The sequence below is a fragment of the Rhizobium sp. SU303 genome, assembly GCF_021052345.1.
In the GTDB taxonomy this organism is placed as follows: domain Bacteria; phylum Pseudomonadota; class Alphaproteobacteria; order Rhizobiales; family Rhizobiaceae; genus Rhizobium; species Rhizobium laguerreae.
The window spans coordinates 111,337-333,186 of record NZ_CP088098.1; the positions used below are offsets into that span (position 1 = coordinate 111,337).

At 60.8% G+C, this 221,850-nt stretch carries 203 protein-coding genes and 5 pseudogenes (1 of these 208 only partly in view); 124 read left to right on the forward strand and 84 right to left on the reverse strand.

What is annotated here, in order from left to right:
* From RlegSU303_RS31980 to RlegSU303_RS31995, 4 genes are all read right to left on the reverse strand, one after another.
* Positions 1 to 959, reverse strand: partial view of a UbiA family prenyltransferase gene (locus RlegSU303_RS31980; RefSeq protein ID WP_026158429.1) — the 5' portion only. The gene continues 28 nt to the left of window position 1, outside the view; only the first 959 of its 987 coding nucleotides appear in the window; it begins with the start codon at positions 957 to 959; the stop codon falls past the left edge of the window.
* Positions 960 to 988: 29 nt separating this feature from the next.
* Positions 989 to 1,174, reverse strand: a complete 186-nt coding sequence (locus tag RlegSU303_RS31985; protein WP_231284141.1) for a hypothetical protein — start codon at positions 1,172 to 1,174, stop codon at positions 989 to 991.
* 670 nt (positions 1,175 to 1,844) lie between these two features.
* The gene (locus RlegSU303_RS31990; RefSeq protein ID WP_026158431.1) at positions 1,845 to 2,063 is read right to left on the reverse strand and encodes a hypothetical protein; all 219 of its coding nucleotides are present in this window, start codon (positions 2,061 to 2,063) and stop codon (positions 1,845 to 1,847) included.
* Between the two features lie 107 nt (positions 2,064 to 2,170).
* Positions 2,171 to 2,524 carry a hypothetical protein gene (locus RlegSU303_RS31995; RefSeq protein WP_017958401.1) on the reverse strand — a complete coding sequence of 118 codons (354 nt, stop codon included), beginning with the start codon at positions 2,522 to 2,524 and terminating at the stop codon, positions 2,171 to 2,173.
* A gap of 91 nt (positions 2,525 to 2,615) precedes the next feature.
* Between RlegSU303_RS31995 and RlegSU303_RS32000 the strand changes: the two genes are divergently transcribed.
* The 4 genes and pseudogenes from RlegSU303_RS32000 to RlegSU303_RS32015 all read left to right on the forward strand — a co-directional run bounded on the left by RlegSU303_RS32000 (position 2,616) and on the right by RlegSU303_RS32015 (position 7,724).
* Entirely contained in the window at positions 2,616 to 3,155 is a 540-nt protein-coding gene (locus RlegSU303_RS32000; protein ID WP_168291822.1) for a hypothetical protein, read from the forward strand.
* 3 nt (positions 3,156 to 3,158) lie between these two features.
* Entirely contained in the window at positions 3,159 to 3,821 is a 663-nt protein-coding gene (locus RlegSU303_RS32005; RefSeq protein ID WP_231284142.1) for a lytic transglycosylase domain-containing protein, read from the forward strand.
* A gap of 450 nt (positions 3,822 to 4,271) precedes the next feature.
* A pseudogene (locus RlegSU303_RS32010) lies at positions 4,272 to 6,418 on the forward strand (ParB/RepB/Spo0J family partition protein).
* A gap of 115 nt (positions 6,419 to 6,533) precedes the next feature.
* Positions 6,534 to 7,724, forward strand: a complete 1,191-nt coding sequence (locus RlegSU303_RS32015; RefSeq protein ID WP_231284143.1) for a DUF932 domain-containing protein — start codon at positions 6,534 to 6,536, stop codon at positions 7,722 to 7,724.
* A gap of 371 nt (positions 7,725 to 8,095) precedes the next feature.
* Here RlegSU303_RS32015 and RlegSU303_RS32020 read toward each other — a convergent pair whose 3' ends face one another.
* Together RlegSU303_RS32020 and RlegSU303_RS32025 are read right to left on the reverse strand one after the other, a co-directional pair.
* A complete protein-coding gene (locus tag RlegSU303_RS32020; RefSeq protein WP_017958404.1) occupies positions 8,096 to 8,692 on the reverse strand; it encodes a mobile mystery protein B in 597 nt (198 codons plus the stop codon).
* The gene (locus RlegSU303_RS32025; RefSeq protein WP_017958405.1) at positions 8,689 to 9,150 is read right to left on the reverse strand and encodes a mobile mystery protein A; all 462 of its coding nucleotides are present in this window, start codon (positions 9,148 to 9,150) and stop codon (positions 8,689 to 8,691) included. The genes RlegSU303_RS32020 and RlegSU303_RS32025 overlap by 4 nt, the downstream gene beginning before the upstream one ends.
* Before the next feature lie 149 nt (positions 9,151 to 9,299).
* On the opposite strand from RlegSU303_RS32025, the pseudogene RlegSU303_RS32030 reads away from it, so the two are divergent.
* Positions 9,300 to 9,430 (forward strand): annotated as a pseudogene (locus RlegSU303_RS32030) (LysR family transcriptional regulator); the annotation flags it as partial.
* 611 nt (positions 9,431 to 10,041) lie between these two features.
* On the opposite strand, the gene RlegSU303_RS32035 reads toward RlegSU303_RS32030, so the two are convergent.
* Positions 10,042 to 11,232 (reverse strand): DUF1173 domain-containing protein, encoded by a 1,191-nt coding sequence (locus RlegSU303_RS32035; RefSeq protein ID WP_017958406.1) that lies wholly within the window; start codon positions 11,230 to 11,232, stop codon positions 10,042 to 10,044.
* A 328-nt stretch (positions 11,233 to 11,560) separates the two neighbouring features.
* Between RlegSU303_RS32035 and RlegSU303_RS32040 the strand changes: the two genes are divergently transcribed.
* The 3 genes from RlegSU303_RS32040 (at position 11,561) to RlegSU303_RS32050 (ending at position 14,234) form a co-directional block, all read left to right on the forward strand.
* Positions 11,561 to 12,598 (forward strand): DUF7146 domain-containing protein, encoded by a 1,038-nt coding sequence (locus RlegSU303_RS32040; protein WP_231284144.1) that lies wholly within the window; start codon positions 11,561 to 11,563, stop codon positions 12,596 to 12,598.
* Positions 12,599 to 12,927: 329 nt separating this feature from the next.
* Positions 12,928 to 13,869, forward strand: coding sequence for a DUF2493 domain-containing protein (locus RlegSU303_RS32045; RefSeq protein WP_017958408.1), 942 nt, complete (start codon positions 12,928 to 12,930; stop codon positions 13,867 to 13,869).
* Positions 13,870 to 14,078: 209 nt separating this feature from the next.
* Positions 14,079 to 14,234 (forward strand): type II toxin -antitoxin system TacA 1-like antitoxin, encoded by a 156-nt coding sequence (locus RlegSU303_RS32050; protein WP_017958409.1) that lies wholly within the window; start codon positions 14,079 to 14,081, stop codon positions 14,232 to 14,234.
* A 39-nt stretch (positions 14,235 to 14,273) separates the two neighbouring features.
* Here RlegSU303_RS32050 and RlegSU303_RS32055 read toward each other — a convergent pair whose 3' ends face one another.
* Positions 14,274 to 14,708: a hypothetical protein gene (locus tag RlegSU303_RS32055; protein WP_157626451.1), complete on the reverse strand. Its 435-nt coding sequence runs from the start codon at positions 14,706 to 14,708 to the stop codon at positions 14,274 to 14,276.
* A 202-nt stretch (positions 14,709 to 14,910) separates the two neighbouring features.
* Between RlegSU303_RS32055 and RlegSU303_RS32060 the strand changes: the two genes are divergently transcribed.
* A complete protein-coding gene (locus RlegSU303_RS32060; protein ID WP_131720658.1) occupies positions 14,911 to 15,168 on the forward strand; it encodes an antitoxin of toxin-antitoxin stability system in 258 nt (85 codons plus the stop codon).
* Positions 15,169 to 15,309: 141 nt separating this feature from the next.
* On the opposite strand, the gene RlegSU303_RS32065 is transcribed toward RlegSU303_RS32060, so the two are convergent.
* Positions 15,310 to 15,579 (reverse strand): WGR domain-containing protein, encoded by a 270-nt coding sequence (locus RlegSU303_RS32065; protein ID WP_043294320.1) that lies wholly within the window; start codon positions 15,577 to 15,579, stop codon positions 15,310 to 15,312.
* Positions 15,580 to 16,222: 643 nt separating this feature from the next.
* Here RlegSU303_RS32065 and RlegSU303_RS32070 point away from each other — a divergent pair.
* The 5 genes and pseudogenes from RlegSU303_RS32070 to RlegSU303_RS32090 all read left to right on the forward strand — a co-directional run bounded on the left by RlegSU303_RS32070 (position 16,223) and on the right by RlegSU303_RS32090 (position 18,736).
* Positions 16,223 to 16,546, forward strand: a complete 324-nt coding sequence (locus RlegSU303_RS32070; RefSeq protein ID WP_017958412.1) for a DUF736 domain-containing protein — start codon at positions 16,223 to 16,225, stop codon at positions 16,544 to 16,546.
* 408 nt (positions 16,547 to 16,954) lie between these two features.
* Positions 16,955 to 17,122 carry a hypothetical protein gene (locus tag RlegSU303_RS32075; protein WP_017958413.1) on the forward strand — a complete coding sequence of 56 codons (168 nt, stop codon included), beginning with the start codon at positions 16,955 to 16,957 and terminating at the stop codon, positions 17,120 to 17,122.
* 326 nt (positions 17,123 to 17,448) lie between these two features.
* The gene (locus RlegSU303_RS32080) at positions 17,449 to 17,931 is read left to right on the forward strand and encodes a hypothetical protein (RefSeq protein WP_017958415.1); all 483 of its coding nucleotides are present in this window, start codon (positions 17,449 to 17,451) and stop codon (positions 17,929 to 17,931) included.
* Between the two features lie 126 nt (positions 17,932 to 18,057).
* A complete protein-coding gene (locus tag RlegSU303_RS32085) occupies positions 18,058 to 18,327 on the forward strand; it encodes a type II toxin-antitoxin system prevent-host-death family antitoxin (protein WP_017958416.1) in 270 nt (89 codons plus the stop codon).
* Positions 18,324 to 18,736 (forward strand): annotated as a pseudogene (locus tag RlegSU303_RS32090) (hypothetical protein). The gene RlegSU303_RS32085 and the pseudogene RlegSU303_RS32090 overlap by 4 nt, the downstream one beginning before the upstream one ends.
* Before the next feature lie 201 nt (positions 18,737 to 18,937).
* Here the strand turns inward: RlegSU303_RS32090 and traG are convergent.
* The 3 genes from traG to RlegSU303_RS32105 are packed head-to-tail and all read right to left on the reverse strand — an operon-like array spanning position 18,938 to position 21,364.
* Positions 18,938 to 20,857, reverse strand: a complete 1,920-nt coding sequence (gene traG / locus RlegSU303_RS32095; RefSeq protein ID WP_231284145.1) for a Ti-type conjugative transfer system protein TraG — start codon at positions 20,855 to 20,857, stop codon at positions 18,938 to 18,940.
* Positions 20,848 to 21,087 (reverse strand): conjugal transfer protein TraD, encoded by a 240-nt coding sequence (locus tag RlegSU303_RS32100; RefSeq protein ID WP_131720653.1) that lies wholly within the window; start codon positions 21,085 to 21,087, stop codon positions 20,848 to 20,850. The genes traG and RlegSU303_RS32100 overlap by 10 nt, the downstream gene beginning before the upstream one ends.
* On the reverse strand, positions 21,077 to 21,364 hold the full coding sequence (locus RlegSU303_RS32105) for a TraC family protein (protein WP_131720652.1): 288 nt from the start codon (positions 21,362 to 21,364) through the stop codon (positions 21,077 to 21,079). The genes RlegSU303_RS32100 and RlegSU303_RS32105 overlap by 11 nt, the downstream gene beginning before the upstream one ends.
* 213 nt (positions 21,365 to 21,577) lie before the next feature.
* Here RlegSU303_RS32105 and traA point away from each other — a divergent pair, with 213 nt between their 5' ends.
* Positions 21,578 to 26,215, forward strand: coding sequence for a Ti-type conjugative transfer relaxase TraA (gene traA / locus RlegSU303_RS32110; RefSeq protein ID WP_231284146.1), 4,638 nt, complete (start codon positions 21,578 to 21,580; stop codon positions 26,213 to 26,215).
* 91 nt (positions 26,216 to 26,306) lie between these two features.
* Here traA and RlegSU303_RS32115 read toward each other — a convergent pair whose 3' ends face one another.
* Genes RlegSU303_RS32115 through RlegSU303_RS32125 form a run of 3 tightly spaced genes read right to left on the reverse strand, consistent with a single transcriptional unit; the run spans position 26,307 to position 27,466 of the window.
* A complete protein-coding gene (locus RlegSU303_RS32115; protein WP_131720632.1) occupies positions 26,307 to 26,894 on the reverse strand; it encodes a hypothetical protein in 588 nt (195 codons plus the stop codon).
* A 36-nt stretch (positions 26,895 to 26,930) separates the two neighbouring features.
* Positions 26,931 to 27,263: a type II toxin-antitoxin system RelE/ParE family toxin gene (locus RlegSU303_RS32120; RefSeq protein WP_131720631.1), complete on the reverse strand. Its 333-nt coding sequence runs from the start codon at positions 27,261 to 27,263 to the stop codon at positions 26,931 to 26,933.
* Positions 27,260 to 27,466, reverse strand: a complete 207-nt coding sequence (locus RlegSU303_RS32125; protein WP_231284151.1) for a ribbon-helix-helix domain-containing protein — start codon at positions 27,464 to 27,466, stop codon at positions 27,260 to 27,262. Before RlegSU303_RS32125 ends, RlegSU303_RS32120 begins: the two co-directional genes overlap by 4 nt.
* Between RlegSU303_RS32125 and RlegSU303_RS32130 the strand changes: the two genes are divergently transcribed.
* The 5 genes from RlegSU303_RS32130 to RlegSU303_RS32150 all read left to right on the forward strand — a co-directional run bounded on the left by RlegSU303_RS32130 (position 27,368) and on the right by RlegSU303_RS32150 (position 41,098).
* The gene (locus RlegSU303_RS32130; RefSeq protein WP_231284152.1) at positions 27,368 to 28,003 is read left to right on the forward strand and encodes a hypothetical protein; all 636 of its coding nucleotides are present in this window, start codon (positions 27,368 to 27,370) and stop codon (positions 28,001 to 28,003) included. The genes RlegSU303_RS32125 and RlegSU303_RS32130 overlap by 99 nt on opposite strands.
* A gap of 1,302 nt (positions 28,004 to 29,305) precedes the next feature.
* The gene (locus RlegSU303_RS32135) at positions 29,306 to 29,836 is read left to right on the forward strand and encodes a hypothetical protein (protein ID WP_131720628.1); all 531 of its coding nucleotides are present in this window, start codon (positions 29,306 to 29,308) and stop codon (positions 29,834 to 29,836) included.
* A 1,113-nt stretch (positions 29,837 to 30,949) separates the two neighbouring features.
* Positions 30,950 to 37,351: a beta strand repeat-containing protein gene (locus RlegSU303_RS32140; protein ID WP_231284147.1), complete on the forward strand. Its 6,402-nt coding sequence runs from the start codon at positions 30,950 to 30,952 to the stop codon at positions 37,349 to 37,351.
* A 67-nt stretch (positions 37,352 to 37,418) separates the two neighbouring features.
* Positions 37,419 to 39,626, forward strand: coding sequence for a type I secretion system permease/ATPase (locus tag RlegSU303_RS32145; protein WP_131720625.1), 2,208 nt, complete (start codon positions 37,419 to 37,421; stop codon positions 39,624 to 39,626).
* Positions 39,623 to 41,098: an HlyD family type I secretion periplasmic adaptor subunit gene (locus RlegSU303_RS32150; RefSeq protein WP_131720624.1), complete on the forward strand. Its 1,476-nt coding sequence runs from the start codon at positions 39,623 to 39,625 to the stop codon at positions 41,096 to 41,098. Before RlegSU303_RS32145 ends, RlegSU303_RS32150 begins: the two co-directional genes overlap by 4 nt.
* Before the next feature lie 233 nt (positions 41,099 to 41,331).
* Here RlegSU303_RS32150 and RlegSU303_RS32155 read toward each other — a convergent pair.
* Both RlegSU303_RS32155 and RlegSU303_RS32160 read right to left on the reverse strand, forming a co-directional pair.
* A pseudogene (locus tag RlegSU303_RS32155) lies at positions 41,332 to 42,247 on the reverse strand (nucleotidyltransferase and HEPN domain-containing protein).
* A gap of 282 nt (positions 42,248 to 42,529) precedes the next feature.
* Positions 42,530 to 42,772, reverse strand: coding sequence for a hypothetical protein (locus tag RlegSU303_RS32160; protein WP_131720623.1), 243 nt, complete (start codon positions 42,770 to 42,772; stop codon positions 42,530 to 42,532).
* Between the two features lie 315 nt (positions 42,773 to 43,087).
* Between RlegSU303_RS32160 and RlegSU303_RS32165 the strand changes: the two genes are divergently transcribed.
* On the forward strand, positions 43,088 to 43,771 hold the full coding sequence (locus tag RlegSU303_RS32165; protein WP_221959791.1) for a winged helix-turn-helix transcriptional regulator: 684 nt from the start codon (positions 43,088 to 43,090) through the stop codon (positions 43,769 to 43,771).
* Between the two features lie 126 nt (positions 43,772 to 43,897).
* Positions 43,898 to 45,139, forward strand: a complete 1,242-nt coding sequence (locus RlegSU303_RS32170) for an 8-amino-7-oxononanoate synthase family protein (RefSeq protein ID WP_131720621.1) — start codon at positions 43,898 to 43,900, stop codon at positions 45,137 to 45,139.
* Positions 45,140 to 45,187: 48 nt separating this feature from the next.
* Here RlegSU303_RS32170 and RlegSU303_RS32175 read toward each other — a convergent pair whose 3' ends face one another.
* The 4 genes from RlegSU303_RS32175 to RlegSU303_RS32190 form a co-directional block, all read right to left on the reverse strand.
* Positions 45,188 to 46,243, reverse strand: coding sequence for an extracellular solute-binding protein (locus RlegSU303_RS32175; protein ID WP_131720620.1), 1,056 nt, complete (start codon positions 46,241 to 46,243; stop codon positions 45,188 to 45,190).
* 33 nt (positions 46,244 to 46,276) lie between these two features.
* Complete coding sequence (locus RlegSU303_RS32180; RefSeq protein WP_017958121.1) at positions 46,277 to 47,047, reverse strand: ABC transporter permease; 771 nt, start codon at positions 47,045 to 47,047, stop codon at positions 46,277 to 46,279.
* Between the two features lie 70 nt (positions 47,048 to 47,117).
* Positions 47,118 to 48,026: an ABC transporter permease gene (locus tag RlegSU303_RS32185; RefSeq protein WP_131720619.1), complete on the reverse strand. Its 909-nt coding sequence runs from the start codon at positions 48,024 to 48,026 to the stop codon at positions 47,118 to 47,120.
* Positions 48,027 to 49,130: an ABC transporter ATP-binding protein gene (locus tag RlegSU303_RS32190; protein ID WP_131720618.1), complete on the reverse strand. Its 1,104-nt coding sequence runs from the start codon at positions 49,128 to 49,130 to the stop codon at positions 48,027 to 48,029. It lies immediately after the preceding gene.
* 241 nt (positions 49,131 to 49,371) lie between these two features.
* On the opposite strand from RlegSU303_RS32190, the gene RlegSU303_RS32195 reads away from it, so the two are divergent.
* From RlegSU303_RS32195 to RlegSU303_RS32220, 6 genes are all read left to right on the forward strand, one after another.
* On the forward strand, positions 49,372 to 50,070 hold the full coding sequence (locus RlegSU303_RS32195) for a GntR family transcriptional regulator (protein WP_131720617.1): 699 nt from the start codon (positions 49,372 to 49,374) through the stop codon (positions 50,068 to 50,070).
* Positions 50,071 to 50,174: 104 nt separating this feature from the next.
* On the forward strand, positions 50,175 to 51,536 hold the full coding sequence (locus tag RlegSU303_RS32200) for an aspartate aminotransferase family protein (protein WP_017958125.1): 1,362 nt from the start codon (positions 50,175 to 50,177) through the stop codon (positions 51,534 to 51,536).
* Between the two features lie 2 nt (positions 51,537 to 51,538).
* Entirely contained in the window at positions 51,539 to 53,248 is a 1,710-nt protein-coding gene (locus tag RlegSU303_RS32205) for an acetolactate synthase catalytic subunit (RefSeq protein WP_131720616.1), read from the forward strand.
* A complete protein-coding gene (gene fabG / locus RlegSU303_RS32210; protein WP_131720615.1) occupies positions 53,245 to 54,021 on the forward strand; it encodes a 3-oxoacyl-ACP reductase FabG in 777 nt (258 codons plus the stop codon). The genes RlegSU303_RS32205 and fabG overlap by 4 nt, the downstream gene beginning before the upstream one ends.
* 34 nt (positions 54,022 to 54,055) lie before the next feature.
* On the forward strand, positions 54,056 to 54,727 hold the full coding sequence (locus tag RlegSU303_RS32215) for a winged helix-turn-helix transcriptional regulator (RefSeq protein ID WP_131720614.1): 672 nt from the start codon (positions 54,056 to 54,058) through the stop codon (positions 54,725 to 54,727).
* 566 nt (positions 54,728 to 55,293) lie between these two features.
* The gene (locus RlegSU303_RS32220) at positions 55,294 to 56,175 is read left to right on the forward strand and encodes an alpha/beta hydrolase (RefSeq protein WP_131720612.1); all 882 of its coding nucleotides are present in this window, start codon (positions 55,294 to 55,296) and stop codon (positions 56,173 to 56,175) included.
* 141 nt (positions 56,176 to 56,316) lie between these two features.
* On the opposite strand, the gene fhuB is transcribed toward RlegSU303_RS32220, so the two are convergent.
* The 4 genes from fhuB to RlegSU303_RS32240 all read right to left on the reverse strand — a co-directional run bounded on the left by fhuB (position 56,317) and on the right by RlegSU303_RS32240 (position 61,875).
* Complete coding sequence (gene fhuB / locus RlegSU303_RS32225) at positions 56,317 to 58,287, reverse strand: Fe(3+)-hydroxamate ABC transporter permease FhuB (RefSeq protein ID WP_131720611.1); 1,971 nt, start codon at positions 58,285 to 58,287, stop codon at positions 56,317 to 56,319.
* Complete coding sequence (locus RlegSU303_RS32230) at positions 58,287 to 59,165, reverse strand: iron-siderophore ABC transporter substrate-binding protein (RefSeq protein ID WP_131720634.1); 879 nt, start codon at positions 59,163 to 59,165, stop codon at positions 58,287 to 58,289. The genes fhuB and RlegSU303_RS32230 overlap by 1 nt, the downstream gene beginning before the upstream one ends.
* Before the next feature lie 13 nt (positions 59,166 to 59,178).
* Positions 59,179 to 59,973, reverse strand: coding sequence for an ABC transporter ATP-binding protein (locus RlegSU303_RS32235; RefSeq protein ID WP_131720633.1), 795 nt, complete (start codon positions 59,971 to 59,973; stop codon positions 59,179 to 59,181).
* Positions 59,974 to 60,447: 474 nt separating this feature from the next.
* A complete protein-coding gene (locus RlegSU303_RS32240) occupies positions 60,448 to 61,875 on the reverse strand; it encodes an ISNCY family transposase (protein ID WP_017956550.1) in 1,428 nt (475 codons plus the stop codon).
* 758 nt (positions 61,876 to 62,633) lie between these two features.
* Here RlegSU303_RS32240 and RlegSU303_RS32245 point away from each other — a divergent pair.
* From RlegSU303_RS32245 to RlegSU303_RS32325, 17 genes are all read left to right on the forward strand, one after another.
* Positions 62,634 to 63,536: a LysR family transcriptional regulator gene (locus tag RlegSU303_RS32245; RefSeq protein WP_131620432.1), complete on the forward strand. Its 903-nt coding sequence runs from the start codon at positions 62,634 to 62,636 to the stop codon at positions 63,534 to 63,536.
* A 119-nt stretch (positions 63,537 to 63,655) separates the two neighbouring features.
* Positions 63,656 to 64,552, forward strand: a complete 897-nt coding sequence (locus RlegSU303_RS32250; protein ID WP_131629556.1) for an NAD-dependent epimerase/dehydratase family protein — start codon at positions 63,656 to 63,658, stop codon at positions 64,550 to 64,552.
* Positions 64,553 to 64,604: 52 nt separating this feature from the next.
* Entirely contained in the window at positions 64,605 to 65,573 is a 969-nt protein-coding gene (locus RlegSU303_RS32255; RefSeq protein ID WP_231284024.1) for an aldo/keto reductase, read from the forward strand.
* 64 nt (positions 65,574 to 65,637) lie between these two features.
* Complete coding sequence (locus RlegSU303_RS32260) at positions 65,638 to 66,462, forward strand: aldo/keto reductase (RefSeq protein WP_231284026.1); 825 nt, start codon at positions 65,638 to 65,640, stop codon at positions 66,460 to 66,462.
* Positions 66,463 to 66,552: 90 nt separating this feature from the next.
* Entirely contained in the window at positions 66,553 to 67,584 is a 1,032-nt protein-coding gene (locus tag RlegSU303_RS32265) for an aldo/keto reductase (protein ID WP_231284032.1), read from the forward strand.
* A 449-nt stretch (positions 67,585 to 68,033) separates the two neighbouring features.
* The gene (locus RlegSU303_RS32270; RefSeq protein ID WP_231284033.1) at positions 68,034 to 68,318 is read left to right on the forward strand and encodes an acylphosphatase; all 285 of its coding nucleotides are present in this window, start codon (positions 68,034 to 68,036) and stop codon (positions 68,316 to 68,318) included.
* A 143-nt stretch (positions 68,319 to 68,461) separates the two neighbouring features.
* Positions 68,462 to 69,115 carry a Rieske 2Fe-2S domain-containing protein gene (locus tag RlegSU303_RS32275; RefSeq protein ID WP_231284035.1) on the forward strand — a complete coding sequence of 218 codons (654 nt, stop codon included), beginning with the start codon at positions 68,462 to 68,464 and terminating at the stop codon, positions 69,113 to 69,115.
* A complete protein-coding gene (locus tag RlegSU303_RS32280) occupies positions 69,112 to 69,957 on the forward strand; it encodes an aromatic ring-hydroxylating oxygenase subunit alpha (protein ID WP_231284037.1) in 846 nt (281 codons plus the stop codon). The genes RlegSU303_RS32275 and RlegSU303_RS32280 overlap by 4 nt, the downstream gene beginning before the upstream one ends.
* Positions 69,954 to 70,613 (forward strand): glutathione S-transferase family protein, encoded by a 660-nt coding sequence (locus tag RlegSU303_RS32285; protein ID WP_131629550.1) that lies wholly within the window; start codon positions 69,954 to 69,956, stop codon positions 70,611 to 70,613. The genes RlegSU303_RS32280 and RlegSU303_RS32285 overlap by 4 nt, the downstream gene beginning before the upstream one ends.
* Position 70,614: 1 nt before the next feature.
* Complete coding sequence (locus tag RlegSU303_RS32290; protein WP_131629549.1) at positions 70,615 to 71,994, forward strand: amidohydrolase; 1,380 nt, start codon at positions 70,615 to 70,617, stop codon at positions 71,992 to 71,994.
* Between the two features lie 26 nt (positions 71,995 to 72,020).
* Entirely contained in the window at positions 72,021 to 73,118 is a 1,098-nt protein-coding gene (locus RlegSU303_RS32295; protein WP_231284044.1) for a BMP family ABC transporter substrate-binding protein, read from the forward strand.
* A gap of 3 nt (positions 73,119 to 73,121) precedes the next feature.
* A complete protein-coding gene (locus RlegSU303_RS32300; protein ID WP_231284046.1) occupies positions 73,122 to 74,645 on the forward strand; it encodes an ABC transporter ATP-binding protein in 1,524 nt (507 codons plus the stop codon).
* Positions 74,642 to 75,742 carry an ABC transporter permease gene (locus RlegSU303_RS32305; RefSeq protein ID WP_131620639.1) on the forward strand — a complete coding sequence of 367 codons (1,101 nt, stop codon included), beginning with the start codon at positions 74,642 to 74,644 and terminating at the stop codon, positions 75,740 to 75,742. The genes RlegSU303_RS32300 and RlegSU303_RS32305 overlap by 4 nt, the downstream gene beginning before the upstream one ends.
* Positions 75,739 to 76,650 carry an ABC transporter permease gene (locus RlegSU303_RS32310; RefSeq protein ID WP_179040394.1) on the forward strand — a complete coding sequence of 304 codons (912 nt, stop codon included), beginning with the start codon at positions 75,739 to 75,741 and terminating at the stop codon, positions 76,648 to 76,650. Before RlegSU303_RS32305 ends, RlegSU303_RS32310 begins: the two co-directional genes overlap by 4 nt.
* Before the next feature lie 379 nt (positions 76,651 to 77,029).
* Entirely contained in the window at positions 77,030 to 78,343 is a 1,314-nt protein-coding gene (locus RlegSU303_RS32315) for a CmpA/NrtA family ABC transporter substrate-binding protein (protein WP_179040393.1), read from the forward strand.
* Positions 78,344 to 78,398: 55 nt separating this feature from the next.
* Positions 78,399 to 79,292, forward strand: coding sequence for a nitrate ABC transporter permease (gene ntrB / locus RlegSU303_RS32320; protein ID WP_231284047.1), 894 nt, complete (start codon positions 78,399 to 78,401; stop codon positions 79,290 to 79,292).
* An 11-nt stretch (positions 79,293 to 79,303) separates the two neighbouring features.
* Positions 79,304 to 80,101: an ABC transporter ATP-binding protein gene (locus RlegSU303_RS32325; RefSeq protein ID WP_062944034.1), complete on the forward strand. Its 798-nt coding sequence runs from the start codon at positions 79,304 to 79,306 to the stop codon at positions 80,099 to 80,101.
* An 83-nt stretch (positions 80,102 to 80,184) separates the two neighbouring features.
* Here RlegSU303_RS32325 and RlegSU303_RS32330 read toward each other — a convergent pair whose 3' ends face one another.
* Positions 80,185 to 80,859 carry a GntR family transcriptional regulator gene (locus tag RlegSU303_RS32330; RefSeq protein ID WP_032987207.1) on the reverse strand — a complete coding sequence of 225 codons (675 nt, stop codon included), beginning with the start codon at positions 80,857 to 80,859 and terminating at the stop codon, positions 80,185 to 80,187.
* A gap of 340 nt (positions 80,860 to 81,199) precedes the next feature.
* Between RlegSU303_RS32330 and RlegSU303_RS32335 the strand changes: the two genes are divergently transcribed.
* Genes RlegSU303_RS32335 through RlegSU303_RS32375 form a run of 9 tightly spaced genes read left to right on the forward strand, consistent with a single transcriptional unit; the run spans position 81,200 to position 89,764 of the window.
* Complete coding sequence (locus RlegSU303_RS32335) at positions 81,200 to 82,327, forward strand: BMP family ABC transporter substrate-binding protein (protein WP_131709539.1); 1,128 nt, start codon at positions 81,200 to 81,202, stop codon at positions 82,325 to 82,327.
* A 20-nt stretch (positions 82,328 to 82,347) separates the two neighbouring features.
* Positions 82,348 to 83,475, forward strand: coding sequence for an ABC transporter permease (locus RlegSU303_RS32340; protein WP_029873636.1), 1,128 nt, complete (start codon positions 82,348 to 82,350; stop codon positions 83,473 to 83,475).
* Positions 83,475 to 84,401 carry an ABC transporter permease gene (locus tag RlegSU303_RS32345; RefSeq protein ID WP_131629540.1) on the forward strand — a complete coding sequence of 309 codons (927 nt, stop codon included), beginning with the start codon at positions 83,475 to 83,477 and terminating at the stop codon, positions 84,399 to 84,401. Before RlegSU303_RS32340 ends, RlegSU303_RS32345 begins: the two co-directional genes overlap by 1 nt.
* A gap of 12 nt (positions 84,402 to 84,413) precedes the next feature.
* Complete coding sequence (locus RlegSU303_RS32350; RefSeq protein ID WP_131629539.1) at positions 84,414 to 85,430, forward strand: formamidase; 1,017 nt, start codon at positions 84,414 to 84,416, stop codon at positions 85,428 to 85,430.
* Positions 85,431 to 85,441: 11 nt separating this feature from the next.
* Positions 85,442 to 86,143 carry a biuret amidohydrolase gene (biuH, locus tag RlegSU303_RS32355; RefSeq protein WP_131629681.1) on the forward strand — a complete coding sequence of 234 codons (702 nt, stop codon included), beginning with the start codon at positions 85,442 to 85,444 and terminating at the stop codon, positions 86,141 to 86,143.
* A complete protein-coding gene (atzD, locus tag RlegSU303_RS32360; RefSeq protein WP_151517690.1) occupies positions 86,143 to 87,198 on the forward strand; it encodes a cyanuric acid amidohydrolase in 1,056 nt (351 codons plus the stop codon). The genes biuH and atzD overlap by 1 nt, the downstream gene beginning before the upstream one ends.
* 1 nt (position 87,199) lies before the next feature.
* Complete coding sequence (locus RlegSU303_RS32365; protein ID WP_231284055.1) at positions 87,200 to 88,750, forward strand: ABC transporter ATP-binding protein; 1,551 nt, start codon at positions 87,200 to 87,202, stop codon at positions 88,748 to 88,750.
* Positions 88,750 to 89,418 carry a cysteine hydrolase family protein gene (locus RlegSU303_RS32370; protein WP_094088876.1) on the forward strand — a complete coding sequence of 223 codons (669 nt, stop codon included), beginning with the start codon at positions 88,750 to 88,752 and terminating at the stop codon, positions 89,416 to 89,418. The genes RlegSU303_RS32365 and RlegSU303_RS32370 overlap by 1 nt, the downstream gene beginning before the upstream one ends.
* A complete protein-coding gene (locus RlegSU303_RS32375; RefSeq protein WP_017958162.1) occupies positions 89,411 to 89,764 on the forward strand; it encodes a cupin domain-containing protein in 354 nt (117 codons plus the stop codon). Before RlegSU303_RS32370 ends, RlegSU303_RS32375 begins: the two co-directional genes overlap by 8 nt.
* A gap of 51 nt (positions 89,765 to 89,815) precedes the next feature.
* On the opposite strand, the gene RlegSU303_RS32380 is transcribed toward RlegSU303_RS32375, so the two are convergent.
* From RlegSU303_RS32380 to RlegSU303_RS32395, 4 genes are all read right to left on the reverse strand, one after another.
* Positions 89,816 to 90,607: an amino acid ABC transporter ATP-binding protein gene (locus tag RlegSU303_RS32380; protein ID WP_222355968.1), complete on the reverse strand. Its 792-nt coding sequence runs from the start codon at positions 90,605 to 90,607 to the stop codon at positions 89,816 to 89,818.
* Positions 90,604 to 91,272, reverse strand: a complete 669-nt coding sequence (locus RlegSU303_RS32385) for an amino acid ABC transporter permease (protein ID WP_017958164.1) — start codon at positions 91,270 to 91,272, stop codon at positions 90,604 to 90,606. The genes RlegSU303_RS32380 and RlegSU303_RS32385 overlap by 4 nt, the downstream gene beginning before the upstream one ends.
* A complete protein-coding gene (locus RlegSU303_RS32390) occupies positions 91,269 to 91,910 on the reverse strand; it encodes an amino acid ABC transporter permease (RefSeq protein ID WP_026158407.1) in 642 nt (213 codons plus the stop codon). Before RlegSU303_RS32390 ends, RlegSU303_RS32385 begins: the two co-directional genes overlap by 4 nt.
* Positions 91,911 to 92,008: 98 nt before the next feature.
* Entirely contained in the window at positions 92,009 to 92,836 is an 828-nt protein-coding gene (locus RlegSU303_RS32395; RefSeq protein WP_231284056.1) for a transporter substrate-binding domain-containing protein, read from the reverse strand.
* A gap of 225 nt (positions 92,837 to 93,061) precedes the next feature.
* Between RlegSU303_RS32395 and hutC the strand changes: the two genes are divergently transcribed.
* The 4 genes from hutC (at position 93,062) to RlegSU303_RS32415 (ending at position 96,736) form a co-directional block, all read left to right on the forward strand.
* Positions 93,062 to 93,769: a histidine utilization repressor gene (gene hutC / locus RlegSU303_RS32400; protein ID WP_017958167.1), complete on the forward strand. Its 708-nt coding sequence runs from the start codon at positions 93,062 to 93,064 to the stop codon at positions 93,767 to 93,769.
* Positions 93,770 to 93,798: 29 nt separating this feature from the next.
* The gene (locus RlegSU303_RS32405) at positions 93,799 to 94,731 is read left to right on the forward strand and encodes a LysR family transcriptional regulator (protein ID WP_017958168.1); all 933 of its coding nucleotides are present in this window, start codon (positions 93,799 to 93,801) and stop codon (positions 94,729 to 94,731) included.
* Between the two features lie 113 nt (positions 94,732 to 94,844).
* Positions 94,845 to 96,200, forward strand: a complete 1,356-nt coding sequence (locus RlegSU303_RS32410) for an LLM class flavin-dependent oxidoreductase (RefSeq protein WP_017958169.1) — start codon at positions 94,845 to 94,847, stop codon at positions 96,198 to 96,200.
* Positions 96,197 to 96,736: a flavin reductase family protein gene (locus RlegSU303_RS32415; RefSeq protein WP_094088874.1), complete on the forward strand. Its 540-nt coding sequence runs from the start codon at positions 96,197 to 96,199 to the stop codon at positions 96,734 to 96,736. Before RlegSU303_RS32410 ends, RlegSU303_RS32415 begins: the two co-directional genes overlap by 4 nt.
* Here RlegSU303_RS32415 and RlegSU303_RS32420 read toward each other — a convergent pair.
* Positions 96,713 to 97,876 carry an aminotransferase gene (locus tag RlegSU303_RS32420; protein WP_094088873.1) on the reverse strand — a complete coding sequence of 388 codons (1,164 nt, stop codon included), beginning with the start codon at positions 97,874 to 97,876 and terminating at the stop codon, positions 96,713 to 96,715. The genes RlegSU303_RS32415 and RlegSU303_RS32420 overlap by 24 nt on opposite strands.
* A gap of 96 nt (positions 97,877 to 97,972) precedes the next feature.
* Here RlegSU303_RS32420 and speB point away from each other — a divergent pair, with 96 nt between their 5' ends.
* Entirely contained in the window at positions 97,973 to 99,028 is a 1,056-nt protein-coding gene (gene speB / locus RlegSU303_RS32425) for an agmatinase (RefSeq protein WP_017958172.1), read from the forward strand.
* 92 nt (positions 99,029 to 99,120) lie between these two features.
* On the opposite strand, the gene RlegSU303_RS32430 is transcribed toward speB, so the two are convergent.
* Entirely contained in the window at positions 99,121 to 99,705 is a 585-nt protein-coding gene (locus RlegSU303_RS32430) for a cysteine hydrolase family protein (RefSeq protein ID WP_026158409.1), read from the reverse strand.
* 81 nt (positions 99,706 to 99,786) lie between these two features.
* Positions 99,787 to 102,180 (reverse strand): putative bifunctional diguanylate cyclase/phosphodiesterase, encoded by a 2,394-nt coding sequence (locus RlegSU303_RS32435; protein ID WP_026158410.1) that lies wholly within the window; start codon positions 102,178 to 102,180, stop codon positions 99,787 to 99,789.
* Positions 102,181 to 102,283: 103 nt separating this feature from the next.
* Between RlegSU303_RS32435 and RlegSU303_RS32440 the strand changes: the two genes are divergently transcribed.
* On the forward strand, positions 102,284 to 103,090 hold the full coding sequence (locus RlegSU303_RS32440) for a transporter substrate-binding domain-containing protein (RefSeq protein WP_017958175.1): 807 nt from the start codon (positions 102,284 to 102,286) through the stop codon (positions 103,088 to 103,090).
* Between the two features lie 131 nt (positions 103,091 to 103,221).
* Here RlegSU303_RS32440 and fdhA read toward each other — a convergent pair whose 3' ends face one another.
* Complete coding sequence (gene fdhA / locus RlegSU303_RS32445) at positions 103,222 to 104,412, reverse strand: formaldehyde dehydrogenase, glutathione-independent (RefSeq protein ID WP_072642246.1); 1,191 nt, start codon at positions 104,410 to 104,412, stop codon at positions 103,222 to 103,224.
* A 601-nt stretch (positions 104,413 to 105,013) separates the two neighbouring features.
* Positions 105,014 to 105,919, reverse strand: a complete 906-nt coding sequence (locus RlegSU303_RS32450) for a DMT family transporter (RefSeq protein ID WP_026158411.1) — start codon at positions 105,917 to 105,919, stop codon at positions 105,014 to 105,016.
* 113 nt (positions 105,920 to 106,032) lie between these two features.
* Here RlegSU303_RS32450 and RlegSU303_RS32455 point away from each other — a divergent pair, with 113 nt between their 5' ends.
* Entirely contained in the window at positions 106,033 to 106,908 is an 876-nt protein-coding gene (locus RlegSU303_RS32455; RefSeq protein WP_026158412.1) for a LysR substrate-binding domain-containing protein, read from the forward strand.
* Here RlegSU303_RS32455 and RlegSU303_RS32460 read toward each other — a convergent pair.
* On the reverse strand, positions 106,883 to 107,881 hold the full coding sequence (locus RlegSU303_RS32460; RefSeq protein WP_026158413.1) for a GlxA family transcriptional regulator: 999 nt from the start codon (positions 107,879 to 107,881) through the stop codon (positions 106,883 to 106,885). The genes RlegSU303_RS32455 and RlegSU303_RS32460 overlap by 26 nt on opposite strands.
* 100 nt (positions 107,882 to 107,981) lie before the next feature.
* Between RlegSU303_RS32460 and RlegSU303_RS32465 the strand changes: the two genes are divergently transcribed.
* From RlegSU303_RS32465 to RlegSU303_RS32510, 10 genes are all read left to right on the forward strand, one after another.
* Entirely contained in the window at positions 107,982 to 108,884 is a 903-nt protein-coding gene (locus tag RlegSU303_RS32465; RefSeq protein ID WP_017958180.1) for a 3-keto-5-aminohexanoate cleavage protein, read from the forward strand.
* Positions 108,885 to 108,891: 7 nt separating this feature from the next.
* The gene (locus RlegSU303_RS32470; protein WP_017958181.1) at positions 108,892 to 110,382 is read left to right on the forward strand and encodes a carnitine 3-dehydrogenase; all 1,491 of its coding nucleotides are present in this window, start codon (positions 108,892 to 108,894) and stop codon (positions 110,380 to 110,382) included.
* A gap of 10 nt (positions 110,383 to 110,392) precedes the next feature.
* The gene (locus RlegSU303_RS32475; protein WP_017958182.1) at positions 110,393 to 111,553 is read left to right on the forward strand and encodes an acyl-CoA dehydrogenase family protein; all 1,161 of its coding nucleotides are present in this window, start codon (positions 110,393 to 110,395) and stop codon (positions 111,551 to 111,553) included.
* A gap of 4 nt (positions 111,554 to 111,557) precedes the next feature.
* Complete coding sequence (locus RlegSU303_RS32480) at positions 111,558 to 113,612, forward strand: acetate--CoA ligase family protein (protein ID WP_168276595.1); 2,055 nt, start codon at positions 111,558 to 111,560, stop codon at positions 113,610 to 113,612.
* Positions 113,613 to 113,618: 6 nt separating this feature from the next.
* Positions 113,619 to 114,401 carry a carnitinyl-CoA dehydratase gene (locus RlegSU303_RS32485; RefSeq protein ID WP_017958184.1) on the forward strand — a complete coding sequence of 261 codons (783 nt, stop codon included), beginning with the start codon at positions 113,619 to 113,621 and terminating at the stop codon, positions 114,399 to 114,401.
* Between the two features lie 118 nt (positions 114,402 to 114,519).
* Positions 114,520 to 116,109 carry an ABC transporter substrate-binding protein gene (locus RlegSU303_RS32490; RefSeq protein WP_017958185.1) on the forward strand — a complete coding sequence of 530 codons (1,590 nt, stop codon included), beginning with the start codon at positions 114,520 to 114,522 and terminating at the stop codon, positions 116,107 to 116,109.
* Positions 116,110 to 116,206: 97 nt separating this feature from the next.
* Positions 116,207 to 117,214: an ABC transporter permease gene (locus RlegSU303_RS32495; protein ID WP_025398301.1), complete on the forward strand. Its 1,008-nt coding sequence runs from the start codon at positions 116,207 to 116,209 to the stop codon at positions 117,212 to 117,214.
* On the forward strand, positions 117,211 to 118,038 hold the full coding sequence (locus RlegSU303_RS32500; RefSeq protein ID WP_017958187.1) for an ABC transporter permease: 828 nt from the start codon (positions 117,211 to 117,213) through the stop codon (positions 118,036 to 118,038). The genes RlegSU303_RS32495 and RlegSU303_RS32500 overlap by 4 nt, the downstream gene beginning before the upstream one ends.
* Positions 118,031 to 119,662, forward strand: coding sequence for an ABC transporter ATP-binding protein (locus tag RlegSU303_RS32505; protein ID WP_231284057.1), 1,632 nt, complete (start codon positions 118,031 to 118,033; stop codon positions 119,660 to 119,662). The genes RlegSU303_RS32500 and RlegSU303_RS32505 overlap by 8 nt, the downstream gene beginning before the upstream one ends.
* Before the next feature lie 49 nt (positions 119,663 to 119,711).
* Complete coding sequence (locus tag RlegSU303_RS32510; protein ID WP_131620613.1) at positions 119,712 to 121,715, forward strand: CocE/NonD family hydrolase; 2,004 nt, start codon at positions 119,712 to 119,714, stop codon at positions 121,713 to 121,715.
* Positions 121,716 to 121,718: 3 nt separating this feature from the next.
* Here RlegSU303_RS32510 and RlegSU303_RS32515 read toward each other — a convergent pair whose 3' ends face one another.
* Positions 121,719 to 122,630 carry an alpha/beta hydrolase gene (locus RlegSU303_RS32515; RefSeq protein ID WP_231284059.1) on the reverse strand — a complete coding sequence of 304 codons (912 nt, stop codon included), beginning with the start codon at positions 122,628 to 122,630 and terminating at the stop codon, positions 121,719 to 121,721.
* A gap of 225 nt (positions 122,631 to 122,855) precedes the next feature.
* On the opposite strand from RlegSU303_RS32515, the gene RlegSU303_RS32520 reads away from it, so the two are divergent.
* A complete protein-coding gene (locus RlegSU303_RS32520) occupies positions 122,856 to 123,380 on the forward strand; it encodes an RNA polymerase sigma factor (RefSeq protein ID WP_231284061.1) in 525 nt (174 codons plus the stop codon).
* Positions 123,377 to 125,503, forward strand: coding sequence for a YfbK domain-containing protein (locus RlegSU303_RS32525; RefSeq protein WP_231284063.1), 2,127 nt, complete (start codon positions 123,377 to 123,379; stop codon positions 125,501 to 125,503). The genes RlegSU303_RS32520 and RlegSU303_RS32525 overlap by 4 nt, the downstream gene beginning before the upstream one ends.
* A 63-nt stretch (positions 125,504 to 125,566) precedes the next feature.
* On the opposite strand, the gene RlegSU303_RS32530 is transcribed toward RlegSU303_RS32525, so the two are convergent.
* Positions 125,567 to 126,493, reverse strand: coding sequence for an SMP-30/gluconolactonase/LRE family protein (locus tag RlegSU303_RS32530; protein ID WP_231284148.1), 927 nt, complete (start codon positions 126,491 to 126,493; stop codon positions 125,567 to 125,569).
* 226 nt (positions 126,494 to 126,719) lie between these two features.
* Here RlegSU303_RS32530 and RlegSU303_RS32535 point away from each other — a divergent pair, with 226 nt between their 5' ends.
* Positions 126,720 to 127,796: a LacI family DNA-binding transcriptional regulator gene (locus tag RlegSU303_RS32535; protein WP_231284065.1), complete on the forward strand. Its 1,077-nt coding sequence runs from the start codon at positions 126,720 to 126,722 to the stop codon at positions 127,794 to 127,796.
* 106 nt (positions 127,797 to 127,902) lie between these two features.
* Here the strand turns inward: RlegSU303_RS32535 and RlegSU303_RS32540 are convergent, their stop codons facing one another.
* A complete protein-coding gene (locus RlegSU303_RS32540) occupies positions 127,903 to 128,934 on the reverse strand; it encodes an L-idonate 5-dehydrogenase (protein ID WP_168291264.1) in 1,032 nt (343 codons plus the stop codon).
* Positions 128,935 to 128,944: 10 nt separating this feature from the next.
* Positions 128,945 to 129,886, reverse strand: coding sequence for a 2-hydroxyacid dehydrogenase (locus tag RlegSU303_RS32545; RefSeq protein WP_231284068.1), 942 nt, complete (start codon positions 129,884 to 129,886; stop codon positions 128,945 to 128,947).
* A 135-nt stretch (positions 129,887 to 130,021) separates the two neighbouring features.
* Here RlegSU303_RS32545 and RlegSU303_RS32550 point away from each other — a divergent pair, with 135 nt between their 5' ends.
* The 13 genes from RlegSU303_RS32550 to RlegSU303_RS32610 all read left to right on the forward strand — a co-directional run bounded on the left by RlegSU303_RS32550 (position 130,022) and on the right by RlegSU303_RS32610 (position 144,466).
* Positions 130,022 to 130,786, forward strand: coding sequence for an SDR family oxidoreductase (locus RlegSU303_RS32550; RefSeq protein WP_131709567.1), 765 nt, complete (start codon positions 130,022 to 130,024; stop codon positions 130,784 to 130,786).
* A gap of 13 nt (positions 130,787 to 130,799) precedes the next feature.
* Positions 130,800 to 131,357 (forward strand): gluconokinase, encoded by a 558-nt coding sequence (locus tag RlegSU303_RS32555; RefSeq protein WP_017958198.1) that lies wholly within the window; start codon positions 130,800 to 130,802, stop codon positions 131,355 to 131,357.
* Positions 131,347 to 132,240 carry an NAD(P)-dependent oxidoreductase gene (locus RlegSU303_RS32560; RefSeq protein WP_131620605.1) on the forward strand — a complete coding sequence of 298 codons (894 nt, stop codon included), beginning with the start codon at positions 131,347 to 131,349 and terminating at the stop codon, positions 132,238 to 132,240. The genes RlegSU303_RS32555 and RlegSU303_RS32560 overlap by 11 nt, the downstream gene beginning before the upstream one ends.
* Before the next feature lie 108 nt (positions 132,241 to 132,348).
* Positions 132,349 to 133,845 (forward strand): sugar ABC transporter ATP-binding protein, encoded by a 1,497-nt coding sequence (locus RlegSU303_RS32565; protein WP_131620604.1) that lies wholly within the window; start codon positions 132,349 to 132,351, stop codon positions 133,843 to 133,845.
* Positions 133,846 to 133,863: 18 nt separating this feature from the next.
* Complete coding sequence (locus tag RlegSU303_RS32570; RefSeq protein WP_003555504.1) at positions 133,864 to 134,904, forward strand: ABC transporter permease; 1,041 nt, start codon at positions 133,864 to 133,866, stop codon at positions 134,902 to 134,904.
* Positions 134,905 to 134,955: 51 nt separating this feature from the next.
* Complete coding sequence (locus RlegSU303_RS32575; protein ID WP_017958201.1) at positions 134,956 to 136,053, forward strand: ABC transporter substrate-binding protein; 1,098 nt, start codon at positions 134,956 to 134,958, stop codon at positions 136,051 to 136,053.
* 95 nt (positions 136,054 to 136,148) lie between these two features.
* Positions 136,149 to 136,487 carry a hypothetical protein gene (locus RlegSU303_RS32580; RefSeq protein WP_017958202.1) on the forward strand — a complete coding sequence of 113 codons (339 nt, stop codon included), beginning with the start codon at positions 136,149 to 136,151 and terminating at the stop codon, positions 136,485 to 136,487.
* A gap of 329 nt (positions 136,488 to 136,816) precedes the next feature.
* Positions 136,817 to 137,842, forward strand: a complete 1,026-nt coding sequence (locus RlegSU303_RS32585; protein ID WP_231284070.1) for an ABC transporter substrate-binding protein — start codon at positions 136,817 to 136,819, stop codon at positions 137,840 to 137,842.
* Between the two features lie 34 nt (positions 137,843 to 137,876).
* A complete protein-coding gene (locus tag RlegSU303_RS32590) occupies positions 137,877 to 138,794 on the forward strand; it encodes an ABC transporter permease (protein WP_017958204.1) in 918 nt (305 codons plus the stop codon).
* Positions 138,770 to 139,519 (forward strand): ABC transporter ATP-binding protein, encoded by a 750-nt coding sequence (locus RlegSU303_RS32595; protein WP_231284071.1) that lies wholly within the window; start codon positions 138,770 to 138,772, stop codon positions 139,517 to 139,519. Before RlegSU303_RS32590 ends, RlegSU303_RS32595 begins: the two co-directional genes overlap by 25 nt.
* 35 nt (positions 139,520 to 139,554) lie before the next feature.
* On the forward strand, positions 139,555 to 140,928 hold the full coding sequence (locus RlegSU303_RS32600) for an LLM class flavin-dependent oxidoreductase (RefSeq protein ID WP_231284073.1): 1,374 nt from the start codon (positions 139,555 to 139,557) through the stop codon (positions 140,926 to 140,928).
* Between the two features lie 63 nt (positions 140,929 to 140,991).
* Positions 140,992 to 142,062 carry an LLM class flavin-dependent oxidoreductase gene (locus RlegSU303_RS32605; protein WP_231284075.1) on the forward strand — a complete coding sequence of 357 codons (1,071 nt, stop codon included), beginning with the start codon at positions 140,992 to 140,994 and terminating at the stop codon, positions 142,060 to 142,062.
* 442 nt (positions 142,063 to 142,504) lie between these two features.
* The gene (locus RlegSU303_RS32610) at positions 142,505 to 144,466 is read left to right on the forward strand and encodes a methyl-accepting chemotaxis protein (RefSeq protein ID WP_017958208.1); all 1,962 of its coding nucleotides are present in this window, start codon (positions 142,505 to 142,507) and stop codon (positions 144,464 to 144,466) included.
* A gap of 142 nt (positions 144,467 to 144,608) precedes the next feature.
* On the opposite strand, the gene mctP is transcribed toward RlegSU303_RS32610, so the two are convergent.
* The 5 genes from mctP to RlegSU303_RS32635 all read right to left on the reverse strand — a co-directional run bounded on the left by mctP (position 144,609) and on the right by RlegSU303_RS32635 (position 149,155).
* Complete coding sequence (gene mctP / locus RlegSU303_RS32615) at positions 144,609 to 146,084, reverse strand: sodium:solute symporter family monocarboxylate transporter (RefSeq protein WP_094088855.1); 1,476 nt, start codon at positions 146,082 to 146,084, stop codon at positions 144,609 to 144,611.
* Positions 146,074 to 146,271: a DUF3311 domain-containing protein gene (locus RlegSU303_RS32620; protein WP_003555492.1), complete on the reverse strand. Its 198-nt coding sequence runs from the start codon at positions 146,269 to 146,271 to the stop codon at positions 146,074 to 146,076. The genes mctP and RlegSU303_RS32620 overlap by 11 nt, the downstream gene beginning before the upstream one ends.
* A gap of 272 nt (positions 146,272 to 146,543) precedes the next feature.
* The gene (gene mctR / locus RlegSU303_RS32625; protein WP_017958210.1) at positions 146,544 to 147,188 is read right to left on the reverse strand and encodes a two-component system response regulator MctR; all 645 of its coding nucleotides are present in this window, start codon (positions 147,186 to 147,188) and stop codon (positions 146,544 to 146,546) included.
* The gene (mctS, locus tag RlegSU303_RS32630) at positions 147,185 to 148,570 is read right to left on the reverse strand and encodes a sensor histidine kinase MctS (RefSeq protein ID WP_017958211.1); all 1,386 of its coding nucleotides are present in this window, start codon (positions 148,568 to 148,570) and stop codon (positions 147,185 to 147,187) included. The genes mctR and mctS overlap by 4 nt, the downstream gene beginning before the upstream one ends.
* Before the next feature lie 120 nt (positions 148,571 to 148,690).
* Positions 148,691 to 149,155: an Lrp/AsnC family transcriptional regulator gene (locus tag RlegSU303_RS32635; RefSeq protein ID WP_011654432.1), complete on the reverse strand. Its 465-nt coding sequence runs from the start codon at positions 149,153 to 149,155 to the stop codon at positions 148,691 to 148,693.
* 163 nt (positions 149,156 to 149,318) lie between these two features.
* Here RlegSU303_RS32635 and RlegSU303_RS32640 point away from each other — a divergent pair, with 163 nt between their 5' ends.
* The 5 genes from RlegSU303_RS32640 to RlegSU303_RS32660 all read left to right on the forward strand — a co-directional run bounded on the left by RlegSU303_RS32640 (position 149,319) and on the right by RlegSU303_RS32660 (position 153,340).
* Positions 149,319 to 150,098, forward strand: a complete 780-nt coding sequence (locus RlegSU303_RS32640; protein WP_020485943.1) for an ABC transporter ATP-binding protein — start codon at positions 149,319 to 149,321, stop codon at positions 150,096 to 150,098.
* Between the two features lie 44 nt (positions 150,099 to 150,142).
* Positions 150,143 to 150,916 carry a transporter substrate-binding domain-containing protein gene (locus tag RlegSU303_RS32645; protein ID WP_017958213.1) on the forward strand — a complete coding sequence of 258 codons (774 nt, stop codon included), beginning with the start codon at positions 150,143 to 150,145 and terminating at the stop codon, positions 150,914 to 150,916.
* 12 nt (positions 150,917 to 150,928) lie between these two features.
* Positions 150,929 to 151,654, forward strand: a complete 726-nt coding sequence (locus RlegSU303_RS32650) for an ABC transporter permease (protein ID WP_017958214.1) — start codon at positions 150,929 to 150,931, stop codon at positions 151,652 to 151,654.
* Positions 151,655 to 151,666: 12 nt separating this feature from the next.
* Positions 151,667 to 152,356, forward strand: a complete 690-nt coding sequence (locus RlegSU303_RS32655; RefSeq protein WP_017958215.1) for an ABC transporter permease — start codon at positions 151,667 to 151,669, stop codon at positions 152,354 to 152,356.
* Positions 152,357 to 152,431: 75 nt separating this feature from the next.
* Complete coding sequence (locus RlegSU303_RS32660) at positions 152,432 to 153,340, forward strand: homocysteine S-methyltransferase family protein (RefSeq protein WP_017958216.1); 909 nt, start codon at positions 152,432 to 152,434, stop codon at positions 153,338 to 153,340.
* Positions 153,341 to 153,428: 88 nt separating this feature from the next.
* On the opposite strand, the pseudogene RlegSU303_RS32665 reads toward RlegSU303_RS32660, so the two are convergent.
* Positions 153,429 to 153,533: pseudogene (locus RlegSU303_RS32665) on the reverse strand (MarR family winged helix-turn-helix transcriptional regulator); the annotation flags it as partial.
* Positions 153,521 to 154,306 carry an IclR family transcriptional regulator gene (locus RlegSU303_RS32670; protein WP_231284077.1) on the reverse strand — a complete coding sequence of 262 codons (786 nt, stop codon included), beginning with the start codon at positions 154,304 to 154,306 and terminating at the stop codon, positions 153,521 to 153,523. The pseudogene RlegSU303_RS32665 and the gene RlegSU303_RS32670, both read right to left, overlap by 13 nt.
* 219 nt (positions 154,307 to 154,525) lie before the next feature.
* On the opposite strand from RlegSU303_RS32670, the gene RlegSU303_RS32675 reads away from it, so the two are divergent.
* Genes RlegSU303_RS32675 through RlegSU303_RS32710 form a run of 8 tightly spaced genes read left to right on the forward strand, consistent with a single transcriptional unit; the run spans position 154,526 to position 162,715 of the window.
* Positions 154,526 to 155,599: an ABC transporter substrate-binding protein gene (locus RlegSU303_RS32675; protein WP_026158415.1), complete on the forward strand. Its 1,074-nt coding sequence runs from the start codon at positions 154,526 to 154,528 to the stop codon at positions 155,597 to 155,599.
* Positions 155,600 to 155,621: 22 nt separating this feature from the next.
* Entirely contained in the window at positions 155,622 to 157,136 is a 1,515-nt protein-coding gene (locus RlegSU303_RS32680) for a sugar ABC transporter ATP-binding protein (RefSeq protein WP_017958219.1), read from the forward strand.
* Positions 157,133 to 158,095 carry an ABC transporter permease gene (locus tag RlegSU303_RS32685; protein WP_017958220.1) on the forward strand — a complete coding sequence of 321 codons (963 nt, stop codon included), beginning with the start codon at positions 157,133 to 157,135 and terminating at the stop codon, positions 158,093 to 158,095. Before RlegSU303_RS32680 ends, RlegSU303_RS32685 begins: the two co-directional genes overlap by 4 nt.
* Complete coding sequence (locus tag RlegSU303_RS32690) at positions 158,092 to 159,033, forward strand: ABC transporter permease (RefSeq protein WP_017958221.1); 942 nt, start codon at positions 158,092 to 158,094, stop codon at positions 159,031 to 159,033. The genes RlegSU303_RS32685 and RlegSU303_RS32690 overlap by 4 nt, the downstream gene beginning before the upstream one ends.
* Positions 159,030 to 159,986, forward strand: coding sequence for an amidohydrolase family protein (locus RlegSU303_RS32695; protein WP_017958222.1), 957 nt, complete (start codon positions 159,030 to 159,032; stop codon positions 159,984 to 159,986). The genes RlegSU303_RS32690 and RlegSU303_RS32695 overlap by 4 nt, the downstream gene beginning before the upstream one ends.
* Positions 159,979 to 161,289, forward strand: coding sequence for an alanine racemase (locus tag RlegSU303_RS32700; protein ID WP_017958223.1), 1,311 nt, complete (start codon positions 159,979 to 159,981; stop codon positions 161,287 to 161,289). The genes RlegSU303_RS32695 and RlegSU303_RS32700 overlap by 8 nt, the downstream gene beginning before the upstream one ends.
* Before the next feature lie 36 nt (positions 161,290 to 161,325).
* Positions 161,326 to 161,670, forward strand: coding sequence for a RidA family protein (locus RlegSU303_RS32705; protein WP_017958224.1), 345 nt, complete (start codon positions 161,326 to 161,328; stop codon positions 161,668 to 161,670).
* A gap of 31 nt (positions 161,671 to 161,701) precedes the next feature.
* A complete protein-coding gene (locus tag RlegSU303_RS32710; RefSeq protein ID WP_017958225.1) occupies positions 161,702 to 162,715 on the forward strand; it encodes a succinylglutamate desuccinylase/aspartoacylase family protein in 1,014 nt (337 codons plus the stop codon).
* 15 nt (positions 162,716 to 162,730) lie between these two features.
* Here RlegSU303_RS32710 and RlegSU303_RS32715 read toward each other — a convergent pair whose 3' ends face one another.
* The 9 genes from RlegSU303_RS32715 to RlegSU303_RS32755 form a co-directional block, all read right to left on the reverse strand.
* Complete coding sequence (locus RlegSU303_RS32715) at positions 162,731 to 163,915, reverse strand: hypothetical protein (protein WP_017958226.1); 1,185 nt, start codon at positions 163,913 to 163,915, stop codon at positions 162,731 to 162,733.
* Between the two features lie 100 nt (positions 163,916 to 164,015).
* On the reverse strand, positions 164,016 to 164,957 hold the full coding sequence (locus RlegSU303_RS32720) for a sugar phosphate isomerase/epimerase family protein (RefSeq protein ID WP_131719351.1): 942 nt from the start codon (positions 164,955 to 164,957) through the stop codon (positions 164,016 to 164,018).
* Positions 164,958 to 165,036: 79 nt separating this feature from the next.
* On the reverse strand, positions 165,037 to 166,209 hold the full coding sequence (locus tag RlegSU303_RS32725) for a Gfo/Idh/MocA family protein (RefSeq protein WP_017958228.1): 1,173 nt from the start codon (positions 166,207 to 166,209) through the stop codon (positions 165,037 to 165,039).
* 31 nt (positions 166,210 to 166,240) lie between these two features.
* Positions 166,241 to 167,266, reverse strand: a complete 1,026-nt coding sequence (locus RlegSU303_RS32730; RefSeq protein ID WP_017958229.1) for a Gfo/Idh/MocA family oxidoreductase — start codon at positions 167,264 to 167,266, stop codon at positions 166,241 to 166,243.
* On the reverse strand, positions 167,263 to 168,168 hold the full coding sequence (locus tag RlegSU303_RS32735; protein WP_017958230.1) for a sugar phosphate isomerase/epimerase family protein: 906 nt from the start codon (positions 168,166 to 168,168) through the stop codon (positions 167,263 to 167,265). The genes RlegSU303_RS32730 and RlegSU303_RS32735 overlap by 4 nt, the downstream gene beginning before the upstream one ends.
* A 108-nt stretch (positions 168,169 to 168,276) precedes the next feature.
* Positions 168,277 to 169,098: an ATP-binding cassette domain-containing protein gene (locus RlegSU303_RS32740; protein WP_017958231.1), complete on the reverse strand. Its 822-nt coding sequence runs from the start codon at positions 169,096 to 169,098 to the stop codon at positions 168,277 to 168,279.
* A gap of 10 nt (positions 169,099 to 169,108) precedes the next feature.
* Positions 169,109 to 170,107, reverse strand: coding sequence for an ABC transporter permease (locus tag RlegSU303_RS32745; RefSeq protein ID WP_017958232.1), 999 nt, complete (start codon positions 170,105 to 170,107; stop codon positions 169,109 to 169,111).
* A gap of 10 nt (positions 170,108 to 170,117) precedes the next feature.
* Entirely contained in the window at positions 170,118 to 171,167 is a 1,050-nt protein-coding gene (locus RlegSU303_RS32750; RefSeq protein WP_131719355.1) for an ABC transporter permease, read from the reverse strand.
* A gap of 103 nt (positions 171,168 to 171,270) precedes the next feature.
* The gene (locus RlegSU303_RS32755) at positions 171,271 to 172,245 is read right to left on the reverse strand and encodes a sugar ABC transporter substrate-binding protein (RefSeq protein WP_017958234.1); all 975 of its coding nucleotides are present in this window, start codon (positions 172,243 to 172,245) and stop codon (positions 171,271 to 171,273) included.
* Between the two features lie 157 nt (positions 172,246 to 172,402).
* Between RlegSU303_RS32755 and RlegSU303_RS32760 the strand changes: the two genes are divergently transcribed.
* Positions 172,403 to 173,437 carry a LacI family DNA-binding transcriptional regulator gene (locus tag RlegSU303_RS32760; RefSeq protein ID WP_017958235.1) on the forward strand — a complete coding sequence of 345 codons (1,035 nt, stop codon included), beginning with the start codon at positions 172,403 to 172,405 and terminating at the stop codon, positions 173,435 to 173,437.
* 87 nt (positions 173,438 to 173,524) lie between these two features.
* On the opposite strand, the gene RlegSU303_RS32765 is transcribed toward RlegSU303_RS32760, so the two are convergent.
* The 6 genes from RlegSU303_RS32765 to RlegSU303_RS32790 form a co-directional block, all read right to left on the reverse strand.
* On the reverse strand, positions 173,525 to 174,199 hold the full coding sequence (locus RlegSU303_RS32765) for a 4-carboxy-4-hydroxy-2-oxoadipate aldolase/oxaloacetate decarboxylase (protein ID WP_017958236.1): 675 nt from the start codon (positions 174,197 to 174,199) through the stop codon (positions 173,525 to 173,527).
* Between the two features lie 197 nt (positions 174,200 to 174,396).
* On the reverse strand, positions 174,397 to 175,233 hold the full coding sequence (locus tag RlegSU303_RS32770) for an ABC transporter substrate-binding protein (RefSeq protein ID WP_017958237.1): 837 nt from the start codon (positions 175,231 to 175,233) through the stop codon (positions 174,397 to 174,399).
* Positions 175,234 to 175,264: 31 nt separating this feature from the next.
* A complete protein-coding gene (locus RlegSU303_RS32775) occupies positions 175,265 to 176,029 on the reverse strand; it encodes an amino acid ABC transporter ATP-binding protein (RefSeq protein ID WP_231284078.1) in 765 nt (254 codons plus the stop codon).
* Positions 176,026 to 176,784, reverse strand: a complete 759-nt coding sequence (locus RlegSU303_RS32780) for an amino acid ABC transporter permease (protein ID WP_168279654.1) — start codon at positions 176,782 to 176,784, stop codon at positions 176,026 to 176,028. Before RlegSU303_RS32780 ends, RlegSU303_RS32775 begins: the two co-directional genes overlap by 4 nt.
* Positions 176,781 to 177,488 (reverse strand): amino acid ABC transporter permease, encoded by a 708-nt coding sequence (locus RlegSU303_RS32785; protein ID WP_003555457.1) that lies wholly within the window; start codon positions 177,486 to 177,488, stop codon positions 176,781 to 176,783. The genes RlegSU303_RS32780 and RlegSU303_RS32785 overlap by 4 nt, the downstream gene beginning before the upstream one ends.
* The gene (locus RlegSU303_RS32790) at positions 177,485 to 178,264 is read right to left on the reverse strand and encodes an SDR family oxidoreductase (RefSeq protein WP_231284079.1); all 780 of its coding nucleotides are present in this window, start codon (positions 178,262 to 178,264) and stop codon (positions 177,485 to 177,487) included. The genes RlegSU303_RS32785 and RlegSU303_RS32790 overlap by 4 nt, the downstream gene beginning before the upstream one ends.
* 194 nt (positions 178,265 to 178,458) lie before the next feature.
* On the opposite strand from RlegSU303_RS32790, the gene nac reads away from it, so the two are divergent.
* Positions 178,459 to 179,418 carry a nitrogen assimilation transcriptional regulator NAC gene (gene nac / locus RlegSU303_RS32795; protein ID WP_027667339.1) on the forward strand — a complete coding sequence of 320 codons (960 nt, stop codon included), beginning with the start codon at positions 178,459 to 178,461 and terminating at the stop codon, positions 179,416 to 179,418.
* 14 nt (positions 179,419 to 179,432) lie between these two features.
* Here the strand turns inward: nac and RlegSU303_RS32800 are convergent, their stop codons facing one another.
* The 10 genes from RlegSU303_RS32800 to RlegSU303_RS32845 form a co-directional block, all read right to left on the reverse strand.
* Positions 179,433 to 180,635, reverse strand: a complete 1,203-nt coding sequence (locus tag RlegSU303_RS32800) for a pyridoxal phosphate-dependent aminotransferase (RefSeq protein WP_231284080.1) — start codon at positions 180,633 to 180,635, stop codon at positions 179,433 to 179,435.
* A gap of 59 nt (positions 180,636 to 180,694) precedes the next feature.
* Entirely contained in the window at positions 180,695 to 181,462 is a 768-nt protein-coding gene (locus tag RlegSU303_RS32805) for a 5-oxoprolinase subunit PxpA (protein ID WP_131709580.1), read from the reverse strand.
* Between the two features lie 37 nt (positions 181,463 to 181,499).
* Positions 181,500 to 182,495: a 5-oxoprolinase subunit C family protein gene (locus RlegSU303_RS32810; protein WP_231284081.1), complete on the reverse strand. Its 996-nt coding sequence runs from the start codon at positions 182,493 to 182,495 to the stop codon at positions 181,500 to 181,502.
* Positions 182,492 to 183,199 (reverse strand): 5-oxoprolinase subunit PxpB, encoded by a 708-nt coding sequence (pxpB, locus tag RlegSU303_RS32815; RefSeq protein WP_231284082.1) that lies wholly within the window; start codon positions 183,197 to 183,199, stop codon positions 182,492 to 182,494. Before pxpB ends, RlegSU303_RS32810 begins: the two co-directional genes overlap by 4 nt.
* Entirely contained in the window at positions 183,196 to 183,621 is a 426-nt protein-coding gene (locus tag RlegSU303_RS32820) for an acetyl-CoA carboxylase biotin carboxyl carrier protein (protein ID WP_131620564.1), read from the reverse strand. Before RlegSU303_RS32820 ends, pxpB begins: the two co-directional genes overlap by 4 nt.
* Positions 183,618 to 185,003, reverse strand: a complete 1,386-nt coding sequence (accC, locus tag RlegSU303_RS32825; RefSeq protein ID WP_231284083.1) for an acetyl-CoA carboxylase biotin carboxylase subunit — start codon at positions 185,001 to 185,003, stop codon at positions 183,618 to 183,620. The genes RlegSU303_RS32820 and accC overlap by 4 nt, the downstream gene beginning before the upstream one ends.
* A complete protein-coding gene (locus RlegSU303_RS32830) occupies positions 185,003 to 185,446 on the reverse strand; it encodes an acetyl-CoA carboxylase biotin carboxyl carrier protein (RefSeq protein ID WP_017958250.1) in 444 nt (147 codons plus the stop codon). Before RlegSU303_RS32830 ends, accC begins: the two co-directional genes overlap by 1 nt.
* A gap of 163 nt (positions 185,447 to 185,609) precedes the next feature.
* Positions 185,610 to 185,900, reverse strand: coding sequence for a type II toxin-antitoxin system RelE/ParE family toxin (locus tag RlegSU303_RS32835; RefSeq protein ID WP_017958251.1), 291 nt, complete (start codon positions 185,898 to 185,900; stop codon positions 185,610 to 185,612).
* Positions 185,888 to 186,166 (reverse strand): CopG family ribbon-helix-helix protein, encoded by a 279-nt coding sequence (locus RlegSU303_RS32840; protein WP_017958252.1) that lies wholly within the window; start codon positions 186,164 to 186,166, stop codon positions 185,888 to 185,890. Before RlegSU303_RS32840 ends, RlegSU303_RS32835 begins: the two co-directional genes overlap by 13 nt.
* Before the next feature lie 207 nt (positions 186,167 to 186,373).
* Positions 186,374 to 187,444 carry a LacI family DNA-binding transcriptional regulator gene (locus RlegSU303_RS32845; RefSeq protein ID WP_231284084.1) on the reverse strand — a complete coding sequence of 357 codons (1,071 nt, stop codon included), beginning with the start codon at positions 187,442 to 187,444 and terminating at the stop codon, positions 186,374 to 186,376.
* A 222-nt stretch (positions 187,445 to 187,666) separates the two neighbouring features.
* On the opposite strand from RlegSU303_RS32845, the gene RlegSU303_RS32850 reads away from it, so the two are divergent.
* From RlegSU303_RS32850 to RlegSU303_RS32910, 13 genes are all read left to right on the forward strand, one after another.
* Positions 187,667 to 188,620, forward strand: coding sequence for a sugar phosphate isomerase/epimerase family protein (locus RlegSU303_RS32850; RefSeq protein WP_131709585.1), 954 nt, complete (start codon positions 187,667 to 187,669; stop codon positions 188,618 to 188,620).
* 60 nt (positions 188,621 to 188,680) lie between these two features.
* Positions 188,681 to 189,913, forward strand: a complete 1,233-nt coding sequence (locus RlegSU303_RS32855) for an ABC transporter substrate-binding protein (RefSeq protein ID WP_231284085.1) — start codon at positions 188,681 to 188,683, stop codon at positions 189,911 to 189,913.
* 101 nt (positions 189,914 to 190,014) lie between these two features.
* Entirely contained in the window at positions 190,015 to 190,902 is an 888-nt protein-coding gene (locus RlegSU303_RS32860) for a carbohydrate ABC transporter permease (RefSeq protein WP_231284086.1), read from the forward strand.
* Positions 190,902 to 191,786 carry a carbohydrate ABC transporter permease gene (locus tag RlegSU303_RS32865; RefSeq protein ID WP_231284087.1) on the forward strand — a complete coding sequence of 295 codons (885 nt, stop codon included), beginning with the start codon at positions 190,902 to 190,904 and terminating at the stop codon, positions 191,784 to 191,786. Before RlegSU303_RS32860 ends, RlegSU303_RS32865 begins: the two co-directional genes overlap by 1 nt.
* A gap of 7 nt (positions 191,787 to 191,793) precedes the next feature.
* Positions 191,794 to 192,876: an ABC transporter ATP-binding protein gene (locus RlegSU303_RS32870; protein ID WP_231284088.1), complete on the forward strand. Its 1,083-nt coding sequence runs from the start codon at positions 191,794 to 191,796 to the stop codon at positions 192,874 to 192,876.
* A gap of 83 nt (positions 192,877 to 192,959) precedes the next feature.
* Positions 192,960 to 194,612 (forward strand): GMC oxidoreductase, encoded by a 1,653-nt coding sequence (locus RlegSU303_RS32875; RefSeq protein WP_231284089.1) that lies wholly within the window; start codon positions 192,960 to 192,962, stop codon positions 194,610 to 194,612.
* A gap of 110 nt (positions 194,613 to 194,722) precedes the next feature.
* Positions 194,723 to 195,637, forward strand: a complete 915-nt coding sequence (gene ppk2, locus RlegSU303_RS32880; RefSeq protein ID WP_017958260.1) for a polyphosphate kinase 2 — start codon at positions 194,723 to 194,725, stop codon at positions 195,635 to 195,637.
* Positions 195,638 to 195,787: 150 nt separating this feature from the next.
* A complete protein-coding gene (locus tag RlegSU303_RS32885; protein ID WP_231284090.1) occupies positions 195,788 to 197,656 on the forward strand; it encodes an alpha/beta hydrolase family protein in 1,869 nt (622 codons plus the stop codon).
* 120 nt (positions 197,657 to 197,776) lie between these two features.
* Positions 197,777 to 198,412 (forward strand): hypothetical protein, encoded by a 636-nt coding sequence (locus RlegSU303_RS32890; protein WP_017958262.1) that lies wholly within the window; start codon positions 197,777 to 197,779, stop codon positions 198,410 to 198,412.
* Positions 198,409 to 198,600 carry a hypothetical protein gene (locus RlegSU303_RS32895; protein ID WP_017958263.1) on the forward strand — a complete coding sequence of 64 codons (192 nt, stop codon included), beginning with the start codon at positions 198,409 to 198,411 and terminating at the stop codon, positions 198,598 to 198,600. Before RlegSU303_RS32890 ends, RlegSU303_RS32895 begins: the two co-directional genes overlap by 4 nt.
* A gap of 196 nt (positions 198,601 to 198,796) precedes the next feature.
* Positions 198,797 to 199,039 (forward strand): hypothetical protein, encoded by a 243-nt coding sequence (locus RlegSU303_RS32900; protein ID WP_027667324.1) that lies wholly within the window; start codon positions 198,797 to 198,799, stop codon positions 199,037 to 199,039.
* Between the two features lie 135 nt (positions 199,040 to 199,174).
* Positions 199,175 to 200,338 (forward strand): HlyD family efflux transporter periplasmic adaptor subunit, encoded by a 1,164-nt coding sequence (locus RlegSU303_RS32905; RefSeq protein ID WP_205920765.1) that lies wholly within the window; start codon positions 199,175 to 199,177, stop codon positions 200,336 to 200,338.
* A 63-nt stretch (positions 200,339 to 200,401) separates the two neighbouring features.
* The gene (locus RlegSU303_RS32910) at positions 200,402 to 202,507 is read left to right on the forward strand and encodes a peptidase domain-containing ABC transporter (protein ID WP_269207230.1); all 2,106 of its coding nucleotides are present in this window, start codon (positions 200,402 to 200,404) and stop codon (positions 202,505 to 202,507) included.
* A 34-nt stretch (positions 202,508 to 202,541) separates the two neighbouring features.
* On the opposite strand, the gene RlegSU303_RS32915 is transcribed toward RlegSU303_RS32910, so the two are convergent.
* The gene (locus tag RlegSU303_RS32915) at positions 202,542 to 203,417 is read right to left on the reverse strand and encodes an aldo/keto reductase family oxidoreductase (protein WP_094088843.1); all 876 of its coding nucleotides are present in this window, start codon (positions 203,415 to 203,417) and stop codon (positions 202,542 to 202,544) included.
* A gap of 108 nt (positions 203,418 to 203,525) precedes the next feature.
* Between RlegSU303_RS32915 and RlegSU303_RS32920 the strand changes: the two genes are divergently transcribed.
* Positions 203,526 to 204,434 carry a LysR family transcriptional regulator gene (locus RlegSU303_RS32920; protein WP_131719368.1) on the forward strand — a complete coding sequence of 303 codons (909 nt, stop codon included), beginning with the start codon at positions 203,526 to 203,528 and terminating at the stop codon, positions 204,432 to 204,434.
* Positions 204,435 to 204,550: 116 nt separating this feature from the next.
* Here RlegSU303_RS32920 and RlegSU303_RS32925 read toward each other — a convergent pair whose 3' ends face one another.
* The 4 genes from RlegSU303_RS32925 to RlegSU303_RS32940 all read right to left on the reverse strand — a co-directional run bounded on the left by RlegSU303_RS32925 (position 204,551) and on the right by RlegSU303_RS32940 (position 205,825).
* A complete protein-coding gene (locus RlegSU303_RS32925; protein WP_017958269.1) occupies positions 204,551 to 205,030 on the reverse strand; it encodes a pyridoxamine 5'-phosphate oxidase family protein in 480 nt (159 codons plus the stop codon).
* Between the two features lie 108 nt (positions 205,031 to 205,138).
* Positions 205,139 to 205,333: a hypothetical protein gene (locus RlegSU303_RS32930; protein WP_003538349.1), complete on the reverse strand. Its 195-nt coding sequence runs from the start codon at positions 205,331 to 205,333 to the stop codon at positions 205,139 to 205,141.
* A gap of 62 nt (positions 205,334 to 205,395) precedes the next feature.
* Complete coding sequence (rpsU, locus tag RlegSU303_RS32935) at positions 205,396 to 205,632, reverse strand: 30S ribosomal protein S21 (protein ID WP_003538346.1); 237 nt, start codon at positions 205,630 to 205,632, stop codon at positions 205,396 to 205,398.
* Between the two features lie 40 nt (positions 205,633 to 205,672).
* Positions 205,673 to 205,825, reverse strand: a complete 153-nt coding sequence (locus RlegSU303_RS32940; RefSeq protein ID WP_168291283.1) for a hypothetical protein — start codon at positions 205,823 to 205,825, stop codon at positions 205,673 to 205,675.
* A gap of 453 nt (positions 205,826 to 206,278) precedes the next feature.
* Between RlegSU303_RS32940 and RlegSU303_RS32945 the strand changes: the two genes are divergently transcribed.
* The 6 genes from RlegSU303_RS32945 to RlegSU303_RS32970 all read left to right on the forward strand — a co-directional run bounded on the left by RlegSU303_RS32945 (position 206,279) and on the right by RlegSU303_RS32970 (position 212,299).
* Positions 206,279 to 206,998, forward strand: a complete 720-nt coding sequence (locus tag RlegSU303_RS32945) for an Ig-like domain-containing protein (protein WP_094088841.1) — start codon at positions 206,279 to 206,281, stop codon at positions 206,996 to 206,998.
* A 167-nt stretch (positions 206,999 to 207,165) separates the two neighbouring features.
* Entirely contained in the window at positions 207,166 to 207,354 is a 189-nt protein-coding gene (locus RlegSU303_RS32950; protein ID WP_017958272.1) for a hypothetical protein, read from the forward strand.
* Between the two features lie 188 nt (positions 207,355 to 207,542).
* A complete protein-coding gene (locus RlegSU303_RS32955) occupies positions 207,543 to 208,730 on the forward strand; it encodes a helix-turn-helix transcriptional regulator (protein WP_231284149.1) in 1,188 nt (395 codons plus the stop codon).
* A 304-nt stretch (positions 208,731 to 209,034) separates the two neighbouring features.
* Positions 209,035 to 210,573 carry a DUF4153 domain-containing protein gene (locus tag RlegSU303_RS32960; RefSeq protein WP_231284093.1) on the forward strand — a complete coding sequence of 513 codons (1,539 nt, stop codon included), beginning with the start codon at positions 209,035 to 209,037 and terminating at the stop codon, positions 210,571 to 210,573.
* A complete protein-coding gene (locus RlegSU303_RS32965; RefSeq protein ID WP_017958275.1) occupies positions 210,573 to 211,277 on the forward strand; it encodes a response regulator in 705 nt (234 codons plus the stop codon). Before RlegSU303_RS32960 ends, RlegSU303_RS32965 begins: the two co-directional genes overlap by 1 nt.
* Entirely contained in the window at positions 211,277 to 212,299 is a 1,023-nt protein-coding gene (locus tag RlegSU303_RS32970) for a HAMP domain-containing sensor histidine kinase (RefSeq protein ID WP_017958276.1), read from the forward strand. The genes RlegSU303_RS32965 and RlegSU303_RS32970 overlap by 1 nt, the downstream gene beginning before the upstream one ends.
* Before the next feature lie 147 nt (positions 212,300 to 212,446).
* Here RlegSU303_RS32970 and RlegSU303_RS32975 read toward each other — a convergent pair whose 3' ends face one another.
* The 7 genes from RlegSU303_RS32975 to otsB form a co-directional block, all read right to left on the reverse strand.
* On the reverse strand, positions 212,447 to 213,211 hold the full coding sequence (locus RlegSU303_RS32975) for an SDR family NAD(P)-dependent oxidoreductase (protein ID WP_094088839.1): 765 nt from the start codon (positions 213,209 to 213,211) through the stop codon (positions 212,447 to 212,449).
* A 52-nt stretch (positions 213,212 to 213,263) separates the two neighbouring features.
* Entirely contained in the window at positions 213,264 to 213,992 is a 729-nt protein-coding gene (locus RlegSU303_RS32980) for an SDR family oxidoreductase (protein ID WP_017958278.1), read from the reverse strand.
* Positions 213,993 to 214,017: 25 nt separating this feature from the next.
* On the reverse strand, positions 214,018 to 215,277 hold the full coding sequence (locus RlegSU303_RS32985) for a sugar ABC transporter permease (protein WP_017958279.1): 1,260 nt from the start codon (positions 215,275 to 215,277) through the stop codon (positions 214,018 to 214,020).
* A complete protein-coding gene (locus tag RlegSU303_RS32990; protein ID WP_017958280.1) occupies positions 215,274 to 216,095 on the reverse strand; it encodes an ATP-binding cassette domain-containing protein in 822 nt (273 codons plus the stop codon). The genes RlegSU303_RS32985 and RlegSU303_RS32990 overlap by 4 nt, the downstream gene beginning before the upstream one ends.
* 71 nt (positions 216,096 to 216,166) lie before the next feature.
* Positions 216,167 to 217,240, reverse strand: a complete 1,074-nt coding sequence (locus RlegSU303_RS32995; protein WP_017958281.1) for an ABC transporter substrate-binding protein — start codon at positions 217,238 to 217,240, stop codon at positions 216,167 to 216,169.
* Between the two features lie 214 nt (positions 217,241 to 217,454).
* Positions 217,455 to 218,339: a helix-turn-helix domain-containing protein gene (locus RlegSU303_RS33000; protein ID WP_026158418.1), complete on the reverse strand. Its 885-nt coding sequence runs from the start codon at positions 218,337 to 218,339 to the stop codon at positions 217,455 to 217,457.
* A 200-nt stretch (positions 218,340 to 218,539) separates the two neighbouring features.
* A complete protein-coding gene (gene otsB, locus RlegSU303_RS33005) occupies positions 218,540 to 219,319 on the reverse strand; it encodes a trehalose-phosphatase (RefSeq protein ID WP_017958283.1) in 780 nt (259 codons plus the stop codon).
* Positions 219,320 to 219,443: 124 nt separating this feature from the next.
* Between otsB and RlegSU303_RS33010 the strand changes: the two genes are divergently transcribed.
* Both RlegSU303_RS33010 and RlegSU303_RS33015 read left to right on the forward strand, forming a co-directional pair.
* Positions 219,444 to 220,529 carry an ROK family protein gene (locus RlegSU303_RS33010; protein WP_017958284.1) on the forward strand — a complete coding sequence of 362 codons (1,086 nt, stop codon included), beginning with the start codon at positions 219,444 to 219,446 and terminating at the stop codon, positions 220,527 to 220,529.
* Positions 220,530 to 221,380: 851 nt separating this feature from the next.
* Positions 221,381 to 221,557, forward strand: a complete 177-nt coding sequence (locus tag RlegSU303_RS33015) for a hypothetical protein (protein WP_017958285.1) — start codon at positions 221,381 to 221,383, stop codon at positions 221,555 to 221,557.
* Positions 221,558 to 221,850 lie beyond the last annotated feature (293 nt).

Sequence of the window (221,850 nt, forward strand, 5' to 3'; positions counted from 1 at the left end):
GATAGAGTCACGAGAAGCGGAATGTCGACGAATGTGGTGAAGATGAAGGCCGCCACCAGGGCCGCGACGATCGCGATCAGGCCGGGCTCGCGGAACAGCTTTTCCGGTTTCTGCGCCGTAGAGTCCGATTTCGTCGCCATCACGAAATAGGCCGTGAATAGGGCAACGACGAAGGGCAGAACGAGCATGTACTCGATGCGATACTTGACCAGGAAGACGGACAGAAAGGTAATCGAAAACAGTGAATAGGCAATGCAGGAGGCGGTCAGCGAGACCTGCGTATACTGGGCGAAACTCGCCCGGTAGCGCGACAGCAGATCCTTGCCATGCGACGCGACGATCTCGTCATATTCCGACAAGCGCTTTGCCGCCATAAGGAACGCGCCGCCGAACCAGTAGGCCAGAATGATCGATCCCGGCGGGAGGCTCGTTGGGTCGATCATCGACCAGCCGATCACCAGGCGGATCGGATTATTGATCGATTCTGAGATGACGTCGAGATAGGCCTTGTCCTTGCTTCTGATCGGATCGAGATTGTAGACGATTCCCTGAATCGCAAACAGGCAGGCGACGAAGAACAGAAGCTTGCTCGAGAGGATGGCGCAGCCGAGGCCGACGATGAGCAACACGGTCCATTCGAGCTGAACCAGCCTGCCGTTCATCGCGCTTTGCACGGCGGACCGCTGCGATTTCGTCGGATGATGCCGGTCAAACTCGCGGTCGAACCACTCGTTAATGCAGTAGTTCGCGGATGCGATGCAGAGCGCGGTCGCAAGCCCGAGCACGATCGAGGATGCCAGGTCGTCGTTTCTGACCCCACGCAGAAGATAGGCGAGGATGATGCCGGGAACGATGAAGACGTGCTTCGTGCTGTGATCGAGCCGTGCAATGGCGATATAGTCGCGCAAGCCCGCTCGGCCTGGTGCGGTCACCCTGCGGTCACCCAAGCTTGTGTTCATGCCGGACGCCTCCTTCATCGTCAGACGGTCTATTTCCGATCACCGTCCAACAGATACACATCATAGGTTTCGAAATAATTCGCAGGGCCGAATTCGGCGAGCAGCATCGTCGTCGAAAGGAAATCGTCGATCTGTTGGCGCGAGGCATGGAAGGTCCAGTTGTAACCCTCCCGGTAAATCTGCTCCGGAACTATTCTCTTCAGCTTGTGCTGCATCAGGATTACCATTGGAAACCCGGTCTGGGCGCGCAGGTCCCGAATTTGTGCTCGCGGGTCAGATATATTGGATTGTTGACGTAATATGGCAGGGCTTCGGCGAGATATTCCGGTTCGGCAACGCTGGTTGCCTTGGCGAGTTCAGGCCGGGATTGGATGAGACGGGCGAGATCCGCTCTCGATCCTGCTGCCGCCAACAAGAGCCGCCTTCTCGAGCCCTAAGGATACCTGTTGGCACGCCATGATCACTAGCAGCGCAGCCGAAGCGAACCATCGCATTCGAACGCAGTGCTTGTTTCCTGACAAGCAATCCGCGATCCGATCCCAACTGCTCCAGTAAAGCGACAGGCAGAAGCAGAACCAAACGAGCGCATGCCTTTCACCGCCGGCCGAAGCCAGGCTGGAAATGAGCGGGAAGACGAGAAGCGAGATAAGGGCCGCGGCGAAGGCGGCGGGTCTCGCCAGAAGGCCGAGCATGGCACCGAAGAGGATGAGTGATCCGATCGGAATCGGCTTGGCCAGGAACAGGCGCCGGGCGTCGTGCTTGCCGGGTTGAATAGCGCACTCAGGGCCAGTTCGACTGGCGAAGTCATCGAGAGATCGGCAACCGCGGCATCATTGAACGTCGGCAGGATGGTGATGCCGCAGACCGCCAGTCCGGCCGTCGCGATCACCGCGTTGACGAAAAAGTTGGTCTGGCGCGCTCTTGGAGCAGGTCCAGGAACCAGAAGAGGATGAAGGCGCCGTTCATGATGGCGGCAATGACATTGGTATTGGCGAGAAGAAAGAACAGCCCGCCGATCAGATATCCCCGCGTCCGCCAGGCCTGGTAATTTGCGGCGATGACGAAGAGTAGCAGCGCAGATATCCCGTAGTTCCTGGCCACCACGGAATATTCATAGACGAAGTGACCTGCCTCTGCGAATTTCCTCCAGAATGGATTAGAGTCCGGCAACCGAGGTGAGGCTTCGGAAAACGTCACTTAAAATAGATTGCTTATCCGGCTCCGAAGGAGCTCAACTTCTCCAGAAGCGCCTCCGAAATCTCGAACTGGCGTGCTGTTCCACGACCCATCGAATTCTTAACGATCGTCTCGTCCAACATCCCTCGTCTCACCAGAAGATCCACCGTCTCCTTGACGCCGCTGCGTGTCAGAGCCGTAATTTCCATAATGCTGGAAAGCGTTAGCTTCTGATGCGTCTGGTTCATGCTGTAGAGGATCGTCATCATGCCGACCTGCTTCAACCGTGCCTGAGGCGTCTCGTCGTCAAGGTGATGGTCGAGGATCTCATGCAGGATGAGCCCCGAGAAGGCGAGATTATGCCATTGGGCCTTGAGTGCTCTTGTCATGTCATTTTACTGTGTTATATAAATCAGTATAAATTGCTCTACAGGCAAGCCACCTTGTCCGCAATGGGATGTCCTTTGAAGGGTCGTGCGCATGAAAAACCTTCTGCTCAACTCAGCCGTCGCGGCCTGCTGCATATTGCCACCCTACCTTACCTCGCCTGGCACGGCGCAAGCAACCGATTGGGGTTGCGAGGTTATCCTATGCCTTTCCAACCCCGGTGGCCCGACGCAATTTGCAGAATGCCGGCCGCCGATCCAGAAACTGTGGCGGGAGCTTGCCGAAGGGCATTCGTTTCCGACATGCAGCGGCGTCGGCTTCCGCAGTTCGCGACCGGGCTATGAGCCGCATTATTGCGAAACGGGTTACCGGCTGGAAAGCGACTATGGTCCGCGCGGGCGAGAAGCGACTTGCGTGTCGACGGCACTGCAGCCGGTGAGCAACGCATTCTGCCCCAGTGTTGGCGATGGGTACAATTTCAACAAGGGTCTGGTCCTCTCACCACGCTGGCAGCGAGAGGATGGGCGCCGCCAGTGCATGGGCTATTCGACGGCTCGCCCGAACGTGCGCCCGCAGCCCCACTACGTCGACGTCACCATCGACGGCGCGGCAACGCAGCGGGTCTGGTACTGAACGATGGCCGTCACTTTCATGGATCTCGCCCAGACCTGCGCACCCATGGCGGAGGTCAGGACGCTCGCCGCCGTCATCAGTCTCGAGAGCCGTTTCAAGCCCTTCGCCATTCGTATCAACAGTGGCCCGCCGCTTGGGCGTCAACCCGCGTCGAAAGCGGAAGCCATTGAGCTCGCGACCTCGCTTGCCGCTGATCATCAGGACATCCAGATCGGTCTTGGTGGTATCGGCATGGAAGAGTTGCGCAAATTCAGGCTTTCGATCTCGGATGCGTTCGATCCCTGCCTGAACCTCAAGGCCACGGCCACTCTGCTCAACAGCTATTATCGCCTCGCATTGCATGCCGGCGCCGATGCGACGCAGGCCGAGAAGGTCATGCTCCAATCCTATTATGGGCGGAACGATCCGTCGGTTGGCAAGATGGTCAAATATGACGAGCAGGTTCGCCATGAAATGGTCCGCTTGCCTTCCGACCCGGCGTCGCTCGCTATCGCCTGGCCGCGCGAAGAAGCCCCTCGCGCGGAACCGGAACTCCGGAGAAGCGCGTCCTCAGCCGCACAATTGTCTCGCCAATCCGCCGAAGCCGCATCGTGGGACGTCTTCAACGCCCGGCGGCAGAGCCAGCTTCTCGTGTTTCAGAATGAACGATCGGAGCAAAGCCAATGATCTCAACAGCAACCCTTCGCCCTGTCGCGGCGCCCGCGTTGATGGCAGTCGCCACGTCGTGAGGCTCATCGACGCGCTGAAAATACGAGACCTGTGTGCATCGCCAGTTCCAACGGTCGTCAGCGATGAAAGCGTTACGCCGAGCAGTCGGACGTGCCGCTTGAACGGGTAGACAGGGCCTGCGGTTCGATTCGCTTCAAGGCAAACCATCGCAATCGCCACTCGATGGAGTTGCGAGAGTAGCCTCTATCTCCCTCCCAATCGATTGGCGGCAGAAGCCCGAAAGCATGTGGAACAAGGGGAAGGTCGCGGCGAACCAACATCCCGCCAGGTGCAGGGCGCAAAACTTGAGGGAGCGGGCTGGGAGAGAGGGAGAGGCGGGAAGGGCTTTCCGTGACGGGTTAGGAGGTTTGGAGAGAGGCTCCAGCCGGCCCGGCACGGAGAAATGAAATGGCCAAAGCCGTTCAGAAGATCACCCTGAACCGTTCGGAGGATATCCCATTCGACAAGCTCGAACTCTCGCAGCAAAACGTCCTCAACGTCAAGGCGGGTGTTTCGATCGAGGATCTTGCCGACGATATCGCCGGTCGCAAGCTTCTGCAGAGCCTCAGCGTTCGCCCGATCCTCGGCGAAAACGGGGAGGAAACCGGCAGGTTTCATATTCCCGCCGGCGGCAGGCGATACCGCGCGCTCGAACTGCTGGTTTTGCAAAAGCGCATGGCGAAGACGGAACCTGTTCCCTGCATCGTCAAGCGTGGCGACGAGACCTCGGCCGAAGACGATTCTCTCGCTGAGAACGTCCAGCGTGTCGACCTTCACCCGCTCGACCAATACCGTGCCTTCCAGACGCTTCGCGAGCAGGGCCTGGGCGAGGAGGAAATCGCCGCTCGCTTCTTCGTCTCGGTCGCGACCGTCCGACAGCGGCTGAGGCTCGCTTCCGTGTCGCCGCGGCTGCTCGACCTCTACGCCAATGATGAGATGAAGCTCGAACAGATCATGGCTTTCTCGATCACCAACGATCATATTCGGCAGGACCAGGTCTGGGATACGCTCTCGCGTCAGCACGCCCAAGACCCGTATTATATTCGCAGGCTGCTGACGGAGACGGCGATCCGCGCAGGCGATCGCCGTGCCAACTATGCCGGCGTCAAGGCCTATGAAGCGGCCGGCGGCGTAGTGATGCGCGACCTCTTCGATGAGGACAATGGCGGCTGGCTGCAGGATCCGGCGCTGCTTGAGCAGCTCGGGGTCGAGAAGCTGAGGGCAGATGCCGAAGCGTTGAAAACGGAAGAAGGCTGGAAGTGGGTCGAAGCCGCTTTCGACTTCCCCTACGGCCACACGTCCGGTCTTCGTCGTTTCTATGGCGAGCAGCAGGAGTTCAGCGAGGAGGAGCTTACCCGTCGTGATACGCTGAAGGTCGAGTACGACAAGCTCGACGCGGACTATGCCGAAGCCGAAAGCTATTCTGAGGAGATCGAGCGCCGGCTTGAAGAACTGGGAAATGAGCTCGACCAACTTAATGACCGGCCTTATGTCTTCGACCCGGACGAGGTTGCTCGCGGCGGCGCCTTCATCTCTCTTGCCGCCAACGGCGAGCTGAAGATCGAACGTGGCTTTATCCGGCCCGATGACGAGCCGCAGGTGAAAACAGAGGGTGACGATCCGGGGGATGCCGATGGCGATATCGGCGAGGCTGACGATGTTTCGTCTTCTGCCGACGGCATCTCGGTGAACGGCAAGCCCGTCTCCGATGACCAGCTGGCGGAGGAGGACGACACCGTTCGGCCGCTCTCCGATCGTCTTGTCATGGATCTCACGGCGACCCGCACTGTGGCGCTGCGCAACGCGCTCGCCAATGATCCAGTCATCGCCTTCGTCGCGGTGCTGCACGCCTTCGTCCTGAAGATCTTTTATCTCTACGGCTCGGAATCATGTCTGGAGCTGACCCTGCAGAGTGCGAAGTTCAGCCAGAGGCAGGGCCTTGGCGACACGCTCTGGGCCGAGGAGATCGATCAGCGGCAGGAGGCATGGGGTCAGGATCTGCCGAAGAAGCCCGAGGAGCTCTGGGCTACCTGATCGCGCTCGACAGCGTCAGCCGGCAGGCGCTCTTCGCCCATTGCGCATCGCTCTCCGTCAACCTCGTGATCGAGCCGTGGAACAAGCGCACACGCGCCATCGCTCATGCCGATCAGGTTGCTCGCTCGATCGGCTTCGACATGGTCACGGCCGGATGGGTGCCGACGGTCGACAATTATCTCGGCCGCGTCACCAAGGCGCATATCCTGCAAGCCGTGGGTGAAGCCAAGGGTGAGCAGTCGGCTCAGCTGATCGATCACCTGAAGAAGCAGGACATGGTCCGTGAGGCCGAGCGTCTGCTCGATGGCAGCGGCTGGCTCCCCGAGCCATTGCGGACCGTCGACAAGGAAACTGCTTCAGATGATGTCTCTCCTGCGGCTGATGAAGCAGGAGACGATCCCGCTTCGGAGGTCAACGTTGGCGACCTTCCAGCCTTTCCGGCCGACGCCGCCGATCTCTCCGATCAGCATCGGGACGCGCATGAAGACGATGGTTCCAGCCATCTCGACGCTGCCGAATAATCTCCGCAGCTGATCATCGTAGCCCGGCGCCATCGCCGGGCTCTTACCAATCCCACTTCAATCTCAACACCGCCCGGCCATCGCGCCGGGCTCTTTCGTTTCAGGAGACATCATCATGAACACCACGCTTTCCAATTCCAGCCCGGTTTCGTCCGGCTTCAAGGTCGATATTTCGCGCGGGCAACGCATTGGTCGCGTCTCGTCCGAATGGTTCTCTCGTCCCGACGACGAGCGATATCTGTCGCTTTCCGAACTCCACCACTCGGTGAAGAGACGAGCCGACCAGGCTCGAGCGCGAACCATGGAAAGCTCGGCAATTCGGGTCGAGGCGACACGCGACAACGCCGAACGCCTCGAGCTGATCGTTCCCGGCGACCGGCAGCCGATCGCCCCGACGCACTGGAGCTACGGCCAGCTCTGCAGCTTGGTCGGAGCTCCGGCGACCTACATGCGTCAGGTTCCTGCGCCGCTTGCCGTCATCAATCTGCAGCATGGTCTTCTCAGTCACCGTGCGGAGTTGGTGAAAACTCTGGAAACGGATGACGGCCGCGTCGAGCTTCGGGCCGTGACCGGGCCGGAATACGGCCGTATCTGGGACCACGAACTGGTGGCCGCGGTGATGAAGATCGCCGGCGATGGAACCGGCGATACGATGTGGAAGGTCCCGGGTCTCCTCGATTGGGCGAGCATGACCCACAATCCGTTTGTCGACATCACCAAAGACACGACGACGCTCTATGCCTCCGATCGCGATGTATTCGTGTTCCTTGTCGACGATACCCACCCGATCGAGGCAGGACGTCTGCCCAACGGTGAGCCTGATCTGTTCTTTCGCGGCTTCTACGCGTGGAATTCCGAGGTCGGGTCGAAGACCCTCGGTATCGCTTCGTTCTATCTCCGTGCCGTCTGTGCAAACCGCAATATCTGGGGCTCTGAAAACTTCGAGGAGATCAGTATCCGGCATTCGAAGTTCGCGGCCGAACGTTTCGCGCACGAAGCGGCGCCAGCGCTGACGAGCTTCGCCAACTCCTCGCCTGCGGCCTTCGTTGCGGGTATCCGGGTAGCCCGCGAACGGATCGTTGCCCGCAACGACGAGGATCGCCAGACCTTCTTGCGCCGGCGCGGCTTCTCGAAAAACGAAACCGGCAAGATCATCGAGACTGTTCTCTCCGAAGAGGGCCGCCCGCCGGAATCGATCTTCGATTTCGTCCAGGGGATCACCGCGCTGGCACGCGACAAGACACATCAGGACGCTCGCCTCGAACTGGAAGGCAAGGCCAAGAAACTTCTCGAACAGGTCTCATGAGGGCTGCGCCAAATTACGGCCCTCCCTGTGCATCACCAAATGGACCCACCGCCCGGCCTCGTGCCGGGCTTCTTTTTCCAGAAGGCAATTCCAACGACTGATCTCGATACTCCTCGACTTCCATCAGAGTGGCTTGAATACGGAACGCACGGGCGGGGGGCAGTCGGTTCCGCCTCCCTGCCGGCCGCTATGCTGAGGCTCCTGCTGCAGCCCTTGATTCCGCCCTTAGCGTGTCGAGAATTCCCGGGCCGCCGTTCCGATGGGCCGACGGAGAGTATATAAGTTAACGTTCCGCCGCACGAATGGAAATCACGGGGCTGCGGTTCGTATATATCTTCAAGGGCGAACGATGCGTACTGAGACCGCGCCTCTCAGGTGCGCGCGAATTCTAGCAGCGGCGCGATATCATGGTTGTCGGCTGCGCGAAGGGCTATGACGTAGCGGGTGCGCAGTTCACCGACATCGGCCAGAGTTCCGCCGCCCCAACCGAAACGCTCCCCGCCAAGACGTTCGATCAGAAGATCGGCTGCCAGGCGAGCGTGTCGGCCATTTCCGTTCGGAAACGGGTGGATCGCGACCAGGCGGTGGTGAAACCTAATTGCAATTTCATCCGGCGGAAATGTCCCATGCTCCACCCAATATCGGACGTCGCTTAACAGGCTCGCGAGCTCCGCGCCGATGCGGTAGGCTTGGACACCGATGTTGCGCTCCGTTGTTCGGAAGGTGCCAGCCCATTCCCAGACTTCGCCAAACATCCGCTTGTGTAGTGTCCGCATAAAGTCCTCGCTGAGCATTCGTTCAAGCGATACGCGCCGGCGACCGCGCGCCCAGGCCGCAGCCTCAACGATGTTTTCCTGCTCTGCCTCATTGAGATCACGGCGATGCGTGATCCATGTCTGAAGCAGTCCGTCTCGTTCATTCGGTTCAAGGGGCGTTGCGTCCTCAGGCTCCTGAAACAGGTCCGTCATGTCTCGTTCCAGAGGTCGCGCTCGGAAAGCCTGTCGCGAATGTATGCCTGGACGCGGGATTCGAAGTCCGCTTCGTCTGTGCCCTGAGCTTCGAGCCGCATTGTATGCGCGACGCGCTGAAGCTCTCGCGTTGCGATTTTCCTTGCGCGCGCGTCGATGACAGCCCCGAGTGAACTGTTGGGAACAAGTGCGTAGACGAGTGTGCAATCCATCGCCTCAGCTGCACGACGTAAGGTGTTAAGTTGGATCGTGCCTGCGGCTTCCGATTTCTCTATCGCTTCCACGGTTTGGGGCCGCACGCCAATGCGCGTGCCGAGCTGCGCGCCCGTCATCCCGAGCGCGTCGCGCAACGCACGCACCCATCCTTTCGGCGGCGCCTTGAACCGGTCAATCGGTTGGAGTGCCCGAAGTCTTTCATCGAGCCGCAGACGCCCCCTCTTTCGACTGTCGTTCTTCATTCATTTCTCTCAGGCTGCAGACTGATCTAGAATAACCTCTATCAGTATACAGGCTGATTATCAACATGCATGCTCAAACTGTAATATGATCTTGTCATCTCTGATGTCAGCCTATAGCCTGAGATACATCCATAGGAAATCAGGCTGTAGCATGCGAACTGAGGGCAATCAGCGGCATCGACTTCAGGATCGGGCTCGGCGTTGCCTGGGACAAGGAAGATCCGACTCGCGCGACGACATCGTCGATGTCGCCCGGTCACTGGCACGGCCGGGCAGGTGAGGTGAGGTGAGGTGAGGGCACCGGGTGGTGTCCAAAGCGGAACAGCTTGCCGGGGGCAGTCGGTCCCGGTTTCCGCCTGTTCAGGCGGCGCTTTGCTAAACCTCCTGCGGCTGCCCTCTTAACCGGTCAAGCTGTGCGCGAACGGGCGCCGGCGCGGGAGCGCCTTCGCCTGGTATGCTCATTGTTTGGACGAGTACCGTTGTCGTGGCAGGCGTTGCGTCGCAGCACGATTGGTCTACATCGGCGCGCGCAGTCGGGGGCCGTGTTCCGTGGTCCCGGACAGCAATGGACGCACAATCCATCGCCGTGACATGACCCTGCCGTTCCTGGGCGACCAGCGATCATGGCCTTTGGCAGATCAAGCCCGACCACCTCGTGAGACCCGACCTGCCTTCAAAGATCGTCGTCTGCGTGGGCCACCTCGGCGCTGCTGACGGCACCATGCTCATGGCCGGCACACACGGCGGCCTACCACAACGGCAGCGACTGACACCTGAATCTTTAACCGTGGCTTCGACAGCGGTTTCCGAGCGAACGGCTGTCATCGTCGTCATAACCTGCAGGGTTTTATCAATGCCTGTGTGATCGGCCGCGGGGTGCAACGGAGTTTGTCAGGGCAGGGCAGGCATATAGCCCGCGGAGACACGCCAAATCCACGGCGTCATCTCCGGGCGGCCTTTGATCATCTCCGCCAGCGCAGCCTCGTACTCGCCATCAGCGCTTGTCGGCACGATAAACATGGCGACCGGCGCAGGTCGTTGTTCAGGCAGTGTCACGGATACGATCGGCTGCTCTCGCGACAGATTGAAACGCAGGCCTTTGACGCTCTTGCGTCTCAAACCTGACAGCCTCTCCAGGAGACGTTGCTCATGAACGGTTTCGAACGGAACCCAGTTCTCGTTTACCACCATCATCGCGATTTCCTCGATCGCGGCGATACCCGCGCCGGAAATTCCAAATGTCGCGATCAAGATCAAATGGAGTTCATCGCTCGACCGCCACAGTTCGAGTTCCGTCTCATATCTGGCGCTCAGTCGCTTCCACGCCCCTTGCTCGATTACAAAGGGGAAGGGCAGGTGGCGGATGATAATTTTCTGCCCCTCTCGCGCGGGAGCGAACTCCTTGACCTCAGCCACAGCGATCATCAGCCGCCGCGGTCCTGCAGCGGTTGCCTGGGCGCCGGCGAGTGCTGCAGCCCGCCGGGCTGCAATTCCCTCCCGGTCCTCCTGATGAAACACTTCGGGTACGAACAAGATGTCGCTGAGTAGGTTGCCGCGGACCGTCATCTGCTTGGCGGCATTGATCAGGCCGCTGCGAACCCGGCCCCATCCGCGCTTTCCCGCCCATAACGACGTCCATTCCGTCAGTTCCCCGACATCCCACAGATAATGAAGCATCGCCTTCAGCGACAGCTTCCTCGGTTCGTTGCGGACGCTCTCGGAGGATTCCGTTGACGATGCCGCCACCGTTCGATTGCCCCGTTTCGATAGCGAAAAATCGAGTTTCAAGACTGCCGAGCCCGTGGTTGCATCGATCTGAATGGCGTTTCCAATGAGCGGGCCGAGGCCCGACAACTCGTAGGGCGGCTCGTAGGACGGGCAAGCCGCGTCATGATCGCGCCCGGAAAGCGGCATTCGCTTGACTAGAAATTGACCGTCGACCCGGGCGATGTACATCGGAACCGGCGGTTCCTTGCACCTGCAAAGTGGCCTGAGCTTCTGTTCATAAGCACGTTCGAGCTGCGACTGAACCTCTGGAGCGGTTTCGTCCAACGTCTCTTTGCCGATCAAAAACTGTCGCATATCGTCCTTCGCCTCAGTGATCGAAGGGCCAAGCCGGATAGAACGTAGCACAGATTTCCTTGATAATACTAGCGCAAATTAATCAGTATAATAGGCTGACCGCGGCGCTTCGCAATTGCAGAAGGCGAATTGCCCTTCCGAATTCCGTTTCTGAAAATTGGAACTATTCGACATGATAATTGGAGGTCAGGAACCTATCGGTTGGAGGAGGAATCGGCGGTAGGCTTGGCGGAAGAGCGAGAGAGCGGCCGGGAAGGCTTGGCCTGGCAGCGCTTGGAGAGCGCCTGGGCAGGTCGGTTCGTTCTCACTCTTGCTAGGATTTTCTGTGATGTTATCCGCCTCCGAGCTGGCGGACCGTCTCGCGCGCGACGCCGAGGCGGTCTGCCGCCACTACCTCTCCGCCGGCCGTCGGGCCGGCAATTACTGGATTGTTGGCGATGTCGCCAACAGCAAAGGCCGATCGCTTTACGTCTACCTCTTCGGCCCTCGTGCTGGCAGATGGACGGACGCGGCGACCGGACAATATGGCGATCTGCTCGATCTCGTTCGGGAAACCTGCGGTCTTGTCGACTTTCGCGACGTTGTCGATGAAGCACGGCATTTCCTGAGCCTTCCCCAATCCGGACCGGCGCCGTCCTACATGGGCGGCGCCCTCGACTATCCGCCGGTCGACAAACCGGCGGCGGAACGCGCAAGACGCGTGTTCGCCATGACGCAGCCGCTCGTTGGTACGCTGGCTGACGGTTATCTCCGCGGACGGGGCATCCTTCGGGGATCGACGCATACGGCGCTCGGCTTCCATCCATCCTGCTACTATCGGGATCTGGTGACCGCCCGGGCGACCAGCTATCCAGCCCTGATTGCGGCTGTCACTGACGCGGCAGGGCAGATCACCGGCGTGCATCGCACTTGGCTGGATCCTGGCGGCGAGGGAAAGGCCAAGGTCGAGGACCCCCGACGCGCGCTTGGCGGTCTTCTCGGCAACGCCGTGCGCCTTCGTTTTCCGATCAACGGACCCGTGTCGATCATGGCGGCAGGCGAAGGTCTCGAAACCATGCTTTCGCTATCTCATGTGATGCCCGGCTTGCCTATGGCGGCCGCGCTCACTGCCAACCACCTCGCGGCTTTCTCTCCCCCGGCCGGGTGTCTTCGCCTTTATATCGCCGGCGACGCCGATGCTGCCGGCCGGCACGGGATCGAGGGGTTGAGCCGCCGCGCGCAAGCACTTGGGATCTTGCCGCTCGTGCTCGCCCCCGAGCTCGGCGACTTCAACGAGGATCTGCGCTGGCTCGGCCCGGAGCGGCTGATTGGAAACCTGCGGGCTCAGTTCGTTCCGGAAGATGCGATGGCTTTTCTGCCGGCATGAAATGGACCGAAACGGCCGGCAATCGTGGCGGTCGTCGCAGCTGGGAAGGTCGTTACGTGGGCACCTCCTTCAGGTGGGCGCGCCCGCGGGCCTGCCCGAGAGGCGACCTCTACCACGCGGCGGCCCGGCCTTCAGCGGGTCAGTCAGGTTTCTTCCCCTGGCGGCCCGCAAAGCGGTCCGTCATTCCTCGCGAGACAAGAAACCTTCGTGTCCCCGCCCGGCGCTCGCGCTGGGCCGCGGTGCTTCGCACAGCGGTTCCGGCCCGTCTCCGCGTGACCAGGTTCGCCGTCAGACCGCGAGAGGCGCGGCCGCAACCGACGGAGACTATCATGAACCTGACACTTCCCATCGACGACGCCTTCGAGCCCCACCATGCCTCCTCCCCGACCGACCGCTTCATTTACGAAATGCAGATCTACGGCCACCGGCCCTTCCAGGACGAACCCGATCCACGGCCGCTCCCGGAAGAGCCGGTTGTTCAGTCGGCGTTGACCGCAATCTTCGACGCCCTGTTCGAGATGCTTGGCCACACGCGGCTGGAGCCTGATCTCGAAGACCTGCTCTGGTCGATGGTCAACCTCTTCCACCGGGCCGGCGAGCGCATCCAGCGCGAGCTGCAACGCAACGAGGACGCACAACGCATCGGACAGCGGGAGCAGGACGGCTCGGAGGTCAAGAGCGTCGAGCTCGAGCGCCTGCTCGCCGAGGGCATCACGTTTCTCGAACGCCGCAATGCCTTCGAGTTCATGCGCGATTTTGCCGCCGACCTGTTCGAAGCCCAGACCGGCTCCTCTTGGCGGCCGCGCACCGGGTCAAAGGTCAACCACGCCAATATGACGGCGGCGATGATCGACTCCAGAGACTTCCTTTCCGCCCGCCGCCACGCCGAGACCGAAGTGCTGATCCCGGCCGGGACCAAGATCGCCTTCTCGGGCGGCATGGATTACAACGATCACGAACGCATCTGGGCGAAGCTCGATCAGGCCCATGCAAAACATCCGGATATGGTCCTGCTCCACGGCGGCTCGCCGAAGGGCGCCGAGCGCATCGCCGCCTGCTGGGCCGAAGCCCGCAAGGTGACGCAGATCACCTTCAAGCCGAACTGGACGAAGCACGCTAAGGCCGCTCCCTTTCGCCGCAACGACGAAATGCTCTCGGTCATGCCGACCGGTGTCGTCATCTTTCCCGGCTCCGGCATCACCGGCAATCTCGCCGACAAGGCTCGACGGCTCGGAATCCCGGTCTGGCAGGCTGCGGAGGATGGTGAGTGAGCGCCATTTTCTCGGTGCCTGACGGCGTTGCAGGTAATGCTTTCTGCATTACATTCTGGGTCATCTAGCAAGGAAACCAACATGGCCGCTACCAGTGCTCGAAAGGAAACGCCCGTCTCCATGCGCTTCCGCGATGATGATCTCGCAACCATCGATCGGGAGCGGCCCTGACTGGGCTATCCCGAACCGAGTTCATCCGCCGGGCTGCGGTGCAGGAGGCGCAGACGGCAATCTTCAACGAGAGTGTCATTCGCATTTCCACTGATGCCTTCGAAGCTTTTGTTGCGGCGATTGAAGCGCCGTCAGTCGCGGCGCCAGCCAAGGTGGCCGAGCGCCTGCAACGTCAAGCACCCTGGGAACATTGAAGCTTTGGGCCTGTCGCAGATCGAGCCGCTTGCGGAGCGTCATCGCCTGGAGTCGTTTAGCTGTGGCAAGCGCCCTCTACGCCTGGCTTGCGACCTTTGCCCGATCGAACCACCAGCATAGTTTTGCGGGTTGTTGGTCATCATGACGACGACGTGGCCGTCGGCTATTGTGGACTTGCTCCGACCGTCATCACGCCAAATGGCGTGACCCGGAAGATCCGAACGGGTCGCCCAGCCGATCCGATCCCGTGTCTGCTCATCGGTCAGCTTGCCGTTGATCACAGCCAGGTCGGTCGCGGTATCGGCATGGCGCTTGTCAAGGATGCCTTTCGTCGATGCATCGCCGGCGCCGATCTGGTCGGCGGGCGAGCGATCGTCGCTCGCGCCGTCGACGAAGAGTCGGAGCGCTTCTGGCAGAGCTGGTGCTTCATCCCTCGACAACCAGTCCATCCTTCTGCGGCCGATTACCGACATCAGAGCATGGCCTCCTCCTAGACAGATATTCGACCGACCGCGAGTCTGAGTGTTGCCATGCGATAGACGTTCGTGGAGCGATCATGTCGGATCGCTGGCAACATCGCAGCCTCCGGTCGGCCAATTCATCCTATCCGGAGAACAGAAAGCTGGCATTTCGATGAACGTGTGTACACAATTCCGCCGAACATGGAGCCATTCAATGTCTGAACCTCGATCATCTCCCCGCCGTGGGGGCGTGCGGGAGTTTCGCGGCAATCCGACATCCGTCCTAAAGCAGGTTCAGGATGGACAGAGGTTCGTTCTGACGTCTCATCACAAAGTCATTGCCGAAATCGGCCCGCCGTCAGTTGACGTGACCGTGCACAAGCCCGGCGCTTTGCGCAGCAAGATCAAAGTTTCCGACGATTTCGATAACCTGCCGGCAGTCGTCCTGAAAGCGCTGGAAGACGGAATGTGAAGCTTCAATTTCGCCGGCCCACCTGGCCAATAGATTTGTGGTATCCGCCTCAAGCGTGCGCATGGTGTGGGCGCATCCGGCGTATTCGCCGACCGGGCTGCGACCCCTTGCGCGCCGATCGCCGCGCTGTTTTCGCGCGCATCAGGCCATCACCGGCGGCATTGCAGCCTTGGTCGGCCTGTAGCCCTTCCGGCGCTTCCGACGTGCAAGATCAAGAAAATGCGCGACGGCTTCCTGCTCGGTCCCGAACACGTCGGTCCTCTCGCCGCCACGTCTGCCGATCCGTCCCCAACTGCGCAAGACCGCGGTTTCGCCGAATAAGGTCGACTCGATTGCAAGCGTGTAATAGCGCGCCATGTTGCGGCTGGCATCGACGCGCTGGCAATGGAGGTGGAACGACATTCGGGTCATGCCGAGAATCATTCCCGTGGAGACAGACCCTGTCCAACGAGAGTTTTGAATCCTTTGCAGTCGATGGATTCCGTTTGGTGATGTGTTGGCACGTCATGGGCTTGCGAAGAACGCTCGACGAAGCCGGCCTCGGCCGCTCGAGGCTGCCCGTGTACCAACGGCTGGATGTCCGGCGGGATACTGTCGGATCCGCCAACCGGGCGCTGGGGCGAGTCCGCGAAGGATCACATGTTGGATCCCCGAGCGAGCAGTTCCACCCGACATTGCCACACTGTTGCGGTTGCCGATGCGATCACCGCGTCGGTCCCGCCGAGCGACAAAGTATGATGGGGCACCATTGAGCGCCTCTTCTTTGCAATGGCCAGGAGCGGCGAGGTCTTAGCGACCGGATGGTGGCGAGGCATTCCAACAGCCCGTAGCCAGCTCCCACGCAGCGCCGGACCGGGCGGCCCTAGTTGGTTTGTCCCGACCTTCGGTCGCACGAGACCATTTCCGTTCTCCATGTCGCCTTTCTAAGGGACCGGCCGCCATCAGCGTCAACCCGCAAGGGGTTCCCTGCGCTGCGCTCCGGTGACGCCTGCGGCTCGGCCCCTTCTTCGGGCGCCATCGGGAATGGTCCCGAGCAACTGAAGGAGACAATACCATGGCCACCACGATCGCAACCCTGACGCAGAAGACCGACGGCAGCCTCGAGGGCATCTTCGCCACCATCCGGGTCAACGCCCCGATCGCCATCGTCCCGAACGCCAACAAGGCGAGCGATGAAGCCCCCGACTACCGCATCATCCACCGCAAGACCGGCTTCGAGATCGGCGCGGGCTGGAACCGCATCGCCCGCCTGACTGGCGAGGAATACCTCTCCGTGAAGCTGGAGGCTCCGGAGATCGGCGTGATCTTCGGCAACCTCGCTCCCGCTCCCGGCGGCGAGCCGAATCGTAAGGTCATCCTCTGGAACAACCCGGCCTGAGCTGCACAGCAGCCGGTCCCGGCAAGGGGGCCGGCTCTCACCGGCTAGGGTTCGTTCTGTGCGCACCGCTGCCATGTCACGGTGATGTGGCTGCTGGAGATGGTTCAGAGGTACCTTTCCAGCAAGGTTTGATGTCATCAAGCCGGCAACGGGCATCGAGCCCCTTGCCGGCTTTTCCGGTGCCATACGGAGAGGGAGGGTCTGCTCAGTCCGTCCGAGGGTGCCATGGCGGCATGAAGGCCTCAAGGACGAGCGGCGCCCCCAATTTTGTCTGCGCTCCGGGTCCCCTTCACTTCGACAAAATCGGCTCCCCCACTCGCCGGCTCCGCCGGTTACTTCGCAATCCTTGACCCCTGCATCCCGCCATGGCCGCGGCCGTCGTCTTTCACAAACGTCAAGGAGACGACAATGACCACTTGCATCGACGAAATCATCGCGCTGCTGCAGGCCGAGCTGCGGAACGCCGATCCAGAAGAGCGTCGCCAGATCGAGAACGAACTCGAACTGGCTCTGGCCGAACGCGAGGTGATCTGGGCCGAGCAGGAAGGCCGCATCGAGGCTGAGCCTCCGTTCTGACGGAGGGGCTTATCCCGTGTTCGTGAGCCTGGCCGGCCGGATCGACCGGCCGCCAGGCTATCAAGGGTTTCACCCCTCGACACTCCCCGCCGGCCGACGCCGGAAACGGTCGCGTCCCCTTTGGGGCCGCGGGTCTCTTCTCTCTCTGACGTCCTATTTTACTCCAGCAAATCCGGCGTCAAGGACGGCGCGGTCTCCCCCAATTTTTCCGGCGCTGCGCTCTGGAAAAATCGGTTCCCCCGCTTGCGAGCCGCGTTCCGCGGTCCTTGACCCCTCTTTGCAACAGAGTGGCCGATCTCCGTCATCAACATGAAGGAGATCACATTATGACATCCGACCAGAACCTCATGCTTTACGCCAAGCTTGCCGGTTTCCGGCTCGTCGTCCTCGCAAATCGCTTCGGATGCGACACCGATTTCTCGCGAGAACTTCACGATCGGCTGATTGAAGGGCTCGAGGCGGCAGTCGCTCGCATCCGCGTCATCATGGAATTGGAACGAACCCTTCTCGTCGGAGATGACGAATTCATTGCCTATCAGCTGCAGGGCGAGACCGAGATATTCGGGCGCTTCACCATCAATCTACTGGACGACCTCGAAATCGATTTCGACACCCACGAATACCGCATCAAGGGCAGCGATTGGATCAACGCTTTGACGGCGGATGACGGTGGGGTCGAGGTCAACTTTCCGACATTGGTCCGGTTGACCGACGATGAACTCGGCACACTGGCGCCGATCGTAAAGCAAATCACGCAGAAAACTGGAATTCCGGTTCATGCGGTGCGCGCCGTTCAATCCAAGCGGTAAAAGCGCTCGGATGCAGAGGCGGCTGATGCCGCCGCCTCCTACTGGCGATGCTTACATTGTGAGCAAAGTTGCATCATTGTTGTAAGTATTGTTATCACAACAAATACAGCAAAAAAGGAAATCCATATGTCAAAATCAAGCGGTTCCTATTCAACCAGCGATCTATCGCGTAAATCTGGCGACATCATAGCCGAGGCTCTCCGCCATCCAGTGACCATCACCCAGCGGAATAAACCCCGGCTGGTTCTCCTGAATATCGAAGATTACCAGCGGCTGATGAAGCAATCGAACCAGCGCACCGTCGGGATCATCGAAACGATGCCCGATGAACTGTTTGCCGAGTTCGAAAACGCCGTCGAGGCCTACGCCAGCGAGGACGAGGCAGGACGCTCATGAACTACGAGCTGATCCAGACCAAGCGTCAGACGCTATCCTTACCTATGGGGCGCGAGAGGCTGGGCGTGGGGAGACGGAAGGACGTAAGGAGCGGCCGGTCGTCGTCGGTGTGAGAATGCCGCGGCGGGACGGTGATCTGGTTCTCTTCTTTCCCGTCACCACCAAACAACCGGAGGCGTCGCGGTTTGCTGTGGAAGTGCCAGCGATCGAAAAGCGCCGCGCCGGTCTCGATGCCGATCGCAGGCTTTGGATCATCTTCGATGAGTTCAATACCGACATCGTTGGAAACTCATTCTATCTTGAGCCCGAGCCCCCAACCGGCCGCTTCAGCAAGGCCTTCTTCCTGCCGCTGCTGCGCGAATTCATCAGTCGCCGCAAGTCGGCCACGGAGGTCAGCCGATTCCGCTGACCTTTGGCTCGTGATAGCCTCGTTACCGCTTGGCCTGCTGCAGCTATCGCAAATAGTCTCCGCCGCTCCGCGCGTCGAATTCGATCTTCTCCTACCCGTTGGCTCCGATCCGCCCCAGCTACGCACCAGCGATACCTTCCACTATCGTTGGCAGTATCGATAAAGGCGCCAGCAAGGACGAGGTGCAGGATCAACCGTCACTCACGGCACCGGTTTGACGAAGCGGTTCGCCTTGGCTGCCGCATTCATGTCCTTCCGCCGGAAGTAGATCGCCCGTCCGCAGCGGATCGGGCGATGGCCCTGCACGATGATGATCTGCTCGTCCTTGCGCATCGACTGGGTGATTTCGTGCGGCATGATCAGCGGCCGGCGCTGGAAATTGACGCTCTCGGATTTACGCGTACCGCCGCGTTTTGTGTCCCAGCCGATATTGCGCGACCGCCCTTGAACCTCGACGGTCATTTCCCCGCATTGGGCAGAAACATTTCGCGCCGTATCGAGCGCCTTGATCGCGGCGTAGGAGACAAAGGCGCAGCCATCGATCCATGACGTCGCGCCATCCTTGCCGAAGTGCCGCTCCAGCTGTCCGACCGATTGATAGAGCAGCATCATGCTGATGCCGTATTTACGACCGCGATCGCGCGCCTCTTCCAGCACCCGCATATAGCCGAGTAGGTCAACCTCATCGAGCATGAAGAGCGCTCGGCGGCTGAAGCCGCCATCGGCCTGGACCATGGCGTTGATCAGAGAGCCGATGATGACGCGCCCGATGCCGGGATAGGAGCGCAGGATCGACGCCGGGATATTGAGGAATACGTCCGTCTTGCCGGTGACGATATCGCTCGACCTGAAGGCGTTGCCGCAGACGAGCGCGGCGTAATTGTCCAATGAGAGCCATTGCGTATCCTTCGACGCCGTCGAATAGACACCCGAGAAGGTCTGTTCGGTCATGTTGGTGAAGACGCCGAGCGTTTCGCGGATGAAGGCAGATTCTGAGTGTTCCTGGATGTCGCGCAGCATGGCGAGCACCGACGGCTCCGGCTCGGAAACGATCTGGCGCAGGCTACGCAGGTTGCGCCGGCCGGCATATTCCGGCGACAACATGACGTGGGCGAGCAGGCCGGTCAGGAGATTGTGCGCCTGGTTCTGGAAGTAGGAGCCGGTCGAGGATTCGAAGCGCAGGCTTTCGGATAGAAGCATGTGGGCGATGCCGACGATATCCTCCTCCTTTTGTTTCGATGCCTCGATGCCGTCCAGCACGTTGAAGCCCATGATCGGATTGGTCGGATCGAGCACCATGACCTCGCGTCCGAGGGCGCGGGTGCGGTGTTCGAGCACCATCGGTGCAACTTCGGTGGAAGGGTCGAGGCAGATCAGAGGACCGGCATAACGCAGCGCGGTCGGCAGGACGTTGCTGGTCGTTTTGTATCCGCCCGATCCGGCGAAAAACAGCATATGGGTGGAATCGAAGTCTTGGCTGTAGGTCAGCAACGGCGCCTTGCCGCCCTGCCCCCATGTGTTGCGATCGTTCGGATCGAACGGCAGCTCATGGACGATATCCTTGTCAACGCGATAACGTTCGCCGACGACGATTTCGCCGTCGGGCGGAAAGAGCTTTGCCGCCGCCGACATCGAAAGCCAATCCGCATCGCCGAATGTTCCGCCCTTTGCACGCTTGACCTGCTCGGGCACGACGACAGAGATACGGGCGGCGACCGCCACGGCCATGAAGCCCGCCAGCGCGCCGATGACGGCAACGAAATCCAGATAGGAAAGCGCCCGATCCCATGAGACCGTGCCGCTCTCCACCGATGGCGCGAGACGTCCATATTCCCGCAAAGCATAGAAGCTGGACACGACGAGAAAGCACAGGAGACTGGCGACGGCTATCGACCGCCGGCGATGCAGCGGCAACGCCCAGACGGTCAGAAGCCCAGTGAGCGGCCCGAACAGAAGCGCCGGCACCGGTGCGGCCCGCATGAACCAATATTCGGTCTTGCCGGATAGGCCGTGGGCCAGTGCCGACCATCGCCAACCGGTGATATAGACAGCTATGGCGGTGACCGCGACGGGCACGAGAACGAGCAGCAGGCCCGGATGCAAGCGACACTTCAGCGCCATCCGGCGTTCTCCTCGATGTGCGGCGAGAGAGTGTCGTGCGAAGAGGCCTTGAACGCCTTTTCGCCGATATCGCGCAACCGACGGTGTTCTGCCGACCCGGGTATGACCCTCGCCAGCTCGATCAGGCCGCCGAGCAGGAATGCCCGATCGGCCTTCGACAGCCCGGCTTTGACGACGACGCCGCCAAGCAGGAATTTCTCGCGCGCTTGTCTCTTCCGGTCAGCCGTCATGTGAAATCTCCGACGGCGTTCCAGTCCCATTATCTGCCGGTCGACGTGTTTGAGGAGGCGCGCCACCAGGCCCTTTCTTTTCCTCTTTGCGAAATCGCGCAGCGATCTCTTCGAAAATCCGGTCGATCTCCTCGTCGGCGATCTCCGTTTCCGCCAGCCCGGACTTCATGGCCGCACGGGCAAACCGCTCGGCGGATTTAACGATCAAACTTCTCCTGCGTTCTCTGAGCTTCTCGATCTGGGCATCGAGATCAGAAATCGATGATTTGACGGCCATCGTGGGTTTCTCCCTTCCTGAAAATACCGCTCCTTATACTGACTAGAATAAAATAGTTAAACAGGCTATTTTGCACCAGCCCGAAAATGTCGGGGCTGGAATTCCGGCTGATGGCCGTCTTCCGGAAAAGCGGCATCGGCCCTGCGGTCCGATCGGTTTGAGGGCGCAATATACGTCGCTGACGCGACCTGCTTGGACGGTGGAGAGACGGCAGTGGCGATCATGTTCATCAGAGCGCAGGTGATCAGCAGGGGAGCGGGACGCAGCATCGTCTCGGCCGCCGCCTATCGCCATCGCGCCCGGATGATGGACGAGCAGGCCGGCACGTCCTTCAGTTACAGGGGCGGCGCTTCCGAACTCGTTCACGAGGAACTGACCCTGCCGGACGAGACGCCGACCTGGCTGCGGAGGGCGATCGACGGTCGTTCGGTTGCCGGCACTAGCGAAGTGCTGTGGAATGCCGTCGATGTTTTCGAGAAACGGGCGGACGCGCAGCTGGCGCGTGAGCTGATCATCGCCTTGCCGGAGGAACTGACGCGGGCCGAGAATATCGCGCTGGTGCGCGAGTTCGTCCGCGACAATCTCACGTCCAAGGGCATGGTCGCGGACTGGGTCTATCACGACAAGGACGGCAATCCGCACATCCATCTGATGACGACGCTAAGACCGCTGACGCAGGAGGGGTTTGGACGCAAGAAGGTGGCGGTCACCGGTGAAGACGGCGCGCCGTTGCGCGTCGTCACGCCGGACCGCCCAAAGGGCAGGATCGTCTACAAGCTCTGGGCCGGCGACAAGGAGACCATGAAGACATGGAAGGTCGCCTGGGCGGAGACGGCCAACCGGCATCTGGCGCTTGCCGGCCACGAGATCCGGCTCGATGGCCGCTCCTATGCCGAGCAGGGTCTCGATGGCATCGCGCAAAAACATCTCGGGCCGGAGAAGGCAGCCCTTTCCCGCAGGGGTGCCGAGATGTACTTCGCGCCGGCCGACCTTGCCCGTCGCCACGAGATGGCCGACCGGCTGCTGGTAGATCCTGCGCTTCTGCTGAAGCAGTTGAGCAATGAACGCTCCACCTTCGATGAGCGCGATATCGCCAAGGCGCTGCATCGATACGTCGACGATCCCTTAGACTTCGCCAACATCCGCGCGCGGCTGATGGCATCGGACGATCTGGTCATGCTGAAGCCACAGCAGGTCGATGCCGAAACGGGCAAGGCAGCGGAACCCGCGGTCTTCACCACGCGCGAGATCCTGCGCATCGAATATGACATGGCGCGGTCGGCGCAGGTTTTATCGGAACGTCGCGGTTTTGCCGTTCCGTCACGGCATGTCGCGGCCGCCGTCAAAAGCGTCGAAGCTGGCGAACCCGACAAACCCTTCAAGCTCGATGCAGAGCAGGTGGACGCCATCCGTCATGTCGCCGGCGACAGCGGCATTGCGGCCATTGTCGGCCTTGCTGGCGCCGGCAAGTCGACCTTGCTTGCCGCGGCGCGTGTTGCCTGGGAACACGATGGCCGCCGGGTGATCGGCGCGGCCCTTGCGGGGAAGGCCGCTGAGGGGCTGGAAGACAGTTCCGGCATCAGCTCGCGAACACTCGCCTCCTGGGAACTCATCTGGGCCGATGGACACGAGACGCTTCACCGCGGCGATGTGCTTGTCATCGACGAGGCCGGCATGGTGTCGTCGCAGCAAATGGCGCGTGTGTTGAAGATCGCCGAAGAAGCAGGGGCGAAAGTCGTGCTGGTCGGCGATGCGATGCAGCTTCAGCCGATCCAGGCGGGTGCGGCGTTCCGGGCGATCACCGAGCGGATCGGTTTTGCCGAACTCGCCGGCGTGCGCCGCCAGCGCGAAGACTGGGCGCGCGAGGCATCTCGGCTGTTCGCTCGTGGCGAGACCGAGAAAGGTCTCGACGCCTACGCGCAGCAGGGTCATCTTGTCGAGGCAGAGACGCGCGACGAAGTCATCGGGCGGATCGTCGCCGATTGGAGCGAAGGGCGCAAACTGGCAATCGAGACGTCGGTCCTTGAAGGCAATGACGGTCGTCTTCGCGGTGACGAGCTTCTTGTACTCGCCCATACCAATCAAGACGTGAAGCGCCTGAACGAAGCGCTGCGATCGGTGATGATAGGTGAGGGGGCGCTCGGTGAGGGTCGCTCTTTCCGGGCCGAACGCGGGGCGCGAGAATTCGCCGCCGGCGATCGCATCATCTTTCTGGAGAATGCCCGCTTCCTCGAGCCCCGTGCTGCCCGTCTCGGTCCGCAATATGTCAAGAACGGCATGCTCGGGACGGTGGTGTCCACCGGCGACAAACGCGGTGATGCCTTGCTTACGGTGCGTCTCGACAATGGTCGTGACGTCGTCCTCAGTGAGGACAGCTATCGCAATGTCGATCATGGCTACGCCGCGACCATTCACAAATCACAAGGTGCCACCGTCGAGCGAACCTTCGTGCTCGCCACCGGCATGATGGATCAACATCTGACCTATGTGTCGATGACCCGACATCGCGACCGCGCTGACCTCTATGCCGCCAAGGAAGATTTTGAAGGGAGGCCGGAATGGGGGAGGAAGCCGCGTGTCGATCATGCTGCCGGCGTGACCGGCGAGTTCGTGGAAACCGGACAAGCCAAGTTCCGGCCGAATGATGAGGATGCCGACGACAGTCCCTATGCCGACGTGAAGGCGGACGACGGAAGCGTCCATCGTCTCTGGGGTGTGAGCCTGCCGAAGGCGCTCGAGGAGAGTGGCATCTCGGAAGGCGACACCGTCACCCTGCGCAAGGACGGCGTGGAGCGGGTCAAGGTTCAGGTTCCGATCGTCGATGAGCAAACCGGGCAGAAGCGGTTCGAGGAAAGAGAAGTCGACCGCAATGTCTGGACTGCCAAGCGCATCGAAACCGCCGAAGCTCGCCTGGAGCGCATCGAGCGGGAAAGCCATCGGCCGGATGTGTTCAAGCAGCTCGTCGAACGTCTGTCGCGCTCCGGCGCCAAGACGACGACACTCGATTTCGAGAGCGAGGCCAGCTATCAGGCTCATGCCGACGATTTCGCCCGGCGTCGTGGGCTCGACACTCTTTCTCAAGCTGCCGCCGGCATGGAAGAGGAGGTTTCGCGGCGGTGGGCGTGGATTGCGGAAAAGAGGGAGCAGGTGGCTGAGCTCTGGGAGCGGGCCAGCATGGCGCTCGGTTTTGCGATCGAGCGGGAGCGGCGCGTCTCCTACAATGAGGAGCGAATTGAAACGCAACCTATCTCGGATGCAGACACTGGCCGTGCGCGGTATCTGATTGCGCCCACCACGGTCTTTGCCAGGACCGTCGCCGAAGATGCGCGGCTGGCTCAGCTTGCGTCGCCGGCCTGGAAGGAGCGGGAAGCAATTCTGCGGCCGCTGCTGGAGAAGATCTATCGTGACCCGGATGCAGCACTTGTCGCCCTGAACGCGCTTTCCTCGGATGCAGGCCTCGAACCGCGCAAGCTCGCCGACGATCTTGCCGCTGCACCCGATCGGCTCGGCCGCCTGCGCGGTTCCGATCTCATCGTCGACGGTCGTGCGGCACGCGACGAACGAAATGCCGCGATTACCGCCTTGACGGAACTGCTGCCGCTCGCCCGTGCTCATGCGACGGAGTTCCGCCGGAATGGCGAACGCTTCGATCTCCGTGAGCAACAGCGCCGCGCTCATATGTCCCTGCCGATCCCGGCGCTCTCGAAGACAGCGATGGCACGTCTCGTCGAGATCGAGGCGGTGCGCAGGCAGGGTGGTGACGACGCCTACAAGACCGCCTTTGCGCTCGCCACCGAAGACCGCTCGCTCGTCCAGGAGATCAAGGCCGTCAGCGAGGCGCTCACCGCCCGTTTCGGTTGGAGCGCCTTCACATCCAAAGCCGATGCGATTGCCGAACGCAACGTCGTCGAGCGTCTGCCGGAGGACCTCGCGAGCACCAGACGCGAGAAGTTGGTTGGCCTATTCGAAGCCGTGAAGCGTTTTGCCGAGGAGCAGCATCTCGCCGAGCGGCGGGATCGCTCGAGGATCGTTGCTGGCGCCAGTGCCGATCAGGGGATGGAGGCAGGCAAGGAGAATGCCGCGGTGCTGCCTATGCTCGCCGCCGTCACCGAATTCAAGACCCCTGTCGACGAGGAGGCGCGATCTCGTCTGCTCTCAGCTCCTCTCTATCGCCAGCAGCGCGCAGCGTTGGCGGCCGTGGCATCAACGATCTGGCGCGATCCGGCCGGCGCCGTCGGCAAGATCGAAGAGCTGCTCCAGAAAGGTTTTGCTGCCGATCGCATCGCCGCTGCGGTGACCAACGATCCGGCCGCCTACGGCGCATTGCGCGGTTCCGATCGCCTGATGGACCGGATGCTGGCTTCCGGCCGGGAGCGGAAGGAGGCAGTGCAGGCCGTGCCTGAAGCCGCCGCCCGCCTGCGCGCGCTCGGTTCGGCCTACGTCAATCTGCTCGATGCAGCACGCCAGGCTGTTGCCGAGGAGCGACGGCGCATGGCAGTCGCCATTCCCGGCCTGTCGAAGGCGGCGGAAGAGGCGCTCAGGCGCCTGACCGCTGAGGTGAAGAACAACGGTCGCAAGCGGAATGCAACGGCCGTTTCTCTCGATCCAATTATTCGCCAGGAATTTGCCGCTGTCAGCAGGGCGCTCGACGAGCGCTTCGGTCGTAGTGCCGTCATTGGCGGCGAAAAGGATCTCATCAACCGTGTGCCACAAGCACAGCACCGCGTCTTCGAAGCGATGCAGGACAGGCTGAAGGTCCTGCAGCAGACCGTCCGCAGGGAAAGCAGCGAGCAGATCATCTCGGAGCGGCGCCAGCGGGCTGTCAGCCGTGGGCGCGGCATCGATCTTTGAAGTCCAACGAAGAAGCGAAGGATTCGGTCGGGCCGAGGAGCCGAACGGGGTTGGCGTCGATCAGATCTACCGTGCGCGTGAAATAAGTGCCCTATCGTGGGCTTCTGCCCAGTAACAACGGCTCGCTCAGCATGTTGACGTCGACGTTTGGGCAAACCCGCTCTTCCAACAATTGAAGGGATCCAACCCGGACGCCTACAGGCAAAAACCCCGCATCAAAGTCGACTGCCGGTAACCATTCTACTGCAGAAAACCTGAACAATGTCATGTGAGCAATTTGGGGCGGGGTTGGACGCCAATGTTCGAAGCAGATAGCATCTGAAATGGCCGAACGAAGCTCGCGCAACTCGGCGGCTTCTGAGGCGGCGACCTCATCGAAATGGAGCTCAATCGGCGCGGTCTCTTCGACCAGTTTCTCCACGATCGCTTTCCATCTTTCCCCCTTCCGATTCCAGACCTCGTGGTTTGGGATCCTCAATTGGGTCGCTGCGTTGAGCAAAGTTGCAACTGTCATGTGCAGGCTTGTGGCCGGGACGCGCAGAAGCGGCGTAGTGCTATTTCGCTCGATGCTCTCCTGCAAATCGCTGAGCTTTGATAGCGCCTCGCGATCGGGAAAAAACTGCAGATGAAACGCGCAGCACCGCTTAAACCACAGTGGGTCGACCTTCGTTCGGATCACAGCCGCAGGCCCTTCTACCTAACACAGCCTGCCATACTACGCAGACACTTCGGGATCTTGCAGCCACGCTGGAATGTCGCGCTTCGCATGCAGAATACGCCATACGTCGACGTAGTCGGCTTGCTCAAGATAGAAGACGATATAAGGGAAAGCCTTCAACGACATGGTGCGCAGATCGGGCAAACCGAGTTCATATGCGTAGCGCAATGAACCCGATGAAGGATGCTTTGCGATCAAACCAGATGTCGACTGCACCGCGTCAACGAAGCTAATCGCGACTTGAGCGCCAGCCTCGCGAGCATAATAGTCCACGGCATTCTCGACATCCCCGCGGGCCGACGCGCGGGGAACGATAGACTTTGCGGTCACTTGGAGCTTTGCCGCGAGGCACGGGCTCGCAGGCTATCGAAATAGGTTGCATCAACCGGCTCGGTCGTCTCGGATGAAGCACCCTCAAGCAGGAGATCACGCAAGTGCTGCCGATCTTTGTCGTGACGGATCAACTCGCGGACGTATTCGCTGCTGGTACCATAGCCTCGCCCGGCGACCTGCTGGTCGACGAACTGCTTCAAGTAATCCGGCAGCGAGATATTCATAGTGCTCATCGGGCTAAAGTAGCCACAATGGCAAAATTTGGCAAGGTGGGAACTCCAGCTGGGTCGCCGCTGGAGGCAGGCGCGACTCTCGCGAGGTCAAACGGCGCTCTATTCGAGTGCGTGGCGAAGTCCGACAGCTTCCTATTGATGACGATCACCATCGGCATAGCGTTGAAAAGCTATGGCCCTGGCTATTGTTTTCGGATCTCCACAAACTCCTATGTCTGCAGCATCGAAAGTATCCAGAACGCGGTCAAGAGCTACGACCCGCAGGAAATGGTGTTGGCAGGGTGCATTGTCACCATTGACCATGGCGGTGATCTACAAATCGGTCGAGCCTATGTGAAGCCCGAGGACCATGCAGCGCTGGACCGGCTGCGGCAGGGGGATGCGAACACGGATGGGCAGGGGCCGACGGCGGCGTCGTCGCATCGCCGTGGAGTCAGACGACGTCTACTCCGCCGCCTTGGTGGAGGAACTGATCGCCATCCGCACGGCGGCGATGAGGGTTGAGCTTGCCAAACGTCCTGACATCGCTCTTGCGGCGCTGCTGCATCCGCTGGTGGCCAACGCATTTACACCGGTCCTTCACCCTATCGGGCTGAGTTTCCGGTGGAGATCAGCGGCCAGCGCCGTGACCTTGTCCCATCCATCAAGGAGCCGGGTACTGCCCGCGCTCTGGGCGACTGGTCGGCCATCAAGGAAACGTGGGTGGCCAGCTGTAGGGAAAGCCAGCCGACCAATGGGAATGGTTGCTGGAGCAGCCCGCGACGCGGTTGCTCGATCTGCTGGCATTGGTGACGGCGGCCAATCTCAACGCGGTAAAGGCAAAGCATAACCAAAGCAGGGGCCGCCTTGAGCAGTCGAGCATATCGCCACTGCCTTGGTCTAGACATGCGGGACTACTGGACGCCGGATGCGGCACTCCTCAGCCGCCTGACCAAATCTGGCTTTGCGAACGTGCTGGGTGAGGCGGGATGCGCGGCGGAAGCGGTGAGAGCGGTGGAAAAGGCTCCGAAATGGCGATTGCCGAAGCCGAAAAACTGCTGAACGGCACCGGCTGGCTGCCTGCTCTTTTGCGGACATCGGGCCGCGAAATAGCGAAAGACGCCGTTGCGGACGAGTAGCCGAACGGCGCGCAGTATCAAAGACAAAATCCCGAACAGTGGTGTTCGGGCTTTGGTGTTGTTGGCGATGACACGCTGCTTGCATTCCCCGCGGGGATAGACCGTGGGCGTTAGACGAGGGGAGCGCCTTTGCCGCTTCCCCTCGCTCCCCTCCCACCCGTCAAATGCCTTTCTGAAAGGTAGGGCCGTACAGCCTTATGGAAAATTGCACGTTTGTGTAGATATTTCCTGCCGCCCCCTTGTTCTGCGACGAGAATTGTTTAAGAGCGTAAACCTGAGTAAAAAGGTATCGTTAATTTTATCCGAGCCATGACATGCTGATTTCCAAGATCTCTTCTCTAACTGGGCACTATCTATCGCCCGGAGATATTGCTTTTCCTAGAGCGCAGCTCGCGATCAATCATGGGGCACAGCGGTTATTTCTAGCCTTAAGTCGCACTGAAAATAACGCTCCTTCCAAATGCAATGCATTCGTCTTGTTGTCGCCATTGGAAGCATAAATATGAAATTCCCTATGGTTATGCCTGACTGTGATGTCCACCTTGATACTGGATGTCTTCGAATTTCTCTGAGTGTCGTCGGCACCGGACGTAGTACATTCGATATCCCGCCTTTTTAGTTCCTTTATAATGAAGGTTCGCACCACCAATCGTGCCCTCTCTCGCCGTTATTTGGGAAAAATTGCTCGATGTACTCTTTTCAATGGCAGATGTCGCCGCTTCCCATGATTGGCGCTATTGCTGGCTTAGCAATAATAATTTTCGGTTTTATTAGAGGCGCGAAAGACCCTTGGATGTATATATGTGGAGAAAGTTTTCTTTTCCCATATATAACTTCAGTTGTATCGTATGGATATTACCGAAATTCGTTTATTAGTCTATTTTTGGCGCAGATATCAGCAACATTTCTGTTTTTTTTGTTTCTTTTTGTAATAAGTTCTGTAATTAGCTTATCCCGCTTCGAGCCCCGGCAGCACACCACTTCAAAAATTATTCTAGCGGCAGTTGGAAGTACTGTCGCCGCAATAGGCTTGTGTTGGTGGGGCGCTAATGTTGCTGCAAGGTGTTCCGGTGCTCGTTGTCAGGGTTATTACCACTTTTTTGGCACGGATCTTGAGGGTGTGAAGAATTATTTCGTCACTCTTGGTGGGTTTTTACTTCTGTGTACGGGTATAGGCCTGATTTATACCAAGTTTTTCTACAAATGGCAGTCCGATTGAGAGGGCATCATGGCTAATGAGTACAGTGATTACGTAACCTGGCAAAGGGAAACGTTTAATAATTATACGACGTATTTTACCTCTGGTCTCGGCGTTGCCGCAACCGGCATAAGTTATTCGCTCAGAAAATCATTCAGCGTTCCAGCAAATACCGTCTCGATGAGCGGCAGGCTATTTGCCGATAAAGTCAACGAGATAGCCAGGAACGCCGTAACACAAAACTTCACCAAGCTCGCCGGAGAATTTAAGCCTGGCTCGTTGTTGCACACCCAGGCTTCGCTTGGCCGCGCTCTGCCGGTAGTCGGATGGATGGCGACGGGCCTTGAGGGATACTCCGATCTTGTCACATACGATGGCGATGATATCGGGGACTATGCAGCCCGGGCCGTAGGAATTGCTGCCGACATAGGCTTGGGATTCGCATTAAGCGTAGGCCCGGGAGTGCTTGCCGCTGCGTTTATGGCAACGCCAGGAGGCTGGGCAGTTCTCGGAGCCGGGGCGCTGGGCGTCGTTTTGTCGGGGACGTACGGTATCACAGCTGGCTCGTCGGTTCGGGACAATGTGACCGAGGCACTTCGGAGTGTTCTGCCGGACGTTAGCGACTTCAATATCTTGTCTGCACCAGGGGACTTCTCGACAAAGACTTCGATGTCAAATGCCGACCTTAATCCTGGCCGGTCGGTTTCCGTCTCTGCAACCCCTGTCGCGGCCGAAGTGGCGACCAATCCTTCAACTCAGACTTCTTTCGACTCCTTTGTGGTACCGCCAATAAATCCTCTGGCACAGGTTGTAGTTCTCTCTCCTGATGATTTTTCTGATCTTCAGGATAATTCGAACTACCAACAGCAGCTGAACCCGGACGTAAGGTATATTTATTACGGAGACTTTTCAAATAGCTCCGGGTCCACGTCAGGGGGAAGCAGCGGGTATTGGGCATGGCGTGAGGAAGAGAGGAAATCAACCACCAGGTCTCCTAAGAGTTATTACGATGACTACAGTGACCCTAACTCGACGGCATTGGAGCCGATCGTCATTAGCGGGAAGCCTGCAGGATACTGGGAGTGGATTAACTCCGGTGGTAGTAGTGGTTGGGGGCAGCGTTCGTCACCGGTAATGCTCGATCTTGATGGCAGCGGCCTCTCCGTTGACACGCTGGGCGATTCGCAGCGCTATATTGATCTTGAAGGTGACGGGTACCAGCATCAGACAGCGTGGGCAGGGCAGGGCGATGGCGTTCTGGTCCTCGACGCCGACGGTGATGGCAAGATCAGCCGGTCGAGCGAATTCGCCTTCACCGAATGGGATTCCTCGGCAACAGGCGACCTTGAGGCGCTGAAGCATGTCTTCGACACCAACGGTAATGGCAAATTGGACGCCGGCGACGCACGCTGGTCGCAGTTCAAGGTTGATGTGAACGGCCAACTGGTAACCCTTGACAGCCTCGGCATCACCTCGATCGATCTGACGCCGAAGGGCAGTGGGCAGACTTTTACTGATGGCTCCGCGATAACTGGGACGACCACCTTCACCCGCACCGACGGCACGACGGGAACGGTCGGCGACGCGGTGCTCGCGAACGACGATTCGGCCTATATCGTAAAGACGACCAGCGTGACGAAGGCCGACAGCTCGATCGAGAAGACGATTCTTGCCTACAATAAGGACGGCAGTCTGGCCTTCCGCAACGTCGTCACCACCAGTGTCGATGGCAAAAGCGTGCAAACGCAGTTCGATGACGACGGCAACGGCACGTTCGACCGCTCGCAGACCAATGTCCTGGCCATCGATGCCGCCGGCATTCAGACAAAGACCGTCTCTAACTTCAATGCCGACGGATCGCTTTCGGATCGCACCACGACTGTCACCAGCGCCGATCATCTCACCGTGACGACGACACTTGACCAGGGTGGCGACGGCATCGCGGACCAACAGCAGATTTTCGTCAAAAATGCTGATGGTTCGGCCACGACGTCCACGCAGCAGCTCAGTGTCAACGGCACGGTGCTGTTTGGGGCAGCCGTCACTAGCTCCGCCAACGGCTTGGTGAAGACGACCAATCTCGATCGGGACGGCAACGGCGTCTACGACGATATCGTCACAGAGACCACAACGATCGCAGCGGATGGCACCCGCAATAAAACGACCATCGATCGCAGTTCGAACAATAAGGTTTTATCGCAAGTCGACACGTCAACCAGTGCCGATGGCCGCACCATCACGGTCTCGGTGGATGCAGACGGTAACGGACCCCGCGAAACCAAAACTGTCACCACATCCACCACCGCAGCCTCAGGCGACGTGACGCTGGAAGCGACTGTTTACAACACAAACGCATCCTCCATTCGACGCTCGAAAACGACGACGGTCACCACCGCCAACGGATTGAAGAAGACCGTCACGAGCGACGTGAACGGCGACAACATTATCGATTTCACCGATACCGATGTGACGGTGATCGACGCGACCGACCGGACTCAGACGGTCCAGCATCGCACCAAGACCGGTATCACCGGTACGCTGCTGTCGCAGACGGTCACAAAGTCCAGCCTCGACGGTAAGTCGATCACAATCACCGAGGATGCGAACGGCGACACAGCGACCGACAGACTGACCAAGATCGTCGTCGAGACTGATGGTCAAACGACCAATACGGTCAGCACGCTGAATTCCGACGGCTCGCTGGTCAGCAAGACGGTCGCGGTGACATCCGCTGACGGCCTGACGAAGACGACGAGCATCGATGCGAACGGCGATACCGTCAACGATCTCGTGGTGACGGATGTCATCACCAACGGCGCCAATGGCGGCCGCATCGAAACAGTGACGTTGAAGAACGCCAACGGCACGGTGATCGGCAAGACTGTCACGGACACATCCGCCGACAGCCTGACGCAGTATGTCAAGACAGACGTCAACGGCGACGGCGCCTTCGAAGACACCACCAAAAGCGTCATCGTTCTCGACAGCACCGGCGCTCGAAAGGAAACGGTAAGGAGCACGAGCGCCGATGGAACGCTGAAGACCCAGATCGTCACCGACGTCAGCGCCGATCGCCGCAACACCACGATCGTGACGGATGCGGATGGCGACGGCAGGACCAATACACGCCGGGTCGAATCAGTCTCGGCCAGCGGTAACGTCAACATCTGGGAGCGGCAATACGCTGCGGACGCATCGACCATCAGCACGACAATTACCGACATCAGCGGCAATGGCCTGACCAAGACCGTGTCGGCGGATTTGAACCACGATGGCGTCGGCGACCGCATCACCAGCGACCAGACGGTGCTGAATGCCGATGGCAGCAAAACGCGGACGATCTCTGTGACGAGCAGCGATGCCACGCGTCTCAACAAGAAGACGGTCGTCGCCAGCGGCAACGGCATGTCGATCACGACGAGCGAGTACATCAACGGCGACGAGGTGGTCGATGCCAAGACGACCGATGTCACGACATTCGACACCTACGGTCTGCAGTTCCAGACCGTATCGAATTACCGAGGAACGACGCTCGCAAATTCGACGAAGGTGACGACCAATCTCAACGGGCTTTCCGGATCGACCGATTACGATTTGAATGGCGACGGCACGATCGACCGGAACTTGTCATGGAAGAAAACGCCGCTCGATCCGCTCGGATCGGTCACCACAACTGAAACGGTCAAGGCAGCGGACGCCGCCACGCTGGTCTCGCAGAAAATCACCACCGTCAGCGCCGACCAGAAAACCACCACGGTGAACACCAAGATCGATGCCGATGCCATTGTCGACTTTGTAGAAAAGATAACCATCGACGCCACTGGAACGCAGAAGAACGAAATCAAGCAATATAATGCTTCCAACGTGCTCGAAAGCCAGGCCGTCGTCACCGCCTCGGATGATGGTCTTTCGAAGACATTCAGTTCCGACCTCGACGGCAATGGCGTCTTTGAACTCGTCACCACCGATGTCACGGTGCTGAATGCCGACGGCAGCCGCACCGAGACGATCTCGAAGACGGGTATCGGCGATGCACTCATCTCCCGCACGACGGCCAAAGTCAGCGCCAGCGGCTTGAGTAAGACGACGAGCTGGGCCGATGCCGATGGGGAGACTGTTCGCTCCATGAGCGACGTCACCGTCCTCAATGCCGATGGCGGCACGAAGCAGACCCTATCCTACTTCAAGGCGGATGGGACGACGCTGGAAAGTAAGACCGTCGCCACGGTCGCAGCTCACGGTCTTACGACCACGGTCACCACCGATGTCGACGGTGATAACATTGTCGACAAAAAGTCGGAAACGACGAAGCTGACCGACGGCAAGACGAAGCAGGTCCTCAGCGACTTGGCCGCCAACAATGTGGTGAAGGACTCGAAGACCGTCATCACATGGGCGGACGGCCTGACGCAGACCGTCGAATACGACAGCAATGGCGACGGCACGGTCGACAAGAAGACGACCCGCACGACGGTTCTGAAAGCGAATGGCAGCACGGCGACCACGACGAAAGATTTCGTTGGCGCTGTTACAAAGAGCATTACGCTGACCGAAGTGTCTGGAGACGGCCTGACCGTTACCACCAAGTGGGATACGGCCGGCACCGGTGGCGGCACCACCTTCGACAAAAGCCGGACCGATGTCACCGTCCTTAACGCCAACGGCTCGACGACGCGGACGATCAGCAACCTTACCGGCACGACGCTGACTAGCCGCACGCTCGTCACCACCAGTGCCAACGGCTTGTCCGTCACGACCCAGATCGATCCGACGGGTGCCGGCTCCTACAGTCAGACGGCGACCGATGTCACGGTCTTGAATGCCAATGGCACGCAGACGCGAACATTGGAAAGCAAGAAGGCCGATGGTTCGCTGATCTCCAGGACCACCACCACGACAAGCGCCAACGGCCTGATCGTTGCATCGAGCCAGGAGCGTTCGGGCTTTGGCAACCAGACGGTCACCGACACGATCACGGTCCTGGCGGACGGTGCTGTCCGCGAGACCGTCGAGACGAGAGATAGTGCCGGAACCACCCTGATTGGCAAGATCGTCACCCTCACCAGCGCCGATAAGTTGAGGGTGACCGTCGACCGCTACGGCAACGGTGACGGTATCGTCGATCAGCGTCAGGAGACGGTCACCGCCAATTCCGGCATCCAGACATCGGTGACCACCAACTTCAAAGCCGATGGAACGGTCAAGGACAAGTCGACTGTCGTCGTGTCCGCCGACGGCCGCGTGACCACGACCACCTGGGATCTCGACGGCAACGGCACGATCGATCGCCAGCGGGTGACGAATCTGACCGCCAATGCCGATGGGAGCAGCACGACCGTGATCTCGGATACCGATCTTCCGGCCGGCACGCTGGCCGCGAAGACGACGATCCAGACGTCTGCCGACGGCAGGTTGAGGACGACGTCGAAGGATATCAACGGCGACGGCACGAACGATCAGATCGAAACCGTCACTGTCGATCCGACAGGCGCCTCGGTCTCCTTGGTGACCAACAATGCAACGGCCCGCTCGGTCTCCAACCTGACGCCGGGTGGCGTCTATTGGACTCAGGCGATCGCCGCGAAGATCGAGACGACCACATCGGCCGATGGCCGCACCAAGATTGCCAAATACGACTATGACGGCAACGGCGTTTACGAAACGGTCATGCGGTCGACCATCCAGGTCGACGGCTCCGTCGCCACCGCGGTGACGGAAACCAATGCCAGTGGCACGGTGACGGCAAAGGGCACGATCTCGACCAGTGCCGATGGCCTGATCACCACGCTGTCGAAGGATGCTGGCAACAACGGCACCATCGATCATACCGAGACGGCGGTGATGCATGCCGACGGCTCGATCACCCTGACCAAGGTCGATCTCAACGCCAGCGGAGCAATGACGCAGACGACCATCGATATCGTCACCGCGCTCGGCTCGCTTTCCTCCAGTTTCACGAAGGATTCGGCTGGCCGCAAGATCGCTGAGACCATCGTCGCGGCCGATGGAAGCTCCGTGACGACGACCTATGACGGGGCAAGCGGCCAGCAGCTGAGTGTTGCCAATGCAAATAAGGCCGGCTTGCTGACAACCGTCACATTCTACGATCCGCTGAATGCGAGCACATCGACAAGGATCGAGCAGCAATACGACGCCGCTGGCAGGAAGACGCTCGAAACACAGATCAACGACGACGGATCGCGGATCGAGATCGCCTTTGATCCATCGGGTACTGGGGCGTGGTCGCAGATACAACAGAACTACAATGCAGCCGGACAGCTGACTTACAAGCTTGAAACCGCCGACGACGGCACGAAGACCGCCTCTGATGTTGCCGGCACCCTGTCATGGTCGACCATCAAGCAATCTTATGACACTGCAAATAGGCTGGTCGAGGTCGATCAAACCAATGATGACGGCACACGCTATGTCGCCAGCTACGATCCCGCCAATGCTGTGGAATGGAAGCGCATAGACTATTCCTACAATGCCAGCAGTCAGCTCACAGCCCAGAACATCTATTACGATAACGGTGACACGCGCTACTATGCCTGGGATCGGGCAAATGCGGCGTGGTCGTCCAATCTCGTCATCCAAAATAGCGCTGGCCAGACCACTTACCAAGAAACGACCTTCGATAGCGGCCAAACGGACAAGAGAACTGATGACGTCACTAACGCCAATGATTGGCGGTATAAAACTGAATCATACTCAGCGTCTGGCGCCCTCATGCAAACGTTCGTGCAAATGGATGTGGCCAAGAAGTGGTGGTACGAAACCCGCGACTATCTGAATAACCAGACGTGGACCAGGGACATCATCCGGTATGACAGGTACGGGGTCAGAACCAGTGGGGACACCTATTTTGATGATGGTACCCGCATAGAGTACGAGTACCATTCCGACCAGGGTGGCAAGTTGGATTGGTGGAGAAAATATAATGCCCAAGGGCGTGTCATAGCGAGCGGCACCAGTCCCGTTCTTTTGGACCTGAACGGCGACGGCCATGTCGATCTTCGCCCTCTTGACTCGCTCGCCACATCGGTAGGCTTCGATTGGGACGGTGATGGCGTAGCGGATGAAACAGCCTGGGTCGGCCCCCAGGACGGCTTCCTCGCGATCGATCTCGCTGCCGATGGAACGGCCGGTCCTGACGGAAAGATTGACCAGGGGCTGGAACTGGCGTTTGGCGCCTGGAGTAACGAGTCGACGTCGGACCTTGACGGCCTGCGGCTTGCCTTCGACACCAACCGCGACAATGTCCTCGATGTAAACGACGAGCGTTGGAGCGAGTTCAGGGTCTGGCGCGACCTCAACCAGAATGGCGTCAGCGACGCCGGCGAGCTGCAAACGATGACGGTCGCCGGTATCCGGTTGATCAACCTATTGCCGAGCAGCGACGCGACACAATCCTTCGCTGATGGTTCGATGATCTCAGGTACCAGCTCCTATCAAACCGTCGACGGCACCAACCAATATCTGGTCGGTGATGCCATGCTCGCCGTACGGTCCAGTCAGGCGACCAATGTCGCATAACAAGCTCCCCTGCCTCATGCCGGCGCTGCAAAGCGCCGGCATATCCGCCTCTCGTTGATCCCACGCCATGACCGACATCCAGACAGTATCCGGCCCTGGCGCGACGGAAGCGGAGGTTAGAGACGACCTTCCACCAACACCTGAAGCGACCATCGCCGACAGCGGACTGGCAGCGATCTCTGCTGTCGCCGGTTATTTCAGGATCGCATCACGTCCGGAAACGTTGAGCCGTGAGCTTGCGCTGACCGCGCCGGCTGCACGCGACGATCTGCTCCGCGCAGCCAAGATCGTCGGCCTGAAGGCGCGCACCGTCCGTGCGGACAAGATCGCCCGGCTGGCGACGCTTCCGGCGCCGGCACTTGCCTCGTTGAAGGACGGCACTTTCGCCGTCTTTGCCGGCGTGGCCGCCGAGGGGCGGTATCGGCTGATTAACCCCATTGACTTCTCAGCTCGCAATGTCGAAGCGGACGAACTTCTCGCGCTGACCTCCGGCGAGTTCATCCTCATCCAGCGGCGTTTTGCCGGTCCCGGCGCCTCGCAGCAGAATTTCGGCTTCCGCTGGTTCCTGCCGGCGATCTGGCGGTATCGACGAGCCTTCGGCCATGTACTGATCGCCTCGCTCGTGATCCAGATCTTCGCGCTGGTCACGCCGCTGTTCTTCCAGGTCGTCGTCGACAAGGTTTTGGCGCATCGCAGCTATTCGACGCTGATCGTCCTCGTCGTCGGCCTTGCCGCCGTCGGGCTCTTCGACGTGGTGCTGCAATATCTCAGGACCTATGCACTATCGCATACGACCAACCGCATCGATGTCGAGCTTGGCCGGCGCCTATTCCGCCATCTCCTGAACCTGCCGCTCAGCTATTTCGAGACCCGCGCCACCGGCCAGACGGTCGCGAGGATCCGCGAACTCGAAACCATCCGTAACTTCCTGACCGGTCAGGGCCTGTTCTCCGGCCTCGACCTGATCTTCACCATCATCTTCATCTTCGTGCTGTTTTCCTATTCTTCGAAGCTTGCCTGGATCGTCGTCGCCTCCATCCCCTTTTACATGGCGATCGGATTCCTCATTCGCCCCTTCCTGAAGGAGCGGATCGACGAGAAGTTCGAGCGCGGCGCCTTCAGCCAGCAATTGCTTGTTGAGACCGTCGTCGGCATTCAGACACTGAAAGCATCGGCGGTCGAGCCGGTGGTCTCCTCGCAATGGGAAGAGCGGCTGGCCGCCTATGTGCGCTCGTCTTTCCTCGCGACCATGCTGGCGGCGAAGGGGCAGAACGCCATCCAGTATGTCAACAAGATCACCTCGGCCGCCCTGCTACTCTTCGGCGCACAGGCGGTCATCGATGGCGAACTGAGCGTCGGGGCACTGGTGGCATTCAACATGATCGCCGGACAGGTCTCCCAGCCGATCCTGCGCCTATCGCAGCTCTGGCAGGATTTTCAGCAAGTGCAGGTTTCCGTTGCCAGACTCTCGGATATTCTGAACGCCCCGCAGGAGCCGCGTCCGAGCGTTGCCGTCAGCCTGCCGCCGCCGAAGGGGGCGATCGCCTTCAAGTCGGTAAACTTCCGCTATTCTCCCGATGGCCAGGACGTGCTCAAGGACATCAATTTTTCGATCCGGCCGGGCGAAGTGATCGGCATCGTCGGCCCCTCCGGCTCTGGCAAGTCGACGCTGACCAAGCTGGTGCAGCGCTTCTATATTCCGACCAACGGCCAAGTCTTCGTCGACGGTCAGGATATCGCCCAGGTCGATCCGGCATGGCTGCGATCGAATATCGGCGTCGTCCTTCAGGAAAATATGCTGTTCAACCGGACGATCCACGACAATATCTGCATGGTCAATCCGGCCATGTCGCGGGCCGCCGCCATCCAGATGGCGCGACTGTCTGGCGCCGACGAGTTCATCGCCAAGCTGCCGCGCGGCTACGATACGCTGATCGAGGAGCGCGGCGCCAATCTTTCCGGCGGACAGAGGCAGCGTCTGGCCATCGCCCGCGCCCTTGCCACCAATCCGCCGATCCTCATCCTCGACGAAGCGACGAGCGCGCTCGACTATGAGAGCGAGCGCATCATCCTTGGCAATATGCGCGAGATCGTCCGCGGCCGCACCGTCATCATCATCGCCCATCGCCTGGCGACCGTCCGGAATTGCAACCGCATCATCGGCATGAAGGACGGACGCATCGTTGAAGAGGGAACACACGAGACGCTGCTTGCCCGCCCGAACGGCCTATACGCGCATCTGTGGCAATTGCAGACGGGGCCTGTCCAATCATGAACCAGACCGTCCAGCCTCCGCGGCTTCCACCCAAACCCCCGAAGCGATTGCAGGTGGACAACGAGTTCCTGCCGGCCGCACTCGAAATCCTGGAAACGCCGGCTTCGCCCATCCGCACGGCGCTCATCTGGTTCATCTGTCTGTTCACCGCGGGCGCGCTCATATGGAGCTATGTCGGCAGGTTCGACATCGTGGCGACTGCTCAGGGAAAGATCCAGCCGACAGGACGCGTCAAGGTGATCCAATCGATCGAGGTTGGAAAGACGATCGCGGTTCCGGTCTCGAACGGCGTCAAGGTAGGTGCCGGCGACATTCTCGTTGAGCTCGACCCGACCGAAGCCCGGGTCGAAGTCAACACGCTGACCACCAGCCTTGCGGCATTGCGAGCAGAAGTCGCGAGACGTGGCGCGGCATTAACGCAGGTCAACGCTTGGCAGCGTGGCGATCTCTGGAGTGGAACGCGAAGAATCGATATCGTCCCGGAATTCGCCGACTCAGTACCAGCGGAGATCCGCTCGCGCGAGGAACTGCTCTACACGTCCGATCTCGAGCAGCTCGTCTCGACACTCGACAGCCTCGCGGCCCAGCGCAATCAGCAGTTCGCCGCACTGAAGAGATACACCGAGATGGTGGCCGCTCAGCAGGCGCTGGTGGCCACGCTTGCAGATCGCGTGACAATGCGCTCCAACCTCGTCGATCTCAGCGCCGGATCGAGATCCGGCGTCATCGATGCCGTCGAGATCAGGCAGAAAGAAGAGGCAACGCTTGCCGAGCAGATTGGTCAGCGGGCGGAGGCGGAAACCGCGATTGTTACGGCAGCGAGCGAAGGCCTGAAAGCCATCAAGACTTTCGTCGCCGACAACGCTGAGAAGCAGGCGGCAGCATCGCGAGAGATCGACGAGAAGGAACAGCAGCTGGTCAAGGCGGCCAAACGGCTGGAGTCGATGACGATCAAAAGCCCGATCAACGGCATCGTCCAGACATCCGCCATCACCACAGTCGGCCAGGTGGTGACCGCGGGCGCCGAACTGATGCGGATCGTCCCGGACGATGCTTCGTTGGAGATCGAGGCCTATCTGCCGAACCGGGATATCGGCTTCGTCTCGCCCGGACAGCCCGCCGTCATCAAGATCGAAGCCTTCCCATTCACCCGCTACGGCATCATCAACGGCACAGTCACCCGTGTCGCCACCGATGCTATTCCGGAACCGGATGCGCAGCAGCTCGAAGGCCAGCCGGCAAAGGAACTGCAGAGCATGATTCCGATCGGCAATGCGCAACGTGTTCAGAACCTTGTCTTCCCGGTCACCATCAAGCCGGATGTCGCAAGCATCGACATCGATGGAACACGCGTGGCGCTTTCGCCCGGCATGTCCGTCACCGTCGAGGTCAAGACCGGCAGCCGGCGCATCCTCGAATATCTCTACTCGCCGCTGGCGGAAGTTGCTTCGGAAGCGATGCAGGAGCGATAGAAGCGCCGGAATACCCGAATCGTATCTAAAGCCCGCACAATACCGAATGCTAGGCTCGCGATGGAGTAGCAATCAACGCCAGTGCGGCTATGGTATATCCGCCCCCGTTCGTTCGTGAGGCCACTGAAGGGCTCATCAAGCCGCGAGCGGTGTGCCGGATGTCACTCGATAGCACTGTTGGAAACCGACGTAACCAGCGACAGCCGGCACTTTTTCGAAATTGAACGGCGGGTTCAGAAATCTCCAGCGTCGTTTCGAAGCCTGGTGAGATGTTCTTCGCAAACGGTCTTGACCAGCATATGCAGGTCGGCCGTCCGTTCGCCGAGCCAGATCAACGCCTCTTCGCTGACTTCGAAGTGCTTCGAATAGCGCGCCTTCACGTAAGCTTCATTAATAGTATTGAACCAGGCACGATAGCGCTGTTGGTCGCGCGGCCAAGCATCCACCAAACGGCGATCACGGCTTTCCGCCAACTTACGCAGGAAAGTCAAATTATGGGAGGCGGGACTATAGTTGGACAGCGTCAAAAGTGCAGCCGAATAAGCATGCTCGATAACTTGATGAAGGAAAAAGGCTGCATGCTTGTAGCGCCGCTTTTCAACGTACAGCTTAAAACCGTCCAACAAATCGGTTGAGAACGGGAACCTCTCTTCGAAATGCTCCTTGGCAATGCGGTATTCCTCGGCCTTCGAGCGTGGCTTTGGTTCGGGCAGCGGTTCATCACCGAGCTCGTAAAGGATGATCCCCTCGCGGCGGATGTCGGAGAAGAAGTATTGCCCCTCGTGAAGCGCCGTGTTGACCTCACGCCGCGAGTGAACGATGAAGCTGACAGGCGTCTTGATGCCGCGATCGTGGAGAAAACGGTCGGCCGCCTTGTACCAGTACGTGGCGAAGTCCGATAGCTTCCTGTTGTTGACGATCACCAGCAGATCATAGTCGGAACGGTAGCCTTTGAGCGTGTGCGGCTCGTCGACCCAGTCGCCACGAGCGTATGATCCAAACAATATGATCTTGAGTATCCGCCCCATTTTTCTTGAACTCGGCCGAGCTGTCCTTCAGCGCATCCTGAAACTCCTCGTGCAGGATATCGACAACGCGGGCAAGCTCGCGCTGTTTACGCTCCGGCAAATGGTCGAGGCTGGATTTCATCGGCGGCGGGCATCTTTCATGACAGCACTTTTGTAGTCGTCGTATTCCAAGAAAACCAGTCCCCCCTACGCTTGCTGCGTGTGGATCAGGAATCCTTCGCTCCGGCGACACGCTTCTGTTTGCGCACGCCTATGAAAATTACGCGTACCGGGCCTCCAGCCGAGCAGTTTGCATGGTTACCGCAAGTCGGCGGGTCGATAAAGCCACGGATCGCCCGAGCGTTGGACGCTACTGGGCAAATAACGGTAGAGATAACGCTCAGACTCTATCCGGTGTCCGCTTTCATTTTTGGGCTTCCTCAATCTCTTCCGTCCCCAGATGTTTGAAAACGCCAACCCAAAAGGTGAAATCACCTGAGCGGCCGTCGTAGCGCGCGCATAGTGCGCACCAGGCAGCCGCTGTTTTCGCATGTTGTCCGTAAAGCAATCGGGCAGCAGTGCTTATGTCGCCAACATCTGCATCACTCCAAAAATCCGGTGTCGCCGCAGCGCTGCCGGTTGAGAACCTTTTGAACATTTCGCGCATTAAAAAGCCCCGTAACCGTCCGGAAACAGGCCATCAAATTATGCCGGACGTCGATCCCTCCGAGTGGGCCACGATCACGTGCCGTCCCTGGCAATATGCGCTTTGGCGCAAGATTCTTCGCGCTCCCAACATTATGTTGTAACAAAAAAGAAAGGCAAGCTATAAAAATACCCGTAGTGATAGCGCTTTTGCGATTCTGTTGGCGCATATTTTACGAGCCAGGGTATGAGGTCCCATCAACATGAGGCAGTTTTCTGAAAGTTTTGTGGTAGCAAAAGCAGTCGCTGTAAGGTCCGCAACTGGTGAGGCGGGACGATGAGCGAACTTCTGGCGATCGTATCCCAAGACGCTGACTATTATTTGATGCTGTCATACATCTTGAAGGGAGCCGGATACAGGACGATGCTCGTCGATATTCCGAGCGAGGCGGTAGCTACTGCCGTGGACCGTGACGCTGCAGCTATCATCGTCGACTGCCAGCCGGGTTCACAAATTCTGGCTGATATCGCGTCGGGTCTGAAGGAAAGGGGACTTGCCAGCAACGTCACGCTCATAGCGCTCGTTGCCGAAAAGGCCGCCTATCTCGACATCCTGAAAGCCAACGTAGATGAGAGCTTTACAAGGCCAATGCCGCCGGAACGGCTGCTGTCTTACCTCCAAGGTACAATAGGCAATTCCTCTGGCGAAGCGACTAGCCGCCTTGCTCCAATATTTGATGATGTGAAGCTCGACGTCAGCAGCCGGCGTGTTCTGGTGCGAGGCACGCCGGTCAATCTGAGCCCGATCGAGTTCCGTCTATTGAGTGCTCTTGTGGGTGACGCGGGGCGCGTTCTCAGCCGTGCCGAACTGATAGCTGTTGCATGGCCACCGACGGTATTCGTCGAGCCGCGAACAGTCGATGTTCATATCGGCCGCCTCCGGCGTGCATTGAAGCGGGTCCTTGGCCGCGATGTGATCCGCACCGTACCGAAGGAAGGATACGCTTTCGAGATCTCCTAAAGCATGTGAACTTCGCCACGTTCACATCTTCACTGAAACGTCCCGAAAATTTGCCGTTGCCGTCGTTGCATAAACGATCATCTCGCGCATAGCGTGAAGTCTCGGTAGGGCTTTTGGGAGGACAGCATGCAAGAAGTAGCTTCGGGCGCCGGATCGGCGAAAACATCGCACAGAAACACCGCGGGCCTGATTAGCCACGCAAGTCCCCACTTTGCAGCCGCCCATCTTGACGGCCTGATGGCACTCTATGTCCATCCGTCCGATGGACGAGCGGTGGAACTGCCAGTTTCGGGGGGCAGATCGGAGCGCGTCATCGACTTCGTCCGCTGCTCGTACCTCGGACTCGACAATCATCCCTCAATCATCGAAGGCGCAATCGAGACCGTTCGGCGCTACGGGACTCTGCATTGGTCGTGCGCCCGCACGCGGCTCAATTTTGCAGCCCTCGGAGACCTCGAAGATGCTCTTTCTGATCTCTTTGGCGCGAGGGTGATTACCTACACGACTGTGCTTGCCGCCAACTTGAGCGCGCTTCCGCTGATTGCGTCCGGAGTCCTGACCCGCGGCACAAAACCGGTCATGGTATTCGACCGGCTTGCACATGCGACGCTTGCCTTCAACAAGCCCATCGTTGCCGAAGAATGCGAGGTCCGCACGATCGGCCACAACGATCTTCAGGCGCTCGAAGATATTTGCCGTCATAATGATACGGTCGCCTATGTTTGCGACGGTGTGTATTCCATGGGCGGGTGTGCGCCAATAAAGGAGTTGCGCGAGCTTCAGGAGCGATACGGCCTCTTCCTTTACATCGATGATGCTCACGGCATATCGATCTTCGGCGAAAGAGGTGAGGGGTTTGCCCGTTCACAAATGCCCGAGGGTCTCGGCGAGCGGACGATCATCGCAGCCTCGCTCGGTAAGGGTTTCGGAGCCTCAGGCGGCATGCTGATGCTCGCAACGGCGCTCCAGGAGGAAATCTTCCGGCGCTTTGCTCTCGCGCATGCTTTCTCGGCCTCCATCAATGTTGCGGCGATCGGTGCAGCTCTCGCCTCGCACTCAATCCATCGCACACCGGAACTGGGCGTGCGGCAAAGGGCACTCGCAGAACATATCTCTCTTTTCGACGAACTGGTGCCGACCGCACAGGCAGGGTCCCGACTCCCGATCAGGACCGTCGTCGTCGGTGACGAGCTTGCGGCAATCGGCGCTGCCAGACTGGTACTTGATTCCGGTTACTATACGTCGGCCATTTTCTTCCCGACAGTCGCCAAGGGAAGGGCAGGGCTGCGGATATGCCCGACTGCCGGCCACACGGCGTCCGAAGTGCGCGAAGCCGCCGCTGCCCTCAACCTTGCTCTCAAGGGATAAGATCCGTCTCCACACCTCCGGGCGGCAACGCCGCCCGGAGGTGGATCGTCATCGGATCCAGGCATTCCAACGCTCGAGCATCATCGCGGCATTGTCGTTGATCCATTTGGCGTCCGGGATGACGATGTAATCCCGGATGTCCTCGTCGCTCGGCAGGGCCGCCCGTGCAGCCGGCGACATCAAATCGATCGCCTTGCGGCTTGGCGGCGTGCAAAGGAGTTCGTCGCACACGCCGGCTTGCACCTCCGGATGATCAAGCCAGTAGCCGATCAACTTCAACGCATTTCCGCGGTTCGGCGCATCCTTGATGATCGTCAAGCGATCGCCGACGAGGAACGAGGCCTGCTTGGACCAGGCGATCTGGCGTCCTTCCGCCTTCAGTGTATTTGCACGCGTCAGCCAGATCTGCCCGATGCTATAGTCGCCGTTGCGAAAGCCCTGAACGCTCTGATCACCGGTCTTCCACCACAGCGATATCGCCGGGCGAATCTCGTCGAGCTTTTTGAGGGCGCGATCGACGTCGAGTGGAAAGAGCTTCTCGCGCGCAACGCCGTCGGCGAGGAGCGCGGCAGCCATGACCCGCCACGGATCGTCGAAATTTGGAAACGAGCGGCCACCGGGAAATTTTGTCTCGTTCCACATATCGGCCCAACTCAACGGATTTCCGCTCTTGAAGCCGGTCGGGTCGTAGGCCATCAGCGTTGCGGTCGAAAAAAGCCTGGCCCCGGAGCTGACGCAGGCATCCTCGGTCAGATCTGGCCGGCCCTGGAAAGACTTGCAAAATTCGGTCAAGTCTTCAGATGTCAGCCAATGCGCTTCAGCGCTCGCCTGGATCTCGCCGTCCGGGTAAAGGTCCCAGGTCACGTTGCCGGTCTTGACCATGGCCGCAGCTTTCGCCCGCATCTCGGCATTCGTTGCCGCGACCGAAACAACCTTGATGCCGGTATTTTCGGTGAACGGCTCGAACCAGAATTTTCGAAGCGCGGCATCGTAGGCGCCGCCTGTGGTCGCAATGATGACCTGCTCCTCGGCTTGCGCCGCCCCCGCACCAGCAAGCATGAGGCAAGCCGCAAGCAGTGGCTTGATCTTCGTTCGCTGTTTCATCGGTTGTTCCTCTCTCCGATTGATATGATCACGTTAATCCTCCCCGCGGCCGGTAAGGAGATGAATGGTCCCCATGAGCAGCAGCGATACCGCGACGAGCAGCGTCGAAACGGCCGCTATGACCGGGGTGAGATTGAAATCGATGTCCTCGAACATCTTGCGGCTGATCGTTTTTCCGCCGGTATCGGAAATGAAGAAGGCGACTGTTGCCTCATCGAACGACGCCAGAAACGCAAAGACCGAAGCTGCAGCCACCGCCGGCGCGATGTTAGGGAGCACAATGCTGAAAAAGGCGCGGCTCCGGCTTGCCCCGCAATTCAGTGCGGCAAGTTCGAGTGACGTGTCGAAGCGCTCGAGTGCCGCCGATACGGTGATGATGACGTAGGGAACCGCAAGCACGGTGTGCGCGATCAGGAAACCAGCGAAATTGCCGGTCAGGCTGAGAGGGGAAAAAACCAGATAAAGGGCAACGCCAAAGACAACATGGGGAACGATCATTGGCCCCAGCGATAATGCCTGCAGAAGGGTCTTTCCCGGGAGATTGCCGCGAACGAGCCCGATGGCGGCCAATGTCCCGATAACCGTTGAAGCGACCGTTGTCGCCAGTGCAATCTGCAGACTGAAGATCGTTGCCGCGCGCCAGTCCGGATCGGTTAAAAAGTCGATATACCAGCGAAACGTCAGGCCCTTCGGTGGGAGCTCGATATAGCTGCTGTCGTTCAGCGAAATCGGGATGACGAGTAACGTCGGCAGGACCAGGAAGAACAGGATTGCTCCGATCAGGAAAACTCCAAGGAGCCGCAATGCCGCTTTGGCGTAAGGCCGATGCGTGCTGTTGACGGGAGAGGGGGCGAATGAGGCGGTGACTGCGGGCTCAATTGACACTGTTCATTCCTTTGCTAACGGAAAGCGCCTTGCGAAACACAAGGACAAAGACCAGAGTCGTGGTCAGAAGGACGGTCGCGAGCGCTGCGGCAAATGGCCAGTCAAGCAGGACGGTGGTTTGCTGGCCGATCAGCGTTGCCATCATCAATGCTCCAGGCCCGCCGACGAGTGCCGGCGTGATATAAAAGCCAATCGCCAGGATGAAGCACATGACGCACCCGGCAAAGATTCCAGGCAAGCTGAGCGGCAAGGTCACGCGCAGGAAAGCGCCGACCGGCCCGGCGCCGAGATTGCGGGCGGCTTGGGCGTACTCGGCAGGAATAGTGCGAAGTGCGTTGTAGATCGGCAGGATCATGAAGGGCATGAGAACATGCGTCATCGCAAGGATCACTGCGCCTTCCGTATAGATGAGCTTCAAAGGACTGCTAATGAGGCCGCTCTCGATCAGTAGATCGTTAACGATGCCGTTTCGCTGCAGCAGCACGATCCAGGCGTAGGATCGCACCAGCACTGAGGTCCATAGCGGCACGAACACCGCCGCTGAGACGATCAATGCAGACTTGCCTTTGGAACTCGCCATGAGAAAGGCAACCGGATATCCAAGCAGCAGGCTCGCCACCGTGACGATTGCACCCGTCTGCAACGTGCGAAGCAGGACTTCCATGTAGAGTGGCTCGGTGACGATCCGCTCGTAATGCTCCAGCGTGAATCCCGGCGCCATTAGGCTCAAAGAGACGAGCCGGCCGATTGGATAGATGAAGCCTCCGGCCAGTAAGAGCATCAACGGCGCAATCAGCAGGAGCGTCAGGGCGTGCGAATACTGGCGCGCCGAGCGTGAGAAAATCCAGCTTGGTGGACGGGTTGATGCAAGGGGTAGATTATCGACGGCCATGGTCATTCATGCCTCCGCGACCGCAAAGAGCCGGAGGCCGTCGCGTTCGGCGACGACATCCACGAGTGCCCCCATTGCAAAGGGCACCCGCTTTCCATCAGCAGGGATCTGGACCTGAATGATCTCTCCGCTTCCGAAATCGGAGCGAACGAGATGAAGGTCGAAGGAGCCGGCAAAGACCGACGTTTCGATCCGGCCGGGGAGGGCGTTCTGTCCCCCTGCGCCACGCGCTGCAAGGCCAAGGCGCTCAGGCCGTAGCGCGAGCCGAACGCGATCACCTATCTTTGCCGAACCCTCGAAACCATGGGCAGGCGTATCAATGACCACGTCGTCACCCAGTCTGATCGTCTGGCTGTCGGCGGTCTCCCCCAGGAATTCTCCAGTCAGGAAGTTCATCTTGCCGATGAAATCGGCGACAAAGGCACTCTGCGGATTACAGTAAAGGTCCGCCGGGGTTCCGAGCTGCGCGAGTTGCCCCTTTGCCACAACGGCGATCCGGTCGGACATCGTCAACGCCTCCTCCTGATCGTGCGTCACGTAGATGACCGTTGCACCAAGGCGCCGCTGAAGCTGCTTGATCTCGATCTGCATGGATTCGCGCAGCTTCTTGTCCAGTGCGCCGAGCGGCTCGTCCATCAAGAGAACAGGCGGTTCGAACACGATTGCTCGCGCGACCGCCACCCGCTGCTGCTGGCCGCCGGAAAGTTCGTGGGGATAGCGCTTGGCATAGTCCGGGAGTTGGACGAGGTGGAGCGCCTGGCCAACCCGTTCTGCCCTGAGGTCCTTGCGGATGCCGCGCATCTTGAGGGGGAAAGCAATGTTTTCGGCAACGGTCAGATGCGGGAACAAAGCATAACGTTGGAAGACCATCCCTATGTTGCGGCGATCGGGCGATACGGCTGTGACATCGCGCCCGCCAATAATGATGCGTCCGGCAGATGGGCTTTCGAAACCGGCGATCATTGTCAGAAGCGTCGTCTTGCCCGATCCGGACGGACCGAGGATCGACAGGAATTCGCCTGCCGCAATATCCAGGGTCACTGCGCCAACGGCAGTCTGGCTGCCGTAGACCTTGCCTATGCGATCGATGAAAACAGGCGCACCAATCAAAATGAAATCTCCTCATTTGCGTGCTTTGCCACGCATTGAACCCTCCCGGCTCCGCTCGTGCGGCGCCAGGTGCTTTGAGTGTCATGCCGGCAAGACCGGCAGGTGTTCGGGCATGGCCTGCTCGGCCAAGGCGTTGCTAATATTCGCGATGACGTTATGCTGTCACATCACGTCAGTGTTTTTATGCAATTCATTTTTGTTGCAACAAAACTGTGAAGATGTCAACGCTTGGAGGTCAAATTTGAACGAAAATACAACTGGAGAGGAATCGTCGGCGTCGGATTTGCAGTCTGGACGCCTCAGCGACTTCGCCTATTCATCCATCAAAGAGCAGCTCACGCGCGGTGTTTACAAGCCAGGTCACAAGCTGCCGATTCGCACGGTTGCCGAAATGTTGAACGTCGGGGCCACACCGGCACGCGAGGCAATCAACCGGCTGGTCTTCGAGGGCGCTCTCGTCATGGTGGGTCCTAAAACCGTTATCGTCCCCCATCTGGATCTTCTAGCGCTTTACGAAGTCACGCAGATGCGGCTTGCGCTTGAAGGGTTGGCGACTGAAAAAGGCGCGCCCTGTGCGACCAATGCGGTAATCGACAACCTCTTGGCCCTGCAAGAGAAAATCACACTGTCACTCAATGAAAAGCGCTACGCCGACGCACTTCACGACAACAAGGAATTTCACTTTACGATCTACCGGCTTTGCGAGATGCCGCACCTCCTTTCGACTATCGAGGCCCTGTGGTTAAGGGTCGGCGCTTCGTTCCATGACCTTTATCCAGAGTTTGCGGAAGCAAAATACGGTGTCCACAATCATATGGCCGCGATAGAGGGGCTGGTGGATAAAGATCCGTCTGCTGTCCGGGCGGCAATGGAAAACGACATTCGTGATGGTTATCGGCGCATGAAAAAAACTGCACAGGAGCGTCTCAGCCGGAAATAGCAGCGGCAACTGATTTTTTTGTTGCAACTTCTTCGGGTTCATGATTTTTGTTATAACAAAATTATGAAGGGTTGCACCGCGACCTGTTTGCCGGAGAAGATCGAATGTTTCATCCTGATTTATTGCGCAGCGGCCGGGGAATTTCCCGGTCGCGGTCCGAACATTTCTTCATAAAGGGTCGCCGTGTATTTCCGACCGGGATCACGCGGGTCACGGTGGATCACGAGCCCAGCCCGCTTTACATTTCGCGCGGAGAGGGGGCCTACCTCATCGACGTCGACGGCAATCACCTCCTTGACCTGAATAATAATTTCACGACGCTGATACACGGACACGGTTTTCTTCCCGTTGCCGATGCGGTTGCAGATTTGCTTCATCGTGGAACCTGTTTCTCCAACCCGACTGAGCATGAGATTACCCTGGCCGAGCTTTTGATCGAGCGCATTCCAGCGATCGAACATATTCGCTTCGTCAACAGCGGGACCGAGGCTGTGATGTTTGCGATCAAGGCCGCCCGCGCCTTCACGGGTCGGCCGGGTATCGCACGCATCGAAGGCGCCTATCACGGCGCTTACGATTGGGCGGAAACAGGGCAGGCGGTGTCGCCGGCTATATGGAACGACCCTCTGCGGTCGTTAGCCGTCCCCGCCTATCGCGGTATGCCGGCTTCGGTTGGCGAGGAGGTGACCGTTATCCGCTTCAATGACGTTGCCGATCTGGAGCGTCGGATCGCTTCGGCTGCTCCCGCACTGGCCTGTATCCTGATTGATCCGATGCCGAGCCGCGCCGGGTTGATCGCTCCTGAGCCGAGCTTCGTTGCCGCGGTCGGCGCGATCGCAAAGCAGTACGGGATTCTCATTGTGGCCGATGAAGTTCTTAATCTGCGGCAGTCATATTTGGGTGCTTCAGCGCGCTATGATCTCCAGCCCGATCTAATTGCCGCTGGCAAGATAATCGGCGGAGGTTTTCCTGTCGGGGCGATCGGTGGGCGCAAGGAGGTGATGCGGGTCTTCGCAAGCGACAGCGGTAAACCGCTGCTGCCGCAAGGCGGTACATTTTCCGCAAATCCCGTATCGATGGTCGCAGGCCGGGTCGCTATGGAGGCGATGACGGAAGCTGCTTTCGGCTCACTCGAGAGCCTTGGCGATCGCATCCGGGCCGGCCTTCGAAATGAAATCGAGCGTCACGGCGCAGCCTTTAGCGTAACGGGAGCTGCATCCCTGTTTCGAATCCATCCGAAAGGGAAGCAGCCAGGGGACTTCCGCGAGGCATACCTCGCGCCGGAAGAGGCCGAGTTGATGGATCGCCTCTCCAGGCATTTCCTCAATTGCGGCATCCTGCTTCCCAACGGTGCTGCGGCCTGCCTTTCGACAGCAATGACGACAGCAGATGGTGACGCGATCACATCAACCTTCGCAGACTTCCTTTCAACCCTCGAAAAAAACCCTACCGAAGCAGGCATTTGACCATGGCAACTGAAAATTTAACCGTCGCCGAGCGTATCGCTCTTTCCCTCAAGAGGCATGACGTCTCCCATATCTTCGCTCAGAGCCTGCCCTCAGCGGTTATCCTTGCGGCCGAAGCAATTGGCATCCGTCAAATCGCCTACCGACAGGAAAACATGGGAGGGACCATGGCCGATGGCTATGCGCGGCTATCCGGCAAGGTCGGTGTGGTAGCAGCGCAGAACGGACCTGCCGCAACGCTTCTCGTTCCGCCGCTGGCCGAAGCGCTGAAGGCTAGCGTTCCGCTCGTTGCTCTCGTCCAGGATGTCGAACGAGATCAGGCTGATCGCAATGCATTCCAGGAACTCGATCATCTCATCCTATTCCAATCCTGCACGAAATGGGTGCGCAAGGTGCTGGTTGCTGAGCGGATCGACGACTATGTCGATGCTGCCTTCACGGCAGCCGCCTCGGGCCGGCCGGGACCGGTAGCTCTCCTGCTCCCCGCCGACCTCCTGCGGGAGCAGATAGCCCCTTCGCTCTTTCGTCGGGAGGCTGTGCTTGGCCACTGGCCACTCGATCGGTTGCGTCCGCGCGATAGCGACATCGAGCGCGCAGCCTCGATGATCGCCGCAGCCCAGGCACCCATCGTCATCGCTGGAGGAGGCGTCCATGCAAGCCATGCCGCGGGCGAGCTTTCAGGGCTACAGGACGAAGCCTCGCTTCCCGTGCTAACGACCAATATGGGAAAAGGCGCGGTCGACGAATACCACCCGCTGTCAGCCGGCGTTCTCGGCGCTCTCGTCGGTCCGCGATCGCTCGGACGGCACACGCTTGCCCTTGTCGAAGAGGCTGATCTCGTCATTCTGGTCGGAACACGAACCAATCAGAATGGCACTGACAGTTGGCGCCAAGTCCCCCGGTCCGCATCAGTCATCCACATCGATGTCGATCCCACCGAAATCGGGCGCAACTACGAAGCGGTCAGACTGGCAGGCGATGCGGCCGAAACCATCAGCGCGCTTCGAAGCGTGCTTGCCCGACGCGATCTCTCGTACCGCTCGTCGCAGCGCAGTAAGCTGACGGCTCGGATTGCTGGTTTCTGGCGCGCATTTGACACGGAGCGGCAATCTGTCGCCCGTTCGGACAAGAGTCCGATCCGTCCCGAACGGGTCATGTGCGACCTTCAGCAAGTGCTGACGGCAGATACGACCGTTGTTTCAGATGCCAGCTATTCGTCGATGTGGATAGCCGGCCAGTTGCGGGCCCTTTCCCCCGGTATGCGCTTCCTGTCTCCGCGGGGCCTTGCTGGACTCGGGTGGGGCTTGCCACTTGCGCTCGGCGCAAAAGCCGCAAAGCCGGACAAACCAGTCGTTGCTATCGTAGGAGATGGAGGTTTCGCCCACAGCTGGGCGGAGCTGGAAACCATGGTTCGGAGCAAGCTTCCCATACTCATCATCGTTTTGAACAACGGTATCCTCGGATTCCAACGTGATGCCGAAACTGTCAAGTTCGGCAGCTTCACGACGGCCTGCAGCTTTGCGGATGTCGATCATCGGAAGATTGCGGAAGCTTGCGGTTGCCCTGCAGTCCGCATCTCAAATCCCGCCGATCTTCCTCGATACCTTGAGCGCGGTCTCTCTGGAGAAAGTCCCTTGCTGATTGAGGTCATGACAGAGGCGGGCGCCCATCCACCGCTGTCGCTGTTTGCTGCAATGGATCACGCGGCATGAGCGCTGACCGCGGCCCACATGTAGCGGTTATCAGCGGTGGCACCACTGGGATCGGTCTTGCCACCGCATTTCGTCTGCTCAGGGCCGGTCATCGGGTTGCCGTCTTCAGCCATGGCGAGGCTAGCGTCATGGCCGCAGGCGCCGCGCTTGCTGAGGCTTTCGGACCAGAGCGCTCGCTTGCGAGAAGGGTTGATCTCCGCGAACCGTCGGCAATCAGCTCCTTTTTCGGCGAAGTTGCCCGTGACCTGGGCGCACCTGGGATTCTCGTCTGCAACGCCGGGATCTCGCCAAAAGGTCCAGACGGTCCTCTTAACGTCTCTGACCTTACTCTTGAGGAGTGGAATGACGTGCTGGCCGTCAACGTGACCGGGACGATGTTGTGTTGCCGCGCTGTTCTGCCTGGCATGAAGAAAAGCGGTTTTGGACGAATCATATTGATTGGATCTCTTGCCGGTCGGACAAGACCACGGATCGCCGGCGCGAGCTATGCGGCGTCCAAAGCCGCACTGTCGGGATTGTCTCGCGTGCTGGTCTCTGAATATGGTCCTTATGGCATAACATCGAATGTTGTCGCGCCAGGCCGCATCCTGACGCCACTGACCGGCTCTCCCGAAAGCAAGATCAACGTCGACGCACTCGCTCGTATTCCGGCCGGTCGGCTCGGTATACCGGAGGATGTCGCCGCCGTGATCGCTTTCCTAGTGTCGGAGGATGCCGGGTTCGTCAATGGAGCCATTATAGATGTCAACGGTGGCGAGTTCGCGCCGAGCTGAGCTCGGTTCACAGGCGAGGAAAAAGGCAATCGACATGGCTCCCGTCATTCTGGTTTGCTCGCAGAACGCCGAGCTCTATCTGCTCCTCGCGCACATACTGCATGGCGAGGGTTTCAAGGCTCGTCTTGCCGCAAGTGACGCCGATGTGGCGGACGCTTGCACGTCAGCAGAGCTTTCCGCGGTCGTCTTAGATTGTGCGGGGTGGCCGAGTGATGTTGCGCCCCTTTGTGCTCTCTTGAAAGATTCACGGCTTCCAGTGGCGGCACTTATCGGCGACGACACACGTGCCCAGCACCTGCAATTGATCAAGGCCGGCTTCGACGAAGGCATCGCACGTCCTTTGTCGCCTTCAAAACTCCTCGCTTTTCTCCACGGCACAGGCCCGCAGTCTGAGGCTTCGACTCTGCGCAACTTTGCTGGTGCCGCCGAGATTGTCTTCGGCCCGCACGCCGTCGTGGTTTCAGGCAAGAGGGTAGCGCTTGCGCCTATGGAGATGAGAATCCTCAGGTTTCTATTGGAAAGGCAGGGGCAGATCAGTACCCGCGAGCAACTCATTGAGGCCGTTTGGCGCGATCCGCACGCTGTAGAAAGTCGGACGGTTGACGTGCATATCGGCCGGCTGCGAAAAGCGTTTGCAGGACTGCGTAATCTGGGGATTCGTACCGTGTACGGCGCAGGTTACGCTCTCGAACACCATGATCATTGATGTCCGCATAACCTAGCCTCTAACGGGTTCACGGCGACGTAGGCGCCCGGATCTCTCCGGGGCTAAACAGGCGCGCTCCTAAAAGGGTCAGCGATAAAGGAAGTGCCGCCGGTGGCGTCCACATGGATGATCGGCACCAATCTCCATACTTGGCAGGTTGTCGTGCAGGAAAAAAGCCCGGCCGCGCACAAGGCCACGACGCTTGAGAAGTGGGTGGCTCTGACGTGTGGTTCACGTTACCGCCTCGGGGTTGCAAACCCAAGAAAGTTACGAAACAGACGTCGGCTTAGCAGTGTTCGGAGATGATTGAATTGAAGGCCCTGCGAATTCATCTGTTGGATCGAAATGCAGCTCGCTCGATAGCACCGGGTCTTCAAATCATGCCCAGACGAGATTAGATTAGCCTCTGTAAACGTTCGAACCGTGATTGCCATGAGGCGCTTTCGTAAAGGTCAGGATATCAGCAAAGAGTTGCACCGACCTTGGAAAGCTTCGAAACCTGCCGGTGAACCGCACCGATATCAATTTCCCTTCCCCTATCCTCCCAACCATCAGAAAATTTTATCATGACCAATCCTATCAGCGTCTATTCGATGCCCGGAACGTGTTTTTTTGATCTGGCTCCTGCTGCGGGTGGCGAGCCCTATCGCATATTCCTTTTCATTCCGGCGGAGAGACCGCCAATGGGAGGATGGCCGCTTCTCGTCATGACCGACGGCAACGCCACTTTCCCCTTCGCGGTCGCCAGCTTGGTCACGCAGGCACCTTATCCGACGGGGACGAATGTCGGTTGGGGGGTCATCGCGGCGATCGGCTACCCGTCCGACGAACCCTATGATCCGCTCCGCCGGTCTTGGGACCTGGGCCCTCCGCCGGTCAAATCCTATCCGCCGTTCGTTGAGGGCGGTCCGCCGGTTGTCATCGGAGGGACCGGCAAACTGCTGGATTTCATCGAGAACGAGCTTATCCCGCGGATTGCAGAGATGGTGATCCTGGATCCGATGCGCCGATCGCTTTTCGGACATTCCTTCGGCGGCCTCTTTACTCTCTATGCCCTATTCGAGCGTCCAGGTCTGTTTGCCAATTGGATTGCGGCCAGCCCAACCATCTATTGGGAGAACAGCGAAATCCTCAAGAACGAGGCGCAACGTCAAGAGGCACCGGGGAATGCACCCTTTCTGCATTTGTCCGCCGGAGAACACGAAGGCGATGAGCTGGCACCCTTCCAGTACCGGAACGAGGATGCCACTGCACGCCTGGAGAAGAGGAAGACGGAGCGGACCGTCCACCTGGCGCGGGAGATGGCGGAGCGATTAAACGGCACTGCCGACGGATTGCGCTCCGAATTCGAGCTTTATGCCGGTGAGACCCATATGTCCGTTCTTGCGGCGGCCGTGAATCGCGCGGTTAGCATCGCGTTCGCCGTCCAGAGTTTAAGCGACATGTGACGCTCTCCGACGTTAATGGTCCGGCCGGCCCTTCTCCCCACCCCGTATTGGCCCACCTCGGAGCACGAGGCAGGGCCAACCTGCCGGCGAATGAGACAACGCCATAGTGAGATCGTTGATGGTGTTGCGTGGGCAACCCCCTCAGCTGACGCCGCGCTTGCGCATCATCAGCATCAGGAACGGCGCTCCGATGAGTGCGGAAACAAGGCCGGCCGGGATCTGGTAGGGCGATACGATCGTGCGGCCGACGAAGTCAGCCGCAACCATAAGCCCCCCTCCGATCAGAGCGGCACCAACCATTTGCGGCAGCGCGCGCGCCAATCCCGCCTCCCGCGCAAGGTGAGGTCCCATGAGGCCGATGAATGACAATGGGCCAACCGTGAGCGTCGCGGCAGCCGTCAACAATCCTGCGAGGCCAAAAAGTGCAAATCGCGATTTCGCCAATGGTATACCGACCGCCGCCGAAGGCGACGGCCCAAGCGGAAGGATGTCAAGCCAGCGGCGAGCGGCGAGCGAGACGGTAATCAGCACGGCGCCGAGCGCCACCTCAATTGCGGCGGTCGACCCCTCGATAAGATAGGTGGACCCGCTCATCCACCGCATCAGCAGAACTGCTCTCGGATCTCCCGTCGAGCTCAACACGCCGACAACGGCATCGACCATCGCGCTTAAGGCAATGCCCGCCAGCAGGACCCGCTCGGGGGCGAATGCGGATCGCCGGGAGCTGACGAAGATGATAGCAAGCACACTGATCGCACCGGCCACGGCAAATGCAAATTGACCGGAAAATCCTGGAGCGACGGCAAAAAGGGCAATTGCAACACCAAAGGTCGCGCCGGCACTGATTCCCAGAACTTCGGGACTTGCCATTTCGTTTCCGGTCAGCCGCTGAAGGATCGAGCCCGCGACCGCAAGCATGGCGCCCGATGTCAGGGCGGCGAGGACTTTAGGTATCCTGATAGCAAGGACATCGGCCGAAAATTCGCCTGATGTAAAAGCCCAACCGCCATTGATGTCGCGTCCGAGAAAAGCGCTGACCATCAACAGGACGAGCAGGCCGGCGGCCGCGATGATGACCGGTGCGCTTCCATCCCATCGACGTGGCCGTCTGAACGCCGGCGATTGCTGTAGTCTATGACGGATCTTCAGCCGCGGCAGGAGCGCGAGAAGCAGCGGCGAACCGAAGATGGCTGTCACTGCCCCCGTCGGCAAGAAATCACCAAGTCCGCCGGCGACGAGTTGCAGGATGGAGTCGGCGAAGAACAGCAGCCCGGCGCCGATCAGCGGAGACCAGAGGATGAGTTGTGCGGGACGCCGTGCTCCGGACAATCGCGCAATCGTCGGCGCGACCAGCCCAATGAAACCAATCACCCCAACGGCGCTCGTAACAAATGCAGCAAGCGCGACGGCAAGGGCGACGACAACGAAACGCAGCCGGACCAATCTGACGCCGAGTGCCGTGGAACTGCTCTCGCCAAGATCGAGCAGCGAAAGCGGTCTCATCACGAAAGCGCAGGCGATGGCGATGACAGCCAACTTCCAAAGAAGCGACAGGGGAATGACCCAGCTTTGCTGTGCCAGCGAGCCGGCGCCCCAGATGAACAGGCTCGAGAGATAGCGCTGGTTCAAATAGGTCAGGATGGCAGCGAGGCCGCCGCACCAAAGACTGAGAACCAGCCCCGACAGAACAAGCGAATAAGGCGAAAAACCGCGGCGCGCCCCCAGGCTGACGACGATCGCAGCAGCGGTCGCACTGCCGATCAAAGCGACAAGATCGCGGCCGGCGCCAAGCAAGTCGGGGAGAAACAGCGATGTTACCACCAGCGCCAGGTTTGCTCCGGCCGACACGCCAAGGGTGGTAGGATCGGCGAGCGGGTTTCGCAAAACTTGCTGAAACAGCGCCCCGGACAAGGCAAGCGCGGCTCCGGCAATCAGCGCCGTCGCAAGACGGGGAAGCGTCGAATAGGTGAACACCATTCGCGTGATATCGTAATCCGGCCGAGCCATTTCTGACATCGCAGGAGCGGCAAGAAACCACGATGCCACGCCTCCACCGCACATCAGGAGGAGGAAGACAATTGCTGGCCCGATATTGTCGCGGCGGGATACCATCAAGCTTCCTTTTCCAGAAGATCTGTCAAAAGGCCCGCGAAGCGCATCGCCTCGTTCACCATCCCGAACATCAGGGCCGGCGGCAGGATCGACAGATGGCCTGGACGCGCAAACGCAAGCCTGTTCCACAGCGGGCTTTGAGCGAGCTTCGGAAGAACGTCCGGAGGAACGGGATCAAAGGCGATCAGACGCGCCTCCGGATCGGTGACCTTAGAGAGATCTTCAATCCCGATCGTTTCAAAACCCCAATAATTCGACTCTCTGGTCCAGGCATTTCGGACACCGATGCGTTCGAGCACATTGTGGAACAGTCCGGGACTCGAGTAGATGCGGGCATGGCGGGCATCCATGAAATTCACGAGGGCGACCGGCGGCAGGTTCTTGCCCACTAGGCGACTGCGGCATTGCGCAAAGAAGACGTCAGCTCGCGCGAGGAACTGCTCTGCTTCATTCTCACGGCCAAGCTCAACGGCCAATTTATGTGTCGCCGCGATGGCAGCGGTAAGAATAGGTCCAATGCCTGGCGTAAAGATTTCCAGCCGAACGACTTTCGCCACCGACTGAAGCTTGGGCAACAACTCATCCAGGTAGGGTGTGGTCAAGATAATGTCGGGCTTCAGCGCGACGAGAATTTCAAAATTGACCTCGAACGAACTGCCGATATCGACGACGGATTTTGGCATCGGCGGCTCGACAACCCATCTGTCCCAGTCGGCGAGGTCCGAAATCCCGACCGGAGGCAATCCGAGGGACAAAAGAGTGGACGCAAGACCGTAGTCGAGGCTGACGATCCTTGGGCCCATCGACTGTGCAAACAGCGGAGCTGGAATGAGCGAGGCCGCCGCGAACTGCAAAAAGGTGCGCCGCGAAATCCCCATTGAACGGCCGGCCTCAGCAAACATAGGCGAGCGGATAGGGCAGGTTGGGCGCGGAGATTACATCCATGTCGATCCCATAGATCTCTTGCAGCGTGTTCGGCGCGAGGATCGCGCTCGGTGTTCCGCTGGCAACCACGCGACCGCGTTTCAACGCATGGATCCGATCGCAGAAGCGAGCGGCCATGTTGATGTCGTGGAGAACGATGACGACACTCCTTCCGCCTTCATGCGCCAAGCGTCGCACAAGTGAGAGCACCTCGACCTGATGAGCAACGTCAAGTGCCGCAGTCGGTTCGTCGAGCAACAGGCAGCGAGCATCCTGAGCGATCAGCATCGCAATCCAGGCACGTTGCCGCTCGCCGCCCGATAGCGTTCCCATGATACGGTCGGCGAACGTCTCGATATGCGTGGCTCGAAGGGCGTCCTCGACTTTGCCTTCATCGTTTTTGGTGAACCGGCCGAGCGCTCCGTGCCACGGATAACGACCGCATCCTACAAGCTCGCGGACCGTCATTTCCGATCCGGTCGTGACGTCCTGGGGCAAATATGCGACCGAACGCGCAAAGGCGCGTTCGCTATACATCCTCAGATCCTGGTTTCCGTAAGAGATCGATCCAGTGCTCGGCACAAGCTGGCGAGCCAACATTTTGAGAAGACTGGATTTGCCGGAACCGTTGTGGCCGACCAGCGCGACAACTTCTCCTGCCGGAAATTTAAGACTGACGTCGCAGAGAATTTCGTTCCGCTCTATCAAAAGACCTATATTTTCGGCGACAAAAGTTTCAGCCGTTCGAGGCGGATCTTGCATCGGGAGTATAGCCACGTGACATCCTTTAACCGGGTATAGGTCGGTACTAAAGATGAGAGCGGCAATCAACTATTTTCGTTGGTCCTTCGCCTAGCTCCTCGTCATCCTCGTGCAGGCGGCCGGTCTTTCGGCCAGTAACGCCGGCTTCTGTGCCTCCTGCGTTATGGCGGCTGAGGGAACGAAGAAAGCCTTGAATCCTCTCATGCGTGTATCTTTCTGAAGAAGTGTTTGAGATTATCGTTATTTAGCAGTAGTTTGCCGGATTTCTTGCGACGAGCCCGTCGAAGGTAAGCAATCACAGATTGTGTATGTCAAAGCTGATTAGATGCGCGACGCTGTCAGCCAGTTAGAAACGCGACACCGGCTCCGCCGATCAGCCCACGATCCGACCGGCTGGGCCGGGTTGCAAGGGAGGAGCGGGGGCGGGTGAGGAGCAGCACTTCGGCTTTAGCTTTGAGATTATGAGTGCCCCATTTATTCTGCTGCCTCCATTCGTGCCAGCGCCTTCTGCCTTTTTGCGATGACCTTTGGATCATTCATGAAGTCCGTCCGCCGGCCAGGCTTGCGGCCACGCTTCTGATAACCATTGCCCTGGCTGCCATCGGGAATACCGAACATATGATCCGTCTGGCCAGTGCGGCGAGGGCCGCTCTTGCTACGCTGCTGTTCGCGCCCGGCCTGCAGCTCGGCGACGATCGACAGCACGTCGTCCAAACGCTTGTTCTCAACGACCTCGGCTCGATGGACCGATCGCAACTTGTCGAAGGTTCTGTAGGGGAGGGTGAAGTTCTCGTGCATGATCTCGAGGCGGCCATCCGGGTAGTCGCAGACAACGACCTTCTTTCCCGCCAGCGGCCTAGAAAGGTCCGTCGGATCAAGAATGAACAGCACCTTGTCGTAGCGTAGCGTCAGGGATTGCGACAGCGTGCGCACTTCCTTCCGGCACATGGCACCATCGAGGTTCTCATGGTCGGCCAGCGACCGGTGCATGTCCTTCGGATTGCGCGGTTGCTTGCCGAAACGAGAATTGAAATCCGCAATGAACTCAGGCGCATAGGCATTGGCAGCTTCGATCGTATCGATGCCGCGAAGCCGCATCTCCTTGACCAGCCGATCCTGCAGTGTCTGGTTGGCACGCTCCACCCGGCCCTTGGCCTGCGGGGTGTTGGCGCAGATGATATCGATGTTCAGCTCATAGAGCGCCCGACCGAACTGCGTCAGGCCGCTCGTGCGGTCTTTCTCCGACGCATGGGTGGAGCGAAAAACGCCGTGCTTGTCGCTGTAGAAGGCCAGCGGCTTGCCCCATTGCTGCAGATAGGCCTTCGTCGCATGCAGATAGTCGAACGTGTTCTCCGATCCGGCAAAGCGCAAATGCAAAAGCTTGCCGGTGGCGTCATCGATATAGACGAGCAGGGCGCATTTGGGGCCGCGGTTCTCGAACCACCAGTGATGCGAACCATCGATCTGCACGAGTTCGCCAAAGCAGTCGCGTCGGCCGCGCGGTTGGAAAACCCGCTTCTTTCGCTCACGCCGCGAGATCCAGATGCCGGCCTCTGTCATCCATTGCCGTAGCGTCTCCTTGGCGACCGAGATGCGATGCAGTTCGATCAGCTTCTCGCGCGCCAGCGTCGGACCGAAATCCAGATAACGTTCGCGGATCAGGTCGAGCGCCGCATTGCGAAACTCCTCGCTATGGCGCCGATTGCTCGGCTGTGATCGCTTCTTGGAAACAAGTCCGGCTGGACCATCTCGGTCATAGGCCTGCAGCAGCCGATGGACCTGACTTCGGCTAAGCCCAAGCAGTTCGCCGGCCTGGACGACGCTCAGGCGTTGGTCACGGATCTTCTGGATGACTTCGAGGCGATGCAACTCTTTCTGCGACATGGTGATCATAAAGGACATGACGACTCCGACCGCTCATGGTCTCGACCAGGCTGAAGGTCGTCATCCTTGCTCCCAACGTTGACATTGACCAGCGCGTCGAGAGGCGAGACTGTCGCATCTCTAACTGGCCCAACTGTCGCATTACTAAATAGCCCTTACAGTGTAAAATGGCATAAGCTGAATTATGGAACCGAGGCTGGAGCTGAGGATATACCGGCGACGAGTGGCTCATCCCCCGCTACGCATTCAAATGAGTCCCGCTGTTGCAACCGCACGGAAACATCGGTTCAGCCCAGAACCAGAGGGTTTCAGTTGGCTGTTAGACCTCGGTACATCTGCAGAGAAGGGGTTTGCGGCATTGCAATAGTTGATAATGCAGCGCAATATAACTGTCATAATCTGGGGCAGTTAGGCGCCATGCGATGAGGATTTGCATCTATAAATCGGATAGGGCACCTGAGCTTACCCTTTTGCTGCGAGAAGGCCTGCCTATACCCGCGGATACCAAGATAGACAAATGGACCAAAATTAAGGTCGTCACGGACAGAGAGATGAGGGCAGACCTTTTGATTCAAATCGGCGGGATGGGGTATGTGTTAATTCGACTCAGCGCGAATAGACGAGGCTAGCGCGGCCGTTGCCGTCGCGTTATCACGACACTACCGCCGCATAATCCGAGCCGGTAAACCAGCATTCGAGTGCTGAGTTGTACCGAACGAGCTAGAGCTTTCATGCCCGGTTGCGAAGTATCGCCAAACTAGCCTCCTGAGATCAACATGCAGTTCAAGCGCAACGAAATTCACGAGCTGTCGATCTTTCTCGCGATAGTCCAGTACCGCAGTTTTCGGAAAGCGGCGGATCACCTCGAAGTAACGGCTTCCGCTCTGAGCCACAGCATGAAGGCGCTTGAGCAAAGGCTGGGCGTTCGCCTCCTTAATCGAACCAGCCGCAGCGTTGCGCCAACCGCTGCCGGAACAGCGCTCGCTGAGAAGATTTCTGCCGGGCTCGAGCTTATCAACTCCGGATTGGAGGACTTGAACGGGCACTATCAAGCTGGCGCCGGCAGCATTCGCATCAATGTTCTGAAAGATGCCGCCGTTCTGCTTTTGCGGCCAGCCATTCCGGTCTTCCAGCAACGCTTCCCGAATGTCGAACTTGAGGTCGCCGTGGATGACCAGTTCGTCGATGTCACCGCGGACGGCTTCGATGCCGGTATCCGGTACAGCGGCACCATCCCGGAAGACATGATCGCAGTTCCTCTCACTCCTCCTTTAAAATGGGTCGCGGTCGCTGCTCCTGATTATCTCAGAAGTCATGGTCGCCCTATCATGCCGGAGGACCTCAATTCCCACCGCTGCATCCGGATACGGACGGGCCGCGGCCAGATCTACAAGTGGGAATTCGAACGCGGCGACGACCGGCGCGAGATCGACGTTCCCGGAGCGCTGATATCAGGCGAGACCGATCTTGCCATCAATGCTGCGCTGGAAGGTGCCGGGGTGTCCTATTGCCTGGAAAGGCTGGCAAGCCCCTACGTTTCCGCGGGGCGCCTGGAAGTCGTCCTTCCCAAATGGGCATCAATAGGCCCGCCGTTTTCGATGTATTATTCCAGCCGGCGGCAGCTCCCCTTCGGCGTCGACGCGCTGATCAAGATCGTTCGCGGCTTGAACGGATTGTAGCGGCTGTTTCCCATTGATGAGCCTTGTTCATCGGTTCAGTGATTTCCACTCTATTGATTCATCGGTCTCCCGCGTTGTACCGCTTCTATCGAACCTTCATCAGGAAGCGGACAGATCACATGAGCAAGCGGATCATCTTTACCGGCGGCAGCGGCAAGGCCGGCCGCCATGCGGTTCCATATCTGGTGGGGAAGGGACACAAGGTCCGCAACCTCGACCTCGTTCCCTTGGACTGCCCCGGCGTGCAGACGTTGATCACCGATCTCACCGACGGCGGCCAGACCTTCAACGCCCTGTCGATGCATTTCAGCGGTGAGGGTCTGCAAACGCCGGGCGGACCGGCCAAGGTCGATGCCGTCGTGCATTTTGCGGCTATACCGAGCCTGCTGCTCAAGCCCGACAATCAGACTTTTTCGGTCAATGCGATCTCGACCTATAACGTCATCGAAGCGGCGGTGAAACTCGGCATTCCCAAGGTGATCATCGCGTCCAGCGAAACGACCTACGGCGTCTGTTTTGCCGAGGGCGACAAAGATTTCCATTCGTTTCCGCTCGAAGAAGACTATGACATCGACCCGATGGACAGCTATGGGCTCTCCAAGGTCGTCAACGAGAAGACGGCCCGCGCCTTTGCAATGCGCAGCGGCATCGACATCTACGCCTTGCGGATCGCCAACGTCATCGAACCGCATGAATATGAGCGTTTTCCAGGCTTCCTTGCCGATCCGCCATCGCGCAAGCGCAACGCCTGGAGCTACATCGATGCCCGCGATCTCGGGCAGATCGTCGATCTTTGCCTGCAGGCCGATGGCCTCGGTTTCCAGGTCTTCAATGCCGTCAACGACACGATCACGGCAAGCGAGCCAACGCGGGATTTCCTCGGCAAATGGGCGCCGAACACGCCGATCCTTCGGGAGCTCGGCGAATTCGAAGCGCCGCTCTCGAACCGGAAGATCCGGGAAGTTCTCGGTTTCAAGGAAGAACACAACTGGCGGAAATACGTTACCGGCGCATGATGCCGCGAGGCGCATTTCCGCCACGGCCAACCAACAACTCCGAGGAAAGACCATGAAGACCACAAGACTTGGCAAGACAGGGCTTGAAGTCAGCCGCATCTGCTTCGGCTGCATGTCCTTCGGCAAGCAGACGGACGAACGCCCGTGGGTTCTAGGGCTCGAAGAGGCGCGGCCACTCTACAAGCGCGCATGGGATGCCGGCATCAATTTCTTCGATACGGCCAATGTCTACGCACAGGGCACCAGCGAAGAGATCACCGGCGTCCTGCTTAAGGAACTGGCGCCCCGCCAGGAGATCGTGCTGGCAACCAAGGTGTTCGGTCGCATGCGCCCCGGCCCAAACGGCCAGGGTCTTTCCCGCGCCGCGATCCTTACCGAGATCGACAACAGCCTGCGCCGCCTCGGCACCGACTATGTCGATCTCTACCAGATCCACCGCTTCGACCCGTTCACGCCGGTGGAAGAAACCATGCAGGCGCTGAACGACGTCGTGCGCGCCGGCAAGGCCCGCTATATCGGCGCATCCTCGATGTGGGCCTGGCAGTTTTCCAAGCTCCAGCATGCAGCCGAGGTCAACGGCTGGACGAAGTTCGTCTCGATGCAGAACCAGGTCAGCCTCACCTATCGCGAGGAGGAACGCGAAATGCTGCCGCTCTGCGGCGATCAGGGTATCGCAGTCCTGCCGTGGAGCCCGCTTGCCGGCGGTAAGCTGACCCGTCCCTGGGGCACCGAGACCAAGCGCGCCACCACCGACCGTTACAACAAGAGCATGTATGAGAAGACCGGCGATCGGGACGTCGTCGAGGCGGTCGAAGCCGTCGCCAAGGCGAGCAAGACATCCATGGCGCAGGTCGCGATGGCCTGGGTGCTGCAGAAGCCGGTCGTGACCTCGCCGATCGTCGGCGTCAGCAAGATGAGCCATCTCGAAGATGCGATCGCAGCGGTCGACTTCGAACTCACCGGTGATGACGTCAAGGCGCTCGAAGCCCCCTACAAACCGCTGCACGTCGCCGGTTTCTGACGACAGCGCCGCGCGGCTTTTCGGACGCGCAGTAAGATTTTGAATTGCTGCGTAGGAAGAGAACATGACGAAAGAAGCAATGGTCGCCGGCATCCCGCAGATGGGGTACGGCACATGGAACCGCTCGGCCGATGAAGCCCATCAGGGCGTCATCTGGGCGCTCGAAGCCGGATGCCGCCACATCGACACCGCCCAGGGCTACGGCAACGAGCAGGATGTCGCCCGCGGCATCAAAGACGCCGGCGTGGCGCGCAACGAAATCTTCATCACCACGAAGATGAAGCCCGACAACTACGGCCCCGGAGCCGTCATGCCGTCGGTCAGGGAGAGCCTGGAAAAGCTCCGCGTCGACCAGGTCGACCTGTTGCTGCTGCACTGGCCGTCGCCGCATAATAAATATCCGCTTGCCGATTATCTCGGCCAGTTCGCCGAGGTTTTCGATGCCGGCCTTGCCAGGCAGATCGGCGTTTCGAACTTTACGAAAGCGCTGATCGACGAAAGCATCCGCCTGCTCGGCAGCCGCACGATCACCACCAACCAGGTGGAGTGCCATGTTTATATGCAGAACCGGCCGATCATCGATTATTGCGAAAAGCTCAGTATCGCGGTCACGGCCTATTCACCGCTCGCGCGCGGCGCCGTCGTCGGCGACCCGGTTCTCGAAGAGATCGGCAAGGCCCGCGGCGCCACCAGCGACCAGATCGCGCTCGCCTTCCTCATCGCCAAGGGGCATGTCGTCATCCCGTCTTCCAGCAAGAGGGGCCGCATCATGCAGAATTTCGAAGCCCGCAAGATCACGCTGACGCTGGCCGAGATCAAACGGATTGAAGGCCTCGAGAAGGGCATGCGGCTGGTAAACGGCGATTGGTGCCCCGTTTGGGACGTGTGAAGGTAGTTCGCTGCTCTTTCCTTCACCGCCGTCGATATCGAAATGACAGCCGCCGTTGATGCCGTGGTTGTGTTCAAAGAGGAGATAAACATGGATTATCGCAAGCTCGGTCCCAGCGGGACCGTCGTCACCGCCTATTGCCTCGGCACCATGACCTTCGGCGCGGAGGCTGACGAGGCCGCCTCGCACAAGCTGCTCGACGATTATTTCGCCTGGGGCGGGAATTTCATCGATACCGCCGATGTCTACAGCGCCGGCAAGTCTGAAGAGATCATCGGCCGCTGGCTGAAGGCGCGCCCGACTGAGGCTCGCCAGGCGATCGTCGCCACCAAGGGGCGGTTCCCGATGGGCAACGGCCCCAACGATATCGGCCTGTCGCGCCGGCATCTTGGCCAGGCGCTCGACGATTCGCTCCGCCGCCTCGGCCTCGAGCAGATCGACCTTTACCAGATGCATGCCTGGGACGCGCTGACGCCGATCGAGGAGACGCTGCGTTTCCTCGACGATGCGGTTTCCTCCGGCAAGATCGGCTATTACGGCTTCTCCAACTATGTCGGCTGGCACATCGCCAAGGCCTCGGAGATCGCCAAGGCACGCGGTTATACGCGCCCGGTGACGCTGCAGCCGCAATATAACCTGCTGGTGCGCGACATCGAACTCGAAATCGTCGCGGCCTGCCAGGATGCCGGCATGGGCCTCCTGCCGTGGTCACCGCTCGGCGGCGGTTGGCTGACCGGCAAATACAAGCGCGACGAGATGCCGACGGGTGCCACCCGCCTCGGTGAAAACCCCAATCGCGGCGGCGAATCCTATGCGCCGCGCAATGCGCTGGAGCGAACCTGGGCGATCATCGCTGTCGTCGAGGAGGTCGCCAAGGCGCATGGCGTCAGCATGGCGCAGGTGGCGCTCGCCTGGACGGCGGCGCAGCCGGCGATCACCTCAGTCATCCTCGGCGCCCGCACGCCGGAACAGCTCGCCGACAATCTCGGTGCGATGAAGCTCAAGCTCTCCGACGACGAGATGGCAAGATTGAACGATGTGAGCGCGCCCCAGCCGTTCGACTATCCCTACGGCAAGGGCGGCATCAACCAGCGTCACCGCAAGATCGAGGGCGGGCGGTAATTCATGGGACTGGGACGGTGGCCGAGCCGCCGGTCCGGTTCGGCCGGCGTAGGACATGACAACGATTGACGTCGCGCTGATCGCTTGACCTGTCATGCCCTACCCCAAGTTCAGGCGCTCCGCCGCGACAAGACACACCATGATAAAAGAAAGCGAAAGCCGGCGCTCCATTTGGCCACCGCAGGAGCCGGCTCGGCATCAGGGAAGCTGACAACGCCATTTGCCTCATATACTTCATGCACTTGACCGTGCAAACCATCCGGGTTCACGAATTCGCCCATCTGGTGAACTGGTTCAGGCGCACCTATCACGTCACACCTGCAAAGCTGCGCAGGTCGCATCGGGACCTCGGAGTGCGCTGACTTGCGCGTGGCGAGCTTGCCTTTGCCGATGACCCCTTCCGCAAGTTCATTCCGTCGCTATGCTGTTGGAGAGCAAGGAAGAGCATTATGGTGACGGAACAAGATACCAGCTATCCCCTGGAGCGGATGACGATTGTCGGTGATCTGGAGGCGGCCTCCTTCGTTCCCTGGATCCGGCGCCACGCTGCCAAGCTTGGGCTCTCGCACACCATATCTCATACGAGTTCCCAGCGGATCGAACTTGAGGTTGCCGGGCCGGAAGAACTGATCGACATGATGGAGATGGGATGCTCTCTCGGGCCTATCGACGTATGGGTCGAGAGGATAGAACGCACGGCGCTCAGCGCGAAAAGACCTAGTGCCGGGCTGTAGGATATTTCCTCTGTGCATATTATTTACTCAATGTTGCCAATGCGAAATAATTATGCAAACCTGATAGGGTTGCGGCGGAATTGCCGCGGCGCCGACGCGGGACTTGATCGGCAAGCATCTGGTTTTGTTTGGGAATTCTAGTCATGCCTTCCGATACGACGGGCTTTTGGACGCCAGTCGCCCTCTCCCGGGATTTGCCGGCCGGAACCGTCATACCGGCATGGACGGCAGCCGGATCAATTGCGCTGTGGCGCAGCGCTTCCGGACGCATATCGGCATCGGCGGATCGCTGTCCGCATCGCGGCATGCGCCTGTCTCACGGCTTCGTGCGTGGCGAGGCGCTTTCTTGCATCTATCACGGCTGGAGCTATGGCCAGGCCGGAAACTGTCTCCGCATTCCCGCCCATCCGGGGCTGACGCCACCGGAAACCATCCATGTCGCCACCCATGATGTCGAGGAAGCGGACAGTGTGATCTGGGTGGCCGTGGGCACGCCCGTATCGAAGCCGCCGAGGCTCGAGGGCCTCATTCCCCTGCGCTCCCTGACGGCGTTCGCCGGCATTGCCGCGATCGAGGTGGCGGCTGGCAGCAAGGCGAGCCCTGATGGTCTTGTCGAGATCGACACACCCGCCGGGACCATCTGTCTGCTATTATCCGCCCAAGAAGACGGACGGACGCTGATCCATGTGCTGCTGAAGGGTGATGCCGGCCTTCCTGCGGGCATCGGCGCTTCACGGGCCGCCGAAAGCCTGCGGCGTCGGGCTGAGGATCTTCAGAAAAAGGAGATCGCGCAATGAGCATGCAGGCGATGATCGATGAATGGTATCCGGTCGGGCTTTTCAGCCAGCTAGATGGCGCCGGTCGCACCACTGCGCTGATGGGCGAGCCGATCGAGGTGGCGCGCGATGGCGACGGCAAAGCGAAGGTGACGGCCGGAGACGGCCGTGTTCTGCCGGTGCGCGTCCGTTACGGCCATGTCTGGTCCTCCCTCGGCGAGCCGAAGAAGGAACTTTTCCCCATTCCCGAGGCCGATCAACCCGGCCGCCGCTTCGTCGATGTCGGCGTGGTGCGCGTGCGCTGCTCGCCGCTCCGCGCCGTCGAGAATTTCCTCGACATCGCCCATTTCCCCTTCGTCCACACCGACATTCTCGGCGCAGAGCCGCATACGGAAGTGCAGAACTACAAGGTCGAGATCCGCGAGGAAGAAGATGAGGTCTGGGCAACGCAGGTGAAATTCTATCAGCCGCAGGCCGCCAAGTCGGCAAGCGGCGGGATCACGACGGAATACATGTACCGCGTGCCGGCACCGACCTGCTCCGTGCTTTACAAGACCTGCCCGCCGCGCCCGAGCGAATGGGATGTCATCACGATCTTCGTGCAGCCGCTGGCCGAGGATCTCTGCGACGTCTGGCCATGGATGGCGCTCTTCGACGACGAAACTGCGATGACCGATCTCATCCATTTCCAGCAGACGATCTTTCTGCAGGACCGTTCGATCCTCGAAAACCAGATCCCGCGGCTGCTGCCGCTCGACCCCGGCATGGAAATCCCGACGCGGGCCGATCTGACATCGATCGCCTACCGGCGCTGGCTGAAGCGCCACAATTATACCTATGGCGCACAGCTGGTGGCGCAATGAAGCTCTACGACTATATTCTCTCGCCGAGTTGCTACAAGGTGCGCCTGATGGCGGCGCTGACCGGCGTGAAACTGGAACTACGCCCGGTGGATTTCCATCCCGGCGCCGAGCATCGCGGGCCCGAACTGCTTGCACTCAATCCGGCAGGCTCCATTCCAATCCTGGAGGATGGCGACCTGATCCTGACCGAATCCTCGGCGATCCTCGTCTATCTCGCCGCCAAGGCCGCACCCGAATGGCTCGGCAGCGGTAAGGCCGAGGAAGCGGCGCGGGTGCAGCAATGGCTGTCATTCTCCAGCCGGCTGACGGCAAGCCTCGGGGCAGCGCGGCTCCATGAAATGCTGCTGCGTCCCGGCGATATCTGCGCGCTGCAGGCCCAGGGCATTGCCGCGCTTCGCGAGCTTGAAGCCGGGCTCGTCGAGCAGGGTCTTCGCGGCATGCGCTTCCTCGCCGCCGACCGGCCGACAATTGCCGACATCGCCTGCTTTCCCTATGTGGCGCTGGCGCCCGATGGCGGCGTCACGCTGGATGCTTATCCTGCGATCCGGCTCTGGTCCCGCGCGCTGCGCGCCCTCGACAGGTTTATCGAGATGCCAGGTATTCACCGACTGCACGAGTTGAAGCCCGAACCCCAGATCGAACCGGGCGATGCGTGAGATGGCTGGATATCTCCTAAAGAACTGTGCAGCCGTGATTGTCGAAGAGGGCAAAGGGCCGGTCGTCCATCGCAATGTCGATCTCCTGACCAACGGCTCGGCGATTGTGGCGATCGGCGAAAATCTGCTGGCAGACACGTTGCCTGCCGGCACGACCGTTGAGGATGCTGCCGGCTGGTTCGTCTATCCGGGTCTCGTCAACACCCATCATCACTTCTTCCAGTGCTTCGTGCGCAACCGCGCCGATCTCGACTGGACGAAGCTCTCAGTCATCGAGTGGCTGGACCGCATCTACCCGATCTTTTCGCAACTTAACGAGGAATGTTTTTACCACGCCTCCGTCACGGCGATGGCCGAGATGATCAAGCATGGCTGCACCACGGCCTTGGATCACCAATATAATTTCCCCCGGCACGCCGGAAAACGGTTGATCGACCGCCAGTTCGAGGCGGCCGAACTGCTCGGCATGCGCTTCCATGCCGGCCGCGGCGGCAACACCCTGCCGAAGTCGGAAGGCTCGACCATTCCCGACGAGATGCTGGAAACAACGGACGAATTCATCGCCGACTGCGCCCGGCTGATCGACACCTACCACGATATCAGCCCCTTCAGCATGCGCCAGGTCGTGGTGGCACCCTGTCAGCCGGTCAATTGCTACCGCGAGACTTTCGTGGAATCGGTGGCGCTGGCGCGTGATCGCGGCGTCATGATGCATACCCATGTCGGCGAAGGCGAAAGCCTGGTCATTCAGGCGCGCCATGGCATGCGCACGGTCGATTATTTGGAAGAACTTGGCTTTGCCGGACCCGACGCCTTCTATGCTCATTGCTGGGAGCTCAACCACGACGAACTCAGGAAGATGGCCGCCAGCGGCACCGGCGTCGCGCATTGCCCGGAACCGGTCTATCTGGTCGGCGCCGAGGTCACCGACATTCCGGCCATGGCCGCCTTCGGCCTGCGCGTTGGCCTCGGCTGCGATGGTGCTGCCTCCAACGACAATTCCAACCTGATGCACTGCCTGCACTCCGCCTACATGCTGCAATGCCTCGTCTCCTCCAGCCGTGCCCATCCCGTGCCGCCGCCGGTCGATTTCCTCGGCTACGGCACGACCGGGGGTGCCAGCCTGCTCGGCCGGCGCGATATCGGCCGGCTTGCGCCCGGCATGGCCGCCGACCTGTTTGCGATCGACACTCGGCGCATGGATTATGTCGGCACGCGCCACGATCCGCTGAGCCTGATTGCCCGCGTCGGCATCGGCATGGCGACTGACATGACGATGATCAATGGCCGCATCGTCTGGCAGAAGGGCGAATTTCCCGGGCTCGACGAAACCAAGCTGGCTGCCGATGCCGAGGCCGCACTATCCACCGTGGAATTCTAAAAAAACCAAAAGAGGGAACTGAGAACATGACCAAACTGACCCGCAGAAATCTGATGACGGCCGCTGCAGCCACCGGCCTCGCCGGCGCGCTCGGCAGCCGGCTTGCTTTGGCCGCCGACGAGCCGCTCGGCATCACGCTGGTAATCCCCTCGCCCGTCGGCGACGTTGGCTGGGGGCACGCACTTGCCGCCGGCCTCGAGCCGATCAAGGCCGCTTACGGCGACAAGGTAAAGGTCACGGTGCTCGAGAATATCGCCGAAGGCCCGGACGCCGACCGCATCATGAACAAGACCGTTGCCGACGGAAACAAGTTCCTGGTCGCCGGCTCTTTCGGCTATCAGAACGGCGCCTTGCAGATCGCCCGCCGCGATCCGAGCGTTACCGTTCTGCACGCCTCCGGCTTCCAGGTCGCTCCGAACTTCTCGCCTTTCGCCGCCAAATATTTCCAGGGCACCTATCTGCTCGGCATGGCTGCGGCAGCACTTTCCAAGACCGGCAAGCTCGGCTCTGTCTCCGCCTTTGCCATCCCCGAGCTCATTACCTCGATCAACGCCTTTACGCTCGGCGCCCAGGCCGTCAAACCCGATATCGAGGTCTCGGTGGTCTGGGTGAACTCATGGTTCGATCCGGCCAAGGAGCAGGAAGCCGCCAAGGCTCTGATCGCGCAGAAGTGCGACGTGATCTTCTCCAACGCCCAGGACACGCCGTCTGTCATTTCGGCCTGTGAGGAAGCCGGCGTCTACGCCTTCAACCTCAATTCCTCGATGAAGAAATATGCACCGAAAACCTATCTCGGCTGCATCGCGACGGACTGGTCGCCGTTCTTCAAGGCTTCGGTCGATGCCCATCTCGCCGGTACGTTCAAGGGCGCCAATGCGTTCCTCGGCGTTGCCGACAAGGTCGTCAAAGTGGTCGACTGGAATCCTGATATTCCGGCTGACGTGATGACCAAGATCAAGGAGATCGAGGTAAAGATCGCCGACGGCAGCTTCTCGCCCTTCACCGGGCCGATCACCAAGGCCGACGGCAGCGAAGCTGTCGCATCGGGTGCGACCATGGCCGACCCCGAGATCATCGCCATGAACTGGCACGTCAAGGGCGTGTCCACGCCGCTGCCGAAATAAGTCATGACCACCCCGCTCCTGTCGCTGCGCGGCATTTCGAAGAGCTACGGCCAGATCCATGCCAATCAGGCCATCGATCTGGACGTGGCGCCGCAATCGATTCATGCGATCCTCGGGGAAAACGGGGCGGGAAAATCGACGCTGATGAAACTAATCTACGGCGTCGAGCAACCGGACGACGGAGAGGTCATCTGGGAAGGAAACCCTTTGCGCCTCGCCTCCCCCGCCGAGGCGAGGCGCAACGGCATCGGCATGGTGTTCCAGCATTTCTCGCTGTTCGAGACCCTGACCGTCCTGGAGAATATTCGACTGGTCGTGCCGGGCCGCAAGGCTGAGCTCAAGGAACGCATTCGGACGCTTGGACGGGAATTCGGCCTCGAAGTCGACCCGCTTGCCCATGTGCATGCGCTGTCCGTCGGCGAACGGCAGCGGGTGGAGATCATCCGAAGCCTGATGACCAATCCGAAGCTGCTGATCCTCGACGAGCCCACCTCCGTCCTGCCGCCGCAACTGGTGGAGAGGCTCTTCGACACGCTGCGACGGCTGCGCGATGGCGGCGTTTCCATCCTGTTGATCTCCCACAAGCTCGAAGAAATCCGGGCGATCTGCGACCGGGCGACGATCCTGCGCGGCGGACGGGTGACGGGGGATGTCGACCCGCGTGAGCATGATGCTCATGACCTTGCCCGCATGATGATCGGCCATGACATGCCGGCGACGATGTCGGCGCTGCCACTGTCTGGTGGGGAAAAGCGGCTGGAGATCATCGGTTTGGACTATCAGCCCGATGATCCCTTCGCGGTGCCGCTCTCCGGCATCAGCCTCGAAGTTCGTGCCGGCGAAATCCTCGGGATCGCCGGCATTTCGGGCAACGGTCAAAGCGAGCTTGCCGCGTTGATTTCAGGCGAGACGGTGCTGGGGCGCGACCAACGCGACCGGATCTACATGATGGGTATGGATGTCGGCAGGCTCGATGCCGCCGGGCGGCGGACGCTCGAATTTGCCTTCGTTCCGGAAGACCGGCTCGGACGCGGGGCCGTGCCCGAAATGTCGCTCGTCCTCAACAGCCTGCTGACGGCCCATCCGCTCAAGCTTTTGCGGCGTGGCCTCATCGACAGGGCGCGGGCGACGGCGTTCACCGATGATTGCATCCGTCAGTATGATGTGCGCACTCCCGGCCCGGATGCGGAAGCCGGCACCCTATCCGGAGGCAATCTGCAGAAGTTCATCGTTGGTCGCGAAATCATGCTGTCTCCCAAATTGCTTTTCCTGGCGCAGCCGACCTGGGGCGTCGATATCGGCGCCGCGTCCGCCATCCGCAGCCGTCTGGTCGCATTGCGCAATCAGGGCATGGCGATCCTCGTCATTTCCGAGGAGCTGGAAGAACTGTTCGAGCTCTGCGATTCCATCCAGGTGCTGCATCACGGCCGGCTCAGCCCGCCGCTCGCAACGCGGGATACGAAGCCCGAGGAGGTCGGCCGATACATGATCGGGGCACAAGCCTCGCCTGAGAAAGTCCAGCAATGAGCGCTTGGTCCCTTGCTTTCGTTCCCACCCTGGTCCGCCGGGAGCGCGCCTCGCTTGCCGCGGCCTTGCTGGCGCCTGTCATAGCACTTGTCATAGCGATCGCGCTCAACCTCGGCCTTTACATCTTGATGGGCCGCGACCCTGTCGCGGTTGTCTATGCGATGCTTTTCGAACCCTTCCTTTCCTGGGCGTCATTTTCGGAAGTGCTCCTCAAGGCAGGACCGCTCCTTCTGATCGCGCAGGGGCTGGCGATCGGCTTTCGTGCCAAGGTCTTCAACATCGGCGCCGAAGGCCAGTTCATTCTTGGCGCGATCTTCGCCTCTGCCATTCCGGTCTGGTTTCCCCAGGCAACAGGCCAATGGATCTGGCCGGCGATGCTGTTGCTCGGCGCCATCGGCGGCGCTCTCTGGGCTTCGCTCACCGCCTTCTGGCGTGTGCGCCTCAATGCCAACGAGATCCTCGTCTCGCTGATGCTGAGCCTCGTGGCGGCGCAGTTGCTGAACTATCTGCTGCTCGGCCCCTGGAAGGATCCGAATGGCTTCAACTTCCCCCAGTCGGTGATGTTTCAGTATGATGCGATGGTGCCGACTCTGATTGCCGGTACCCGCGTCAATGTCTCATTCCTCATCACGCTGGCTTTGTCGATTGCGGCCTGGGTATTCATGCAGAGGAGCTTCATCGGTTACAAGCTGCAGGTCGGCGGTCTGGCGCCGCGGGCTGCCGGCTATGCCGGCTTTAAGGAAGGTTGGGCGATCTGGCTTTCGCTGCTGATCGGTGGTTTTGCGGCCGGTCTTGCCGGTGCCGCCGAAGTCGCCGGTCCGCTCGGCCAGCTGCAACGTTCGGTCGCGAGCGGCTATGGCTATGCGGCCATTATCGTCGCCTATCTCGGCGGCCTGCATCCGATCGGCATCGTGGTCTCGGCGCTAATCATGGCGGTCATCTATATCGGCGGCGACAATGCCATGGTCTCGGCCAATCTGCCGATCGCCGCCGTCCGTGTCTTCCAGGGCAGTCTGCTGCTCGCCTACCTGATCGCCGTCGCCTTCGTGCGCTATCGCCTTGAATGGCGCCGCGCCGCTCACCGGAGCCCCTTATGAATGCCATCGAGTTCATTCTTGCCGGCATGCTGGCGGCTGCGACACCGTTTCTTCTGGCAGCCCTCGGAGAGCTGGTAGCCGAGCGCGCCGGCGTCCTCAACCTCGGGGTCGAGGGATTGATGGCTCTCGGTGCCGTGCTCGGCTTCATCGTCGTCTATCAGGGCGGCGGGCATCTCCTGGGCTTCGTCGTCGCCGGGCTGGGCAGTGCTGTCCTTTCCCTGCTCTTTGCCTTTGTCACGCTGGGTTTCCGGGCAAACCAGGTGGCCGCGGGCCTTGCCATCGGCATTCTCGGTCAGGGCCTTTCCGCGCTTTTCGGCAAGACCTATGAAAGCCTCACGGTCAGGGGACTTCCCAAGCTCGCCCTTCCCGGGTTTTCGGATCTGCCGGTTGTCGGTGGCCTTTTCGTCCAGGACATCGTCGTGTGGATTTCACTCGCCGCGACGTTGGCTTTGTGGACGATATTTGCCTACACCAAGCTTGGCCTCATCGTCCGCGCCGTCGGCGAGAACCCGAAGGCTGCTCACGCCATCGGCTATTCGGTGATCTCAGTCCGCGTCCTTGCCATCGCATTCGGCGGTGCGATGGCTGGTTTCGCCGGCGCCTATGCGTCGGTGGTCTATACACCGCTCTGGGCCGACGGGATGATCGCCGGGCGCGGCTGGATCGCGATTGCGCTCGTCGTCTTCGGGACCTGGCTCACCGGCCGTATCTTCCTCGGCGCTTGCCTCTTCGGCGCGGTCTCGCTGATGGGGCTTGCAGCCCAGGCAACCGGACTGGACGTTCCCTCGCAGCTGCTCTCGAGCCTGCCATATCTCGTCACGATCATCGTGCTCGGCATCATCTCCGCTGACCGCCGCCTGCTCAAACTGAACGGCGTCGCTTCGCTCGGCGAACCATTCGAGCGATAATCTCGGCTTTGCGGTGCCAGCGCGGCGGCCGAGCCGCGCGCGTGCGCTGCACAAATAGTTGCTCTCGCGACTGCGACCACAACAGCAATCGCACAAAATGTCGGCATAAAGCAATCATGCCTAAAGTATAGGCAGTTATAAATTCATCGGTTTCTCATTTTACTTCAGGCCGTTACCAGCATTCAGCAGAACTGGCACGCTGCTTGCAGGTACTGAGAGGCATCGGTCAATGGCGACCGGCGCAGATAGGCGCGGCATAAGCGCCTACATTAGACACCGACGTCGCAAGGTCTTTGCTCCGGGATTCTCCCATCCCCTGGACGCAATTTCCGGCGGCGTTTTTTTGTGTCCAAATTCAGCCAGCAGAGGGAACCTGCGCATGACAAAGAATTTGCAGACTGGGATTTCGACAACCGGCATTACCCGCCGCAGCATGCTCAAGACGACCGCAGCGGCTGCCCTCATCGGCGCCGTCAAGACCGCCTTTCCGTCCGGCGCCTTCGCAGCCGGAGCAGGCCCTGAGGTGAAAGGTGCCAAGCTCGGCTTTATCGCTCTCACCGATTCCGCACCGTTGATCATCGCCAAGGAAAAGGGCTTTTTCGACAAGCATGGCCTTCCGGAAACGGATGTGGCCAAACAGGCATCCTGGGGTGCGACCCGCGACAATCTTGTGCTCGGCGGATCAGCGAACGGTATCGACGGTGCCCATATCCTGTCGCCGCTCCCCTATCTCATGCACACCGGCAAGGTGACGCAGAACAATAAGCCGGTGCCGATGGCTATCCTCGCCCGGCTCAACCTCGACAGCCAGGGTATTTCCGTCGCCAAGGAATATGGCGACACCGGCGTGCAGCTGGATTCCTCCAAGCTGAAGGCGGCATTCGAGAAAAAGAAGGCGGAGGGCAAGGAGATCAAGGCTGCCATGACCTTCCCGGGCGGCACCCATGACCTCTGGATCCGCTACTGGCTCGCCGCCGGCGGCATCGATCCGAACAAGGACGTTTCGACCATCGTCGTGCCGCCGCCGCAGATGGTTGCCAACATGAAGGTCGGCAACATGGACGTCTTCTGTGTGGGCGAACCGTGGAACGAGCAGCTCGTCAACCAGGGCATCGGCTTTACCGCAGCCACCACCGGCGAGCTCTGGAAGGGTCATCCTGAAAAGGCGCTCGGACTGCGCGCCGACTGGATCGAAAAGAATCCCAATGCTGCCAAGGCCTTGCTGATGGCCGTCATGGAGGCTCAGCAGTGGTGCGAAAGCATGGACAACAAGGCGGAAATGGCTGACATTCTCGGCAAGCGCCAATGGTTCAACGTTCCGACAAAGGACGTGCTCGGCCGCCTCAAGGGCGACATCAATTATGGCAACGGCCGCGATGTCAAAGCCACCGACCTCTATATGAAGTTCTGGAAAGACGGCGCCTCCTATCCGTTCAAGAGCCACGATACCTGGTTCATGACGGAAAACATCCGTTGGGGAAATCTGCCGGCGAGCACCGACGTCAAGGCGCTGGTCAATCAGGTGAACCGCGAAGACATCTGGCGCGAGGCCGCCAAGGATCTCGGCGTCGCGGCGGCCGATATTCCCGCATCGTCTTCTCGCGGCAAGGAGACTTTCTTCGACGGCAAGGTCTTCGACCCCGAAAATCCCTCGGCCTATCTCGACAGCCTTTCGATCAAGGCTGTCTCCTGACCCGCTCCGGCGCGCGACAGCGCGCCGGCCTTTCATTCACGTGAGGAGCACGTTGATGTCCGCCCTGGCAAATAAAGAAAATCCCTCCATGGCCGCCCCTGCCAAGCAGGCGGCAAAGGTTCTGCCATTTTCCGGCAAGCACGGATCGCGGATCGATTTTCGTCGAGCGGCACTGACCGCACTTCGCAATGTCGTTCCGCCAGTCGTCGTGCTGGCACTCATCCTGCTTGTCTGGCAGGTGCTCTGTTCGTCGGCGGATGCGTCTTTGCCCTCGCCGCATCGGGTCTGGCAGGATAGCTATGACCTGATCGCCTATCCGTTTTTCAACTACGGCTCCCAGGATATCGGGCTCGGCTGGCGCGTGCTCATTTCGCTGCAGCGCGTTCTCTATGGCTTTGGGCTTGCCGCGGTCACCGGCGTCATCATCGGGGCGATCATCGGCCAGTCGGTCTGGGCGATGCGTGGCCTCGATCCGATCTTCCAGGTGCTGCGCACGGTTCCGCCGCTCGCCTGGCTGCCGCTGTCGCTCGCAGCCTTCCAGGATTCCAACCCCTCGGCGATCTTCGTGATCTTCATCACGTCGATCTGGCCGGTGATCATCAACACCGCCGTCGGCGTCCGCAATATTCCGCAGGATTACCGCAATGTCGCCGAGGTGCTGCGCCTCAACCAGTTCGAGTTTTTCTGGAAGATCATGCTGCCTTCGGCAGCGCCTTACATCTTCACAGGCCTCAGGATCGGCGTCGGCCTCTCTTGGCTCGCCATTGTCGCGGCCGAAATGCTGACGGGCGGCGTCGGCATCGGCTTCTTCATCTGGGACGCATGGAACTCGTCGCGCCTTCCGGACATCATCGTCGCGCTCGCCTATATCGGCATCGTCGGCTTCGCCCTCGACAAGCTGGTGGCAGCACTCGGCAAACTCATCACCCGCGGCGCCATGGCCAACTGAGGAACGCACCTATGAACGCCTATCTGAAGCTCGACCATATCGACAAACATTTCGATCGGGGCGGCGTGCGCGCCGAGGTCCTGAAGGACATCAACCTGACGATTTCCGCAGGCGAATTCGTCTCGATCATCGGCCATTCGGGCTGCGGCAAGTCCACCCTGCTCAACCTCATCGCCGGCCTGACCCCGGTTTCGGCAGGCGCCGTGCTGCTTGAAAACCGTGAGGTCAACGGACCCGGTCCGGAACGCGCCGTCGTCTTCCAAAACCACTCGCTGCTGCCTTGGCTGACGGTCTACGAGAACGTCAATCTCGCCGTCTCCAAACTCTTCAACCGAACGAAGACCAAGGCCGAGCGGCATGACTGGGTGATGGCCAACCTCGATCTCGTGCAGATGGCGCATGCCAGGGATAAGCGGCCTTCGGAAATTTCAGGCGGCATGAAACAGCGCGTCGGCATCGCCCGCGCGCTTGCAATGGAGCCGAAGATCCTGCTGCTCGACGAACCCTTCGGCGCGCTCGATGCGCTGACCCGCGCTCATCTGCAGGACGCGGTGATGGAAATCCACGCCCGCCTTGGCAACACGATGGTGATGATCACCCATGATGTCGATGAGGCGGTGCTGCTGTCCGATCGCATCGTGATGATGACCAACGGCCCGGCGGCCCGCATCGGCGAAGTGCTCGATGTGATCATGCCCCGTCCCCGCAATCGCATCGAACTCGCCTCCGACCGCACATATCTCAAATGCCGTGAAGCCGTGCTGAAGTTCCTCTACGAACGCCACCGCTTCATCGAAGCGGCGGAGTAGAGACCGGGACATAACCGCGGCGTTTGCCGGTCGTGGTTTTCTCGCCTTCGTAGCGGCGCCTGATTTCAGGCGTCGTGCCCTCTTTACTCCCCGGGCGTTGCAAAGACCGCGCTGGCATCGCTGACAATTTCCACATGGGAATATGCCGCCTGCCCCGCGGCTGCGGCGTCCGCGCGCATGATCGCCGTGACGATCCGGCCGTGCTCCTCATAGGATTTTGCCAGACGCCCGGGCAGACGGAACTGCGCCCGTCGAAAAGGCGCGAGCCGCGCCCGTGTCTGAGTCACCATCTCGAAGACATGATCATTATGCGCGCCGCGATAAAGCCGGGTGTGAAATTCGGTATTGTGAGCCGAATATTCTTCTTCCGCGCCGGCATGCACGAGCCTCACCGATCCCCGATGTTCCAACTCCAGCGCGCGCCGTTCATCGACCGTCATACGCTCGGCCGAGAGCCTGGCGCAGATCGCTTCGAGCTCCGCCATCGCCTCGAACATCGAATGCAGATAAGCCTCGGTGACATTGGTCACGACGGCACTGCGGTTCGGCTCGCGCGCAATCAATCCCATGGCGCCCAGCTCACGCAGAGCCTCGCGTACCGGCGTGCGCGAAACGTCGAAACGAGCCGCGAGCGACACCTCGTCCAGCTTCGCGCCCGGCAGGAGTTCACCCGTAACGATCATGTCGGCAATCGCGCGCACCATCTGTTCGACGGTGGTTCCGGTGCGGATCACTTCTCTGCGCCTGGTCTGCTTCACGATACGAATCTGCTCACCTCAACATTCTGCATACAGATGACGTTCGAGACTCGATAAGTCAAATCGGACGGCGAAGATATTGTTAAATGTTCGCTTTCTGATGCAAGAGATACCTCGGGTAACTCGAGTCTGTGCCAACTACGCAGTCACAATGAACAAGAAATATCTATTGATTACTTTTTGCGCAAGAATTCGATCAATCTGTATGCACTTTGCAATGCGCAAGTCTTGCTGGAATGGATAAACTATAAAAAACAACATATTAATTTCTGGCACATGCATTGCATGCACTTTTCTGTACCCGTTCACAACCGGCCCAGCGCCGCAAGGAGCATTTCCGATGACCAAACTCCTTTCCATGAACCGCCGCAATTTCCTCCAGGCTTCCGCTGCCGGTGCGCTTGCCGGCGCCATGCCGGGCCTGATCGCCTCTTCCGCCGCAGCCCAAACCGCGCTGACCGTCGGCTTCATCTATGTCGGCCCCAAGGACGACTACGGCTACAACCAGGCGCATGCCGAAGGTGCGGCCGTCATCAAGGCGATGCCGGGTGTGACGCTGGTCGAAGAAGAGAACGTGCCGGAGACCGTCGACGTTCAGAAGACGATGGAATCCATGATCAACCTGGATGGCGCGACCCTGCTCTTTCCGACCTCCTTCGGCTACTTCGACCCACACATGCTGGCCGTGGCCGCCAAACATCCCGACGTCCAGTTCCGCCACTGCGGCGGCCTCTGGCAGGAAGGCAAGAACCCGGCCAATACGGGCTCCTATTTCGGCTATATCTTCCAGGGCCAGTATCTGAACGGCATTGCCGCCGGCCATGCGACGAAGAGCAAGAAGATCGGCTTCGTCGCCGCCAAGCCGATCCCGCAGGTTCTGCAGAATATCAACGCCTTCCTGCTTGGCGCGCGCACAGTCGATCCTGGTATCACCTGCCAGGTGATCTTCACCGGCGAATGGTCGCTTGCCGTCAAGGAGGCCGAAGCCACCAACGCGCTGGTCGACCAGGGCGCGGACGTCATCACCTGCCACGTCGACAGCCCCAAAGTGGTCGTCGAGACGGCTGCCGGCCGCGGCGCCTTCGTCTGCGGCTATCACGCCAACCAGAGCCCGCTTGCTCCTGAAAAATATCTCACCGGCGCCGAATGGGCCTGGGGCAACGTCTACAGCGACTTCGTCAAGAAGGCGCAGGCCGGCGAAAAGCTCGGCAATTTCGTGCGTGGCGGCCTGAAGGACGGCTTCGTGAAGATGAGCGCGCTTGGCCCCGGTGTGTCCGCCGAGGGCCGCAAGGCCTTCGAAGCCACGCAGGCCGACATGATGAAGGGCGGCTTCTCGGTCTTCAAGGGACCGTTGAAGGACAACAAGGGCGACACCGTCGTGGCTGCCGACAAGAGCTACGCCGAAGACGCGATCGAGCTCGAAAGCATGAATTATCTGGTCGAGGGCGTCGTCGGGTCCACGGCGTAAACCGCGAAGGGAGAAGCGCCATGACCATCGAGGCCAATGATCCCGCAATAGCCATCGCGGAAAAACCGGCTTCCCTGCGCCCCGTCCTCGAATGGATCGCGCGGCGGGCCGAGCCTGTTGTCATCGGCCTCGCGGCCATTCTGATCGGTCTTGCGCTCTTCTCCCTCTTCATCCTGGCGGTCGGCAAGTCGCCGGCCACCCTCTTCCAACTGATGTACACCGGCGGCTTCGGCAGCTGGTTTTCGGTGCAGAACAGCTTGAGTCGTGCCGCACCCCTTCTCCTGACGGCACTCTGCGTCGCCCTGCCCGCCCGTCTCGGCCTCGTCATCATCGGCGGGGAAGGAGCGGTCGTGCTGGGCGGCGTTGCCGCCGCCGCCATGGCTCTGCCGCTCGCCGGCACCGCGCCTGTCTTCCTTACCCTCATTCTGATGGCGATCGCTGCCATGGTGGTCGGCGGCATCTGGATCGGCCTTGCCGGTTTCCTGCGCCACTACCGCGGCGTCAACGAAACCATCTCGTCGCTGCTGCTCTCCTATATCGCCATTGCCCTGATGAACCAGTTCGTCGAAGGGCTGCTGCGCGATCCGGCAAGCCTCAACAAGCCGTCGACCAGGCCGCTGCCGGCGGAATATATGCTCGGCAATATTCCCGGCATGGACGTGCATTGGGGCCTGGTCATCGGCATCCTCGCCTGTGTGGTCTCCTGGATCGTGATCGAGGCGACGAGCTACGGTTTTGCCGCCCGCATCGCCGGCGGCAACGTGCGCGCCGCCCAGATCCAGGGACTGCCGGTCGGCAAGCTGATCGCCGGATTTACCGCGCTTGCCGGCAGTTTTGCCGGCCTGGCGGGCATGATCGAGGTGGCGGCGGTGCAGGGAAGTGCCAACGCCTCGCTTGCCGCCGGCTACGGTTACACCGGCATCCTCGTCGCCTTCCTCGCCAGGCACAATCCGCTGGCGATCATTCCGGTAGCGATCCTGCTCGGTGGCATCGACGCCTCGGGCGGCCTCATCCAGCGGCGCATGGGCCTGCCGGATGCGACGGTTCTGGTGCTGCAGGGCACGCTCTTCATCGTCATTCTGTTCTGCGAGACCTTCTACGGCCGCTTCAAGATCTTCAATCCCGACCTCTGGAAAAGGAGCCTCTGATGGAAGAGACAGGCATCGGCATCTGGGGCGTGCCGCTGGCGATCTTCGCGGGCGCCATCCGTGTTTCCACCCCCTTCATCTTCGTCAGCCTCGGCGAGACGATCACCGAACGCTCCGGCCGCATCAATCTCGGCCTGGAAGGCACGCTCGTCTTCGGCGCCATGACGGCCTATGCGGTGGCCGTCATGACCGGCTCGCCGACCCTTGGCGTGCTGGCCGCAATGGCGGCAGGCGCGATCTTCGGCCTCATCCACGGCTGGATCTGCAAGTTCGCGAAGGTCAACGACATCGCCATCGGCATCGCCATGATGCAGTTCGGTCTCGGCATGGCGTTTTTCCTCGGCAAATCCTTCATCCAGCCGGTGGCGCCGAAACTGCCCTCGATCCCGCTCGGCGGCTGGTCGAGCACTCCGCAGATCCAGGCGGCGCTCAATATCAACGTGCTGTTCTTCATCGGCGCGGCACTTGCCCTCTTCCTGTTCTGGGCCTTCAAGAACACCCGCATCGGCCTGATCCTGCGCGTCGTCGGCGACAGCACCGACGCGGCCCGGGCCATGGGGATCCACCCGGACCGGGTTCGCTTGCTGGCGACGGCAGTGGGCGGCTCGCTGGCGGCAATCGGCGGCGCCTATCTCTCGCTCTACTATCCGGGCTCCTGGAACGAAGGCATCTCGTCGGGCCAGGGCCTGATGGCCGTGGCCCTCGTCATCTTCGCTCGCTGGAATCCGATCGGCTGCTTCCTCGCTGCCCTGCTTTTCGGCGGTGCCGGCGCGCTCGGCCCGGCGCTGCAATCGGTCGGCGTCACACAAGGCTACTACCTTTTTTATGCAGCGCCTTACGTGCTCACCCTCGTCATCCTGATCGCCACGTCCTCGCCCACCCGCTCGCTCGCCGGTGCGCCGGGCGCGCTGTCGCTCACGAAATAACGGAGCTTTCCGATGAACGGACTAGGCGGTCTCAACAAATCCGAACACGGCGTCGGCATCGGCCTCGTTCAGCTCCAGCTGCCGGTGACCGTCACCAAAGCGGACTTGGCGAAACAGACGCAGGTGATCGTCGATCTGGTGGCCAAGGCGCGGCGCAACCAGCCGGGCATGGACCTCGTCATCTTTCCCGAATACGCGCTGCACGGCCTCTCCATGGACATCAATCCGGAGATCATGTGCACGCTCGACGGGCCGGAGGTCGCGGCTTTCAAGCGGGCTTGCAGGGACAACCGGATCTGGGGCTGCTTCTCGATCATGGAGCTCAATCCCGGTGGCATGCCCTATAATTCCGGCATCGTCATCGACGACCAGGGCGAGCTGAAGCTCTATTACCGCAAGATGCATCCCTGGATCCCCGTCGAGCCGTGGGAGCCCGGCGATCTTGGCATCCCCGTCATCGAGGGCCCACGGGGCGCCAAGCTCGCGCTGATCATCTGCCATGACGGCATGTTCCCGGAAATGGCGCGCGAATGCGCCTATAAGGGCGCCGAAATCATGATCCGCACGGCCGGCTACACGGCGCCGATCCGCGACGCCTGGCGCTTCACCAATCAGGCCAACGCCTTCTGCAACCTGATGGTTACCGCCAATGTCTGCATGTGCGGCTCGGACGGCACCTTCGATTCGATGGGCGAAGGCATGATCTGCAATTTCGACGGCACGGTCATCGCCCACGGCACCTCCGGCCGGCCCAACGAAATCATCACCGCCGAGGTGCGTCCTGATCTGGTGCGCGAGGCCCGGCTCGGCTGGGGGGTGGAGAACAATATCTACCAGTTCGGCCATCGCGGCTATGTCGCCGTCGCCGGCGGCGCCCAGGATGCGCCCTACACCTACATGCACGACCTTGTCGCCGGCAAATACCGCCTGCCATGGGAAGACGAGGTAAAGGTCAAGGACGGCACGTCCTGCGGATTTGACAAGCCGATGCGCCGTTACGGCGAACCCCTCAAACCTGCCGCGGAATAGGAGAGAGAATGATGGACGCGATGGTCGAAACCAACCGGCATTTTATCGACGCCGATCCGTATCCGTGGCCTTATAACGGCGCTCTGAGGCCTGATAATACCGCCCTCATCATCATCGACATGCAGACCGATTTCTGCGGCAAGGGCGGTTATGTCGACCACATGGGCTACGACCTGTCGCTGGTGCAGGCGCCGATCGAACCGATCAAACGTGTGCTTGCCGCCATGCGGGCCAAGGGCTATCACATCATCCATACCCGCGAGGGCCATCGCCCGGACCTCGCCGATCTGCCGGCCAATAAACGCTGGCGCTCGCAGCGGATCGGCGCCGGCATCGGCGATCCCGGCCCCTGCGGCCGTATCCTGACGCGTGGCGAACCCGGCTGGGACATCATCCCCGAACTCTACCCGATCGAAGGCGAGACGATCATCGACAAGCCCGGCAAGGGGTCGTTCTGTGCCACCGACCTCGAACTTATCCTCAATCAGAAGCGCATTGAGAACATTATCCTCACAGGAATCACCACGGATGTCTGCGTCTCGACGACGATGCGCGAGGCGAACGACCGCGGCTACGAATGCCTGCTGCTGGAGGACTGCTGTGGTGCGACCGACTACGGAAACCACCTCGCCGCCATCAAGATGGTGAAGATGCAGGGCGGCGTCTTCGGCTCCGTCTCCAATTCCGCGGCTCTAGTCGAGGCGCTACCCTGATGCCGTCATTGCGTGCCCATGTCTTTCGCGTCCCAGCCGACGGCCCCGATGACGTTGCCGGCGTCGAGGCGCTCTTTGCCAGCGGCCTTCAGGCGAACAACATCGTCGCCGTTCTCGGCAAGACGGAAGGCAACGGCTGCGTCAATGATTTTACCCGCGGTTATGCCACCCGCAGCTTCGAGACATTGTTCAGTAGATATGGCGTCGACGGCGTCTCGATCATCATGTCCGGCGGCACCGAGGGTGCGCTCTCGCCGCATTGGACGGTTTTTGCGCGTGAAACCGTAGAAACCCCGGGCGAACGGGCGCTGGCCATTGGTGTGTCGCGTACCCCCGCGCTGCCCCCCGAACATCTCGGGCGCCGGGAACAGATCCTGCTCGTTGCCGAAGGCGTGAAGTCCGCGATGAGGGATGCCGGCATCGATGATCCCGCCGATGCCCATTTCGTGCAGATCAAGTGTCCGCTGCTCACCTCGCGCCGGATTGCCGAGGCCGAGGCAGCAGGCAGGACGGTCGCAACCCACGACACGCTGAAATCCATGGGCCTCTCGCGCGGCGCTTCGGCTCTCGGCGTCGCCGTGGCACTCGGCGAGATAGATGCGACATCGATCAACGATACCGACATCTGCACACGTTTCGATCTCTTTTCCCGCTGCGCCTCAACCTCGTCCGGGGTCGAACTCACCGATCACGAAATCATCGTCCTCGGCATGAGCGCAAAATGGTCCGGTCCGCTGTCGATCGACCACGCGGTCATGCGGGATGCGATCGACGCGCATTCCGTCAGGAAAGCCCGCGAACGCCTGCCGGAAAACAGCCGGCTGGCGGCGGTTCTCGCCAAGGCCGAGCCGGACCCGTCCGGCAGGATCGGCGGCAGGCGCCACACGATGCTCGATGACTCGGATATTGCAGGCACCCGCCATGCCCGTGCCTTCGTCGGCGGCGTTCTCGCCGGCATCTTCGGCATTACCGATCTCTATGTGTCTGGCGGCGCCGAACACCAGGGTCCGCCCGGCGGCGGTCCCGTCGCCATCATCGTCGAAAAGGAGCAATGAAGTGAGCACAGTCCGCGACACGCCCCTTCCGCAAGCCGGCAAGGCCGTCGGCATCGAGACGCTCGATATGACCATGCGTTTCGGCTCGTTCACCGCGCTCGACAACGTTTCGATCGCCGTTCCGGCTGGCTCTTTTCACGCGCTTCTCGGCGAAAACGGCGCCGGCAAGTCGACACTCGTCAAATGCATCATGGGCTTCTATCACGCAACGTCAGGCTCGCTGTCGGTCGATGGCCGCGAGGTGGCGGTCGCCTCACCCAAGGATGCCGCGGCCTATGGGCTCGGCATGGTCTACCAGCATTTCACACTGGTTCCCTCTCTGACCGGTGCGGAAAACCTGGTCATCAGCCGTACCGAAGTACCCGCAGTGATCAACTGGGCAAGGGAACGCAAGGATCTGGCGGGTTTCATGGAACGCATGCCGTTCAAGATCCCGCTCGACAGGCCGGTGAACGAGCTTGCGGCCGGCGAAAAACAGAAACTCGAAATCGTCAAGCAGCTCTATCTCGGTCGCTCCTTCCTCGTGCTCGACGAGCCGACCTCGGTGCTGACGCCGGCCGAAGCCGATGAGATGCTCGGCATCGTCCGCGGAATGACCGAGCGCGGCGAGCTCACCGTGCTGATGATCTCCCACAAGTTCCATGAGGTGACGAAGTTCGCTGATGCCGTCTCGATCCTGCGGCGCGGCAAGCTGGTCGGTACCGGCAAGGTCAGCGAGCTCTCCACCGCCGAGATGGCGGCGATGATGATCGGCGATGTCAAGCTCGCGGAGCTCGACAGCCGTCTGCCGGTGGCGGAAGCGGCCAAATCCGTGCTCACTGTGACCCAGGTGAAAGCTCCGGATCGCTCCGGCCTGAAGACGATCGAGATCGACGCGCTGACGGTCCGCTCCGGCGAGATTGTCGGCATCGCCGGCATATCCGGCAACGGCCAGAAGGAGCTGACGGAAATCCTGGCCGGCCAGCGCCCGACCGATAGCGGCGAGATCATGGTCAATGGCGAGACTTACGGCGCCACCCGTGAGGAGACCCGCAAGAACAAGGTGCGTTTCATCCCCGAAGAGCCGTTGCAGAATGCCTGCGCGCCCAAGATGACCGTGAGCGAGAACCTTGCGTTTCGCACCTTCGACTTGAAGCTGGACGGCAAGGACGCGATCTGGCTGAACAAGGGCAACATGAAGAAGCGTGCCTCGGCGCTGATCTCCGACTTCAAGGTCAAGACGGCCTCTTCCTCCTCGCCGATCGCAGCGCTTTCGGGCGGCAACGTGCAGCGGGCGGTGCTCGCCCGCGAACTGACCGGCGATGTCGATCTGCTGATCGTCTCGAACCCCTGTTTCGGCCTCGATTTCTCGGCCGTCGCCGAAATCCGCGCCCGGATCATGAGGGCCCGCAATTCGGGAGCCGCGGTGCTGCTGCTCTCCGAAGACCTCGATGAACTGCTCGAGATGTCGGACCGCATCATGGTCATTTCGGAAGGCAGGCTGGTTTACGAGACACCGGCGCGCTCGGCCGATATCGGCGTGATCGGCGCCCACATGGCGGGACATCACTGATGATGGAGATCAAGGCAGAGCCTTTCGCCTTTCCGGTGAAGCACGATGAGCTCGCCCTCATCGTCATCGACATGCAGCGCGATTTCGCCGAGCCCGGCGGCTTCGGCGCCAGCCTCGGCAACGACGTCAGCCGTATCACCAGGATCGTGCCTGACGTCAAACGCCTGATCCAGGGCTTCCGCAATGCCGGCCTGCCTGTGATCCATACGATGGAGTGCCACCGGCCTGATCTCTCCGACTTGCCGCCGGCCAAACGCGACCGCGGCAATCCTTCGCTCAGGATCGGCGACGAGGGCCCGATGGGCCGCATCCTGATCTCGGGCGAACCCGGCACGGCAATTCTTCCGGAACTGGCTCCTGTGAAGGGCGAGGTCGTCATCGAAAAACCCGGCAAGGGCGCCTTCTATGCGACCGAGCTCGGCACCGTGCTGCAGCAGAAGGGCATCAAGCAGCTCGTCTTTGCCGGTGTCACCACCGAAGTCTGCGTGCAAACGACGATGCGCGAAGCAAACGACCGCGGCTATGAATGCCTGCTCGCCGAGGAGGCAACGGAAAGCTATTTCCCCGAATTCAAAGCCGCAGCCATCGCCATGATCCGCGCCCAGGGCGCAATCGTCGGCTGGACCGCCCATGTCGACGACATTCTGGAGAGCATCGCCCATGCCTGAAACGACCCGCGAACGCCTGACGTCAGGCGGCTGGAAGGCGTTGGAATTCGGCCCTTTCCGCTATGCCGTCAGCATTCACTGGATCCGCCCCTTCGAGGGCGATCAGCCGGGCGTGGCGTTGTTGAAATATGAGCCCGGCGCCTCCGTTCCCCGCCATCGCCACGAGGGGCTCGAGACTATTCTGGTGCTCGATGGCGTTCAATCCGACGAGACGGGCGATTACGCCAGCGGCAGTTATATCGTCAACGCGCCGGGCAGCGAACACTCGGTCTGGAGCGAGACCGGCTGTATCGTGCTCATCCAGTGGGACCGGCCCGTGAAAATATTCGAAGAGGAAACTGCCTGAACCCGGCACCGGCCGTGGAGCTCTGTCCGACGATCGGGAAGGACATGAACGTCATAGCAGCATCGAGGCTCCGCGATCGATATAGGTGTCCAGGAATTGCTCGAGCCGGGGGTTTCTCGGTCGCTTGAAGACGTCCTGCGGCGGACCGGTGAACAGCACCTTGCCGTGATCGAGAAAGACGATCTGCTGGCCGACAGTTGCGGCAAATCCGATCTCGTGGGAGACGACGACCATCGTCATGCCCTCGGCGGCGAGATCGCGCATGACGTTCAGCACTTCGCCAGTCAACTCAGGATCGAGTGACGACGTCGGCTCGTCAAAGAGCATGATCTTCGGGTTGAGGGCAAGCGCCCGGGCAATAGCGACGCGCTGCTGCTGTCCTCCCGAGAGCTGCGACGGATAGTGCCCTGCCCTGCCCTCGAGGCCGACCTTGACGAGCTGGGCCATGGCCCGCTCCTCGGCATCCCTGCGGCTCATCTTGTGAACCGTCTTCAGCGCCTCGCTGACATTGCCGAGCGCCGTCATATGCGGCCAGAGATTGAACTGCTGAAAGACCATCCCGATCTGCGATCGGATCCGCCGGTTCACAGCAGCTGGTACCCGCTCCCGGACGCCCTTGGTATTTTCCGCAAAGCCAAGCACCTCGCCGTTGACGGTAATCGTCCCCTTCGTCGATTCCTCCAGAAACGCCATGCAGCGCAGCAGCGTACTCTTGCCGGATCCCGACGGACCGATGACGCAGGAAACTTGTCCCTGAACGATATCGAGGTCGATGCCGTGCAGCACGGTGGAGCCGCCGAACGTCTTGACGAGATTTTTGACTGCGATCGCAGGAACGCTCATATGTTGAAAAACCTGAATCTGGTGAGTTTCGTTTCGGCGAGATGACCGAGCCAACCGGTGATTTCGACCAAGGCCCAGTAGAACAGGGCGAGCACGAAGAGCGCCTCGACGAAAGCATATTGCTGCGAGCCGATGGCGCTGAGCGTCGCCGTCAACTCCGGCACGGTAATGATGGACAGCACGGCCGTCTCCTTCATCAGGATGATCGTCATGTTGATCGACGGCGGCAAGACCAGCATGGTCATCTCCGGCAGCAATATGCGCCGGATGATCTGTCTTTGTGTCAGGCCAACGCATATCCCGGCTTCGATATGTCCCTTCGGGACCGCAGCAAAGCCCGAGCGGAATATCTCACTGAAATAAGCCGCGCCGTAGATGGAAAGGCCGATGACGCCTGCCGGGATCGGATCGAGCGATAATCCGACGAATGGCCCGCCGTAGTAGACGAGGAATATCTGAATCAGGAACGGCGTGCCGCGGAGCACCGCGATGACAATGCCGAACGCCTTGTCCAGGATCACCCCGCCAAAACGTCTGGCAACGGCGACAAGGAAGCCGAGCACGGCAGCGGCCGGGGTGGTGATGATCCAGATGACGATGGTGACCCATGCACCGCTGAGGATTTCCGGCAAGTTGCTGAAGATCACATTGATGTCGAAGGTCATCGCGGCACTCCTGGCAGGGAGCGTTCGATCAGGCCGCCCGCAAGGGCAACGATCCAATTGATGACGAGATAGATCAGCCCGGCGGAAGCGAAAATCTCGAGCGGCAGGAAGGTGCTGCCGGCAAGGTCCTGGGCCATGCGCGTCAACTCGATGACCCCGACGACCGAGACCAGCGAAGACGCCTTCAGGATAAGGATCGCTTCGTTGACGAGCGCCGGAAAGGTCAGGCGCAGGGCGATCGGCGCCTTGATGCGGCGGAAGATCTGAACGGGTGTCATGCCGACCATTTCGGCAGATTCGACAAGGCCCGTCGGAACACTGGAAAATCCGCCGCGCAGATTTTCAGCCTGATAGGCCGCAGTACACAGCGAAAGACCAATGATGGCCGCAACGATGCTCGGCACGTTGATGCCGATCGCCGGCAGCAGGTTATAGATCAGCAGCAGTTGCACCAGCAGCGGCACGCCACGAAAGAAACTGATGAAAATCCGCGCCTGCAGCGCGAAGAGCCGTTGCCGCGAAAGCAGCATGGCGGAAACAATGATGGCGATCGCAAAGCCGATCAGGATAGAAACCACGCTGATCGTCACCGTGTAGATCGCGGCTTGCAGAAGCAGTTCGAAAAGCTTGATGGACATGGGCGGTGTTTGCCTGGGCGCTGCGGCCGTGAACTCTGATGCCACGGCAGATTGCGCCCCGACCACTGGCGGGGCGCGTTCGTTTCACCGGCAGCTAATCAGAATGCCGGGTCCTTGACAGCATCAGGCGTATCAAAAGATGCACCGAACCACTTCTTCTGCAGCTCAGCCATGCGTCCATCTGCCTTGATCTTGAGCATTGCGGCATCAATCGCATCCATCAGTGGGGCGTGATCGGCATCCTTGAGACCGATGAAGCCGAAATAGGACTTCTTGCCGAATGGCGGCTGGACGACTTCGAATGTGCCCTTTCGCTGGCTGGCGACGAAGGCGATATTCGGCAGCGAGTTGGCAACGCCGGCAATGCGCCCGGCTGCGAGATCGGCATAGGATTCGGTAAAGGCCGGATATTCGCGCACATCGACCTTGGTCGGCAGCGTGTCGGAGAATTCCTTCAACTGGTCGAGCTGAGCAGTTGCCTTGCCGACGCCGATCTTCTTGCCGGCAATATCTTCCGGCTTGCTGATGGTCGCATCGCCGGCCTTCTTCAGAATGGCAATCGTCGCTTCGGCGATCGGCGGCGTGAAGCGATAGCGCTCCAAGCGCTTCTTGGTGATCGTCGCAGGGCCTGCGACGACATCGAACTTGCCGGCCTCGAGCGCCGGGAAGACGCCGTCCCAGGGAAGCGCTACCCACTCGATCTTGACGCCGAGTTCCTTGCCGATCTCGGCAAAGAGGTCGACGTTCAAACCGGTGTGTTCACCGGCATCGATATAGTCGAACGGTGCGAAAGCCGTTTCGGTGCCAACCTTGAGGGTGCCGGCTGCCTTGACGGCTGCCAGCGTGTCGGCTGCATGGGCGGAAACGGCTGCTCCGAGCAGGAACGCAGCGCCGACCAGACCCTTCAGCAGTGAATGTGCCTTCATGATCATCTCTCCAGTTTTATTCCCCCGGCGGAGGAGTTTTGTTCCCGACTTCGATTTTCCTCGGCACGGATTTCTATGCTCCGCTTTTGACTATACAAATAGATATAGGCTGGCCTAGAGTGTCAATGTAAAAGACGAGGAACGCAAAATTTGTGCCGGATGGCGTCGATCTCGCTGGCGTGCTGTTCCGCATTTGTGATCGCTGACGCCGGATGAGGTGCGGACTTGGTGTCGATTTACCAGCGTATTTTCACGGATATCGAGACGAAGATCATCAGCGGTGATTGGCGGCCCGGCGACCGCATTCCCGTCGAGCACGAGCTGGTGGCCGAATATCGGTGTTCGCGCATGACGGTCAGCAAGGCGCTGTCGGCGTTGGCCGAACGCGGCATGATCGTGAGGCGGCGCAAGACCGGTTCGTTTGTCGCATCGCCCCAGATCGACCGCACCGTGATGGATATTCAGGATATCAGCACCGAAGCAGAACTGGCCGGGCACGAACACCGCTTCGAAATCCTCGCCCGCACGGTCGAGCGCCTTGGAGAGGCGGAGGCGCAGCAGCTGTCGGAGCCTGCCGATGCAGAAGTCCTTAGACTTCAATGCCTGCATATCGTCGACGGCAGACCGAATGCCATCGAGCGGCGGATCATCATGCTCGATGCCGTGCCACGGGCGAGAGAAGAGAGCTTCGCCTCGATCCCGCCCGGCAAATGGCTGCTTGAGCAGGTGCCCTGGTCCAAGGCCAAACATGTCATTCGTGCCGTCTCGGCCGATACCGTGACGGCCCGGATCCTGCAGACGGAGAGGGGCGAGGCTTGCCTTAGCCTGATCCGCCAGACCTGGCAGAACGGGCGCACGGTGACATATGTCGAGATTACCCATCCAGGCGATCGCTTCCAGTTCGCAGGGACGTTTCACCCGACGGCAAATTGAGTTGGCGCAAATCACGAGAGGCTCCGCAAGTGACCCATGAGCGCTTCAAGACGATCCCGCTGAAGGGCTTGCAGGCCTTCGAGGCGGTGGGGCGCTGCGGCGGCGTGACGGCCGCGGCACTGGAACTCAACGTATCGCCGGGAGCAATCAGCCAGCAGGTTCACAAAATCGAAAGCTTCCTTGGCGTTTCGCTTCTGGAACGTAGCGGACGAACCGTCGAGCTGACTGCCTGGGGCCGGCTCTACCACCAGGAGATATCGAAGGGATTTGAGCAATTCGCCCTCGCCGGGCAACTGCTGGAAAAGGCGCGCAATGAGACAGCATTGGTCCTCAGCGCGCTTTCCTCCGTCGTCAACAAATGGATCGGCAGGCGCATCTTCGACTGGCAGGCGCTTCATCCCGACGTCCAGGTGAGGATCATCGGGCGCGACAGAGAGCCCCGCATCGGCTTCGACGATGTCGATTTCCGCGTGAGCTACGGGTCGGACGTGCTGCAGCACGAACATTATACCGAACTGTTTCGCGATTGGGTGGTGCCTGCCTGTTCGCCGGCGCTGATGCAGGATCGCGCGCATGCGGCTCGCGATCTCTTCAAACAGCCCCTCCTCCATGTCGAGTGGGAACGGCACTTCACGCCTTACCCGAGCTGGGCGGAGTTTGCCGCCAAGGCCGGTGTCTCCTTCGACGCGTCAACGCCAGGCCTTTCCTTCACCCTGTCGAGCAGCGCTATTGACGCGGCTGTCAACAAGCGCGGCGTCGTTCTCGCGCAGATGTCGATGATATCAGATGAGCTCGATGCGCAAACGCTCGTCATTCCCGTCGACCTGCGCATCGCACTGCGCGAAAGCTATTTTCTCGCCTGGGATCGGGCGGCCTTGCAGAAGCCCCACGGGCGCGAATTCCGCGATTGGCTCATTGCTGTTTCCCGTCAGCAGGCCCTGGCGTCCGCGCCGATACTTTAGAAAAACTAAAACGGAACCCAGCTGAGCGATATTGATGATAATTTGCGCCTGGCGATAATTTGCGCAGTCGCCCTCCACCGTTGGCGGCGTGGCCGACATAGCAGGAGAGCTCGATGGCGCGAACTGACAAGATGAAACTCGGGACTTTCGTCTATACGTTCGGCTTTCATCCTGCGTCCTGGCTGCATCCGGCAAGCGACGTCAATGGCGCCAACGACTTCGCTCATCTGCTCGATGTCGCCAAACGATCCGAAGCGGCCAAGTTCGATTTCATGTTCATGGCGGATTCTCCTGCCGCCGCCGTCGGCGATCCGAAGGCGCTTGCCCGCATTCCGACCAAGATGAACCGTTTCGAACCGCTCTCGCTGCTTTCGGCTCTGGCGGTCACTACCAACGATCTCGGTCTCGTGGCGACGGTGTCGACGAGTTACTACGAGCCATACAATGTCGCGCGCCTGTTCGCTTCGGTCGACCATTTGAGCAAGGGGCGCGTCTGCTGGAACGTCGTCACCTCCGATCACGACGAAACCGGCTACAACTTCAATCGCGAGGGGCTCGACCCGCATGCATTGCGTTACGAGCGCGGCAACGAATTCGTCGATGTCGTGTTCGGCCTCTGGGACAGCTTCGAGGAAGGCGCACTGCTTCTCGACCGTGAAAACGGTGTCTACTATGACAAGGACAAGCACCACACGCTCAATCACAAGGGCAAGCACTTCCAGGTTCGCGGGCCGCTCAACATCGCGCGGACGCCCCAGGGCCGCCCGGTCATTGCTCAGGCGGGCGGTTCGGAACCCGGAATGGACATGGCGGCGCGCACGGCCGAGATCGTCTTCAGCCTCGCATCGAATATCGACCGGAACCGGGCCTTTTACGAAAACGTCAAACGCCGGATGCCCGCCCATGGGCGCGATCCCGACGACCTGAAAATCATGCCGGGCATCGTCATCAACGTCGGTGAAACCGAAGCCGAGGCAAAGGCGAAGGTGGACTATCTGATCGACAAGATGCATCCGGATGTCGGCCGGCTGATGCTCTCCGAATTTCTGGAAGCGGACCTGCGCGATGTCGCTCTCGACAAGCCCTTCCCCATGGATCGGCTGCCGGCGGCGCCGAAGGGATCACGCGCCTTGTTCGACGAGCTGGTCGATTTCGTCAGAAGCGGCCGCACCGTCGGCGAACTTATCCGGCACTATGCCGAGAAGCATACCGGAAATGGCATGACGGGGACGCCGGCCCAGATTGCCGACTTCATGGAGGAATGGTTCGAGACGCGCGCCGCCGACGGCTTCATCCTGATGTTCCCGACCTTGCCCTCCAGCCTCGACGACTTCGTGCGGCTGGTCCTGCCCGAGCTTCGACGTCGCGGGCTGTTCCGCGAGGAATATGAGGGCAAGACCTTGCGCGAAAACCTGGGTCTTTCAATGCCGGCAAACCGTTTTGCCAAAACGAAAGAGTCAGCCCGATGAGTGCCGAGGCTTTGATCAGCGAAGCGGACTTCAAGCTTTCGATGCGTCATCTGGCGGGTGCCGTCAGCGTGATCACGGTCGGCGACGGGCAACACCGCACCGGCTTCACGGCAACGTCGGTCTCCTCGCTTTCGGCGGAGTTGCCGTCCGTCATCGTCAGCGTCAACCGAGCATCTTCCTCATGGCCGGCGTTGCAGCGGTACGGCTGCTTCTGCGTTAACGTGCTCGCCGCCGACCAGCAGCAGGTGGCGCAATCCTTTGCCGGTCTTGACGGGCGAAAGGGCGCCGAACGCTACGGCGATGCAGGATGGTATCGCCTCAAGACCGGCGCGGCGGTCCTTGAAAAGGCCCTGGCGGTCCTGGACTGTAAGCTCGAAACCGCATTCCACTACAATTCCCATGCCGTTTTGGTCGGACATGTCTGCGCGATGGAAATCCGGCAGGGCATAGGGCCGCTGCTATATTGGCGCGGTGGCTATCATCAACTTCCGGCGGAGGTTGATCAAAACGGTCTAGCGAAGGCGCTCGGACAATAGCCCAATCGAGGCGACATCCGCATTGGCAAAGGCAAGTCTGAGGTAGCGCTCCTGCCCCTCCCCGAAATAGGCGCCCGGCAAGCAAACAACGCCGGATTCCTTGGCAAGTTTTTCGGCAACCTCGGAAGACGATCGATCGGCGTGAGGATGGCGGACAAAAGCGAAGTAAGCGCCGATTGCTCCGATCTGCCAATCCGGCAGCCCGGAAAAAACCTGCCTCAACGCCTCCGCCCGGCGAGCGATCTCCAGCCGGTTGCCGGTCCGCCAGTCGGCGAGCGCTGGGATCGCCGATGCAACCGCGATCTGAGCCGAACGCGGCGCGCAGATCTGCATATTGTCCATCACCTTGGCGATCTCGGCGATGAGTTTGGGGCCTGCCGTGACTGCACCCAGCCGATGACCGGGAATGCAGAAGGACTTGGAAAAGCTGTAGAGAAGAACGAGTGTATCCTGCCAGCCCGGCTCCGAGAGAAGAGCGTGCGGCCGCCCGTCATCCTCGCCAAGGAAATCGCGATAGGTTTCATCGAGGATCAGCCAGGCGCCATATTTCCGGCAAAGCACAAAAAGCTCGTGAAGCAGGCTTGGCGGATACACCGCTCCGGTGGGATTGTTGGGTGTCACGACGGCGAGCATCTTTGCGCCGGCCCCAAGGGCTGCCTCGGCCGACTTCAGATCGGGAAGAAAACCGCTGGCGGGGTCGCAATCCACCAATCGACGCCCGATCCCCAGCATCGACAGCGTCGTGTCATGATTGAAATAGAAGGGGTTGGTGAGCGCGACCATATCGCCGGCTCTCGCTAGCGCGATTGCCGCGCACATGAACGCCTGATTGCAGCCGGCGGTCATGTGGATATTGCCGGCGGAAATGTCGGCTCCGTAAAGCGCGGCAAGATAAGCTGCGTAGGTCTTGCGCAATAGAGGTTCGCCCTCGATCGGCCCGTAACCCGTCATGGCCTGTTGTCCGGCCGCCTCGGCAAGAAGCCGAAGCATCTCCGGATGCGCGGGATAGCCAGGCACGGCTTGCGACAGGTCGATGAGCGGCCCTTTTTCCCCCTTGTATTCGCGGCTCCAGGCGACGACGGAAGGAATGGGCGGGGCAGAGAGGCGGGCAACGAGCGAATTGGGTTTTGCAGCGATCATATCGATTTCTCTTTGACACCGATTGCTACAACGATACCAATTGCTTTCTCAACCTCTTTGTCGAGTGAGATAGAGCTGAAGCGGAGACGCATGCGCATGGTGTGGGACAAAACGCGGCTCGAACAGCTGCGCACAGAATTTGCAGACGCCAATGGCGGCGAGATATTCGACGAAAAGTTTCGCAAAGTGGCGGAGAAGATTATCTCCAAGAACGGCACGAGACTGGCGCCCTATGCCGGAATGCCGACCTTCCTCAGTGCCCCTTACATGCAGGTCGCTGCCGATGATCCTGACTTCGGCAATCTCCAGGTTGCAATCACCGGGGTCCCCATGGATCTCGGCGTCACCAATCGTCCGGGCTCGCGTTTCGGACCGAGAGCGCTTCGCGCCATCGAAAGGATCGGCCCTTATAATCACGTCCTCGCCACGGCGCCGGTCTTCGATCTTCGGGTCGCCGATATCGGTGACGTAGCGTTCCAAAGCCGTTACCGGCTGGAGCTCAGCCACGACGACATCGAAAAACGCATCGGCCAGATCGTCGATGCCGGCGTTGCCCCGCTTTCTGTTGGGGGCGATCATTCCATCAGCCACCCGATTTTGAAGGCCATCGGTCGGCAGCAGCCGGTCGGACTCATTCATATCGATGCCCATTGCGATACAAGCGGCGCCTTCGATCAGACGAAGTTTCATCACGGCGGGCCGTTCCGCAATGCGGTGCTGGACGGCGTGCTCGATCCGACAAGGACGATCCAGATTGGCATTCGTGGTTCGGCGGAATATTTGTGGGAATTCTCCTATGCGTCGGGAATGACCGTGATCCACGCAGAGGATATCAGCGGAATGGGGATTGCGGCCGTCATTGCCAAAGCAAAATCCATCGTCGGCGACGGCCCGACCTATCTTTCCTTCGACGTCGACAGCCTCGATCCGAGCTTTGCGCCCGGCACGGGCACGCCCGAGGTCGGTGGATTGACTACACGTGAAGTCCTTGAGCTGATACGCGGGCTGAAAGGGATCAACTTAGTGGGCGGTGACGTCGTCGAAGTTGCCCCGCAATATGACGCAACGACCAACACGGCGCACGCCGCAGCACAGGTGCTCTTTGAGATCCTGAGCCTCATGGTGTTCAGTCCGTCGATCGGCAAACGCTGAGACCGACCTCTCGGTCATCTCTGGCAATTGGCCGGATGGGCCAAGACCATGTCGTTCGCGCAAAACCGCCGCACAGTTTTGCGCGACATGCTTTAACCAACGCCCCTCAAAAATTCTTCGGTCTCGATGAGTTCGAGCTGCACTGAAAACCGATCGTGCAGAAGTTCCAGTGACGCGTCATGCGTATCGTCGGCGCCGCTGCAGACGGCATCTTTCAGCACGATGACACGATAGCCGAGATCGATCGCGCCGAGCGTCGTGGCAAGCACGCAAACATCCGTTTCACCGCCTGAGATAACCAGCGTATCGACCCGTTCCGACTGAAGGAGCGTATGAAGGCGACCATCGATCCAAGGGGAGTACGTGCGTTTGTCGAAATACCTTGCCGGCGGAACCAACGCCGCCAGCGATGAAGCCAGATCGATCAAGTCGCGCGGAAGATGTTCGCCCGTCATCATCCACCATTTCCGGTAATAGTCCCGCCATTTCCCCGGCATGTCGTCCGCACGCTCGGGTGGCAGGAAGCGAGTAAATATCGTTCGCGACGGGTGCCGCCCGGCCAACTCTTCGATCTGGGGGGAGACCCGCGCCATCCAGGGGACGTGCCACGGTGTGTCTTCGGCAAACATCCGCTGCACGTCGACGCAAAGGTGCCGCCACTCGCCGGCCTCGCCCATCAGATCCTCCATCCGCTCTTCGGGGCGTCAACTGTCGCACGGGGCGAAAGTTCCCCTGACCAGCGGAAGATCAGAAGCCCCCTACGCGATGGCGCCTGGAGCAATCGTCAGCAATCCGGCGGTGCTCTCAGCTTTCCGGAAGCAGTCAAGTTCGTGCAGAGGAACCGGTTTGGAGAAGAAGTAGCCTTGGAGGTCGGTGCAGCCAAGGGCGGCCAGAAAGTCGCATTGATATTCGGTTTCGACCCCTTCAGCCGTCGTCGAGATACCGAGATTGCGGCTGAGCGCGACGATGGCGCCGATGATTGCCGCCCCGTTTGCTTTCGTGCCGAGCTGCGAGACGAATGAACGATCGATCTTGATGCGGTCGATATCGAAACGCACCAGGTGGCTGAGGCATGAATAGCCGGTTCCGAAATCATCCAGCGAAACCTGAACACCCCGACTGCGCAGTGACTTCAGCACCGTATAAACGTCCGAATTATCCTCGATGAGCGAGGATTCGGTAAGCTCGAGCTCGAGCCGGGACGGCTGCAGGCCGCTCTCCTCAAGAACGGCGAAGACTTCCTCGGCGAAATGTGGCCTTCTCAGCTGGGCAGGAGACACGTTGACCGCAACGAACGTGTCTTCCGGCCATTCGCAGGCGGCTCTGCAGGCTTCGCGAAGGACCCAGAAACCGAGAGCGTCGATGAGCCCGCCCTCCTCGGCGACAGGGATGAAGCTGGCAGGCGTCAACAGTCCGCGCTGACTGTGACGCCAGCGCACGAGTGCCTCCGCGCCCGACGCCGCGTATCCTGCCTCAGCGCGATGGACCGTTTGGTAATAGACCTCGAGCGATCCGAAGCCCGGCCCGTTTACAATCGGATCGGATTGCGGACCGTCAGCGTCTGAGCCGGTGCCTTTGGCCAGAACTTCGCGCAATTCGTTCTTGAGAATGTCGCGCGCATTCCTGCCGCCGTCCATGGACGGTGAATAAAGACGCCACTGGCCTCTGCCGCCCATCTTTGCCTCGTACAGCGCGACGTCGGCGTAGCGCATGATGTCATCGGCATTCCGCCCGGCGTCCGGCACGACGGTCACGCCGATGGAGCCGCCGACGCGCGCGACCGCCTCGCCCCTTAAAAGCGGGAAGGGCTTGCCAAGTTCGGCAACGATCGCTTCGCATATTGCCGGCAAAACGTGGTCATGATCTTTGATGTCCCGGAGAAGCAGGGCGAATTCGTCGCCTCCAAGCCGGGCCAGCGTGTCGCCCGGACGAAGCAAGGAGCGGATCCGCTCCGCGGCCATCCTGATGAGTTCATCGCCGGCGGCGTGGCCGAATGTGTCGTTCACGGCTTTGAAGCGGTCGAGGTCGAGAAGTGCCACTGCCGAGCGCTCGGTCGAATTCTGCGTCTCGGCCAGGCACTCGTCGAACCTCATCGCAAACAAAGCGCGGTTGGGAAGATCGGTCAGCACATCATGCAGGGCAAGCTGCCTTGCATGCAGCTCGCTTTTCCTCAACTCGCCGAGACTGCTTCGCAGGCGCACCAGCAAGACCGAGAACAGGATCGCGATCACCAAGGCGGCAACTGAAAGCGCCGGCATCAATCGGCCGATCACCCTCGAACCTGGAAGATCGGGCCGCCATACGATGAAGCCGATCGGTTCGCCGTTTGCCGTGGCGTCGATCTGGAACGCAACCTCGTTTTCGTCTGCATCAGCCGTGCGCGCGAAGCGGGCGCCGTTAAGGCCCTGTTCCCGGCTCAATTCATCCAACGCCGCACCATCGATAAATCGCACGACGATCAGGAATTGCCGCATCGGCTGCTGCTGTCCCCCGGCAACCTCGTTGATGGCGACGGCGCCCACGATCGTCGGCCGGCCCTCCAGCCGCATCAGGTTGGCCAAAGCACGGTTGGAACGGGCGGCGCTTGCAAGGCGGGCTTCCATTGAGGACGGCGTTCGTTCGTTCAAAGCCGTGCTTCGCCTGACCCCAAGACGGGCATCCTTAAGGAGAGGCAAAAAGAGAGGCTTCATCCAGCGGTATCGCTTCTCCGTTTGAGCGTCCGCCAGCATGAGCAGTTGAGCCTTGTCATCGACGACAAAGGCCTGATCGTAGCCGAAGGCAGACATCGCCGTCTGGCTGATCGCACTCCCGGCTGCCGCCGTCAAAACGGCATCGAGGCTGGAGGAGCCTTCGGTCGCCAGGGCGGCAGGATAAACACGTGCGAGGTAACCATTGCCGAACTGCCCGATAACATGTGCGACTTGATCGACCTGTTCCCGCAGGCGGGCATTCACAAGCTGGCGCTGTCGATCAAGGGCGGCAGCGTCGCTCTCGGTTCCTGCCCAGAGCGCCGATAGCACGACGAGTCCGATCGCTCCAAGCCCGCTGACGGCAATCAGAAACAGAATTCTTCCCGAAGCGATCCAGGATTGCTGAAACGTGTTGGAGCTGGAAGGAAGAACGATGTGCAAGCGTAGACCCCTGAACACCACGACATGGGCGCATTCGTCGACGCTAACAAAGAAGCGTTCACGTAGAATTAAAGGCTGCGGCGCATTATGGGCGAGATTGAATACGCCCAAGGAGTTCCCGACGATGTTGCGCATATCCATTCAGACTATACTGCGCGGAGCGCTGATGGCGGGCGGGATGGGTATCCTACTGGCTGCGACCTCGCCGCTCGAGGTGGCCGCGCAAGATCGCACTCCCATGAGAGTTGCCGTCGAAGGTGCGTTTCCACCCTTCAACTATCTCGATGCAAATAACAAGCTTCAGGGATTCGATATCGATATCGCTAACGCCCTCTGCGAGGTCGGCAAGTTCGAATGCCAATTCATCATCGAGAAGTGGGACGACATAATTCCCAATCTCGTTGCGGAAAAATACGACGCGATCATCTCATCCATGTCGATGAGCCTTGAGCGGCGTCAAAAGGTTGCCTTCTCGGAGAAATACTACAACAGCCCTTCCGTGTTCATCGCTCGGAAGGATTCGCCGATCAGCGATGTCAGCCCCGCTGGCCTCAGCGGCAAGATCCTCGGGGTGACGTCGTCGACGGCGCAGGAATCCTACGCCAACCATGTCTATCCGAAGATGAAAAAGAAGGTCTTCCGGTCTTCGCCTGAATTGTACAAGGGCTTATCGGACGGCAGCGTCGATATCATCCTGGAGGACAAACTTGCCATCTACGACTGGATCGCCAACACGAAGGCGGGAACCTGCTGCGAGTTCAAAGGGCCGGATCTGGTCGACGTCATATACTTCGGCGAAGGTGCCGGGATCGCGCTCCGCCTGGATGACAAGGAGCGTCTGACGCGCCTGAACGAAGCGCTGAAGAGCATCAAGGCGGACGGGACCTACGATATGATCAATGCAAAATATTTCCCGTTCAGCATCCAGTAGTTCGCCGGCCAATTTTCGACAACGCGGGATGGCCGGGTTTTCGCCCGGCCATCCCTATCAAGTCCTGTGTTACGCAACCCCGGACGCAAAACCGCTGCGCACTTTTGCTGGAATTGCTCTAGGTCGCATCGCTATGCGGCTTTCGCCACCTCGCCGTGCGGATCGAGGACATATTTCGTCGCCGCTCCCTGGTCGAAGCTCTCATATCCATTGGCGGCATCGTCGAGCGGGATGACCTTGGCGTTGACGATATCGGCAATTGGCAGTCGGTCGTGGAGGATCGCCTGCATGAGCTGACGATTATATTTGATCACCGGAGTCTGGCCGGTGTGGAAGGACTGTGCCTTGGCCCATCCGAGGCCGAAACGAAGCGAAAGATTGCCATGTTTGGCGGCGTTATCGACGGCGCCGGGATCCTCGGTAACGTAGAGGCCGGGAATACCGATCGAACCTGCGGCACGGGTAATCTCCATCATCTGATTGAGCACGATCGCCGGCTGTTCCCCGCCCGAGTGGCCGCGTGCCTCGAAGCCGACCGCATCGATGGCGCTGTCCACTTCGTTGCTGCCGACGACCTGCGCGATCATATCGCCAAGACGGTCGCTCTTCGACAGGTCGATCGGTTCGAAACCAACCTTCGCCGCATGCGCCAGGCGGTCTTTGTTGAAATCACCGATCATCACGACTGCAGCGCCGAGAATGCGAGCTGAAGCCGCAGCCGCAAGGCCGACCGGGCCGGCGCCGGCGACATAGACGGTCGAGCCGACCCCAACGCCTGCACGCACTGCGCCATGGAAGCCGGTGGGCAGAATGTCGGAGAGCATGGTGAGATCGCGGATCTTCGCCATCGCCTTGTCCCGATCAGGGATTTTCAGCAGGTTGAAATCTGCGTAGGGAATGGTGACGTAGCGTGCCTGTCCGCCGATCCAGCCGCCCATGTCGACATAACCATAAGCGCCGCCGGCGCGGGCCGGGTTTACCGTCAGGCAGACACCGGTATCCTGAGACTTGCAGCAGCGGCAACGGCCGCAGGCGACATTGAAGGGCACCGAGACGATATCGCCGATGTCGAGCATCTCGACGTCGATGCCTTTCTCGATGATCTCGCCAGTGATTTCATGACCGAGGACCAGGCCCGGCATCGCTGTCGTGCGGCCGCGGACCATGTGCTGATCGGAGCCGCAGATATTGGTCGAGATCACCTTCAGGATGACGCCGTGTTCGATGCGGCGGCCGTCGGGCGCTTCCAGCTTCGGATCGTCGATGTCGCGGACTTCGACCTTGCCCGGCCGGAGATAGACGACGCCTCTATTTTTGCTCATGGATTCCTCCCACTTTCTTTGAATGCCTCGATCTGCAACCGATGCAGTCGATGGCAACCTTCCCTCCGGCCTGCCTCCTCTGCAGCCCGGCGTCCACAACACGAGGATACCGCCGCACCGGGCGATATTTGGATTTGGCAAAAGGGACAGATTGAATGGAGAAGAGGAGCAAACGCCATGGCTTTCGCCCTTCGTTCCGCTCGTGATCGTCTGCCTGCAATCCGTCGATTTGCTGTGATAAGAGCTGGTTTCCGGCTCCAGAATCTCCTTTCGATCCATCTCGATATCTTTCCGGATGTCTGTCCGGCGATTTCCTTGAGGATGTCAGTTCTTCTACCGCTGCGGGGAGCGCCGGCGCGTCAGGCCGGCTTCCCAATGGTCCATTTCGCCAGTTTGCGAGGTAGCGCCTTGAACACCCCAAACAAACCACGCTTGACGCAAAACAGCGATCAAAAAAACGACATGGGCGCGACCCAAAGACGACAGTCGGCAAAGTCGCAATAGCTCGCTGCGCAGGGGAAATAATTGATCCCGCGAATACGGCGGTTTTCCGGATCGCCCGGGAAGATTTGATTGCGTGCCTGCGTTGAGGATGAGAGGTTTACGCGCGATGCGGCCGACGGCTGCGGTTGACGTCGATGGCCGTGTGCCAGAGCACGGCGCCAAGGATGATCGCACCGCCGAAAAAGGTGGCAACGGGCGGCTGCTCGGAAAACAACAACCAGACCCAGAAGGGTGTAAGCACGATTTCCATCGTGCCGATCAGCGCCGCCTCCGCCGGCGGCATTCGCTTCGCTCCGGCAAGGAAGAGCACCAGCGCGAGAGAGAAATTGGTCGCGCCGAAAGCAGCAAGGACGATCCAGTTGTGGAGGTCGAGCGAGCCGACCGAACCGAACGGAGCAAAGATAACCAGCGTCAGGAAGGCGCTGACCACGGTCGGCGGCAGGCTCGGCACATCAGGACTGACGCGCGGAATGATGATGACGAGCGCGAAGGACGCCGTCATGCCGAGCGCCAGCAGGTCGCCCCAACCGGTACCGCCGCCGATCGACGAGGCGACGATGACCGCAACGCCGAGGAGCGAGATGCCGCCTGCAATCAGCGTGCGCCTGGAGACCCTCTCCCGGAGGATGACCCAGCCGAGCAACGCTGCGATGAAAGGCGCGGTCGCATAGATCATCGTCACATTGGCGACGGTGGTCATGTAGAGCGCCCCGATGAAGCATACCTGACTGAAGGTCTGGCATGCGATCATAGCAAGACCGGACGGATGGAAGACGGATCGCCATTGCTGCCGTGACATGCCCCCTTCGAGGAAAAAGCAGGGGATCAGCAGAAACAGGCCGCCGAACAACGACCGCCAGGCGATCGCCGTCCATACGTCGGTCGTCAGGAGCCGCGAATAGACGCCGCTCGCGCTCCAGGCAAGCGTCGCGGCAATGATGAGAAGCACACCCTTCTCGTGCTCGCTGCCTGCGAGGCGTCTGGCCGGATTTTCAATGGTCACGCAGATATTCTCAAAGAAGGAAGTCGAACGCGGCTCCTTTTTGCACCAGGAATTGACATCGGACAAACGAATAGTAGAGATGACTACCATCGATTTTTTCTATGGCTATTCCGATGCACGAGCCGATTGAGAGCGACCTGCTGAGAACCTTCCTGGTCGTTGCCGAGACATCCAATTTCTCCGCCGCCGCGCAGCGCATCGGGCGGACGCAGTCGGCCGTCAGCACCCAGATTAAGAGGCTCGAGCAGACGATCGGCGAAACGCTTTTCGATCGCGGCGCCCGCGGCGTGCTGCTCACGCGCCCGGGCATCCAACTCGTGCCCTACGCCCGCAGGATCATCGACCTCTTGAACGAGGCGGCTGCGACGATTCGCAGCAAGCCGCTGGATGGACCGGTACGCATCGGAATTCCCGAGGAATACAGCCAGACGGTGCTGCCGGCGGCCCTTGCGGCTTTCGCCGTCCGCCACCCGGCCGTCGAGGTCACTGTGTCCTGCGACTACACGGTCCGCAACCTGGCCGCCCTCGAGCGGGACGAGCTCGATCTGGCCGTCGTTTTTGACTGGAGCGACGAGACCAAAGGCGAGGTCATCTGCATTGATCCCACGGTCTGGGTCACATCGATGGTCCATCGGCTGCACGATATCGATCCCCTGCCGATTGCGATCTATCGCAATTCCACCTGGTGCCGCGATTTTGCGCTCCGGTCGCTGGAGCAGACCGGCCGCAACTACCGGATCGCCTTTATCGCCGATACGGGCTCGGGGTTGAAGAATGCCGTCATCGCCGGTCTTGCCGTCACCACGCTTTCCCGCAGCAACATCCCGCCCGGCTGCCGGGAACTCACCGCCGAAGATGGTTTCCCGCCGGTCGATTCCTCCAAGGTCGTGCTGCGCCGAAGCGCCTATCGTTCCAGCGAAGCCGTCCGGGAACTAGCTGAAATGATACGGGACGCGTTCCAGCCTATCCCAGCACCTGCGATGACGTGATGCGGCGGCGCAAGCGGCGGCGGGTCTCGGACGGGCTCTCCGAAAAATTCGCCCTATAGCTTCTCGCAAAGGCTGAGGCCGAGTTGAAGCCGGTCGCCGCCGCGATGTCGGCGAAGGAGGCCGTCGTCTCGATCACCTTGCGGCGGGCCGCATTCAAGCGCAGCGCGAGATAATGCACATGCGGCGGCGCGCCGATACTCTGCTGGAAGAGATCCTGCAGATGCCGGGCGCTGATGCCCACCCTGCGGGCGAGCCGCGTGAGAATCAGCGGCTGCTCGATATGCTCCTCCATTAGTCGCACCGCTTGCGCAACACGGGGATCGTGCATGCGCAGTCCGGCCGAGGCTGCGGAAAGAGGCTCATCGGTATGGAAGGACGGCTGCTCGTAACGGAATAGCCGGCTGACCTCGAGCGCCAGCGAATAGCCTTGCCGTTGCCGGATCACCTCCAGCATCAGGTCGACGGTCGGAAGCGAACCCGAGGTCGTCAGGCGCTTGCCGTCGATGACGAAGCGATCCTTGACGGCCTGTACCTCAGGATAGGTCAGCGCAAAATCCTCATAGTCTTCCCAGTGGACGGTTGCCTGCAACCCGTCGAGCAGGCTGGCTTCGGCCAGCAGCCATGTGCCGGACTCGATGCCGGCAATCACCGTGCGATAGCGGGCAGCCTGGGAGAGCTGCATCTTCAGCGCCGGGGTCGCGCTGCGCCGCCAGTTGTAACTGGCCAGCACAAACAGCGGCGCATCCTCGGTCGTCGCCTTGAAAGCGCCCTGGGCGGGCACGGCAATGTTGCTGGTGGTCAGGACCGGTGCTCCGTCCGGCGTGAGCAGCCGCCAGCGATAGAGTTCGCTGCCGGAAATGCGGTTGGCGCCGCGCAGCGGCTCGATGACCGAGGCGATCAGGATCAGGTTCGCATCCGGCAGGACGAGAAGGTCGATATCGAGGCGTTCCGTCGATCGCTGCAGCAAGATCACCTCCCTTGAGTTCCGATAATGTATCAATTACTTCCGAGATTGCAACGCATCGCCGTCCATCCTGTCGCGTAATGCGGACAAGACGAGGGAGAACAAAAACATGCCTCTTGCGATGAACCGCGATGTTTTCATCACCTGTGCCGTCACCGGCGCCGGGGATACGGTTTCAAGATCCACCCACGTGCCGATCACTCCCAAGCAGATCGCCGATTCCGCCATTGACGCGGCAAAGGCCGGTGCTGCGGTCGTTCACTGCCATGTCCGCGACCCGGAAACGGGTGCTGCCAGCCGCCGCAACGATCTCTACAGGGAGGTCACCGACCGCATCCGCTCGGCCGATGTCGACGTCGTCCTCAATCTCACCGCCGGCATGGGCGGGGACCTGATCTTCGGGGATGTCGAAACCCCTCTTCCCCTCAATCCCAAGGGCACGGATATGGCGGGCGCCACCGAGCGCGTCAGCCATGTCGCCGAATGCCTGCCTGAGATCTGCACGCTCGACTGCGGCACGATGAACTTCAACCTCGGCGACTATGTCATGACCAACACGCCGGCCATGCTGCGGGCCATGGCGAAGAAGATGACCGATCTTGGCGTGCGCCCCGAGATCGAGGCCTTCGATACCGGCCACCTCTGGTTTGCCAAGCAGCTTGCCGAGGAAGGCCTGATCGAAGACCCGGTGCTGATCCAGCTCTGCATGGGCATTCCATGGGGTGCGCCCGACGATCTCAACACTTTCATGGCGATGGTCAACAACGTGCCCGCGAGTTGGACCTTCTCGGCCTTTTCGATCGGCCGCAACGCCATGGCCTATCCGGCGGCAGCCGTTCTCGCCGGCGGCAACGTGCGCGTCGGCCTGGAGGACAATCTCTTTGTCGGCAAGGGCCAGCTCGCCACCAATGCGCAGCTCGTCGAAAAGGCCGTGCAGGTGGTCGAGGGCATGGGTGCCCGGATCATCGGTCCGGAAGACGTTCGCAAGAAACTCAAACTGACGAAGCGCTGAGGACGGCATGACTGGGATCAACAAGGCGGCTTGTATCGGCGGCGGCGTCATTGGCGGCGGATGGATCGCGCGTTTTCTGCTGGCCGGCATCGACGTCAACGTATTCGATCCGCATCCGGAAGCGAGCCGCATTGTCGGCGAAGTGCTCGCCAACGCCGAAAAAGCCTATGCCATGCTGACCGGAGCACCCCTGCCGCCGCGCGGTAGGCTGACCTTCTGCACGACGCTCGAGGAAGCCGTCGCCGGCGCCGACTGGATTCAGGAAAGCGTGCCGGAAAGGCTCGACCTCAAGCGCGGCGTCCTGACTGAGATCGATGCTGTGGCGCGCCCGGACGCCCTGATCGGCTCTTCCACGTCAGGCCTGCTGCCGACCGATCTGCAGCGCGACATGAAGCATCCCCAGCGCCTCTTCGTCGCTCACCCCTATAATCCCGTCTATCTGCTGCCGCTCGTCGAAATCGTCGGTGGCGAAAAAACCTCGGCGGCGACCATCCAGGCGGCGATGGAAAGACTGGCGCCGATCGGCATGAAGGGCGTCCACATCGCCAAGGAGATCGAGGCCTTCGTCGGCGACCGGCTGCTCGAAGCGCTCTGGCGCGAGGCCTTGTGGCTCATCCACGACGATATCTGCACCGTCGAGACGCTTGATGACGTCATCCGCTACTCTTTCGGTCTGCGCTGGGCGCAGATGGGCCTGTTCCAGACCTACCGCATTGCCGGCGGTGAGGCCGGCATGCGCCACTTCCTCGCCCAGTTCGGTCCATGCCTCGCCTGGCCCTGGACCAAGCTCACCGATGTCGTCGATCTCGACGATGCGCTGATCGAAAAGATCGGCCGGCAATCCGATGAACAGGCGGCCGGCCTGTCAATCCGCGAGCTCGAACGGATCCGCGACGAAAACCTCGTCGGCATCCTGCAGGCTCTTAAGGGCGGCCACGACGGCAAAGGCTGGGGCGCCGGCAGGCTCTTGAAGGACTTCGAGCAATCGCTCTGGGCAGCGGGCGGCAGAGCGACCACCTCTTTCGACCCGTCGAAGCCGTTGAAGCTCGTCGAGACGAAGGTCGGCCCCGCCTGGGTCGACTATAATGGCCATATGACCGAACACCGCTACCTGCAGGTTTTCGGGGATACCTCAGATGCATTGCTGCGCCTCATCGGCGTTGATCTCGCCTATGTCGAGACAGGGCGGAGCTATTACACGGTGGAAACCCACATCCGCCATCTCGGCGAGGCGAAGCTTGGCCAGACTATCCATTCGACCTGCCAGATCCTTGGTGTCGACGAGAAGCGGCTGCATGTCTTCCACACCCTGTACGACACGGGGACGGGCGAGGCTCTCGCAACCGCCGAGCACATGTTGCTGCATGTCAACAGCAAGGCCGGCAAGGCCACACCGGCGCCGGCCGTCATTCTTGACAAGGTCAAGGCGATTGCCGAAGCGCATGCGAATTTGGTCGCGCCTGAAGGCGTCGGTCGTCACGTCGGCCAGAAGCGGTAGGAGGATCGGCATGGATTTCGGACTGAGCGAAGAACAGGAAATGATCGTCGAGACGGTCCGCGCCTTCGTCGAGACCGAAATCTATCCGCACGAGAACGAGGTTGAGCGCAGCGGCATCGTCCCGCCGGAGCTCGGAGACGAGATCCGGCGCAAATGCATCGATCTCGGCTTCTACGCCTGCAATTTCCCGGAAGAGGTCGGCGGCGCCGGCCTCGACCATGTTACCTTCACGCTGGTCGAGCGGGAGCTCGGGCGCGGTTCCCTCGGGCTGACGGTTTTCTTCGGCCGGCCTTCAGGCATCCTGATGGCCTGCGAGGGCGAGCAGCGTGAGCGCTATCTCCTGCCCGCGGTGCGCGGCGAGAAGATCGAAGCGCTCGCGATCACCGAGCCGGACGCCGGTTCCGATATGCGCGGCATGAAATGCGCCGCCCGCCGCGACGGCAGCGACTTCGTCCTCAACGGCACGAAACACTTCATTTCGCATGCCGATGTTGCCGATTTCGTCATCGTCTTTGCCGCGACGGGCGAGGAGGAAACGCCGAAAGGCATCAAGAAGAAGATCACCGCCTTCCTCGTGGATCGCGGCACGCCGGGTTTCGAAATCCTCAAGGGCTACGATTCCGTTTCGCATCGCGGCTACCATAATTGCACCCTCAGCTTCACCGATTGCCGGATTCCCAAATCCCAAGTGCTGGGTGAGGTGCATCGCGGCTTCGATATCGCCAATCAATGGCTCTACGGCACGCGGTTGACGGTTGCCGCCACCTGCGTCGGGCGGGCACGGCGCGTCTTCGACATGACGCTGCCCTATGCCGCCGAGCGCAAGCAGTTCGGCAAGCCGATCGGCGCCAATCAGGGTGTGTCGTTCAAGCTTGCCGATATGATTACCGAGATCGACGCGGCAGACTGGCTGACGCTCGCCGCCGCCTGGCGGCTCGATGCCGGCCTCTCTGCAGACCGGCAGATCGCCTCGGCCAAACTCTACTCCTCCGAAATGCTGGCCCGGGTCACCGATGAGGCGATCCAGATCTTCGGCGGCATGGGCCTGATGGACGACCTGCCGCTCGCGCGCTTCTGGCGCGATGCGCGCGTCGAGCGCATCTGGGACGGCACCTCTGAAATCCAGCGGCATATCATCAGCCGCGATCTGCTCAGACCCTTGGGAGCGTGAGCCGATGACATCTCACCCGCTCGACCGCCTGCTCAGACCGCAAACGATCGCCGTCTTCGGTGGCCGCGAGGCGCGCAGGGTGATCGAGCAATGCGACCGCATGGGTTTTGCCGGCGAGATCTGGCCTGTCCATCCGAAGCTCGACGAGGTTCTAGGGCGGCCCTGCTATCGCTCCGTATCCGATTTGCCTTCGGCGCCGGACGCCGCCTTCGTCGGCGTCAACAGGACGCTAACCGTCGAGATCGTCCGCAGCCTTTCCGAGGCCGGTGCCGGCGGGGCGGTCTGTTATGCATCGGGTTTCAGCGAGGCGACAGGTGAACTCGGCGACGGCGCCGAGCTGCAGAAGGCCCTGCTGGACGCAGCCGGCGACATGCCGATCCTCGGGCCGAACTGCTACGGCTTCATCAACGGTCTCGATGGCGCGCTGCTCTGGCCTGATCAGCATGGGATGCAGCGTATCGAACGTGGCGTCGCGATCCTCACGCAGTCCTCCAATATCGCCATCAACCTGACCATGCAGACCCGCGGCCTGCCGATCGCCTATATGGTCACGGCCGGCAATCAGGCGCAGACATCGCTTGCCGATATCGCCTGCTCACTGATCGGCGATCCGCGCGTCACGGCTCTCGGCCTTCATGTCGAAGGCTTCGGAGATCTCTCGGCACTCGAACGCCTGGCCGCCCTCGCCCGGCACACGAGGAAGCCCGTAGTCGTGCTGAAGGTGGGTCGGTCGGAGCAGGCAAAACGTGCTGCGGTTTCGCATACCGCCTCGCTTGCTGGCAGCGATGCCGTCGCTGATGCCGTGCTCGCCCGCCTCGGCCTTGGCCGTGTCCAGACCTTGCCGGCGCTGCTCGAAACCCTGAAGCTGCTGCATGTCGCCGGACCGCTCGCAAGCCATTCGATCTCGTCGATGAGCTGTTCCGGTGGCGAAGCTTCGCTGATGGCGGATGCCGTCGTCGGTCGCAACGTGGAATTCCCCGCGCTGCAGCCGCAACAGTTACCCCGTCTGCGGCGGGTCCTCGGCGAGATGGTGACGCTTTCCAATCCGCTCGATTACCACACCTTCGTCTGGGGTGATCTCGCACGCCAGACCGAAGCCTTCAGTGCCATGTTCGAGGGCGGCTATGCCCTCAATCTCGTCGTCCTCGACTTCCCCCGCGGTGACCGCTGCGATGCCTCCGAATGGGCGATGACGGCAGACGCTGTCATGACGGCTGCCGCCGCAACCAGTGCGCTGGCCGGCCTTCTGGCAACCCTTCCGGAAAACATGCCAGAGCCTATCGCCGATCGGCTGATGGCAAATGGCATCATTGCCTTCTGCGGTATCGACGAAGCCATCACGGCTGCGGAAGTCGCCGCCGGCATCGGCCAGGCGTGGGATCGCCCGCCTCCCCTGCCGCTGCTCCATGTGTCCTCTATGGATGGCGAGATCGAGACGCTGACGGAGGCCGATGCCAAGGCTGAGCTTGCCGCCTTCGGCCTTCCGGTTCCAAAGGGGCTGTTGGCCTCCTCTCCCGGGCATGCGGCTGAGCAGGCCGAGCGGCTCGGTTTTCCCGTCGTGCTGAAAGCGCTCGGTATTGCCCACAAGACCGAGGCCGGGGCCGTCGCGCTCAACCTGGGGGATGTTGAAGCCGTGTCGAATGCGGCGGCGGCCATGCCGCCAAATGCCGGTTTTCTGGTCGAGAAGATGATCGATCCGCCGGTCGCCGAGCTCATTGTCGGCGCCATCCGCGACCCTGTCTTCGGATTGTCGCTCACGCTTGGAGCGGGCGGAATCTTCGTTGAATTGCTTGACGATTCCATCATCTTGCCCCTTCCGGCGACGAAAACCGACATTCACGCGGCGATTTCACGCCTCAAGCTGGCGAAATTGATCTATGGCTATCGTGGGCGGGCGAAAGGCGATCTCGACGCCGCGGTTGCCGCTATCGCAGCAGCGGCAGATTATGTCGTAAAGAACGCGGCATGCATGGAGGAACTGGACATTAATCCATTGATGGTTCTTCCCGATGGGCATGGCGTTATTGCAGTCGATGCTCTGATACGGCGGAGGAGGTAGCATAGGTTGAGCGATCCCATTCGCACACGACTTGACGACGGAGTGCTCGAAGTCGTCATCGACCGGCCGAAGGCGAATGCCATCGACCTTGCGACCAGCCGTGCCCTGGGGTTGATCTTCCAAGAATTCCGCGACGATCCGGCGTTGCGCGTCGCCATCGTGACAGGCGCCGGCGAGAAGTTTTTCTGTGCCGGATGGGATCTCAAGGCGGCATCATCAGGCGATGCGGTCGACGGAGATTACGGCGTCGGCGGCTTCGGCGGGCTGCAGGAACTGCGCGACCTCAACAAGCCGGTCATTTGTGCGGTGAATGGCATCTGTTGCGGCGGTGGTCTGGAGATCGCGCTGTCGACCGACCTGATCATTGCCGCCGAGCATGCGAGTTTCGCTCTGCCGGAAATCCGCTCGGGCACAGTTGCCGATGCGGCCTCGATCAAGCTGCCGAAACGCATCCCCTATCACATAGCCATGGACATGCTTTTGACGGGACGCTGGCTCGACGTTCACGAGGCGCATCGCTGGGGTTTCGTCAACGAGATCCTATCGGCCGATCGGCTGATGGAAAGAGCCTGGGAGCTTGCCCGGCTGCTCGCGAGCGGTCCGACGCTCGTTTATGCGGCCATCAAGGAAATCGTCCGCGAGGCGGAGGGTTCGACGTTCCAGACTGCCATGAACAAGATCACCAAGCGGCAGTTTGCGACGGTCGACAGGCTCTATTCGAGCGAGGACCAATTGGAAGGCGCACGGGCTTTCGCCGAGAAGCGAAGCCCCATTTGGAAAGGAAAATAACCAGGCGGCAGCAACCGCACTGTTTTCCCGCATGATGCGGGCACCGGAGGGGGAGAGGAAACCGCCTGCGGACCAGCCCGGAAGTTCTGTCAACGCACCATAAAGAAGGAACTGGGGAATGAACGACTACACCAAATATCTCGCAAGCCGTGTCACCGCCGGCGGGCTCAGCCGCCGCGAATTCATGGGACGCGCCATGGCGGCCGGCATCACACTTGCCGTCGCCGACAAGCTCTTCACCGAAAGTGCCGAAGCCGCCGAACCGAAGCGCGGCGGCCACCTGAAGCTCGGCCTTGAAGGCGGTGCAGCCACCGATTCGAAGGACCCGGCGAAGTTCCTGTCGCAGGTCATGTTCTGCATCGGCCGCTGCTGGGGCGACATGCTGGTCGAATCCGATCCGCTGACGGGTGCCGCCGTGCCCTCACTCGCCGAATCCTGGGAGCCCTCGAAGGATGCTGTCACCTGGACCTTCAAGATCCGCAAGGGCGTCAAGTTCCACGATGGCAAGGAACTGACGATCGACGACGTCGTTGCGACGCTGAAACGTCACACCGATGCGAAGTCGGAATCCGGCGCGCTCGGTGTTCTCGGCTCGATCAAGGAGATCAAGGCCGACGGCGGCAATCTCGTGCTGACGCTCAGCGAAGGCAATGCCGACATGCCGCTGCTGCTGTCCGACTACCATCTGGTCATCCAGCCGAACGGCGGCGTCGACGATCCTCTCGCCTCGATCGGCACCGGCCCCTACAAGATGACGAGCTTCGAGCCCGGCGTCCGCGCCACCTTCGAAAAGAACAAGGACGACTGGCGCACCGACCGCGGTTATGTCGATTCGATCGAGATCATCGGCATGAATGATGCCACCGCCCGCATCGCGGCCCTGTCGTCCGGCCAGGTGCACTACATCAACCGCGTCGACCCCAAGACCGTCAACCTCTTGAAGCGCGCCCCGAACGTCGAGATTCTCTCGACCGCCGGCCGCGGCCACTACGTCTTCATCATGCATTGCGACAAGGCGCCGTTCGACAACAACGACCTGCGCCTCGCCCTCAAATACGCCATGGACCGCGAGACCATGGTGGAGAAGATCCTCGGCGGTTACGGCAAGGTCGGCAACGACTTCCCGATCAACAGCACCTATGCGCTGTTTCCCGAGGGCATCGAGCAGCGCGTTTACGATCCCGAGAAGGCCGCGTTCCACTACAAGAAGTCGGGCCATAGCGGTTCGGTGCTTCTGCGCACCTCCGAGGTCGCCTTCCCTGGCGGTGTCGATGCAGCCGTCCTCTACCAGGAGAGCTGCAAGAAGGCTGGCATCGAGATTGAGGTCAAGCGCGAACCGGGCGACGGCTACTGGACCAATGTCTGGAACGTCCAACCCTTCTCGACCTCCTACTGGGGTGGCCGTCCGACCCAGGACCAGATGTATTCCACCGCCTATCTCTCAACGGCGGACTGGAACGACACCAAGTTCAAGCGTCCTGACTTCGACAAGCTGCTGCTGGAGGCCCGCTCCGAGCTTGATGAGGCCAAGCGCAAGGACATGTATCGCACCATGGCGATGACGGTGCGTGACGAAGGTGGGGTAATCCTGCCGATGTTTAACGATTTCGTGAACGCCTCCACCAAGCAGGTGAAGGGTTATGTCCACGACATCGGCAACGACATGTCGAACGGTTACGTCGCGACCCGCGTCTGGCTGGACGCCTGAGGGCATGGGGGCGTTTGCCCCTCCGATCTCCAACGAAGCCTGGACCGTGGGATGAAAACCCGCGGTCCTCCCGACGTTTTAGCGCGAGGTCCTCGCCATGACCAATCCTGCCCCAAGCAATATCTTGCCCGGCCTCGGGTTTCGGCAGCGTTTTCCGCTGCTTGCCCTTATCCTTGAGCGCTTCTTGCTCAGCATCGTCCTGCTCTTTGCCGTCTCCATCGTGATCTTCGGCGGTCTGGAAGCCCTGCCCGGCGATTTTGCGACCACCTATCTCGGCCAGTCGGCGACACCGCAGGCCGTTGCCAATATTCGAGAGGACCTCGGGCTGAACCGCCCGATCATCACGCGTTACGTCGAATGGCTCGGCAACGCCGTCCAGGGTGACTTCGGCACCTCCTGGGCCAGCAAGAATTCGGTGAGCGAACAGATCGGCAAGCGCCTTGGCAATTCGCTCTTCCTGGCGGGTTTCGCGGCCGTGATATCAGTACCGCTCGCCGTCGGGCTCGGCATGCTGTCGGTGCATTTCCGCAACCGCCTGCCGGATAAGATCATCAACGTCATCTCGCTTGCGGCGATCTCGCTGCCGGAATTCTTCGTCGGCTACCTGCTGATCCTGTTCTTCGCGGTCAAGTTCGGCGTGGCCACCTTTCCGGCGACGGTCTATGACAGCATGGGTTTCGTCGAGCGGTTGAAAGCAATCGCGCTGCCGACGGCGACCCTCGTGCTCGTCGTGCTCGCGCATATGATGCGGATGACGCGGGCCGCAATCCTTTCCGTCATGTCGTCGGCCTATATGGAGACCGCGGAGCTGAAAGGTCTTGGCGCCTTCCGGTCGATCGTCAAGCATGCCGCCCCCAATGCGCTTGCGCCGATCATCAACGTCATCGCATTGACGCTTGCCTATCTCGTGGTCGGCGTCGTCGTCGTCGAAGTGGTCTTCGTCTATCCCGGCATGGGGCAGTACATGGTCGATGCGGTCACCGTGCGTGACATGCCTGTCGTGCAGGCCTGCGGCCTGATCTTCGCGGCCGTCTATATCTTCCTGAACATGACGGCCGATATTCTCGCGATTATCGCCAATCCCAGGCTGAGGCATCCGCGATGAGATTAAGAGACATTCCCATCACCGCCTGGATCGGCATGGCCGGTATCGTCATCGCCTTCATCTTCGCAATCTTCGCACCATGGATCGCTCCTTATGGCGAGACGCAGGTCGTCGGCGACGTCTGGCAGATGCCGGATGATCAATATATCTTTGGCCTCGACAATCTCGGCCGCGACATCTTCTCGCGGCTGATCTACGGCGCGCGCACGACGCTGGTGGTCGCGTCCGCCGCCACCGTCATCTCCTTCTCGCTCGGCATCATCCTGAGCTTCACCGCCGCCGTCTCGCGCGGCGTGGTCGACACCGTCCTCTCACGCTTCAACGATTTGATGATGTCGATCCCGACGCTGATCTTCGCACTCGTGGTATTGGCGGTGCTGCCGCAAAACATGGTCGTGCTGATCCTTGTCATGGCGATCCTCGATTCCACCCGCGTCTATCGTCTCGGCCGTGCCGTGGCGCTTGATGTCGCGGTGATGGAGTTCGTCGAGGCTGCGACGCTGCGCGGCGAAGGCAAGCTCTGGATCATCTTCCGCGAAATCCTGCCGAACACGCTGTCGCCGCTGCTTGCCGAATTCGGCCTGCGCTTCGCCTTCTCGATCCTGTTCCTCTCGACGCTTTCCTTCCTCGGCCTCGGCATTCAGCCGCCCGCGGCCGATTGGGGCGGCATGGTCAAGGACAACAAGGACGGCATCATCTTCGGTATCTCGGCAGCGCTGGTGCCGGGCACCGCGATCGCGACACTTGCCGTCTGCGTCAACCTCGTGGTCGACTGGCTCCTGAAACGCACATCCAGCCTCAAGGGAGGGCGCGGCGATGCCTGAGCTTCTTTCCGTTCGCAATCTGAAGATCGAAGCGACCAGCTATCCGCCGGGCGAGCCGCCGAAGCGGGTGACGATCGTCGACGGCGTTTCCTTCGACCTGCAGAAGGGCAAGGTTCTCGGCCTGATCGGGGAATCGGGCGCCGGCAAGTCGACGATCGGCCTTTCCGCGCTTGCCTATGGCCGGGGCGGCGCCGAAATCACCGGCGGCGAGGTGCGGCTCGACGGCGCCGATCTCCTGGCGCTCGGCAAGAACGGCATCCGTAAAATTCGCGGCGCACGGGTCTGCTATGTCGCGCAGTCGGCCGCGGCCGCCTTCAATCCGGCACACAGACTCGGCGATCAGGTGATCGAAGCGTCGGTCAAACATGGTTTGATGACGAAGGACGAGGCGCGAAAACGGGCGCTTTATCTGTTCGGGGTTCTCGGCCTGCCCAATCCCGAAACCTTCGGCGAGCGCTTTCCCCACCAGGTCTCCGGCGGCCAGCTGCAGCGGGCGATGACGGCGATGGCGCTCTGCTCCAATCCCGAACTGATCGTCTTCGACGAACCGACGACAGCACTCGACGTTACCACGCAGATCGACGTGCTGGCGGCGATCAAGCATGCCATCGAGGAAACGCACACGGCCGCCCTCTATATCACCCATGATCTCGCCGTCGTCGCCCAGATCTCGGACGACATCATGGTCCTGCGTTATGGCAAGCAGGTTGAATATGGCAGCGTCCAGCAGATCATCGAGGCGCCGCGGGAGGATTATACCCGCGCTCTCGTCAATGTCAGGCAGGCCTACCGCGAGGAAGCCGCCGACCAGTCTGCGGCACTTCTCAAGGTGGAAAATATCAGTGCCGAATATTCCAACGGCTTCAAAGTGCTGCACGATGTCTCGCTGCATGTGCCGAAGGGGCAGACGCTCGCTGTCGTCGGCGAATCCGGTTCAGGCAAATCGACCCTGGCGCGCGTCATCACCGGCCTGTTGCCGCCGAGCAGCGGGTGCATCGTCTTTGATGGCAAGCCGCTGATGCCAGGCCTCAAGAGCCGGCCGAACGACGATTTGAGGCGTATCCAGTTGATCTACCAGATGGCCGATACGGCGATGAACCCGCGCCAGACGGTCCGCGACATCATCGGCCGCCCGCTGACCTTCTATTATGGCCTGAGAGGCGCTGAGAAGACCGCCCGGGTGAAGGAACTGCTCGATCAGATCGAGATGGGCAAGGGTTTTGTCGACCGCTACCCGGCCGAACTATCCGGTGGCCAGAAGCAGCGCGTCGCGATCGCGAGGGCGCTTGCCGCCAAGCCCGAACTCATCCTCTGCGACGAGCCCACCTCGGCGCTCGATCCACTGGTGGCGGAGGGTATCCTCAAGCTGCTGCTGCGCCTGCAGGAAGAAGAACAGCTGTCCTATGTCTTCATCACCCACGACATCGCAATCGTCCGGGCGATTGCCGACAGCGTGGCGGTGATGCATCGCGGTAAGCTGGTGCGGTTCGGTCCGAAATCGACGGCGCTGTCGCCGCCCTTTGACGACTACACCGATCTGCTGTTGAAATCCGTGCCGGAAATGGAAATCGGCTGGCTGGAACGGGTGCTTGCCACGCGTCGCATGGAAAGTGCCGGTAACTGACCTGACGAGGCAGACCCTCGTCTCATGAAATGTGCGTCAAGGAATGAGCATGACCTCGCGCGGCTTCACCACCATCGAGAATGAATGGATTACGCTGAAGGATGGGACGCGGCTTGCCGCGCGCATCTGGATGCCGGATGGCGCCAGCGAAGATCCCGTTCCCGCCGTTTTCGAATTCCTGCCCTATCGCAAGCGGGACGGAACCAGTCTCCGGGACGAGTCGACCTATCCGGTTTTCGCGGCCGCAGGCATTGCCGGCGTGCGCGTCGATATCCGCGGATCCGGAGAATCCGACGGTGTCATCGACGGCGAATATACTGAACGCGAGCTTGCCAATGCCTGCGAGCTGATCGCCTGGATTGCCGCGCAGCCATGGTCGAATGGCGCGGTCGGCATGATGGGCATCTCCTGGGGCGGCTTCAACAGCCTGCAGGTCGCAGCATTGCGCCCGCCGGCGCTGAAGGCCGTCATCTCGATCGCCTCGACCGTCGACCGATATAACGACGACATCCACTACAAGAATGGCTGCCATCTCTCCGCCCAGCTCTCATGGGCGGCGACGATGCTCGGCTACCAGTCGCGGCCGCCCGACCCTTCACTCGTCGGCGAGCGCTGGAAGGAAATGTGGCTGGAACGCTTGGCAGGCGAACCCTTCTTCATGGAGGAGTGGCTGGCCCACCAGCGGCGCGACCATTTCTGGCGTCACGGATCGATCTCGGAGGATTTTTCGAGCGTGCAAATCCCGGCGCTTGTCATCGCCGGGTGGGCTGACGGCTACCGCAATACGCCGCTGATGGCGGTCGAAGGCCTGGGTGACAAGGCGAAGGCGCTGATCGGCCCCTGGGTCCACAAATATCCGCATTTTGCCTGGCCGAAGCCGCGCACGGATTTCCACGGCGAAGCGATCGCCTGGTGGAACAAATGGCTGCGGGGCGAGGACAACGGCATCGACACCTTGCCGCAGACCCGGGCCTATATTCTCGATGCCATCCGCCCTGCCCCGCGCCGCGACAGCGATCCGGGTTTCTGGGTTGCCAAGGACGTCTGGTTGTCGCCACAGATGCAGTGTTTCTATGTAGAGCAGTTCGGCAAGCTGACCGAAGGCATGCCGATCCCGCATGCGCCCGAACATCCCGTCTATCTCCGCTCTCCGCTCGACACCGGGACAGCATCGGGTGAATATTTCACGCTGAAGCCCGACGCGGAAATGGCGATCGATCAACGTACGGACGATGCCGGCTCGCTGGTCTTCGATACGATGCCGCTGGCTGGCGATTACGACTATCTCGGCCGGCCCGTGCTCACGCTTGCGCTGCGCTCGCGGGCGGCGGGCGGAAATCTCTGCGCCCGGCTCATCGATGTCCATCCGGATGGCACGGCAACACGTGTCGCCTTCGGCGTCGTCAATCTGACCCACCGGGACGGCAATGCCGATCCCAAGCCGCTGACACCGGGCGAGACGGTGCCGATCCGGCTCGTGCTCGATGCCTGCGGTTATCGCTTCCGCAAGGGCCATCGCATCCGCCTTTCGCTTTCCACCGCCTATTGGCCGATGATCCTGCCGCCGCCTGATGACGAGGGCATCGACATCGACATCGCGGCACTCGGCCTGGGGCTGCCGATGCTCGGCGAGCACGGGAAGATCGAAATCAAGGAACCGACTAATCCCGATCCGCTGCCGAAATACATCGAGCACGCGGCGGCCGCGACGAAGCGGCAGGTCGTCCGCGATCTCTCGGTCGCCCGGACGGACTATCACATCCACGAGGATACCGGGCTCACCGAACACCCTGAGACAGGTCTCTCGACCCGGCAATTGCGGGAGGAGGTCTGGTCGATTTCACCCGATGATCCGCTGTCGATGACCGGTACATCGACCTGGACCTGCGACATGCGCCGCCCCGGCTGGTTCGTCCGCACCGTCGCGACCGCGCGGATTGCATGCACCCGGACCGAGTGGATCATCAGCGCCGTCGTCACCGCTTTCGAGGACGATGTGCAGATCTTCGAAAAGGTCTTTGCGGAAAAACGGATCGCGCGCGACCTGATGTGATCGTCAGGCGGCCGCAAAACGCCGAATGGCCTCGCAGACGGCACGGAAGCCGTCGCGTGCGCCATCGCTCATGTGACGGGCGCGCAGCCAGGCATGCACCATCTGCGGCTCCTCCCGGAACCAGACGTCGACGCCCTCCGCGGTGAGCCGGGCGGCATAGTGCCGGCCGTCATCCCGAAGCGGATCGAAATGCGCGACCGTGATGAAGGCCGGCGGCAGTCCGGCAAGCGAAGCTGCATGCAGCGGCTCGGCGATCTCATTGCCTGCAGGTGCCTGCAGGATCTCGCGGTAATAGGTGACATCCGCCGTCGTCAGGCCCGGCGCCGCGGCCATTTCGACGTAAGAGCCTGCGGCAAGGTCACCGCCGAGCGCCGGATAGATCAGGACCTGGCCGACGACGCCGGACAGGTCCTCGTCGCGCGCCCGCAATGCAAGGCCCGCCGCCAGATTGCCGCCTGCGCTGTCGCCGATCAAGACGACCCTGCTGTTGGCTGAAAGCAGATGTTTCAACACGGTAAAGCCGTCATCCGTCTGCGCCGGCCAGCGATATTCAGGGGCCAGCCGGTAATCGACGGACACGAGTTCCGCACCGGCAAAATCGGCGATCTCGGCGCAGATGGCATGGTGGCTCTCGAGCGAACCGACAACGAAGCCGCCGCCGTGAAGATAAAGCAGAATAGTGCGCGTGCTGATTTTGCGTGGACGGTAGCGCCGGATCGGTATGCGCTGGAGCATACCGTCCGCAAAGATCATCTCCGGGGGCAGCGGGCGGTCAAAGCGCGCGCAAAGAGCGTCGTACCAATGTCGCTGCTGTTCGATCGATGCTTGGACAGCGTCTGGCGGATAGAAGGCATCGCAAATCGCGAGAAACTGCAGAATGCCCTTTTCGATGGGGGCAGGCGGTTGAGCGGACATGGAGGTCCTTTCGCGATTTGGGACATGACAGGTCAATGTCCCTGGCCGACTCTGTCCTCATCATGCGCCTTTGTGACGGGGACGATCTGTCTGGCCGCGACCCATGAATGTCGCGCCCCTCAAAATTTCCGATAATTTTTTCGCTATCGACCCAAGGAAAGCCATCCGAGAAACGTCTCAATCTCGAAATAGCATCTTGCTGGGTAGCATGGGGTAGGTGCGGAATTGGACGCGGAGCTCATCGAACGAGCGCAGGGTGGCGACCGGGAGGCCTTCGGGCAACTGGTCTCGCGCCACTATGAATTTGTCCATGCGACGGCGTGGCGGTGGTCGGGCAGTTCCACTGATGCCGACGACATCGCCCAGGAGGTCTGCGTCAAGCTCGGCGCGGCGATCCGCAGCTTTCGCGGCGCCAGCCGCTTCAGGACATGGCTCTATACCCTGACGCTGAACGCTGCCCGCGACCATAGACGCAAGCTTGCACGAGAGGTGCAGACATTCCGCGCTTACGCCGCCGAACCGCAGCAGGATGCGCCGGCCGGAAATGACGACGAGCTATCGAGCGAATTATGGGCAGCCGTGCGCGCCTTGCCGGAAAGGCAATGCGACGCAGTGCTGCTCGTTTACGGCGAAGGTCTCAGCCATTCGGCTGCCGCCGATGTCATGGGCTGCTCGGAGGCGACCGTGTCCTGGCAGGTCCATGAGGCGCGCAAAAGGCTGAAGGCCGTGCTCGGCAAGGAAGAGGTATGACCGTGGACAAGGAACTCGAAAAGCTCTCCCGCTTGACACCGCCGGCAGCGACGCCGGAGGCGCGTGCGCGTGCTCTTGCTGCCGCGATGCAGGCCTTCGACACCGCAGAAAATAATGCGCCGGCCGCCCAAGGAAATGCGAAAGGCTGGCGTCAAAGCTCCATCATCAACTGGATATGGAGCCCTGTCATGAACAAGAAATTCCTCGCCGGTTCAGCCCTTGCGACGCTGCTGGTCATTCCGGCCGCCGGTTATCTCGCGATCGAGCTGACCCGCAACGGATTGCCGATCGTCGACCAGACCGAGATCGCCGGCAACCTTTCGAAAAGTGAGGCGTCGAAACAACCGGCGGCAGCGGCCGGTCAGCCGGTTACGGTCGCGCCGCAAGCCCCGGCTGGGAACGACAGCCTGGCTGAGCAATCTGTCGCTGACGCGCAAGCCCCGCAGGACAAGGAGGCGCCGGCACTCGCGAAACCCGATTCGTCGCAGACATCCGAATTCGATGCCAACGACGTCGCCGCCCTCACGAACAAGCCGGAGGGTTCTGCCGCGGCACTCGGGGCGGCCAAACGCTCGGCGCCGGCCGCTCCCGGCATTGTTCCCCAGCGGCAGTTTGCCGAACCGATGGCTGCCATCGCCCCTTCGCCTGCGCCGCCTGCGGAGGGGCGTGTCCAGGTTCAACTCGACCCCGATCGCGAGCGGTTTGCCAATGCGGCGGCAAATCCGATCAAGAGCGTCGCGACGGATCCGGTCTCGACCTTCTCAGCCGATGTCGACAGCGCATCCTATTCCTTCGTTCGCCGCTCGTTGACGGGCGGGGCGATGCCCGATCCACTATCGGTTCGCGTCGAGGAGATGATCAATTATTTCCCCTATGACTGGCCAGGCCCTGACAACGCCGACCAGCCTTTCAAGGCGACGGTGACTGTCATGCCGACCCCGTGGAACCACGACACGGAATTGATGCATGTGGCGATCAAGGGCTTTGACATCGCGCCGGCGACCACGCCGCATGCCAATCTTGTCTTCCTGATCGACGTGTCGGGCTCGATGGACGAGCCGGACAAGCTGCCGCTGCTGAAAAGCGCTTTCCGGCTGCTGGTCAACAAGCTGAAACCCGACGATACCGTCTCGATCGTCACCTATGCCGGCAATGCCGGCACGGTGCTCCAGCCGACACGCGTGGCGGAGAAATCGAAGATCCTGTCGGCAATCGACGGACTGGAGCCCGGCGGCTCGACCGGTGGCGCCGAAGGCATCGAGGCGGCCTACAATCTTGCCAAGCAGGGCTTCGTCAAGGACGGCGTCAACCGGGTGATGCTGGCGACGGATGGCGATTTCAATGTCGGCCCGTCGAGCGACGAGGATTTGAAGCGCATCATCGAAGAGAGGCGCAAAGACAGCATCTTCCTCACCGTTCTCGGTTTCGGGCGGGGCAATCTCAACGATTCCCTGATGCAGACGCTCGCCCAGAACGGCAATGGCAGCGCCGCCTATATCGATACCTTGGCCGAGGCGCAGAAGACGCTGGTCGAAGAGGCCGGATCGACGCTGTTTCCGATCGCCAACGACGTCAAGTTCCAGGTCGAGTTCAACCCGGAACGGATCGCCGAATACCGGCTGATCGGCTACGAGACACGGACGCTGAACCGCGAGGATTTCAACAATGACCGGGTCGACGCTGGCGATATCGGCTCCGGCCACAGCGTCACGGCGATTTACGAGATTACGCCCAAGGGAAGTCCGGCAGTGATGAATGACGACCTGCGGTACGGCGCAGCCAATAAGGTGCCGGCCGAGACCGCCGACAGCACCCGTCAAGGCGAGCTTGCCTTCGTCAAGATGCGCTACAAGCGGCCGGGAGAGGACAAGAGCGCTCTCATCACCACCCCTGTTAATGACGGCAACGCGGTCGCCACCATCGATGCCGCGCCGCAGGATGTCCGCTTCTCGGTGGCCGTCGCAGCCTTCGGCCAGAAACTCAGCCATGTCGCGGCCGTCGACACCTATTCCTACCAGGCGATCGCCGATCTCGCCGCGGCATCGCGAGGCACTGACGCCTTCGGCTACAGGTCGGATTTTCTCGGCCTCGTTCGGCTGGCGGACGGCCTCAGTCAACGATGAGGCAAGAGGTACAAAACTGACCAAACAAGAGGCCGTCCCAAAAGGGCGGCCTCTGCTTAGTGATCATCCCGGTCTCGACCCGTTGGCGGTGAGATAAACAGCGTAGAGAGACGTGCTCGCGGTGATGAAGAGACGGTTCAGTTTCTCTCCGCCGAAAGTGACGTTGGAGACGCCCTCAGGAATATGGATCTTGCCGATCAACGCTCCATCCGGATCATAGGCGTGCACACCATCGCCGGCGCTCGTCCATATCCGGCCTTTCCGGTCGACGCGAAAACCATCGAACAGGCCTGAGGTGCATTCTGCGAAAACGCCGAGATCGCTCAGCCTTCCCTCATTCGAGACCGCGAGCTTTCTGATATGACGCGGACCGCCGGACAGGTGTGTTGCCCCGGTGTCGGCGATATAAAGCACTGTCTCATCGGGGGAGAAAGCCAGCCCGTTCGGCTTGACGAAATCGGACGCCACTTGATCGGTCGTGTCTGTTGCCGGATCATGCCGGTAGACGTGGCATCCACCGATTTCCTCTGTGCCGTAGTCGCCCTCATAATCGTGGAGGATGCCGTAGCTCGGGTCGGTGAACCAGATAGTTCCATCGGACTTGACGGTGACGTCGTTTGGAGAATTGAGCCGCTTGCCTACAATTCGATCGGCCAGAACGGTGATCCTGCCGTCGAATTCCGTGCGCGTGACACGGCGCGTCAGATGCTCACAGGTGATGAGCCGGCCCTGATTGTCGACCGTGTTGCCATTCGAGTTGTTGCTGGGTGCGCGGAATACCGATGTGTGCCCGCTGGTATCATCATAACGCATCATTCGGTTGTTGGGGATATCCGAGAAAACCAGATACCGCCCGGCGGCAAACCAGGCCGGCCCCTCCAGCCAACGGCCACCCGTCCAAAGTCGCTCAACGCGAGCGTGACCGACGAAGCAGCTTTCAAAGCGAGGGTCGAGAACCTCAAACCCCGTACCGTCAATTTGCCCGAACATGATGCTCCTCCATTGCTCTAAATTTGTTATCGATATCATCTTGCCGTGTTCTGATGGCTTCGTACAGATACCGATCTGCCGACCGTTGCGAAAATGCCCCAGGAATCTTGGTTTTTGGACTTCGGAATGGTGCATTCCTGCAATAATATCGATTGTGCGATGATAGCGATAACTTTATCGTGTCTTGAACTACCCAGCTCGGAAGCTTGTTTGAAAGCGGAGACCAGTGAAAAACGAGGATGAGCCGAAAGACAAGCGTCTCAAGCCAGCAGACGCTCAAAAGCTGACGATGGCGGAGGTCGCCAAATATGTCGGCGTATCTGCGATGACCGTTTCGCGTGCCTTTCGCCAGGATGCGAGCGTTTCCGAGGAGACTCGAAAGCGCATCATGGAGGCCGTCGACGCACTCGGCTATGTGCTCGACCTGTCTGCCGGCAGTCTTTCTTCAAGGCGGAGCGGCTTCATCGCCGCGCTGGTGCCCTCGATCAACAATTCGAATTTTTCCGACACCGCGCGGGGCATGACCGATGCACTGGAAAAGACCGGCCTTCAGCTCCTCCTCGGCTATACCGATTATTCGACGGAGAAAGAAGAAGAACTGATCGAGGCGATGCTGCGCCGCCGACCGGAAGGCATCATCCTGACCGGTGGTTCGCACACGCCGCGCGCACGGCGCATGCTCGCGCAAGCCGACATTCCTGTTGTCGAGACGTGGGAGCTTCCGGAGGATCCGATCAATCAGGTTGTCGGTTTTTCCAACAGCGAGGCGATGGCCCTGCTGGTGCGGACGCTTGCCAGTCAGGGATATCGGAAGTTCGGCTATATCGGAGGAACGACGGCGCGCGATACACGCGGAAGCCAGCGGCGAAGCGGTTTCCAGAGAACAGTCGAAGAACTGGGCCTCGGACCGGGACGAATGATTTCCTTCGGCGTCCCGCCCATCACCATGGAACAGGGTGGCCAGGCGATCGTCAGCCTGCTGGAGCGCTGGCCGGACACGGAAGTGGTTCTTTGCGTCTCCGACCTTTCCGCCTTCGGCGCCATCATGGAATGCACGCGCAGGGGAATGAAGGTTCCGCGGGACATCGCCATTGCCGGTTTCGGCGACTATGAGATCTCGTCCATCTGTCATCCGCGCATCACCACCATCAATGTGGACTGTTACGGCATCGGTCGTCAGGCCGCCGCCCGCCTGCTGGATGCCCTCCATACCGGCGAGGCGACCGGCGATGAGATCACATTGACAGGCTACAAGGTTGTCTTGCGCGAAAGCACGGATCGTAACCGCGCTCCGACCGCTTGAGTACTGCAGCGCCGCGCGTCTTTTCAGATGCGCGGCGCTGTAAAACTTTGAATGGCTCGATAATTTATCCTCAAATCGATTCCGGTTTAAGGAGTTGTGCAGTCGGTCAGAAAGCGATCTGCACTTTCATCGACTTGCTGCGATCGCCCGCCAATTCAAAGGCGGCGACGGCCTCTTCGATCCCAAAGACGCCCGTCAGCAACGGCTTCAGATCGACGCGACGCGCGTTGATCAGCTCGACGGCGAGCGCAAATTCCTCGTGAAAACGGAATGTGCCACGCATCTCGATTTCCTTCGCAACGATCATGTTCTGCGGAATGGAAACATCGCCGCCAAGGCCGAGCTGCACGAGAACAGCGCGGGGCTTAAGCGTCTCCAAGCCGGCGCGCACCGCCCGCTCATTTCCCGACGCTTCGAACATGACATCGAAATATCCCTTTTCGGCACCGTAGGCCGCGAGGTCGGAAGCATGCGTGGCAACATTGATCGTTCGATCGGCGCCGCTGGTGCGGGCAATCGCCAGAACGCTGTCGGTCACGTCGGTCGCAACGATTTCGCGGGCGCCGAGAACGCGCGCCGCAACGATCGCCAACATCCCAATGGGGCCGCAACCGGTGACCAGCACCCGTTTGCCGAGCAGCGATCCGGCGCGGTTTGCCGCATGCAACGTCACCGCAAAGGGTTCGGCAAAGGCCGCCTCATAGATGGAAATGCCGTCCGTAACCTTGTGGCACTGCCAACGCTCCGCCACCAAGCGCTGGCGAAAGCCGCCCTGAATGTGCGGCATCGGCATGGCACTGCCGTAGAACCGCATGTTGAGGCAGTGGTTTTGCTGCCCCTTCAGGCAATATTGGCAATGATTGCACGGCCGGCTCGGAGAAACTGCGACACGGTCTCCGACGGCAAGATCGGCGACGCCGGAGCCGAGCGCCTTGACCGTTCCGGCGATCTCGTGACCGAGGATCATCGGTTCGCGCAGGCGAACTGTGCCGAAACCGCCGTGATTGTAATAATGCAGGTCTGAACCGCAGATGCCGCCTGCTTCGATGGCAATCTCCACCTGCCCGGCGCCCGCAACCTCCGGCTCGCGCTCTTCGATCCTGAGATCCTTGGCGGCATGAATGACGATGGCTTTCATATCGGCTTCCTCACACGACGGGAGTTGGAAGTGGGATACCTGCAAAATGTGCAGCGAGATTGTCTCTGACCAGTTGGCCCATGGCCTTGCGGGTCTCGACAGTGCCAGAGCCGTGATGGGGCTGCAACACGACGTTTTGGAGGGTCAGGAAACGTGCATCGATCTTGGGTTCGTTCAGGAAGACGTCGAGGCCCGCAGCCTGAATGGTGCGGTCTTGAAGGGCTGCGATCAGTGCCTCTTCGTCGACGGTGGTCCCGCGCGAAACATTGATCAAGATGCCGTTCGGACCGAGCGCTTTAAGCACCTCGGCATTGATGATCTTCATGGTCGCCTCCCCGCCGGGGACGATGACGATCAGAAAATCGGCCCAAGCGGCAAGCGCGACCAGATCGGGCTCGTAGGTGTAGGCAACATCCTGGTGATCATGGCGGGCGAAATAGGAGATGTCGCAGCCGAAGGCGGCAGCCCTTCCGGCGATTGCCTTGCCGATCCGCCCCATGCCGGCGATCCCCACCTTCTTGCCCGAGACGCGCGTCACCAGCGGCATAGCGACACTGCCCCACTGGCCGGAGCGGACAAAAACATCGGCCTGCGGGATCTGCCTTGCCGTCGCAAGCAGCAGTCCGAGGGCGATATCGGCGACATCTTCGGTCAGCACATCGGGCGTGTTCGTGACGCGAATGCCGTTGGCGCGGGCATAGGACAAGTCGATTGCGTCGGTGCCGACGCCGTAACAGGAGACGATTTCCAGTTTCGGCAATTGCGCCATCAGCTCTGCGGACGCTCCGAGTTCGCCACGGGTCGCTATGGCGCGGATATCCTTGCCGACCCTGGAAATCAGCTCGTGCCGGTCTGCCGCTTCCCATAGGCGATGGACGCGGTAGTTCGCCTCCAGGTCTACCATGTCCCATTCCGGATAAGCTCCGGCCATCAAGATTTTTACCTCAGGCATTCCGTTTCCATCCCGCATTTTGACAGTTGATTATGTTATCGATAACATATAATTCGGAAGAGGGATGTCAAGTGAGTTTCACCGTCAGCGGCAGCGTAAGCCGTCGCCCGCGGCGAGACCGGAGGAGTGATTTGCATGAAGAACTTGTTTGATCTGACCGGACGGCGTGCCCTGATCACCGGCTCGAGCCAGGGGATCGGCTATGCCCTGGCCGAAGGCCTGGCGCAGCATGGCGCCGAGGTGATCATCAACGGCCGCACGCCCGAAAGCGTCAAACGTGCGGTCGCGAGCCTCAAGGATCAAGGCCTGTCTGCCCATGCGGCGATCTTCGACGTGACCAGCAAGGATGCTGCCAAGGAAGGCATCGACGCGATCGAAGCCGATATCGGGCCGCTCGACATCCTGATCAACAATGCCGGCATGCAGTTTCGCACGCCGCTGGAAGATTTTCCGGCGGACAAATGGGAGCTGCTGCTGACCACCAATATTTCGAGCGTGTTCTACGTCGGCCAGGCAGCGGCCAAACCCATGATCGCCCGCGGGCAGGGCAAGATCATCAACATCGCCTCGGTTCAAAGCGAACTGGCGCGGCCCGGCATTGCTCCCTATACGGCGACCAAGGGTGCGGTGCGCAATCTGACCCGCGGCATGTGCGCCGACTGGGCCAAGTACGGCCTGCAGATCAATGCGATTGCGCCGGGCTATTTCAAGACGCCGCTCAATCAGGCGCTCGTCGACAATCCCGAGTTCTCGTCCTGGCTCGAGAAGCGGACGCCGGCCGGACGCTGGGGCAATGTCGAGGAACTGGTCGGCGCCGCCGTTTTCCTGTCGGGCCGGGGCTCGTCCTTCATCAACGGGCACACGCTTTATGTCGACGGCGGCATCACGACCTGCCTCTGATAGAGACGAGACCATGGATTTCGAGAAAAAGGCGGCCCCTCTGGCCGTCGTCGTCATGGGGGTCAGCGGTAGCGGAAAATCTTCGGTTGGAGAGCGCATCGCCACTCAAAACGGCATGCCGTTTCTGGAAGGTGACCAACTCCATCCTGCCGGAAATGTCGAGAAGATGGCGCAGGGCATACCGCTTGCTGACGACGACCGCCTGCCCTGGCTCGACCGGATCGGCGAGGAAATAAGGACCGCGCAAGAAGCATCGCAAGGGTTGGTGATTTCCTGTTCGGCGCTGAAGAGAAGCTATCGGGACAGGCTGAGACAGGCAGCGGGTGGGCGCCTGGCCTTTGTTTTCCTCGAAGGATCCCGCGACCTGTTGCTGTCGCGGATGCAGGCTCGCCAGGGCCATTTCATGCCCGCGGCTCTGCTCGACAGCCAGCTGCAAACGCTGGAGCCGCCGACTTGTGAAGCTAATGTCGTCACGGTGGCGATCGATAATGCGTTGGATGATATTGTGGCGCTGGCTTGCCAGGGACTGAGCGGCATGGCCATCAGGGGAGGAGATTATCGTGCAGGATGACTACAGAGCAGATGTCGCCGTCATCGGTGCCGGCATCATGGGAACGGCGATCGTCACGCGATTGATCGAAACCGGGCATAAGGTCTCCGTCTTCGACCTGGATACCGAAAAAGTCGCGGCTTTGCAGGCCAAGGGTGCGCGCCCGGCCGGCTCCGTGGAGGAAGCTGTCTCACGGTCGGCGTTTTGTGTGCTCAGCCTCAATCACGCAAATATTGTCCGGGCGGTCGTCTTCGGCGAAAAGGGTGTTGCGGCGGCGGCAAATGCCGACAAGGTGCTGATCGACATGTCGTCGATCGACCCGGCCGACACGGCCGACATGGCGATGCGGCTGCGTCGAGAAACGGGCATGGCATGGGTGGATTGCCCGCTCTCCGGCGGCGTGCCGGGTGCGCTGAGCGGACGCCTGACGATCATGGCGGGCGGCAGCGCTGAGGATTTCGAACGGGCACGCGTGGTGATGCGGCATCTTGCCGCCAATTACACGCTGATGGGTGCATCTGGCGCCGGGCAGACGACGAAGCTGATCAATCAATTGTTTTGCGCCGTGCTGTTTCAGGCCGTCGCTGAGGCGGTCAAGCTCGCCGAAGCCGGCGGCGTCGATCCGGCCGCCATTCCGGCAGCCCTTGCCGGCGGCAGGGCGGACAACAGGATAATGCAGGAATTCATGGCGAAATTTGCTGCCCGGGATTTCTCGCCGACAGGCAGAATCGACAACATGTTGAAGGACCTGGATTCGCTTCAGGCGTTTGCGCTGAAGACGAAGACGCCATTGCCGATGACCGGCTCGGTTGTCGAGATTCACCGCCTGCTCTGCGCTGCCGGGCTTGGACCGAAGGACTCGGCCGAGATGATGCGCCTTCTTGATGGATTTCAGGCCGACTGACGTCAGACTCTCCGAGAAATTCGAGATCGTCATCTTTCCGCTTGACCATCCACAAATGTTATCGATAACATACAATCAATGACAACCGCAGCTTTGGGAGGAGCCACAGTGGAAGCCAAGAGACTGCTGGAGTTCCAGTCGATCACCAAGAGCTTCGGCGGCACGCAAGCGCTGCGCGACGTCTCGATCGATCTGCGCGAGGGGGAAATCCTCGCGCTGCTGGGGGAAAACGGCGCCGGCAAATCGACGCTCATCAAGACGCTTGCGGGTATCTACAAGCCCGACAGCGGCGACATCCTTTTTCGCGGCCAGAGCTACCATCATCGTCCCCCGAAGCCGAACGAGCGGCAGCCGGTTGCCTTCATCCACCAGGATCTCGGTTTGATCGAGTGGATGACGGTCGGCGAGAACATGGGCCTGTCGCAGGGTTTCTCAATGCGCCGCGGCCTGATCGATTGGAACAGGACGCAGGCGCGTGCCAAGGAAGCCTTGAAACTGGTCGGCTGCGATTTTGACCCCACGACGCGAGTCTCGGCGCTGTCGCGCACCGAAAAGTCGCTTGTCGCCATTGCCCGTGCGCTTGCCGTCGAAGCCGACGTTCTGGTGCTCGACGAGCCGACGGCGAGCCTTCCCGCCGATGAAGTCGATCGGCTGTTCAACGCGATCCGCCCGTTAAAGGATCGCGGCGTCGGGATGATTTACGTCTCCCACAGGCTGGACGAGATTTTCCGGATTGCCGATCGGGTCGCCGTTCTGCGCGACGGCTGCATGGTGGGACAGAAGCCCGTCAGCGAGACCAGCCCCGACGAGTTGGTGACGATGATCATCGGCCGCAGCGGCGACAGCCTCTTTTCCAAGACGGCGATCACGCCCGGCAAGGCGATCGTCAAGGTCCGCGATCTCGTCTGCACCGGTACCAGCCCGATATCCTTCGATATCCGCGAGGGCGAGCTTCTGGGCCTGGCTGGATTGCGCGGTGCCGGTCAAGAACGCATCGGCCGCGCCCTGTTCGGTTGCGAGCCCTTCAACGGCTCGGTTCTGCTGCATGACGAGGCCCCCGACCTTTCGAGCCCGCGGCGCGCTATGGCCTCGGGCATCGGCTTGATTGCCCGTGACCGGACGGAGGAATCCGTGGCGCTCTCGCTGTCCATCCGGGAAAATACCTACCTCAATCCGGGAGCCGTCGGGCGTGGGCTTTTGTCCTTCCTGTCGCCGCGCGGCGAAGCCGATCTTGCCCATAAGATCGGCCACTCCGTCGGTCTGCGGCCGAACGACCCGGATCTGCCGGTGGAGGCCCTGTCGGGCGGCAACCAGCAGAAAGTGGTCGTCGGCCGCTGGCTGGCGACCGGCCGCAAGCTGCTGGTCGCGGAAGATCCGACCGCCGGCGTCGACATCGGGGCGCGTGCCGAAATCTACCGTCTGATCACCCAGGCGCTCGAGGCCGGTCTCGCCGTTGTCGTGGTGTCGACGGACTTCGAGGAAATCGCCCATATCTGCCACCGCGCGTTGGTTTTCTCGCGCGGGAAAATCGTCAGCGAACTGACTGGAAGCGCTCTGACGACGGAGGCGGTCATCACGGCCGCATCCGCGTCGGAAGCCGCTTGAGCCATCGGGAGAACAGCCATGCAATCCATTGAATCCACGGCGCTGGAGCCGACCAAGAGCGAAATGGCCGGTCTGTCCACAGGACAGAAGATCGGACGTCTGATCCCGGTTTATGGGCTGGTGATCCTGACCGTCGGCCTGATCGTGATCTTCTCGATCCTTCTGCCCGATACGTTTCCGACCGTGTTGAACGTCCGCTCGATCGTGTCCGACAAGGCTATCATCGCGCTTCTGTCGCTGGCTGCGATGATCCCGATGGCATCGGGCCGCATCGATCTGACCGTCGGCTATGGCATCGTGCTCTGGCACATTCTCGCCATCAGCCTGCAGACGGCTTACGGCCTGCCCTGGCCGGTCGCGGTCGTCATCGTGCTCGCGCTCGGTGTTCTTACCGGCTGCATCAACGGCCTGCTGGTCGAGGTTGCGAAAATCGACAGCTTCATCGCGACGCTCGGCACCGGAACGGTCTTATACGCGCTTGCCCTCTGGCACACCGGCGGCCGACAAGTGGTCGGCGTCCTGCCTGATGGTTTCTATGCGCTGAACGGCACCATGCTGTTTGGCCTGCCGATCACCGGCTTCTACGTGCTCCTGATCGCCATCTGCATGTGGATCGTGCTCGAATACCTGCCGATCGGCCGCTATCTCTACGCCATCGGCGCCAATCCGAAGGCGGCGGCCCTCAATGGCATTCCGGTCCGCAAATTCGTGATCGGCGCATTCGTCACCTCGGGGCTGCTTGCGGCTCTGACCGGGGTCCTTCTCGCCTCGAAACTGCGCATCGGCCAGGCGAGCGTCGGCCTCGAATATCTCCTGCCGGCGCTTGTCGGCGCGTTCCTCGGATCGACGACGATCAAGCCGGGCCGGGTGAACGTCTGGGGTACCTTGATCGGCGTCATCATCCTGGCGGTCGGAATATCAGGAATTCAGCAATTCGGCGGGTCTTTCTTCGTCGAACCGCTGTTCAACGGCGTGACGCTGCTGATTGCCATCGGCATAGCAGGCTACGCCCAGCGCAAGCGCGGAGCTGTGAGGAGGATCACACCCGCATCCAAATGAGGATGCCGGCTGATCCCGGCATTTCACAACAAACAAAATGGAGGAGTGAACATGAAGCGCAGAACGTTATTGCAGGCAACGGTCGCAACCGTCGCCGTTATGCTCAGCATGCCGGCATTGGCCGATTCGATGGCCGACGCCAAGGCCGTGGTCGAAAAGTATGCTTCCAAGGTGAGCGCCTGGGATGGCCCGACGAGCGGCCCGAAGGGCGCTGCCGGAAAGAACATCGTCATTCTGGCCGGCGATATGAAAAACGGCGGCATCCTCGGCGTGGTCAATGGCGTTCAGGAGGCTGCAGGCGCTCTCGGCTGGACGGTGAAGGCGCTTGACGGCGCCGGTTCGATCGGCGGACGGACCGCGGCGTTCGGCCAGGCCATGGCGCTGAAGCCGGATGGCATCATCATCAACGGCTTTGACGCGGTCGAGCAGAAGCCGGCGATGGAAGCAGCCAAGGCTGCCGGCATTCCGATGGTTTCCTGGCACGCCGCCTCGGCGGTCGGTCCGGTTCCCGAGGTCGGTGTCTTCGCAAACGTGACCACCGATGCGATGGAAGTGTCGAAGTCCGCGGCGGATTGGGCCTTCGCCGATGCCGGCGGCAAGCCGGGCGTCATCATCTTCACCGATTCCACCTATGCGATCGCGATCGCCAAGGCCGATCGCATGAAGAAGGAGATCGAGGATCTCGGCGGCACGGTGCTCGAATATGTCGACACGCCGATCGCCGAAACCTCGCAGCGCATGCCGCAGCTGACCACGTCGCTTCTGCAGAAGTATGGTGCGAAGTGGACGCATTCGCTGGCGATCAACGACCTCTATTACGACTTCATGGGACCTTCGCTCGCCTCGGCCGGCATTGCAGGTGATGGAAAACCGGTGAACGTCGCAGCCGGCGACGGTTCGGAGAGCGCCTATCAGCGTATCCGTGCCAAGCAGTTCCAGGCCGTCACGGTCGCCGAGCCGCTCAACCTCCAGGGCTGGCAGCTCGTCGACGAACTGAACCGTGCCTTTGCGGGTGCTCCCTGGTCGGGCTATGTGTCGCCGCTGCATGTGGTGACCAGCCAGAACGTCGAGTTTGACGGTGGGCCGAAGAACAGCTTCGATCCCGACAACGGCTATCGCGATCAATACAAGAAAATCTGGGGCAAATAGTCCTTTCACTCAGGGCGTATCGACGGATACGCCCTGACCTTACGACAACATACCAACATCGATCCAGCTCCGGCGAGTTTTGGAAAAGAGAACCTATGATCATTCGTTATGCTTTGTTTGAAGGCGAAATCCATCCCGGCAGAGAAGCGGAATTCCGCGAATTCGTGCGGCAACGGCTCGTCCCTCTCTGGACGAAGTTTCCGGGCGCCGAGGAAATCCGGGTGCTGGACGGGATGGAGCGCGACGCAGGCGCCCCTGTTTATGCCATGGCGCTCGCCATTCGTTATCCCGATATGGATGCGGTAAACGCGGCACTTCTCTCCGATGTGCGGTCGCAGAGCCGCGAAGTCACCGGCGAACTCCTGCAGCTCTTTACCGGCAAGGTGCATCATCATGTATTCGCGGCCAACGAATATGCACCGCATATTGCCTGAGATCAGGTGATCCCGACGTCCGCGACGGCCCGGGCGTTTGAAGGGCGACTGCTCCGGTCCGCTTGCCCGGCTTAAACAAGAGTAAGGGTTTGAACAAAGACCCGGAAAGCGCCCGCGGACGAACGTCCCAGGCGCTTTTTTCATGTCGGGACGCGCCGAGCATCCTTCGGACGCGATGGATGCGATCGTTTCGGTTGCCCGACTTTTGAGGACAATTTTCCCTCAGCGCCGCTTTCATTAAACTAAATAGTCTATCGATTTAGTAGATTATACTCCATCTTACCGTGCATCGCGCCGGCAAACAACAATCCGAAACGGGAAGATCGACGATGACATTGGCAAAGACATTCAAAATTGCGTTGTTCAGTCTGCTTGGTCTCAGTGCCATTCACGGTCCGGCTGCAGCTCAGGCAGAGGCTCCGCTCCTTCCCAAGGTGCCGCCAGGCACGGTGCTGACGATCGGCGATCCGGTCACCCAGAAAGCGCTCGAAGTGTCCGGCCTCGGCAAGGAACTCAGTTTCGAGGTCAAGTGGGCCAATATCAGCGGCGGGCCGCAGACGTCGGAAGCTTTCCGCGCCCATGCACTCGATGTCGGGTCGGTAGCCGAGATCCCTTCGATCTTCGCCAACTGGAACAACCTGCCCGTCCGCAACATCGCCTATCGCGAACGCCGTGACCCGATCGCCAATCCGATCTACCGCTTCGGCATCGCACCAGGCACGGCCGTCAAGACGCTGGCGGATTTCCGCGGCAAACGCATCGCCTTCAGCCCGGGGCAGGCCCAGGGCACGCTCGTTCTGCGTGCCCTCCATGCCGCAGGCTTGAAGAGCGGCGACGTCACTCTGGTGGAACTGCCGAGCACCAGCGACGTCTACCCGAAGGCATTGGCGAGCAAGCAGGTCGACATCGCACCGCTCGGCGGCGTCTACATCAGGCGCTACATCACCCAATACGGACCCGATGGCGCGACCCTCGTGGAACATGGCCTGCGGGATGATCCGAGCCATCTTTACGCGCCGCAATGGGTTCTGGATAATCCCGCCAAGGCGGCAGCGCTCGCCGAATATGTAGGCCTGTGGGCACGCGCCACCGAATGGGTGAACCGGAATCCGGACCACTGGATCAAGGAATATTACGTCGGTCAGCAGGGGTTGAGTCAGGAGGACGGGGAATATCTCGTTAAGCTGACCGGCGAACAGGTCGTTCCCAGCGATTGGAGCGAAGTGAAGAAGCGTCACCAGGAAACCATCGACCTGCTGGCAGACGAGCTCGGCTACAAGCCCCTCAATGTGGAGCAGATTTTCGACAATCGCTTCGAAAAGCTCGGCGCCGCGGCTTTGGCCAAGAGCCAGTAACGTTCGACACCCCTTCGGAGAGGAGATTTGAAGCATGGCAACCACTTGGGATGCAGATGAGGCGAAACTGTCGCGGTCGTCCGGCGGTAGAATTGCGCATGCAGGTTCACGCGCGACAAGGCCGGTTGGCCCGGCTAGCTTTGCTGGCTCGGCTGGCTTGGCCGGCCCCCGCGCCCGGCGCAGGCTCGGTCCCGGACCCGCGATCCCTTTCGGGTTGCAGATCGGACCGGCATTGCTCGTCTTGACCTGGGTCGTCGGTTCTGCGCTCGGATGGATCGACCCGCGGATCCTGTCGGCGCCGTGGACGGTGGTCGAGGCTTTCGTAAGGCTGATCGAGCAGGGTCGCCTGCAGGATAATTTCCTGACGTCGGCGACGCGCGCCCTGCTCGGCCTCAGCATCGGATTGCTGATCGGCACGATTTTGGCGGTGATCGCCGGTCTTTCCCGGATCGGCGAAGCCCTGATTGACGGGCCGGTCCAGATCAAGCGTGCGATACCGACACTGGCCCTGATCCCCTTGCTGATCCTGTGGTTCGGCATCGGCGAGAGCATGAAGGTTACGACCATCGCGCTTGCCGTGATCGTGCCGATTTACATGCACACCCACAATGCGCTCCGCAGCATCGACAGCCGTTATGTCGAACTGGCCGAGACCCTGCGGATGAGCCAGAAGGACTTCATCCTTCAGGTGGTTCTGCCGGGTGCTTTGCCGGGTTTCCTTCTGGGTCTGCGGTTTGCCGTCACCCTCTGCTGGGTTTCTCTCGTCGTGGTCGAGCAGATCAACGCCACCAGCGGGCTCGGTTACATGATCGATCTTGCCCGCAATTACGGGCAGACCGACGTCATTCTCGTCGGCCTGGTGGTCTATGTGCTGCTGGGTCTCGTTTCGGACGGTCTCGTCCGCCTGCTTGAACGGAGGGCCCTCTCATGGCGCCGCACCTTGGCAAACTGAAGCCCGCACCCAAAGCCGTCCACGTGCGAGACCTCGCACGCCGGTTTGCGACGAAGACGATCCTCGACGGTGTCGATCTCGATATCGAGGAAGGCGAGTTCGTCGCCCTGCTCGGCCGCAGCGGCTCCGGCAAAAGCACGTTCCTGAGGGCTCTTGCCGGTCTCGATCACGGTGTCGAGGGAACCGGCACCCTCGAGACACCGGAGAGCCTTTCGGTGGTTTTCCAGGATGCCCGCCTGCTGCCGTGGCGCACCGTCATCCAGAACGTCACGCTCGGCTTGACCGGCGCCTCCGGCCAGGAAGCCGGACGGAAGGCTTTGGCGGAAGTCGGACTTGCAGGCCGGGAAACGGCGTGGCCGCACCAGCTTTCGGGTGGCGAGCAGCAGAGGGCCGCGCTTGCCCGTTCGCTGGTGCGCGAACCGGCCCTGCTTCTCGCCGATGAGCCGTTCGGTGCGCTGGACGCGCTGACCCGGCTGAAAATGCACGATCTGCTGCGGGAGTTGTGTACAAGACACCGTCCTGCCGTGCTGCTCGTCACCCACGACGTCGATGAGGCGATTTCGCTGGCCGACCGGATCCTGGTCCTCGACGAGGGCCGCCTCATCGAGGATCTCACGATCGATCTGCCGACGCCGCGCGACCATGGCGATCCGCGCTTTGCGCAATTCCGAATCCACCTTCTCAGCCGGCTCGGGGTCGAGCTTCCGGGCCGCAAGGCCGCCTGACATCAGCAACAGTTCAATTTGATGAGGATAAGCCAATGAGCACATCGAAACGGCAAATGCGGCTTGGCGCATTCATCATGGCGACCGGCCATCATATCGCCGCCTGGCGCCATCCGGAGGCGCAGGCCGATGCCGGCCTCAATATCGATCACTACCGCGAACTCGCGCAGACCGCCGAACGCGGCAAATTCGATCTCGTCTTCGTCGCCGACAGCCCGGCGGGATGGGACCGCGCCAAGGACCCGGAGGCGCTTCGCCGCACAGCCCAGGGCGCGCATTTCGAGCCTCTTACGCTTTGGGCCGCCCTTTCCCAGGTGACCAAACATATCGGCTTCGTCGCCACGGCATCGACGACCTACGAGGACCCCTACCTTCTCGCCCGCAGGTTCGCGTCGCTCGACTATATCTCCAAGGGCCGCGCCGCATGGAACGTCGTCACGACGGGCGCGGATGTTTCGAAGAATTTTTCAATCGCAGGCCATCCTGCCCATGCCGATCGTTATGAGCGGGCCGAGGAATTCGTCGACCTGGTGAAGGGCCTATGGGATTCTTATGAGGACGACGCCTTCATCCGCGACAAGGAAAGCGGCGTCTATCTCGACCCCGACAAGGTGCATCTCGTCGATCACAAGGGCAAGTTCTTCTCGGTGGCCGGTCCGCTCAACGTCGGCCGTCCGGTTCAGGGCTATCCTGTCATCGTGCAGGCCGGGGCATCGGAACCGGGGCGCGAACTTGCCGCCCGCACGGCCGAGATGATCTTTACCGCCAACCAGACCTTCGAGGATGCGCAGGAATTCTATACCGACGTCAAAGGGCGGCTCGCCCGCTACGGACGCCGGCCGGACGAACTGCTGATCAGTCCCGGCATATTCCCTGTTCTCGGCGGGACAGAAGCGGAAGCCCAGGCGAATTACGACCATATCCAATCACTGGTTCATCCCTCCATCGCCTGGAATATCCTTGCCCGCCACTACAAGGGCATCGACCTTTCCGGCTACTCGCTGGACGATCCCGCCCCTCCCCTGCCTGAAAATACCGAACTCAACAAAAGCCGCCTCAAGCTGGTTTCCGATCTGGTCTCGCGCAACAATCTGACGCTGCGCCAGTTCTATCTGGCGGTCGCCACCGCTCGTGGCCATCGGACGGTTGTGGGAACGCCCGAGCAGATCGCCGATGCGATGCAGAGCTGGTTCGAGAATGGTGCGGCCGACGCCTTCAACATCATGCCGCCGATCCTCCCCACCGCCTTGACCGATTTCGTCGATCAGGTCGTGCCGATCCTGCGCAAGCGCGGTCTGTTCCGGCACGAATACGAAGGCACGACGCTGCGGGAGAACCTTGGCCTCCAACGCCCGCCGAATGGCTTTGTGGTTCAGGCGGGGCAGCAGCAGGTGCAGGCGGCCGTATGATCTCTTGAGGGGGCTTCCCTCCCCCTCGTTTTGTTCCAATCACACACAGAACCGCAGCATCGCATGAGCAATAACTCCGAATTTCTCTGGTATATTCCGAACGACGTCAAAGCCGGTCATCGCGGCGATTCCGCCGTCGAGAACCACAACAGCCTGGATACGCTGACCAGCCACGCAAGGGCGCTGGAGGAACATGGCTGGAAGGGCGCGCTCATCGGTACCGGTTGGGGCCGCCCCGACACGTTTACCGTCGCGGCCTCGCTCGCCGCCCGAACCACCACCTTCGAACCGCTCATTGCGATCCGTCCAGGCTATTGGCGACCGGCGAATTTCGCTTCCGCGGCGGCGACACTGGACCATCTGACGGGCGGCCGCGTGCGGATCAACATCGTGTCGGGCAAGGATAACCTGCCCGCCTACGGCGACAGTGAGGGCGATCAAGCGCATCGCTACGCTAGGACCAAGGAGTTCATGCGGCTGGTCCGCAGATTATGGACCGAAGAAAACGTCACCTCGGCAGGCGAGAACTTCCGCGTCGCTGAATCCACCGTGGTGCCGCGCATCCAGGTCCGCGGCGACCGTCGGCACCCCAAATTCTATTTTGGCGGCGCTTCGGAAGCGGCCGAGCGGGTGGCCGCCACCGAGGCCGATGTCCAGCTCTTCTGGGGCGAGCCCCTCGACGGTGTCCGCGAACGGATCGCGCGGCTCAAGGCGTTGAGCCGGGAACTGGACCGCGACCTCCCACCGCTGCAGTTCGGCCTGCGGATCACGACGCTGGTCCGCGACACCACGGAACAGGCCTGGACCGATGCCGAGGCGAAGGTCGCCGAGATGGCCAGAAGCAAGGGCAGCGGCTGGAATGATCACCAACGGGCGCTCGCCGTCGGCCAGCAGCGGCTGCTCGATCTGCATGAGCGCGGCGAAGTCCTCGACGACAACCTCTATACCGCCCCGGGCAAATTCGGCGGCGGCGGCGCCGGCACCACCTGGCTGGTCGGTTCGGCGGAAGACGTCGCCCGCTCGCTGCGCAAATACCAGGATCTCGGCGTCACCCACTTCGTGCTGTCCGACACGCCCTATCTCTCCGAAATCAAACGGCAGGGCGATCAGCTTCTTCCGCTGCTGCGCGGCTGAAGCCGGAGCAGCGGCGCTCCGGTGCCGCCGCTGCAATTCATGCCGATTGGCGAGCCCGTTCAGAGCGTCGCGCAGTTCGCGGGCAAGCCGCGGAACCTTGTTGTTTGGGCGAGGTAAGAGATTTCGCAACCATCGGGAGCGCGCTCGTCAAATTGTCCATCCGAAAAGCGCAAATGCTATCCAGATAGAGCGCTATAGCTTGCTCCGTCGGCTCCGTTTACACTCTCTAAAATATATTACTCTAATTTTTTAGGTATCGGGGCGACGTTCTTGAGAATTGTCACCTCCGCCATGATGGCGGGCCAGGCACCCGAATTTCGCATGAAATCGGCTTTTATTGCTTTGACGGATGTCCCGTATCTCAAGCGCGATTCCGGGCACAGGGTGCCCGTCCGCTGCCGAGACATCCTTCGAACAAAGCTCACCGCGGGGGAGAGTGCATATGAAGAATATCATGAGTTTCGGGGTTGTGGCGCGCTTGGCGCTTGGCTTCGGCGTTCTCCTCTTGCTGATGGTAGGCTTGACCATCTATTCGACGGAAGAAGTTGCGCAGATCAACGATAAACTTGGAGCGATCAACGACGTCAACAGCGTGAAGCAGCGGTTTGCCATCAACTACCGTGGCAGCGTGCACGATCGGGCGATCGCCATCCGCGACGTCACTCTGGTGACGTCTCCCGATGAACGGAAGACGGCCGAGGCATTGATCGAGAAGCTGGCCGCGTCTTACGCCGAGAATGAAAAGCGCATGGCGGATATGGTTGCATCTCCGGCCGGTGCGACGGAACAGGAAAAGACCATCCTCAGCGAGATTGCAGACATTCAGGCGAAGACCAATCCATTGGTCGCCCAGATCATTGCGCTGCAGGAGAAGGGCGACGGCGAGGCCGCCCGCAAAATTCTGCTCGAACAGGCTCGGCCGGCCTTCGTTGCCTGGCTCGGCGCCATCAACAAATTCATCGACTATCAGGAAGCGCTGAACAAATCGATCGGCGGCGAGGTTCGCAGCATGGCAAGCGGCTTCAAGCCATTCGCCCTGACCGCGCTTGGCATTGCGGCTGTTCTTTCACTGGTTGCCGCCGCCGTGACCGCACGCACGATCGTCGGCCCGCTGGCAAAACTTCAGCTTTCGCTGAAAGCGATGGCCGACGGCAATCTTGATGGCGATCGCCGCCTCGAAGCGCGAGGCGATGAGATCGGCAAGCTCGCACGGGCCGTGGCCGGGCTGCGCGACGCAATTTCGGCAAAGGCGGAACGGGAAGCCGACGCGGAGGCGAAGAGAGCCGTGTCGGAGCGGCATCGGCTCGAGCAGGATGCCAATGAACGCCGCACGCTTGCCGAGCAGACGGACCAGGCTGTCGGCCAGCTTGGCGATGCATTGCAGGCGCTGGCTGACGGCGACCTCACACAGCAGATCGGCACTCCGTTCATTCCGTCTCTGGAAAAACTCCGCGCCGACTTCAATTCTGCGGTCGAAAAGCTCCGTGCCGCCATGCAGAAGGTTGCCCAGAACGCCAGCGCCATCGCCGCCGGTGCACAGGAGATCCGCTCCGCCTCGGACGATCTCGCCAAGCGGACGGAACAGCAGGCAGCCTCGGTCGAGGAAACCGCCGCTGCCCTGGAAGAAATTACGACCACCGTTGCCGACTCGAGCAACAAGGCTCAGGAAGCCGGCCAGCTCGTTCGCAAGACGAAGGACAGTGCCGAGCGCTCGGGCAGCGTCGTTCGGGACGCGGTCGACGCCATGGGCAAGATCGAATCCTCCGCCACCGAAATCGGCAGCATCATCGGTGTCATCGATGAAATCGCCTTCCAGACCAACCTGCTGGCGCTCAATGCCGGTGTCGAAGCCGCACGTGCCGGTGAGGCTGGCAAGGGCTTTGCGGTCGTGGCTCAGGAAGTGCGTGAATTGGCGCAACGTTCCGCCAAGGCGGCCAAGGAAATCAAGGAACTCATCAACGCTTCGAACGGCCACGTCAAAAGCGGTGTGGCCCTGGTTGGCGAGACCGGAAAGGCGCTGAAGGAGATTGCCGAGCAGGTGCAGCAGGTCGACGGCAATGTGGGGGCCATCGTCGGCGCTTCGCAAGAGCAGGCGACGGGACTGAAAGAAATCAATACCGCCGTCAACAGGATGGATCAGGGGACGCAGCAGAACGCCGCCATGGTGGAAGAAGCCACAGCGGCCGCCCACAACCTCGCCAAGGAAGCCGACGCGCTGTTCCAGCTTCTGGGCCAGTTCAACATTGGCGGAGTGGTGGCACCGAAGCGCGCATCGCAGCCCGCTGCCGCGGCGCCGCATGCTCAACCGGCGCCCTCGCCTGCGCGCCAAATGATTGCCAAAGTGGGTAAGTCGTTCCAGACGAACGGGAATGCGGCAGTGTCCGGCGATTGGGAAGAGTTTTAAGTCGCTCTGATCTCTCTCCAGCTTATGCAGGAACGCCAAAGCGGCATAATTTTGCGAAGGGCAGCGTTTGCTGCCCTTCGCATTTTCGGCCCAAAGAGCATGATGTTGTCCGAAAGCCGCTCACACTTTTCGGCACCATGCTCTAGGCCCGGACCGGAGCCTTGGCCGGAAGCAGGGCGTTGACCACGACCGCAACGGCGATGTTGGCGGCAAGCGCCAGCAGTCCGGTATAGACGGTGAAGGGTTCGCCGCCGAGGCTGATCAGATGCAGAGGCTTCCAACCGGCATCCCAGACAAGGAAAGTACCCCCCCCGAAGCCGACGAACCAGCCGGCAAGCAGACCGGGGGCTCGGAACCAGTTGGTGTACAGGCCGAAGACCAGCGCCGGAAGCGTCTGCAGGATCCAGATGCCGCCGAGCAGCTGCAGGTCGAGGGCGAATTGCGTCGGCAGGAAGATGATGACGAGCAGCGCCCCGACCTTCACGACGAGCGAGGTGACCTTTGCGACCTTGGCCTCGCCCGCGTCGCTGACGTCAGGATCGACATAGGCTTTCCAGAAATTGCGGGTGAAGAGATTGGCGGCGCCGATGCTCATCACCGCTGCCGGCACCAGGGCGCCGATGGCGATCGCCGCAAAGGCGAAGCCGGAGAACCAGCCCGAAAACAGCGTCTTGAACAGCGTCGGAACAACGTCGTTGGCGCTGTCGAGCTTCAGGTTGGCGGCATGCCCCATATAGCCGAGCAGCGCCAGAAGGCCGAGCAGTAGCGTATAGGCGGGCAACATGATCGCATTCTTGCGGATCGTCTTGCCGCTGTTGGAGGCAAAGATGCCGGTCAGCGTATGCGGATACATGAAAGCCGCGAGTGCCGAACCCAAAGCGAGTGTGGCATAGGCGACATACTGGTTGCCGCCGAGCAGCAGGTTGCCGGACCCCTTGGCCTGGAAGGCCGCATCGGCCGAGGCGAAGACATTGGCGTAGCCTCCGAGTTTCGACGGGATCAGGGCAACCGCCGCGATCACGACGATATAGATCATGATGTCCTTGACGAAGGCGATCAGCGCCGGGGCGCGCAGGCCCGCGGAATAGGTGTAGAGCGCCAGCACGATAAAGGCGATTGCCAGCGGCAGTTCGCCATGCAGCCCGAGCGCCTTCAGCACCGCCGTCATGCCGACGAGTTGGAGGGCGATGTAGGGCATGGTGGCGATGACGCCGGTTGCCGCCACGGCGAGTTCGAGACCGCGCGATCCGTATTGGCCGTGGACGACGTCGCCAGCCGTCACATAGCCGAAATCCTTGGCGCGTTTCCACAGCACAGGCATGACCATGAAGACGAAGGGATAGACGACGATGGTGTAGGGCAGCGCAAAGAAGCCGTAGGCTCCCACGGTATAGACGAGCGCCGGGACGGCGATCACGGTGTAAGCGGTATAGAAATCGCCGCCGACGAGGAACCAGGTGATCCAGGTGCCGAAGTTGCGTCCGCCGAGGCCCCATTCATCGATATGAGCCAGTGTCTCGGGCTTGCGCCAGCGGCTGGCGACGAAGCCCATGACCGTGACCAAAACGAAAAAGAAGATGAAGACGGCAAGCGCCGTGCCGTTGATGTCAGTCGTCATGGCGAGTGCTCCGATAGGCGATCCAGGTCAGCGCTGCGGTGATCGGCACCCAGAGAAGCTGATACCAATAGAAAAAGGGAAAGCCGAAAAGAGATGGCTCGCGGACATTGTAGAATGGCGGCCAGAGCAGACCTAGATAGGGAATGACAAGCAGCCAGAGCGCTGCCTTGCTACGTGGTTTTTCCATGTCGGGATACCTTTCAGGCGCCGCGGGCGGCGGGCGCCATGTTCCAGTTGTCGGCGTGGAAGGCAGGTCTTTCAGCCGGCGGACGCGGCAGGCCCGGCTCGGGTCGCTCGAGGTTTTCCGACCGATCGGAAGCTGATGTAACGCATGTGAATTCCTCCCAACGGCTCGCACTCGGCCAGCCGTGGATGGAGTCCTATGGCGCCGATTTTAAGCTCGCAAGATCGAGGCGGCGGTGAAATGCCGAGGCCTACCCAGAAGTGGGTAGACGCGATTTACCCGGCTTTCGAGACGATGCCATGATCGAGCGCATAGCGGATGAGGCCCGCCGTGGTGGCGATGCCGAGCTTCTTCTTGAGGTTCTTGCGATGCGTTTCCGTCGTGGCGGGGGTGATCCCGAGCGTTTCGGCGATCTCCTTGTTGCTTCTGCCTGCGACGATCAGCCCGAGAATGTCGCGTTCGCGCGGCGTCAGAGGATCGCTGCCCTCCTCGGCGCGTTCGCCCATCAGCGCGTCGAAGACGCCGGACGAGAAATATGTCCCTCCGCCCGCCACGATCTCGATGGCCGAGACGATCTCGTCGGTCGAAACGTCCTTCAGGATGTAACCGGCAGCGCCATGCATGACCGAGGAGGAAATATACTCGCGGCTGTCATGCATGGAGAGCATCACGACCCGCGCCTGGGGAAGTTCGTTCCTGAACAATTCGATCGCATCGATGCCGCTCAGCTTCGGCATGTTGATGTCCATCAACACGACCTGCGGCAGGACCTGCCGGCCGATCTCGAGTCCCGTTTGCGCGAGCCCGGCCGTACCGGCAACTTCGATATGGTCGAATGTTTCGAGCACGGCCTTCAACCCGTCCAGCACCAGCGGATGATTGTCGATCAAGAGCACCCTGATTTTCGGGCGTTCCGTCATGCAGCTTCTGCCTGCCGATCGGCGGGACGATTGGCTGATTTCGGCAGCATCGCCGTCAGCGTCGTGCCGGCCTCGCTGCTGTTGATAAGCAACAGGCCGCGGAAGTGGGCCATCCGCTCCTGCATGTTGCGCAGGCCGAGACCCGATCTGCCGGAGACGCCGTCCTTGATGCCGTCGAAGCCGGTACCGTTGTCGGTGATCGTCATGCGGGCTCGGCCGCCGTCGCTCCAGAGCTTGACTGCGAGCTTGGAGGCGCCCGAGTGGCGCTCGACATTGTTGAACGCTTCCTGTGCGACACGATAAAGCGCGGTGTTCGCTTCGGCCTTCAGCGTGTCGGTGAGCCCCGAGGCATCGATCTTCGTCTCGATCCCCGTCCGCTCGGCAAAATGATAGCAGAGTGCCTCGAGCGCCGCCGTCAGGCCGAGATCGTCGAGCACGCGCGGGCGCAGATCGTGCGACAGCCGTCTGATTTCCTTGATGGCGCCGTTCAGCGCCTCGACACCGCGGTCGATCGTCAGCGCCGCATCGTCGACATTGGTCCTGACCTTGCGGCCGGCAAGATCCATCGCATAGCGCACGCCGACGAGATTCTGGGAAATGCCGTCGTGCAACTCGCGGGCAAGCCGCGCGCGCTCTTCTTCCTGGGTATCGATAACCCGCTGCGTCAGCTGCTTGAGCCGGCCGTCGGCCATGCGGCGCTCGTGGAACGTCAGCAGCATACAGGTGGTGAAAACGACAAGCACCGAAGGCACGGCGATCAGTGCGACGATGATGAAGGTCCGTTTTATGTTGGCGCGCATTCCGGCATTGGCGGCGGCACTTTGGGCAAAGACGTCATCCAGATAGACGCCGGTGCCGACGACCCAGTGCCATTTGTCGAGGCTGACGACGAAGGAGAGCTTGTCGGCGATCTGTCCGGTCGATGGTTTCTGCCATTTGTACTGATGCAGGCCCCCGCCCGCTCTTGCGGTGGCGATCAGTTCGGCAATGACCTTGTCGCCATCCGGGTCGGTAAGGTCGAGCCAGTTATGCCCATGGCGGAAACTCTGGCGCGGATGGACGATGTTGTTGCCATCGTAATCGTAGACGAAGAAATATCCGTCCTTGCCGTAGTCGAGCGAGGTAAGGATCGCCGCCACCTGCTTCTTGGCGGCCCCGTCGTCGGGACCGGCATTGTCATAGATCGTCTGGATGGCGGACAGGGCAAGGTTGGTCAGATTGAGGATCTCGGCTTCCTTGGTCTTCAGCATGTTCTGCTCGAACGTATCGATGCTGTTCTTGGCGAGGTTTGCCGATTGCCATGTGATGAAGGTGGTGATCGCAAGGATCGAAATGACGAGCGGTACGATCGCCAATGCGATGATCTGGTGTCGTAGCGTCAACGATCATTCCTCCCGAGAATTTGCGCCGGGAATTATGCCCTTTGTCAAAAGCGAGTCCAGCGGCTTGTCGGCGCCCGATCCGTGGCAGTCGGAACCACTGCCGGCGGGGCATCGCGCGCGCTAGTCCAGGGGCACGAACAGGCCGAGCTTGACGTCCCGCAGCACCACATTCGTGTGCATGCGGCGGATCTGCGGATTGTCAGCCATGATCAGGGCAGCGATATCGTCATAATGCTCGACGTCGCGGGCGGTGACGATCGCGATCAGATCGACCGCACCGGTGACATAATAGACCTGCTGGATGTGATCCTGCTTCTCCGCCCACAGGCGGAACTTCGCCAGCGCGTCGTAATTGTCCCGCTCGATCTCCATTCCGACGATGAACACCATTGCTGTCCCCGTCGCCTTGCGGTCGACGACGGCCACCTCCGCCCTGATGATCCCTTCCTCGCGCAACCGCTTCAACCGCCTCTGCACGGCCGAGACCGAGAGTCCGATCCGTTCGGCAATCGTTTCGGCTTTCAGCTGGCAGTCGCGCTGAACGATATCGAGAATGTCACGGTCAAAACGATCCAGCTGTTCCATTGTCCAATCCTAGTTCTCTCCGCAGCAACTCGCGCATTCTGTCGTACTTGCCGCACGAAGAAGATTATTTTGCATAAAATATGCAGAATAGATGAAAACTGCGCGAAAAAACCGCGTTATTTTATCATTATCCTTCGCAAACTCAATTCACCCGGAACCATGCATGCCAGATCAACCCTTTCCTGCTCTTCGCGTCGAAGATCTCCATAAAAGCTTCGGCTCGCAACAGGTTCTCAAGGGTATCTCGACACAGGCCGAGAAGTCCGATGTGATTTCTATCATCGGCTCGTCGGGCTCCGGCAAGAGCACTTTTCTCAGATGCATCAATTTCTTGGAAACGCCCGATCGTGGCCGCATCGCCGTGAACGGCGAGGAGATCGCGCTGAAGATGGGGCGGGGCGGCCGGCTGCAGCCGCGCAGCTGGCGGCAGATCGAACGGATACGGACCGGGCTCGGGATGGTCTTCCAGAGCTTCAATCTCTGGGCCCATCGGACGGTGCTGGAAAACGTCATCGAGGCGCCCGTGCACGTCATGGGTATTCCGCGGCGCGAGGCCATCGAAAAGGCCGAGGCCCTGCTCCACAAGGTCGGGCTCTTCGATAAACGCGACGCCTATCCCGCTTTTCTCTCCGGCGGTCAGCAGCAACGCGCGGCGATTGCGAGAGCCCTCTGCGTAGACCCGGCCGTGATGCTGTTCGACGAACCGACTTCGGCACTTGATCCGGAGCTGGTCGGCGAGGTGCTGAAGGTCATCCGCGATCTCGCGGAAGAAGGCCGGACCATGCTGATCGTCACACATGAAATGCGCTTCGCGCGAGATGTCTCGAGCCGTGTTCTGTTCTTGCATCAGGGAGGGATCGAGGAAGAAGGCCCGCCGGAGCAGATATTCGGGGCGCCCGTCAGCGCTCGCTGCCGGGAATTCACCGGTCTCAGCGCCCACTGATGCGCACCCTATCATCGACAACACAAACCAGGAGAATCCTGCGAATGAAACTGCTCCCCACGCTTTTCGCCGGCGCGGCACTCGTGCTTTCCGCCGTCACCGCACAGGCCGAAGTCCGCTTCGGCGTCATGAACGAATCCTATCCGCCCTTCTTCGCCAAGGACGCCTCCGGCCAATGGCAGGGATGGGAGATCGACCTGATGAACGCCGTGTGCGAGGAGATGAAGGAGAAATGCTCGATCGTCGAGATTTCCTGGGATGGTCTCATTCCGGCCCTCCAGAGCAAGAAGTTCGACGTGATCTGGTCGTCGATGTCGAACACCGCGGAACGCTCGAAGGTGATCGACTTCACCGACAAATATTACAACACGCCGAGCACCTTGATCGGCCCCAAGGACCAGAAGCCGGGCGCCACCGTCGAGGAAGTGAAGGGCAAGACCATCGGCATCCAGGTGTCGACGATCCAGTCGGAATATTACAAGAAGTACTTTGCCGAGGTTGCCGAGGAAAAGACCTATCAGACGCTCGACGAGGCGTTCCAGGATCTCGCCTCCGGCCGTATTGACTATGTCTTCGGCGATTCACTGGCGCTTGACGCTTTCCTCAAAAGCGATGGCGGCAAGGATTGCTGCGCCAAGATGGGCGACGTCGCCGATGACAAGGAGATTCTCGGAGCCGGTGTTTCGGGCGGCTTGCGCAAGGAAGACACTGAGCTGAAGGCCAAGCTGAACGCGGCGATCTCAGCGGTTCGCGCCAACGGCCAGTATGACGCCATCAACAAGAAATACTTCGCTTTCGATATCTACGGCGCAAAGTAAGCAGCCGGAACGATGGCGACTGCGCAACAAGGTATTCTGGACCTGCTGTCTCCCTATCCTCCGGGATGGGGCGGCGTCCTTTTGGCAGGTGCGGTCTCCACGGTCGCCATCTCGGCTTGCGCCTTTACGATCGGCTTGCTGCTGGGCACTGGCGGCGCGCTTGGGAAGCTCTCGGGCAATCGCATGCTGCGCCTGCTGCTCGATCTCTATACCACGCTGATCCGCGCCGTTCCCGAGCTGATCCTGATCGTCGGACTCTATTATGCCGGCACCGATGGACTCAACCGGCTGCTCGCCGCGTTGGAGTTGCCACCGGTCAATGTGAACGGCTTCGTCGCGGCCGTCGCCGTGCTGGGCTTCGTCCAGGGTGCCTACATGACGGAAGTGCTGCGCGGCGCGATCCTCGCCATTCCCGTCGGCCAGATCGAGGCCGCCAAGGCCTTCGGCATGGGGCCGGTGCTGAGGTTCCGCCGCGTCCTGCTGCCGGCGCTTTTGCCGAACGCGCTGCCGGGACTTGCCAATCTGTGGATGTCGGTGACCAAGGACAGCGCCCTGGTCGCGGTCGTCGGCTACCAGGAACTGGCGCTCGCCACCCGTCTTGCCGGGGCAAGCACCAAGCATTACTTCGTCTTTTTCCTTGCTTCGGCCCTTCTCTATCTCGCCATCACGCTCGTTTCCAACGTCGTCTTCAAACTGATCGAGGGACGGGTACGGCGGGGGCAGCCGCGCCTTGCCTGAAGAAAGCGCCCTATGAATTTCACCTGGATCTCTTCCTACTGGCCGCTGCTTCTGACCGGCGCCTGGCAGACTGTTTGCCTGCTGGTAATCTCCGTGGTGTTCGGCTTCGTCCTCGCCATTGGCCTCGCCTTCGCGCAGGTCAGCGGCGGCAAGCTGACCCGGATCCTCGCGCGGAGCTACTGCACCTTCTTCCGCGGCACGCCGCTGCTGATACAGCTATGGCTTCTCTACTACGGGGTGGGTTCGCTGCTGCCGATGGTCCCCGGCATCCGCCAGAGCTTGTTTTGGCCGATCCTGCGCGAGGGCTTCTTCTTCGCCGCCGTCAGTTTTACCTTGAACTACGCAGCCTATGAGGCGGAGGTGTTGCGCGGCGCGCTGCTCGCCGTTCCCAAGGGCGAGCTCGAAGCGGGCCGGGCCTTCGGTCTGTCACCCTGGATGCTGATACGCCGCATCTGGCTGCCGCGCGCCATTCGCATCGCCCTGCCGACGATTGCAGGAGAGATCGTCATGCAGCTCAAGGCGACGCCGCTCGCATTTACGGTGACCGTGATGGATCTCTACGCCGTGGCAAACAAGGTTCGGCAGGACACGCTGCTCGTCTATGAACCGCTGCTGGTCGTCACCTTCTTCTATCTCGCCCTGACCGCCGTGATCGCCCGCGTCTTCCGAAGTCTCGAAGCGCAGGTGCCGGTTCGCCGCTAGGCCGACGAAGCCCGCTACTTTGTTTTGAAAGCCCGCAGCCGAGGACGGCGCGACAGCCTGAATGGAGATTACCTCATGAGCACCACGCGAATTCTCGACGGCGGCATGAGCCGCGAACTTCTGCGGCTGGGCGCCGAACTGAAGCAGCCCGAATGGTCGGCGCTGGCGCTGATGAATTCGCCTGACATCGTGCGAGAGGTACACCAGGAATTCATCGCCGCCGGCGCCCAGATCATTACGACGAACAGCTATGCGCTCGTGCCTTTTCACATCGGCGAAGAACGCTTTTGGACGGAGGGACCGGCGCTGATCCGTCTTGCCGGTCGCCTGGCGCGCGACGCTGCCGATGCCGCTACCGACAGGAAGGCGTTGGTCGCTGGTTCGTTGCCGCCGATCTTCGGCTCCTACGAGCCGCAGAACTTCGAACCTTTGCGGGTGCAGGACTATCTCGGAGTGCTTGTCGAAAACCTCGCGCCCTTTGTCGATATATGGCTCGGCGAGACGCTGAGCCTGATCGCCGAAGGCGAGGCCGTCCGCAAGGCGGTTGCGGCATCGGGCAAGCCGCTTTGGATTTCCTTCACCTTGGCGGACGACGAGGCCGCGATCAAGGGCGGCGAGCCGAAGCTTCGTTCCGGCGAAAGCGTGGAGGACGCGGCATCCTGGGCGGTGTCATCGGGCGCCGAAGCCTTCCTGTTCAACTGCAGCAAGCCCGAGGTGATGCAGGCGGCGGTGGAAACCGCGGCGCGAGTCTTCCGAAAGATGGATGCTCCCATCGAAGTCGGGGTCTATGCCAATGCCTTCGAAGGGGAAACAGGCGAAGCAGCCGCCAATGAAGGCCTGCACGACACGCGCGACGACTTGAATGACGACACCTATTCGCGCTTTGCCTGCTCCTGGGCCGAAGCCGGTGCGACGATCATCGGCGGCTGCTGCGGCATCGGCGCGGCCCATATCCATCGCCTGAGGAAGACGCTGTTGCGCTGAATTAGCCGAGAGTGAGGCTGCTACCGGCAATCGCAATTCTCGGGCTTTATTGATCCTCTCGGTGAATTGAGTGACCTCGCGAGCGCTTTCATCCGCCTTTCGGCGCCGTCTTCTGGAGCTCAAGAAGAAGCTCGATCAGCTTCGGCGCCATCACCCTGATTTCTGAAAGATGCAGGGCGCTCAGCCCCGTTTCGGCCGGGTCGGGGCGTGGTCGAGGCCGGCGGCGGCCTTCTTCAGGCAATCGAGGTAGCGGTCCCGGTTGGCGATACCATCGTCGCGCGGCGTGACGAGGCAGAGCGTTGCGGCTGCATGGCCTTCCTCGCCCCGCACCGGTACGGCAAAACAGTGGGTGAAGCTGTCGACGATGCTGTTGAAGGTGAAGAGACCTTCACGCTCGGCCTGGCGGACCTCGGCGACGAAGGTTTGCGGCTCGAGCCATTCGCCGTTCGGCAGGCGGAAATCCTGCGGCGGAATGAAGTTCAGGATTTCCTGATCCGACAGATGCGCGACGAGCAGGCGGCCTGACGCCGTCCACGGGATCGGCACCGACTGTCCGACATCCGTCGAAATGCGGAAGGGGCGTGCGCCTTCGCGCATGCGAACGACCGTGTATCTGTTTCCATCCAGCATGCAGAACTGCGCCGTCTCCCGCGTCTCGTCGGCAAGCTGTTCCAGCGTCGCCTCGCATTCGCGGGTAAAATCGAAATGGTTCTCATAGGCTGCGCCGAGGAAATACAGTTTGCGGCCGAGATAGACACGCCCCTCGCCGCCGGTGAATTCCAGGATGCCATTCTGTAGCAGCAGGTTGACGAGTTCGTAAACCGATGAGCGCGGCGCGTCGATCTGCGCGGCGATTTCATTCGGCTTCAGAGCCTGTCGTTTCTGGCGCAGGAAATCGAGGATCTCGAAGGCGCGGTCGAGCCCTCGGGCGCGTTTGCCGGCTGCTTCGTCCTGAACTGCATCCATCGCTATCGATCCCTTTTTTGTCCGGCCAAGCTTTTCAAGCCGACTCCGGCATCTGTCAATCGATCCCGTCATTCGTCGCGAATGAAATTTTCCCACCCCTCTTGCGAGGTAGAAAAATCGGCATAAGATCACCTCGTCCAATATATAGATCACATGTACGATATATTGGACACGGATGGCAAGCCGTCAACGCTGCCGCACACAAAAAAGGGGATCGACATGAAGAATCTTGAAAACGGCATTTCCGCTTCGCTACGCCGCCACCTTCTCGCGGGTGCTGCCGCTGCTGTGGCACTCCTCGTCTTTTCGGCCGGCACGGCATCGGCCGCCGCCAATTGCATCAAGGGTGACAGGAAGTCGCCCTATACAATCGGCTGGGCGAACATCTATTCGGTGCCGACCTGGATGAAGCAGACCGAAGGCACCATCACGGCTGAAGTGGAGGAGCTGAAGAAGGCGGGCCTGGTGAAGGATCTGATGATCACGGACGCGCAGGGCAATGCCCAGACGCAGATCCAGCATATCCAGTCGATGATCGACGCCAATGTCGACGCCATCGTCGTGATCGCCGGTTCCTCCAACGCGCTCGACCGCGTCATATCCGATGCCTGCGACAAGGGCATCGCCGTCGTGAACTTCGACAGCCTTGTTAACACCGACAAGGTGACGGCGAAGATCAACACCGATTCCAATGAATGGGGCGCGACCGCTGCCAAGTGGATGGTCAGCCAGCTCGGCGGCAAGGGCAAGATCATTATCATGAACGGCCCGGCCGGCATTTCGGTGAGCGATGACCGCCGCAAGGGCGCCCAGCCGGTCCTCGATGCCAATCCAGGTCTCCAGGTGATCACCGAGACGAACACGGAATATAACGTCGCGCCGGCACAGGAAGCGATGACCAGCCTGCTCTTCGCCAATCCCGAAATCGACGGCGTGCTGTCGCTCGGCGGCGCGCTGTCGGCCGGCTCGGTGCTGGCCTTCGAGCGCCAGGGCCGCGACCAGGTGCCGACCACAGGCGAAAACGCAAGGCAGTTCCTGGAGCTCTGGAAGGAGAAGGGCCTCAAGGGCTGGGCCACCATGCAGCCCAACTGGCTCGGCGCGCTTTCCGTTTACACCGCCGTGCAGGCGCTGGAAGGCAAGGACGTTCCGGCCTTCGTCAAGGTGCCGCTGCCTGTCATCGACGACAGCACGATCGGCAGCTACCTCGACCGGGCCGACAAGTTCCCGGCTGACGGCTATATCTACTCGGACTACGACAAGGCGCTCTTCGACAAGCTGCTTGCCACCAAGTAATCCCGGGTTGAGGAAAGCCGTCATGACGGAAGAAAGACCTCTGCTGAAAGCCCGGCAGGTGTTCAGAGGATTTTTCGGCAATCCCGTTTTGAAGGGCGTCGATATTGCCCTTCTGCCGGGCAGGGTTCATGCCCTGCTCGGCGAAAACGGCGCCGGCAAATCCACGCTGATCAACCTCCTGTCCGGAGCTCTCCAGCCGGACGGCGGTTCCATCCTCGTCGACGGCAAGCCGGTCGAGCGCTTCAGCCCGGCGGCTGCGCGCGGTGCCGGTATTGCCGTCGTTCAGCAGGAGCTGAGCCTCACGACCAGTCTCTCGATTGCCGAAAATATTGGGCTCGGCGCCTTTCCGCGCCGGTTCGGTCTGATCGATTACAAAGCGCTTCATCGTGGCGTGGAAGACGTCTGCGATATGGTCGGGCTCACCGAGCCTCTCGACATGCCGGTCGCCGATCTGGCACTTGGCCGCCGTCAGATGGTGGAGATCGCCAAGGCGCTGTTCCGCAAGCCGCGTGTGCTCATTCTGGACGAGCCGACCTCATCGCTTTCCGCGCACGAAGCCGGCATCCTTGCCCGCCTGATCGAGACGCTGAGGGACCGCGGGACGGCACTTCTCTATATTTCCCACCGCCTCAACGAGGTGCAGGCGCTGTGTTCGCATGTCACAGTGCTGAAGGACGGCCTGGTCACCGCCGACCAGTCGCTCTCCGGCATCGACGGCGAAGGCCTAGTGCGCCTGATGGTCGGCAGGGAGACCGGCGACCTGTTCCCGCCGCGCCTGGCAGCAGCGCCCGGCCCGATGCGCATCAGCGTCGAAGGTTTTTCCGCCGGCATGGTGCGTGACGTCGGCTTCTCCGCCCGCGCCGGCGAAATCGTCGGCATCGGTGGCCTCGTGGGACAGGGGCAGGAAGATCTGTTGCTCGGCCTCTACGGCGCGATTCCGGCGGCGGCGTCTAGAGCGGAAGTATCCGGCAAACCCGCCCTGCCCGCTGATGTCGGCGAGGCGAATGCCGCCGGCATCGTCTATGTCCCTGCCGACCGCAAGCATGAGGGGCTAGTGCTGCCGCATTCCATCGCGTCCAATCTCATCCTGCCGTCGCTCGGACGGCTCGCCGGCAAGGGCTTACGCGACCGGCCGGCGGAAATCGGCCTAGTCGCCGATCTCGCGCGTCGGCTGACGATCAAGGGCGACACGGCCCGCCCGGTGCAGGCGCTTTCCGGCGGTAATCAGCAGAAGGTGGCGCTCGCCAAATGGCTGCCGCTCGATCCCGCCGTTCTGCTCCTCAACGATCCGACGCGCGGCGTCGACATCGAGACCAAGCGGGAAATCTACCTCATGCTCCGCGCCTTCGCCGCCGAGGGGCGGCTCGTCATTCTGGCCAGTTCCGATACGCCGGAGCTCGTGCATCTCTGCGACCGCGTCGTGGTTCTGCGCGAGGGGCGCGTCGCCGCGGTGCTGTCGCAGGATGAAATCAGCGAAGGAGCGATCGTCGGCGCGGCCATGGGCATCACCACCACGACGCAGGGAGAGGCGGCATGAGCACAAGTTCGTCATCCCGGCTCTACGGCGCAATCCAGCTCCGCCGCAACCGCGGCCTCGCCGGCCTTTATCTGGTTGTCGCTGCCTTTCTCATCCTCTATGCGCTGCTTTTTCCCGGCATCCTTTCGATCGGCGGCTTCTCCAAGTTCACGCAGAACTGGTTCCCGCTGGCGCTCGTCACCATGGCGCAGGCTTTGCTCATGCTGAACGGCGGCATCACGCTGGCGATCGGCCCGCTCGTCAGTCTTGGAGCCGTGATCGCCGCGACGACGATGCAAGGGGCGCTCGGCGTACCGGGCGGCATTCTTGCGGTCTCCCTCGCCGGCCTTTCGATCGGCGCCGCCATCGGCGCCATCGTCACCTATCTGAGATTGCCTGCGATCATCGTCACGCTTGCCGGCTCCTTCATCATCGGCGGGGTCGCGCTCATCCTGCTGCCGCGGCCGGGCGGGTTCATTCCCGGTTGGCTGTCGACGACGCTGGCCGGCCACACGCCCATCGCCTTCCTGCTGCTCGTCCTGATCCTGGCGCTCTGGAAGATCTTCCTGGCAACACCGCTCGGCCTCGGCATCTACGCGGCCGGCGACAATCCGGTCGGCGCCTTCCGCTCCGGTGTCCCGGTCGAACGTGTGAAGGTCGCAGCCTTCGCCCTGTCCGGCCTCCTCGCCGCCCTGACCGGTCTCTTCGTCGCTGCGCAGACCGGCTCGGGGGATCCCGTCATCGGCACGCCCTTCACGCTGAACTCGATTGCCGCTGCCGTGCTAGGTGGCGTGGGTTTCCTCGGCGGCAAGGGCACGATGCGCGGCGCGATCTGCGGCAGCCTGCTGCTCTCGGTGATGATCAACGTCATGTTCTTCCTGGGCTTTCCGCCGGTCGCCCAATATGTCGCTCAAGGATTGATCATCGTCGGCGCGGTCGCCGTGCCGGAACTTCTTGGGGCTTGGAGGGCAAGGCGATGAACATCATCAGGTCCGCGTTCCGCAATCCGCCGCTGCTGACCTTCCTTCTGGTCGCGCTCGTCTGGATCGTCGCAAGCCTCACACTGCGTGGTTTCGGCGCCTATGGCCACCTGCGCTACCTGCTCGAACTCGCCGCGGTGATCGGCATTGCCGCTGCCGGCCAGACGCTCGTCATCCTGATGGGCGGCATCGATCTTTCCGTCGGCGCGGTCATAACAGTCACGGCGATCCTGCTGCCGCTGATCTCGCCCGCCTGGGATCCGACCGGCCTCGCCGGCATCGCGGCGGCCCTTGCCATCGCCACCGGCATCGGCCTGATGAACGGCGCCGGTGCTGCCTATCTTCGCGTGCCGCCGATCATCATGACGCTTGCCATGGCGACCTTCCTGCAGGGGCTGCTCGTCATCGTCGCCGGCGGCAGCGCGGTCACCGTCAGCAACCCGGCCGTCATTCTTCTCGGGCAGGCGCGGCCGCTCGGCATTCCCTCAGGCATCATTCTGTGGCTCGTCGTCTCGATCGTCGTCCTGCTGCTCGTCCACCGCATGCCGATCGGTGCCCGTTTCCTGGCCCTTGGAGCGAATCCGCTGGCGGCCCGGCTTTCCGGCGTCAGCGTCACGCGCAATACGCTGATCGTCCACTCTCTGTCGGGCTTTTTCGCAGGGCTTGCCGGCATTCTCGTGCTCGGCATGAACCGGCAAGGCTATGTCGGCATCGGCGACCCCTATCTTTTGACCTCGATCGCTGCCGTCGTGCTCGGCGGCACCTCCATCCTCGGCGGCCGCGGCACCTACGCCGGGACCATTCCCGGGGCAATCCTGCTCGTCACGACGACCGCGCTGATCACTGTCGTCAACGCCTCGCCCGGCTGGCGGTCTATCATGTTCGGCACGCTGATCCTTGCCCTTTTGCTGGTTTCCGGCCGCGAGGCGCGCCAATGACGGAGCTCTATGACGGGCCGGTGATCGACCCGCACCACCACCTCTGGGATCTCAGCCTGCAACGCCATCCCTGGCTGCAGAAGGCGCGCGCATCCGGCGAGGAGATGGTTTTCGGCAGTTTAGCGCCGATCCTGCGCGACTACGGCATCGACGATTATCGCGCCGATGCTGCTCGCCAGAACGTGATTGCAACCGTGCATGTGGAGGCCGGCTGGTCCGTTGCGTACCCGCTGGAAGAGAGCCGCTGGCTGGATGGCCTCGACCGCAGCTCCGGCGTGGCGCACCGTTATATCGCACGCGTGCCCCTCGACGGGCCGGACGCCTTGCGCCTGCTTGAGGCGGAAGCGGCAAACCCGAATGTCGTCGGCATCCGCGATATTCTGAGCTGGCATCCGGACGCGGCCAAGAGTTTTGCTCCGCGCCCGAACCGCATGGGCGATCCCGCCTGGCGGGCGGGGCTGGCCCAAGCCACTCGGCTCGGACTGGTCTTCGACCTGATGCTTTATCCCTGGCAGATGGGCGAGGCGCGCGAGCTTGTGCGGGCTTTTCCGGAAACGCTATTTGTGCTCAACCACGGCGGCAGCCCGGCCGACCGGACGGAGGACGGCATGGCGCTCTGGCGCCGTGGTCTGCGGGCGCTCGGCAATGAGCAGAACATGCGCCTGAAGATCTCCGACCTCGTCGCCTACGACAATGCGTGGACGCTCGAAAGCCTGCGGCCAGTGATCGAGCATTGCCTCGATTGTTTCGGTCCGGCGCGCGCCATGTTCGCGAGCGACTTTCCGGTCGCGGGCCTGCATGCTTCTTTCGACGAGGTCTACCAGGTTTTCCGCACAATCGCCTCGCAGCTGTCTCTCGATGAGCAGCGCGCCCTGTTCTTTGCCACCGCCAATGAAACCTATCGCCTCGGTATCGCCGATCCGGCTGAGATCAGGAGTGGCTGCCATGTCTGACCTTCATACCGCGACGGAAAATGTGCTGATCGACGAGCGGGTGCGCGGCTTTCCGCCGGGCAATCCGCCGCTCCCGCTGGATGCAATCGGCAAGCAGGGATGGAAGCCCTATGACGGCAGGATGGCCCTGCCGCTGATCTCGCTCGACCGGCAGGCTTTCACCGGCAATGTCGAACTGATGATGGCCTATGTGAAGAGCCACGGCGCCGATATCGCCCCGCATGCCAAGACACCGATGTCGACGGCGCTGGCGGAGGCACTTCTGGCGGCAGGCGCCTGGGGCACGACGGTCGCCGATATCCGCCAGGCCGCCGTTCTGCTGAAGGCGGGGCAGCGCCGGCTGATCCTTGCCAACGAGATCGGCGGAGCTGCCGCCGCCTGCCGGCTCGCGGCCCTGCTTGGCCACTATCCCGACGCGGAACTTCATGTCTTCGTGGATTCGACCGCGCTCACCGAGGCTCTTCGCTCCGCCTGGCAGCAGCGTGTCGATCTGCCGCCGCTCGGCCTGCTGGTGGAGTTCGGTGCCGGCCGTGCCGGTGCCCGCAGCGGCGGCGCCGCCGAGGCAATTCTCGACGCGATCCTTGCCGCGGAGACGCCGACCCTGCGGCTGACCGGCATCGCCGCCTATGAGGGGGCAGCCGCGACCGCCGATGCGGACGAGACGATGCGTCGCATCGACGCGCTGATGGCGGTGACATCGGATTTCTTGCCGAAGCTGCGCGCGCGCATCGGCAAGGAGCGGCCGCTCCTCGTGACGGCCGGCGGTTCGGTCTTTTTCGACCTTGTCATTGCCAGGCTTTCAGCTGCCGTTGCGGCCGATCCCGCCTGCCGGCTGGTGCTGCGCAGCGGCGCGATCTTCTTCCACGATCACGGTATCTACGAGCGCGGCCTTGCCGGCCTCGATGCACGTGGCGGTTTCCGCATTGGCGGCGAGACGGTTTCGGCGGCTGCGGGTTTCCGTCCGGCGCTGCGGGTCTGGGCCGAGGTCCTCTCCCGGCCGGAACCGCGGCTGGCGATCTGCGGCATGGGCATGCGCGACGTGGCGATGGACCAAGGCCTGCCGCGGCCGTTGGCGCTCTATCGCAATGGTGCGTATCTCGCCGATCTCGCGGGCGCCGACGTTTTCCGCCTCAACGATCAGCACGCCTTCGTCGCACTTGCCGACGGCAGCGACATCGCGGTCGGCGACGTCATCGAGTACGGCATCTCGCATCCCTGCACCTGCCTTGACCGGCATGCCATCCTCTACGGCCTCGACCCGGACCATTCGGTGACGGCGGCCTATTTGACCAGCTTCGGCTGAACTCTCCCTCCAAAAGCAAGAAAAGGAAAACCCGCAATGATCCAGCGTTATCAGAAAGGTTCGCGTATGAGCCAAGCCGTCAGCTACGGCGGCCTCGTCTATATTGCCGGCCAGGTCGCGGAAAATCGCAAGGCTGATATCAAGGACCAGACCCGCGACGTGCTCGGGAAGATCGACGCCCTTTTGCAAGAAGCCGGCATCAACCGCTCGCGCCTCATCGCCGTCAACGTCTTCCTGCCGGCGATCGTTGATTTCGAGGCGATGAACAGCGTCTATGATGAGTGGATCGACATCGAAAACCCGCCGGCCCGCGCCTGCGTCGAAGCACGTCTGGCCGATCCTGACCTGCGCGTCGAAATGACTGCCGTCGCCGCCCTTTGACGGCTTCGTAACCGTCCGTACTGGAGACATCATGCATAGCGGTCTCGTCAATCCGATCGACTTTTCGCGCGAGGGCCGGCAGGCCGGCCACCTCGCCATTCCCTATTCGATCGACCGGTCGCCCTATTATCAGATCTGCATTCCGATCCTTCGCCTGAAAAATGGCGAGGGGCCGTCTTTGCTGCTGATGGCCGGCAATCATGGCGACGAATATGAGGGTGAACTCCAGCTCGGCCGGCTGATGCGGCTGCTGGATGTCGCCGAAATCCGCGGCGCCGTCACCATCCTGCCGATGGCGAACCTGCCGGCGGTGATGGCGGCCAAGCGCTGCTCGCCCTTCGACGACGGCAATCTCAATCGAGCCTTTCCCGGCGATCCCACCGGCTCGCCGACGGCTCGCCTGGCGCATTTCCTCGAACACGAACTCTTTCCGCGCCATGACGTCGTGCTCGACCTGCATTCGGGAGGCACCTCCATGGCCCACCTGCCCTGCACGCTGATCGAGCGGCAGGCCGATGCCGGCCGTTTCGAACGGTCGGCTTCACTGATGCGCGCCATGGGTGCCGCGCATGCCTTCGTCGCCGATAACGGGCCGACCGCACCGACATCGATGGGGGCCGCGGCAAGGGCCGGAACCATCGGTCTTTCCGGTGAGTTCGGCGGCGGCGGTACCGTGACGCCTGAGACAATGGGTTTCACGGCGGCCACGATCGACCGGCTGCTGGTGACACTCGGTATCGTCGAGCGTCCGGTCCTGTCGCGCGCGTCGCTTACCGAGCCCGGGCCGTTGCAGCTGCTGTCGCTATCCCGCCACAGCCAGGGCATCTATGCGAACCATAGAGGCTGGTTCGAGCCGGCCGTCGCCCTCGGCGCCACAGTTGCCGCCGGTGAGCTGGCCGGATGGTATCACGATCTCGAACGCCTGGAGCAGTCGGAGGAAGAGCTGCGCTTTGCCGAGAGCGGCGTTGTCATTTCCCACAGGCTGCATTGCGACAGCCAAGCCGGCGACTGCCTGATCCAGGTTGCCGAACCCATTGCATCCTGAGGAGCGCTGATCTGCTTACGTGATTGCGTCGATCGCTGTCTTGACCCAGTCGAGACGCTTTGCCGGTATCAGGCCGTAATTGTAGAAGTTCACGCCGTCAGCGCCGGCATCGACGGCAGCCTTCGCGCGTGCGGCTAGCACCGCCGGCCCGCTGACCTCCGGATAGAAGACACGCAGGCCAAGGCCCAGAAACTTGCCCGGTCCGATTGCCGCCCGGCCGGTCCGGATGACATCGCCGACCGCATCCGGTTCCATGTCGTAGCAGCAGAGGATCGCCCCGTCGCAGAACTTGCCGACGGCGGCGAGATCGACGCCGCCGAGCCAGCCGTCCTTCAGGTCGATGAGCACGATGCGGGTTGCCGGATCGGCTGCCGCCTTGATCTCGCCGATCAGGCCGGTCACCGGTTCGCTGCGCCAGGTGAGATAGGCATGCAGCTCGGGATGGTCGCGAAAGGCATCGATACCGGCAGCCGGGAAGTCGGGGAATTGCCGTTCCGGGACAGCTCGTTCGCAAAGTTCGGCGATGAAGCGCGCGACCGTTCCGCGTGCGCCTTCGACCGGCACGCCGGCCTTTTCGGCACGCGCCGTGCAATGGTCGCAGAAGCAAAGCGACAGCAAGAAATCATCTTCGGCATTCAGGCCGACGCCGTCCTTTTCGTGATGGTATTCGTGCGCGAATCCCATGAAATTCGGGCTCTCGAGCTCCACCATATCGGGCCGGTAGTTGGTCGTGATGTCGCGGACAAGGGTAACGGCATAGTCCCGCGCCGCCGGGCTGGAGGGGCAAAGATTGTAATAGTTGGGATTGCCGAAGGCGTTCCGCGTCACGTGATCGGGATGCAGCATGCCGAGGCGGCTATTATGCAGGCACACCGTCCAGCAGGAGACCTTGAGACCCGTCGCCTCGCGTCCCTTGACGAGCACTTCCAGCATGTCGCCGCGCTCATTGACATTCCCAGCCATCAGCGGCCGGATGGCTTTGTCCTGCCACAGCCTTTCGTCCGGTCGGAAGTAGACCGTCCCATCCTCGGGGAAATAGGCCTTCTGCCGCGGGCTGCGCGGCTGAAGGAACCGGCCGGCGTGATAGGAGGTCGCCAGGCTGACCGTGTTCAGGCCCGCGCGGCCGTCAAGCTCGGCGGCAAAGGCGTCGAGCCCCTGGTCCTGGATATCCCAAGGGTAAGTCCACATGGAAAGATGCATGGCGTGCTCCCGTCAGTCTGTCCATTCTATAGAACACGTGTCCATAATAGTGTCCAGACTGATCTTTCAGCGCGGGCGAACGACCGCCCGCGCCTGCTCATCAGCGGCTGATCGTTGCCTGCAGCGCATCGATGGAGGATTGGATGCCCGCCTCGGTCGACATGGTGAAGTCTTCCATCTCGAGGCTGACCCAATCGTTGTAGCCGACCATGCGCACCACGGAGAAGAACTCCTTCCACCATTGGAGGTCATGGCCGGCGCCGACAGCGACATAGTTCCAGCTGCGGTTGGCGACGTCGGTGACGTCCTTGAGCTCGAGCAAGCCGTTGACATCGGCGAGGCCGCGCTCGATGCGGGTATCCTTGCCATGGCAATGATGGATGGCATCGCCCAGCGCACGGGCGGAGGCGATCGGGTCGGCGCCCATCCACATCAGATGCGACGGGTCGAGGTTCATGCCGACTTTCGGGCCGACTTCGTTGCGCAGGCGGAAGAGGGTTTCGGGGTTCCAGACGAGCATGGCCGAGAAGTTTTCCAGCGCGTATTTTTCGACGCCGACTTCATCGGCGAGCTTGACCAGGCCGTGCCAGAGCGGGAAGGCCCGATCTTCCCACTGATAGCGGTCGCGCTCAGGCATCTCGTTCGGCCAGCTCTTGGTGTAGACGAGCCAGTTCGGCACCGTGTCGCCGGGGGCGGCTTCCGGCAGGCCGGACATGGTGACGATCTTCTTCACGCCGATTTCGCCGGCGAGCCGGATGGTGTCTTCCATTTCCTTGCGGTGGCGCTTGCCCATGCCACCCGGGTCGAGCGGGTTTGCCGAGCAATTCAGTGCGGCGACTTCCAGGCCGCGGGCTTCGATTTCCTTCAGCTTGGTCTTGAGCAGGCCCCTGTCGGCCAGCAGCTCGTCCGCACGGAAGTGCGGCCCGCGCGACCAGCCGCCGCCAGTCATCTCGATACCCTCGACACCAAGCTTGACGCATTTGTCGAGCATGTCCGTGAAGGAAAGGTCGCCCATCACGTCGGTGCAGATCGATAGTTTCATGTCATTGTCTTTCTAAAAGAGAGTGTCGGGGACGCGCCTGGGAGGAGGATGGAGGAGATCCGACGCGCCCCCTGATCGATCACTTGAACTCGACCCAGGCCGAACCTGCGTCTGCCGAGCGGACGCAGGTTTCCAGCCAGCGCACACCTTCGGTGCCGGCTTCGATGCCGGGATAATGATGGTTCTTGAGGAAGGCCTCGTCGCCGCGGCGTTTTGCGTCGATCGCCTGGGCGATCCAGAGGTAGATGTTCGCCCAGCTGTCGCCCAGGCCTTCGGTGTGCAGCGCGCCCATGCGATCGTAAGCGAGGCTTTCCTCTTCGAGGTAGGGCATGCCGTGATGCAAGGTGCGGTTCGGTTCACCCTGCACTTCGTAAATCAACTGGTCGGGATGGGAATCGGACCATTCGACGGAGGCCTTGGAGCCGACGAATCGGTAGCGCTGCGAACCCATATTCCCGGCATCCACCGAGGACACCCAAAGACGGCCGCGGGCGCCATTGTCGTAATGCATGAGAACGGTCGCGTGGTCTTCGAGCGGCGCACGGGTCGGAATGAAGGCCTTGCGGTCGCAGAGCAGCTTTTCGATCTTCATATGCGGCAGCACCACTTCGGAGAGATAGTAGAGGTGTGTGCCGATATCGCCCAGAACGAAGGTCGGGCCAGCCGTCTTGGGATTGGTGCGCCATTTCACGGCTTCGCCGGCGCCCACATCGTCGTCCGCGTTGAAGCCGTGGGAATATTGCATGTCGACGATGCGGATATCGCCGAGCATGCCCTTCTTGACCATCGCCGCCATCTGGTGAACCAGCGGATGGCCGGTGAAACCGTAGGTGACGCCGACGATCAGGCCTTTCTCTTCGGCCAGCTTGGCGACCTCGTCGCATTCGGCGACGGTGAAAAACAGCGGCTTTTCGCAGATCACGTGAAGACCGGCTTCCAGGCACGCCTTGGTGATCTCGTAATGGGTGAAGTTCGGCGTGGCGATCGAGACGACCTCGACACCGTCCTCACGCCCGGCCTCCTTGGCGATCAGCTCCTTATAATCGCCATAGCATCTGTCCGCAGCGACGCCGATCTTCGTGCCGAAGTCGCGTCCGCGCTCGGCGTCGAGATCGAAGGCTCCGCAGATGAGCCGGTAGGTGCCGTCCCGCTTTGCGCCGGTTCTATGCTTGTAGCCCACCTGCCCGGTGCGGCCGCCGCCGACCATGCCCCAGCGCAGGGGGCGCTCGATGGATCTTTCTCCGTTGATCATCTGATCATCGCTCCTTAAGTGGCCAATAGTGTCATTCCGCCGCCATAGCGGTCGGAGGTCCGTAAAGACTGGGTTTCGGTATCATGTTGACTGGTTCGAGGCCGCCGCTGGCCACAGCACGCAGAGCGGCATCGGCCACGAGCGTGGCTGCGTAGCCGTCCCAGGCGGAGGGGCCGCCCGCCGTGCCCTCAGAGGCGGCTGCGATCCATTCACGGAACTCCTGGTCGTAAGCGTCGATGAAGCGCTCGCGCCAGTCCTCGGGGATCGCCTGACGAATGCCGTTGGAATCTGAAATTACGGTTGCCGGGCGGTTCGGCAGCGCGGCGACACCGGCCTCGCAGCTGATCTCGCCGCGGATGTCATAGCCATAGGCGATGTTCACCGAAATCTCGACGTCAACAAGCGTGCCGGAGGCCATGTGCAAGAGCACGAAAACCGGATCGCGCAACGCGCCACCGCGCGAGGAGCGGCGCGGCACACGCACCTCCACTCCATTGACTTCGTCCGACAAGAGCCAGCGGGAAATATCCGCGTCATGCACGAGCGTGTCGTTCAGCGGCATCTCCGACGTGTACAGGCCTTCGGGAACCGAGGCATTGCGATGCACGGAATGGAACATGAGCGGCGCGCCGAGTTTCCCGCCGTCGATGACCGCCTTCAGGCGGCGATAATCGGCATCGAAGCGGCGCATGAAGCCCACCTGCACGAGCCGCCGGCCGAAGGCCACTTCGGTCTCCATCACGCGAAGCGCAGCCGCCTCGGATGTCACCAGGGGCTTTTCGCAGAAGACCGGCTTGCCGGCGGCGATGCAGGCGAGCAGTTGCTCCTCATGTGCCGGCCCCCATGAGCAGATGATCACGGCCTGCACTTTTTCCGAAGAGATCAGAGCTGAGGGGGTGGCGAACACCTCCGCCCCTGCCGGGGCGGCAGCGGCAGCGCGGGCCTGGTCGATATCGGTAACACCCACGATTTCGACACCGGAAACGACGTTCGTCAGGCGGCGGATATGATCCTGGCCAATCATACCCGTGCCGATTATGCCAACCTGAAGGGTCATTTTGCCCCCCGGTGCTTATCGATGTAACGCTGCATTTCGGTGCGCATGAAGGTACTGCTCTGGTCTGCCTTGTCTTCCCAGGCAAAGACGCAGGCGGTCATGATGCCGTCGAAGCCGATCTCGGCCAACGTGCCGAAGAAATCGTCCCACGGAACCTCTCCCTGCCCGATATTGAGGTGCTGGTGCACCCGGGCGTTGGTGCCCGGCGGGTTGAGGATATAACGAAGGCCGGACGAGGCTTTGTGGTTGAAGGTGTCGCCGACATGCACATGTGCAAGAACGTCCTTGGCCTCACGCAGCATCGCCTTCGTATCATCGCCGAAATAGAAGGTGTGCGGAGCGCAGTAGAGAAACTTGACGCTCTTCGAATTGACCGTGCGGATGATGTCGAGCGCCGGCTGCAGCGTCTCGCACCAGTCTTCCGGATGCGGCTCGACATGGAGGGTGATGCTTTCTTTTTCCAAGATCGGCACCAGTTCCTCCATCGAGCGCCACCAGGCGTCCTCGCAGGCTTCGATCATAGACCCGGTATGGCAGCAGTAGCATGATCCCTTGTCCGGGTGCGGACCGCGGCCGAACTCCGAATTCATCGTGTCGACTTCCATCTCGACGGCGATCTCAATCGCCCGCTTCCAATGCTTCACCGCCGCCTGGCGCTCCGCCTCGTCATTGGAGGCCCAGCGGTACATCGGCAGGATCGACGCAATGCTGACATCCGCCTCTGTCAGTGCGCGCTTGAATGACTTGATCCGTTCAGGAAACACACGCGGAGCCTTGAACCATTCGAGGAAATCCCCGCGCGGGGATAGCTCGATCCAGTCGTAGCCGAGTTCCCTCACCTTCCTGGGCAACTCTTCGAGGGAGAGATGCCGATGCATGAAGGGGTCGAGTGCGATCTTCATTTTGACCTCCAGATTCCGGACATGATTTTTCCTTCCCCGGCGGCGATGTTTTCTGGCGCTGCCGGATGTTGTGCGCTTGCGCTGTCTCATTCGTGGTGCCGTCAGCGGTTACTGGGCCGGCGGCGGATGCCCCTCGTGGCTTGCCATGTAAGTGTCGATTTGGGCCTCGAGGTCGGCCATGGTTTCCCCGCCGGCCATCAGGTCGGTAATCTCCTCGCGGGTCTTGTCACCCTTGCGGAAATCAGCGGCGATTGCCCCACGGATGAGCACGGCGAAATGATCACCCACCGCCATCGCATGCATGACCTGGTGGGTGATGAAGATCACCGCCAGACCTCGCCGCTTCGCCTCGTTGACGATCCGCAGCACATGCGCCGCCTGTTTCACGCCGAGAGCTGCGGTTGGTTCGTCGAGGATGAGCACACGCGCCCCGAAATGCACGGCCCGGGCGATCGCAAGCGACTGACGTTCGCCGCCTGAAAGCCCGCCGACGAGACGATCGCCGTCGTCGATGCGGGTGATCCCGAAGTCCTGCACGGCCTTAACTGCGATCTCGTTGGCCTTCCTGCGGTCATAGATTTTGAACGGACCCCAGCCCTTGGTCGGTTCGACGCCGACGAAAAAGGAGCGGCCGATCGACATCAGCGGAAATGTGCCGCCGAATTGATGCACCGTCGAGATGCCCTTTTCCTGCGCATCGCGCGGCCCGCTGAATTCGACCGGCTTTGCGTCCATCAGGATGGTGCCGCGCGTCGGTTTGTGAACGCCCGCAAGCGTCTTGATGAGTGTCGATTTGCCGGCGCCGTTGTCGCCGAGCAGGCAGAGCACCTCGCCGGCACGGACCTTGAGCGAGATGTCGTGCAGGACGTCGATCGGACCGAAGCTCTTGTCGACATTTTGAAGTTCAAGGATCGGAGTATTGTCGGACATTGTTGGATACTCACTTGTTTTTCTTCGGCGCGAAGCTCAACGCCATCTGCCGGAACGTGTCGTTCATCAGAACGGCAGCCATCAACATCACGCCGATGATCAAGTTGGACCAGTTACGGTCGATATCGGTGAAGTAGATGCCCTGGTTGACGACGGCGAAGGTCAGCGCGCCGAGAAAGATCCCGGCGACCGAACCGAAGCCGCCTGTGAGCAGCACGCCGCCCACCACGATCGAGACGACCGTATTGAAGATGTAGTTCATGCCGCCCGAAACCTGCGCGGAATTGAACAGGATGGCGCCGCACATTCCGACGAAAGAGGCGGCCGTGCTCGATAGAACGAAGAGAACGATCCTGACCCGGTCGGTCGGGATGCCGGCATTGCGCGCACTGACCTCGTCTCCTCCCATCGCAAAAATCCAATTGCCGTAGCGCGTCGCGTGAAGCACGAAAGCAAAGACCACCGTCAGCGCGAGCCACCAAAGGATGATCACCTGGAATTTGTCCTGGATGAGGTCACCGAATGCCGTCTTGGCCCAGGCCGGCGCATTGAGCGGAACCGAAGCGGCCCCGGTCAGAATGACCGATCCAGCAAGAACCAGACCCTGCACTGCAACCAACGTGCCCAATGTGATGATCAGCGAGGGAACGCTCGTGCGGACCGCCAGGAAACCGTTGACCAGCCCCACGAGAACGCCGATTGCAAGCGCCCCAAATATGCCGATGACGATCGGTAACTCGTAATAGCCCGAGAGGATGGCGATCGACATCGAGCCCGCCGGGATCATCGCACCGATTGAGATATCGAGTTCGCCGGCGATCATCAGAAGGCCGACAGGCAAGGCGACGATGCCGAGATTGGCCGCGAAGTTGACCCAGCTTGCCGCGCCGAAGAGCGTGCCGAGACTCACTCCGCCGAAGGCGACATAGAAAGCAATCACCGCGACGAAGCTCAACACGGCGCCGAATTCCGGGCGGCGTATAAATAGTCCAATGGAAAAACCGCTCATCTTTCCGCCCTCACTTCTTCTTTTTCGCCGCGTAGGACGTCGCCATCAGCCGGAACTTGTCATTCATCATCACGGCGAGCAGCAGGAGCGCCCCGATGATGACGCTGCCGAGGTTCGGGTCGATTCCGGTGAAATAGATGCCCTGGTTCACGATCGCGAAGGTGAGCGTACCGATGACAATACCCACCACCGATCCGGTGCCTCCGGTCAGAAGCACACCGCCAATGACCACGCACATGATCGAATTGAAGATGAACGACTGCCCACCCAGCACCTGCGCACTTTGGTAGACAAGCACCTGGCTGACACCGACGAAAGCCGCAGAAAAGCCCGACAGCATGTAAAGCGCGATGGTCAGCCTTTCCGTCGGAATGCCGGCGTTGCGGGCCGAGACCTTGTCGCCACCCAGAGCGAAGATCCAGTTGCCCACCGGCGAAATGTGCAGCAGCCAGAAGAACGCCGCTACGAACAGGATCCACCAGAAGATCGTCACTTGGAACATGCCGCCGATGAAATCGCCGAGGATCGCTTTGACGGCCGGGCTCGGCACGAGTGACACGCCGGTGCTGCCGGCGATGAGCACGGTGAAACCCAGCGTCAATCCCATGACGCCGAACATCGAACCGATGGTGACAATCAAAGAAGGGACGCGTGTGCGATTGACCAGGTAACCGTTGAAAAGCCCGACGATGAGCCCGACGCCGAGGCCGGCGGAAATCCCCACAATCTCGGGGAGGCCGTAATGGCCGGATATGATCGCCATCGTCAGAGATGCTGCCGGAATCACCGCCCCGATCGAGAGGTCCATTTCGCCTGCGATCATCAACAGCCCGATTGGCAGCGCGACGATGCCGATTTCGGCGGCGACGTTCAGCCAGCTGGCATAGCCCGCAGAGGACAGGAAGACATTGCCGCCCGCCAGGCCGAAGAAGACGAATACTGCTATCAAGCCCAACAACGCTCCCGCTTCAGGGCGGCGGGAAAGCTGACCGATGGTGGCTTTGATATTTTGGCCGCCTGAAGGAGCGGAGGAGGCAAGGACACTGTTTCTCGTGTTCATTTGATACCACCAATGAAGCCGATGACCGGTAACGGTCGACGCTTTCGGAAGACGCGAAGCTGCCTGCGTGAGGGGCAGGCAGCTTCACGACGCCCAGCGAAGCTCAGCGGGCGCCAGCCTTCACACCCGCCAAGGTGGCGTCTACGTTCGAAGCGTCGATGACGCCGGGGCCGGTCAGGATTTCCCGGGTCGGCACGGTAAGCCCATAGTTGACTTTACCGTTGAGGATCGAGACCGCGAGGTAGCCCTGCAGGTAACCCTGCTGGTCGACCGCGCAAAGCTGGGTGCCGCTCTTGATGTTGTTCAGGATGGTCTCATCCATGTTCATGCCGCAGACCTTCACCTGACCCTGCTTGCCGGCTTGCGTCACACCGTTGACCGCCGAATTCGTGTCGACGTTGCCGATCGCGAACACGGCATTGATCTCCGGATGCTGCAGAAGATGCGCCTTCAGCGCCTGCGCAACGGCGGTTGCCGAACCGAAGGAGGTTGCGGGAAGCGGCAGAGACGAGCCTGCGCCGCCACCTTCCGTTACACCCTCGATCATGCCTTTGCAGAAAGCTTCGATATTTGCCGCGCCAGGCAAAGTGTTGAGGCAAACGGCGTTCTTCAATTCATGCTTGGCGAAATAGGTGCCTGCAGCCTTGCCGGACAGATAGTCGTTGGAGCCAACATAGTTCATCGCACCGAGACGGTCGGCAGCTTCGATGCCGCCGGCATTATAGATGACGAGCGGAATTTTCTTGTCGACGACCGCTTTGAAGGCCGGATCCATTGCTTCCGGCACCCAGTCCGGACCAACGATCGCATCGGCGCCCTGGTCGATAGCCTGACGGATCAGTTCAGCCGCATCGACACCGAGATTGTCGTAGTTCTGAGGCCCGAGCCAGACGACCTTGCCGCCCTGCGCCTCCACGACCTTGCCGGCATCCTCGGCACCACGCTTGACGATCGACCAGAAGGGATCGTCCGGCTTGCCGCCCACGACGAAAATGTTGGCGGCCAGAACGGCCGTTGCAGCGCAGGTCAAAATGGCGGCAGCCGATACGGTTGCCGCGAGGCGGCGAAATTTAGTCATCTCAATGTCCTCCCTTGGTCCGCCTCCCTGGCAGGACCGTGAGGAGAAACATATCACCGCTTGAAATTCCAGAAATGCCAAATCATACTAAACATGTAAAAAGTATCATGCTATATCACTCACAATGATACGAACGCGGTGACGATGGGGGAACAATATGCGTCGGCCGACCATCTCCGATCTTGCTAAAGAGGCGGAAGTCTCCATTGCAACCGTCAACAGAATTCTTGGCGGAAGCGCCTCCGTCAAAGGCACGACAGTGCAGCGCGTCCAGGCCGCCGCAGAACGGATCGGCTTTTACGGCGCCGGCGCAATCGAGGACCGGCTGCGCAAGTCGGTGCCGAAGTATCGGCTCGGCTTTCTGCTGCAGCAATCCAGCCGTGAACTCTATCAGCTCTTCGGCAAGAAAATCGTCGAGGCCTGCCGCGCGAGGCGTGATGAAGTCGTCGACCCTGTCATCGACTTCGTCGATCTGCTGACGCCGGAGAATATCGCCGGCCGGCTCAAGGCGCTCGGTGCAAACTGTGACGCCGTCGCGGTGATCGCCGCGGATCACCCGGTGATCGCCCAGGCCATCCGCGAGCTGCATGAGAAGGGTAAGCCGGTCATCGCCTATATTACCGACCAGTCGGCCCGAGAACGGGCCGCTTACGTCGGTGCAGACAATTGGAAAATGGGACGAACGGCGGCGTGGTTTATCTCGCAAATGACCCACGGGCCAGGGCGCATTGCCGTCTTCATCGGCAACCACCGCTACCAATGTCAGGATGTCTCCGATGCAAGCTTCCGCTCCTACGTGCGCGAACATGCGCCGCATCTGACCATTGAGGACAGCCGCCCCACCCATGAGGAGCCGAACGAGGCCTATCGGATGGTCAAGGAATTGTTGGCGACGACAGATGACCTCACGGGCATCCTAATTGTCGGTGGCGGCATCTCCGGGGTCTTGCGGGCACTCAGAGAAGTTCCTCATGAGCGCCGCCGAAACATCCGTCTCGTTTGCCGGGATATTGGACCGGAGACACGAATAGGTCTGTCAGAAGGGATGATTACCGCAGCTCTCTGTCATCCGCTGGAACAGACGTCTGCGGTTCTGGTGCAGACGATGATCGAGACGATCATGCAGGGCGCATCGGGCAGCACGATTCAGCGCACCATTGCCTTCGAAATCGTGACACCAGAGAACATCTGAGAACCGGTTTTCTTCACCAGTGGGTAACCGGTCGCCATGGCCGCGACCGGAACGGCCAGCTTATAAGGGTGTGGCCTGGCGGTCGTCTCAGATGTTGACGACGAGGCCCTTGGCTTTCAGCACCGGTTCCAGATTGCTGACCTCGATGACCGATTTGCCCTGCTTATAGGCCGCGATATAGCCGGCCTCGGCATCTTCGCGAGCCTGCGACAGCCTGGCGACTTCCTGCGCCTCCTGCCGGCGCACGACCACAAGGCCGTCAGCATCGCCGGCAATAATGTCGCCGGGATGGATGATTTCGCCGCCGACGATGATCGTGTCGTTCACCGCCGCGATGGTTTCCTTTACCGTTCCCTTGATGCAGACGCTGAGCGAGAAGACTGGAAAGCCAAGTTCCCTCAGCTGAAGCGTGTCGCGCACGCCGGTGTCGGTCACGAGACCGCCGATGCCCTTTGCCAGGCAGGCGTTGGCGAGGACATCGCCGAAGGATCCGGCTTCCTCGTATTCGCCGGCCGATACGACGATGATATCGCCCGGCTTTGCGTAGTTGATGGCAAGCTGCAGCATGATGTTGTCACGCGGCGCGCATTTCACCGTAAAGGCCGGGCCGCACAGTTTCATGCGGTAGTCGACGGGCTTCAGGCGGGCGGAAAGGGCTCCGCGGCGTCCTTGAGCTTCGTGGATCGTCGCGGGCGAAAATTTGGAAACGGCGTCGATATCGGCTTTGCTTGGCCGTTCGGCAATATCTTTAATATGGATCATGGATGCCTCCCATCGTTGGCCGACGGCGGGCATGTCCCGCCGTCTGATTTCGTTTGGATATCGTCATTGGAAGACGCCGAGGTCCTAGATCCGGATGATTTTAGGCCGGATCGGCCTAAAATCTGAATCCGTATCTAAGTCAAAGAAATAGAGCATGATGTCGTCCGAAAACCGCTCACACTTTTCGGCATCATGCTCTAAGGGATCGGGTCGAACTTCAGCTCCGAGAGCGATACGACCTTATCGGTGCGCGTCATCTTGTATTCGGTATCCGCGCCGAGCCACTTGTCCCAGATCTTGTTGATCTCGCCCGATGTGTCGAGCTTGCGAAGAATCTCGTTGATCTTGGCGGTCAGCGCCGGCTGATCCTTGGCCATGCCGATGCCGATCGGCTGGTACAGCATCGGCTCCTCGATCATCCGCATTTCCTTGCCCTTGCTCTTCGATTCATTGACGAACTTGGTCGTCGTCATGGTGTTGGCCACCATGCCGCGCGCCTTGCCCTGCTGGACGGCGAGATAGGCCGAGGCGGTATCCTGGAAGGTCAGCGGATCGGATTTGTTGAGCTTGATCGACATCTCGGAGGTCGAACCCTTGGTCGAAGCGATGCGCTGGCCTGCGTAGTCGGCCTTCTTCTTGCCGGCATCGTCAGCCGGCACGATCAGCATTTCCTTGGCGAGATAATAGGGATCGCTGAACTGGATCTGCTCGGCGCGGCTGAGAGTATAGGCAAGGTTGGCAACGGTGATGTCGACGCGGCCGAGCTTGACCTCGGGCACGCGCGCCTCGACCGAAACCGGCTTGATCTCGGCCTTGACGCCCAATTCCTTGGCGATGGCGCCGCAGAGATCGACGTCGAAACCGGCCATTTCGCGGGTCTTCGGATCGGGCGAAGCGAAGGGAGGAACGTCGGCGAACGTCGCGCAGCGCAGGGTTTTCGCCGACATGATGTTGTCGAGCTGATCGGCTTGTGCGGGCACGGCGGCCGCCATGCCGGCAAATGCGACGGTGAGGGTTAGGCATTTCCAGTTCATTGCTGTTCTCCTTTGTTTTTGGTGGTTGGTATCAATGCCTGAGATCAGCGAGGAAACGCTGAGCCCGGGGATGGCGTGGATTGCTGAAGAATTCCTCGGGGGTCGCCATTTCGAGGATCTGGCCGGCATCGATGAACCAGACCCGATCCGCGACGTCGCGCGCGAAACCCATTTCGTGGGTGACGCAGAGCATGGTCATGCCTTCGGACGCTAAGCTCTTCATGACGGCCAACACTTCGCCGACCATTTCAGGATCGAGCGCGCTGGTCGGCTCGTCGAACAGCATCACCGGCGGTTCCATGGCAAGGGCGCGGGCGATTGCCACCCGCTGCTGCTGGCCGCCCGAGAGTTGACCGGGATAGGCCCGGGCCTTGTCGGCGAGACCGACCCGATCGAGAAGCTTGAGGGCCTTGTCCTCAGCAACATCAGGCGCCACGCCTTTCACCCGGATCGGCGACATCGAGACGTTTTCGACGACCGACAGGTGCGGAAACAGGTTGAAGTTCTGAAATACGAAGCCGATCCGGCTGCGCAGCGCATTGAGTTCCTTTGCCCGCATGGCGGCGTGGATGTTTTGCCCGTCGAGCGTGATCGATCCGCTGTTGATCTCCTCTAGGCGATTGATCGTGCGGATCAGCGTCGATTTTCCCGAACCGGACGGCCCGCAGATGACCACGACTTCGCCGCGCGTCACCTCCGCATCAATGTCCTTCAGGACCGGATAGTCGCCGTAGCTCTTGCAAACCTGCGAAAGCCGGATCGTCTGCAATTCCTGTGCTGAAACTGACATGGTCATAGCTGCTCCGATATGATTTTCGATGGCGCGACCAAGGCAGCAGAGGGAAGGCTGGAAAGTCCCGCACGCCGCCGCGTGATGCTCCGCTCGAGGCGATTTGCGAAGTAGGTGAGCGTCCAGCAGATGGCGAAGTAGACGATCGCCAGAATGAGGAAGACCTGGAAAGGCTGCGTCAGGAGCTGGTTGTTGACCTGGCTTGCGGCAAAGGTCAGGTCTGGCACGTTGATCACGTAGCCGAGCGTCGTGTCCTTGATCGTCGAGACGAAGGTGGAGATGATGCTCGGGATCATGTTGTAGAGCGCCTGCGGCAGGATGATGAAGCGCATCGCACCTAAATAACCGTGGCCAAGCGCACGCCCTGCGTCCATCTGGCCCGGTCCGAGCGCAACGATGCCGGCACGGACGACTTCGCTCAGGAACGCGCTTTGATAGATCACGAGCGTCGTCAGCATCGTCACGAAGCTCGGCACATCGGCGCCGGTCAGCAGCGGAACGAGGAAATAGCTCCACAGGATGAGCATCAAGAGCGGCACGCCCCTGGTGAAATAGACCAGTGCGGTGACCGGCCAGCGCAGCAGCGGCGACCTGGAGAGCCGCGCCAATGCGAACAGGATGCTGACCGGAAAGGCGAGAGCGATGCTGAGGGCAGAAAGGATCAGCGTGTTGGCGAGCCCGCCAAGCGGCCCGTTCGGATATTGGCCGATCAGCAGCAGCAGCCAGTAGTCTTGGACGATGGCGATCATATCGTGGATCATGCTCGCGCACTCCTGGCAGGATCGGTGCGCATCGACAGATAGGCGCCGATGCTCATGATCACGAGCGAGAAGAAGAGGTAGAGAACCGTGCCGATCAGGTAGATCTCGAAGGTCCGGAAGCTGAGGTTCTCGATTTCCTTGACGGCATGCGTCAGTTCCGAGGCTCCGATGACGACAGCGAGACTGCTGTTCTTGAACAGGGAAACGCTGTGATTGATGAGCGGCGGCAGCGCGTTGCGCACCCCCTGCGGCATGATGACGAAACGCATCGCCGAGACATAGCCGTGGCCAAGCGCGCGGGCTGCCTGCATTTGGCCGGGACTGACTGAGCGCACGCCGGAACGAAGATCTTCGCTGAAATAGGCCGCCTGGCAGAGACCGAGCCCGATCACCGCGAAGATGGCCTCGGCATTATGGACGGCCAGCCATTCGGCTACTCCGCTTGGCATCAGGGTGAAAATCCCGAAATACCACAGCATCAGCTGAACCAGGGTGGGGACGTTCCGGTGGTAAGAGACGTAAGCAGCGACTAACGGATCGCCGAAACGAAAGGGTGACAAACGCAAGGCCAGCAGCAGAAGTGCCAGCGCCATCGCCATAGACCAGGAGCCGGCATAGATGATGAATGTCATCTCGATGCCATGCAGCAGCATGGCCGTATATTCGGGATTTCCGAGGATTGCCGAAAGGTCGAAACCGCTCACGGGTTTGGCTCCCCGGATTGATCCGGCTTCGCCGAAGGCTGGGGCTTTGCCGTCTGTAGCCCGCCCATGACCTGCAGTGTCGGGGTGATCTCCATATGCCCGATGTTGACGGCGACGGGGGCTGCTATGGCGAAGGCAATCGCGTCGGCGATATCGGCCGCCTGCGGCAGTTCGAAGCCGTCGATGAACCTTTCGCGGATGCTGGGGTCATCGCCGTGGACGTGATTGAAAATGTCAGTGGCGACCCGGCCGGGGCAGATTTCCGTGACCCGTACCCGCTTGCCGAAAGCGTCGATGCGCAGCTGGTTGGACAGCATGCTCACCCCTGCCTTGGTGGCGTGATAGGATGAGTTGCCGCCGAAATTGTAGGCGCCGGCAATCGACGAAATGTTGATGACATGTCCGCAGTCGCGCGCCACCATGCCGGGCACGACCATGCGGCAGATGTGCAGGACCGCCCGGAGATTGACGTCGACGAGGAGATCGATATCGCCGTCCTCGGCTTCCAGGAATTTCTTCGGCCGGTCGACACCGGCATTGTTGACGAGAATGTCGAACTCCACCCGACGGGTGAGCTCGGCCATGGCCTGACGGTCGGTCACGTCGATGACGTGGGCGACGCAGCCCGTCTGCGCAGCCAGCTGCTGCAGTGCGTCGGCGCTGCGGGCAACCGCATGGACCTCGATGTTCTCCCGGCGGAACCGCTCCACCACGGCTGCGCCGATACCGGAGGATGCGCCGGTCACCAGTGCGGTCTTGTAGTCGGAGAATGGCATTGTCGTTCCCTTGTTGTTGATCGAGACAGTAGCGAAGCTTAAACCCCTTGCCTAAGACCGATTATCTCTGGAGCAATAAGCAACGGTTATGGAGCCGGCGCAGGCTGCTGAAGAAGAGAAAGGGCTGATGCCGGGCACCACCTTGCGGCGTCCAGGCCTGAGGAAAGCAGCGACGGCGTCGCGTTGCAAAAGCAATGCGTGTCTGCAAACATGTAAGCCGCGCAGATCAGAACGGTACCCCGATCCTCATGGACATCAGACGCCTCAAATCTTTCATCGTGATCGTCGACAGCGGCAGCATCACGCGAGCGGCGGACCTTTTGCATATCGCCCAGCCGGCGCTCAGCCAGCAGCTTGCGGCACTGGAGGAGCATTTCGGCCACAAGCTGCTGATCCGCAGCCAGCAGGGCGTCAGCATGACCGATGCAGGACACGCGGTGTATCGCCATGCGCAGATTATTCTTCGGCAGATGGAGCAGGCGCAAGCGGATGCATCCGCAGCCGGCAATTCGCTTGCCGGGCGTGTGTCCGTCGGTCTCGTGCCTTTCAGCAGTGCGGCCACGCTGTCGGTCGACCTCCTGGCGGAGACCCGCAAACGGCATCCCGGTATCCTGCTGCACCTGACCGAAAGCGTCGGCCAGACCTATAGCCAGATGATCATGAACGGCCGGCTGGAGATGGCGCTTCTCCACGGAACCGGACCGATCAAGGGTGTCCGGTTCGAGCCGATCCTCAGCGAAGAGTTTTTCCTTGTCGCGCATCGGGACTTTGCGATCGAAGCGGATGCGAAGCCCGTTCCGGTCAATGCTCTCGACGGAATACCGCTGCTGTTGCCGCCGGCCTATAATTTCGTTCGCCGGGCGGTCGATACCGCCTTCACGCGCACCCGCACCAATTTGAAAGTCGTGGCGGAAGTCGAGATCGTCCGGACGCTGGCCCGCGCGGTGGGCAGCGGCCTCGGCGCGACGATCATGCCGAAAGCCATCGCCGACCGCATCGTATCGGAATCGAGTGAGCCGCTGATCTGCCGGCTCGTCTCGCCGCGGATCGAAGAAACCCTGTCGCTGTGCGTTTCCGACCAGAATCCCCTATCGGAACCGGCCCTTGCCGTCCGGGACATCCTTCTTGAGTTGACCGCGCGCTTGAAAAACTAAAAGCTCGCTGCCGATCAGCGCATATCCTTACAAAACTGAGCTATGCGCGCGCAGCCTTCGCCGAGTTTCTCCATGCTGGTGGCGTAGGAAATACGGAAAAAGGGGCTCATTCCGTAAGCCGCTCCATGCACGGTCGCGACATGATGCTCTTCGACGAGCGCCATGACGAAATCGACGTCGGTCTCGATCTTTCGCCCGCCCTTGCTGGTCTTGCCGATCAGCCCGGAAATGTTGGGATAGATGTAGAAGGCGCCTTCGGGCCGATGGCAGCGCAGCCCTTCCACCTCAGACAATCTGTCGAGAACGAAGTCGCGTCTTTCCTTGTAGATCGCCGCACGCTCCTTCAACAGATCCTGAGGCCCGTCCAGCGCCGAGGTCGCCGCAGCCTGCGTCAGCGTCGCGATGCCGCCGCCATTCTGTCCGTTGACGTTGCTGACGGCGGCGATCAAGTCTTTCGGCCCGGCGCAGAAGCCGAGCCGCCAGCCTGTCATCGCGTAAGCCTTGGAGACGCCGTTCATCGTCAGGACGCGCTCATAGAGCCTGGGCTCGACTTCGGCGATCGTGCAGAACTGGAAGTCGTCATAGACTAGGTGTTCGTAGATATCGTCGGTCATGATCCAGACATTGGGATGACGCAGCATGACCTCGGCAATGGCAGCCATCTCCGCCCGGGAGCAGGCGGCTCCGGTCGGGTTGTTCGGAAAATTAAGGAAGAGCCATTTGGTGCGCGGCGTGATCGCCGCCTCCAGATCCTCGGAACGCAGCTTGAATCCGTTCTGCTCGTGGCAGGGGACGGCGACCGGGACGCCGCCGGCGAATTTGACGATATCCGCATAGCTGACCCAGGAGGGTGTCGGAATGACAACCTCGTCGCCCGGATTGCAGGTCGCCAGCATGGCATTGAAGATCACCTGCTTGCCGCCGCCCGAGACGACGATCTGGCTGGCATCATAGTCGAGATTATTGTCTCGCTTGAACTTCCTGATGATGGCAGATTTGAGCGCCGGCGTTCCGTCCATTGGAGGATACTTCGTATCGCCGGCAAGTGCTGCCGCATGAGCCGCCTCGATCGCGTGCGCCGGAGTGGGGAAATCCGGCTCGCCGGACGAGAGGCTGACGACCTTGATCCCCTTGGCGGCCAGTTCTCTGGCGCGTTGGGTCATGGCGGCGGATGCGGATATGGAGACGTTTTTCAGGCGGTCAGCGATGACGGACATCGACATGGTCCTTCGATGAGGTTGAAATGGGAAACCGCCCTTGGGCGATCAGGATTGCGTCAGTCGGCGAGTTCGGCGGCAGGCGCGAGCGCAGCACCCGTGGCTTCGATCTCGCCGCGCACGATGCCGGCAAGCTCCAAGGCGCCGGGTGTGTCGCTATGGACGAGGATAGAGCGGGCCGGCATTGCGATCACGGCTCCGTCGATCGTCTCGACGGTTCCTTCGAGGAGGAATTGCCGGACACGCGCACGCACCGAGGCTTCGTCCTTGATGACGGCGCCGGCGAGCCCGCGCGCGACGAGGTTGCCGCCGACGTCATAGGCCCGGTCGGCAAGGAAAAGCGCCAGGGTTTTCAAGCGCGCACGTTTGGCCGCCTGCTGGATCTCGCTGCCATGGGTGACGAAGACGACGAGGCCGGCATCCACGGTGGCGATCGCATCCATCATCAGGTCGGCCAGCACAGGATCGCGGTTGACCATATTGCCCATGGCTGCATGGAAGCTGATATGGGAGACAGTGACACCCTCGGCTTTGGCGATCGCCATCAGGGCGCCGAGCTGATAGAGCAACTGCTGGCGAAGCTCGTCTGCCTGAAACGCTATTTCGCGCCGGCCGAACCCCAGCCGGTCGGGCAAGCCCGGATGCGCGCCGATGCCGACGCCGTTCAGTTTCGCAAGCCGGACCATGCGCCCCATGATCTCGGGGTCGCCGCCATGGAAACCGCAGGCGATGTTGGCCGACGAGACGAGTTTCATCATTGCGTCGTCGTCGCACAGCCGGTAGGGACCAAATCCTTCGCCCATGTCGGAATTCAGATCGATCTTCATCGGTTCCTCCTTTTGACGGCCTTTTGGACGACATGCATTAGGCCATCGCCTTCAGGGCGCGCTTGACCATCCGGGATGTCTGCCTGACGTCCTCGACATAGCGGGCGACAGCTTGTTCCACCCTGCGCGCCTCCGCATGTGTCGAGCGAATGAACTTCAGGCGGGCGCCGATGCGGGCTTGGCCGAGCCGCCAGAGATCGCATTCGATCACGCCGGCGATCTTCGGATAGCCGCCGGCGGTGTTGGCATCGCTCATCTGCACGATCGGTTCGCCGCCGGGCGGAACCTGGATCACGCCGGGCACGACGCCGTGGGAGCGCATCTCGATGAACGCCGTCGGCGTGATGGGCTCGCCGGACAGGCGGTAGCCCGTCCGGTCGCTTCGGGAGGAAATCCTCCAGGTCTGGCTCCAGAAGGCTTCGCCATCGCCTGCGAAAAGATCGTGCTCGCCGGCCGACAGGGCGCGGATCGGCAGCGTGCCGTCGACCGCTGCCGGGAAGACATCGCGCAGTGCCACGGCCGGTTCGACGACGGCAAGACCCGAGGCCGGCAGCATGACCATTTCTGCGTCCTCGCCGACCGCGATCCGATCGCCCTTCGCAAGAGGTCGGCCGGCATTGCCCCCGAAACCGCCGCGGAGCGACGTGCTTCGCGAGCCCATGACGACGGGCACATCCAGCCCGCCTCCGACCGAGATATAGGAGCGCGCAAGCCGCGGGGGCTGCTTCAGTTCGAGAACCTGTCCGGGCTCCGCGAGGTAGGCGCACCAGGAAAGCAGTTCCGATCCGTTGAGATGAGGATTGCCGTCTGCACCGGTAACGGCAAACACCATGCGCTTGTCGAAACGCAGGCTGAACGGGAAGGTCTGCACCTCTATCGCGGCGGCATTTTCGTCATTGCCGACGAGAATGTTGCCGATCCGGACCGCAAGCGGATCCATCGCGCCGCTCGCCGATACGCCGATGTCGCGATAGCCGGGGCGGCCAAGATCCTGCACCGTATTGAACGGGCCGCTTTCCAAGATCTCGATCATAGCTCAATCCCTGCCGGCAGGAACCGCACCGTATCTCCCGGCGCCATCATGGCGGGGGTCGGTGACGTGGGGTCAAACATCTCAAGCGTCGCGAAGCCGATGGAATTCCAGCCATTCGGACCTGTGAGCATGGCGACGCCGGTCTGCATGCCGCCGATGGTCACGCAGCCCTTCGGCATTTTCAGCGAGGGCACGGTCTTTCGCGGCATGTAGATGCGCGGATCGAGACCGTGCAGATAACCGAAACCGGGCGCGCTGCCCAAGGCGAAGACACGGTAGGTCGCTTCATGATGGATGCGGACGACCTCGCGGTCGCTCAAGCCCGAGAGATCGCAAAGGGCCGGCAGATCCGTCGCATATTCGCCGCCATAATGGACGGGGATCTCGATGGTCTTGCCCTTGAGATCGATGCTGCGGGCATTCTCCCATGCCTCAAGCAGCCGGGAGACCACCGCATCAGGATCTTCGGGCGTCTCCTTGAAGATCACCAGCAGATTGGTCATGCCCGGAATGTTTTCCGCAAGGTCCGCCCAGTCTTTCACGGTCTGGGACAGAGCCCAGATCCGCCGCTGCGCGACGAGATCGAAGTCGCCTGGCGCCTCGAGTAGGAAGGATCTGGCACCGATCGAGGAAACGCGCGCCAGGCTTTTGGTGGCCGGAACGATTTCGCGTTGCGATGCATGTCTGTTCGTCGTGGCGATCATGATGGGAGCTCGATTTCGAACAGAGGATCACCGAAGCCGACCAGCGCTCCGGGCTCGGCGAGCAGCCTGGTCAAAATACCGGAGCGGCCGGCGCGAAGAGGAAGCAGGATATGCCCTACCCCAACGAAGCCGACGATATCCGCATCGGATACGGAGCGCGGCAGTTTTTGCGGGAGGGCGGAAGCGGCCGGGTGCTCGACGCAGAAGCGGCCGGCCATCGGCGCCTTTACGACGGCGGATGCTGAGCCGGGAGCGTGTGGCGTCGCTCCGGTCGAGCTGATCCGGGCGCCGCCTTTTCCGGCGACGACGATACGAAGCTGTCCGCCCGGCCGGGAGATTTCAAGACCGTCCACACCAGCGGCCGTCAACGCCTCGGTGAGCAATGCGATGGTCGCCGGATCGCTGAAATCGATCGCGCTCATGCCGCCCTCCGCAGCTTCAGCCATTGTTCGAGATAGTGAATGTCCGTCTCGCCGCGCGCGAATGCGCCGTCCTCGAACAGGGCGCGCAGGAAGGAGATATTGGTGGAAATCCCCTCAACCTCAGTGTCGGCAAGAGCCTCGCGCATTCTTGTCATCGCTTCCGCCCGCGTCGGCGCATGGACGATCAACTTGGCGATCAGGGAATCGTAATAGGGCGAGACCTTGTAGCCGGCATGAATATGCGTATCGACACGGATGCCTGGTCCCGCCGGCAACGCCAGATGGGTGACGACACCCGCCGATGGCAGGAAGGTTTCCGGATCCTCGGCGTTGATGCGGCATTCAAAGGAATGGCCTTCGCATGTTACGTCGCCTTGGTTGAGCTCCAGACCGTGACCCTGAGCCGCCCTTATCTGTGCCTGGACGATATCGACACCGCTTGTCAGCTCGGTGACGGGATGCTCGACCTGAAGTCGCGTGTTCATCTCGATGAAATAGAAAGCGCCGTCCTCATAGAGGAACTCGAAGGTTCCGACGCCCCGGTAGCCGATCTGAAGGCAGGCTTGTACGCAAGCCAGGCCGACCGGCTGGATGATGTCGGGTGCGATCCCCGGCGCCGGCGCCTCCTCCACCACTTTCTGATGGCGGCGCTGCATCGAGCAATCCCGGTGTCCTAGCCACACGGCATTGCCGTGATCGTCGCAAATAACCTGTATCTCGATGTGGCGCGGATGCTGGAGGAATTTCTCCATGTAGAGCGAGGGAGAACCGAAGGCCTTGCGAGCCTCTTCCCGCGTCAGAGCGATTGCTTCATGCAACACATCGGCCTTTGGCACGACGCGCATGCCGCGGCCGCCACCGCCGCCGGCTGCCTTGATGATGACGGGATATCCGATTTCCAGTGCTATGTGCTCGATCGTGGCGGGATCGTCGGGCAGTGCGGTGTCCGGACCGGGAACGCAGGGGACGCCGGCCGCGATCATCGCGCGCTTTGCCGAGATCTTGTCGCCCATGGTCGCAATCGATGACGCGGTCGGACCGATGAAGGTCAGCCCCGCTTTTTCGACGGCGTCGGAGAAGGCGGCGTTTTCCGATAGAAAACCGTAACCCGGATGAACGGCGCCCGCACCGGCGAGACGCGCTGCCAGAAGGATGGCATCCTGATTGAGATAGCTCTTGGCGGCAGTCGACGGGCCGATGCACAGAAAACTGTCTGCGGTCTTGCCGTAAGGCGCGTGCCTGTCGGCCTCGGAGCAGATGGCGACCGTCTTCAGGCCGAGTTCGCGACAGGCGCGCTGGATCCGGGCTGCGATCTCGCCGCGATTGGCGATCAGGACGGTATCGAAGCGGCCGGCCGCGGATTGTTCGGGCCTTTCCGGCATCAGGCAATCTCCGCCAGCAGATCGCCGGTCTCGACCTCGGCGTCGTCGACTTCGGTGAGATGCATGATGCGCCCTGACCGCGGCGCAGCGATCGTGTTGAAGACCTTCATTGCCTCGATGATGAAAAGGGTCTGCCCCTCCTCCACCTCGTCGCCGATTGTGACGAATGGCGGTTCGCCGGGCGCCGGGGTCCGGTGCAGAACACCGAAGACGGGCGCCTTCACCGCATAGGAAGTTTTCTCGAGCCTCGACGGTGCATCGGAGCCGGCATCATGGACAACGCTCGTTGTCGATCCTGCCTTTTGCTGGGGCTCGGCAGCAGCCTCCTGACCCTGCGACGTGCGGAAAATCCGAACCGTCACGTCCTTTTCGGTCACGGTCAGCTCGGTAATGTTCGATCGTCCGACAAAGTCGATCAGCGTCTTGATCTTCGAGAGGTCCATATGCGTGCTCTGAATTTCAGAATTCCACCGCGCAGACCTGAAGTTTCAGATCGCCGGGCGTTGTGATTTTCGTAGCACGACGCGCCGACTGATGGGGTCAGACGAAGTTTTGATGGAGTTCAAGCGGCCTTGCTGAAACCTATCGTCGGCAATGGCGCCCGTGTCAGAACCCTGCTTCCTTCTGATGCCGTACGGTTAGGATCGTCAAAATATCGCCATCAATACGATAACGGGCGATGTATCCGCTATCTCCAAAATCGATGAGCCACTCCCGATAGTGCTCGGGCAAGTCCTCGATGAGGCGTCCAATATGGGGATGTGCGCTGAGGACTCTCAAGCCGTTGAGAATAGTTTCGGCTGCTCGCTTTGCGGCCGATGGGTTTTTCAGCCGCAAGAACTCCCGTAGCCGCTCAAGGTCGCGGATTGCGGCGGGGGAGAAGACTACTTGTGGCATTCGGGTGCGGACAACTCGTCGTCAGTTCCCCAAGTCGAAAGCCATTTTTCGACCTCGGCGCCGGTGACATGCAGTCCCGTCGCTTTAAATTCATTCCAGGCGTCAAGCGTCTCCTGTCGCAGCGCCTCACGCTTCTCCTCGCGCTCAACATATTGCGCAATAGCTTCACGCATGATCCAGTGAGACGAGCGGCGGCGAGCTTCGGCCAGTTGCTGAACGCGGCCCTTTAGCTCATCATCGAGCTTGAGCGACGTTGGCGATGCCATGAGACCTCCTTAGTCAAAGGTATTACCCAGCGCTAACTTAGGCTTACCTGCAGTGTTTGTCTATGAATGCGTTCAACGAACGCACAAAGCTTTTCTGACGGATCATGGTCGTTACGAGGCTTCCCGACCGTGAATTAAAGGGTCGGTGACATCACTGACCGCGCAAGCGTTCCCATGTTCCTCTGTGCGTAACCGGTTCCGGCATCGTCAATTCTTCGGAGCAGCGATGCTCTCCCGCAAGATCAGGCTGCTGCGGATGACGGTGCGAACCGCCGCCGTATTCTGCCTCTGGTCAATGGCGTCGAGCAGGAGATCCACCGCCGCACGCCCCATCTCTTCCACCGGCTGCTTGATCGTCGAGAGCGGCGGCGAGCAGAATTCGCAGACGGGGGAGCCGTCGAAGGAGACGACGGACAGATCACCGGGAATACTTAGGCCCGTCCGTTGGATACGGCTGACAAATGAAATGGCCATGTCATCGCTGGTCGCGATGACGGCTGTCGGTTTTTCGATCAACTCGGCGAAATCATCCGCCGCCTGGACCCCAATGTCGAAGCCATGCTGATAATCGAGATGACCACCCGAGCGATGCACCGAGCCCTCTGATAATCCTGCCGCCTCAAGCGCCTCGAGTACGCCGCCATAACGCTCGACATCGTGATAATTGCCTTCAGGCCCCGCAAGATAGAAGAACCGCCGATGACCCAATCGGATCAGTTCGGCCGTGACGTCGCGCACGGCTTCGCGGTCGTTCGTCACGACGCTCTGCAGGCCGACATCGCTCATGTCGAGCAGCATCGACACGATCGGCAGGCCGGAATTGGCCAGCGAGCGCCCGTCAACCTCCGGAAGCTTCGACGACAGGATGATGGCGCCGCGCACGCTGCCGCCGAAAGCGAGGTCCAGAATATGCCGTTCGGAAACTTCATCGCGATCGAGGTTGGCGATCATCAGGTTGTAGCCGCCCTGGATCAGCGATTTATTGATACTCTGCAGCACCTGCGGAATGACCTGGGAAGCACCATAGTAGAGCGATCCCGGCAGAATGATCATGATGATGTTGGATTTGCCGACCCTGAGACCGCGCGCCATGGCGTTCGGGGTGTAGCCCAGTTGCCTGGCTGCGGCATTGATCTTGGCGCGCGTCTTCTCGTTGACCCGTCCGGGATTGGCGAGCGCCCGGCTGACTGTTGATATCGCAACGCCGGCGAGCCGCGCGACATCGGCCATCAACGCGCCCGATGGCTCCTCTCCGACCACATCCTTGTTTTTGTTCATGTTTATTTCATTCTCCCGGATGTTTTGAATTGCAACTCTAAGGCAGGGAGCGATTTATAGCAAACGTTTGCCAAAAATCGCTTGCTTAAAAAACCGGCTTGGCTATTATCTAGCCATGGCAAACGATTGCCATTTCTTAATGCGTTGAAAATCCATGGCTTATTGGATGCGGAACGGCTCTTCCGCACGCGGGTAGGTCATGCCTCGAGAAATGGACAGGTTATGGCTACTGGCGACAGGCTGCGCTTCGGCGTCGATCTCGTGACATTCTTCCATCCCGGCTTTTGGGGCGTCGACAGCCATGATGCGATCGCCGGTTATGCCCGTGCCGAGCCCCGCGCCTTCTGGGACAAGATTCTCGACAGCGTCCAGGCCTCCGGCGTGACCGGCGTCGAGCTGACCTTCTCTCCCTTCAACTGGCAGGACGCGATCAAGACCTACGGTTCCGTCGACGCCTTCGCGGCCGAACTAGCAAGGCGCGGCCTGACGCTGTGCAGCGGCTTCTTCGCGGAACTGGAGGCGGCCGGCGACTTTGCTGAGCCCGAGGCCCAGCGCGCGCTGATCGACAAGGCCGAACGATATGCCGATTTCCTGAAAGCCTGCGGCAGCGACATCATGGTGATCGGCGCGCCCTTACGCCAGACGCTCGGCGCCCAGCCGGTGCAATTCTACGATTTCGACCGCGCCAAGGTGATCGCCGATTTCCTGAACCGGCTCGGCGCGACCCTCTATGCCAGGGGCGTGCGGCTTGCGCTGCACACCGAGGCGCACTCGATCTTTGCCGCCGCGCGCGATGTCGATCTGATGATGCTTCTCACCGATCCGACCTATGTGCACATGTGCCCGGACACGGCCCATATTATCGTGGCCGGCTCCGATCCCGTCCAGCTCGTAGATCGCCATCACGAGCGCATGATCATCGCCCATTGGAAGGATGCGATCGGCCCCATGCCCGCCGACACACCGATCGACAAACATATCCATGAACGCCACCAGCCCTATTTCTGCGGCTTCGGCCTCGGACGGGTCGATTGGCCGGCCTGGATCCGGCTGCTGCGCGACCGGGCCTTTGAAGGCTGGGCGATCCTCGAACTCGATGCCGCGCCCGATCCCGTCCGCGACATCGCCAACGGGCTCACGCTCGTCCGGCAGGCGCTCCTGCCGATCTATCGCTGACTGTCATTCCTAAGACAACAAAAACGCCCCGCAAAGAGGGCATTTTCAAGAGGTGGAACAATGAAGAACATGATGAAGCTTTTTCTTGCCGGCGCAGCAATCGTCGGCCTATCCGCTTCGGCCCATGCTGAGGACAAGCCGACGATCGAGATCATGTCGTCCTGGACGTCGGGCGGCGAAGCGGCGGCCCTCAACGTCATCAAGACCGAGTTCGAAAAGCGCGGCGGCGTCTGGAAGGATTCTTCGATCGCCGGCTTTGGTGCGGCCGATGCCGCCTTCCAGAACCGTATCGTCGCCGGTGACGCGCCCGGCGCTAAGCAGGGCGTCATCGGTCTCGCTGCCGCAGATTTCATCAACCAGGGCCTGTTCAATCCGATCGACGATGTGGCCGCCTCCGGCAAATGGGCCGACGCCCTGCCGAAATCGATCCACGATCTGATCACCTATGGCGGCAAGGTCTACCTTGCGCCGACCGGCGCCCATGGTGAAAGCTGGATCTTCTATTCGAAGGAAGCCTTCGAGAAGGCCGGCATTTCGCAAGAGCCCAAGACCTGGGACGAGCTCTTTGCCGATCTCGACAAGATGAAGGCTGCCGGCATCGTTCCGGTCGCCTGGGGCGGCCAGGCCTGGCAGCAAACCAAGGTCTTCAACATGATCCTGCTCTCGCAGGTCGGGATCGACGGATTCCTGAAGATCTATGTCGATAAGGACAAGAGCCCGGCATCCGTCGAAGGCGTGAAGAAGACCCTTGAGATCCTCGGCAAGCTGCGTGGCTATGTCGACGCGGGTGCAGCCGGCCGCAACTGGAACGACGCCACCGCCATGCTGATCACCGCCAAGGCCGGCGTGCAGTTCATGGGCGACTGGGCCAAGGGCGAATTCACCGTTGCCGGCAAGGAGCCGGGCAAAGACTATGGCTGCATGATCGTGCCGGAGTCGAAGGGCATGGTCTACATCGCCGACGCCCTCTGGTTCCCGAAGACCGGCAAGACTGAGACCGACAAAGCACAGAAACTTCTCGCCGAAGTCGTCATGGACCCGGCTATCCAGGTCGAATTCGCGCTCAAGAAGGGTTCGGTTCCGATGCGCTCCGACGTCGACAAGTCGAAACTGGACGTCTGCGCCCAGAAGGGTGTCGAGCTGATGGCCGCGGGTGCGATCGTGCCGGATCAGGCGATCGTGCTGACGCCCCAGCAGGTCGGCGCGCTTGATGACTTCGTCGACGAATACTGGAGTGGCGGCTCGAACGATGCAGGTGCCGCAGCCGAAAACTTCTTCGCCATCTTCGAGTAGGATAGTACCCGTGGCGTCGGCCTGATCCGACGCCACGGCTGCCGGCTGCCGCCTCATGCAGCGGCCCGAGCCCTGCTTCCACTCCGTCAACGAGCTGGCCGATGTCCATCAAACGCAAGCCCAATCTTTCCGCGACCATCGCCTTGCTGCCGACATGGTTCGTCGCGGTCGTGGTCTTCATCGGCACCATGGCCTGGTCGATCCGGCTGTCCTTCACCAATTCAACGCTTTTTCCGTCCTCGACCTATGTCGGCTTGGCGCAATATTCGAAGCTCTTCGCTTCCGCCAAGTGGCTGGCATCGCTGCAAAACGTGTTGATCTTCGGCGTCCTTTACGTCGCAGGCTGTTTGCTGCTCGGCTTCCTGCTGGCCGCGGCGCTGGATCGCAAGATCCGCTTCGAAAGCGCCTTCAGGACCATATTCCTCTATCCCTACGCCATGTCCTTCGTGGTGACCGGGTTGATCTGGCAATGGATGCTCAATCCGACGCTCGGCATCCAGGCGAGCGTGCGTTCGCTCGGCTGGGAAAGCTTCGTCCTCGACTGGGTGGTCAATCGCGACATGGCGATCTATGCGCTGGTGCTTGCCGGCGTATGGCAGGGCGCGGGGCTCGTCATGGTCATTGCGCTCGCCGGCATGCGCGGCATCGAGGCCGAGCAATGGAAGGCGGCGCGGATCGACGGCATTCCCGTCTGGCGGATCTATGTCTCGATCATCCTTCCGCAGCTCGGGCCGGCGCTGGCCGCGGCCGGCATGCTGCTCGCCATGGGCGTGATCAAGACCTACGACATCGTCGTCGCCATGACCAATGGCGGCCCCGGCAATGCGACGGAGGTGCCGGCGAAATTCATCATGGACAATCTGTTCGGGCGCCAGAACCTCGGCCTTGCCACAGCCGGCGCGACGGTGCTCGTCCTCGGCGTGATCATCGCGGTCGCCCCGTTCCGCTACATCATGCACATGCGTGACAAAGCGAAGGGAGCCGCGTGATGGCCCGTCTTCATCCGAACGGCCCGAAGCCGGCACAGATCACCGCCGGGCGCATCGGCCTCTATGCCTTCCTTTTCATCGCCGCACTTTTCTTCCTTGTGCCTCTCTACACCATGGTCGTCACCTCGCTGAAGTCCATGGACGAAATCCGGCTCGGGCAGATCTTTGCCCTGCCGGCCACGCTCGATTTCTCCGCCTGGGTGACCGCCTGGTCGGGCGCCTGCATGGGAACTGTCTGCGTCGGCATTCGCAGCGGCTTCTGGAATTCGGTGGCGATCACCCTCCCCTCGGTCGCGCTCTCCGTCTTCATCGGCGCCGTCAACGGCTATGCGCTGTCGCTCTGGCGGCCGCGCGGGGCAAACCTGCTCTTCGGCCTGCTGATGGCCGGCGGCCTGATCCCCTACCAGATCTTCCTCTATCCGATGGTCCGGGCGATGGCGAATATCAATCTCTACAATTCGCTCGCCGGTATCATTCTCGTGCATGTCATCTTCGGCCTGCCGCTGGTGACGCTGCTCTTCCGCAATTATTTCGTCAGCGTGCCGGAGGAGCTCTGCAAGGCGGCGCGCGTCGACGGCGCGGGCTTCTGGCGCATCTTTTTCGAGATCATGCTGCCGATTGCCGTGCCGATGGTCGTCGTGGTCTCCATGCTGCAATTCACCGGCATCTGGAACGACTTCCTGCTCGGTCTCGTCTTTGCCGGCCGCGACAATCTGCCAATGACCGTGCAGCTCAACAATATCGTCAACACCACGATGGGCGAGCGAACCTACAATGTGAACATGGCGGCGACGATCCTCACCGCCATCGTTCCGCTTGCCATCTATTTCCTGTCCGGCCGCTGGTTCGTGCGCGGCATCGCGGCCGGCGCAGTCAAGGGGTAACGCTTCCATGCAATCTGCCGTCTCCGTCAAGGACCTGAAGATCGCCTATGGCGACCATACGGTGATCGAGAAGATGTCGGTCGATATCGCGCCGCGGGAGTTCCTGGTGCTGCTCGGCCCTTCCGGCTGCGGCAAGTCCACGCTTTTGAACGCCATTGCCGGTCTCCAGGACATTACATCAGGCGAGGTCTGGATCTCGGGCAAGAATGTCAGCTGGGAGGAGCCGAAGGACCGTGGCATCGGCATGGTTTTCCAGTCCTACGCGCTCTATCCGCGCATGTCGGTCCGCAAGAACCTCTCCTTCGGCCTTCGCGTCGCCGGGCTGCCGAAGGCCGAGATCGAGGCCCGTGTCGCCCGCACCGCCGCCCTCCTCCAGCTCGACAAGCTGCTCGATCGGCGTCCTGCCGAGCTTTCCGGCGGTCAGCGCCAGCGCGTCGCCATCGGCCGGGCGCTGGTGCGTGAAGTGGATGTCTTCCTCTTCGACGAACCACTGTCGAACCTCGACGCCAAGCTGCGCAACGAATTGCGCGTCGAAATCAAGAAGCTGCACCAGCGCCTCGGCAATACCATGATCTACGTCACCCACGACCAGGTCGAGGCCCTGACGCTGGCCGACCGCATCGCCATCATGCGGGACGGGGTGATTCAGCAGCTCGCCTCGCCAGCCGAGATCTACCGCCGTCCGATCAATCTCTTCGTCGCCGGCTTCATCGGCGCTCCTGCGATGAATTTCGTCGAGGGCCGGATCGAGCGCGGCAACGGCGCGCCGGTCTTTAGGAGCAAGGAGCTCGCTGTCGATCTCTCCGGTTATTCCTTCCGGGCGGACGCAGCGGAAGGACCGGCAACGCTCGGCTTTCGCCCGGAACACCTTGTGCTCGATGGCACCACCAGCGGCCTGCCCACCATTCCCGGTCGCGTTTCCGTCGTCGAGCCGATGGGTTCGGACGCCGTCGTCTGGTTCGACTGGGCAGACCAGAGCCTCTCGCTCCGGCTCATGGGCGATGTCACCCTTGAGCCTGGCTATGCTCTGGCTCCCGGGCTCGATATCGCCAAGGCGTCCCTCTTCGGCGCTGACGGATCGCGGCTGTGACGCACCATCCCTTTGTTTTCCCGCAATTCCGGGTGCGTTTCGCGCCGTTTTGAGGATTGCTCCAGGACAGGATTTGAAAAGACATGTCTGAGATCGTCTATGATGCGCTGGTGATCGGCTCCGGCGCGGCGGGTTCCTTTTCGGTAAAGGAACTGACGGCACAGGGGCTGTCGGTGCTGCTGCTCGAGGCCGGCCCCGCCGTCGGGCCGAAGGATTTCGATCCCGCGCGCAAGAAGGCGCCGGCAAGCAGCATCAATATCTGGGAGCGTGCGCGGGCCACCCTCAAGGGTCAGCCGATCCAGGCGCGCGCAGCCTTTTTCACCGAGCGCTTCAGCCACTTCTTCGTCAACGACCGCAAGAACCCCTATACGACGCCGAAGGGTGAACCCTTCCTCTGGATCCGCGGCCGCCAGGGCGGTGGGCGCCTCCACAGTTTCGGCCGGGTGCTGCTGCGCTGGACCGACGACGATTTCAAGATCCGCTCACGCGCCGGAAAGGGCGTGGACTGGCCGGTCTCCTATGATGAGTTGGCGCCTTTCTACGACGAGGTCGAGACCTATCTCGGGCTCTACGGCAACAAGGACAACGTGGCCACATTGCCGGACGGCATCTATGCGAAGCCGGCAAGCCTGACGCCCGCCGAACAGATCTTCAAGCAGGCGGTTGAAAGCCGCTGGCCGGAAAGGCGCGTCGTCTCCTGGCGCTACATCGCGCCTGACGCCGACCGGATGCCGCGACCGCTGCGAGAAGCAAAGGCGACCGGCAACCTAACCGTCCTCTACGACGCCGTCGTTCGCCGCATCACAACGGATGAGAAGACCGGCCGCGCCACCGGCGCGGAATACATCGATCGCAACACCGGCGCGGTATCGACGGCTCGCGCCGCGACGGTGGTGCTTTCGGCCTCGCCGATAGAGAGCGTGCGGCTGCTGTTGAATTCGGCTTCGGCGAAACATCCGGATGGGCTCGGCAACAGCTCGGGCGCTCTCGGTCGCTATTTCATGGACCAGTTGCCGTGCCTCGCCTTCGGCTCCTTTTCGAAGGCGAAGGGCTGGGCGCCCGACGAATCCGCGCCGACCGACCCGTTCTACAATCCGTCGGGCGGGATCTTCATTCCCCGCTTCGGCGAGAGCGACGCCGCCCGCGGCGATTTCGACTACCAGGGAAGCGTCGGGCGCGCGCCGGTATCCGGGGACAGAGATGCGCGTCTCGCCTTCTTCGGTTTCGGCCGCATGCTGCCCTATGCCGACAACCGCATCACGCTCGATCTCAGACGTAAGGACGCCTGGAATATTCCCGTGCCGCATATCCGCTGCGTCATGCAGGAGGAGGAGCAGGCGCTGCTCAGAAGGCAGGAGGAGACGTTGATCGCCATGATCAAGGAGATTGGCGGCGACCTCGAATTCATCGGCTCGCCCACCGGGCTCAAGGAAATGGGCAAGGGCGCCTTTCCCGAAGCCGACGCCTTCAGCCGCTTCATGTTCCGCAAATGGTTCCGCAAGACCATGTGCATGGGCGCGGCAATCCACGAGACGGGCGGCGCGCGCATGGGCGAAACCCCTGAGGCTTCGGTGCTCAACCCCTACAACCAGGTCTGGGATGTCCCGAACCTCATCGTTACCGACGCAAGCGCCTTCCCCGGCAGCGGCATCGCCGGCACCACGCTCACCGTCATGGCCCTGACGATCCGCGCCTGCCGGTATCTTGTCGACCAATACCGAACGGGACGGCTGTAACCGCGCTTGGAACGCGAGACCTGGGTAAACCGTTTCAGCCTTCGATCAGTGGTCGTCATATAAACTTCGCACTGACATGCTCCTGTCAACGAAAGCAGGAAGGGAAACCCATGTCGCGAACACCTCAGGACCAACTCAGCCGCATAAAGGCCGAAATCGCTGACAGCTTCGATGAAGAGCTGGAAATGCAGATGGAGGAGGACCGGCTGGACGATCTGGTCGCCGAAGGAATGTCGGAACCGGCGGAGCAGACGCTCGAGCGAAAGATCTACTTCCGGGAGCTTTTCCGCTTGCAGCACGAACTGGTGCGGCTGCAGGATTGGGTCCAGCATAAGAAGCTGAAGGTGGTGGTGCTATTCGAAGGCCGGGATTCGGCCGGCAAGGGAGGCGCGATCAAGCGCGTGACCCAGCGGCTCAATCCGCGCGTCTGCCGGACGGTCGCGCTGCCCGCCCCTACCGAACGGGAACGCCATCAATGGTATTTTCAGCGTTATGTCCCGCATCTTCCGACCGGTGGCGAGATCGTGCTCTTCGACCGAAGCTGGTATAATCGCGCCGGTGTCGAGCGTGTGATGGGGTTCTGCACCCCCGATGAACTCGAGGAGTTCTTTCGCTCGGTGCCTGAATTCGAACGCATGCTGGTCCGCTCCGGAATCGTGCTGATCAAATACTGGTTTTCGATCACCGACGAGGAGCAGGAGTTCCGCTTCAATATGCGTATCCACGATCCGCTGAAGCAATGGAAGCTGTCACCGATGGATATGGAAAGCCGTGTCCATTGGGAGGAGTACACCAAAGCCAAGGAAGAAATGCTGGCGCGTACCCACACGGAGGATGCACCCTGGTGGGTGGTACAGGCCGTAGACAAGAAACGGGCGCGTTTGAACTGCATCGCCCATCTTCTGGAGCAGATCCCTTACGAGGATGTTCCGAAACCGGAGATCCAGTTGCCGGACCGCATCCGTAACGCCGATTACAACAGGGCGCCGGTTCCGCCTGAAATGTATGTGCCGGAGCGCTATTGAAATTATAGCGTACGCCGCCCCCAGAATTGTCTTCAGGGGGCGGCCCTCGCGGCCTGCTGCCTCTGGACCATTCCCCGCCCGACACTAGGTTCCGCTTCAAGAGTGAGGTTCCGTCGACCGTGCCTCAGAGTGGACGAGTGAGGGAATTGCTTGCTTTCCAGTAGCCGATTTTACGCCGATACGCGTGCCAGGTGGGGATACGAACCAAGTTTCGACGGCGCTCTCATCGCATGGTGGGGTTCCAAACGAGGCGCGCGCGCCGTCTTCGTCGGGGAATTTTCCAGCGGAAAACTTAACATCATCGCCACGTTCAAAGGCGACCTCTTCCATTTTGGCTGGCGGCAATACGCTAACCTTTTGGTTCTCACCGAGAAAGGCCGCCTGTGGGAAGTGGATCCCAAGCGACCCGGGACACGGACCGACGTCACTCCAAGAGATTTCCAAACGTGGCAGGTCATCGTTGAACCTCGACACGCCGGAGACAGCCAATTCCTGGTTTCCTACGATCGCAGCCCCGCTGTCGCCGATCTCTATGCAACCAGTGCGGACGGACGCGACAAGCGGCTCGTGGAACAAAACAACGGCTCGACCGAAAGCTGGTTGCTGAATGAGGCGCAGGTGCCATGCATTCGCGTCGAGCTGACCGCCTCCGGAATGAGGCGATACCTTCACTGCAGCGATGCCGACAAGCCGTGGCAAGAGATGGCGGCAGTCGAGCCGGATGACACGCTGGTCATCTGGCGTACGGACAGGTCAGGCAATGCCTTCGAGGCGCTTTCCAGCCGTCAGCGGGACAAGATCGCGTTGGTTTCGCTGGACCCGGTTACCGGCAGAGAAACCGTGCTGGCCGAGGACGGCGATGTCGATGTTTCAGACGCGCTGCGCTTTACGCCCACCGAACCGGCTGACGTCGCCGTCATTCGCGACGGCTATCCGCGATACATCGCCCTTTCGGAAAGGGGTACGATCTTCACCGAGCTCGTTCTGAATCGCGACGGGCATGCCGACGTCGAAATCTCAGGCTCTTCGAAGGATGGTGCGCTGCTTGCAGTCGCGATCTCCTACGATGAACGACCCTACCAGCACTACCTTCTAAACTTGGCGGACAAGAGCAAGACGCTCCTTTCCGCGCCGGCGGAAAAGCTCAAATCCTCATTTTCGGCGGTCACGAAGCCTGTTTCCTTCACGGCCGGGGATGGTGAGGAAATACCGGCATTGTTGACGCTTCCGGCTGGCGCGCCTCATCCTGTGCCGACCGTCGTGATGGCTCACGGCGGCCCGGCTCGCCACGACAGCTGGGGTTACAACATCGAGAAGAGTTTTCTCGCAAGCCGCGGATACGGAATCCTGTCGGTCAACTATCGCGGTTCGACCGGCTTCGGGAAGAGATACCAATCTCTGGGCTATCGGCAGTTCGGGCGAAAGATGCAGGACGATATCGCCGATGCCGGGCGATGGCTGCTCGCCCAGGGCATCGCGGACGAAGGCAAGCTTGCGGTCGCCGGCGAAAGCTACGGAGGTTTCATGGCCGCGTTGGCAATGGCCGGCGAAGACAGGCTCTTTTCCGCGGCAATCATCGACTACGCGATCCTGGATCTGCCCTACCAGATGCAGAACAACCCCGTCGGCTGGGGGTTGTTCCTGGGCCAGGTCATCCGCTATTTCGGCAATCCTGATGATCCCGGTGATCTCACGCAGATGCAGGAATTCTCGCCGCTCCACAATGTGGAGAAATTGCGCGGATCGTTCCTGCTCACGGCCGGAATGGAAGATCCGGTCGTCGGTTGCCAACAGACGAAAGTCTTCGAGAAGGCGTTGCGCAAGGCGGGTCTCGATGTCACGGCGCTGTACTTCCATCGGGAGGGTCATGGCTATGCCGGCTGGCAAACCAAACTGGTGCGCGCCCGCGAAATCGAGCTATTTCTCAGCCGCAAGCTCGGCGGCAAGGCAAAAAAAATCGATCCGCTGGCCTTGTTGTCAAAGCACTGGATTCAGGGGCGTTTCGTCAATGGTCAGTGAAATATTCTCGCTGACCGAGTATAAACCGCGAGAACAAAGCCTTGATACTCTCCCTGATTGCTCTAACCTCCTACTCGCGCGCCGGATATGGCGGGTTTTGGCTTTACCTCGGAGGCACCTATGGTTGACGTTCAGAGTGTTAATGCAAATACCAGCGGATATTACATCCATCCCCTCGAAGATTTTGAAATCGACGCCGTGAACGGCGCCGGCTCATGGGTCGGCCATGTCGATCGTGGGCTGATAGGCGGCACCTTCGCGGCCGGCGGCACTCTTGCGACCACCGGAAGCCTTGGCAAAGCCGGTATTGCCGGCACTGCGGGGTTCGCAGCCGGAGCGTCGGGCAGCATATATAATGGCGGCCTCTCCGGCGGTGGCAACAGCAGCGGCCGTGTCATCTGCACGCATTTCTTCCGGCGCGGCATGCTTGACCGCGATCTTTGGCGGGCGGATCTGGAATTCACCTTTCAGTCCCTGTCCCAGACGACGGTTCGCGGATATCAATATTGGGCGATCCCCTATGTCCGCCTGATGCGCCGAAGCCCGCTGGCAGAAAAAATCATGTATCCTCTCGCCAGAGCGCGAGCTCTGGAGATTGCCTACCAGGCCGGGCGCCGTTCGAAGGGCTCGCTTGGCGGCAAGGTAGTGCGCCTTATCGGCGAGCCGCTATGCTTCCTGATCGGCAGCGTGGTGAAGCAGAAGGACTGGGCTCCGCTTTGGGTGGAGAAGACAGAGGCGACAGGAGGTCAATCATGACAGCCTTCTCAAAATTGATCGTGCAGGAAGTTGCGTTGTCGGCGGTCTTGGCGGCGGGCGCCGTCATCGGCATTCCCAAGCTGACCGACCCGAATGCTGCCGCCAATTATCCGTTGGCGATCGGGGTTTTCCTGGCAATGGCAGCGACCTTCGTCGCCTACGAGCTTTTCGTCAAGAAATCATCCTGATGCTATCGTCTGGCTTGAAAAGTCTGTGACTTTTTCAACGGCCGGGAGGCGTAAATCTCCCGGCCGTTATGATTCACTGCTGTTCAGCACTCAAAAGTTGTCGCCTGCAGGTTGACGCTTTCCCGCAGCTTACCTAATTTTCCCGTGCACGTAGTGTTTTCGACTACCTTCCCGAAACAAACAGATGGTGAGTTAAGTGCAGGGTATCAAAGAACTTTCGAGCACCGAGATTGAACACGTATCCGGTGGTGGCGTCAGCTCCGGGGTTCGGGGCGCAATTGACGGGGCCGCCGCACTCGCAGGCGGTGGCGCTCTCGGCTACGCCGCAGCGATCGGCGCAGGCGTGGGCATTTCCGCCTTCGGCGTCGGAGCGCTTGCCGTCGGTGGCGCTGCCCTCGGTGTCTACGGTGTCTACAGGCTGGCGAGAGCTTTTGCCTAAGATTTAAAACATGGGGGCTCCGCCGGAATGGCGGAGCACCCTTCCTCCCCTTAACGACCATATCTAATCACAATGAGCCTGTTTCGCCGAGAAGCCCTCGAACGGCAGTCCCAGCGTTTAACGGGAACGGTGTCGATGGCGGTACCAGTGGGGTGGCACGTCACCGGCTATCTGATGGCCGGCATCCTCATCGTTGTTCTGATCTTTCTTTCGATCGCAAGCTATTCCCGCATCGTCACCGCAACCGGCATTATCCAGCCGGACAAGGGCGTGGCGATCGTCATGCCCTCGCGCTCAGGCGTCATCATGAAGATGATGGTCGCAGACGGCGATCAAGTCGAAGAAGGCCAAGAACTGGTGGCCGTGCGCTCCGAGGACTATCTGGTCAGCGGTGAATCGGCCTCCGAAAAAGTCGCCGAAATGCTCGACCGGCAGAATGCCAGCATCAGCGAGCAACTGGCGGAAGTCAAAAACGATGAAATTGCCCAAACGGCGCAATTCGGTGCGCAGATTGCCGGTTACCAGACGCAGATCGACAAGCTTCAGAGCCAGATCGCCCTGCAAAGGGAGCTGATCACCTCGATCGAGAAAGATGTCGAGCGCATTCGCGGCCTGGTCGACAAGGGTATCGTTCCACGACGAGACGTGACGTTGAGAGAAGATTCGCTCACCGAGCGGCGTCAGCAAATGGCGGTACTGGAAAGCACGTTGACGGAACGGCGGTCGGACCTCTCCGATGCCGAACGAATGCTCGATCAGGTCAAGGCGCGCTCAAACGAGAAGGTCGCAGCACTCCAATCGCAGCGCGAGGATATCAATCGCGGCCTCGCCACCAACGAACAGTCCCGCGCCTATGTGATCAGATCGCCGATCGGCGGTACGGTTTCTGCCCTCACGGCCAAGATCGGCGAGCCGCTGAACACGCAGCAGGCGCTCATGAGCGTCGTGCCGCTGAATGCAACATTGCATGCGCAACTGGACATGCCCAACGCCGCCGTCGGTTTTGTCGAGGTCGGGCAGGAGGTACGGCTGGCGATCGATACCTTCCCTTACCAGAGCTTCGGGACGATCGCAGGTCGCGTCAAGAGCCTGTCGAAAAGCCCGATCAACCGTGGCAGCGGCGCGAGCACCAACCTGAACTATCTGGTGACAGTCGACCTTGAACGGCAGAGCATCACGGCCTTCGGGAAGCAGCAAGCGCTGTTTCCCGGCATGACATTGTCGGCCCGGATTGCGACCGCGCGCCAATCTCTACTCGAATGGCTGTTCGAGCCGTTGTTCGCCCTTCAACGACGATAGGACCCGCGATTGTCTGCCAGAGCACTTCAGGCCGGGTTCTTTTCAACCTCACGGATTCGTCTCATTCGTCAGAATGAGGTCAGCGAATGCGGTCTGGCCTGTCTGGCAATGATGGCGAGCTTTTACGGGCACGACGTTGATCTGGCGACGATGCGCCGACGTTTCACCCCATCATTTCGAGGAGCCCCGCTGTCGAGCCTGATCAAGATCGCAGACCAGGTCGGCCTCCTGCCTCGCGCCGTCAAGCTGCCGCTGGAGGAGCTGCCCAATCTCGCATTGCCGGCGATCCTCCACTGGAACATGAACCATTACGTCGTCATCGAGCGGGTTTCCGGCGACAAGGCGCTGATCCACGACCCTGCTGGCCGCAGTGAATGGCTTCAAATGTCTGAGGTTTCGGACCACTTTACCGGCGTTGCGCTGGAGTTGCGGCCAAACGAAGCATTCGAGAAGAAAACGGAGCGTACGGTGTTGCGCTGGTCGCAGCTCTGGACGCGGATCAACGGGCTTGGAAGTTCATTCCTCCAGGTCATCCTCCTCAGTGTCGTGTTGCAGATCTATGTGCTTGCCCTGCCCTACTACTTGCAGATCGGCATAGACAACGCGCTGCCGGCGCTCGACCACGATCTGCTTGCGGTGCTTGCGCTTGGTTTTGGGCTGTTCACCGTGTTCAATGCGAGCGCGAGTTTCCTTCGCTCCTTCGTGATTCTGGCGGCGGGCTCGGCATTGGGCTTCGGCATCGCCTCGAACATTGCCAGGAAACTGTTCCGGCTGCCGCTCGACTGGTTCCAGAAGCGGGAGGTCGGCGACATTCTCTCCCGCTTCCAGTCGGTGACGCCGATCCAGAAAATGCTGACGGAAGGTGTTGCTGGAACGCTGGTGGATGGATTGCTCGCGCTGACGACGCTGGCGATCATGTTCTTCTACAGCGCCAGGCTTGCAATGATCGCGCTGACCGCCTTCTTCCTCTATTTCGTCGTTCGTCTGATCTCCTTCTCGTTCGAGCGCCGCGCCCAGGAAGGCAGTATCATCGCGCACGGCAAGGAACAGACGGCGCTCATCGAGACGATACGCGGTATCCAGACCTTTCGTCTCTACAATAGTGAAACGATGCGGCATGCCATGTGGCAGACATTGCTGACGGATGCCGTCAATGCCAACATCCGCTCCTCGCGCATCGGCATTTGGCAAACGACCGGCAATGCCTTGTTGTTTGGCCTGGAGAATGTCGTCACCATCTATCTCGCAATCGGCTTCGTCATGAATGGCGGCTTCAGCGTCGGCATGGTTTTCGCCTACCTCGCCTATAAAGGTCAGTTCCTCGAAAAGGCCGGCAATCTCGTTGATCAGGGCATGGCGTTCTTGATGCTACGGCTGCATCTGGAACGCTTGGCCGATATCGCCTTGGAGGAGGATGACAGAAGCTTTGCCCCCAGTTCCATGGCCGTCACGGAATTAAAAGGACGGATGGAGCTCAAAAGCGTTTCCTACCGCTATTCTCCAACCGATCCCCTCGTTCTCCAGGAGATCGACTTTTCCGTTGAAGCCGGCGAACATGTGGCCATCACCGGGCCGTCAGGCATGGGTAAATCGACGCTCCTCAAGGTGATGCTCGGGCTGCTGTTGCCTCAATCCGGTGAGGTGGCCGTCGACGGTCTTCCCCTCCAGCAGTTCGGTCACAAGAGCTTTCGCGATCAGATCGCAGCCGTCCTGCAGGACGACAATCTCTTCGCCGGATCCATAGCGGACAATATCACGCTGTTTGCCGAGCAGGCCGATCTCGAAGCCATTGCCGATGCCGCACGCGCTTCGGCAATTCACGACGAGATCATGAAAATGCCGATGCAATATGAAACGCTCGTCGGCGACATGGGATCGAGCCTCTCCGGCGGCCAGAAGCAGCGCGTGTTGCTGGCGCGCGCGCTTTATCGAAAGCCGAAAATGCTTTTCCTGGATGAAGGCACATCTCACATGGACGCCGCCAACGAAGCGCGCGTCAATCATTCCATACGCTCACTCGGCATTACCCGCATCGTCGTCGCTCACCGGCAGGAAACCATCGCTGCCGCCGACAGGGTTCTTTACATGGACGGCGAAGGCCTGCGACCTCTCGGTCCGCCAAAGGAAGTCATCAGCCTGCAACTGGGCGAAAGCCTGAGCACGCGTTGAGAGCGTGACGTCGCGCCTGCGATTTCGGACTTCATCAGGCGACGCTGCCAGCCACGCCGTCCAACTGCTCGAGAGCCTCATCCGGCAGCGCGAGCCCGGCGGCGGCGAGGTTCTCCCTGAGATGGCCGAGAGACGAAGTGCCGGGGATCAGTAGGATGTTTTCCGCGCGACGCAGCAGCCAGGCGAGCGCCACCTGCATAGGCGTCGCGTTGAGGCGTGCTGCAACATCGGACAGGGTGGAAGACTGCAGCGGGCTGAACCCGCCGAGCGGAAAGAATGGTACATAGGCAATGCCGCCGCGCGCGAGATCGTCGATCAGGGCATCGTCGGCCCGATGCGCCAGATTGTACTGGTTCTGCACGCAGACGATCTCGGTGATCCCACGCCCTTCGGTGATCTGCTTGGATGTGGCGTTGCTCAGCCCGACGTGACGCACCAGGCCTTGCCGCTGAAGATCGGCGAGCACCGTCAGCGGCGCTTCGATCGACCCTTCGGCCGGGCCGTGCACGTCGAACATGATCCTGAGATTGACGACATCAAGCACATCGAGGCCGAGATTGCGGAGGTTGTCGTGTACCGCCTCCGTCAGCTCCTCGCGCGAGAAGGCCGGAATCCACGATCCGTCCGCGCCGCGCCGGGCGCCGATCTTGGTGACGATGGTGAGATCGTCGCGATAGGGATGCAGCGCTTCGCGGATGATCTGGTTGGTGACGTGCGGGCCATAGAAGTCGCTGGTGTCGATGTGGTTTACGCCGCTCGCGACCGCCTCTCGCAGCACTGCCAAGGCCGCGCCACGATCTTTGGGCGGGCCAAACACGCCAGGCCCGGCAAGCTGCATGGCGCCATAGCCGAGCCGCTTCACGCTGTGGCCGCCGAGGTTGAACGTGCCGGACTGATCGATAGTGGACATGACCAAAATTCCTTTCAAGAGATGACGCCAAGATAGGCCTAAGATAAGCATTGTCGGCGCGTGTGAAAATTGGCTATAATCCGCACAGGCTGTGCGGAGTGGCGAACAATGAAGGCAGATCTGGGTGATCTCAATGCCTTTGTTGCCGTGGCACGTGCCGGCGGTTTTCGCGAAGGCGCGCGCGTCAGCGGCAGCAGCGCCTCCTTCCTCAGCGAAGCGGTGCGCCGCCTGGAGGCTCAGCTCGGCGTCAGGCTGCTCAACCGGACGACACGAAGCGTCGTCCCGACCGAAGCGGGCAAGGGCTTGCTGGAGCGGCTCGGTCCTGCTTTGAGCGAGGTGGAGTCTGCCCTCGACGTCGTCAACGGTTTTCGCGACAGGCCGGCCGGTGCGCTGCGCCTCAATGTGCCGGTCAGCGCGGCGCGGCTGGTGCTGCCCTCCATCGTTCCACCGTTCCTCGCCGCCTATCCCGATATTCGGCTGGAAGTGGTCACCGACGAGAGCTTTGTCGACGTGATCGCGGCCGGCTGCGACGCCGGCATCCGCTATGACGAGCGGCTGGAGCAGGATATGATCGCGATACCGATCGGGCCACGCGTCCAGCGCTTTGCCATCGCAGCCTCCCCGGACTACCTCGATCGCCGTGGCCGGCCGCAACATCCGAGCGAGCTGCTCGGCCATGCCTGTCTATTGGGTCGCTTTGCCAGCGGCGCGATGACGGCGCCTTGGGAGTTCGAGCGCGATGGCGAGATAGTGCGGGTCGATCCGACGGGGCCGCTGATCGTGCGGGTCGGCGGGGCGACCGACCTGGCCGTCGATGCAGCGATATCAGGAACAGGGATCGTCTGCCTCTTCGAGGACTGGCTGCGCCCGCATATAGACAGTGGCGCGCTCGAGCCCATCCTCGAACCGTGGTGGCAGCGCTTCTCCGGGCCGTTCCTGTACTACCCCGGGCGTCGGCTGGTACCGGCGCCGCTCCGCGCATTCATCGATTTCGTCAAGGCATCGGCTCCGGCATAATTCCTTAGCCGGAATCGATCCAAGGATAAAATGGTGCAGCAATTCAAGGTGTTACAGCATCCTTTGCGCGTCTAAAAGATGCGGCGCTGTAAGCGGCCTTAATGGCCGACGACGCGCTAGAGCTTGACCTCGGCATTGTCGCCCATATCAGGTTTGGTGTTCGAGACTGCTGCGGCCGCCATCTTGATATAGCTGATGATCGTGCCCGGGCTGTCCCAATATTCGGCCGAAGCCGGCGTCATCTTGAGGATACGGATGGAAGGATCGTCGGGATTGTCCCACCACGCCTTTGCCGGCGTTGCCCATAATTCCCTGATTCTCTCCCGGTCGTTTTGCACCTCGGCCGTCCCCGATACGGAAACATATTTCTGTCCCTTGGTGTCGGCAAAGGCGAGGCACACGTTTGGCCAGCGAGTGATTTCATCGTCCTTGTGACTGCTGACATCCGTCAGGAAATAGATCGCATTCTCGAGCTGCGCGGTATAGGCGGACATCGGCCGGGCTCGCAGATCGTCGCCGCTGCGGGTCGTCAGCATGCAAAACCCGATCTTGTCGATCAATTCCCATACCCGTGTCGCATCGTCTTGATTGGCCATCGTCATCTCCATCTGTGCAAGAGACGAAGTAACCATCTGCCGCGGCCGAGGTTCCCAGTCGGCGGGCCTAATGAGCCCATTCCCAAGGTGATTGAGGTACGCAGTCGATCAATGGACGCTTGGGGTTTTCATGACCATTGCAAAGTCTTCGGCGACCAGTTCGCTGACGGCGATGAGAACTTCCTCCCGGGAAAAGCCCGATGTCAGAGCGCGTTGAATCAGATCCTGCAGATCCGGCTCCACGACATCGCGGCAATCCTCGAGGCGTTCTTCCGAAACGGTGAGGCTATTGAGTTCGTCCATTGTCTGTCCTTTCAGGGGAATGTAACCGCCAAAGCCCGGGAAGGCTGGCGAGGATAAAGCCGCTAACGAGCGGCCACCGCCCGCTTCGGACCGGGCAGCAGGCCTTCACGCTGCATCTGCTTGCGTGCAGCCTTGCGATGTCGGCTGATCGCCTGTGCCTTTTCCCTGACGCGCCGTTCGGACGGCTTCTCATAGGCGCGCCGTTCCTTCATTTCGCGGAACAGCCCTTCGCGCTGCATTTTCTTTTTCAAGACTCTGAGCGCTTGATCGACATTGTTGTCTCTGACGAGTACCTGCATTGCGAGTTCTCCTTGTTTGGGATGGTGCGCCGATCGCCGCTCAGCCGAGCTGCTCGGCGATCAGAGCCTGCAATTCGCGGCGGGTGAGAAGGCAGGGAAACGGCTTCCAGCTCTTGGGAGCATTGCGGACAGCCTCGTCATCCTCACGCGGATTCGCCGCCGCAACCGCGGTGGTCGTATGTGTATTGTTCAAAAAGAAATCCTTTGCCGGCCTTGGCCAGCGTTATCGATTGTTTGTGGGATTGCCCATCACGCAGCCTTAAGGCGCGCGCCGATCCATAAGCGTCTCAATCCGCAGCCGGCAACGGCTTGGATTTCAGCTTGGATCGGGTACATCAGCAACATAGGGCTCAGCGAGCAGAATTGCAACGGATAGCCCGGATGGTTGGCGCGGGGCATCGCCAATCGCCTTCAGATATACTCAGTACCATTTTATTCAAGTTAGCCGGGTATAGTTTTTGCCGAATTTTCTTCAATTTTGCGCGGGAGTGACATTATTCCGCCAGAATGGAAGCAACGCGAAGATCGCCATCGAAATTAACCTTCCGTTAAATAGGCCATTGACTTGTAGTATTAATAGGTTGTTAAAGGAGCCGCTCGCTGAGGTCGAAATTGACCCGCTAATAAACATTTTGAGGAGAGAGCAATGGCTTCGCCGATACATGCAACTGATGATAGTGCAACATTTCAAGAAACCGACGTTATTTCCGGAAATCTGCTTTCCAACGATTCCTCCGACAACGGCCACTTGTTCCTGCGCGCCTTCGACGGCGCAAGCGTAGGCGCCAAGAGCGGCAACAGCCAGGTTACCGAAATCCAGGGCGATTACGGCACCTTCTTCGTCAAGCCGGACGGCAGCTACACCTATGTCCTGAGCGACGCCGCCAAGATCGGTTTCGCCAACGGTGAATCGTTCCAGGAGAAGGTTTCCTACAAGATCTCCGACGGCAGCGGTCATACCGATGTCGGCCTGTTCACCCTGAACATCCAGGGCGTAACGCAAGTCAAGCCGATCGCAGTCGAGGATACCTTCAGCTTCACCGAAGGCAGCGCCATCGGCGGCAACGTTCTGGACAACGACATTGCCGGCGACAACGGCAAGATGTTCCTGCGTCAGTTCCTGACCGAGCAGGTAGACGCCAAGGATGGCGCCGTTACCGACGTTGCCGGCACCTACGGCATGTTCCACGTCAAGGCGGATGGCACATTCACCTATGAACTGACCTCCGATCTGGATGCAGGTCAGACGTACACGGAAGTTCTCCGTTACTACAAGATCTCCGATGGCGAAGGCCACACGGACACTGCCAAGGTGACGCTGAACATCACCGGCACGGATGCCCATCCCGACGGCGTCGGTGTTTGATCCGCAGCGATAGATCAGTGAGACACGACGCCCGCCGCGCAATCGGCGGGCGTCCGCATATTCGCCACTCTGATACAAGGCCCGGCGGGACGCCGGTATATAATCCTTTTTAGCTAGTTCTTATAGACGCGGCGGAGGAGTAGTCTCGAAGTTCGGAGGACACGCCCTTGACCGAACACATCGAACCCAAGCAAATCGAGACAGACGATCTGACGAAAGTCTGGTCCGTAACCGAGTTCTGCGCTCGCCATCGGATAGATGCCGAGGAACAGGCGCTGCTGCTCAAACTTTTCGGCCCGTTCGCGACCGCCTCCGAATTGCTTCACAATGCCAAGCGCGCGCCAAGATTCAGATGAAGCCCTCTCCATTTCTTCAACGATCTTCTCACAAATCCCGGTAAGTCATTCGGTGAACGAGACGGCGCAAGATATCGCCTGATCGGGTGAGGCTCGCTATCTTGCCTCTCAGACATTTAGGCAGTAATCGAAATGGTGCGATCGTTGCATTTGGCGGAACCATCATCGTGAAAACGAGCGGCGCTGATATGGATCATGTCGATATCGTTGATGCTGTCTATCAGGCGGCGGTCCGTTCAGAACTATGGCCGGATACGCTGTGCGCGATCGTTGATTACGTCGGTGCCGTCGCCGGAAATATTGTCTATCAGGCACCTGATGGCCGCGGCAGCTTTCTGATCCCCGGCCGCATGCGTGAAGATTTGAATGCGCTCTATCTTCAGCATTACACGGGCAACCCCTATGCCCGCGCATTCGAGAAGGTAAAGCCGGGCGAGATTGCAGTCGGCAATAGGTTGATCGATGCAGAGGCCGTAAGGCATTCCGCGTTTTACGCCGATATCTGCGAGCCTCAAAACATCTTCAATCAGCTCTTCCTGCCGCATGCGAGCCTGCACGAGCGGGGAGGTATCGGCGGTGTCGCTCTGTTCCTGTCTCGTCAGCAAGACGAGCACGCCGCGGAAGCGGCAGCACGGTTAGAGCGGCTGAGCCCGCATATGGCGCGGGCGATCGATCTTTCCTTTCAGGTAAACCGGATCGCCCGCGCACCCGAATTGCCGCAACGGCTGATCGATGCAATCGCGGATGCGGCCGTGCTGATCGATAGTCGGGGTGCCGTCCTTCTCTTGAATGCGGCTGCCGAAGCACTGCTCAAGCAGGCCGACGGCATTTTTCTCAGCCGATCCGAGAGACCCTCGCTTGCCGCCCATATTTCGAAGACATCCACCCGCCTAGTGAACGCCATTCGTCAGGCTTTGCTGATAGCCGATGGCGAAGACACGCCTTTCGACGGGGCATTGTCGATCTCCCGGCCATCGGGTTTGCCGCCCTATCTGGTGATGATCACGCCGCTTGCACCGACAGCGGTTTCGATATGGGATGCGGTTGATAGTGGAGCGCGCGTCCTCATTCATATCGTCGATCCGGAAGCGAAGACGCGTCGGCAAGCGCAACAACTGCAACACATCTTTGGCCTGACCGAAGCCGAAACCCGGGTCGCCGCACTGATCGGCAGCGGAATGAATCTGCCCGAGATTGCCCGGGTTCTTGGAATTTCGTCCAACACGGTAAAAACCCACACCGGCCGATGCTTTGGCAAAACGGGGGTACGATCCCAGGCGGCTCTCGCCAGGCTGATTGCCTCGATCCCGATCGCCGGAAACAGGCCGGCGACGCCGTCCCGCGCGAATGGAAAGAGCCGTCCGCGGCAATCGTAGATTCTACTAGGCTATCTTCACACGATGATCTGGAGAGGCCTGCTGCATGACCTCATAGGTCCGGGTGATTTTCCTGAATTGCTGCTCACTCTCTGCACAAAATCTGCAATTTGGCGCGGCATTCTTCCGCCATGAGCAAGAACGACATCCCCCTCGCGCCACACCGTCCGGCTTTGCCGGATCGCCTCCGCAATGACGGATGGTGGCTGACGGAGGCGAGCTGGCCTCGAGGAACCGCCTCCGAGGAGACCCCAGCAACCATGCTCATCGTGATCGAAAAGCGGCATCTGCGAGAGGAGCACCAATGGACACAACCGACACCCTGACAGAAGCAATGCCCATCAGGCGTGGCAGTGGCCGGATCCCCACGCTGTTTGCGCTGGTGGCGCTGGCTGATTTTCTGATCTTTGGTCAGATGCCCGGGATAAACCTTTTCCTGTTTGCGCTCGCCGTCTGCGCCGGCATTCTACTTTCGGCCGGGAAGATCCGAGCGCCGTCAATGCCTGCTCTCCTGTTTGGTTTCTCGGCTCTGGCGTCGGCACCTCTGCTGGAAGCGCCTTCATTAACCGGCATCGCTCTTTGCTTCAGCGCGCTGATAGCGGTTGCTCTCGTCGGCGCCAGGCTTATGCCTCGCGGTCTGACCGGTCTGCCGCTGGTGTTTCTCCGTTTCACTCTTGTCATTCCCTTGCGGCTTGCCGACGATATCAGGACATATCTTAAGACGCCGGCCAAACGTTTCTCCTTCACCGTCGTTTGGCAGGGCGTCGGCCTCTGGATCATGCCGCTCGCTCTCGCCGCAGTCTTCGTGTTCCTCTTTGCGGCTGCAAACCCGCTTATCGAGATCGCGCTGCGCAGCATCCGCTTTGCCGTTCTGCTGCAGTTTCTCGACCTTTGGCGGATCGGCTTCTGGATGATGATCGCTACTGTGGTCTGGGCGATGTTGCGGCCGCGCCTGAAGCGGCGCATTGCGAGGTCGCAAGCCAGCAGGGCGTTCGTCATCGTACCGACCAGAAATGCACCGTTCGGCCAGGCCTCCCTGCTGCGGTCGCTGCTCCTCTTCAACGCGCTCTTTGCCGTGCAGACACTTCTCGATCTCGTCTATCTCTGGGGCGGCGCAGACCTGCCCGATCACATGAGCTATGCCGAATACGCTCATCGCGGCGCCTATCCGCTGATTGCGACGGCGCTTCTGGCCGCCGGTTTTGTTCTCGTCGCCATGCGGCGCGGCGGGCCTGGCGATCAAAATTCGCTGATCCGCGGCCTCGTCCACGCCTGGATCGGTCAGAACATTCTTCTCTGCCTGTCCTCGATGCTGCGGCTTGGGCTTTACGTCGAGGCCTATTCGCTGACGGAACTGCGCGTCGCCGCCGGTCTCTGGATGGGCCTCGTCGCTTTCGGCCTTGTCTTGATCCTGCTGCGCATTCTGCTCAACCGATCCAACGAGTGGCTGATCGCCGCAAACCTCGCTTCCCTGATTGCTGTGCTCTATATCAGCGCCTTCATCGATTTCCCTGATGTCATCGCCCGCTTCAATGTCGCCCACAGCCAGGAGATCAGCCATGAAGGCCCGCCGCTCGACCTCGATTATCTCTCCTCGCTCGGTCCTTCCGTCATTCCGGCGCTCGATCTCTACCTCCTCAAGCTGCCGGATCACCTGATCGACCAGAGGAGCCAAGCTGCGACAGTTCGGTACTACCTCGCCAGGAATTTTGAGATGCGCCGGCGGGACTGGCGGAACTGGACCTTCCGGGCGGCGCGGTTGGAGAGCTATCTTCTGGCTCCCATTGCAAGACAGAACGAGAACGATAACAACAGGCACGACAAACCAATGCAGGACTGGTGATGGCGCCCCGCATTCTCGTCGTCGATGACGAACCTCATATCCGCGACGTGATTTGCTTCGCCCTTGAGCGCGCCGGCCTGGCATCGATGGCCGCCCGTAACGGCACCGAGGCGATGACGGCCTTCCGCCGCGGCAACATCGATCTCATCATTCTCGATATCGGCATGCCCGACATGGACGGCCTGGAGGTCTGTCGCCATATCCGCAAGACGTCGGCATTGCCGATCCTGTTTCTTTCGGCGCGCGACGAGGAGATCGACAGGGTGCTCGGTCTCGAAATCGGCGGGGACGATTATGTCACCAAGCCGTTCAGTCCGCGCGAACTCGTGGCTAGGGTCAAGGCGATTTTGAAGCGCAGCAGCAATGAAGCGGGGGCTGACAGACGCCACGCCACCCTTGTCGCCGGTGAACTCAGCCTGGATCGGCGTGGCAGGACGGTTATGTTTGGCGAGAGCACCATCGCAATGACAGCGCTCGAATTCGCAATCCTGGACGCATTATTGTCACGCCCCGATATGGTCTTCAGCCGCGAACAGCTGATGGCGGCGGCCTATGGCGCTGGAACCTATGTCGCTGACCGGACGATCGACAGCCATATCCGCAACATCAGGGCCAAGTTCCTGGCGGTCGGCGGTTCCGCGATCATTGCAACCGTTCACGGCATCGGCTTCAAACTCGGCATCGAAAGCGGGAGGAAGGCCTGATGTCGGCACCGAAAGTCAGGACGAAATGGCGGCCGACGCTGGCGCTGATCGTCTATGTCGTGCTTCTCGCGGTCATGGCGCTGCCGATCCTGATCGTCATCTGGTTTCGTGCCGTGGAGGCGAGTTCGAACCGGATGGCACCAGCGGAGATCGGCGCCCTCGTCGTCGCCTTCATCCTGACGCTCGGCGTTGCCTATGTGCTGACGCGCACCATCACCGGGCCTATCGACGCTTTGATCGCCCGGACGGAAGAGATCGCCCGCGGCGGCAAGGGAGCAATCCAGCCGCTTGAAAGCTATGGAACGCGCGAGATCGCCGTCCTGTCGCAAAGCTTCCTCGATCTCGCCGGAAAACTGGTCGATCGCACCGAATATGTTCGCTCCTTTGCCGCCCATGTCTCCCACGAACTGAAATCGCCGCTGACGGCCATCCGCGGTGCGGCAGAGCTTTTGCGCGATGACGATGCCGAAAGGCCGATGACGAAGGCGCAGCATTTGCACTTTCTCGACAACATCATCGCCGATGCCGTCCGGCTCGATGCATTGTTGCAGCGGCTGAGGGAACTTGCGCAGGCGGAAACGCCTGTCGCCGAGGGCAGAAGCAGCATCACGGACATCATATCCTCACTGCGCGGGCGATTTCCCGCTCTCAATATTTCCGGCGCCGGCGATACGGAAATATCGGTTGCTCTTCCCCAGGAGGCAGCCGGCATCGTGTTTGCCAATCTTGCCGAAAACGCTCTTCAGCACGGTGCCACGCTGTTGGAACTCAGAATATCGGTCGATGCCCGAACAGCCGTCATTCTTGTCTGTGACGACGGCAGCGGTATTTCCGAGGCAAATCGCCAACGCATCTTTCAGCCGTTCTTCTCAACCCGCCGCGAACAGGGCGGTACCGGCATGGGCCTCGGTATCGTCCGTGCCATGCTGAGCTCTCATGGCGGTACGATCCGCCTGGTGAAGACGACCAGCGCCGGCACCGAGTTCGAAATCACCATCCCCCTGCAAATTTTATCTGGCTGAGATCGCACCGATACGATGTGCGGGGGAGCTGACTGCTCTCCTCGACGAGGCCTACTTCACGATTATCAGACACGCAGGACGGGGAGAAACTCCCTCCCCCCGACCAAGCTGCTGCGAGCCACCCTGCCCCAATCTGGTGTTCGCGTCTCACCGCGTCGTATAACCGCCGTCGATAACCAGCACTTCGCCAGTGACATAACTTGCCGCCGCCGAGCAGAGGAACAATGCAGCACCCGCCACCTCCTCCGGCTGCCCGACGCGTCCCATCGGGGTCATGCTGCGCCAGGTCGGGAACCAGTCGGGATTGTCGATGCCGCCGCGCGACAGATCGGTCTCGATGTAGCCGGGGGCGATGGCGTTGACGCGGATATTCTCGGCGGCAACTTCGCTGGCGAGGCTTTTCGTCATCATGTGGACCGCCGCCTTGGAGGTATTATAGGCGACCTGGTTCTGGGGAATGTTGGACACGATGCCCGATATCGAGCCGATATTGAGGATGGCGCCGCCGCCTTGGCGCCGCATCGGTGCTAATGCGGCGCGGCAGGCGCGAAAGACGGCGTCGACATTGACCGTCATGATCTCGCGCCAGATGGTATCGGGAAATTCGCCGCTGTCGCCGTGAATGGCGATGCCGGCATTGTTGACGAGGATGTCGAGCCGCCCCGCCCGCGAAAGAGTCTCAGCGACGAGTTCGTCTGCAGCGCTTTCCTTCGTCAGGTTGATGGCGATGAAATCGCAATCGACGCCGGCCTTGGAGAGCTGGTCTTCCGCGGCCGGATTGCGGGTTCTGCCGGTGATGATGACTTTGGCACCCGCCTCGCCGAGCGCCTCGGCGATGGCAAGCCCGATGCCGCGCGTGCCGCCAGTCACCAGCGCCACCTGTCCGTTCAGGCGAAATCTGTCGAAGATCATGGCCGTTTCCTCTTGAGTGGGTTCGCGAGTGTAGAAGGCGGATGCACTTTCGTCAGATGTCGGCGCTCTGCGGCAGGATGACGAGATCGCGGATGGTGATGTTGCGTGGGCGTGTCAGCATGAAGAGCACGGCTTCGGCCACTTCGTTCGCCTCCATCAGGCCGCCGGCTGCGAGCGCCTCGTCCAACTTCTCCTGCGGCCAATCGCTGAGAAGGGCGGTGACGACTGGGCCTGGAGCGACAGCGCCGACGCGCAAGCCATGCTTGGCCACCTGCCGCCTCAGCGTGTGGACGAATGCCTGGACCGCGTGTTTCGAGGCCGTATAAATCGGCTCCCAGACGACGGGGATCATGCCGGCGACAGAACTCGTCAGGATGATATCCCCGGTCTTGCGCTCGACCATATGCGGCAAAACGGCATGCACCGAACGGAAGGCGGCGTTGATGTTCAGGTTGAGCATCCGGTCCCAGGCATCCGGGTCGCCGCCCAGCACCTCGCCGCCGATATAGGAGCCGGCATTGGCGTGGAAGATGTCCAGCTGGCCGGCTTTCTCCAGAATCTCAGGCATCATCCGTTCGACGCTTTTCGGATCGATGAGATCGATGACCAAGGGAATGGCGTTGGCGTCGAGTTTCGAGCAGATTTCCTTCAAGGCGTCTTCATTCCGGTCGACCAGCACGACCCGAGCGCCCGCGGCAAGCATGGTCTTGGCGCATTCAAGGCCGATACCCGACGCCGCTCCGGTGACAGCCGCGACTTTTCCAGACAGATCCTGTCCCATTTGTTTCCTCTGCTTTCTGGTTGCTTTAGGCTCGGCCGTGCGAAATTCGCGATCGGCGTGCCAGCGAGTCGACGATGACGGCGACGGCAAGGACAGCGCCGGTGATCATGTATCGAAGCGACGACGACAGATCGAGAAGCGTCAGCCCGCTGGCGATCGACTGGATGACGATGATGCCGAGAAGGGCTGAATAGGCACTGCCGCGCCCGCCGAACAGGCTCGTGCCGCCGATGACTGCCGCAGCGATGGCATTGAGATTGACATCGCCCGTGCCGGCCTGCTGACTTGCCGTCGCCAGTCGTGCGGCGGAGAGAACGCCGCCGGTGGCAGCAAGCAGAGCACACATGACGAAGGCGCTCATATAGATGCGCGAGACGTTGATGCCCGAGCGGCGGGCAGCCTCCCTGTTGCCGCCGACGGCATGCATGGAGCGTCCCCATTTGGTGCGCGTCAGCGCATAATTCATGGCGGCGGTGAGCCCGACGAAAAGGCCGAACATCCACGGAATGCCGCGCGACTGGTTGAGATAGAACGCGACAGCTTCCAGGGCGAGTGTGATGATGACGGCGCGCAGAAGCAGCCCACGGGCCGATTTTGCCGACAGGCCAGCCGCCCGCCGGCGCGCCGAGGTGCGGTAGCTGGAGAAGAAGAAGGCAATGCCGGCAAGCGCCACCAGCAGATAGGCGACCGGGTCCGGCATGACCATGATCTGGCCGAAACTCACGAGCCAGGAACCATAGGGAAGATTGATCGAACCGGTCGCTCCGAGGATATAGAGCTGCAGGCCGAGAACCGCGAGCAGCCCCGACAGCGTCGACACGAAGCTCGGCATCCCGAAGCGGTTGAAGAGAAACGCGTAGAGTGAGCCGATCAGGGCGCCGATAATCATGGCGGCGAGGATCGCCAGGACCACCGGCCAGCCCTGGTTGACCCAGAAGACGCCGACCAGTGCCGAGGCGAAGCCACTGACGGAGCCGACGGACAGATCGATCTCACCCACCATCAGGATGCAGACGATACCCAGCGAGATGACGCCGACGGTCGAGCAGTCGAACAGCATGTTGACGAGGTTGCTGCTCGAGAGAAACACCGGATTGAGCGCCTGGAACACCGTCCAGATGATCGCCAGGCCGACAATGACCGGCAGCGAACCGAGATCGCCGGAGCGGATGCGATCCCCAAAGGCGCGGATCGAGCCGGCAAGGCTATCGTCGTGGTGCACTCTTTCGTCACGTCGGTCGAGGAGCGCAGGTGCTGCGGGTTCATTCTGGATGGTCTTCATCATGGCCTGCCCTCCTCGTTTTGTTGGCTTTGCGCCTTGCGGCGCATCGCGCGGCGCGAGACGGAATTGTTGGATGCGCCGGTGATGGCGCTGACGAGCTGTTCGTTGGATGCGTCGGGCGGCATGGTGCCGTTGTTGCGGCCGAGCCGAAGGACGACAATACGGTCGGCGACGGCGCGAACATCCTCCATATTGTGGCTGATCATGATGACGGCGAGGCCGCGCTCCCGCACGCGCTCGATGAGGTCTAGTACCTCGGCGGTCTGGGCAACGCCGAGCGCTGCTGTGGGTTCGTCGAGCATGATCAGTTTCGGTTGGAGCAGCAGCGATCGGGCGATCGCTACCGTCTGGCGCTGTCCGCCGGAGAGCGAGGCGACGGGTTCGCGCACGCTCGGAAGGCGGGCCGAAAGCTCGTTCAAGAGCTTCCAGGCGGCGATCTCCATCGTGACTTCATCGAGCTGATAGGGGCTGAGCTCCTTGCCGAGAAAGATATTGGCGACGACGTCCAGATTTTCGCAAAGCGCCAAATCCTGGAAGACGGTTGCGATGCCGAGGTCGAGAGCAGCACTTGGACTCGGCAGGGTCACTGGCCTGCCCTCGAACAGGATCGTGCCCGAGCTTGGCTGGTGCACGCCGGCCAGGATCTTGACCAGCGTCGATTTGCCGGCGCCGTTGTCGCCCACGAGCGCCACGACCTCGCCGGCATACACATCGAGTTCGATATCGGTGAGCGCCGACACTGCTCCGAAGTTCTTCGATATTCCACGCAGACTGAGGACAGGCTGACGGGAAGGGTCAGGAGTATGAGAGGTTTCAGACATCGCCTGGCCTTTCGAAAAAGCGAAAATCGGAAGCGCGGCCGGTGGCCCAGCCGCGCTTTCTCTTGGCTCGACTAATTGGTGATGCCGAGTTTCTTGCAGCCGTCGGCATAGCGGCCGGTGCACAGCTCCTCGGCGGTGTTGATCTTCTTGTCGATGATCTCGGCCTTGAGGTTTTCGGCGGTAACGACAGCAGGGACGAAAAGCTGCGCCGGCGTGTCGTAGAGCGTCATTTCGGCCTTCGGCGTTTCTCCGGCCAGGAGCTTCACGGCGACGTTGGCAGCGGCAGCGGCGACGATTTCGCTCGGCTTGGAAATCGTATTGTACTGATCCCCTGCTATGATCAGCTGTAGCGCAGCGATCGTCGCATCATTGCCGGTTACTGGCGGCACCGGATCAACACCCGCCGCCTTGAAGGCTGCGATGGCGCCGCCGCCAGTGCCGTCATTGGCAGCGACCACGCCGACGATCTGTTTGCCGAAACGGGTGATCTGGCCGCCCGCCCATTGCTGGGCGTTCGCGGGCTGCCAGTTCGGTGTGTCGAATTCGGCAAGCGTCTTGTATCCGCCGCTCGCCAGGCCCTCATGAATGCCGTCCTTGATCAGCCCGGCAGCCGCATCGGTCGGTGAACCGTTGATCTGCAGGATGCCGCCGCCATCGGTCGGCACGTTCTGTGCCTTCAGATGCTGGACGAGCGATTCCGCAATCGCCTTGCCGATCGCCTTGTTGTCGAAGGAGACGTAGAAATCGGCCTTCCCCTTCGGGATCGGACGGTCATAGGCAATGACCTTGACGCCCTGGCTCTGTGCGAGCTGGACGAGCGATGCGGCGGCCGCCGAATCCACCGGGTCCAGCACGATGACCTTGGCGCCTTGGGTGATGGCAGAATTGAACTGTTGCTGCTGTTTTGCGATATCGGCATCGGCGTTCTGATAGAGAACCTTGCATGACGCGCAAAGTTTCTTCATTTCCGCGACGAAGCCCGGGTGGTCGTGCTCCTCGTAGCGGGTCGAGCCCTGGTCGGGCATGAGGAATGCGACTGTCGCATCCGAGACGGCCGTTTGCGCAAAGGCGGACGTACCGCCCAGTAAAGACAGGACAAATACCGCGGCGCCTGCCGCCCGTGTTGAGAATTTCATCATTTCCATCTCCTCCCATTGAAAAAATTGTGTAGTGATCGCACTGTTCTGTGGTGGCCGTTCGGCTGAAGGAACGGTCGCGCCTGTCCCGGCGGTTTGACGGTTTTGAGGACAAGCATCTCCGATCACGAGCCGCTCATCGCGTGCCCGCGTTCAAGTCAGTGTCAGTTTTCGTTCCTCCTCCTCGTCCTCCTCGTCCCTTGGACGTGCTCGTTCGGCTCCTCTAGGCCGCCTTTGCCACGTTGATATTGTCACCCAACAACCGTCGGAAACGGGAAGGCGTCATGCCTTTTTCCGCGAGAAACTGCCGGTTGAAGTTAGACAGATTGTTGAAGCCTACCTCGAAGCAGATATCGGTGATCGATGCGTGGTCATCGCTCATCAGTATCTGGCAGGCCAGGTTGATGCGCAGGCGTTTGACATATTGCACCAGCGACATGCCTGTATGGCGGCGGAAGCCGCGCGAAAAGGCGCCCGTCGATTGTCCAGCAATCGCCGCGAGATCGGCTTCGTCGAAGGATTTGGTCAGGTGTTCTCTGATATAGGCGAGCGCTTTGTTGATGCCGGCCGACATGTAACCGGAGGGATCGGGCAGATAGCTCGGGCTGGCGAGAAGCTGCGCATCCTGTGCGCGGCTGAGCAGGCCGACGATCATCATGAAAAGCTCGATACGGCGCACACCCTGCGCCTGCTGCACCTCGTTCATCAAAGGTGCGACCTGCCGGCTGGTCTCGGCGCCGAAAAGCACGCCGCGGCGGGAGGCTTCGAGAACAGGTTCGAAGGGGCCGAGTTCGGCCAGCACCTTCATCGTGTCGATGATGAAATTCTCGCTGAACTGGATGAGCTGGCATCGAAGCGGGATGCTCGATCCCGTCGGGACATCGCTGATCCAGTTATGAGGAAGATTAGGCCCGGCAAGCACAAGATTACCAGGCTCGAACTCGCCGATGAAGTCGCCGACGAAATAGCGTCCTGTTGTCGCCACGACGAGATGAAGTTCGTATTCAGGGTGAAAATGCCAACGAACCGTATGGTAGGGATAGCCATGCGCCTTCGTTGCGAAAGATTCGCCCGGACGGATCTGAATGACTTCCAAGTCAGGTTCCATTGCTTCCTCCTCCGAGGGCGGTTCCAAGCCGCCAGCCAAATTCCCTTTTTGGCTTTATTGTTGAAGGGGAGTGTAATGGGCTCGTGTCATGCCCGCCACCACGATTCCCGGCTAAAACCGATACTTTTTTGACAATCGGCGCTGGGTAGCCGGTGTAAAGACGGCAGTAATTCGCCTTGCACATCGTCCAAGGGCGGGCCTCAGGCGGCCAAGGCTGCAATCACGTTTCTGACAAGCGCAGAAGAAGACAGCCGGCTCGTGGCGCAGCTCGGGGTGCCGATCGCGCCGACACGCACGGAAACGCCGCCGCGGGCATTGGCGATCGCAAACATCGACTCGTCGGTGAGGTCGTCGCCGATAGTAATCGGGCAGCGGTTCTTGAAGGGGTCGGACTGGAAAAACCGCTCCAGCGCATCGCCCTTGCTCGACCGTGCCGGACGCAGCTCGAACACCATCTTGCCAAGCTGCAATGCCCAGTTCGGCCCGGCGAGCTCCGCATAGTGGTGCATGCGCTCTTCGAGCACCTTTTCATATTCGGGCGCGAGCCTGTAATGGGCGGCAACGGCCGCACCCTTATCCTCGATCAAGACTCCAGGATAGTGCTCGGCTTCCGTGGTCAGCGCATGCTTCAGCGCCTGAAACTCAGCTGTGGCCTCGACCGTCTGCATGCCCGCGGCGTTCCTGATTTCCGCGCCGTGGAGGCCTGCTGTCGGAAATGCAAAGGGTTTGAACAGCTCGTCTGCGTAGGCAAGCGATCGTCCGGTGACCAGCGCCAGGGCCCCGCCGAGCTTGTTCGACAGGCGATGAAGTTGTCCGGGAAGAGCCTCCGGGACCTCGATCGCATCCGGTGTGGGCGCGAGATTGAGCAGCGTCCCGTCGATATCGAGAAACATCGCCCAGTGATCGGGCTCTTCCAAGACCAGTGAAAGCATTTCCTGAGTAGCGTCGTCGTCTTGCACGGCATTCTCCAAACTCTGCAACCATTGAAGCTAGGTCGCCGGCCGACGAGGACAAGGTGGCTTTTCAGACTCCGGAACATCCAGAGGTTAGTCCGCGTTGTATCCCGCCGCCCGTTCGAGCACTCGCACCGTAGAAGGTACATTGATGGCCAAAAGCAGTTCCGATCCCCGCGATGAGGTCAATGCCCCGTTGGCGCATGGCGCGTTAAACCTGCCATTGGTGACGATCGACGATTACAACAACGAACTGCGTGACAAGGATGGTTTCGTTGGCGACAACGCAAACAAGAAGACCTTCCAACAGAAGCTCGACGATTGGAGAAAACGCATCCGCAAGGTCGGAGACGACCCGATCGGCAAGACCGCGACGGAGAAGCTGTCCAAGAAAAAAATCGACGCTATTTTGAAGGGCGATGATTTGGCGGCGGCGGCGTTGGTCATGGGGGCAGTGGAGGATTTTGCGCAAGACTTTGCCGATGTGATAGGCAAGTTTCTGAAGGACAAACGCTGGGGAAAGACAGAACGTATCGTCGTTGGCGGCGGCTTCCGTCGGAGCCACTTTGGCGAACTAACAATCGCCAGGACCATGGTCATTCTCAAAGCGGCCGGCGTCGACGTCGAAGTCGTGCCGATCGTTCACCACCCCGATGAGGCCGGATTGATCGGAGCGGTCCACCTGATGCCGCGCTGGATGTTCAAAGGTCACGAGGCGATCCTCGCTGTCGATATCGGCGGCACGAACGTTCGCGCCGGCGTCGTTCAATTCGGAAAGGACGACGTGCCGAATTTTGCGGATGCGAGCGTCTGGGAATCCGCCATCTGGCGTCATGCCGACGATGAGCCAAGCCGCACCGCCACCATCGAGAAGTTGGTCGCAATGTTACGGGATCTGATCGGCAAGGCCGAGAAGGCCAATCTCAAGCCGGCGCCGATCATCGGGATCGCATGCCCCGGCATCATCAAAGCCGATGGCTCAATCGAACGTGGCGGACAGAACCTGCCGGGCGGAAACTGGGAGAGTGATAGCTTCAACCTTCCGGCCGCACTGATGAAGGCCATTCCTGAGATCGGCGACGACAGCACATTCGTGATGATGCACAACGATGCCGTCGTGCAGGGATTGTCGCAGATCCCTTTTATGAACGACGTGTCGAGATGGGCGGTGCTGACCATCGGCACGGGGTTGGGCAACGCGCATTTTACCAATCGCGAGGGAACGAAGGTGCGATAGCGGAATCCTGTCCCGCGCGTGCCGGCTACAAGAAACGCGAAATCGACCGAGATGCCGATTCGGCCGCCGCGGTGGAGCATTATGGTAAATAGCAGGTAAACAAGAAGGAATTCCGTAGACGGAAGCGAACTGGCCAATAAGTTCCGCTAGGAGAGATTGCCGCTCTGCGAAAAATGGAATGATATCTAGCCGATCAGGCTGGCGCGGAACGTCTGCGATACCAACGCACGATCCTAACCAGCACATCGATCATACCCGCCGAGACCTGATTCGCCTAGCATGCGCTGTTGTGATCTTCGCGGATGATGACCGCCGCGGGATGTCGCAACCCTATTCGCGTTCAACTGCCGGCATGTGATTGCACTGGTGTCATTTACCGGCCTGGCCGTTAATCGGATCTCCGGATAGACGAACTCCCACCCCTTTAACGCCAGTTGCCCCCAGTACTCAGCCGACTTAGATCGGCGAGAAAATTCAGGTTAGACGTCCCCTCCCCCGATAGCGCGCAGCAGCGGCGCTCTCCCGTCGTAAGACCCGCAGCCGGCACTTCCCAATTCTGGCAATGCCGCATGATCCGAGGTAGCGCCGGTTCGCCGGTGCCGGCAGAGATGCAGCCTTCCGCGTGTCGGGCCCTGCCTGCGAGACCCTCCTCGGTCTCTGCGCGCAGAAGCGAACCGGGATCTAGCGTCGCGGCCGCTTCGGGGCAGCGCTTGGAAGACGGAGGCCTCCCCTCCCCTATCCTGCCTCGCGCTGGAAAAGATGGTGATAACGCCGCCGGGCCGTTCTCTGCGGGTTCAAATTGCGCTTATCTCTGCGCTTCACGCAAGCCATGCGCAGACGAAAGATGGATCATGAACTTCAAGGGAATAAGCGCTCCGCTCAATGCTGGTCGCCTGGAACAAATGCTCGGCGTTGCTCCGTCACGCCGCGATCCTGAAGCCCAGGACGCAAATGACAAGCCTTCCGGCAATGAACCCGTCCGGGGGCTGGAAACAGAAAATCTATATCGTTCGTCCGCATACAAATGAGAGATGGGATTGCCTGATCGGTTGGCGCGAAGCAGCGGAAGGTGCTCTTCGATGAGCCGGCAACGACGCTGAGTCGCATCGAAAATGTGCTGCGATCCTTTAAGACTGGCTGTGATGGATGCGGACATGGCCGCCATTGTCAGCTGACAATTGAGCTAAGATTCCGGAATTCCATATGATTTTTTCGTCGAATCCAGTTTGTTATCCATTGGCTAACCAAGAAATCGCTTGACGGAATCGGCAGACTCACGATCATTTGCGCAAAATGACCCGATTTATCAGGATTTGCGTGA

What these genes read in the sequence shown, in the direction of transcription:
- RlegSU303_RS31985 (WP_231284141.1), bottom strand. Translation starts at nt 1,174, where the DNA reads ATGCAGCACAAGCTGAAGAGAATAGTTCCGGAGCAGATTTACCGGGAG.
- RlegSU303_RS31995 (WP_017958401.1), bottom strand. Translation starts at nt 2,524, where the DNA reads ATGACAAGAGCACTCAAGGCCCAATGGCATAATCTCGCCTTCTCGGGG.
- RlegSU303_RS32000 (WP_168291822.1), top strand. Translation starts at nt 2,616, where the DNA reads ATGAAAAACCTTCTGCTCAACTCAGCCGTCGCGGCCTGCTGCATATTG.
- RlegSU303_RS32005 (WP_231284142.1), top strand. Translation starts at nt 3,159, where the DNA reads ATGGCCGTCACTTTCATGGATCTCGCCCAGACCTGCGCACCCATGGCG.
- RlegSU303_RS32015 (WP_231284143.1), top strand. Translation starts at nt 6,534, where the DNA reads ATGAACACCACGCTTTCCAATTCCAGCCCGGTTTCGTCCGGCTTCAAG.
- RlegSU303_RS32020 (WP_017958404.1), bottom strand. Translation starts at nt 8,692, where the DNA reads ATGACGGACCTGTTTCAGGAGCCTGAGGACGCAACGCCCCTTGAACCG.
- RlegSU303_RS32025 (WP_017958405.1), bottom strand. Translation starts at nt 9,150, where the DNA reads ATGAAGAACGACAGTCGAAAGAGGGGGCGTCTGCGGCTCGATGAAAGA.
- RlegSU303_RS32035 (WP_017958406.1), bottom strand. Translation starts at nt 11,232, where the DNA reads ATGCGACAGTTTTTGATCGGCAAAGAGACGTTGGACGAAACCGCTCCA.
- RlegSU303_RS32040 (WP_231284144.1), top strand. Translation starts at nt 11,561, where the DNA reads ATGTTATCCGCCTCCGAGCTGGCGGACCGTCTCGCGCGCGACGCCGAG.
- RlegSU303_RS32045 (WP_017958408.1), top strand. Translation starts at nt 12,928, where the DNA reads ATGAACCTGACACTTCCCATCGACGACGCCTTCGAGCCCCACCATGCC.
- RlegSU303_RS32055 (WP_157626451.1), bottom strand. Translation starts at nt 14,708, where the DNA reads ATGTCGGTAATCGGCCGCAGAAGGATGGACTGGTTGTCGAGGGATGAA.
- RlegSU303_RS32060 (WP_131720658.1), top strand. Translation starts at nt 14,911, where the DNA reads ATGTCTGAACCTCGATCATCTCCCCGCCGTGGGGGCGTGCGGGAGTTT.
- RlegSU303_RS32065 (WP_043294320.1), bottom strand. Translation starts at nt 15,579, where the DNA reads ATGACCCGAATGTCGTTCCACCTCCATTGCCAGCGCGTCGATGCCAGC.
- RlegSU303_RS32070 (WP_017958412.1), top strand. Translation starts at nt 16,223, where the DNA reads ATGGCCACCACGATCGCAACCCTGACGCAGAAGACCGACGGCAGCCTC.
- RlegSU303_RS32075 (WP_017958413.1), top strand. Translation starts at nt 16,955, where the DNA reads ATGACCACTTGCATCGACGAAATCATCGCGCTGCTGCAGGCCGAGCTG.
- RlegSU303_RS32080 (WP_017958415.1), top strand. Translation starts at nt 17,449, where the DNA reads ATGACATCCGACCAGAACCTCATGCTTTACGCCAAGCTTGCCGGTTTC.
- RlegSU303_RS32085 (WP_017958416.1), top strand. Translation starts at nt 18,058, where the DNA reads ATGTCAAAATCAAGCGGTTCCTATTCAACCAGCGATCTATCGCGTAAA.
- traG (WP_231284145.1), bottom strand. Translation starts at nt 20,857, where the DNA reads ATGGCGCTGAAGTGTCGCTTGCATCCGGGCCTGCTGCTCGTTCTCGTG.
- RlegSU303_RS32100 (WP_131720653.1), bottom strand. Translation starts at nt 21,087, where the DNA reads ATGACGGCTGACCGGAAGAGACAAGCGCGCGAGAAATTCCTGCTTGGC.
- RlegSU303_RS32105 (WP_131720652.1), bottom strand. Translation starts at nt 21,364, where the DNA reads ATGGCCGTCAAATCATCGATTTCTGATCTCGATGCCCAGATCGAGAAG.
- RlegSU303_RS32135 (WP_131720628.1), top strand. Translation starts at nt 29,306, where the DNA reads ATGTACTCTTTTCAATGGCAGATGTCGCCGCTTCCCATGATTGGCGCT.
- RlegSU303_RS32140 (WP_231284147.1), top strand. Translation starts at nt 30,950, where the DNA reads ATGCTCGATCTTGATGGCAGCGGCCTCTCCGTTGACACGCTGGGCGAT.
- RlegSU303_RS32145 (WP_131720625.1), top strand. Translation starts at nt 37,419, where the DNA reads ATGACCGACATCCAGACAGTATCCGGCCCTGGCGCGACGGAAGCGGAG.
- RlegSU303_RS32150 (WP_131720624.1), top strand. Translation starts at nt 39,623, where the DNA reads ATGAACCAGACCGTCCAGCCTCCGCGGCTTCCACCCAAACCCCCGAAG.
- RlegSU303_RS32160 (WP_131720623.1), bottom strand. Translation starts at nt 42,772, where the DNA reads ATGCGCGAAATGTTCAAAAGGTTCTCAACCGGCAGCGCTGCGGCGACA.
- RlegSU303_RS32165 (WP_221959791.1), top strand. Translation starts at nt 43,088, where the DNA reads ATGAGCGAACTTCTGGCGATCGTATCCCAAGACGCTGACTATTATTTG.
- RlegSU303_RS32170 (WP_131720621.1), top strand. Translation starts at nt 43,898, where the DNA reads ATGCAAGAAGTAGCTTCGGGCGCCGGATCGGCGAAAACATCGCACAGA.
- RlegSU303_RS32175 (WP_131720620.1), bottom strand. Translation starts at nt 46,243, where the DNA reads ATGAAACAGCGAACGAAGATCAAGCCACTGCTTGCGGCTTGCCTCATG.
- RlegSU303_RS32185 (WP_131720619.1), bottom strand. Translation starts at nt 48,026, where the DNA reads ATGACCATGGCCGTCGATAATCTACCCCTTGCATCAACCCGTCCACCA.
- RlegSU303_RS32200 (WP_017958125.1), top strand. Translation starts at nt 50,175, where the DNA reads ATGTTTCATCCTGATTTATTGCGCAGCGGCCGGGGAATTTCCCGGTCG.
- RlegSU303_RS32205 (WP_131720616.1), top strand. Translation starts at nt 51,539, where the DNA reads ATGGCAACTGAAAATTTAACCGTCGCCGAGCGTATCGCTCTTTCCCTC.
- fabG (WP_131720615.1), top strand. Translation starts at nt 53,245, where the DNA reads ATGAGCGCTGACCGCGGCCCACATGTAGCGGTTATCAGCGGTGGCACC.
- RlegSU303_RS32215 (WP_131720614.1), top strand. Translation starts at nt 54,056, where the DNA reads ATGGCTCCCGTCATTCTGGTTTGCTCGCAGAACGCCGAGCTCTATCTG.
- RlegSU303_RS32220 (WP_131720612.1), top strand. Translation starts at nt 55,294, where the DNA reads ATGACCAATCCTATCAGCGTCTATTCGATGCCCGGAACGTGTTTTTTT.
- fhuB (WP_131720611.1), bottom strand. Translation starts at nt 58,287, where the DNA reads ATGGTATCCCGCCGCGACAATATCGGGCCAGCAATTGTCTTCCTCCTC.
- RlegSU303_RS32230 (WP_131720634.1), bottom strand. Translation starts at nt 59,165, where the DNA reads ATGGGGATTTCGCGGCGCACCTTTTTGCAGTTCGCGGCGGCCTCGCTC.
- RlegSU303_RS32235 (WP_131720633.1), bottom strand. Translation starts at nt 59,973, where the DNA reads ATGCAAGATCCGCCTCGAACGGCTGAAACTTTTGTCGCCGAAAATATA.
- RlegSU303_RS32240 (WP_017956550.1), bottom strand. Translation starts at nt 61,875, where the DNA reads ATGTCCTTTATGATCACCATGTCGCAGAAAGAGTTGCATCGCCTCGAA.
- RlegSU303_RS32245 (WP_131620432.1), top strand. Translation starts at nt 62,634, where the DNA reads ATGCAGTTCAAGCGCAACGAAATTCACGAGCTGTCGATCTTTCTCGCG.
- RlegSU303_RS32250 (WP_131629556.1), top strand. Translation starts at nt 63,656, where the DNA reads ATGAGCAAGCGGATCATCTTTACCGGCGGCAGCGGCAAGGCCGGCCGC.
- RlegSU303_RS32255 (WP_231284024.1), top strand. Translation starts at nt 64,605, where the DNA reads ATGAAGACCACAAGACTTGGCAAGACAGGGCTTGAAGTCAGCCGCATC.
- RlegSU303_RS32260 (WP_231284026.1), top strand. Translation starts at nt 65,638, where the DNA reads ATGACGAAAGAAGCAATGGTCGCCGGCATCCCGCAGATGGGGTACGGC.
- RlegSU303_RS32265 (WP_231284032.1), top strand. Translation starts at nt 66,553, where the DNA reads ATGGATTATCGCAAGCTCGGTCCCAGCGGGACCGTCGTCACCGCCTAT.
- RlegSU303_RS32270 (WP_231284033.1), top strand. Translation starts at nt 68,034, where the DNA reads ATGGTGACGGAACAAGATACCAGCTATCCCCTGGAGCGGATGACGATT.
- RlegSU303_RS32275 (WP_231284035.1), top strand. Translation starts at nt 68,462, where the DNA reads ATGCCTTCCGATACGACGGGCTTTTGGACGCCAGTCGCCCTCTCCCGG.
- RlegSU303_RS32280 (WP_231284037.1), top strand. Translation starts at nt 69,112, where the DNA reads ATGAGCATGCAGGCGATGATCGATGAATGGTATCCGGTCGGGCTTTTC.
- RlegSU303_RS32285 (WP_131629550.1), top strand. Translation starts at nt 69,954, where the DNA reads ATGAAGCTCTACGACTATATTCTCTCGCCGAGTTGCTACAAGGTGCGC.
- RlegSU303_RS32290 (WP_131629549.1), top strand. Translation starts at nt 70,615, where the DNA reads ATGGCTGGATATCTCCTAAAGAACTGTGCAGCCGTGATTGTCGAAGAG.
- RlegSU303_RS32295 (WP_231284044.1), top strand. Translation starts at nt 72,021, where the DNA reads ATGACCAAACTGACCCGCAGAAATCTGATGACGGCCGCTGCAGCCACC.
- RlegSU303_RS32300 (WP_231284046.1), top strand. Translation starts at nt 73,122, where the DNA reads ATGACCACCCCGCTCCTGTCGCTGCGCGGCATTTCGAAGAGCTACGGC.
- RlegSU303_RS32305 (WP_131620639.1), top strand. Translation starts at nt 74,642, where the DNA reads ATGAGCGCTTGGTCCCTTGCTTTCGTTCCCACCCTGGTCCGCCGGGAG.
- RlegSU303_RS32310 (WP_179040394.1), top strand. Translation starts at nt 75,739, where the DNA reads ATGAATGCCATCGAGTTCATTCTTGCCGGCATGCTGGCGGCTGCGACA.
- RlegSU303_RS32315 (WP_179040393.1), top strand. Translation starts at nt 77,030, where the DNA reads ATGACAAAGAATTTGCAGACTGGGATTTCGACAACCGGCATTACCCGC.
- ntrB (WP_231284047.1), top strand. Translation starts at nt 78,399, where the DNA reads ATGTCCGCCCTGGCAAATAAAGAAAATCCCTCCATGGCCGCCCCTGCC.
- RlegSU303_RS32325 (WP_062944034.1), top strand. Translation starts at nt 79,304, where the DNA reads ATGAACGCCTATCTGAAGCTCGACCATATCGACAAACATTTCGATCGG.
- RlegSU303_RS32335 (WP_131709539.1), top strand. Translation starts at nt 81,200, where the DNA reads ATGACCAAACTCCTTTCCATGAACCGCCGCAATTTCCTCCAGGCTTCC.
- RlegSU303_RS32340 (WP_029873636.1), top strand. Translation starts at nt 82,348, where the DNA reads ATGACCATCGAGGCCAATGATCCCGCAATAGCCATCGCGGAAAAACCG.
- RlegSU303_RS32345 (WP_131629540.1), top strand. Translation starts at nt 83,475, where the DNA reads ATGGAAGAGACAGGCATCGGCATCTGGGGCGTGCCGCTGGCGATCTTC.
- RlegSU303_RS32350 (WP_131629539.1), top strand. Translation starts at nt 84,414, where the DNA reads ATGAACGGACTAGGCGGTCTCAACAAATCCGAACACGGCGTCGGCATC.
- biuH (WP_131629681.1), top strand. Translation starts at nt 85,442, where the DNA reads ATGGACGCGATGGTCGAAACCAACCGGCATTTTATCGACGCCGATCCG.
- atzD (WP_151517690.1), top strand. Translation starts at nt 86,143, where the DNA reads ATGCCGTCATTGCGTGCCCATGTCTTTCGCGTCCCAGCCGACGGCCCC.
- RlegSU303_RS32370 (WP_094088876.1), top strand. Translation starts at nt 88,750, where the DNA reads ATGATGGAGATCAAGGCAGAGCCTTTCGCCTTTCCGGTGAAGCACGAT.
- RlegSU303_RS32375 (WP_017958162.1), top strand. Translation starts at nt 89,411, where the DNA reads ATGCCTGAAACGACCCGCGAACGCCTGACGTCAGGCGGCTGGAAGGCG.
- RlegSU303_RS32380 (WP_222355968.1), bottom strand. Translation starts at nt 90,607, where the DNA reads ATGAGCGTTCCTGCGATCGCAGTCAAAAATCTCGTCAAGACGTTCGGC.
- RlegSU303_RS32385 (WP_017958164.1), bottom strand. Translation starts at nt 91,272, where the DNA reads ATGACCTTCGACATCAATGTGATCTTCAGCAACTTGCCGGAAATCCTC.
- RlegSU303_RS32390 (WP_026158407.1), bottom strand. Translation starts at nt 91,910, where the DNA reads ATGTCCATCAAGCTTTTCGAACTGCTTCTGCAAGCCGCGATCTACACG.
- RlegSU303_RS32395 (WP_231284056.1), bottom strand. Translation starts at nt 92,836, where the DNA reads ATGAAGGCACATTCACTGCTGAAGGGTCTGGTCGGCGCTGCGTTCCTG.
- RlegSU303_RS32410 (WP_017958169.1), top strand. Translation starts at nt 94,845, where the DNA reads ATGGCGCGAACTGACAAGATGAAACTCGGGACTTTCGTCTATACGTTC.
- RlegSU303_RS32415 (WP_094088874.1), top strand. Translation starts at nt 96,197, where the DNA reads ATGAGTGCCGAGGCTTTGATCAGCGAAGCGGACTTCAAGCTTTCGATG.
- RlegSU303_RS32420 (WP_094088873.1), bottom strand. Translation starts at nt 97,876, where the DNA reads ATGATCGCTGCAAAACCCAATTCGCTCGTTGCCCGCCTCTCTGCCCCG.
- speB (WP_017958172.1), top strand. Translation starts at nt 97,973, where the DNA reads ATGGTGTGGGACAAAACGCGGCTCGAACAGCTGCGCACAGAATTTGCA.
- RlegSU303_RS32430 (WP_026158409.1), bottom strand. Translation starts at nt 99,705, where the DNA reads ATGGGCGAGGCCGGCGAGTGGCGGCACCTTTGCGTCGACGTGCAGCGG.
- RlegSU303_RS32440 (WP_017958175.1), top strand. Translation starts at nt 102,284, where the DNA reads ATGTTGCGCATATCCATTCAGACTATACTGCGCGGAGCGCTGATGGCG.
- fdhA (WP_072642246.1), bottom strand. Translation starts at nt 104,412, where the DNA reads ATGAGCAAAAATAGAGGCGTCGTCTATCTCCGGCCGGGCAAGGTCGAA.
- RlegSU303_RS32455 (WP_026158412.1), top strand. Translation starts at nt 106,033, where the DNA reads ATGCACGAGCCGATTGAGAGCGACCTGCTGAGAACCTTCCTGGTCGTT.
- RlegSU303_RS32465 (WP_017958180.1), top strand. Translation starts at nt 107,982, where the DNA reads ATGCCTCTTGCGATGAACCGCGATGTTTTCATCACCTGTGCCGTCACC.
- RlegSU303_RS32470 (WP_017958181.1), top strand. Translation starts at nt 108,892, where the DNA reads ATGACTGGGATCAACAAGGCGGCTTGTATCGGCGGCGGCGTCATTGGC.
- RlegSU303_RS32475 (WP_017958182.1), top strand. Translation starts at nt 110,393, where the DNA reads ATGGATTTCGGACTGAGCGAAGAACAGGAAATGATCGTCGAGACGGTC.
- RlegSU303_RS32480 (WP_168276595.1), top strand. Translation starts at nt 111,558, where the DNA reads ATGACATCTCACCCGCTCGACCGCCTGCTCAGACCGCAAACGATCGCC.
- RlegSU303_RS32490 (WP_017958185.1), top strand. Translation starts at nt 114,520, where the DNA reads ATGAACGACTACACCAAATATCTCGCAAGCCGTGTCACCGCCGGCGGG.
- RlegSU303_RS32495 (WP_025398301.1), top strand. Translation starts at nt 116,207, where the DNA reads ATGACCAATCCTGCCCCAAGCAATATCTTGCCCGGCCTCGGGTTTCGG.
- RlegSU303_RS32500 (WP_017958187.1), top strand. Translation starts at nt 117,211, where the DNA reads ATGAGATTAAGAGACATTCCCATCACCGCCTGGATCGGCATGGCCGGT.
- RlegSU303_RS32505 (WP_231284057.1), top strand. Translation starts at nt 118,031, where the DNA reads ATGCCTGAGCTTCTTTCCGTTCGCAATCTGAAGATCGAAGCGACCAGC.
- RlegSU303_RS32510 (WP_131620613.1), top strand. Translation starts at nt 119,712, where the DNA reads ATGACCTCGCGCGGCTTCACCACCATCGAGAATGAATGGATTACGCTG.
- RlegSU303_RS32515 (WP_231284059.1), bottom strand. Translation starts at nt 122,630, where the DNA reads ATGTCCGCTCAACCGCCTGCCCCCATCGAAAAGGGCATTCTGCAGTTT.
- RlegSU303_RS32525 (WP_231284063.1), top strand. Translation starts at nt 123,377, where the DNA reads ATGACCGTGGACAAGGAACTCGAAAAGCTCTCCCGCTTGACACCGCCG.
- RlegSU303_RS32530 (WP_231284148.1), bottom strand. Translation starts at nt 126,493, where the DNA reads ATGTTCGGGCAAATTGACGGTACGGGGTTTGAGGTTCTCGACCCTCGC.
- RlegSU303_RS32540 (WP_168291264.1), bottom strand. Translation starts at nt 128,934, where the DNA reads ATGAAAGCCATCGTCATTCATGCCGCCAAGGATCTCAGGATCGAAGAG.
- RlegSU303_RS32545 (WP_231284068.1), bottom strand. Translation starts at nt 129,886, where the DNA reads ATGCCTGAGGTAAAAATCTTGATGGCCGGAGCTTATCCGGAATGGGAC.
- RlegSU303_RS32550 (WP_131709567.1), top strand. Translation starts at nt 130,022, where the DNA reads ATGAAGAACTTGTTTGATCTGACCGGACGGCGTGCCCTGATCACCGGC.
- RlegSU303_RS32555 (WP_017958198.1), top strand. Translation starts at nt 130,800, where the DNA reads ATGGATTTCGAGAAAAAGGCGGCCCCTCTGGCCGTCGTCGTCATGGGG.
- RlegSU303_RS32570 (WP_003555504.1), top strand. Translation starts at nt 133,864, where the DNA reads ATGCAATCCATTGAATCCACGGCGCTGGAGCCGACCAAGAGCGAAATG.
- RlegSU303_RS32575 (WP_017958201.1), top strand. Translation starts at nt 134,956, where the DNA reads ATGAAGCGCAGAACGTTATTGCAGGCAACGGTCGCAACCGTCGCCGTT.
- RlegSU303_RS32580 (WP_017958202.1), top strand. Translation starts at nt 136,149, where the DNA reads ATGATCATTCGTTATGCTTTGTTTGAAGGCGAAATCCATCCCGGCAGA.
- RlegSU303_RS32585 (WP_231284070.1), top strand. Translation starts at nt 136,817, where the DNA reads ATGACATTGGCAAAGACATTCAAAATTGCGTTGTTCAGTCTGCTTGGT.
- RlegSU303_RS32590 (WP_017958204.1), top strand. Translation starts at nt 137,877, where the DNA reads ATGGCAACCACTTGGGATGCAGATGAGGCGAAACTGTCGCGGTCGTCC.
- RlegSU303_RS32595 (WP_231284071.1), top strand. Translation starts at nt 138,770, where the DNA reads ATGGCGCCGCACCTTGGCAAACTGAAGCCCGCACCCAAAGCCGTCCAC.
- RlegSU303_RS32600 (WP_231284073.1), top strand. Translation starts at nt 139,555, where the DNA reads ATGAGCACATCGAAACGGCAAATGCGGCTTGGCGCATTCATCATGGCG.
- RlegSU303_RS32605 (WP_231284075.1), top strand. Translation starts at nt 140,992, where the DNA reads ATGAGCAATAACTCCGAATTTCTCTGGTATATTCCGAACGACGTCAAA.
- RlegSU303_RS32610 (WP_017958208.1), top strand. Translation starts at nt 142,505, where the DNA reads ATGAAGAATATCATGAGTTTCGGGGTTGTGGCGCGCTTGGCGCTTGGC.
- mctP (WP_094088855.1), bottom strand. Translation starts at nt 146,084, where the DNA reads ATGACGACTGACATCAACGGCACGGCGCTTGCCGTCTTCATCTTCTTT.
- RlegSU303_RS32620 (WP_003555492.1), bottom strand. Translation starts at nt 146,271, where the DNA reads ATGGAAAAACCACGTAGCAAGGCAGCGCTCTGGCTGCTTGTCATTCCC.
- mctR (WP_017958210.1), bottom strand. Translation starts at nt 147,188, where the DNA reads ATGACGGAACGCCCGAAAATCAGGGTGCTCTTGATCGACAATCATCCG.
- RlegSU303_RS32635 (WP_011654432.1), bottom strand. Translation starts at nt 149,155, where the DNA reads ATGGAACAGCTGGATCGTTTTGACCGTGACATTCTCGATATCGTTCAG.
- RlegSU303_RS32640 (WP_020485943.1), top strand. Translation starts at nt 149,319, where the DNA reads ATGCCAGATCAACCCTTTCCTGCTCTTCGCGTCGAAGATCTCCATAAA.
- RlegSU303_RS32645 (WP_017958213.1), top strand. Translation starts at nt 150,143, where the DNA reads ATGAAACTGCTCCCCACGCTTTTCGCCGGCGCGGCACTCGTGCTTTCC.
- RlegSU303_RS32650 (WP_017958214.1), top strand. Translation starts at nt 150,929, where the DNA reads ATGGCGACTGCGCAACAAGGTATTCTGGACCTGCTGTCTCCCTATCCT.
- RlegSU303_RS32655 (WP_017958215.1), top strand. Translation starts at nt 151,667, where the DNA reads ATGAATTTCACCTGGATCTCTTCCTACTGGCCGCTGCTTCTGACCGGC.
- RlegSU303_RS32660 (WP_017958216.1), top strand. Translation starts at nt 152,432, where the DNA reads ATGAGCACCACGCGAATTCTCGACGGCGGCATGAGCCGCGAACTTCTG.
- RlegSU303_RS32670 (WP_231284077.1), bottom strand. Translation starts at nt 154,306, where the DNA reads ATGGATGCAGTTCAGGACGAAGCAGCCGGCAAACGCGCCCGAGGGCTC.
- RlegSU303_RS32675 (WP_026158415.1), top strand. Translation starts at nt 154,526, where the DNA reads ATGAAGAATCTTGAAAACGGCATTTCCGCTTCGCTACGCCGCCACCTT.
- RlegSU303_RS32680 (WP_017958219.1), top strand. Translation starts at nt 155,622, where the DNA reads ATGACGGAAGAAAGACCTCTGCTGAAAGCCCGGCAGGTGTTCAGAGGA.
- RlegSU303_RS32685 (WP_017958220.1), top strand. Translation starts at nt 157,133, where the DNA reads ATGAGCACAAGTTCGTCATCCCGGCTCTACGGCGCAATCCAGCTCCGC.
- RlegSU303_RS32690 (WP_017958221.1), top strand. Translation starts at nt 158,092, where the DNA reads ATGAACATCATCAGGTCCGCGTTCCGCAATCCGCCGCTGCTGACCTTC.
- RlegSU303_RS32695 (WP_017958222.1), top strand. Translation starts at nt 159,030, where the DNA reads ATGACGGAGCTCTATGACGGGCCGGTGATCGACCCGCACCACCACCTC.
- RlegSU303_RS32700 (WP_017958223.1), top strand. Translation starts at nt 159,979, where the DNA reads ATGTCTGACCTTCATACCGCGACGGAAAATGTGCTGATCGACGAGCGG.
- RlegSU303_RS32705 (WP_017958224.1), top strand. Translation starts at nt 161,326, where the DNA reads ATGATCCAGCGTTATCAGAAAGGTTCGCGTATGAGCCAAGCCGTCAGC.
- RlegSU303_RS32710 (WP_017958225.1), top strand. Translation starts at nt 161,702, where the DNA reads ATGCATAGCGGTCTCGTCAATCCGATCGACTTTTCGCGCGAGGGCCGG.
- RlegSU303_RS32715 (WP_017958226.1), bottom strand. Translation starts at nt 163,915, where the DNA reads ATGCATCTTTCCATGTGGACTTACCCTTGGGATATCCAGGACCAGGGG.
- RlegSU303_RS32720 (WP_131719351.1), bottom strand. Translation starts at nt 164,957, where the DNA reads ATGAAACTATCGATCTGCACCGACGTGATGGGCGACCTTTCCTTCACG.
- RlegSU303_RS32725 (WP_017958228.1), bottom strand. Translation starts at nt 166,209, where the DNA reads ATGATCAACGGAGAAAGATCCATCGAGCGCCCCCTGCGCTGGGGCATG.
- RlegSU303_RS32730 (WP_017958229.1), bottom strand. Translation starts at nt 167,266, where the DNA reads ATGACCCTTCAGGTTGGCATAATCGGCACGGGTATGATTGGCCAGGAT.
- RlegSU303_RS32735 (WP_017958230.1), bottom strand. Translation starts at nt 168,168, where the DNA reads ATGAAGATCGCACTCGACCCCTTCATGCATCGGCATCTCTCCCTCGAA.
- RlegSU303_RS32740 (WP_017958231.1), bottom strand. Translation starts at nt 169,098, where the DNA reads ATGTCCGACAATACTCCGATCCTTGAACTTCAAAATGTCGACAAGAGC.
- RlegSU303_RS32745 (WP_017958232.1), bottom strand. Translation starts at nt 170,107, where the DNA reads ATGAGCGGTTTTTCCATTGGACTATTTATACGCCGCCCGGAATTCGGC.
- RlegSU303_RS32750 (WP_131719355.1), bottom strand. Translation starts at nt 171,167, where the DNA reads ATGAACACGAGAAACAGTGTCCTTGCCTCCTCCGCTCCTTCAGGCGGC.
- RlegSU303_RS32755 (WP_017958234.1), bottom strand. Translation starts at nt 172,245, where the DNA reads ATGACTAAATTTCGCCGCCTCGCGGCAACCGTATCGGCTGCCGCCATT.
- RlegSU303_RS32760 (WP_017958235.1), top strand. Translation starts at nt 172,403, where the DNA reads ATGCGTCGGCCGACCATCTCCGATCTTGCTAAAGAGGCGGAAGTCTCC.
- RlegSU303_RS32765 (WP_017958236.1), bottom strand. Translation starts at nt 174,199, where the DNA reads ATGATCCATATTAAAGATATTGCCGAACGGCCAAGCAAAGCCGATATC.
- RlegSU303_RS32770 (WP_017958237.1), bottom strand. Translation starts at nt 175,233, where the DNA reads ATGAACTGGAAATGCCTAACCCTCACCGTCGCATTTGCCGGCATGGCG.
- RlegSU303_RS32775 (WP_231284078.1), bottom strand. Translation starts at nt 176,029, where the DNA reads ATGACCATGTCAGTTTCAGCACAGGAATTGCAGACGATCCGGCTTTCG.
- RlegSU303_RS32780 (WP_168279654.1), bottom strand. Translation starts at nt 176,784, where the DNA reads ATGATCCACGATATGATCGCCATCGTCCAAGACTACTGGCTGCTGCTG.
- RlegSU303_RS32790 (WP_231284079.1), bottom strand. Translation starts at nt 178,264, where the DNA reads ATGCCATTCTCCGACTACAAGACCGCACTGGTGACCGGCGCATCCTCC.
- nac (WP_027667339.1), top strand. Translation starts at nt 178,459, where the DNA reads ATGCGTGTCTGCAAACATGTAAGCCGCGCAGATCAGAACGGTACCCCG.
- RlegSU303_RS32800 (WP_231284080.1), bottom strand. Translation starts at nt 180,635, where the DNA reads ATGTCCGTCATCGCTGACCGCCTGAAAAACGTCTCCATATCCGCATCC.
- RlegSU303_RS32805 (WP_131709580.1), bottom strand. Translation starts at nt 181,462, where the DNA reads ATGAAGATCGATCTGAATTCCGACATGGGCGAAGGATTTGGTCCCTAC.
- RlegSU303_RS32810 (WP_231284081.1), bottom strand. Translation starts at nt 182,495, where the DNA reads ATGATCGAGATCTTGGAAAGCGGCCCGTTCAATACGGTGCAGGATCTT.
- pxpB (WP_231284082.1), bottom strand. Translation starts at nt 183,199, where the DNA reads ATGATCGCCACGACGAACAGACATGCATCGCAACGCGAAATCGTTCCG.
- RlegSU303_RS32820 (WP_131620564.1), bottom strand. Translation starts at nt 183,621, where the DNA reads ATGAGCGCGATCGATTTCAGCGATCCGGCGACCATCGCATTGCTCACC.
- accC (WP_231284083.1), bottom strand. Translation starts at nt 185,003, where the DNA reads ATGCCGGAAAGGCCCGAACAATCCGCGGCCGGCCGCTTCGATACCGTC.
- RlegSU303_RS32830 (WP_017958250.1), bottom strand. Translation starts at nt 185,446, where the DNA reads ATGGACCTCTCGAAGATCAAGACGCTGATCGACTTTGTCGGACGATCG.
- RlegSU303_RS32835 (WP_017958251.1), bottom strand. Translation starts at nt 185,900, where the DNA reads ATGCCACAAGTAGTCTTCTCCCCCGCCGCAATCCGCGACCTTGAGCGG.
- RlegSU303_RS32840 (WP_017958252.1), bottom strand. Translation starts at nt 186,166, where the DNA reads ATGGCATCGCCAACGTCGCTCAAGCTCGATGATGAGCTAAAGGGCCGC.
- RlegSU303_RS32845 (WP_231284084.1), bottom strand. Translation starts at nt 187,444, where the DNA reads ATGAACAAAAACAAGGATGTGGTCGGAGAGGAGCCATCGGGCGCGTTG.
- RlegSU303_RS32850 (WP_131709585.1), top strand. Translation starts at nt 187,667, where the DNA reads ATGGCTACTGGCGACAGGCTGCGCTTCGGCGTCGATCTCGTGACATTC.
- RlegSU303_RS32855 (WP_231284085.1), top strand. Translation starts at nt 188,681, where the DNA reads ATGAAGAACATGATGAAGCTTTTTCTTGCCGGCGCAGCAATCGTCGGC.
- RlegSU303_RS32860 (WP_231284086.1), top strand. Translation starts at nt 190,015, where the DNA reads ATGTCCATCAAACGCAAGCCCAATCTTTCCGCGACCATCGCCTTGCTG.
- RlegSU303_RS32865 (WP_231284087.1), top strand. Translation starts at nt 190,902, where the DNA reads ATGGCCCGTCTTCATCCGAACGGCCCGAAGCCGGCACAGATCACCGCC.
- RlegSU303_RS32870 (WP_231284088.1), top strand. Translation starts at nt 191,794, where the DNA reads ATGCAATCTGCCGTCTCCGTCAAGGACCTGAAGATCGCCTATGGCGAC.
- RlegSU303_RS32875 (WP_231284089.1), top strand. Translation starts at nt 192,960, where the DNA reads ATGTCTGAGATCGTCTATGATGCGCTGGTGATCGGCTCCGGCGCGGCG.
- ppk2 (WP_017958260.1), top strand. Translation starts at nt 194,723, where the DNA reads ATGTCGCGAACACCTCAGGACCAACTCAGCCGCATAAAGGCCGAAATC.
- RlegSU303_RS32890 (WP_017958262.1), top strand. Translation starts at nt 197,777, where the DNA reads ATGGTTGACGTTCAGAGTGTTAATGCAAATACCAGCGGATATTACATC.
- RlegSU303_RS32895 (WP_017958263.1), top strand. Translation starts at nt 198,409, where the DNA reads ATGACAGCCTTCTCAAAATTGATCGTGCAGGAAGTTGCGTTGTCGGCG.
- RlegSU303_RS32905 (WP_205920765.1), top strand. Translation starts at nt 199,175, where the DNA reads ATGGCGGTACCAGTGGGGTGGCACGTCACCGGCTATCTGATGGCCGGC.
- RlegSU303_RS32915 (WP_094088843.1), bottom strand. Translation starts at nt 203,417, where the DNA reads ATGTCCACTATCGATCAGTCCGGCACGTTCAACCTCGGCGGCCACAGC.
- RlegSU303_RS32920 (WP_131719368.1), top strand. Translation starts at nt 203,526, where the DNA reads ATGAAGGCAGATCTGGGTGATCTCAATGCCTTTGTTGCCGTGGCACGT.
- RlegSU303_RS32925 (WP_017958269.1), bottom strand. Translation starts at nt 205,030, where the DNA reads ATGGCCAATCAAGACGATGCGACACGGGTATGGGAATTGATCGACAAG.
- RlegSU303_RS32930 (WP_003538349.1), bottom strand. Translation starts at nt 205,333, where the DNA reads ATGGACGAACTCAATAGCCTCACCGTTTCGGAAGAACGCCTCGAGGAT.
- rpsU (WP_003538346.1), bottom strand. Translation starts at nt 205,632, where the DNA reads ATGCAGGTACTCGTCAGAGACAACAATGTCGATCAAGCGCTCAGAGTC.
- RlegSU303_RS32945 (WP_094088841.1), top strand. Translation starts at nt 206,279, where the DNA reads ATGGCTTCGCCGATACATGCAACTGATGATAGTGCAACATTTCAAGAA.
- RlegSU303_RS32955 (WP_231284149.1), top strand. Translation starts at nt 207,543, where the DNA reads ATGGATCATGTCGATATCGTTGATGCTGTCTATCAGGCGGCGGTCCGT.
- RlegSU303_RS32960 (WP_231284093.1), top strand. Translation starts at nt 209,035, where the DNA reads ATGGACACAACCGACACCCTGACAGAAGCAATGCCCATCAGGCGTGGC.
- RlegSU303_RS32965 (WP_017958275.1), top strand. Translation starts at nt 210,573, where the DNA reads ATGGCGCCCCGCATTCTCGTCGTCGATGACGAACCTCATATCCGCGAC.
- RlegSU303_RS32970 (WP_017958276.1), top strand. Translation starts at nt 211,277, where the DNA reads ATGTCGGCACCGAAAGTCAGGACGAAATGGCGGCCGACGCTGGCGCTG.
- RlegSU303_RS32975 (WP_094088839.1), bottom strand. Translation starts at nt 213,211, where the DNA reads ATGATCTTCGACAGATTTCGCCTGAACGGACAGGTGGCGCTGGTGACT.
- RlegSU303_RS32980 (WP_017958278.1), bottom strand. Translation starts at nt 213,992, where the DNA reads ATGGGACAGGATCTGTCTGGAAAAGTCGCGGCTGTCACCGGAGCGGCG.
- RlegSU303_RS32985 (WP_017958279.1), bottom strand. Translation starts at nt 215,277, where the DNA reads ATGATGAAGACCATCCAGAATGAACCCGCAGCACCTGCGCTCCTCGAC.
- RlegSU303_RS32990 (WP_017958280.1), bottom strand. Translation starts at nt 216,095, where the DNA reads ATGTCTGAAACCTCTCATACTCCTGACCCTTCCCGTCAGCCTGTCCTC.
- RlegSU303_RS32995 (WP_017958281.1), bottom strand. Translation starts at nt 217,240, where the DNA reads ATGGAAATGATGAAATTCTCAACACGGGCGGCAGGCGCCGCGGTATTT.
- RlegSU303_RS33000 (WP_026158418.1), bottom strand. Translation starts at nt 218,339, where the DNA reads ATGGAACCTGACTTGGAAGTCATTCAGATCCGTCCGGGCGAATCTTTC.
- RlegSU303_RS33010 (WP_017958284.1), top strand. Translation starts at nt 219,444, where the DNA reads ATGGCCAAAAGCAGTTCCGATCCCCGCGATGAGGTCAATGCCCCGTTG.
- RlegSU303_RS33015 (WP_017958285.1), top strand. Translation starts at nt 221,381, where the DNA reads ATGAACTTCAAGGGAATAAGCGCTCCGCTCAATGCTGGTCGCCTGGAA.